150 protein-coding genes, 3 tRNA genes, 2 rRNA genes and 1 other RNA gene (2 of these 156 cut by a window edge) are annotated in these 179860 nt (G+C 58.7%); 57 read left to right on the top strand and 99 right to left on the bottom strand.

Annotated elements, in window-relative coordinates:
- Positions 1–46: the 5' end (the start) of a Nif3-like dinuclear metal center hexameric protein gene (locus tag ABVN21_RS19380; RefSeq protein ID WP_339553336.1), read on the bottom strand. Its footprint begins 713 nt before the window's first position; only the first 46 of its 759 coding nucleotides appear in the window; it begins with the start codon at positions 44–46; its stop codon lies off the left edge, out of view.
- A 102-nt stretch (positions 47–148) separates the two neighbouring features.
- On the opposite strand from ABVN21_RS19380, the gene algW reads away from it, so the two are divergent.
- The 3 genes from algW (at position 149) to ABVN21_RS19395 (ending at position 4234) form a co-directional block, all read left to right on the top strand.
- On the top strand, positions 149–1309 hold the full coding sequence (gene algW, locus ABVN21_RS19385) for a Do family serine endopeptidase AlgW (RefSeq protein WP_339553335.1): 1161 nt from the start codon (positions 149–151) through the stop codon (positions 1307–1309).
- A gap of 87 nt (positions 1310–1396) precedes the next feature.
- Entirely contained in the window at positions 1397–3502 is a 2106-nt protein-coding gene (locus ABVN21_RS19390; protein ID WP_339553334.1) for a TonB-dependent siderophore receptor, read from the top strand.
- Positions 3503–3514: 12 nt separating this feature from the next.
- Entirely contained in the window at positions 3515–4234 is a 720-nt protein-coding gene (locus tag ABVN21_RS19395) for a DUF4198 domain-containing protein (RefSeq protein WP_339553333.1), read from the top strand.
- A 121-nt stretch (positions 4235–4355) separates the two neighbouring features.
- Here ABVN21_RS19395 and hisC read toward each other — a convergent pair whose 3' ends face one another.
- The 10 genes from hisC to ABVN21_RS19445 all read right to left on the bottom strand — a co-directional run bounded on the left by hisC (position 4356) and on the right by ABVN21_RS19445 (position 12307).
- Positions 4356–5408 (bottom strand): histidinol-phosphate transaminase, encoded by a 1053-nt coding sequence (gene hisC, locus ABVN21_RS19400; RefSeq protein ID WP_339553332.1) that lies wholly within the window; start codon positions 5406–5408, stop codon positions 4356–4358.
- 2 nt (positions 5409–5410) lie between these two features.
- A complete protein-coding gene (gene hisD / locus ABVN21_RS19405) occupies positions 5411–6736 on the bottom strand; it encodes a histidinol dehydrogenase (protein ID WP_339553331.1) in 1326 nt (441 codons plus the stop codon).
- A gap of 125 nt (positions 6737–6861) precedes the next feature.
- Entirely contained in the window at positions 6862–7497 is a 636-nt protein-coding gene (hisG, locus tag ABVN21_RS19410) for an ATP phosphoribosyltransferase (protein WP_008018703.1), read from the bottom strand.
- A gap of 127 nt (positions 7498–7624) precedes the next feature.
- Positions 7625–8890 carry a UDP-N-acetylglucosamine 1-carboxyvinyltransferase gene (gene murA, locus ABVN21_RS19415; protein ID WP_034147088.1) on the bottom strand — a complete coding sequence of 422 codons (1266 nt, stop codon included), beginning with the start codon at positions 8888–8890 and terminating at the stop codon, positions 7625–7627.
- 22 nt (positions 8891–8912) lie between these two features.
- The gene (locus ABVN21_RS19420) at positions 8913–9152 is read right to left on the bottom strand and encodes a BolA family protein (protein WP_007901566.1); all 240 of its coding nucleotides are present in this window, start codon (positions 9150–9152) and stop codon (positions 8913–8915) included.
- 114 nt (positions 9153–9266) lie between these two features.
- The gene (locus ABVN21_RS19425; protein WP_339553330.1) at positions 9267–9572 is read right to left on the bottom strand and encodes an STAS domain-containing protein; all 306 of its coding nucleotides are present in this window, start codon (positions 9570–9572) and stop codon (positions 9267–9269) included.
- Positions 9569–10222 (bottom strand): ABC transporter substrate-binding protein, encoded by a 654-nt coding sequence (locus ABVN21_RS19430; protein WP_339553329.1) that lies wholly within the window; start codon positions 10220–10222, stop codon positions 9569–9571. The genes ABVN21_RS19425 and ABVN21_RS19430 overlap by 4 nt, the downstream gene beginning before the upstream one ends.
- Positions 10223–10233: 11 nt before the next feature.
- Entirely contained in the window at positions 10234–10701 is a 468-nt protein-coding gene (mlaD, locus tag ABVN21_RS19435; protein WP_034147091.1) for an outer membrane lipid asymmetry maintenance protein MlaD, read from the bottom strand.
- The gene (gene mlaE, locus ABVN21_RS19440) at positions 10701–11498 is read right to left on the bottom strand and encodes a lipid asymmetry maintenance ABC transporter permease subunit MlaE (RefSeq protein ID WP_034147092.1); all 798 of its coding nucleotides are present in this window, start codon (positions 11496–11498) and stop codon (positions 10701–10703) included. Before mlaE ends, mlaD begins: the two co-directional genes overlap by 1 nt.
- Entirely contained in the window at positions 11498–12307 is an 810-nt protein-coding gene (locus tag ABVN21_RS19445; RefSeq protein ID WP_034147093.1) for an ATP-binding cassette domain-containing protein, read from the bottom strand. Before ABVN21_RS19445 ends, mlaE begins: the two co-directional genes overlap by 1 nt.
- Positions 12308–12579: 272 nt before the next feature.
- Between ABVN21_RS19445 and ABVN21_RS19450 the strand changes: the two genes are divergently transcribed.
- The 10 genes from ABVN21_RS19450 (at position 12580) to ABVN21_RS19495 (ending at position 19608) form a co-directional block, all read left to right on the top strand.
- On the top strand, positions 12580–13554 hold the full coding sequence (locus ABVN21_RS19450) for a KpsF/GutQ family sugar-phosphate isomerase (RefSeq protein ID WP_339553328.1): 975 nt from the start codon (positions 12580–12582) through the stop codon (positions 13552–13554).
- A complete protein-coding gene (locus ABVN21_RS19455) occupies positions 13554–14078 on the top strand; it encodes an HAD family hydrolase (RefSeq protein ID WP_034147095.1) in 525 nt (174 codons plus the stop codon). The genes ABVN21_RS19450 and ABVN21_RS19455 overlap by 1 nt, the downstream gene beginning before the upstream one ends.
- A gap of 8 nt (positions 14079–14086) precedes the next feature.
- Positions 14087–14659 carry an LPS export ABC transporter periplasmic protein LptC gene (gene lptC / locus ABVN21_RS19460; RefSeq protein WP_339553327.1) on the top strand — a complete coding sequence of 191 codons (573 nt, stop codon included), beginning with the start codon at positions 14087–14089 and terminating at the stop codon, positions 14657–14659.
- Entirely contained in the window at positions 14646–15194 is a 549-nt protein-coding gene (gene lptA, locus ABVN21_RS19465; RefSeq protein WP_339553326.1) for a lipopolysaccharide transport periplasmic protein LptA, read from the top strand. The genes lptC and lptA overlap by 14 nt, the downstream gene beginning before the upstream one ends.
- Positions 15194–15919 carry an LPS export ABC transporter ATP-binding protein gene (gene lptB / locus ABVN21_RS19470; protein WP_339553325.1) on the top strand — a complete coding sequence of 242 codons (726 nt, stop codon included), beginning with the start codon at positions 15194–15196 and terminating at the stop codon, positions 15917–15919. Before lptA ends, lptB begins: the two co-directional genes overlap by 1 nt.
- 184 nt (positions 15920–16103) lie before the next feature.
- Positions 16104–17597 carry an RNA polymerase factor sigma-54 gene (locus ABVN21_RS19475; RefSeq protein WP_339553324.1) on the top strand — a complete coding sequence of 498 codons (1494 nt, stop codon included), beginning with the start codon at positions 16104–16106 and terminating at the stop codon, positions 17595–17597.
- A 74-nt stretch (positions 17598–17671) separates the two neighbouring features.
- Entirely contained in the window at positions 17672–17980 is a 309-nt protein-coding gene (raiA, locus tag ABVN21_RS19480; protein WP_007941242.1) for a ribosome-associated translation inhibitor RaiA, read from the top strand.
- Positions 17981–17992: 12 nt separating this feature from the next.
- Complete coding sequence (ptsN, locus tag ABVN21_RS19485) at positions 17993–18457, top strand: PTS IIA-like nitrogen regulatory protein PtsN (protein ID WP_339553323.1); 465 nt, start codon at positions 17993–17995, stop codon at positions 18455–18457.
- Between the two features lie 2 nt (positions 18458–18459).
- On the top strand, positions 18460–19317 hold the full coding sequence (gene rapZ, locus ABVN21_RS19490; protein ID WP_339553322.1) for an RNase adapter RapZ: 858 nt from the start codon (positions 18460–18462) through the stop codon (positions 19315–19317).
- A gap of 15 nt (positions 19318–19332) precedes the next feature.
- Complete coding sequence (locus ABVN21_RS19495) at positions 19333–19608, top strand: HPr family phosphocarrier protein (RefSeq protein ID WP_339553321.1); 276 nt, start codon at positions 19333–19335, stop codon at positions 19606–19608.
- Positions 19609–19677: 69 nt separating this feature from the next.
- Here the strand turns inward: ABVN21_RS19495 and ABVN21_RS19500 are convergent, their stop codons facing one another.
- The 6 genes from ABVN21_RS19500 to pmbA form a co-directional block, all read right to left on the bottom strand.
- Positions 19678–20571 (bottom strand): ZIP family metal transporter, encoded by an 894-nt coding sequence (locus ABVN21_RS19500; protein ID WP_339553320.1) that lies wholly within the window; start codon positions 20569–20571, stop codon positions 19678–19680.
- Positions 20572–20601: 30 nt separating this feature from the next.
- The gene (locus tag ABVN21_RS19505; protein ID WP_339553319.1) at positions 20602–21213 is read right to left on the bottom strand and encodes a superoxide dismutase; all 612 of its coding nucleotides are present in this window, start codon (positions 21211–21213) and stop codon (positions 20602–20604) included.
- Between the two features lies 1 nt (position 21214).
- Entirely contained in the window at positions 21215–21655 is a 441-nt protein-coding gene (locus tag ABVN21_RS19510) for a hypothetical protein (protein WP_339553318.1), read from the bottom strand.
- A 28-nt stretch (positions 21656–21683) separates the two neighbouring features.
- Complete coding sequence (locus ABVN21_RS19515; RefSeq protein ID WP_339553317.1) at positions 21684–23060, bottom strand: class II fumarate hydratase; 1377 nt, start codon at positions 23058–23060, stop codon at positions 21684–21686.
- Positions 23041–23448 (bottom strand): FagA protein, encoded by a 408-nt coding sequence (locus ABVN21_RS19520; protein ID WP_339553316.1) that lies wholly within the window; start codon positions 23446–23448, stop codon positions 23041–23043. Before ABVN21_RS19520 ends, ABVN21_RS19515 begins: the two co-directional genes overlap by 20 nt.
- A 224-nt stretch (positions 23449–23672) precedes the next feature.
- On the bottom strand, positions 23673–25019 hold the full coding sequence (gene pmbA, locus ABVN21_RS19525) for a metalloprotease PmbA (RefSeq protein WP_339555001.1): 1347 nt from the start codon (positions 25017–25019) through the stop codon (positions 23673–23675).
- 108 nt (positions 25020–25127) lie between these two features.
- On the opposite strand from pmbA, the gene yjgA reads away from it, so the two are divergent.
- Complete coding sequence (yjgA, locus tag ABVN21_RS19530) at positions 25128–25652, top strand: ribosome biogenesis factor YjgA (protein WP_339555000.1); 525 nt, start codon at positions 25128–25130, stop codon at positions 25650–25652.
- Positions 25653–25700: 48 nt separating this feature from the next.
- Here the strand turns inward: yjgA and tldD are convergent, their stop codons facing one another.
- The 8 genes from tldD to mreB all read right to left on the bottom strand — a co-directional run bounded on the left by tldD (position 25701) and on the right by mreB (position 36924).
- Positions 25701–27143 carry a metalloprotease TldD gene (tldD, locus tag ABVN21_RS19535; RefSeq protein WP_339554999.1) on the bottom strand — a complete coding sequence of 481 codons (1443 nt, stop codon included), beginning with the start codon at positions 27141–27143 and terminating at the stop codon, positions 25701–25703.
- 18 nt (positions 27144–27161) lie between these two features.
- On the bottom strand, positions 27162–28010 hold the full coding sequence (locus tag ABVN21_RS19540; protein ID WP_339554998.1) for a carbon-nitrogen hydrolase family protein: 849 nt from the start codon (positions 28008–28010) through the stop codon (positions 27162–27164).
- Positions 28011–28075: 65 nt separating this feature from the next.
- Entirely contained in the window at positions 28076–31879 is a 3804-nt protein-coding gene (locus tag ABVN21_RS19545) for a YhdP family protein (protein WP_339554997.1), read from the bottom strand.
- Between the two features lie 75 nt (positions 31880–31954).
- On the bottom strand, positions 31955–33412 hold the full coding sequence (rng, locus tag ABVN21_RS19550; RefSeq protein ID WP_008008603.1) for a ribonuclease G: 1458 nt from the start codon (positions 33410–33412) through the stop codon (positions 31955–31957).
- Between the two features lie 57 nt (positions 33413–33469).
- The gene (locus tag ABVN21_RS19555) at positions 33470–34066 is read right to left on the bottom strand and encodes a nucleoside triphosphate pyrophosphatase (RefSeq protein ID WP_339554996.1); all 597 of its coding nucleotides are present in this window, start codon (positions 34064–34066) and stop codon (positions 33470–33472) included.
- A gap of 44 nt (positions 34067–34110) precedes the next feature.
- Positions 34111–34602, bottom strand: coding sequence for a rod shape-determining protein MreD (gene mreD / locus ABVN21_RS19560; RefSeq protein WP_339554995.1), 492 nt, complete (start codon positions 34600–34602; stop codon positions 34111–34113).
- Positions 34602–35708 carry a rod shape-determining protein MreC gene (mreC, locus tag ABVN21_RS19565; RefSeq protein WP_353637211.1) on the bottom strand — a complete coding sequence of 369 codons (1107 nt, stop codon included), beginning with the start codon at positions 35706–35708 and terminating at the stop codon, positions 34602–34604. Before mreC ends, mreD begins: the two co-directional genes overlap by 1 nt.
- Before the next feature lie 178 nt (positions 35709–35886).
- Positions 35887–36924 (bottom strand): rod shape-determining protein MreB, encoded by a 1038-nt coding sequence (gene mreB / locus ABVN21_RS19570; protein WP_002555108.1) that lies wholly within the window; start codon positions 36922–36924, stop codon positions 35887–35889.
- A 211-nt stretch (positions 36925–37135) separates the two neighbouring features.
- Here mreB and gatC point away from each other — a divergent pair, with 211 nt between their 5' ends.
- The 6 genes from gatC to ABVN21_RS19600 all read left to right on the top strand — a co-directional run bounded on the left by gatC (position 37136) and on the right by ABVN21_RS19600 (position 42355).
- Positions 37136–37423, top strand: coding sequence for an Asp-tRNA(Asn)/Glu-tRNA(Gln) amidotransferase subunit GatC (gene gatC, locus ABVN21_RS19575; RefSeq protein WP_339554994.1), 288 nt, complete (start codon positions 37136–37138; stop codon positions 37421–37423).
- 16 nt (positions 37424–37439) lie between these two features.
- Positions 37440–38891 carry an Asp-tRNA(Asn)/Glu-tRNA(Gln) amidotransferase subunit GatA gene (gene gatA / locus ABVN21_RS19580; protein WP_339554993.1) on the top strand — a complete coding sequence of 484 codons (1452 nt, stop codon included), beginning with the start codon at positions 37440–37442 and terminating at the stop codon, positions 38889–38891.
- Positions 38892–38901: 10 nt separating this feature from the next.
- Positions 38902–40347 carry an Asp-tRNA(Asn)/Glu-tRNA(Gln) amidotransferase subunit GatB gene (gene gatB, locus ABVN21_RS19585; RefSeq protein ID WP_339554992.1) on the top strand — a complete coding sequence of 482 codons (1446 nt, stop codon included), beginning with the start codon at positions 38902–38904 and terminating at the stop codon, positions 40345–40347.
- A 147-nt stretch (positions 40348–40494) separates the two neighbouring features.
- A complete protein-coding gene (locus ABVN21_RS19590; RefSeq protein WP_339554991.1) occupies positions 40495–40866 on the top strand; it encodes a septal ring lytic transglycosylase RlpA family protein in 372 nt (123 codons plus the stop codon).
- A 50-nt stretch (positions 40867–40916) separates the two neighbouring features.
- Complete coding sequence (locus tag ABVN21_RS19595) at positions 40917–41978, top strand: calcium/sodium antiporter (RefSeq protein ID WP_339554990.1); 1062 nt, start codon at positions 40917–40919, stop codon at positions 41976–41978.
- Positions 41975–42355 (top strand): carboxymuconolactone decarboxylase family protein, encoded by a 381-nt coding sequence (locus ABVN21_RS19600; RefSeq protein WP_339554989.1) that lies wholly within the window; start codon positions 41975–41977, stop codon positions 42353–42355. The genes ABVN21_RS19595 and ABVN21_RS19600 overlap by 4 nt, the downstream gene beginning before the upstream one ends.
- A gap of 109 nt (positions 42356–42464) precedes the next feature.
- On the opposite strand, the gene ABVN21_RS19605 is transcribed toward ABVN21_RS19600, so the two are convergent.
- The 9 genes from ABVN21_RS19605 to ABVN21_RS19645 all read right to left on the bottom strand — a co-directional run bounded on the left by ABVN21_RS19605 (position 42465) and on the right by ABVN21_RS19645 (position 54055).
- Positions 42465–43406 (bottom strand): AEC family transporter, encoded by a 942-nt coding sequence (locus tag ABVN21_RS19605; protein ID WP_339554988.1) that lies wholly within the window; start codon positions 43404–43406, stop codon positions 42465–42467.
- Positions 43407–43569: 163 nt separating this feature from the next.
- Positions 43570–45123 carry a galactarate dehydratase gene (gene garD / locus ABVN21_RS19610; RefSeq protein WP_339554987.1) on the bottom strand — a complete coding sequence of 518 codons (1554 nt, stop codon included), beginning with the start codon at positions 45121–45123 and terminating at the stop codon, positions 43570–43572.
- Between the two features lie 11 nt (positions 45124–45134).
- Positions 45135–46502: an MFS transporter gene (locus ABVN21_RS19615; protein ID WP_353637212.1), complete on the bottom strand. Its 1368-nt coding sequence runs from the start codon at positions 46500–46502 to the stop codon at positions 45135–45137.
- 160 nt (positions 46503–46662) lie between these two features.
- Entirely contained in the window at positions 46663–48108 is a 1446-nt protein-coding gene (locus tag ABVN21_RS19620) for an aldehyde dehydrogenase family protein (RefSeq protein ID WP_339554985.1), read from the bottom strand.
- A 61-nt stretch (positions 48109–48169) separates the two neighbouring features.
- Positions 48170–49081 carry a 5-dehydro-4-deoxyglucarate dehydratase gene (kdgD, locus tag ABVN21_RS19625; protein ID WP_020796617.1) on the bottom strand — a complete coding sequence of 304 codons (912 nt, stop codon included), beginning with the start codon at positions 49079–49081 and terminating at the stop codon, positions 48170–48172.
- Positions 49082–49492: 411 nt separating this feature from the next.
- Positions 49493–50242, bottom strand: coding sequence for a FadR/GntR family transcriptional regulator (locus ABVN21_RS19630; RefSeq protein ID WP_339554984.1), 750 nt, complete (start codon positions 50240–50242; stop codon positions 49493–49495).
- A 172-nt stretch (positions 50243–50414) separates the two neighbouring features.
- A complete protein-coding gene (locus ABVN21_RS19635; RefSeq protein ID WP_339554983.1) occupies positions 50415–52142 on the bottom strand; it encodes an ABC transporter ATP-binding protein/permease in 1728 nt (575 codons plus the stop codon).
- 97 nt (positions 52143–52239) lie between these two features.
- Positions 52240–52800 carry a response regulator transcription factor gene (locus ABVN21_RS19640; RefSeq protein ID WP_034148296.1) on the bottom strand — a complete coding sequence of 187 codons (561 nt, stop codon included), beginning with the start codon at positions 52798–52800 and terminating at the stop codon, positions 52240–52242.
- Positions 52793–54055 (bottom strand): ATP-binding protein, encoded by a 1263-nt coding sequence (locus tag ABVN21_RS19645; RefSeq protein ID WP_339554982.1) that lies wholly within the window; start codon positions 54053–54055, stop codon positions 52793–52795. Before ABVN21_RS19645 ends, ABVN21_RS19640 begins: the two co-directional genes overlap by 8 nt.
- 315 nt (positions 54056–54370) lie before the next feature.
- On the opposite strand from ABVN21_RS19645, the gene ABVN21_RS19650 reads away from it, so the two are divergent.
- The 9 genes from ABVN21_RS19650 to ABVN21_RS19690 all read left to right on the top strand — a co-directional run bounded on the left by ABVN21_RS19650 (position 54371) and on the right by ABVN21_RS19690 (position 66359).
- A complete protein-coding gene (locus ABVN21_RS19650; protein ID WP_339554981.1) occupies positions 54371–55087 on the top strand; it encodes an SIMPL domain-containing protein in 717 nt (238 codons plus the stop codon).
- Between the two features lie 518 nt (positions 55088–55605).
- The gene (locus tag ABVN21_RS19655; RefSeq protein WP_339554980.1) at positions 55606–57231 is read left to right on the top strand and encodes an ABC transporter substrate-binding protein; all 1626 of its coding nucleotides are present in this window, start codon (positions 55606–55608) and stop codon (positions 57229–57231) included.
- Positions 57232–57535: 304 nt separating this feature from the next.
- Positions 57536–59137, top strand: coding sequence for an ABC transporter substrate-binding protein (locus ABVN21_RS19660; RefSeq protein ID WP_339554979.1), 1602 nt, complete (start codon positions 57536–57538; stop codon positions 59135–59137).
- Between the two features lie 170 nt (positions 59138–59307).
- The gene (locus ABVN21_RS19665; protein WP_339554978.1) at positions 59308–60705 is read left to right on the top strand and encodes an OprD family porin; all 1398 of its coding nucleotides are present in this window, start codon (positions 59308–59310) and stop codon (positions 60703–60705) included.
- A 77-nt stretch (positions 60706–60782) separates the two neighbouring features.
- The gene (locus ABVN21_RS19670) at positions 60783–62378 is read left to right on the top strand and encodes an ABC transporter substrate-binding protein (protein ID WP_339554977.1); all 1596 of its coding nucleotides are present in this window, start codon (positions 60783–60785) and stop codon (positions 62376–62378) included.
- Positions 62379–62451: 73 nt separating this feature from the next.
- Entirely contained in the window at positions 62452–63462 is a 1011-nt protein-coding gene (locus ABVN21_RS19675) for an ABC transporter permease subunit (RefSeq protein ID WP_339554976.1), read from the top strand.
- An 11-nt stretch (positions 63463–63473) separates the two neighbouring features.
- A complete protein-coding gene (locus ABVN21_RS19680) occupies positions 63474–64400 on the top strand; it encodes an ABC transporter permease subunit (RefSeq protein WP_339554975.1) in 927 nt (308 codons plus the stop codon).
- Positions 64401–64410: 10 nt separating this feature from the next.
- A complete protein-coding gene (locus tag ABVN21_RS19685) occupies positions 64411–65379 on the top strand; it encodes an oligopeptide/dipeptide ABC transporter ATP-binding protein (protein WP_339554974.1) in 969 nt (322 codons plus the stop codon).
- Positions 65379–66359 (top strand): peptide ABC transporter ATP-binding protein, encoded by a 981-nt coding sequence (locus ABVN21_RS19690; protein ID WP_339554973.1) that lies wholly within the window; start codon positions 65379–65381, stop codon positions 66357–66359. Before ABVN21_RS19685 ends, ABVN21_RS19690 begins: the two co-directional genes overlap by 1 nt.
- Before the next feature lie 158 nt (positions 66360–66517).
- Here ABVN21_RS19690 and ABVN21_RS19695 read toward each other — a convergent pair whose 3' ends face one another.
- Together ABVN21_RS19695 and ABVN21_RS19700 are read right to left on the bottom strand one after the other, a co-directional pair.
- Entirely contained in the window at positions 66518–66775 is a 258-nt protein-coding gene (locus ABVN21_RS19695; RefSeq protein ID WP_339554972.1) for a hypothetical protein, read from the bottom strand.
- Positions 66776–66981: 206 nt separating this feature from the next.
- On the bottom strand, positions 66982–68565 hold the full coding sequence (locus ABVN21_RS19700; RefSeq protein WP_034148308.1) for a peptide chain release factor 3: 1584 nt from the start codon (positions 68563–68565) through the stop codon (positions 66982–66984).
- Between the two features lie 331 nt (positions 68566–68896).
- On the opposite strand from ABVN21_RS19700, the gene ABVN21_RS19705 reads away from it, so the two are divergent.
- The 5 genes from ABVN21_RS19705 to ABVN21_RS19725 all read left to right on the top strand — a co-directional run bounded on the left by ABVN21_RS19705 (position 68897) and on the right by ABVN21_RS19725 (position 73905).
- Entirely contained in the window at positions 68897–69613 is a 717-nt protein-coding gene (locus tag ABVN21_RS19705; RefSeq protein ID WP_339554971.1) for an ABC transporter permease, read from the top strand.
- 20 nt (positions 69614–69633) lie between these two features.
- A complete protein-coding gene (locus ABVN21_RS19710; protein ID WP_339554970.1) occupies positions 69634–70527 on the top strand; it encodes a glycine betaine ABC transporter substrate-binding protein in 894 nt (297 codons plus the stop codon).
- A gap of 12 nt (positions 70528–70539) precedes the next feature.
- Positions 70540–71193 carry an ABC transporter permease gene (locus tag ABVN21_RS19715; protein WP_339554969.1) on the top strand — a complete coding sequence of 218 codons (654 nt, stop codon included), beginning with the start codon at positions 70540–70542 and terminating at the stop codon, positions 71191–71193.
- Positions 71190–72347 (top strand): ABC transporter ATP-binding protein, encoded by a 1158-nt coding sequence (locus ABVN21_RS19720; protein WP_339554968.1) that lies wholly within the window; start codon positions 71190–71192, stop codon positions 72345–72347. The genes ABVN21_RS19715 and ABVN21_RS19720 overlap by 4 nt, the downstream gene beginning before the upstream one ends.
- Before the next feature lie 394 nt (positions 72348–72741).
- Positions 72742–73905: a type III PLP-dependent enzyme gene (locus tag ABVN21_RS19725; protein WP_339554967.1), complete on the top strand. Its 1164-nt coding sequence runs from the start codon at positions 72742–72744 to the stop codon at positions 73903–73905.
- Between the two features lie 45 nt (positions 73906–73950).
- On the opposite strand, the gene ABVN21_RS19730 is transcribed toward ABVN21_RS19725, so the two are convergent.
- The 4 genes from ABVN21_RS19730 to ABVN21_RS19745 form a co-directional block, all read right to left on the bottom strand.
- The gene (locus ABVN21_RS19730) at positions 73951–74829 is read right to left on the bottom strand and encodes a hypothetical protein (protein ID WP_339554966.1); all 879 of its coding nucleotides are present in this window, start codon (positions 74827–74829) and stop codon (positions 73951–73953) included.
- Between the two features lie 48 nt (positions 74830–74877).
- On the bottom strand, positions 74878–77094 hold the full coding sequence (locus ABVN21_RS19735) for an alpha-xenorhabdolysin family binary toxin subunit A (protein ID WP_339554965.1): 2217 nt from the start codon (positions 77092–77094) through the stop codon (positions 74878–74880).
- A 277-nt stretch (positions 77095–77371) separates the two neighbouring features.
- Complete coding sequence (locus ABVN21_RS19740) at positions 77372–78127, bottom strand: tetratricopeptide repeat protein (RefSeq protein ID WP_339554964.1); 756 nt, start codon at positions 78125–78127, stop codon at positions 77372–77374.
- The gene (locus ABVN21_RS19745; protein WP_339554963.1) at positions 78124–78804 is read right to left on the bottom strand and encodes a Fe2+-dependent dioxygenase; all 681 of its coding nucleotides are present in this window, start codon (positions 78802–78804) and stop codon (positions 78124–78126) included. Before ABVN21_RS19745 ends, ABVN21_RS19740 begins: the two co-directional genes overlap by 4 nt.
- A gap of 207 nt (positions 78805–79011) precedes the next feature.
- Between ABVN21_RS19745 and ABVN21_RS19750 the strand changes: the two genes are divergently transcribed.
- Together ABVN21_RS19750 and ABVN21_RS19755 are read left to right on the top strand one after the other, a co-directional pair.
- The gene (locus ABVN21_RS19750) at positions 79012–81324 is read left to right on the top strand and encodes a TonB-dependent siderophore receptor (protein WP_339554962.1); all 2313 of its coding nucleotides are present in this window, start codon (positions 79012–79014) and stop codon (positions 81322–81324) included.
- A gap of 130 nt (positions 81325–81454) precedes the next feature.
- On the top strand, positions 81455–83983 hold the full coding sequence (locus tag ABVN21_RS19755; RefSeq protein ID WP_339554961.1) for a sulfite reductase flavoprotein subunit alpha: 2529 nt from the start codon (positions 81455–81457) through the stop codon (positions 83981–83983).
- 113 nt (positions 83984–84096) lie between these two features.
- Here ABVN21_RS19755 and ABVN21_RS19760 read toward each other — a convergent pair whose 3' ends face one another.
- The 4 genes from ABVN21_RS19760 to ptsP all read right to left on the bottom strand — a co-directional run bounded on the left by ABVN21_RS19760 (position 84097) and on the right by ptsP (position 91312).
- Entirely contained in the window at positions 84097–85638 is a 1542-nt protein-coding gene (locus ABVN21_RS19760) for an alkaline phosphatase D family protein (protein WP_339554960.1), read from the bottom strand.
- Between the two features lie 120 nt (positions 85639–85758).
- The gene (locus ABVN21_RS19765; protein WP_339554959.1) at positions 85759–87498 is read right to left on the bottom strand and encodes a PTS fructose-like transporter subunit IIB; all 1740 of its coding nucleotides are present in this window, start codon (positions 87496–87498) and stop codon (positions 85759–85761) included.
- 11 nt (positions 87499–87509) lie between these two features.
- Positions 87510–88451, bottom strand: a complete 942-nt coding sequence (pfkB, locus tag ABVN21_RS19770) for a 1-phosphofructokinase (RefSeq protein WP_339554958.1) — start codon at positions 88449–88451, stop codon at positions 87510–87512.
- Positions 88451–91312, bottom strand: a complete 2862-nt coding sequence (gene ptsP, locus ABVN21_RS19775) for a phosphoenolpyruvate--protein phosphotransferase (protein ID WP_339554957.1) — start codon at positions 91310–91312, stop codon at positions 88451–88453. Before ptsP ends, pfkB begins: the two co-directional genes overlap by 1 nt.
- 293 nt (positions 91313–91605) lie before the next feature.
- On the opposite strand from ptsP, the gene cra reads away from it, so the two are divergent.
- Together cra and ABVN21_RS19785 are read left to right on the top strand one after the other, a co-directional pair.
- Positions 91606–92601, top strand: coding sequence for a catabolite repressor/activator (cra, locus tag ABVN21_RS19780; RefSeq protein WP_339554956.1), 996 nt, complete (start codon positions 91606–91608; stop codon positions 92599–92601).
- 3 nt (positions 92602–92604) lie between these two features.
- Entirely contained in the window at positions 92605–93381 is a 777-nt protein-coding gene (locus ABVN21_RS19785) for a TatD family hydrolase (protein ID WP_339554955.1), read from the top strand.
- Positions 93382–93519: 138 nt separating this feature from the next.
- On the opposite strand, the gene ABVN21_RS19790 is transcribed toward ABVN21_RS19785, so the two are convergent.
- From ABVN21_RS19790 to ABVN21_RS19805, 4 genes are all read right to left on the bottom strand, one after another.
- The gene (locus tag ABVN21_RS19790) at positions 93520–95550 is read right to left on the bottom strand and encodes a methyl-accepting chemotaxis protein (RefSeq protein ID WP_339554954.1); all 2031 of its coding nucleotides are present in this window, start codon (positions 95548–95550) and stop codon (positions 93520–93522) included.
- Positions 95551–95745: 195 nt separating this feature from the next.
- Complete coding sequence (gene ampE, locus ABVN21_RS19795) at positions 95746–96582, bottom strand: regulatory signaling modulator protein AmpE (protein WP_339554953.1); 837 nt, start codon at positions 96580–96582, stop codon at positions 95746–95748.
- Positions 96579–97154 (bottom strand): 1,6-anhydro-N-acetylmuramyl-L-alanine amidase AmpD, encoded by a 576-nt coding sequence (gene ampD / locus ABVN21_RS19800; RefSeq protein WP_339555003.1) that lies wholly within the window; start codon positions 97152–97154, stop codon positions 96579–96581. The genes ampE and ampD overlap by 4 nt, the downstream gene beginning before the upstream one ends.
- A gap of 64 nt (positions 97155–97218) precedes the next feature.
- Entirely contained in the window at positions 97219–99165 is a 1947-nt protein-coding gene (locus ABVN21_RS19805) for a DUF1631 domain-containing protein (RefSeq protein WP_339554952.1), read from the bottom strand.
- A gap of 247 nt (positions 99166–99412) precedes the next feature.
- Here ABVN21_RS19805 and nadC point away from each other — a divergent pair, with 247 nt between their 5' ends.
- Positions 99413–100261 carry a carboxylating nicotinate-nucleotide diphosphorylase gene (gene nadC / locus ABVN21_RS19810; protein WP_339554951.1) on the top strand — a complete coding sequence of 283 codons (849 nt, stop codon included), beginning with the start codon at positions 99413–99415 and terminating at the stop codon, positions 100259–100261.
- A 95-nt stretch (positions 100262–100356) separates the two neighbouring features.
- Here nadC and ABVN21_RS19815 read toward each other — a convergent pair whose 3' ends face one another.
- The 17 genes from ABVN21_RS19815 to rlmE form a co-directional block, all read right to left on the bottom strand.
- The gene (locus tag ABVN21_RS19815) at positions 100357–100662 is read right to left on the bottom strand and encodes a DUF6388 family protein (protein ID WP_339554950.1); all 306 of its coding nucleotides are present in this window, start codon (positions 100660–100662) and stop codon (positions 100357–100359) included.
- Between the two features lie 133 nt (positions 100663–100795).
- Positions 100796–100871, bottom strand: a tRNA-Thr gene (locus tag ABVN21_RS19820).
- Between the two features lie 139 nt (positions 100872–101010).
- Complete coding sequence (gene pnp, locus ABVN21_RS19825; RefSeq protein ID WP_003177877.1) at positions 101011–103116, bottom strand: polyribonucleotide nucleotidyltransferase; 2106 nt, start codon at positions 103114–103116, stop codon at positions 101011–101013.
- A 195-nt stretch (positions 103117–103311) separates the two neighbouring features.
- Positions 103312–103581, bottom strand: coding sequence for a 30S ribosomal protein S15 (gene rpsO / locus ABVN21_RS19830; protein WP_003197723.1), 270 nt, complete (start codon positions 103579–103581; stop codon positions 103312–103314).
- A 117-nt stretch (positions 103582–103698) separates the two neighbouring features.
- Entirely contained in the window at positions 103699–104616 is a 918-nt protein-coding gene (truB, locus tag ABVN21_RS19835) for a tRNA pseudouridine(55) synthase TruB (protein ID WP_339554949.1), read from the bottom strand.
- 3 nt (positions 104617–104619) lie between these two features.
- Entirely contained in the window at positions 104620–105021 is a 402-nt protein-coding gene (rbfA, locus tag ABVN21_RS19840; protein ID WP_034148332.1) for a 30S ribosome-binding factor RbfA, read from the bottom strand.
- Positions 105022–105180: 159 nt separating this feature from the next.
- Positions 105181–107706: a translation initiation factor IF-2 gene (infB, locus tag ABVN21_RS19845; protein ID WP_339554948.1), complete on the bottom strand. Its 2526-nt coding sequence runs from the start codon at positions 107704–107706 to the stop codon at positions 105181–105183.
- A gap of 27 nt (positions 107707–107733) precedes the next feature.
- A complete protein-coding gene (gene nusA / locus ABVN21_RS19850) occupies positions 107734–109215 on the bottom strand; it encodes a transcription termination factor NusA (protein WP_007988680.1) in 1482 nt (493 codons plus the stop codon).
- 47 nt (positions 109216–109262) lie between these two features.
- On the bottom strand, positions 109263–109721 hold the full coding sequence (gene rimP, locus ABVN21_RS19855) for a ribosome maturation factor RimP (RefSeq protein WP_007973115.1): 459 nt from the start codon (positions 109719–109721) through the stop codon (positions 109263–109265).
- Positions 109722–109859: 138 nt separating this feature from the next.
- Positions 109860–109936: transfer RNA gene (locus tag ABVN21_RS19860), tRNA-Met, on the bottom strand.
- 97 nt (positions 109937–110033) lie between these two features.
- A tRNA-Leu gene (locus ABVN21_RS19865) sits at positions 110034–110119 on the bottom strand.
- A gap of 22 nt (positions 110120–110141) precedes the next feature.
- On the bottom strand, positions 110142–110525 hold the full coding sequence (gene secG / locus ABVN21_RS19870; RefSeq protein ID WP_017336473.1) for a preprotein translocase subunit SecG: 384 nt from the start codon (positions 110523–110525) through the stop codon (positions 110142–110144).
- Positions 110526–110529: 4 nt separating this feature from the next.
- Complete coding sequence (gene tpiA, locus ABVN21_RS19875; protein ID WP_339554947.1) at positions 110530–111285, bottom strand: triose-phosphate isomerase; 756 nt, start codon at positions 111283–111285, stop codon at positions 110530–110532.
- A 66-nt stretch (positions 111286–111351) separates the two neighbouring features.
- The gene (gene glmM, locus ABVN21_RS19880; protein ID WP_339554946.1) at positions 111352–112689 is read right to left on the bottom strand and encodes a phosphoglucosamine mutase; all 1338 of its coding nucleotides are present in this window, start codon (positions 112687–112689) and stop codon (positions 111352–111354) included.
- Between the two features lie 16 nt (positions 112690–112705).
- Positions 112706–113557, bottom strand: coding sequence for a dihydropteroate synthase (folP, locus tag ABVN21_RS19885; protein ID WP_339554945.1), 852 nt, complete (start codon positions 113555–113557; stop codon positions 112706–112708).
- Positions 113558–113565: 8 nt separating this feature from the next.
- Entirely contained in the window at positions 113566–115476 is a 1911-nt protein-coding gene (ftsH, locus tag ABVN21_RS19890; RefSeq protein WP_339554944.1) for an ATP-dependent zinc metalloprotease FtsH, read from the bottom strand.
- 202 nt (positions 115477–115678) lie between these two features.
- Positions 115679–116308 carry a 23S rRNA (uridine(2552)-2'-O)-methyltransferase RlmE gene (gene rlmE, locus ABVN21_RS19895; RefSeq protein ID WP_339554943.1) on the bottom strand — a complete coding sequence of 210 codons (630 nt, stop codon included), beginning with the start codon at positions 116306–116308 and terminating at the stop codon, positions 115679–115681.
- Positions 116309–116409: 101 nt separating this feature from the next.
- On the opposite strand from rlmE, the gene ABVN21_RS19900 reads away from it, so the two are divergent.
- Complete coding sequence (locus ABVN21_RS19900) at positions 116410–116718, top strand: YhbY family RNA-binding protein (RefSeq protein WP_007942889.1); 309 nt, start codon at positions 116410–116412, stop codon at positions 116716–116718.
- Between the two features lie 9 nt (positions 116719–116727).
- On the opposite strand, the gene ABVN21_RS19905 is transcribed toward ABVN21_RS19900, so the two are convergent.
- From ABVN21_RS19905 to grpE, 8 genes are all read right to left on the bottom strand, one after another.
- Positions 116728–117132 carry an MFS transporter gene (locus ABVN21_RS19905; RefSeq protein WP_339555002.1) on the bottom strand — a complete coding sequence of 135 codons (405 nt, stop codon included), beginning with the start codon at positions 117130–117132 and terminating at the stop codon, positions 116728–116730.
- A 28-nt stretch (positions 117133–117160) separates the two neighbouring features.
- Positions 117161–117637, bottom strand: a complete 477-nt coding sequence (gene greA, locus ABVN21_RS19910) for a transcription elongation factor GreA (protein ID WP_056728592.1) — start codon at positions 117635–117637, stop codon at positions 117161–117163.
- 2 nt (positions 117638–117639) lie between these two features.
- Entirely contained in the window at positions 117640–120861 is a 3222-nt protein-coding gene (gene carB / locus ABVN21_RS19915) for a carbamoyl-phosphate synthase large subunit (RefSeq protein ID WP_339554942.1), read from the bottom strand.
- A gap of 116 nt (positions 120862–120977) precedes the next feature.
- Complete coding sequence (gene carA, locus ABVN21_RS19920; RefSeq protein ID WP_339554941.1) at positions 120978–122114, bottom strand: glutamine-hydrolyzing carbamoyl-phosphate synthase small subunit; 1137 nt, start codon at positions 122112–122114, stop codon at positions 120978–120980.
- A gap of 259 nt (positions 122115–122373) precedes the next feature.
- Positions 122374–123177 carry a 4-hydroxy-tetrahydrodipicolinate reductase gene (dapB, locus tag ABVN21_RS19925; protein WP_339554940.1) on the bottom strand — a complete coding sequence of 268 codons (804 nt, stop codon included), beginning with the start codon at positions 123175–123177 and terminating at the stop codon, positions 122374–122376.
- A gap of 10 nt (positions 123178–123187) precedes the next feature.
- Positions 123188–124312 carry a molecular chaperone DnaJ gene (gene dnaJ, locus ABVN21_RS19930; protein ID WP_339554939.1) on the bottom strand — a complete coding sequence of 375 codons (1125 nt, stop codon included), beginning with the start codon at positions 124310–124312 and terminating at the stop codon, positions 123188–123190.
- A gap of 297 nt (positions 124313–124609) precedes the next feature.
- On the bottom strand, positions 124610–126526 hold the full coding sequence (gene dnaK / locus ABVN21_RS19935) for a molecular chaperone DnaK (protein WP_339554938.1): 1917 nt from the start codon (positions 126524–126526) through the stop codon (positions 124610–124612).
- 102 nt (positions 126527–126628) lie between these two features.
- Positions 126629–127195, bottom strand: coding sequence for a nucleotide exchange factor GrpE (gene grpE / locus ABVN21_RS19940; protein WP_339554937.1), 567 nt, complete (start codon positions 127193–127195; stop codon positions 126629–126631).
- A gap of 240 nt (positions 127196–127435) precedes the next feature.
- Here grpE and recN point away from each other — a divergent pair, with 240 nt between their 5' ends.
- Complete coding sequence (recN, locus tag ABVN21_RS19945; RefSeq protein WP_339554936.1) at positions 127436–129109, top strand: DNA repair protein RecN; 1674 nt, start codon at positions 127436–127438, stop codon at positions 129107–129109.
- Positions 129110–129184: 75 nt separating this feature from the next.
- Here the strand turns inward: recN and fur are convergent, their stop codons facing one another.
- Positions 129185–129589, bottom strand: a complete 405-nt coding sequence (gene fur / locus ABVN21_RS19950) for a ferric iron uptake transcriptional regulator (protein WP_003197684.1) — start codon at positions 129587–129589, stop codon at positions 129185–129187.
- A 97-nt stretch (positions 129590–129686) separates the two neighbouring features.
- Between fur and ABVN21_RS19955 the strand changes: the two genes are divergently transcribed.
- Positions 129687–130214 carry an outer membrane protein assembly factor BamE gene (locus ABVN21_RS19955; RefSeq protein WP_034148348.1) on the top strand — a complete coding sequence of 176 codons (528 nt, stop codon included), beginning with the start codon at positions 129687–129689 and terminating at the stop codon, positions 130212–130214.
- Between the two features lie 59 nt (positions 130215–130273).
- On the opposite strand, the gene ABVN21_RS19960 is transcribed toward ABVN21_RS19955, so the two are convergent.
- The 3 genes from ABVN21_RS19960 to ABVN21_RS19970 are packed head-to-tail and all read right to left on the bottom strand — an operon-like array spanning position 130274 to position 132426.
- Positions 130274–130588, bottom strand: a complete 315-nt coding sequence (locus ABVN21_RS19960; protein WP_339554935.1) for an RnfH family protein — start codon at positions 130586–130588, stop codon at positions 130274–130276.
- Positions 130581–131015, bottom strand: a complete 435-nt coding sequence (locus ABVN21_RS19965) for a type II toxin-antitoxin system RatA family toxin (protein ID WP_339554934.1) — start codon at positions 131013–131015, stop codon at positions 130581–130583. Before ABVN21_RS19965 ends, ABVN21_RS19960 begins: the two co-directional genes overlap by 8 nt.
- A gap of 7 nt (positions 131016–131022) precedes the next feature.
- Positions 131023–132426 (bottom strand): sodium-dependent transporter, encoded by a 1404-nt coding sequence (locus ABVN21_RS19970; protein ID WP_339554933.1) that lies wholly within the window; start codon positions 132424–132426, stop codon positions 131023–131025.
- A 118-nt stretch (positions 132427–132544) separates the two neighbouring features.
- Here ABVN21_RS19970 and smpB point away from each other — a divergent pair, with 118 nt between their 5' ends.
- Entirely contained in the window at positions 132545–133027 is a 483-nt protein-coding gene (gene smpB / locus ABVN21_RS19975; protein WP_007933497.1) for an SsrA-binding protein SmpB, read from the top strand.
- 156 nt (positions 133028–133183) lie between these two features.
- Here smpB and ABVN21_RS19980 read toward each other — a convergent pair whose 3' ends face one another.
- The gene (locus ABVN21_RS19980; RefSeq protein ID WP_339554932.1) at positions 133184–133951 is read right to left on the bottom strand and encodes an FCD domain-containing protein; all 768 of its coding nucleotides are present in this window, start codon (positions 133949–133951) and stop codon (positions 133184–133186) included.
- A 263-nt stretch (positions 133952–134214) separates the two neighbouring features.
- On the opposite strand from ABVN21_RS19980, the gene ABVN21_RS19985 reads away from it, so the two are divergent.
- From ABVN21_RS19985 to ssrA, 7 genes are all read left to right on the top strand, one after another.
- On the top strand, positions 134215–135909 hold the full coding sequence (locus tag ABVN21_RS19985) for a lactate permease LctP family transporter (protein ID WP_339554931.1): 1695 nt from the start codon (positions 134215–134217) through the stop codon (positions 135907–135909).
- 152 nt (positions 135910–136061) lie between these two features.
- Complete coding sequence (locus tag ABVN21_RS19990; protein ID WP_339554930.1) at positions 136062–136886, top strand: (Fe-S)-binding protein; 825 nt, start codon at positions 136062–136064, stop codon at positions 136884–136886.
- Entirely contained in the window at positions 136883–138337 is a 1455-nt protein-coding gene (locus ABVN21_RS19995) for a LutB/LldF family L-lactate oxidation iron-sulfur protein (protein ID WP_339554929.1), read from the top strand. The genes ABVN21_RS19990 and ABVN21_RS19995 overlap by 4 nt, the downstream gene beginning before the upstream one ends.
- Positions 138337–139008: a lactate utilization protein gene (locus ABVN21_RS20000; RefSeq protein ID WP_339554928.1), complete on the top strand. Its 672-nt coding sequence runs from the start codon at positions 138337–138339 to the stop codon at positions 139006–139008. The genes ABVN21_RS19995 and ABVN21_RS20000 overlap by 1 nt, the downstream gene beginning before the upstream one ends.
- Entirely contained in the window at positions 139005–141815 is a 2811-nt protein-coding gene (locus ABVN21_RS20005) for an FAD-binding and (Fe-S)-binding domain-containing protein (protein ID WP_339554927.1), read from the top strand. The genes ABVN21_RS20000 and ABVN21_RS20005 overlap by 4 nt, the downstream gene beginning before the upstream one ends.
- A gap of 261 nt (positions 141816–142076) precedes the next feature.
- Positions 142077–142352, top strand: a complete 276-nt coding sequence (locus ABVN21_RS20010) for a hypothetical protein (protein ID WP_339554926.1) — start codon at positions 142077–142079, stop codon at positions 142350–142352.
- Positions 142353–142447: 95 nt separating this feature from the next.
- Positions 142448–142841: a transfer-messenger RNA gene (gene ssrA / locus ABVN21_RS20015) on the top strand.
- Positions 142842–143108: 267 nt separating this feature from the next.
- Here the strand turns inward: ssrA and ABVN21_RS20020 are convergent.
- Complete coding sequence (locus ABVN21_RS20020; protein ID WP_339554925.1) at positions 143109–145229, bottom strand: acyltransferase family protein; 2121 nt, start codon at positions 145227–145229, stop codon at positions 143109–143111.
- Positions 145230–145594: 365 nt separating this feature from the next.
- Here ABVN21_RS20020 and ABVN21_RS20025 point away from each other — a divergent pair, with 365 nt between their 5' ends.
- Positions 145595–147001 (top strand): DUF2252 domain-containing protein, encoded by a 1407-nt coding sequence (locus tag ABVN21_RS20025; RefSeq protein ID WP_339554924.1) that lies wholly within the window; start codon positions 145595–145597, stop codon positions 146999–147001.
- 99 nt (positions 147002–147100) lie between these two features.
- On the opposite strand, the gene ABVN21_RS20030 is transcribed toward ABVN21_RS20025, so the two are convergent.
- Positions 147101–147952, bottom strand: a complete 852-nt coding sequence (locus ABVN21_RS20030) for a phosphatase PAP2 family protein (RefSeq protein WP_339554923.1) — start codon at positions 147950–147952, stop codon at positions 147101–147103.
- A gap of 26 nt (positions 147953–147978) precedes the next feature.
- Positions 147979–148650, bottom strand: a complete 672-nt coding sequence (locus ABVN21_RS20035) for a histidine phosphatase family protein (protein ID WP_339554922.1) — start codon at positions 148648–148650, stop codon at positions 147979–147981.
- Positions 148651–148912: 262 nt separating this feature from the next.
- Here ABVN21_RS20035 and ABVN21_RS20040 point away from each other — a divergent pair, with 262 nt between their 5' ends.
- Positions 148913–150832: a methyl-accepting chemotaxis protein gene (locus tag ABVN21_RS20040; RefSeq protein ID WP_339554921.1), complete on the top strand. Its 1920-nt coding sequence runs from the start codon at positions 148913–148915 to the stop codon at positions 150830–150832.
- A gap of 110 nt (positions 150833–150942) precedes the next feature.
- Here ABVN21_RS20040 and ABVN21_RS20045 read toward each other — a convergent pair whose 3' ends face one another.
- From ABVN21_RS20045 to ABVN21_RS20090, 10 genes are all read right to left on the bottom strand, one after another.
- Complete coding sequence (locus tag ABVN21_RS20045; protein ID WP_339554920.1) at positions 150943–151362, bottom strand: type II toxin-antitoxin system VapC family toxin; 420 nt, start codon at positions 151360–151362, stop codon at positions 150943–150945.
- A complete protein-coding gene (locus ABVN21_RS20050) occupies positions 151359–151604 on the bottom strand; it encodes a plasmid stabilization protein (protein ID WP_339554919.1) in 246 nt (81 codons plus the stop codon). Before ABVN21_RS20050 ends, ABVN21_RS20045 begins: the two co-directional genes overlap by 4 nt.
- An 82-nt stretch (positions 151605–151686) precedes the next feature.
- Entirely contained in the window at positions 151687–152055 is a 369-nt protein-coding gene (locus ABVN21_RS20055) for a glyoxalase superfamily protein (protein ID WP_339554918.1), read from the bottom strand.
- A gap of 119 nt (positions 152056–152174) precedes the next feature.
- Positions 152175–153632 carry a D-aminoacylase gene (locus tag ABVN21_RS20060; RefSeq protein ID WP_339554917.1) on the bottom strand — a complete coding sequence of 486 codons (1458 nt, stop codon included), beginning with the start codon at positions 153630–153632 and terminating at the stop codon, positions 152175–152177.
- Between the two features lies 1 nt (position 153633).
- Positions 153634–154494: a MurR/RpiR family transcriptional regulator gene (locus ABVN21_RS20065; RefSeq protein ID WP_339554916.1), complete on the bottom strand. Its 861-nt coding sequence runs from the start codon at positions 154492–154494 to the stop codon at positions 153634–153636.
- 15 nt (positions 154495–154509) lie between these two features.
- Positions 154510–155859 (bottom strand): gluconate:H+ symporter, encoded by a 1350-nt coding sequence (locus tag ABVN21_RS20070; protein WP_339554915.1) that lies wholly within the window; start codon positions 155857–155859, stop codon positions 154510–154512.
- Between the two features lie 186 nt (positions 155860–156045).
- On the bottom strand, positions 156046–157491 hold the full coding sequence (locus ABVN21_RS20075; RefSeq protein WP_339554914.1) for a SulP family inorganic anion transporter: 1446 nt from the start codon (positions 157489–157491) through the stop codon (positions 156046–156048).
- Between the two features lie 208 nt (positions 157492–157699).
- Entirely contained in the window at positions 157700–158593 is an 894-nt protein-coding gene (locus tag ABVN21_RS20080; protein ID WP_339554913.1) for an NAD-dependent epimerase/dehydratase family protein, read from the bottom strand.
- Positions 158594–158696: 103 nt separating this feature from the next.
- Positions 158697–159608 carry a LysR family transcriptional regulator gene (locus ABVN21_RS20085; protein WP_339554912.1) on the bottom strand — a complete coding sequence of 304 codons (912 nt, stop codon included), beginning with the start codon at positions 159606–159608 and terminating at the stop codon, positions 158697–158699.
- A 145-nt stretch (positions 159609–159753) separates the two neighbouring features.
- Entirely contained in the window at positions 159754–160344 is a 591-nt protein-coding gene (locus ABVN21_RS20090) for an NAD(P)H-dependent oxidoreductase (protein ID WP_339554911.1), read from the bottom strand.
- 162 nt (positions 160345–160506) lie between these two features.
- Here ABVN21_RS20090 and ABVN21_RS20095 point away from each other — a divergent pair, with 162 nt between their 5' ends.
- On the top strand, positions 160507–160821 hold the full coding sequence (locus ABVN21_RS20095; RefSeq protein ID WP_339554910.1) for a putative quinol monooxygenase: 315 nt from the start codon (positions 160507–160509) through the stop codon (positions 160819–160821).
- Here ABVN21_RS20095 and ABVN21_RS20100 read toward each other — a convergent pair.
- Positions 160811–161575 carry a sulfite exporter TauE/SafE family protein gene (locus tag ABVN21_RS20100; RefSeq protein ID WP_339554909.1) on the bottom strand — a complete coding sequence of 255 codons (765 nt, stop codon included), beginning with the start codon at positions 161573–161575 and terminating at the stop codon, positions 160811–160813. The two genes, ABVN21_RS20095 and ABVN21_RS20100, sit on opposite strands and share 11 nt — an antisense overlap.
- Before the next feature lie 217 nt (positions 161576–161792).
- On the opposite strand from ABVN21_RS20100, the gene ABVN21_RS20105 reads away from it, so the two are divergent.
- The 3 genes from ABVN21_RS20105 (at position 161793) to ABVN21_RS20115 (ending at position 164719) form a co-directional block, all read left to right on the top strand.
- On the top strand, positions 161793–162695 hold the full coding sequence (locus ABVN21_RS20105; RefSeq protein ID WP_339554908.1) for a LysR substrate-binding domain-containing protein: 903 nt from the start codon (positions 161793–161795) through the stop codon (positions 162693–162695).
- A gap of 105 nt (positions 162696–162800) precedes the next feature.
- Positions 162801–164204: an amino acid permease gene (locus tag ABVN21_RS20110; protein WP_339554907.1), complete on the top strand. Its 1404-nt coding sequence runs from the start codon at positions 162801–162803 to the stop codon at positions 164202–164204.
- Positions 164205–164374: 170 nt separating this feature from the next.
- Positions 164375–164719 (top strand): cupin domain-containing protein, encoded by a 345-nt coding sequence (locus tag ABVN21_RS20115; RefSeq protein ID WP_007946320.1) that lies wholly within the window; start codon positions 164375–164377, stop codon positions 164717–164719.
- Between the two features lie 95 nt (positions 164720–164814).
- On the opposite strand, the gene mmsB is transcribed toward ABVN21_RS20115, so the two are convergent.
- On the bottom strand, positions 164815–165702 hold the full coding sequence (gene mmsB / locus ABVN21_RS20120; RefSeq protein WP_339554906.1) for a 3-hydroxyisobutyrate dehydrogenase: 888 nt from the start codon (positions 165700–165702) through the stop codon (positions 164815–164817).
- A 10-nt stretch (positions 165703–165712) separates the two neighbouring features.
- On the bottom strand, positions 165713–167251 hold the full coding sequence (locus ABVN21_RS20125) for a CoA-acylating methylmalonate-semialdehyde dehydrogenase (RefSeq protein WP_339554905.1): 1539 nt from the start codon (positions 167249–167251) through the stop codon (positions 165713–165715).
- A gap of 149 nt (positions 167252–167400) precedes the next feature.
- Here ABVN21_RS20125 and ABVN21_RS20130 point away from each other — a divergent pair, with 149 nt between their 5' ends.
- Complete coding sequence (locus ABVN21_RS20130; RefSeq protein ID WP_339554904.1) at positions 167401–168348, top strand: LysR family transcriptional regulator; 948 nt, start codon at positions 167401–167403, stop codon at positions 168346–168348.
- Here the strand turns inward: ABVN21_RS20130 and recD are convergent.
- From recD to ABVN21_RS20155, 5 genes are all read right to left on the bottom strand, one after another.
- Positions 168345–170438, bottom strand: coding sequence for an exodeoxyribonuclease V subunit alpha (recD, locus tag ABVN21_RS20135; RefSeq protein ID WP_339554903.1), 2094 nt, complete (start codon positions 170436–170438; stop codon positions 168345–168347). The two genes, ABVN21_RS20130 and recD, sit on opposite strands and share 4 nt — an antisense overlap.
- Positions 170435–174127, bottom strand: coding sequence for an exodeoxyribonuclease V subunit beta (gene recB / locus ABVN21_RS20140; RefSeq protein ID WP_339554902.1), 3693 nt, complete (start codon positions 174125–174127; stop codon positions 170435–170437). The genes recD and recB overlap by 4 nt, the downstream gene beginning before the upstream one ends.
- Positions 174124–177576 carry an exodeoxyribonuclease V subunit gamma gene (gene recC, locus ABVN21_RS20145; protein ID WP_339554901.1) on the bottom strand — a complete coding sequence of 1151 codons (3453 nt, stop codon included), beginning with the start codon at positions 177574–177576 and terminating at the stop codon, positions 174124–174126. The genes recB and recC overlap by 4 nt, the downstream gene beginning before the upstream one ends.
- Before the next feature lie 153 nt (positions 177577–177729).
- Positions 177730–177845, bottom strand: a 5S ribosomal RNA gene (gene rrf / locus ABVN21_RS20150).
- Between the two features lie 169 nt (positions 177846–178014).
- Positions 178015–179860 (bottom strand): 23S ribosomal RNA (locus tag ABVN21_RS20155); it runs 1046 nt beyond the window's last position.

Raw genomic sequence — 179860 nt, forward strand, 5'->3', positions numbered from 1 at the left:
GGTAACGGTCGGCTTCTTCGACGAGTGTGCTCAGGGCGACGGCCATAAAAGACTCCTAAATATCCCGTTCAGAGGCGCGCGCGCCTCGTATAATGCGCGACATTATGGGCGGTCTCATACCGCCTGCAACCCTCTCAGGACGTGCTTAATGCTCAAGGCGCTGCGTTTTTCCGGCTGGCCGCTGTTGGCCGGCGTGCTTGTCGCTCTGTTGATAATCCAGCGTTACCCGCAGTGGGTCGGGCTTCCAAGCCTCGACGTCAATCTGCAGCAAGCCCCGCAAACCACCACCATGCAGCAAGGTCCGGTGTCCTATTCCGACGCAGTGACCACCGCCGCGCCGTCCGTGGTGAACCTGTACACCACCAAAGTCATCAACAAACCGAGCCATCCGCTGTTTGAAGATCCGCAATTTCGGCGTTTCTTCGGCGATAACTCGCCCAAGCAGAAGCGCATGGAATCGAGCCTCGGTTCCGGCGTGATCATGAGCCCGGAAGGCTACATCCTGACCAACAATCACGTAACCAGCGGCGCCGACCAGATTGTCGTCGCGCTCAAGGACGGACGTGAAACCCTGGCCCGGGTCATTGGCAGCGACCCGGAAACCGATCTCGCGGTGCTGAAGATCGATCTGAAAAACCTGCCGTCGATCACTGTCGGCCGTTCCGACAATATCCGCATCGGCGACGTGGCCCTGGCCATCGGCAACCCGTTCGGCGTCGGCCAGACCGTGACCATGGGCATCATCAGCGCCACCGGGCGCAATCAGCTGGGCCTGAACAACTACGAAGACTTCATCCAGACCGACGCCGCGATCAACCCCGGCAACTCCGGCGGTGCGCTGGTGGACGCCAACGGCAACCTGACCGGCATCAACACGGCGATCTTCTCCAAATCCGGCGGCTCCCAAGGCATCGGTTTCGCGATTCCGGTGAAACTGGCGATGGAAGTGATGAAGTCGATCATCGAGCACGGCCAGGTGATTCGTGGCTGGCTCGGCATTGAAGTCCAGCCGTTGACCCAGGAACTGGCGGAATCGTTTGGTCTGTCCGGACGTCCAGGCATCGTCGTCGCGGGGATTTTCCGTGACGGCCCGGCACAGAAGGCTGGTTTGCAGCTGGGCGACGTGATTTTGTCCATCGATGGCGAGCCGGCTGGCGACGGCCGCCGCTCGATGAACCAGGTCGCACGAATCAAGCCGACCGACAAGATCACCATTCAGGTGATGCGCAACGGCAAGGAACTCAAGCTCAGCGCGGAAATCGGTTTGCGTCCGCCGCCGGCGCCGGTGAAGGAAAAAGACGAGAATTAAGACAAACCCGATCATTTCGAGCCAATAGAAGACATTCTCATTAGGCATGTTATATTGTTTCAATTCTAGCAATTGGAACAACATAACATGTCGTCTCGAAAAAAGGTCTTTGTGGCAAGTCTTGCCCTCGGACTGTTGGGCGAATCAGCGCTTGCCGAAGAATCCCAAGCTCTGGAACTGGACGCCATCAGCGTCACATCCGACTATGAATCCCCCATCGGCCCAGTCAACGGCTACCGCGCCACCCGTTCCGCCAGCGCGACCAAGACAGACACCGCCATTCGCGACATCCCGCAATCGATCAGCGTGATTCCCGTCAGCGTGCTCAACGATCTGGGCAGTACCAGCGTCGAGCGCGCACTGGATTTTGCCGGCGGCGTTTCGAAGCAGAACAACTTCGGCGGCCTGACGCTTTACGAATACAGCGTGCGCGGTTTCACCACGTCGGAGTTTTACAAGGACGGCTTCAGCGCCAACCGTGGCTACCCGAGCACGCCGGATGTGGCGAACATCGAGCGAATCGAAGTGCTCAAAGGCCCCGCCGCCAGCCTTTATGGCCGGGGTGATCCTGGTGGCACGGTGAACATCGTCACCAAGAAACCTCAACCTGAAGACTTCGCGACCTTGCAAACCAGCGCGGGCAGCTGGGATCGCTACCGCACCGCACTGGACGTCAACACGCCACTGGATGACCAAGGCAACGTGCTGTCACGGGTCAACCTGGCCGTCGAGGACAATCACAGCTTCCGCGATCATGTCGACAGCCAGCGCGTGTTCGTAGCCCCCTCCTTCAGCTGGCAACTGAACCCTGACACCAACCTTTTAGTGGAGAGCGAGTTCGTTCGCCACAGTTCGACGTTCGACCGCGGCATCGTCGCACCGAACAACACCTGGAGCGGCGTCTCCCGTTCGACCTTCCTCGGCGAACCCAACGACGGCAATATCGACAACCACAACACCCTGCTGCAAGCCGCGCTTGAACATCAGCTCAACGACACCTGGAAACTGCGCCTGGCCAGCCATTACAAGGAAGGCAAACTCTGGGGATTTGCGTCGGAGTCGCGACCACTGAATGCCGATGGTCACACCGTCAACCGCCGTTACCGCGAGCGCGACAATGATTGGCATGACAGCATTACCCAACTCGAACTGCGTGGTTTTTTCGACATTGGCACCTGGCAGCACGAATTGCTGGTCGGCAGCGAATACGAGCATTACCGCAAGAACGAACGGGTCACGACGATTGCCGGCATCCCGTATGCGATCGACATCTATCACCCCGTGTACGGCCAGCCGAAACCCGATGGCGCACGCTCCGGCACGGACTTCTTCGAGCACGTCGATAGTCATGCACTGAACCTGCAGGACCAGATCATCTTCACCGACACACTGCGCGGCATGCTCGGTGCGCGCTTCGAACACTTCGAGCAACGCATCGACGATCACACCCGTGACGCCACCAGTCGCCAGCGCCAAGACGCCCTGACCCAACGGGCCGGCTTGCTTTATCAACTGACGCCCGAAGTCGGTCTGTTCGCCAATGCCTCGACCTCGTTCAAGCCAAACAATGGCTTGGATGCGGCGGGCAAATCCTTCGACCCGGAAGAAGGCGTCGGCTACGAAATCGGGATCAAGAGCAAACTGTTCGACGAACGCTTGAGCAGCACCCTCGCCGCTTTCCATATCGAAAAGGAAAATGTTCTCGCCCTCGACCCGGCTACCGACACCAGCCGCGCCATGGGCAAGGCGCGCAGTCAGGGTTTCGATCTGCAAGTCGCCGGGCAAATTACCGACGCTGTTCGGGTGATCGGCGCCTTCGCCTACATAGACGCTGAAGTCACTCAGGGCGACAAGGTCATTCCCACTGGCAGCCGCATGCTCGGCGTGGCCAAACGCAGTGGCAGCCTGTTGGGTGTTTATGAATTTCAGGACGGCCAACTGCGCGGCTCGGACGTAGGCGCTGCATTCACCTACGTCGGTGATCGCTCGGGTGAAGCCGGAAGCGACTTTGAGTTAGCCGCGTACCACACCGTCGACCTGCTCGCCCATTACAAGGCCAGTGACAACATCACCGTGGGCCTGAACCTGAACAACCTTTTCGACGAGAAATACTTCGAGCGCTCCTACAGCAACTACTGGGTCAACCCCGGCGAGCCGCGCAATTTCACCGTCAGCCTGACACTCACTCTGTAAAAGGACGTCCCCATGCACACTCGAAAACCCCTGGCCCTGCTTGGCTTGCTGTTGGCCACGGAGGTCTCGGCCCATGGCCTGTGGACCGAGCAACGACGCGGCAACATCGAAGTCATTTACGGCCACGGTGCCGAAGACAATGCCTTCAAGGCGCAGAAAATCAGCGGAGCCTGGGCTTATGACGCCAATGGCAAAATGATCCCGGTCACGGTTCAGCGTCTGGCCGATCACGCGCGCCTGCAACCGTTGAAGCCACCGGCGGTGCTCGCGGTAGCCCTGGACAACGGCATGTGGTCGCAGACCTCCGACAAGAAGTGGATCAACGAAGGACGCAGCAAAGTGCCAGGGGCGATCGAGGCGACCCAGACTTTCAAATACAGCCTGGCGATTTATCAGCCGGGCGCGAAGCTGCCCAAGCTTGATCAAATCAAATTGCTGATTCTGCCTGAGGTCGATCCGCTGACCGTAGGGCCGGGCGAATCACTGCCAGTCCAGGTGCTGCTGGATGGAAAACCGGCGGCGGGCGTGAAGTTGGTGGGCGACTATCGGAATGCGCCGAATACCTTGAGCACCGAAACCGATGCCAATGGCCGGGCAAAAGTGCTGGTGCGCAATGAAGGGTTGAATGTGATTTCGGCGCAGGTGGAAGTGCCGGTGAAAGACAACGTTGACGTGAACAGTCGCGGGCTGTTCAGCTCGCTGACGTTCCTGGGCGAACCGCATCACGAGTAAGCCACACCACAAAACACTGTAGGAGCGAGCCTGCTCGCGATGAGGTCATAACATTCAACATTGATGTTGAATGCCAGATCGCCATCGCCAGTAAGCCGGCTCCTACAGGTTCAGTGATGGTTTAGAGATCGCCGAGACCATCAATCAACGCCTGATTCTGCTCTGGCGTGCCGATGGAGATCCGCAGGAATTGGGCGATCCGCTCCTGTTTGAAGTGCCGAACGATCACGCCTTGCTCACGCAACTTCGCGGCGAGCCCGGCCGCATCGTGTTTGGGGTGACGGGCGAAAATGAAGTTCGCCGCCGACGGCAACACTTCAAAACCCTTCTCCTCCAGCTGCGCAACAACCTTCTCGCGACTCTGGATGACCAACCGGCAAGTCTTGTCGAAATACTCGCGATCCTCGAACGCCGCCGCCGCGCCGACATTAGCCATGCGATCCAGCGGATAGGAGTTGAAGCTGTTCTTGATCCGCTCCAGCGCCTCAATCAGGTCCGGATGGCCGACGGCCAGACCAACCCGCAGACCCGCCAATGAACGGGACTTGGACAAGGTCTGGGTCACCAGCAGGTTCGGATAACGGTCGACCAAACTAATCGCCGTTTCACCGCCGAAGTCGATGTAAGCCTCGTCCACCACGACCACTGAATCCGGGCTCGCCTTGAGGATTTGCTCGACAGCTTCAAGCGCCAGCAGGCAACCGGTCGGCGCGTTCGGATTCGGGAAAATGATCCCGCCGTTCGGCTTGGCGTAGTCCGCCGGGTTGATCCGGAACTGTTCGTCCAGCGGCACCGCATCGAACTTGATGCCGTACAGACCGCAGTAAACCGGATAGAAGCTGTAGCTGATATCCGGGAACAGTAGCGGCTGATCGTGCTGCAGCAAACCATGGAAAATGTGCGCCAACACTTCATCGGAACCGTTGCCGAGGAACACCTGATTGGCCTGCACGCCGTAATACTGGGCGACGGCGTTCTTCAGCAGATCGCTGTTCGGGTCCGGGTATAAGCGCAGGTTGTCGTTCAGCTCGGTCTGCATCGCGGCCAAAGCTTTCGGCGATGGACCGTACGGGTTTTCGTTGGTGTTGAGCTTCACCAGTTTTGCCAGTTTCGGCTGCTCGCCCGGCACATACGGCACCAGGTTCTTGACGAACGGGCTCCAGAATTTACTCATGCTCAGTTCCCCTGCTTATCATCAAGAATGCGGTATTCGGCGCTGCGGGCGTGGGCAGTCAGTGACTCGCCGCGGGCCAGCACAGAAGCGGTCTTGCCCAGTTCGGACGCACCCTGCTCGGAGCAGAAAATGATCGACGAGCGTTTCTGGAAGTCGTACACGCCCAGCGGCGAGGAGAACCGCGCGGTGCCGGAGGTTGGCAACACGTGGTTCGGACCTGCGCAATAATCGCCCAGGGCTTCGGAGGTGTGGCGGCCCATGAAGATCGCACCGGCGTGGCGGATCTGCGGCAGCCAGGCTTGCGGATCGGCGACCGACAGCTCCAGGTGCTCCGGCGCAATGCGGTTGGCCACTTCCATGGCTTGCTCCATATCGCGCACCTTGATCAACGCGCCACGGCCATTGATCGACGTTTCGATGATTTCGGCACGCTCCATGGTCGGCATCAGTTTGGCGATACTGGCGGCGACCTGGTCGAGGAATTCGGCATCCGGGCTGACCAGAATCGCTTGGGCGTCTTCGTCGTGCTCGGCCTGGGAGAACAGGTCCATGGCGATCCAGTCCGGATCAGTCTTGCCGTCACACACCACGAGGATCTCGGACGGACCGGCGATCATGTCGATGCCGACCTGGCCAAATACGTGGCGCTTGGCAGTGGCGACATAGATGTTGCCAGGCCCGACCACTTTATCGACTTTCGGCACGCTTTCGGTGCCGTAAGCCAGTGCCGCAACGGCCTGCGCGCCGCCAATGGTGAACACGCGGTCGACGCCGGCGATGCAGGCTGCGGCCAGTACCAGTTCGTTGATTTCACCGCGCGGGGTTGGCACGACCATGACCACTTCAGTCACGCCAGCGACTTTGGCCGGGATCGCATTCATCAACACCGACGACGGATACGATGCCTTGCCGCCCGGTACATACAGCCCGGCGCGGTCCAGCGGCGTGACTTTCTGGCCCAACACGGTGCCGTCGGCCTCGGTGTAGCTCCAGGAGTCCTGCTTCTGTTTTTCGTGGTAGCTGCGCACACGGGTGGCGGCGACTTCCAGCGCTTCGCGCTGGGCCACGGTAATGCGTGTCAGCGCCAGTTCCAGGCGTTCGCGCGGCAGGATCAGGTCGGCCATGGACTTCACGTCCAGGCCATCGAACTGGCGGGTGAAGTCCACCAGCGCCGCGTCGCCACGCTCACGCACAGCCTTGATGATGTCCAGCACGCGCTGATTGACCGAGTCGTCAGAGACACTTTCCCAGCTCAGCAGATGATCCAGATGATGCGCAAAATCCGGGTCAGCAGCGTTGAGTCGGCGAATTGCAGTCGGTGCGGTCATAGCGAGAGCCTCATAGGATTGGCAAAAAACTCAGGCGCCCGAAGCTAACATTCGATCCGCTTGGGCACCTGAGAATTCTGGCTATGAGGCGGATAGACGGCGCGCCTTGCGGTCGCGCAGGTGAATCAGCCGCGGTGTCGAGACTCCACTGCCTTGCGCAGGGTGTCGATCAACGCCTGGATACGGGCGTGCTGCATTTTCATCGAAGCCTTGTTGACGATCAGCCGGGAACTGATGGCCGCAATGAAATCCTGTGGCTCCAGGCCGTTGGCCCGCAGCGTGTTGCCGGTGTCGACCACGTCGATGATCTTGTCGGCCAGGCCGATCAACGGCGCCAGCTCCATCGAGCCGTATAGCTTGATGATGTCGACCTGACGGCCTTGTTCGGCGTAGTAGCGCTTGGCAACGTTGACGAACTTGGTGGCGATGCGCAGGCGGCCCTTGGGCTCGACCGCACCGACCTTGCCGGCAGTCATCAACTTGCACTGGGCAATTTGCAGGTCCAGCGGCTCGTACAAGCCCTGGCCGCCGTATTCCATCAACACGTCTTTACCTGCGACACCAAGGTCGGCGGCACCATGCTCAACGTAAGTCGGCACGTCGGTGGCACGCACGATCAACAGGCGTACATCTTCCTGGGTCGTGGGGATGATCAGCTTGCGGCTCTTGTCCGGATTCTCGGTCGGCACGATGCCCGCTTCAGCCAGAAGCGGCAGGGTGTCGTCAAGGATGCGGCCCTTGGACAGTGCGATGGTCAACATGGGAAACGTCAGTCCTTATCAAGGTACTCATGCCCGGTCGCAAACGGCGCCGGACACACATCGAGCCGGAAACCGGCTCGACTTGAAACGAAATCATCGGGCACGTCCCTGTGCCCATGCAGCAGAACTAGCCCGGAACGCGACGGATCTTGGCGCCCAGCATCTGCAGTTTCTCTTCGATGCACTCGTAACCACGGTCGATGTGGTAGATGCGGTCGATCAGGGTGTCGCCTTCGGCGATCAGCGCCGAGATCACCAGGCTGGCCGAGGCACGCAGGTCGGTGGCCATGACTGGCGCGCCCTTGAGCTTTTCGGTACCGGTAACGATGGCGGTGTTGCCTTCGACCTGGATCTTGGCGCCCATGCGGTGCAGTTCGTACACGTGCATGAAGCGGTTTTCGAAGATCGTCTCGATCACGGCACCAGTGCCTTCGGCAATGGCGTTGAGGGAGATGAACTGCGCTTGCATGTCGGTCGGGAACGCCGGGTAAGGAGCGGTCCGCACGTTGACGGCTTTCGGCCGCTTGCCGTGCATGTTCAGCTCGATCCAGTCGTTGCCGCAGGTGATTTCTGCGCCCGCTTCCCGGAGCTTTTCCAGGACGGCTTCGAGGATGGTCGGATCAGTGTCCTTGACCTTCACGCGACCGCCAGTCACGGCGGCGGCGACCAGGTAGGTACCGGTTTCGATACGGTCAGGCATCACTTTGTAAGTGGTGGTGTGCAGACGCTCGACGCCATCGATGGTGATGGTGTCAGTGCCAGCGCCGGAAACCTTGGCACCCATAGCGTTCAGGAAGTTCGCCAGGTCGACGACTTCAGGCTCGCGTGCGGCGTTAGCCAGTACGCTGCGGCCTTTGGCCAGCGCAGCGGCCATCATGATGTTCTCGGTACCGGTCACGCTGACGGTGTCGAAGAAGAAGTGCGCACCGCGCAGGCCGCCTTCTGGGGCCTTGGCCTTGATGTAGCCGCCTTCGACGTCGATAACCGCGCCCATGGCTTCAAGGCCGCGGATGTGCAGGTCAACCGGACGCGAACCGATGGCACAACCGCCAGGCAGCGCGACTTCGGCTTCACCGAAACGGGCAACCATCGGGCCCAGCACCAGGATCGACGCACGCATGGTTTTAACCAGTTCGTACGGAGCAATCAGGGTCTTGATGGTGCGCGGGTCGATTTCGACAGCCAGTTTCTCGTCGATCACCGGCTCGATGCCCATGCGACCGAACAGCTCGATCATGGTGGTGATGTCGTGCAGGTGCGGCAGGTTGGCCACAGTCACCGGGCCATCGCACAGCAGGGTCGCCGCCAGGATCGGCAGGGCAGAGTTCTTTGCCCCGGAGATGCGGATCTCGCCGTCAAGACGAGCACCGCCAGTAATAATCAATTTATCCATAAGAATCTCGACGCCCTTGGGCTCAGGTGCGCTCGGCCCAGGCCGCGCTGCTGAAAAATTTCATAGTGACCGCATGGATGCTGCCATCGGTGATCCATGGGTTCAAATGGGCATAGACCTGCTGCTGACGCTTCACCGGGCTCAACGCCGCCAGTTCATCGCTAATCACGTTCAGCTGGAAATTGCAGCCTTCGCCTTCAACTTCCACCTTGGTATTAGGCAGCTTTCCTTCAAGGAAGCTTTTAACTTCTACGGCCTGCATGCTCAACCTCAATCGGCGCCCTGTGCGCGCGGGTCGGACATCATACAAAAAAGCCCCGCGCCTGCGAACCCCGCGAAGCAGGACTCTGACGGGGGGCTTCTTTATCGATGTGGATTAGGGATGCGCCAACAGCTCGGTCAACTCACTGACCTGAGCGATTTCACGCATGTCTTCTGGCATAGCACGGATGCTCAGCGCCTTGCCGGCCGCCTGAGCATCACGCATGAAGCACAGCAGCAGGGACAAACCGACGCTGCTGGACTTCGTCACAGCTGCACAATCGACCACTAACGCCGCAGCCTTGCTCGCCTTGATCAAGGCGTGGCCCTGCTCGCGCAATCCAGGGCCGGTGCGGTAATCCAGCACGCCGCTGAGCCGCAGCTCGCCGGCCTCGTCCATCTGGATGGCCGACTCGCTCATTGCGTTGACTTCTGGTCGGCGTTTTCGGTGGAGGCCTTGGCCTTGGCGACTTCCCCGGCCCAACCGTTGATGGTCTTGTCCAGGTCGTTGCCATTGCGCTGCATCGCGTCGGCGAACTGATCACGGAACAGTTTGCCAATGTTGATGCCGTTGATGATCACGTTGCGCAGCTTCCACTCACCGCCGACCTTTTCCAGTGTGTACGACACAGGATAGATCGCACCGTTGCTGCCCTTGACCGTCATGCCGACGCTAGTACGGTCGCCCGACTCGTCCTTGGCAGGATCAACGGTAATGCCCTGGTTGTTGTACTCCAGCAAGGCATTGCCATAGAACTGGAACAGGCCCTTCTTGAAGTTTTCTTCAAAGGTTTTCATTTGCGCAGGGGTGGCTTTGCGCGAGTACTTGACCGTCATGATGCTTTTGGAAATGCCCTCGGCATCCACGACAGGCCCGACAATGCTGTTTAGCGCCGCATAAAAGTCCTGCGGATCCTGCTTGTACTTTTCTTTGTTGGCGGCCAGGTCGGCCAGCAACCGGTTTGTAGTGTCCTGAACCAGTTCGTGCGCGGAAGGCGCCGCCACGGCGTTAGCCACCAACGGCAGGGCCGCGAGCAATACCAACAGGCCACGTCGCAAGGTAGAGATCATTTGGAAACTCCTCATTTGGCGTCTTTGCTAACGGTATTGAGCAGGAATTTACCGATCAGGTCCTCGAGCACCAGCGACGACTGGGTGTCGTGGATGGTCCCGCCATCCTTGAGCAGGGCTTCTTCCCCGCCCACACTGATACCGATGTACTTCTCGCCCAACAGGCCAGCGGTCAGGATAGATGCAGTGGAGTCCGCCGGCAGGTTATCTACACGCTTTTCAAGCTGCATGGTCACGCGACCGGTGAAACTGTCGCGATCCAGATCGATCGCCGTCACCTTGCCGATAGTCACACCGGCCATGGTCACTTTAGCTCTAACCGTCAGGCCGGCGATATTGTCGAAATACGCGTAAAGTTTATAGGTTTCGGTATTCGGGCTCGGGGACAGGCCACTGACCCGCAGCGCCAGCAGCAGCAAAGCCAGGATGCCAGCCAGCAAGAAAAGGCCGACACCGATTTCCAGGGTGCGGTTTTGCATCAGAAATCTCCAAACATCAAGGCGGTCAGAATAAAGTCCAGGCCGAGTACTGCCAAAGAGGCATACACCACGGTCTTGGTAGTGGCACGACTGATCCCCTCGGAAGTGGGCTCGCAGTCATAGCCTTGGAATACGGCAATCCAGGTGACGACAAAGGCGAAAACAATGCTCTTGATGATGCCGTTGAGCACATCGTCGGCGAAGGTCACGCTGTTCTGCATGTTCGACCAGTAGGAACCTTCATACACGCCCAGCCAGTCGACGGCCACCCACGAACCACCCCATATCCCCACGACGCTGAAAATCATCGCCAGCACCGGCAGGGAAATGAAACCGGCCCACAGGCGCGGGGCAATGATGTACTTGAGCGGATCGACCCCGATCATCTCCAGGCTGGACAACTGTTCAGTGGATTTCATGTTGCCTATTTCCGCCGTCAGCGCCGAACCGGCACGTCCGGCGAACAGCAGCGCGGTCACCACCGGTCCCAGCTCGCGCAGCAACGTCAGGGCAACCATCTGCCCGACCGCCTGCTCGGAACCGTAGCTGGACAGGATGTTGAACCCTTGCAACGCCAGCACCATGCCGATGAACACCCCGGAAACCACAATGATCACCAGGGACATCACACCGACGGAATGCAACTGCTTGACCAGCAGGCCAAAACCGCCGCCGATCCCACCGCGCCCCAGCAGCGCATGAAACAGGAACAACGCCGAACGCCCGAACACCGCCAGCACATCGATGCCGGCGTGGCCGAAGCGGCGCACTCTTTCTATTAGTGAAGTCTTGCGCATCAGCGCTTCCCCAGGAGATCTGCGCGGTAATCCGTCGCTGGAAAGTGATAGGCGACCGGACCGTCTGGTTCGCCTGTCATGAATTGCCGGATACGCGGTTCGTCCGAGTTCATCAGTTCTTGCGGCGTGCCCTGCCCCAACACCTGCCCGTCGCCCACCACATAGATGTAATCGGCAATGCTCGCGGTCTCGGCCAGGTCGTGGGAAACCACGATACTGGTGATGCCCAGTGCATCGTTGAGCAGGCGGATCAGGCGCACCAATACGCCCATGGCGATGGGGTCCTGGCCGACAAAGGGCTCGTCATACATGAGAATCTGCGGATCGAGCGCAATCGCCCGCGCCAGCGCGACACGACGCTTCATGCCCCCGGACAGTTCGTCAGGCATCAGGTCAATGGCGCCACGCAACCCCACGGCCTGCAATTTGAGCAGGACGATATCCCGGATCATTTCTTCCGGAAGCTCGGTATGAACGCGCAAAGGAAAGGCGACGTTCTCGAACACATCGAGATCGGTAAACAGTGCGCCACTCTGAAACAGCACGCCCATGTGCTTGCGGGCATCGAACAGATCGCTACGAGACAGCTGCGGCAGATTCTGCCCATTGACCCAGACTTCGCCGCTGGATGGACGCAACTGTGCGCCCATCAACCGCAACAGCGTGGTCTTGCCACACCCGGAAGGCCCCATGATGCCGGTGACCTTGCCACGGGGAATACGGATATCGACGTTATTGAAAATGCTGCGCGCACCGCGCTTGAAGGTCAGTCCCTTCAGCTCGACCGCGTAGGCGTTATCGGCACTCATCTAAACTCCTTGCGATGCAGCCTCTCACTCGGACGCCTGGCTTCCTGACAAAAGCACATCCCCGGGCGGGCCGAACTGGCGGCGAACTATATCACTGCAAACGCCACGCGCCCAAGGCCAATGCCGGTCCATGTTCCGCGAGATGAGTGGCAAAAAGCTTCATTTAGAGGGATTCGGTAACAAGGAATGACAATGCGCGACGAACTTGCGTGAGGGTTTCGATCATAACCGCTATAATCGCCGCCTTTTCATCAGGCTATACGATTTCCGACATGAGCCAATCCAGCGAGCTGATTCAATCCGCACAACGCACCATCCGCCTCGAAATGGAAGCCGTACAAGGCTTGCTACCCCAAATCGATGCAGATTTCGTACGCGCTTGCGAGATGATTCTGGCCAGCAAAGGCCGCGTAGTCGTGGTTGGCATGGGCAAATCAGGGCACATCGGCAACAAGATCGCCGCCACCCTGGCCAGCACCGGCACCACGGCATTTTTTGTGCACCCGGCCGAAGCCAGTCACGGCGACATGGGCATGATCACCCGCGACGACATCATCCTCGCGCTGTCGAACTCCGGCTCGACCAATGAAATCGTCACCCTGCTGCCGCTCATCAAGCGCCTGGGCATTCAGTTGATCAGCATGACCGGCAACCCGAATTCGCCCCTGTCCAAAGCTGCTGAAGTCAATCTGAATGTTCACGTCGAGCACGAAGCCTGCCCACTGAACCTGGCGCCCACCTCTTCGACCACCGCAGCATTGGTCATGGGCGACGCCCTGGCCGTCGCCCTGCTGGAAGCGCGAGGCTTCACCGCCGAAGACTTTGCGTTTTCCCACCCGGGTGGCGCGCTGGGCCGACGCCTGCTGCTGAAAGTGGAAAACGTCATGCACGCCGGGCAAGAACTGCCGCAGGTTCAGCGCGGCACCCTGCTCAAGGACGCGCTGATGGAAATGACCCGCAAGGGCCTGGGAATGACCGTGATCCTTGAAGCCGACGGCAAACTCGCCGGGATCTTCACCGACGGCGATTTGCGCCGCACCCTGGACCGCACCATCGACATCCACAGCGTGACCATCGACCAGGTCATGACTGCCCACGGCAAGACTGCCCGCGCCGAAATGCTCGCCGCCGAGGCCCTGAAAATCATGGAAGATCATAAAATCAACGCGCTCGTCGTGGTCGACAGCGAAGACCGCCCGGTCGGCGCCTTGAACATGCACGACTTGCTGCGTGCGGGAGTAATGTAATGAGCGCAGACCTTCTGCAACGTGGCCAACAGATCAAACTGGCGGTATTCGACGTCGACGGCGTACTGACCGACGGACGCCTGTACTTCCTCGAAGACGGCAGCGAATTCAAGACCTTCAACACCCTCGACGGCCAGGGCATCAAGATGCTGATGGCAGCCGGCGTGCAGACCGCTATTATCAGCGGCCGTAAAACTCCGGTCGTAGAGCGACGAGCGAAGAATCTCGGCATTCCGCACCTTTACCAGGGTCGCGAAGACAAACTTGTGGTACTGGACGAACTTCTGGGCCAACTCAACCTAAGCTATGAACAGGTCGCCTACCTCGGCGACGACTTGCCAGACCTGCCGGTGATTCGCCGCGTAGGCTTGGGCATGGCAGTGGCCAATGCCGCCAGTTTCGTGCGTGAACACGCCCACGGCGTGACCCAGGCCCGCGGTGGCGAGGGTGCCGCGCGAGAATTCTGCGAATTGATCCTGCGCGCCCAGGGCCGCCTTGATGCGGCCAACGCCGCGTACCTGTGAGCCAAGACATGTTGAGCAAAAAGATTCGCAACACTCTGGTGTTCGGCTCCATCGCGGCGATTTTCGCCGCGGTCGGATACTGGAATATCAGCCCGGAACGCTTCCTCGACAAGCCAGTGGTGAAGGCCGACGAAAGCGCGATCGACTATTACGCGATCAACGCCCACAGTGTGCAGTTCCTGCCGGACGGCAAACTGCAATACGAGATGACGTCCGACAAGGTCGAACACCTCAAGGCAACCGAAGTGACGTTGCTGACCAACCCCGACCTGAACATGTTCCGTGGTACCGAGTTCCCATGGCACGTCCAGAGCGAAAAGGGTGAAGTCAATCCGGACGGTACGCAGGTTGAATTGATTGACTCGGTACGCATCACGCGTTTCGACGAAAAAAATCGCAGGACCCTGATCACCACCACTCGCATGACGGTGTTCCCGCAACAGCAATATGCGCAGACCGAGCAACCCGTTAGAATCGACGGCGCTGGCGGCGTATCGACTGGTAACGGAATGAAAGCGTATTTGAAAGAAAGCAGGATACACCTGCTATCGAACGTAAGAGGACAGTATGAGGCTCGTTAAAACCCTCCCTATTTTGCTCAGTCTGGGCGCAGCACTGGGAAGCGTGAGCGCCTGGGCTCTGCCGAACGATCAGCAGCAGCCAATCCGCATTCAGGCCGACGACGCCCAACTGGACGACAAGAACGGTGTTGCCACCTATACCGGCGACGTGATCATCACCCAGGGCTCGATGAAGGTCACCGGCAACAAAGTGACCATGACCCGTGCCGCCGATGGCGACATCGACGTGGTGACCTCGGTGGGCAACCTGGCCTACTTCGAGCAACTGCAAACCGCTGGAGACACCAAGCCCGTGCAGGGCTGGGGTGTGACCATCCAGTATCTCGCCAAGCAAAATCGTGTCGTGCTGATTGACCGCGCCAAGGTCATCGATAAGGACGACAACGTCACCCAAGGCGAGAAAATCGTCTACGACACCGAGAAAAAGCTCGCCAGCGCCGGTCGCGCTACCGGCAGCAAGGTGACCGAGTCGCGTCCGCGCATCGACATGGTGATCCAGCCGAAAAAGAAAACCGACGAGCAAAAGGCCCAGTAATGGCAACTCTGAAAGCTCAGCATCTGGCCAAGAGCTACAAGAGCCGTCAGGTCGTGCGTGACGTCAGCCTGTCCATCGACAGCGGTCAGATCGTCGGCCTGCTTGGTCCCAACGGCGCCGGCAAGACCACTTGTTTCTACATGATCGTGGGCCTGGTACAGGCCGATCAGGGCCGCGTCCTGATCGACGACCTGGATGTCAGCCATCAGCCGATGCATGGCCGTGCAAAGGCCGGCATCGGCTATCTGCCGCAAGAAGCCTCGATCTTCCGCAAACTCTCGGTAGCCGATAACATCATGGCGATCCTCGAGACCCGCAAGGAACTCGACAAGGCCGGTCGTCGCAAAGAACTGGAAAGCCTGTTGCAGGAATTCCACATCAGCCATATCCGCGACAACCTCGGCATGAGCCTGTCCGGTGGCGAACGTCGCCGCGTGGAAATCGCCCGGGCACTGGCCACTAACCCGAAGTTCATCCTGCTCGACGAACCCTTCGCTGGCGTGGACCCGATTTCGGTGGGTGACATCAAACAGATCATCTACCACCTCAAGGCCAAGGGCATTGGCGTGCTGATCACTGACCACAACGTCCGTGAAACCCTGGATATCTGCGAAACCGCCTATATCGTCAACGATGGCCAACTGATCGCCGAAGGCGACTCTGAAACCATCCTGGCCAACGACCTGGTCAAGGAAGTGTACTTGGGCCATGAGTTCCGCCTGTAAGCGCTGAGGTGTCTGGCAGGTCGCCAAAGCGCTTGTCTCGATAAAAAATCAACATTTTTTTATTGTTACAGCGCTCTAGGCAAACGCTGCAGTTTCGGGCATATAATTTGCTTATGTTTGGCGCTCCGGCGCCCTGTAGTGGATGGCGCATGTGCGCCGGCGAATAAGGTGTTAAGCCCCTGCCATGAAACCATCGCTAGTCTTGAGAATGGGCCAGCAGCTGACGATGACACCGCAGCTGCAACAGGCCATCCGCCTGCTCCAATTGTCGACCCTGGATCTGCAACAGGAAATCCAGGAGGCCCTGGAGTCCAATCCGATGCTCGAACGCCAGGAAGAAGGCGACGACTTCGACAACACCGACCCCTTGGCTGACAATGCCGAACTGAAGCCCAACAGCGACATTCAGGAGCCCTCCTACCAGGAAAGCGCCCCGACGGTGGATAACCTCGAGGAAGGCGACTGGAACGAGCGCATCCCCAATGAACTGCCCGTCGATACCGCCTGGGAAGATGTCTACCAGACCAGCGCCAGCAGCCTGCCGAGCAACGATGACGACGAGTGGGATTTCACCACCCGTACTTCCGCCGGTGAAAGCCTGCAAAGCCACCTGCTCTGGCAATTGAACCTGGCGCCGATGTCCGACACCGATCGCCTGATCGCCGTGACCCTGATCGACTGCATCAACAATCAGGGCTACCTTGACGAGACGCTAGAGGAAATCCTCGAAGCGTTCGATCCAGAGCTGGACATCGAACTCGACGAAATCGAAGCCGTTCTGCACCGCATCCAGCAATTCGAACCTGCCGGCATCGGCGCCCGCAACCTGGGCGAATGCCTGCTGCTGCAATTGCGCCAGCTGCCCGCCAAGACCCCTTGGCTTGCTGAAGCAAAGCGTCTGGTCACCGACTACATCGATCTGCTCGGCAGCCGCGACTACAGCCAGCTGATGCGCCGCATGAAGCTCAAGGAAGATGAACTGCGCCAGGTCATCGAACTGGTCCAGAGCCTCAATCCGCGTCCAGGTTCGCAAATCGAGTCCACTGAAGCCGAGTACGTCGTTCCCGACGTCATCGTGCGCAAGGACAACGAACGCTGGCTGGTGGAGCTCAATCAGGAGTCGGTGCCACGCTTGCGGGTCAACGCCCAGTACGCCGGATTCGTCCGCCGCGCCGATACCAGCGCCGACAACACGTTCATGCGCAACCAGCTGCAAGAAGCCCGCTGGTTCATCAAGAGCCTGCAAAGCCGCAACGAAACCCTGATGAAGGTAGCCACCCAGATTGTCGAGCATCAGCGCGGCTTCCTGGAGTACGGCGACGAAGCGATGAAACCGTTGGTCCTGCATGACATCGCCGAGGCGGTGGGCATGCACGAGTCGACGATCTCGCGGGTGACCACGCAGAAGTTCATGCATACCCCGCGGGGCATATATGAGCTGAAATACTTTTTCTCCAGCCACGTCAGCACCTCCGAAGGCGGCGAATGCTCGTCCACGGCGATCCGCGCAATCATCAAAAAACTGGTTGCCGCGGAAAATCAGAAAAAGCCGTTGAGTGACAGCAAGATCGCTGGTTTACTGGAGGCACAAGGCATTCAGGTGGCTCGCCGCACCGTCGCCAAGTACCGCGAATCCCTCGGGATCGCGCCTTCGAGCGAACGCAAGCGGTTGATGTAGAGCCACGCCACAGCGTTCCAGTGGCAGATCATCTGATCTGCCGCTTTATGCACTGGCAACGAAGGAGAAGCTGTATGCAAGTCAACATCAGTGGACACCAACTGGAAGTGACCGAACCTCTTCGCACCTACATCGGCGAAAAACTCGAACGATTGGAGCGACATTTCGACAAGATCACCAACGTGCAGGTCACGATGACGGTCGAAAAGTTGAAGCAGAAAATCGAAGCCACGCTGCATATTCCCGGGAATGAAGTTGTCGCCAACGCGGAACATACCGACATGTATGCGGCGATCGACGCACTCACCGACAAGCTTGATAAACAACTCAAAAAGCATAAGGAAAAGACCCAGAGCCTCCTCCAGGGCGCTACCGGTCGTTAACACTCCCAACCCATGATCCGACTTGAAAGCATCCTGACCCCCGGCCGTTCCCTGGTGAACGTGCCGGGCGGCAGTAAAAAGAAAGCCCTCGAACAAATTGCCAACCTCATCCATCGCGAAGTGCCGGATCTGGAGATGCAAGATGTCTTCGAGGCTTTGATTGCCCGTGAAAAACTCGGATCTACCGGTTTTGGTAACGGCATCGCTATTCCTCACTGCCGCCTGAAGGGCTGCGATTCGCCCATCAGTGCCCTTATGCACCTGGACGCCCCAATCGATTTCGACGCCATCGACGGCGCCCCGGTTGACCTGCTGTTCGTATTGCTGGTCCCCCAGGCCGCTACCGATGCGCACCTGGAGCTTTTGCGCCAGATCGCCAGCATGCTCGACCGCAAGGAAGTGCGCGAAAAACTGCGCAGCGCCCCGAGCAATGAAGCCTTGTATCAGGTTGTCCTGGACGAGCAAAACGGGCCGTAACCATGCGTTTGATCATCGTCAGTGGCCGTTCCGGCTCGGGTAAAAGCACCGCCCTCGATGTTCTCGAGGACAACGGCTACTACTGCATCGACAACCTGCCTGCCGGGTTGCTGCCGGAATTGGCCGAGCGCGCACTGATTCACACTGAGCTGTCCCAGCCGCTGGTTGCCGTGTCCATCGATGCGCGTAACTTGCCGAGCCATCTGACACGCTTTCCCGACCTGCTGGAAGAAGTCCGCAGCCGGCATATCCAGTGCGATGTCCTGTACCTGGATGCCGACGAGGAAACGCTGCTCAAGCGTTTTTCGGAAACCCGTCGTCGTCACCCATTGAGCAACGCCAACCGATCGCTGGCCGAAGCGATCAACGTTGAGAGCACCTTGCTCGGACCGATTGCCGACCTCGCCGATCTCAAGATAAATACCACCAGCCTGAACCTGTATCAGCTGCGCGACACGATCAAGCTGCGATTGTTGAACCAGCCGGAGCCGGGAACCGCGTTCCTGGTGGAGTCGTTCGGATTCAAGCGTGGCATGCCGGTAGACGCTGATCTGGTGTTCGATGTGCGTTGCCTGCCGAACCCTTATTGGAAGCCTGAGCTTCGTGAGCAGTCCGGACTCGATCAACCGGTTGCCGATTACCTGGCGGCACAGCCGGATGTCGAAGAGATGTATCAGGACATATCTACCTATTTGCTCAAATGGTTGCCCCGCTTTGCCGCCAGCAACCGCGCCTACGTCACTATTGCCATTGGCTGCACTGGCGGTCACCACCGCTCCGTCTACCTGACCGAACGTTTGGCCAAGACCCTGCAACAATCCCTGAAGAACGTCCAGGTTCGCCACCGCGACCTCAGCTAAAGGATTCACACCGCGATGCCTGCTCTGGAAATTGAAATCATCAACAAGCTGGGCCTGCACGCTCGCGCTTCTGCAAAATTCGTTGGCGTTGCCGGGCAGTTCAAGGATTGCACGATCAGGGTTGGACGCACGCCAGAGACCGCAGTCGACGGTAAAAGCATCATGGCCATGATGATGCTCGCCGCCGGCAAGGGCACCAAAATCCATTTGAGCACGGAAGGCGAGCAGGCTCAGGAAGCGCTGGATGCGCTGGTGAAGTTGATCAATAACTACTTCGACGAAGGCGAGTAACCCCCGCTTCTGTGGTGAGGGAGCTTGCTCCCTCGCCACAAGATGTTCCTTCAGCTATTAGCGCCCGGTTCAGGCCAACGCCGTATCCATCACCATCATCAAACAAAACCCGATCAACAACCCAAGACTGGCAAGCTTTTCGTGGCCGTGTCGGCGCGACTCGGGAATGACTTCGTGGGTCACCACCAAGAGCATCGCTCCCGCCGCCATTGCCAATCCCAACGGCAACAACAGTTCGGCCAGGCTCACCAGCCAGGCGCACAACAGAGCGAACACGGGCTCGACCAAACCGGAAGCCGCACCGATCAGGAATGCCTTGAAGCGTGACATCCCTGCCCCGGCCAGCACCAACGCAATCACCAGTCCTTCCGGAACATCCTGCAAGGCAATACCCATCGCCAAACTGTCAGCATCAGGCATTCCACCGCCGGCCGATACACCGATCGCCATGCCTTCGGGAATGTTGTGGGCAATGATTGCGAACACGAACAGCCAGATTCGCGGCGCAATCACCGGGTGCTCAGGGGTGCCGACGAGCATTTCCGGTGAAGCCCCCGAGACCTTGAGGTCGACCAGAAACAGACCGAACGCGCCGAGCATGATGCCAAAACAGATCAGGCTGCTGGCTGCCCACGGGGTCATGCCAAGGTTTTCCGCCGCAGCAATGCCCGGCACGATTAGCGAAAACGCGGTCGCCGCCAGCATCACACCCGCACCAAACCCCAGCAGCGTATCGCTGAGTGCCTCGGGCATGCGCCGGACCACCAGCACCGGCACCGCTCCGAGCGCGGTGCCGAGTGCGCAAATCGCACCGCCCTGTAACGCTCGCGACAGCTTCGGTTCGAGATCCAGCCATTCCAGCCCGTGTGCAACCAGCAAGCTCATACCCGCCAGCAGTAACAGCGATCCAAATGCATAACGAAACATTCGTCCACTTCCGATCGCCAGTGTTTCAGTGCCCATAGTCAGCCTTGGATTGTTTTTGTAGAAGACTTAAATCAGCGCAGCCTGATAGCGCGCCGCGACTTCTGGCCAATTGATCACGTTATAAAACGCGCTGATGTATTCCGGGCGACGGTTCTGATACTGAAGGTAGTAGGCGTGTTCCCAGACATCCAGACCGAGGATCGGCGTATTGCCGTTCATCAACGGGCTGTCCTGGTTGCCGCTGCTTTCCACGATTAAGGTCTTTTGCGGCGTGACGCTCAGCCAGGCCCAACCGCTGCCGAAGCGGGTCAGCGCAGCCTTGGTGAACGCTTCTTTGAAGCTGTCCAGACCGCCCAGTTGCTCATTGATGGCCGCAGCCAGTGCGCCTTCCGGTTTACCGCCACCGCCAGGTGTCATGACTTCCCAGAACAACGAATGGTTGGCATGCCCGCCGCCCTGGTTGATCACGGCAGCGCGGAGTTTCTCTGGCAACTGCTGCACGGCAGCTACCAGTTTTTCCACCGGCCATTCAGCAAATTCGGTGCCTTCAACGGCGGCGTTGAGGTTGTTGATGTAGGTCTGATGGTGCTTGGTGTAGTGAATCTCCATGGTCTGGGCATCGATATGCGGTTCCAGGGCGTCGTAGGCGTACGGCAAGGCAGGCAAGGTAAAAGCCATTTCAATGAACTCCATGATGGTGAGGCGCGGCAGGTTGTGACGGCGCGGCGGCATCGACGTGCAGCAAACGATGAGTTCGCGGGTATTCACCGTGTTCGCTGATGAAATTCAGCAGTTCGACATAGGTTTTGCTGCTCTGGCGCATCGCGGCTTCACGCAGGGCCGGTGCCAGTCGCGGATCCTGCATGGTCTGCAACAACCGCTGATGGATAGCGCACAGATACTCGGCGCTCTCCTCCGGCTGGTTCAGACGCAAATGCAAATCCGCCAGGTTATGGTGGGAAATCACGCAGACCGCCACCGCTTCATCGGCATCCGCCCAGCGCTCGAACAACACCTGGGCCAGGGCCAATGCCTGCAAGTAAGCCTCGCGGGCATCGACCAGTTCACCCAGCATGAAAAAGCGGTTGGCTCTTTCGATCGTGCGTTTCCAGTGCTCCATGGTGAGCCTCCAAAGCGGCAGCGGCGTTTTACACGCCGCCTGCGGTGAGTTTTTCCGGGTTGAGCAACTCTTCCAGTTGGCTGCGTGTCAGCTCGGTGTGTTCCAGCGCCACGTCGATCACCGGACGACCTTGTTGATAGGCCTTCTTGGCGATTTCGGCGGCTTTCTGGTAGCCAATGATCGGGTTGAGAGCGGTCACCAGAATCGGGTTGCGTGACAACGCTTCCTTGATGCGGTCTTCGTTGACCTTGAAGCTGGCGATGGCCTTTTCGCCCAATAGGCGGCTGGAATTGGTCAGCAATTCGATGCTACTCAGCAGATTTTGGGCGATGATCGGCAGCATCACGTTCAGTTCGAAATTGCCCGACTGGCCGGCAATGGTGATCACCGTGTCATTGCCGATTACTTGGGCGGCGACCATGGCGGTGGCTTCCGGGATCACCGGATTGACCTTGCCAGGCATGATCGAAGAGCCCGGTTGCAGGGCTTCGAGCTCGATCTCGCCCAGGCCGGCCAAAGGACCGGAGTTCATCCAGCGCAGGTCGTTGGCGATTTTCATCAGCGATACGGCGGTAGCCTTAAGCTGCCCAGACACAGCGACGGCGGTGTCCTGGGAGCCGATCAGCGCAAACAGATCCTTGCCCGGCGTGAACTGCACGTGAGTCAACTTGCTTAGTTGCTGACTGAATCGCGCAGCGAATTCCGGATGCGCATTAACCCCCGTCCCCACCGCCGTGCCGCCCTGCGCCAAGGATTGCAGACTGGGTTGCAGATCCTGCAGATGGCCGATGTTGGCTTTGAGCTGGTGCGCCCAACCATTGAGCACCTGGCTCATGCGCACTGGCATCGCATCCATCAAGTGCGTGCGACCGGTTTTAACGTGGTGATGGACCTGTTCAGCCTTGCGCTCGATCACTTGGACCAACCCTGTCAGGGCCGGTAGCAGCTGCTCGTGCAACGCCAGTGCGGCACTGACGTGGATGGTGGTGGGGATGATGTCGTTGCTGCTTTGACCGCAGTTGACGTGGTCGTTGGGGTTCACCGGCTCACCGAGCAAGCGGCTGGCCAGGGTGGCGATCACTTCATTGGCGTTCATGTTGGAACTGGTGCCCGAGCCGGTCTGGAAGATATCCACCGGGAAGTGCTGCATGAAGTCCCCCTCAAGCAAGCCTAGCGCTGCATCGACGATGGCTTTGCCCTGGGACTCGCTGATCTGGTTGAGGTCGATGTTGGCGCGGGCAGCGGCCGCCTTGGCCAGGATCAACGCGCGGATGAAATGCACCGGCATTGTCTTGCCGCTGATCGGAAAGTTATCCACCGCACGTTGAGTCTGTGCGCCGCAGAGGGCGTCTTCCGGGACGTGAAGCTCGCCCATGCTGTCGCGCTCAATACGTGTCTTGGTCATCTGAAAATCCTTGCACCAGTTCTATGAGAGGAATCGAGGGTTGCAACTCGCAGGTTGCCAATTGCCAGGTGTAGCTCTGCCAGCGCTTGAGGCGGCATTTACACAGAGAGAGGCGTTCCAGTTCGCGCAGTGGGCGCCATGCCTGGTCGAGGCAGTACGTGCGCCAGTGCCAGGGCAGTGCGACATCGGCGGCGGTGTCGAGCAGCAGGCGCAAAGAGGTTTCAGCAATGGTCCAGGGAGAGCTAGCCGTGCAGCAGGCCAGATACCGGCCTTCAGCGAGGTAATGTTCGATCAGGCGCGGCTCGTCGGGATTCATCGCGCAACGGATCTGGCGGCTCATCCAGCGCCAGCTTTCGAGGTAGGGCTGCTCGTGCAAGGCAGAACTCATAATCCGGGGCTCATTCGGTAATGAGATTTATTATTAGATGATAATGAGAACCAAAACAAGAGTACCGAAAAGCTCTGATCCTTCTGTAGGAGCCCGGCTTGCCGGCGATGGCGGCTGTAAAATCGCCATCGCCGGCAAGCCGGGCTCCTACAAAAACTTTGCGACAGACATGAAAAAAGGCGCGTCACCCGATGGGTGGCGCGCCTTTTTGTGCAGCGGAAAGCTTAGCTACCCGCCACCGTCATCCGCTCGATAAGCACCGAACCTGTGCGAATGTTGCTGCGCAATTCCAAATCATTCCCCACGGCAACGATCTGCTTGAACATGTCGCGCATATTGCCCGCGATGGTCACTTCCTGGACCGCGAACTGGATCTCGCCGTTCTCCACCCAGTAACCCGCCGCGCCTCGGGAGTAGTCGCCGGTAACCATATTCAGGCCCTGCCCCATCAATTCGGTTACCAGCAAGCCGCGTCCCATGCGATGCAGCAGGGCAGCCTGGTCTTCGTCACCATGGGTGACGAACAGGTTGTGCACGCCGCCAGCGTTGGCGGTGCTCGGCATGCCGAGTTTGCGACCCGAGTAGGTGCCAAGAATGTAGGACACCAACTCACCTTTTTCGACGAACGGTTTGGCGTAGGTTGCCAGGCCATCGCCATCGAACCCCGCACTACCCATGGCGCGCATCAAGTGCGGACGTTCGTCGATGGTCAGCCATTCCGGAAACAGCTTCTGCCCCAGCGTGCCTTCGAGGAACGACGATTTGCGATAAAGGCTGCCACCGGAAATCGCCGACAGGAAGCTGCCGAACAAACCACCGGCCAGCTCTGCAGAGAACAACACCGGTACTTCACAGGTCGGCACCGGACGCGCGCCCAAACGGCTCGCCGCCCGTTGCGCGGCACGCTGGCCGATGCTCACCGGGTCGGCTAGCAAATTGCCCTGACGATTGACGTCGTACCAGTAATCGCGCTGCATCTGGCCGTCGGCCTCGGCGATCATCACACAGCTCAGGCTGTGTCGAGTCGACGCATAACCGCCGATAAAACCGTGGCTGTTGCCGTAAACACGGCAGCCCTGATGCGTGCTCAGGGTGGTCCCATCGGCGTTTTTGATCCGGCTGTCGGCGGCAAACGCGGCGGCTTCACAGGTCAGCGCCTGCTCAATCGCCTGCTCCGGAGTGATGTCCCATTGATGGAACAGGTCGTAATCCTGCACATCCCTGGCCATCAGCGCGGCATCCGCCAGGCCCGACGCTTCGTCTTCCGAGGTGTGCTTGGCGATGGCCAGGGCCGCCGCGACGGTTTCGCGAATGGCATCCGGACCACTGGCCGAAGTGCTCGCCGAGCCTTTGCGCTGGCCAACATATAAGGTGATGCCAAAGCCCTGGTCGCGGTTGAATTCGACAGTTTCGACTTCGCGCTGGCGAACGGTGGTCGACAGGCCTTGCTCCAGAGATACCGCCACTTCACAGGCACTGGCGCCCTGACGCTTGGCTTCAGCGATGATCTGCTCGACTTGTTCTTGCAGTGCCGGCAACGCTTGTGGGCCGACGCTTTCAACTGCACTCATGCTGTTCTCCACTCAAATTCTGCTTTCGGTATAGGTCATCGAGCGACCGGGCCGGACAAGCGGCCCCCGACTGGTTATCATGGCGGCGTTTCTTTGCGGACGGCCACCATGGTTGATTCTTACGACGACTCCCTCGATACGGGAGAAAAAAGCAAATCCCAGGTTAAACGCGAGCTGCATGCTCTGGTTGACCTCGGCGAGCGCCTTACAACACTCAAGCCGGACTTGCTTGGCAAACTGCCCCTGACCGACGCCTTGCGCCGGGCCCTGGCCGATGCGCCCAAGCACACCGCGAACATTGCGCGTAAACGGCACCTCCAGTTCATCGGCAAACTGATGCGCGATCAGGACACTGACGCCATTCTAGTCTTGCTCGATCAACTCGATGCCTCCACTCGCCAGTACAACGAACGCTTCCATAACCTGGAACGTTGGCGTGATCGCCTGATTGCTGGCGACGATGCGGTCCTGGAGAAGTTCGTCATCGACTACCCGGAGGCTGATCGCCAGCAATTGCGCTCCCTGATCCGTCAGGCCCAGCACGAATTGGCGACCAACAAGCCACCGGCATCGAGCCGTAAAATCTTCAAGTACATCCGTGAGCTGGACGAGACTCAACGCGGTCTGCGCTGAATCTCTGACCGGGGGAGTCGCCAAGCGACTCACCCGGGGCTTCACTTTTTAAGCGCCCGTACCACCTACGGTGATCGCATCAATCTTCAGCGTTGGCTGGCCGACACCCACCGGCACCGACTGCCCATCCTTGCCACACGTCCCCACACCGCTGTCCAGCGCCAGATCGTTACCGACCATCGACACTTTACTCATGGCTTCCGGCCCGTTGCCGATCAGCGTCGCGCCTTTGACTGGCGCGGTGATCTTGCCGTCCTCGATCAGATACGCCTCGCTCGTGGAGAACACGAACTTGCCACTAGTGATGTCCACCTGACCGCCGCCGAGGTTGGCGCAGTAGATGCCGCGTTTTACCGAGGCAATGATTTCCGCCGGATCGCTCTCACCGCCGAGCATGTAAGTGTTGGTCATGCGCGGCATCGGCAGGTGCGCGTAGGATTCGCGTCGGCCGTTACCGGTGCGGGCCACGCCCATCAGGCGGGCGTTGAGTTTGTCCTGCATGTAGCCCTTGAGTACGCCGTTTTCGATCAGCGTGGTGCATTCGGTCGGGGTGCCTTCGTCGTCAACGCTCAACGAACCACGGCGACCGGTCAGAGTGCCGTCATCGACAATAGTGCACAGCTTGGACGCAACCATCTCGCCCATGCGTCCGCTGTAGGCCGAACTGCCCTTGCGGTTGAAGTCGCCTTCCAGACCGTGGCCGACCGCTTCATGCAGCAGCACACCGGACCAGCCGGATCCCAACACCACCGGTAACGTACCGGCCGGCGCCGGAATGGCTTCCAGGTTAACCAGTGCCTGACGCAGCGCCTCACGGGCATAGCTCATGGCACGGTCTTCAGCGAGGAAATAACGGTAATCGGTACGACCGCCACCGCCATGACCACCGCGTTCGCGACGGCCATTCTGCTCGACGATGACGCTGACGTTAAAACGCACCAGCGGTCGCACATCCGCAGCCAGACCGCCATCGGTGGACGCCACCAGAATCCGCTCCCAGACACCGGCCATGCTCACGGTGACTTGCTGGATACGCGGATCAAGGGCACGCGTGGCGGCATCGATACGCTTGAGCAGATCGACTTTCTCGGCGCGGGTCAGCACTTCGAGTGGATTGTCCGGCCCGTACAACTGCGCCACATCTTGAGTGGTGAACGCCTGCACGCTGCCGTTCTGACCGGCACGGGAGATCGAACGGGCAGCACGGGCCGCCGCGCCCAAGGCTTCCAGGGTGATGGCATTGCTGTAGGCAAACCCGGTCTTCTCACCGGATTGCGCGCGCACGCCAACCCCTTGGTCGAGGTTGAAGCTGCCTTCCTTGACGATGCCGTCTTCCAGCGCCCAGGACTCGGAAATCTGTCCCTGAAAATACAGGTCGGCGGCATCGATGCCCGGGCCGGCCAGATCGCCGAGCACACCTTGCAGGCTCTCGATCGTTACGCCGCCAGGCGCCAGGAGGTGTTCACTGACTGAGGACAACAACTCGCTCATATGCTTTACGCCTTAAATTCATCGTTCTGATGCAGGTCGCTGGGCGCCCTGCGAGAAAAAGCGCCGGTGATTGGACACCGGCATCCGCGCCCGGATGGACGCCTGTTCGCTGCTGTCTATCTCGGCCAGCAGCACGGCCTCGCCTTGATCCTGTTGCGCCAGCACCCGGCCCCACGGGTCGATGATTGCCGCATGACCCCAGGTTTCCCGGGGGCCCGGATGCGTCCCGCCTTGAGCGGCCGCGAGCACATAACACTGTGTCTCGATGGCCCGCGCGCGAATCAGCACATCCCAGTGCGCGGCGCCGGTCACCGCGGTAAAGGCCGACGGCGCGGTAATCAGCTCCGCACCGGCAGCACGCAATTCGCTGTAAAGCTCAGGGAAGCGCAGGTCATAACAAACCGTCAGGCCGACCCGGCCAACCGGTGTGTCCGCAACCACGACACCACTGCCATAAGCATAGTCATCGGATTCGCGATAACGACCGCGATTGTCGGCCACGTCCACGTCGAACAGGTGCAGCTTGTCGTATCGCGCCACCGTTTCGCCGCGGTCATCAACCAGCAACGAACAGGCATGCACCTTGGCCGTCGGTTGATCTACCGGCGGCAGCGGCAACGTGCCGGCCACTATCCATAACTTGAGGTCGCGTGCGGTCTGTTTCAACCATGGCAGGATCGGGCCTTCGCCCAAGGCTTCGGCGCGGCCGATGTCGGTGATGTCGCGCCGGCCCATGGCGGCGAAGTTTTCCGGCAGCACGGCAAGTTGCGCACCGCCGGCCGCAGCCTGCTCAAGCAGGCGTCGGGCCTGGGTCAGATTGGCCAGCACATCGCTCTGGCTGACCATTTGAATCACGGCTACAGACATGGCCTTTTCCTGATCGGATCAACGCATAACTACAGGGGGAGTTAGTCATGCTACTCCATGGCTTTTCAAAAAGGTTTGTCGTAAGTGATTTGCGGTTCTTTCCAGGGCCCCTTGACGGTGTACTTCACGCTGGCGAAACGGGACACGCGATCACCAATCAGCTTGTCGATCAGAAACAACGCCCCGCCAACAGCCGGCGCGCCGACGATCAGTGCAGCAATCGGCAGGTTGTTCGTCACCGGCAAGGTCACCAACAATTTCGCGTCGATCTGATCGGCCACCATGTTCAGGGTGCCGTCGAGTTCGATCGTGCTCGACGGGCCGGTCAGGCGGATCGGCTCACGCGTGACATAGACACCGTTGTTGGCCACCAGCAGGCCTTTGACCCGGTCGTAACTCAGGCCTTTGCCGAACAGGTCGGAGAAGTCCAGGCGCAAGCGACGGCCAATGGAGTTGAAGTTGAGCAGGCCGAACACGCGTAACGCCTGGGCACTGCCTTCAACCTCGACAAACTGGCCTTCGTTGAGCGATGCGTCCAGAGTGCCCGAGAAGCGCTTAGTGGCCAGCCATGCCGGCGATCCCGGCCAGCGCCCATCGACATCCATATGGAATTCCCGGCTGGTGACACTCGGCGCAAACCCCCACCCCTTGAGCACATCCGCGAGGTTCTTGCCGCTGACCCGCCCTTTGAAGAAGCTCGTGCTGGAACCGGGTACGCCTTCCCAGCCACCACTGCCCTGCAACAGAATTCCCTTCAGGCCCATGTCCAGCGAATTGAAGGCAATCCCTTTAGCCGTCGGACGAATCTTCAATGACCAGGCACCGACCAGGTCGTTACCCTGGTACAGCTGATTGATGGTGATATCCAATGCAGGAATCTTTTTCGGATCCACCGAGGCCAATGGATCCGGAGAGTTTTCGTCGGCCAGGACTTTGGGGTCTGGTGCCGGCAGACGCACGGTTTGCAGATTGATCACCATCGGCGCGCCTTTCGCATCCGGGATGCTGGCGTTGCCTTTGACCTGCTGGCTGTCAAGTTGCAAGGCCCAGGCGGACGTTTTGCGCGTCAGCTGAACCGATGCCTGATCCAGTGTGGTGCCGAGCGCACTGAGCTTGCCGACCTTGACGTCCACACCACTGAGCAATTGCTTGGCACTGCCACCCGGATCCTGCCCGGCATACTTACTCATCAGATCCTGCCACGGGCCGACATCCAGCTCCGACAGCACACCGCGTACCCGCAAGCCCTTGGCATCCGGCAACGTGGCATCGCCGCTGCCCAGGAACAACTCACCACGACCGTCGGCAATATTGTCCTTTGGCGCGGCAAACGTGAAGTTCGCCAACTCGCCGTAGCTCACCCAGTAGCGCCGTTCCGGCCCCTGCAAGGTCATGCGGAACGTCGTATCACGCCCCTCATCGGCGGTCATCCCGAACGGCGCCGGCAAATCAACTGCAACGCCCCTGAGGTTGGAGTTCACCATCAACTGACTGTTGTCGCCGTCCAGTGTCAGTTGCAGTTGATACGGAATCACGCCACTCACCGGCAATGGCTGGGTCACGCTCAGCCAGTCGGTGAGTTTCTTGACTTCGACCTGCCCGGAAGCGGTGACCCGGGTGTTGAGCTTGCCCTCGCGACCCTCGGCGAAAATCTGCGCCGTCACCGGTTTATCAAAGGCCCGCGCACTGATCTTTTGGCCACTCAGTCCTTTGCTGCTGTCGAAGCGGAAGTCACCTTTGAGTTGCGTCAGCTCAAGGGGAGGCTCGGGCAGTTTCAGACGGGCCTTTGCCGTTTTGAAGTCGACCAGGATCTTCGGCTGCTCGCCTTTGGCCAGTGGAATATCCAGCTTCAGCTTGCCTTGCAGATCACCCTCGCCTTCCCAACCGGCGAACGTCTCGGCAGTGCCGATCGGCGCTTCCTTGAGAATCTTCAGACCATCGCCCAATCCGCCCGCGAACGCGCCATCGAGGAACAGATGAGCATTCTGCCCTTCGGGCACGTGGGGGATATTGACGTAAATGTCGCGGACCTGGGTGTCGAGCAACTGGCCCTGACTCGCCAGAATTCGCACGCCGCTGTCTTCAACGAACACATCTCCCGTGACCTTGCTGACATGTGGCCAGCCAGGCTGAAACGCTAGCTCGGCGTCATGAACCTTGAAAAACAGGCTGATGCTGCGGGCGGTATCGGTCGCGCCGTGGTTCAACGAACCTTGGTACTGGAAGAACCCTTGATCCACCGCACCTTTAAGAATCGCGGTGCGCAGCCAGTCGTCCAGTCCCGGACTGAGGACTGCCGGCAGGTACTTGGCGGTAAAGCGACCGTCGCCGTCCACCAGGCCGACCCGCAGGTCCATGTAGTCTTCCTTGGTCTCATCGAAAAACAGGCGGATCAGGAAATCGCCGGCAATCTTGCCCTCCTCGCCCAACACCTTCAGGTACGGCGCGATCAGGGTGAAAGCTTCTTTATCGAGCTTCCAGGTCAACGTGGCGTTGGCCTGAATGTATTGCCATGGCTTGGCGAAAATCGGGTCCAGGTGCAGCATGAAATCCTTGCTGTCCATGCGCAATTCGCCATGGCCCAGGTCACCGCTGATGCTGCCCGAGACATTCCGCGCCGCCGGGGCGCCGTGATAGGCATCGAAACCGACACGGTCGAGGTTGGCGGCAAAGCTGAACTTGCTGTCATCGGTGGCATTGGGCCGCACGTCGATCAACACGTTACGCAGACCGCCGATCACGTTGAGGCGCTCGACCGTCTTGGCAAGGCCCTCAGGCAATGGCGCCAGGGCATTGAGTACAGGTGTCAGCGGCGTGAGATTGAGGCGGTCGGCTTGCAGATGCCAGAGTTCTTCAGACTTGTCGGAGGCCGCGGTCTGCCTGAGTTGCAGGTGCGATTCCCAGCGTGTTTCGCCAAGGTTCATGGCCAGGGAGTCGACCGTCACCAGCATCCCCTCGGGGCTGCGTTGGAAATAGCCATTGAGCGCCAGATTATTGATCTGGATCGGCTTGCGCTCGGAATAGGCACCCTTGAGTTGCGGCGCATTCAGCCGCACGGCTGCGCTCTGCAAGGCCCCCTTGCCCCACGTTGCCCACAGCTCGCCACCGGCCTTGATCTCGGAGAAATTCCATTGCTGGGTCAAGGTTTCGGGCAGCCATTTCGACCAGTCGCTTTGCGGCAGGCTCACATAAACATCCGCTTCGCCCTGTTTCCATTGGCTGGCGCGAATACGGCTACGCACGCTCACGGCCAATGGCTGACCATCGGGCAGGGTCAAGCGGGCATCGAGGCGCTGACGGGCAGGACCGGTTTTCAGATTCAGACCAACGTACGTCAGGGTCAGCGGCGACTCGCCCCACGGCTGCAACGTGATCTGGCTATCGAGTACCGACAGCTGCTGAACCATTTGCATGCGATTGAACAATTGCTCCGGGTCGAGGGGCTGATCGTCCTTTACCGGCAAGCCTTCCAGCGCCCAATTACCATCATCGCCTTGCTTGAGGCTGATCTTCAGACCATTGAGTTCCAGCCGGGCTATGCGTACTTCGCGCGCCAGCAGGCTGCCCCAAAGGTCTGGCACCGCGCGCACCTTTTCCAGGTGCAGCGCATTGGCACCCTCGCCGACCGTCACGTCGTGCGCCGACAAAATGGGCGCGAAACCACTCCAGTTGCCTTTCAGCTCGCCGATTTGCAGCGGCATGCCCAAGGCGTCGCTGGCCTTGGTTTCGACTTCGGCCCGGTACTCGGCCACCAACGGCGCCAGTTCCCGTCCGAGGCTGACGTACAACGCCATCAACACCAAAACCAACGCGCACAGGCCCAGACCCCAGCGGGTCAGCGCGGCCAAAATGCGTGTCAGACGATCCATGTCAGTTGGCTCCCATGGCAAAAGTGTTGCAAAAAGCTGAGGCCAGCCGTTTAGAAAAAGTTAAAACCCAGCGATTCAGAGCAACACCACGTCGTATTGTTCCTGGGAATACATGGTTTCCACCTGGAACCGAATGGTGCGCCCGATAAATCCTTCAAGTTCGGCGACATTGCCCGACTCTTCATCGAGCAGGCGGTCGACAACTTTCTGGTTCGCCAATACACGATAGCCTTCCGCCTGATAGGCGCGAGCCTCACGGAGGATTTCGCGGAAGATTTCGTAGCAAACAGTTTCGGGGGTCTTCAACTTGCCGCGGCCCTGGCAACTGCTGCACGGTTCGCACAGCACCTGTTCAAGACTTTCGCGGGTGCGCTTGCGGGTCATCTGCACCAGGCCCAGTTCGGTGATGCCGATGATGTTGGTCTTGGCGTGATCGCGCTCCAGCTGCTTCTCAAGCGTTCGCAGCACTTGGCGCTGGTGTTCTTCATCTTCCATGTCGATAAAGTCGATGATGATGATCCCGCCAAGGTTGCGCAGGCGTAGCTGCCGGGCAATCGCAGTTGCGGCTTCGAGGTTGGTCTTGAAGATGGTTTCTTCGAGATTGCGATGCCCGACGAATGCCCCTGTATTGACGTCGATGGTGCTCATGGCTTCCGCCGGATCCACCACCAGGTAGCCGCCGGACTTCAGCGGGACTTTGCGCTCCAGGGCTTTCTGGATTTCGTCCTCGACACCATACAGGTCGAAAATTGGCCGCTCACCCGGATAGTGTTCCAGACGATCGGCGATTTCCGGCATTAACTCGGCGACGAACTGCGTGGTTTTCTGGAAAGTTTCCCGCGAGTCGATGCGAATTTTCTCGATCTTGGGGCTCACCAGATCACGCAAGGTGCGCAACGCCAGGCCGAGGTCTTCGTAAATCACACTGGGCGCGCTGATGGTTTTGATTTGTTCGTTGATCTGATCCCAGAGCCGCCGCAGGTAGCGGATGTCCATGAGGATTTCATCGGCGCCGGCGCCTTCAGCGGCGGTACGCAGGATGAAACCGCCCGCCTCCTTGATGCCTTCTTTGGCCACGCAATCGGTAACCACTTGCTTGAGGCGCTCGCGTTCTGCTTCGTCTTCAATCTTCAGCGAAATGCCCACATGCGCGGTGCGCGGCATGTACACCAGATAGCGCGACGGAATCGACAACTGCGTGGTCAGCCGCGCGCCTTTGGAACCAATCGGGTCCTTGGTGACTTGCACCACCAGGCTCTGGCCTTCGTGCACCAGCGCGCTGATGCTCTCGACCGCCGGCCCTTCGCGCAGGGAAATTTCCGAAGCATGGATGAACGCAGCACGATCCAGGCCGATGTCGACGAAAGCGGCCTGCATGCCGGGCAATACCCGCACGACTTTGCCCTTGTAGATGTTGCCGACGATTCCGCGCTTTTGCGTGCGCTCGACGTGGACCTCTTGCAGGACACCGTTTTCAACCACCGCCACGCGCGATTCCATCGGCGTGATGTTGATCAGGATCTCTTCACTCATGGCAGGGTCTCGTTCAGGCATGTTCACGATAATGGCCGCATCTGGTCAGTACGACGCTTAACGCGCGTTATGGGTTTGCCAACAGGGTATGCCGAAATGGCCGAGCAGTTCTGCGGTTTCGCACAGCGGCAGTCCAACCACCGCCGAGTAACTTCCATTGAGCCCGGCGACAAACACCGCACCCAGTCCTTGAATTCCATAACCACCCGCCTTGTCCCGCGGCTCGCCGCTGGCCCAGTAGGCGGCCGCCTCATCGCGACCGATAGCGCGAAAACGTACCAGGCTGCGCACCACCCGTGACTCGCAGCGCTCGCCGTCAAGCACGGCAATGGCTGTCAGCACTTCATGTTCTTGGCCCGCCAACATCATAAGCATGGCGCAAGCGTCAGCTTCATCAACCGGCTTGCCGAGAATTTTCCCGTTCAGCACCACGGCGGTATCGGCGCCCAGCACGCAAAATTCTGCGTCGGACACGACCGTACCGCGCCCGGCTTCGGCCTTACCACGCGCGAGGCGTTCAACATAGGCCGAGGGGAATTCATGAGGTAAAGAGGTTTCGTCGATGTCCGCACTGACGACGGAGAACGGCACGCCGATCTGCGTGAGCAGTTCACGCCGACGCGGCGAGCCTGAAGCGAGGTAAAGCATTTTCATCAAGACATCTCCCTTGTCGTGGTGTGGGCAAATGCCTGACCGAATCAGTTGATTTTGTAGCGCCGACGCAATCCGCGCAAACCGAAGCTGATCCACGGCCAGAGCAAGGCGCTGACCAGTGCCGGCAATACCAGTGCCAGCGTCGGCTGACGATTGCCGGTCAGGGCGCTGAGCCACAACTGGACTAGCTGCGCGAGACCGAAGATCACCAGGATCACCAGGCTCTGTTGCCACATCGGGAACATCCGCAGGCGCTGTTGCAACGCCAGCACGAGGTAGGTGATCAGCGTCAGGATCAAGGCGTTCTGGCCCAGCAATGTGCCGTAAAGCACATCTTCCGCCAGGCCCAGGCACCACGCGGTGACCATTCCGACTTTCTGTGGCAGGGCTAAGGCCCAGAATGCCAGCAACAAGGCCAACCACAACGGACGCAGGATTTCCATGAATTGCGGCAACGGCGAAACACTGAGCAACAAGCCGACGGCAAATGTCAGCCAGACCATCCAGCCGTTTCGGGAGGCTTTGACACCGACCATTATTCTCGTCCCCCAGTATTAGCCGGTGCGGAGACAGGCGGTTTGGCAGCCGGCTTGACGGCAGCAGGTTGAGCCGCGGGTGGCTTGGCGGCTGCAGGTGCGGACGCTGGCGGCTTGGCGGCGGCGGGATGTGTGGCTGCAGGCTTGGCTGGCGTTGCCGCAGCCGGTGCAGTCGTTGGAGCCACCGGGGTTACCGGGGTTGCTGCGGCCGCCGGGACGATGGCCGGCTTCGGGACGGTCGCCGGGATGATCGGCCCGCCACCCTGCGCGTCCAGGCTTTCCTGAGCCTGGGCGGCGTCGTTGGCGCGCTCTTCCGGGGTCCGGGTGTCGCTGAACACCAGCAGCAGGTAACGGCTGCGATTCAGTGCTGCGGTTGGTACGGCGCGGACAATCGCAAACGGCTGGCCGGAGTCGTGAATCACTTCCTTGACCGTCGCCACTGGGTAACCCGCCGGGAAACGTTGGCCGAGACCGGAGCTGACCAACAGGTCACCTTCCTTGATGTCGGCGGTGTCCGCCACGTGGCGCAATTCCAGGCGTTCCGGGTTGCCGGTGCCGCTGGCAATCGCACGCAGGCCATTGCGATTCACCTGCACGGGAATGCTGTGGGTGGTATCGGTCAGCAGCAGGACGCGGGAGGTATATGGCATCAACTCGACCACCTGGCCCATCAGGCCCCGGGCATCGAGCACCGGCTGACCAAGGACCACACCGTCGCGCTCACCCTTGTTGATGATGATGCGATGGGTGAAGGGGTTGGGGTCCATGCCGATCAACTCGGCCACTTCGACCTTTTCATTGACCAGAGCTGAAGAGTTCAGCAACTCGCGCAGCCGAACGTTCTGCTCAGTCAAGGCGGCAAGCTTTTGCATGCGCCCCTGCAACAGCAGGTTTTCCGTCTTGAGTTTTTCGTTTTCGGCGACGAGTTCGGTCCGGCTGCCAAACTGGCTGGCCACACCTTGCCATAGCCGCTGCGGCAGGTCGGTGATCCAGTAAGACTGCATCAGCACCAGCGACATTTGGCTACGCACTGGCTTGAACAGTGTGAAGCGGGCATCGACCACCATCAGCGCGACCGAAAGCACGACCAGCACCAACAAGCGCACGCCCAGTGAGGGACCCTTGGTGAAAAGCGGTTTAATAAGCCGCTCCTCCCAGGCAAATGTTCTCTTTATTCATACGGCATCAAACCGGCCTGGATGCAGACGACAGAAGATAAACGCGAACAGGCAGCACTGCAAAGTGCCGCCTGCGCGCTCAACAGCATAGAGGCAATCCGGCGACTTATTCGCTGGAAAGCAGGTCCATGGTGTGTTTATCCATCATTTCCAGAGCACGGCCACCGCCGCGAGCAACGCAGGTCAACGGGTCTTCGGCGACGATCACCGGCAGGCCGGTTTCCTGGGCCAGCAACTTGTCGAGGTCACGCAGCAAGGCGCCACCACCGGTCAGCACCAGGCCACGCTCGGCGATATCGGAAGCCAGTTCCGGAGGCGACTGCTCCAGCGCGCTCTTGACGGCCTGAACGATGGTAGCCAGGGACTCTTGCAGAGCTTCCAGCACTTCGTTGGAGTTCAGGGTGAATGCGCGTGGAACGCCTTCGGCCAGATTACGGCCACGAACGTCGACTTCGCGAACTTCGCCGCCCGGGTAGGCTGTACCGATTTCCTGCTTGATGCGCTCTGCGGTGGATTCACCGATCAGGCTGCCGTAGTTGCGACGTACATAAGTGATGATCGCTTCATCGAAGCGGTCGCCGCCAACCCGTACGGATTCGGCGTAAACCACACCGTTCAGGGAAATCAGCGCGATTTCGGTGGTACCACCACCGATATCCACAACCATCGAACCGCGAGCTTCTTCAACCGGCAGGCCGGCACCGATCGCAGCGGCCATCGGCTCTTCGATCAGGAATACTTCACGGGCACCGGCACCGAGGGCCGATTCACGGATGGCACGACGCTCAACCTGGGTGGATTTGCACGGAACGCAGATCAACACGCGAGGGCTTGGCTGCAGGAAGCTGTTTTCGTGAACCTTGTTGATGAAGTACTGCAGCATCTTTTCGCAGACGCTGAAGTCGGCGATCACGCCGTCTTTCATCGGACGAATGGCAGCAATGTTGCCCGGCGTTCGGCCCAACATGCGCTTCGCTTCGGTGCCGACAGCGACGACACTTTTCTGGTTACCGTGTGTCCGAATAGCCACAACGGAGGGCTCATTCAGGACGATACCGCGCTCGCGCACGTAAATAAGGGTGTTGGCAGTGCCCAGGTCAATGGAAAGATCGCTGGAAAACATGCCACGCAGTTTCTTGAACATGGGAAAGGGACCCTAGGCAACGCGTGGGTAAAAAAGTGCGGCAAACTCTAACAACGACAGGGATTTTGGGCAAGGCGCCAATATGTTAAATTGGCCGCTTTTCTGTGCACCAAGCCCCACAATCGCGGCCTTATGACCGTAGAAGTGCGGTAGTGTTCCGACAATCTAACACACGGACGCCGTCCGTTCTGTTTTCCACTGGAGAATCCCAATGGCGCTTGAACGCTCCGACGTGGAAAAAATCGCTCATCTGGCCTGTCTTGGCCTCAATGAAGCCGATCTTCCACAAATCACTTCGGCCCTCAACAGTATTCTCGGGCTGGTCGACGAAATGCAGGCGGTCAATACCGACGGTATCGAGCCGCTCGCCCACCCACTGGAAGCCAGCCAGCGCCTGCGCGCAGATGTCGTGACCGAGACCAATCATCGCGAGGCTTACCAGTCCATCGCACCAGCGGTCGAAAACGGCCTGTACCTGGTTCCGAAAGTCATCGACTAAAGGGAAAGAGCCTGCAATGCATCAATTGACTCTGGCCGAGATCGCCCGCGGACTCGCCGATAAAAAGTTTTCCTCCGAAGAGCTGACCAAAGTCCTGCTGGCGCGCATCGCCCAGCTCGATCCACAGCTCAACAGTTTCATCAGCCTCACCGAAGATCTGGCGCTGTCGCAGGCGAAAGCCGCTGACGCACGCCGGGCCAATGGTGAGAGCGGCGCCCTGCTCGGCGCGCCGATCGCTCACAAAGACCTGTTCTGCACCCAGGGCATCCGCACGAGCTGCGGCTCGAAGATGCTCGACAACTTCAAAGCACCGTACGACGCCACCGTCGTCGCCAAGCTGGCTGCGGCCGGAGCCGTGACCCTGGGCAAGACCAACATGGACGAATTCGCCATGGGTTCGGCCAACGAGTCGAGCTACTACGGCGCGGTGAAAAACCCGTGGAACCTGGAGCACGTTCCAGGCGGCTCGTCCGGTGGCTCGGCCGCCGCCGTGGCCGCTCGGCTGTTGCCTGCCGCTACCGGCACCGACACCGGCGGCTCCATTCGTCAGCCCGCTGCGTTGACTAACCTCACCGGCCTGAAACCGACGTACGGTCGCGTTTCACGTTGGGGCATGATCGCCTACGCCTCCAGCCTCGATCAGGGTGGCCCGTTGGCACGCACCGCCGAAGACTGCGCAATTTTGTTGCAAGGTATGGCCGGCTTCGATGCAAACGACTCCACCAGCATCGATGAACCTGTCCCGGACTACAGCGTCAGCCTCAACGGTTCGCTGCAAGGCCTGCGCATCGGCGTGCCGAAAGAGTACTTCAGTGCCGGACTCGACCCACGCATCGCCGAGCTAATTCACAACAGTGTCAAGGAACTGGAAAAGCTCGGCGCCGTGGTCAAGGAAATCAGCCTGCCGAACATGCAGCACGCGATCCCTGCGTACTACGTGATCGCCCCGGCGGAAGCCTCTTCCAACCTGTCGCGTTTCGACGGTGTGCGTTTCGGCTACCGCTGCGAAAACCCGGTCAACCTGATCGACCTGTACAAACGCTCCCGTGGAGAAGGTTTCGGGCCGGAAGTGCAGCGCCGGATTATGGTCGGTGCCTACGCGCTGTCCGCCGGTTACTACGACGCCTATTACCTGAAGGCGCAGAAGATTCGTCGCTTGATCAAGAACGACTTTATGGCGGCCTTCAATGAGGTCGACATCATCCTCGGCCCAACCACGCCGAACCCGGCCTGGAAGCTCGGCGCCAAGAACAGCGACCCGGTCGCTGCGTACCTGGAAGACGTCTACACCATCACCGCCAACCTCGCTGGCCTGCCGGGCTTATCCATGCCGGCAGGTTTTGTCGATGGTCTGCCGGTCGGCGTGCAACTGCTCGCTCCGTATTTCCAGGAAGGTCGCCTGTTGAACGTTGCCCACCAGTATCAGTTGAACACTGACTGGCACACCCGCACCCCAACCGGCTTCTGAGGAGAAACACATGCAATGGGAAGTCGTGATCGGGCTGGAGATTCACACCCAGCTCACCACCCGGTCGAAAATCTTTTCCGGTAGTTCCACCACCTTCGGTTCCGAGCCGAACACCCAGGCCAGCCTGATCGACCTGGGCATGCCCGGCGTGCTGCCGGTGCTGAACCAGGAAGCGGTGCGCATGGCAGTGATGTTCGGTCTGGCGATTGACGCCGAGATCGGCCAGCACAACGTGTTCGCCCGTAAAAACTACTTCTATCCGGACCTGCCCAAGGGCTACCAGATCAGCCAGATGGAATTGCCGATCGTCGGCAAGGGCCACCTCGACATCGCGCTGGAAGACGGCACGGTCAAACGCGTCGGCATCACTCGCGCGCACCTGGAAGAAGACGCCGGTAAAAGCCTGCACGAAGAATTCAGCGGCGCCAGCGGTATCGACCTGAACCGTGCCGGCACGCCATTGCTGGAGATCGTTTCCGAGCCGGACATGCGCAGCGCCAAGGAAGCCGTGGCTTACGTCAAGGCGATCCACGCGCTGGTGCGTTACTTAGGGATTTGCGACGGCAACATGGCCGAAGGTTCGCTGCGTTGCGACTGCAACGTGTCGATCCGTCCGAAGGGCCAGGTCGAGTTCGGTACGCGCTGCGAGATCAAGAACGTCAACTCGTTCCGATTCATCGAGAAGGCGATTAACAGCGAAATCCAGCGCCAGATCGAACTGATCGAAGACGGCGGCAAAGTGATCCAGCAGACCCGCCTGTACGATCCGAACAAGGACGAAACCCGTCCGATGCGCAGCAAAGAGGAAGCCAACGACTACCGTTACTTCCCTGATCCGGACCTGCTGCCAGTTGTCATCGAAAACTCCTTCCTCGACGACGTGCGCGCCACCCTGCCGGAACTGCCACCGCAGAAACGCGAGCGTTTCCAGGAGCAGTTCGGTCTGTCTGTCTATGACGCCAGCGTCCTGGCCACCAGCCGCGAGCAAGCCGATTACTTCGAGAAAGTCGCGAGCATTGGCGGCGACGCCAAACTGGCGGCCAACTGGGTGATGGTTGAGTTGGGCAGCCTGCTCAACAAGCAAGGCCTGGACATTGAAGAGTCGCCGGTTTCCGCCGAGCAACTGGGCGGCATGCTGCTGCGCATCAAGGACAACACCATCTCCGGCAAGATCGCCAAGGTGGTGTTTGAGGCCATGGCCAATGGCGAAGGCAGCGCGGACGAGATCATCGACAAGCGTGGCCTCAAGCAAGTGACCGACACCGGCGCCATCTCGGCGGTGCTGGACGAAATGCTCGCGGCCAACGCCGAGCAGGTTGAACAATACCGCGCGGCAGACGAAGCCAAGCGCGGCAAGATGTTCGGCTTCTTCGTCGGCCAGGCCATGAAAGCCTCCAAAGGCAAGGCCAACCCGCAACAGGTGAACGAATTGCTGAAAAGCAAACTCGAAGGCTGATGCAATGGAGCCAGCCTTCAAATCTGGCTCCACTCCTTGTGGGAGCCAGCCGGCTGGCGATAGCGGTCTGACATTCAACTTATCCGTGTCTGACACTCCGCAATCGCCAGCAGGCTGGCTCCCACATTTGTTTTCGGGAAACCTTCAATGAAGCGTCTGCTCAGCCTTTGCGCCCTACTCTCATTACTGGCCGGTTGCGCCAGCACCGACACCGTCGATCCGCACGGCTACGACAAGACCGGCATGGCTTCGTATTACGGCGCCAAACACCAAGGTAAACGCACCGCCAGTGGCGAGCGTTTCGACAAGAATTCCATGACCGCCGCCCACCGCCAGCTACCCTTCGGTACACGGGTGAAGGTCACCAATCTGAACAACGACAGATCCTGCGTGGTCCGCATCAACGATCGTGGGCCACACACCCGTGGGCGCCTGATCGACCTGTCCCATGAAGCCGCCGAACGGCTGGGCATGCTCAAGAGCGGCACCGCACGGGTTCGCGTACAAGCCCTCGACTGACAGACGGAGCCCAGACCATTCTCGGACTAGCCGATATTCCCCTGATCAACTTGATCGAATTGATCGCCGGGCTGGTGCTGCTGATTATCGGTGCCGAACTGATGGTTCGCGCCGCCGTACGTCTGGCCGCACGCCTGCATGTTCGACCCTTGATTATCGGCCTGACCATCGTCGCCCTCGGCAGCAGCGCACCGCAGATGGCCGTCAGCCTGCAAGCCACACTGGCGCATAACGCCGACATCGCCGTCGGCAGCGTGATCGGCAGCAGCATTTTCAACATCCTCGTGACCCTCGGGCTATCGGCGCTGATTATCCCTCTGCGGGTGTCACGCAACCTTGTGCGCCTGGACATTCCACTGATGATCGGTGCCAGTCTGCTGGTGTTCGTGCTGGCCTGGAATGAAGAGCTGACTCGCGCCGACGGCATGATTCTGCTGGCGGCATTGCTGCTGTACCTCGGTTTATTGCTGCGCCAGTCGCGGCATTCGGCGCGTCCGCAGTCGAGTCATGAGCATCCTCGGCAAGCGCCATGGCTGAAAAGCCTGCTGATGATCGTCGCCGGCCTGGCGATGCTGGTGTACGCCGGGCACTTGCTGTTGGGCGCGGCGGTGGCGGTCGCTACTGATCTGGGCCTGTCGGAACGGATCATCGGCCTGACCATCGTTGCGGTCAGTACCTCCTTGCCGGAACTCGCCACCTCGCTGATCGCTGCATTGCGCGGTGAACGTGAGATTGCCGTGGGCAACGTGATCGGTAGCAACCTGTTCAACCTTTTGGGGGTGTTGGGCGTTACGGCGCTGGTTGCGCCATCGCCACTGTCGGTTTCGCCCAACGCCCTGGATTTCGACCTGCCGGTGATGCTCGGCGTGGCCGTTCTGTGCCTGCCCATGTTTTATTCCGGCTACCGCGTGACCCGCGTCGAAGGTCTGCTGTTTTTGGGTTTGTACCTGGCTTACGGGCTGCACGTGGTGTCGTTCACTACCGGCATGCCGCTGGCGGGCAAGCTTGAACACCTGATGCTGTTTTTCGTCCTGCCGGCGCTAGTGGCGTTCTTGCTGTTCACGTCGCTGCGCGCCTGGCGTCGCCAACACCACAAGAGGGAATTGCCATGACCGAGAACAAGAAATCCGGCGTTGAAGTACGCCGCCAAGTGATGGGCGACGCCTTCGTCGATCGCGCACTGGGCAACACCACCGAGTTCACCCAGCCGCTGCAGGATTTCGTTAACGATCACGCATGGGGCAGCGTCTGGAGCCGAGACGGCTTGCCGCTGAAAACCCGCAGCCTGATCACGCTGGCCGCGCTGACCGCATTGAAGTGCCCGCAGGAACTGAAAGGTCACGTGCGCGGCGCGCTGAACAATGGTTGCACCGTGGAAGAGATTCGCGAAGCGCTACTGCATTGCGCGGTGTATGCCGGCGTGCCGGCGGCGATCGATGCGTTTCGGGCGGCGCAGGAAGTGATTGATACCTACCAGAAGCCTGAGTGACTGATCTGACGCCATCGCGAGCAGACTCACTCCTACAGAGGGATGCATTTCAACTGTAGGAGCGAGCCTGCTCGCGATGAGGCCTGGAAAAACACTGCAAACCTGCAGGTCAGATCCACCCACCCCACTGCAACAGAAAGATCCCGATGTTGGTGGTCACCGCCGCCATCAACGTGGTGATGACGATGATCGCCGCCGCCAGCTCATGATTGCCATCCGCCGCCCGGGCCATGACGAAACTGGCCGCCGCTGTCGGACTGCCGAAGTACAGAAACAGAATCCCCAACTCCGCACCGCGAAAGCCCCAGAGCCACGCACCGAGTGTCGCCAGAATCGGCAGGCCGAGCATTTTCACCAGGCTTGAACTGAGCGCCATCGAGCCGCTTTTGCGCATCGCGGCCAGCGACAACGTGCCGCCGATGCAGATCAGCGCCAATGGCAACGTGGTTTGCGCCAGGTACTGGCCGGACGTTTCCAGCCATCCCGGCAGGCCAATCTTGAAGTAGGCAAACGGGGCCGCTGCAAACACGCTGATGATCAACGGGTTGATCATCACGCTTTTGCAAATGCTCCACGGATCGGACTTGATCACCGGGCTGTAGACCGCCAGGACGATGGTCGACAGCGTGTTGTAAAACAGGATCACCAGCGCCGCCAGAATTGCCCCGAGGGAAATCCCGTAATCGCCGTACATGCTCGCCGCCAACGCCAGGCCGATGACCCCGTTGTTGCCGCGAAAAGCGCCCTGGGTATAGATCCCGCGATCTTCACGCGGGCATTTGAAAATCGCCCAGCCCCAGGCAATGGCGAAGCACACCAGGGTCGCGAGGGAGAAGTAGATCAGCAGCGCCGGTTGCAGCGCGGCGTGCAAATCCGCATGCAGGATGCCGAGGAACAGCAGCGCCGGCATGGTGACGTTGAACACCAGGGACGACGCGGTGTGGATGAAATTGTCGTTGATCCAGTCGATGCGCTTGAGCAGCACCCCAAGAAACAGCATGGCGAACACCGGGGCGGTGATGTTCAGGGTTTCGAGGAAAATTGCCAGCATGCCGGGAGGACCTTGGGGTGGGCGTCGTTAGGTGGCTAATGATAAGCCACCCTGGACCTTGGCGTCTGGTAGATCGCCATCGCTGGCAAGCCAGCCCCTACAGGTTCGCGTCGGGCGCATATTCTGCAGGAGCTGGCTTGCCAGCGATTCAGGCGCCACTGTCTTAGGTAATCGGCGCCGGGTTGAACAACGTGATGTCGTTATGCAGCTTGTGCTTTTCGGCCCACGTCTGTTTCTTGCCGCTCGCCACGTCCAGGTAGTAGTGGAACAACTCCCAGCCGAGGTCTTCGATGGACGCACGCCCGGTGGCGATGCGCCCGGCGTCGATGTCGATCAGGTCCGGCCAGCGCTGCGCCAGCTCGGTGCGGGTCGACACTTTCACCACGGGCGCCATCGCCAGCCCGTAAGGCGTGCCACGACCGGTGGTGAACACGTGCAGGTTCATCCCCGCCGCCAGTTGCAACGTCCCGCAGACAAAGTCACTGGCCGGGGTCGCGCAAAAGATCAGGCCTTTATCCTTGAACCGCTCGCCTGGGCCGAGCACGCCGGTGATGGCGCTGCTGCCAGACTTGACGATCGAACCCAATGACTTCTCGACAATGTTCGACAACCCGCCCTTCTTGTTGCCCGGCGTGGTGTTGGCGCTGCGATCCGCTTCGCCTTTGGCCAGGTAACGGTCGTACCAGTCCATTTCCCGCACCAGTTCCTGCGCGACTTCCCTAGTCTGCGCGCGGGAGGTCAGCAGGTAGATCGCGTCACGCACTTCGGTGACTTCGGAGAACATCACCGTCGCACCGGCGCGCAGCAGCAAGTCCGAGGCGTAGCCCAGCGCCGGGTTGGCGGTGATCCCGGAAAATGCATCACTGCCGCCGCACTGCATGCCGAGGATCAGCTCGGACGCCGGCACGGTTTCCCGGCGACGCTGATTGAGCTTCTTCAAACGGATTTCCGCCAGCTCCATGATCTGTTCGATCATTTCGGTAAAACCGTGGCTGGAATCCTGCAACCGATACAACCACGGCTCGCTCAAATCCACTGAGCTGTCGTTCTCGTGCATCACCTGCCCGGCCTGCAATTTCTCGCAGCCCAGGCTGATCACCAAGGCTTCGCCACCGAGGTTCGGGTTGCGCGCCAGGTTGCGCACGGTGCGAATCGGGATGTAGGCGTCGGTGGCGGTGATCGCCACGCCACAGCCGTAGCTGTGGGTCAGCGCCACCACGTCATCGACATGCGGGTACTTGGGCAGCAACTCGTCCTTGATGCGCTTGACCGCATGATCCAGCACACCGGTGACGCATTGCACCGTGGTGGTGATGCCGAGAATGTTGCGCGTGCCGACGGTGCCGTCAGCGTTGCGATAGCCCTCGAAAGTAAAGCCTTCCAGCGGTGCTTGCGCGGCCGGCACTTCGGTGGACAGCGGCAGGCTGTCCAGCGGTGGCGCGGTTGGCATGCGCAGTTGATCTTCCTTGACCCAACTGCCGCGTGGGATCGGCTGCAAGGCGTAGCCAATGGTCTGGCCGTAACGAATCACCTGACCACCCTCGGGTATGTCTTCCAGGGTGACCTTGTGGCTCTGTGGCACGAAGTCTACGGTGACCAGGCCGTCCGCAAACGCGGTGCCGGCCGGTACGCCCTGATCGTTGACCACGATCACTACGTTGTCCCGCTCGTGCAGGCGGATGTAACGCGGCGAGTCGGAATGTTCAATCAACTGCATGACGCCGCTCCTCAGGAATGCGCTTGAGACAATTTGTTGTGGATTTCAGGACCGCTGACCGGTGGTTCTTTGAGCACTACGCGTTTGATCGGACCGACGATGACCAGATAGCTGAACACCGCCACCAGCGCGTTGCAACCGACAAACACCAGCGCCCATTTGAACGAACCGGTAGAACTGATGATGTAGCCGATGACGATCGGGGTGGTGATCGAGGCAAGGTTACCGAACATGTTGAACAGGCCACCGCTCAAACCGGCGATCTGCTTCGGCGATGTGTCGGAGACCACGGCCCAGCCCAGCGCGCCCACGCCTTTGCCGAAGAATGCCAGGGCCATGAAACCCACGACCATCCATTCGATGTCGACGTAATTGCAAGCCACGATGCTGCTCGACACCAGTAGGCCGGCGATGATCGGCGCCTTGCGGGCGAAGGTCAGGGAATGGCCTTTACGCAGCAGGTAGTCGGAAATCACGCCGCCGAGCACGCCGCCGATGAAGCCGCAGATCGCCGGCAACGAGGCAATGAAACCGGCCTTGAGAATGGTCATGCCGCGTTCCTGCACCAGGTACACCGGGAACCAGGTCAGGAAGAAGTAAGTGATGCCGTTGATGCAATATTGGCCCAGATACACGCCGAGCATCATGCGGTTGGTCAGCAGTTGGCGAATGTAGTCCCATTTCGGACCGTCGACCTTTTTGCCTTTGCCTTTGTCCTGGTCCATGTCGACCATGCCGCCGTTGTCGGCGATGTGCTTGAACTCGGCGTCGTTGATCATCGGGTGTTGGCGCGGGCTGTGGATAACCTTCAGCCAGATGCCCGAGAAGATGATGCCGATCACACCCATGACGATGAACACGTGCTGCCAGCCGAAGCTGTAGACGATCCAGCCCATCAGCGGGGCAAATAACACGGTGGCAAAGTATTGCGCCGAGTTGAAGATCGCCGAAGCGGTGCCGCGTTCAGCCGTCGGGAACCAGGCCGCGACGATGCGGGCGTTGCCGGGGAAGGACGGCGCTTCGGCCAGGCCAACGAGGAAACGCAGCATGAACAGCGCGACCACCGCCGTGGACATGCCGAACTCGCCGACATAACCCTGCAACACGGTGAACAGCGACCAGGTGAAGATGCTCAGTGCGTAGATTTTTTTCGAGCCGAAACGGTCCAGCAACCAGCCACCGGGAATTTGCCCGGCCACGTAGGCCCAACCGAATGCAGAGAAGATATAGCCGAGGGTGACCGCGTCAATGCCGAGGTCTTTTTGCAGGCTGGAACCGGCAATGGCGATGGTCGCGCGGTCGGCGTAGTTGATCGTGGTCACCAGAAACAGCATGAGCAGGATCAAATAGCGGACGTGAGTCGGCTTGGTCGATTGCATGTAGATGTACTCCCACAAATTATTTTTATGCGCGGGTGAATCTTTTTTGGTCTGTCTGTTGTGGGAGCTGGCTTGCCAGCGATGGCATCACTGCGGTGTTACTGAAAAACCGCGGTGATTGCATCGCCAGCAAGCCGGCTCCTACAGGGTGTTGCGTGGTTCAGGAACCGATGTAGGCAGTTTTCACGACTGTGTAGAACTCTTGCGCATAACGACCTTGCTCACGTGAGCCATAGGATGAACCCTTACGGCCACCGAACGGAACGTGGTAATCGACGCCAGCGGTCGGCAGGTTGACCATCACCATGCCGGCCTGGGAGTGGCGCTTGAAGTGGTTGGCGTACTTCAACGACGTGGTGGCGATACCCGCCGACAGACCGAATTCGGTGTCGTTGGCCATGGCCAGTGCAGCTTCGTAATCAGCGACGCGCACGATGTTGGCCACTGGGCCGAAGATCTCTTCGCGGCTGATGCGCATCGACGCTTCGCTATCGGCAAACAGCGTTGGCGCGAGGAAGTAGCCTTCGGTGTCGCAAGTCACCAAACCACCGCCGCTGACCAGGCGTGCACCTTCGGACTGGCCGATATCGATGTACTTCATGTCCTGTTCAAGCTGCGCCTGGGACACCACTGGACCGATGTCGGTACCAGCCTTCAAGGCGTGGCCGACTTTGATCGACTTCATGCGCTCGGCCATGGCTTCGACGAATTTGTCGTGGATGCCAGCAGTGACGATGAAGCGGCTCGATGCGGTGCAACGCTGGCCGGTGGAGTAGAAGGCGCTCTGTACCGACAGCTCGACCGCTTGCTTGAGGTCGGCGTCGTCGAGAATGATCTGCGGGTTTTTGCCGCCCATTTCCAACTGAACCTTGGCCTGACGCGACACGCAGCTGACGGCGATCTGGCGACCAACACCCACGGAACCGGTGAAGCTGATGCCGTCGACTTTCGGGCTGTGCACCAGCGCATCGCCAACCACACGGCCGCTGCCCATCACCAGGTTGAACACACCGGCCGGGAAACCGGCGCGGGAAATGATTTCAGCCAGCGCCCAGGCGCAGCCCGGAACCAGGTCCGCGGGTTTCAGCACGACGCAGTTGCCGTAGGCCAGGGCCGGGGCGATTTTCCACGACGGGATGGCAATCGGGAAGTTCCACGGTGTGATCAGACCGACCACGCCCAGGGCTTCGCGGGTGACTTCAACGTTGACGCCCGGGCGCACCGACGGCAGGTAGTCGCCGGACAGGCGCAGGCATTCACCGGCGAAGAATTTGAAGATGTTACCGGCGCGGGTCACTTCGCCGATGGCTTCGGGCAGGGTCTTGCCCTCTTCCCGGGCCAGCAAGGTGCCGAGCTCTTCGCGACGGGCGAGAATTTCGGTGCCGACTTTATCCAGGGAATCGTGACGCGCCTGAATGCCGGAAGTGGACCATGCCGGGAACGCGGCACGGGCGGCGTCGATGGCGGCGTTGACCTGGGCCAGATCAGCCTTGGCGTAATCGCCGATGTTATCGGTCAGTTCGGAAGGGTTGATGTTGGCCGAGTAATCGCCACCGGCAACCCATTCGCCATTGATGTAGTTATCGAAACGCTTTGCATCTGCCACTTTAAGATCTCCTCACGCAAAAGGCCGCTGATCGCTCAGCGGCCTTACTTAATCGGATGTGTTACTGCGCACCCTGCTTGTCGATCAGCGCGGCGAGCATTTCGTACTCTTCGCCAGTCAGATCGGTCAGCGGTGCACGCACAGGACCTGCGTCGTAACCGGCAATTTTTGCCCCGGCCTTGACGATGCTCACCGCGTAACCTGCTTTGCGGTTACGGATGTCCAGGTACGGCAGGAAGAAGTCGTCGATGATCTTGCCAACGGTGGCGTGATCTTCACGAGCGATCGCGTGGTAGAAGTCCATCGCGGTTTTCGGGATGAAGTTGAACACCGCCGACGAGTAGACCGGTACGCCCAGCGCCTTGTAGGCAGCGGCGTAGACTTCGGCGGTCGGCAGACCACCCAGGTAGCTGAAGCGATCACCGAGGCGACGACGGATCGACACCATCAACTCGATATCGCCCAGGCCATCCTTGTAGCCGATCAGGTTCGGGCAACGCTCGGCCAGACGCTCCAGCAGCGGCGCGTTCAGGCGGCAGACGTTACGGTTGTAAACCACCACGCCGATGTTGACCGATTTGCACACGGCTTCAACGTGGGCGGCAACGCCGTCCTGGCTGGCTTCGGTCAGGTAGTGCGGCAGCAGCAACAGGCCTTTGGCGCCCAGACGCTCGGCTTCTTGAGCGTACTCAATCGCTTGACGGGTCGAACCGCCCACACCGGCCAGGATTGGTACGCTAGTGGCGCAAGTGTCGACGGCGGTCTTGATGATTTCCGAATATTCGCTGGCCGCCAGAGAGAAGAACTCACCGGTGCCGCCTGCGGCGAACAGAGCCGAGGCGCCGTATGGGGCCAGCCACTCGAGACGCTTGATGTAACCAGCGCGGTTGAAATCGCCCTGGGCATTGAAATCGGTGACCGGGAAAGACAGCAGGCCGGAAGAGAGGATGGACTTCAGTTCTTGTGGATTCATTATTCGAACACCCTGGGTAGCAACGTTTATGTGTGAGAAAACCGTTCAGCCTTCGCCGAAGTTGTAGGTCATCGTACAACTTAAAAAATAACCGTCAACTGCATTTCATCGCTGAGGGTGAAAATTGTTCGACAGGAAGAGTGCCAGCTCAGGTTTCAGGGGCTAATTTCGAAAGAAGATGAGGCGGAAATGTGGCGGCCAAGGTGCTTACTAGAGTTACGTTGTCAGAGGAATGAAAAACGAAGAGTCAGGCTGGAGGATCTGTGAAATGGCTGATGGCCCTTTCGCGAGCAGGCTCGCTCCCACATTGGATCGGCTGTAGACACAAATCTAATGAACAGCCGAATTCAAATGTGGGAGCGAGACTGCTCGCGATAGCGGACTATCAGAAAAAATCGCTCTAAGAAAAAATTACCCCCGCTGCGCTTCAGCCTCTTCATGGGCATGACGCAACCGCTCACGGCTGTTTGTCAGATGCAAGCGCATGGCGGCACGCGCCGCATCGGAGTCCTGGCGGGCAATTGCGTCGAAGATTTCTTCGTGCTCGCGGCTCAGGCGATTCATGTAGTGCTGTTGATCGTCATGGGCCAGTCGCGCGGAATTGAGACGAGTGCGCGGGATAATGCTGGTACCGAGGTGCGTCATGATGTCGGTGAAATAGCGGTTACCGGTCGCCAGGGCAATCTGCAAGTGGAACTGGAAGTCCGAGGCGACGGCATCGCTGGCGTGGGACACACTTTCGTTCAGTGCATCCAGTGCCGCGCGCATCAGCGCCAACTGTTCTGGGCTGCGGCGTTGTGCGGCGAGGCCGGCGGATTCCACTTCGAGGCTGATGCGCAGCTCCAGAATCGCCAACACGTCACGCAGCGTGACCACGGTTGCCGGGTCGATGCGAAAACCGCTCGGGCTCGGCGTATCGAGCACGAAGGTGCCGATGCCGTGGCGGGTTTCCACCTGCCCGGCCGCCTGCAAACGGGAAATCGCCTCGCGCACGACGGTGCGGCTGACGCCATGGGCATCCATGATCGCCGACTCGGTGGGCAATTTGTCGCCACGCTTGAGGTGACCGTCGCGGATCTGCTCGGACAGCACCGTCACCAGTTCCTGCGCGAGACTGCGGCGCTTGCGAGGGAGGCGTGGTACGTCGTTCGGGTTTTCCATGGTGACCATCTGTCTCGAAAAATTCGGCTGAAACCGCATCATAGCTCAACGCGGTTGTACGATCACCCACCCCCGTAGGAGCTGGCTTGCCAGCGATGGCCGTAACGCGGTGCGTCTCTGGAACAGCGTTATCGTTCATCGCTGGCAAGCCAGCTCTACAGGGGGGCGGTGTTTATGCGGTCACTGTTTGATCCACCAGGCGGCCATTCTCGATACGAACATGTCGAGGATGGAACCGCTTGAGACTGCTGCGATGCCCGACGCTGACAATGCTCAACCCCGGCAACTCATCGATCAGCGCCTGATACAGCGACGCTTCATCCTCTTCATCCATCGCCGACGTCGCTTCGTCCATGTACAGCCATTGCGGCGCATAAAGTAGCGCACGGGCGAACGCCAGACGTTGCTGTTCACCCGGCGACAGCATGCGCTGCCAGTGATTGGCTTCATCAAGACGCGCCACCAGGTGCGGCAAACGGCAAGTTTCCAGCACTTGGGCATATCGCTCGGATGGATAGGTTTCGCCAGGCTGTGGATAACTCAGCGCCTCGCGCAACGTTCCGATTGGCAGATACGGTTTCTGCGGCAGGAACAGGTAACGCGCCGCAGGCAGGCGAATACTGCCGTGACCCGCCGGCCACAAATGCCCCATCGCCCGCAGCAGGGTGGATTTGCCGCTGCCGGAGCGGCCGCTGAGCATCACGCGCTCGCCCTCCTCCACGGTCATATCGCCACTGGTCAGCAGGTGACGACCATCAGCCAGATCCAGGCCAAGGTCGTGCACCTTCAACATCGAGCCCGTGTTTTGCACGTCGATGGCGGGCGCGCGTTGTTCGTTGTCAGTCATGGCCTGACGGAAACTGAGCAGACGATCGCAGGTGGCGCGCCATGAGGCGAGGCTCTGGTAAGCAGTGATGAACCAGCTGAAACTGTCCTGGACATTTCCGAACGCCGAGCTGATTTGCATCAGTTCTCCGAGTTCGATCTTGCCAGCAAGGTAACGCGGCGCGGCCACCATGAACGGGAAGATAACGGCGGCTTGTTCATACCCGGAGGTGAAGAAGGTCAGACGCTTGGACACCTTCATGATGTCCCAGAAGTTGTGCCAGACCATGCCGAAGCGGCTGCTCAAACGACGATTTTCGTTTGGCTCGCCGTTGTACAACGCGATGCTTTCGGCATTCTCGCGAACCCGCACCATGGAGAAACGCAGGTCAGCTTCGAAGCGTTGTTGGCGGTTGTTCAGGCCGATCAGGCGGCGACCGATCAAATGCGTCAGCCAACTCCCGACCACCGCATAAACCAGCACACACCAGAACATGTAGCCGGGAACGGTCACACCAAACACTTCGATGCTGCCCGACACCCCCCAAAGAATGATCGAGAACGATACAAGGCTGACGATATTGCGTAGCAGGCCAATGCCCAGGCTCAAGGTGTCGGATGTGAAATTGTTGAGGTCTTCGGAAATCCTCTGGTCGGGGTTATCGGTGTAACCGCCCTGCTCCAGCTGGTAATAATTCTTGTTGCCGAGCCAGCGGGCGAAATGCTTTTCGGTGAGCCAAGCACGCCAGCGAATCGTCAGCATCTGCGTCAGGTAGAGGCGGTACACCGCACCGACAATCGCCACTGCTGCAATCCCGCAGAAATACAGGATCAGCCGCCAGAATGCCTCTTCGTCCTTTTGTTGCAGCGCGTTGTAGAAATCCTTGTACCAGGTGTTAAACCACACCGAGATCCCCACGCTGATCAGCGACAGCGCAATCACGGCGATCAGCAACGTCCAGGCCTTGACCTTCTCTTCACTGCGCCAGTAAGGCGCGATCATCGCCCACACTTTGCTAAAAAACTGCCCGCGCACAGCATCGTTGACCGCGGAATACTCAGCGTTCTGATTCATGGATAAGGCTCGACAAATAAAGAAACATGCACGAACCGATCATAGATGATCGGTTCGGTTTGTCGCGAGGAGCGGCCCGCATTCGTTCAGCGCAGGTTCAGCGACGGACGGGACGTTTCTGCAGTTTGCGCTGCAGCGTGCGGCGGTGCATGCCCAGGGCGCGGGCGGTGGCGGAGATGTTGCCTTCGTGCTCGGTCAACACGCGCTGGATGTGTTCCCACTGCAAGCGGTCCACGGACATCGGGTTTTCCGGCACCAGGCTGTCGAGGTCGGCATGCTCGGAAAGCAATGCGGCCAGCACGTCGTCGGCGTCGGCCGGTTTGCACAGGTAGTTGCAGGCGCCGCGCTTGATCGCTTCGACAGCGGTGGCAATGCTCGAATAACCGGTGAGGATTACTACGCGCATTTCCGGGTCCATTTCCAGCAGCTTCGGCAACAGCACCAGGCCCGAATCGCCGTCCATTTTCAGGTCCAGTGCGGCGTAATCCGGCAGATCGGCCTTGGCCAACTCCAGGCCTTCTTCGGCGGAACCGGCGGTGCTGACGCGAAAACCTCGGCGGGCCATGGCGCGAGCCATGACGCGGGTAAACGTTGCGTCGTCATCGACCAGCAGCAAATGCGGCAGCTCTTCGCCTTCGACTTGGATTTCGTCACTCATGTTGGTCTCCTCGGGCGACACGGGGCAGGCGCAGCTCGGTGAGCGTGCCACCTTCCTCATGACTGTAGAGTTTCACTGAGCCGCCGGCGCGTGTCACGCTGGCCTTGCTCAAAAACAGGCCCAGGCCGAAACCTTTGCCCTTGGTGGTAAAAAATGGCTTGCCGATTTGCTCGGCGATGGCCAGCGGCACGCCGGCGCCGTGGTCGCGAATGCTGATGGTGAGGTTTTCATCATCCCAGTCCAGCGTCACCTGGAGCCCTTCAGGGCAAGCATCCGCCGCGTTGTTGAGCAGATTCAGCAGCGCCTGGGTCAGGTCCGGCGGCGGCGCCATGCGTGGCACGGTGCCTTGGCCGAGACGCTGGAAGCGATAACTGGCTTCCGGGCGCATCAGGTGCCAGCGGTTCAGCGCCTCGTCGAGCCAGTCGGTGACGTCTTGCATTTCCACCGCCAAACGGCGATTGGCCTCGGCGGCGCGCACCAGTTGCTGCAAGGTTTCCTTGCACAGTTTGACTTGATCCTGCAGCACGCTCAGGTCGTCCTGCAACATCGGGTCGTGATGATCCTGGCGCATTTCCTTGAGCAACACGCTCATGGTCGCCAGTGGCGTGCCCAGCTCATGGGCGGCGCCGGCCGCTTGCGTGGCCACCGCCAGCAGTTGCTGATCGCGCAGACCTTCTTCGCGACGGATCGCCCGCAGTTCTTCCTGCCGACGCAACTCTTCGGCCATTCGTGCGGCGAAGAAGGTGATGACCGCCGCCGCAAGGGCGAAGCTCAGCCACATCCCGTACACCTGCAGGTTTTCCCGGGCGATCGGAAAAGTTTGCAGCGGATAGAAGCGCGCCAGCAACAGCGTGTACATCGTCAGCGCGATGCCGGACAGAATCACCGAATAACGCCATGGCAATGTCACGGCGGCGATGGTCAACGGCACCAGGTAATAAGAGACGAACGGGTTGGTCGATCCACCGGAGAAATACAGCAAGGCACTGTGGATAAACAGGTCGCAGGCCAACTGCACGGCGTATTCGAGTTCAGTCACCGGCCACGACGTGCGCAGGCGAATTGCCGTGAACGCACAGAGCAGCATCGAGCAACCGAGGGTCGCGGCCAATTGAAACCAGGGCAGCGGCAGCAACTCGAACCAGTAGGCCAGGCCCACGGAACCGGCCTGGGCAGCCAACACCAACGTGCGGATGAAAGTCAGCCGCCAGAGATTCTGGCGAGTGGCGGAAGTGATTTGAACGGGGGCGAGCATTAGCTCTCCTGATGAGCGCTCCAGGCGGATCGCAGGGAGTATAACCAAGCGCGGGGGTTGGCAGGCGAAAGTGCGGCAAACGGCCACAGCCCTAACAGCCTTTTGTAGGAGCAGGCTTGCCAGCGATGGCCGTGATGCGGTTTGTCTGTCAGCCCTCGTTATCGTTCATCGCTAGCAAGCCAGCTCCTACGGACCGAGTACCTGCAACTCATCTGTATAGAAGTTGTAACTGTGCGAACCGGATCATAGAAGCTAGAGTCTGATGGTTTCACGCAGGCCTGGAACACCCCCCTGCGCACCACCTTAGGAGCTTTCATGCACACATTCCGCCGCAGCGCCGCCCTCCTCGCCCTGAGCATCGGCACCGTCGCCAGCCTCCCGGCCCTGGCTGCCGACGAACTTCATTACAACCAGATTTCCCTGCGCGCCGAAGTCAGTCAGGAAGTGGCCCGCGACCTGATGATCGTGACCCTCTACACCGAAGAACAAAACACCGACCCGGCCAAACTCGCCGCCGACGTCAGCACCACCATGAACAAGGCACTGGCCCAGGCCAAGCAAGTCAAGGACATCACCCTGCGCCAGGGCAGCCGCAACAGCTACCCGATCTACGACACCAAAGGTCAGAAGATCACTGGCTGGCGTGAACGCGCCGAACTGCGCCTCGAAAGTTCGGACTTCGCCGCGCTGTCGAAACTGACCGGTGAACTGCTCACCGACCTGAAGATGGGCGGCATGGACTTCGCCATCGCCACGCCAACCCGCAAGGCCAGCGAAGACGCCCTGCTCAAGGATGCCGTGACCGCCTTCAAGGCCCGCGCGCAACTGGCCACCGACGCACTGGGCGGCAAGAGCTACAAGATCGTCAACCTGAACCTCAACAGCAACGGCTACCCGCAACCTTACATGCGCGGCCCGATGATGATGAAAGCCGCCAGCATGGACGCCGCCCCGGTGACGCCGGAAGTGGAAGCGGGCACCAGCCAGGTCAGCATGACCGCTGACGGTTCGATTGAAGTGCTGATGCCTTGAATCGATAACTTCTGAACAAAAAAACGGCGATCACCCAATGATCGCCGTTTTTTTCATCACCCTGTAGGAGCTGCCGCAAGCTCCGATCTTTTGATCTTGATCTATGCTCTCCAGACCTTCTGGTGGTCACCGAAAATATCGCAGCCTCCGGCAGCTGAAGGTTAAGTTGCACTTGGTACAACTCGACCATTACCAGTGCAACGAGAACCACTCCGATTAACCCTGACCCACCCCATAAGGACGGGGGTATAGATAGGTAACACCTCGCCCCACCCACGGGCAACCCAAGATCTGATCGCACTATAAAAGTGCGCTATTTGCACTGCAAATAAGCCGCGCAAACGGTCAACTGCGTCAAATTTTATACATATGCGACATTAAGGTACGTTCGAGCCACCGTTTAAGGCTTGTAGTCGCTCTGGATCTTGCTTTGGGTATAGCCCCTGCATAAGTATCCGCAGGCACGACTCACGAGGTCGTCCTCAAAATCAAAAAATGACAACAATCATGAGGCCACCATGCTTAAACAAGCGGTCATTCCGTTTTTATTAGGTGCCAGCTTGCTAGCTAGCGCACCGTTCGCCCAAGCTGCGACTAACCTGGTGTTCTGCTCCGAAGGGAGCCCGGCCGGTTTCGATCCAGGTCAATACACCACCGGAACCGACTTCGACGCCTCTGCCGAAACCATGTTCAACCGCCTGACGCAGTTCGAGCGTGGCGGCACCGCCGTTATTCCTGGCCTGGCGACCAGCTGGGACGTCTCCGATGACGGCCTGACTTACACCTTCCACCTGCGTGAAGGCGTCAAGTTCCACACCACCCCGTACTTCAAGCCGACCCGTACCTTCAACGCCGACGACGTGCTGTTCACCTTTAATCGCATGATTAACAAGGATGATCCGTTCCGCAAAGCGTACCCGACCGAATTCCCGTACTTCACCGACATGGGGATGGATACCAACATCACCAAGATCGATAAGGTCGACGACAACACTGTCAAGTTCACCCTCAAAGACGTCGATGCCGCGTTCATCCAGAACATGGCCATGAGCTTCGCCTCGATCCAGTCCGCCGAGTACGCTGCCCAGCTGCTCAAGGAAGGCAAGGCCGCCGACATCAACCAGAAGCCGGTCGGCACTGGTCCGTTCGTGTTCAAGAGCTACCAGAAAGACTCCAACATCCGCTACACCGGGAACAAGGACTACTGGAAGCCTGACGACGTCAAGATCGACAACCTGATCTTCGCCATCACTACCGACCCGTCGGTACGCATCCAGAAGCTGAAGAAGAACGAGTGCCAGGTCACTCTGTTCCCTCGTCCAGCCGACCTGAAGGCGCTGAAAGAAGACAAGGATCTGAAACTGCCTGACCAGGCCGGTTTCAACCTGGGTTACATCGCCTACAACGTGATGGACAAGGTCAAGGGCAGCAACGAGCCAAACCCGCTGGCGCAACTGAAAGTGCGTCAGGCAATGGACATGGCCGTCAACAAGCAGCAGATCATCGACTCCGTGTACCAGGGCGCCGGTCAACTGGCCGTCAACGCCATGCCACCGACCCAATGGTCCTACGACACCACCATCAAGGATGCGCCGTACAACCCTGAGAAAGCCAAGGAGCTGCTCAAGGAAGCCGGCGTGAAGGAAGGCACCGAAATCGTTCTGTGGGCGATGCCGGTACAGCGTCCATACAACCCGAACGCCAAGCTGATGGCAGAAATGCTGCAGTCCGACTGGTCCAAGATCGGCCTCAAGGTCAAGATCCAGAGCTACGAGTGGGGCGAGTACATCAAGCGCTCCAAAGGTGGCGAGAACCAGGCGATGCTGATTGGCTGGAGCGGTGACAATGGTGATCCGGACAACTGGCTGAACGTGCTGTTCGGTTGCGATTCGCTGGAAGGCAACAACTTCTCCAAGTGGTGCGACAAGAAGTTTGACGACATCGTCAAGCAAGCCAAGCGCACCTCGGACCAAGGCAAGCGCACCGAACTGTACAAGCAGGCGCAACACGTCCTCAAAGATGCTGTTCCAATGACACCTATCGCTCACTCGACGGTGTTCCAACCCATGCGCGCCAATGTGCAGGACTTCAAGATCAGCCCGTTTGGCTTGAACTCCTTCTACGGCGTCAGCGTCAGCAAATAAGGTATTGCAACGGCGACGTCTTTGACGTCGCCGTTGCTTTATCTATCGAGAAAGCAGGAATTTACCTACATCCAAACCCGCTGCGTAATACAGCAGAGGCTTAGGACGCGTCGACTTTTCCCACGAGTCTTTCGGACTCTACGCATTTACTGCCGGACTCACGGTTCCATACCGTCGGGATCCGACCAGATCATGCGTGGGTCATCGTTTTTTTGCTGCACGTCATGGCTGGTAACAAGTGAGGCCTCCACGTCCCCGGACGGGTGAGGACTCATGGCCAACACATTGAACAAGAGAGAGCGTCATGCGCCATACCTTGGTTTTATCCGCATTGCTGGGCACAGGCCTGTTGGCTGCCACTTCCATGAGCCAGGCCGCCAACAACAGCCTGGTGTTCTGCTCCGAAGGCAGCCCCGCTGGTTTCGATACCGCGCAGTACACGACCGCGACCGATAACGACGCCGCCGAGCCGCTGTACAACCGCCTGGCGGAGTTTGAAAAAGGCGCGACCAACGTCGTACCGGGCCTGGCCACGAGCTGGGATATTTCCGAGGACGGTCTCAAGTACACCTTCCACCTGCGCCCGGGCGTGAAATTTCACACGACCAAATACTTCACGCCGACGCGCGATTTCAACGCCGATGACGTGCTGTTCACGTTCAACCGCATGCTCGATCCGCAACAACCGTTCCGTAAGGCTTACCCCACCGAATTCCCGTACTTCAACGGGATGAGCCTGAACAAGAACATCGCCAAGGTCGAAAAGACCGGGCCGCTGACCGTGGTCATGACGCTCAACAGCGTCGACGCCGCGTTCATCCAGAACATCGCCATGAGCTTCGCCGCCATTCTCTCCGCCGAGTACGCCGACAAGCTGATGGCTGAAGGCAAGCCGAGCGACATCAACCAGAAGCCGATCGGCACCGGGCCGTTCGTATTCAAGAGTTACCAGAAAGACTCGAACATCCGTTACACCGGCAACAAGCAGTACTGGGCCCCTGAGCGGGTCAAGCTGGACAACCTGATCTTCGCCATCAACACCGACGCATCGGTGCGCGTGCAGAAGCTCAAGGCCAACGAGTGCCAGATCACCCTGCACCCCCGTCCTGCCGACGTCACCGCACTGAAGAATGACCCGGCGCTGAAACTGATCGAGAAGCCTGGCTTCAACCTCGGCTACATCGCCTACAACGTGCGCCACAAACCGTTCGACCAGCTCGAAGTGCGTCAGGCGCTGGACATGGCGGTGAACAAGCAAGGCATTCTCAACGCCGTTTACCAGGGCGCGGGACAATTGGCGGTCAACGCCATGCCACCGACCCAGTGGTCCTACGACGAGAGCATCAAGGATGCCGCCTACAACCCGGAAAAAGCCAAGGAATTGCTCAAGGCTGCCGGCGTAAAGGAAGGCACCGAAATCACCCTGTGGGCCATGCCCGTGCAACGTCCGTACAACCCGAACGCCAAGTTGATGGCCGAGATGCTCCAGGCTGACTGGGCGAAGATCGGGCTCAAGGTCAAGATTGTCAGCTACGAATGGGGCGAGTACATCAAGCGCACCAAGAATGGCGAGCACGACATCAGCCTGATTGGCTGGACCGGCGACAATGGTGATCCGGACAACTGGCTCGGCACCCTGTACAGCTGCGACGCCATTGGCGGCAACAACTATTCCATGTGGTGTGATCCGGCTTACGACAAGCTGATCAAGCAGGCCAAGGTCGTCACCGACCGCGAGCAACGCACCGAGTTGTACAAGCAGGCGCAGCAGTACCTCAAGCAACAGGTACCGATCACGCCAGTCGCCCACTCGACGGTCAACCAGCCGTTGAGCGCCAAAATCGAAGGGTTCAAAGTCAGCCCATTCGGTCGCAACGTGTTCTCGGGCGTCAGCATCGAAAAATAAAACCGTGTAGCTAAACGCTGGGGGCGCATTGCGCCCTCACGCAAGCGTATTGCCGTAATTCGCCCAATCGGCGAAGAGCAAACGTTTGCGATGCGTGCAAGAGTTCCAAACCAATAGCCGGATCACCAAAAAAAGACCGGTATAAAAAAAGAAAGTAAGGAGCTTCACCCATGAAACTGAGCAGCACCGCATTATTGGCCTTGGCCATCAGCAGCGTAACCGCCACGGCTTACGCGCAAACCCAGAGCCAGGCGTTCACCCCGGTTACTGTTAAAGAAAAAAGCGCCCAGAGCGAAGCCACCGGTTTTGTCGAAGGCCAGTCCATCAGCGGCACGACCCGTAACTGGTACGCCAATGAAGACAAACAGCGCGGCGACACCTTCAGTTACGAGCGCCATGGCGAAGAATTGACCGGCACGCGCCGTATCAACTGGGTTCAGGGCACCATCCTGAACTACACCTCGGGCTTCACCCAAGGCGCTGTAGGTTTTAACACTGAAGTCGCCGCGTACAACGCGATTGCCTTGGATCGCAGCCGTGAAGATATCAAGGGTGGCGGCAACCGTACCCTGGCCCACTCCAATGGTGACGCGGTGGATCAGTGGAGCAAACTGGGCGTGGCCAACCTCAAGGCGCGCGTCTCCAACTCCACCCTGACTGCCGGTCGCCAGAGCTACAGCAGCCCGCAAGTCGACACCATCGGCAACCGTGCCCTGCCTTCGAGTTTCCAGGGTGTAAGCCTGAACGTCGCGGAGCTGGAAAACCTGACCTTCGATTTCGCGACTTTTGACCGCGTATCCCCACGTATGGAACAAAGTCAGCAAAAATTCCGCTCCGAATACGGCGATCGTAGCGTCGAGTCCGATCACATTTACACCGGCGGCATCACCTACACGCCGTTCTCCAGTTTGACCACCAGCCTGTGGGCGACCCAGGCTGAAGACTTCTGGAACCAGTACTACTTCGGCGCCTCCCACGTGCTGGGCGACAGCCAGGTACTGAGCCTGACCACCGGCCTGAACTACTACAAAACCCAGGACGAAGGTAAGGCGCTGATGGGCGACATCGACAACGACACCTACTCCTTGTCGTTCGGCCTGACCCACCAGGCTCACAGCCTGACCTTCTCGTATCAGGAAGTGAACGGTAACGAGTACTTCGACTACCTGCACGAAACCAATGGCATCTACCTGGCCAACTCCCTGCTGTCGGACTTCAACGGCCCTAACGAAAAATCGTTCCAGGTTGCCTATGGTCTGAACATGGCCGAATACGGCGTGCCAGGCCTGAAGTTCAACATCTATCAGGCTCGCGGCTGGGACATCGACGGGACTCACTACACCGGCAACAAAGGCGTAGAGGGCAAAGGCTACGACGGCGTCCAGAAACAGGACGGCGAACACCATTACGAATACGGTATCGGTGCCAGTTACGCGGTGCAGAGCGGCCCACTCAAGGCCACCACTGTTCGCGCGACCTACACCACTCACCGCGCCAGCGAATTCCAGTCTGACGGCAGCATCAACGAGTTCCGTCTCGTGACCACCATCCCGTTCAACATTCTGTAAAAACCAGCCGAGCGGCCGATTCAGCGATGAATCGGCCGCTCGGATTTGTCCGACTAACCGATTGCAGAGGGTTCTTGATGAAAATGCTTCCCCTACGTGCGGCCATCGCGGCCGCGTTGCTGAGTGTCGCGGTGGGCGTATCGGCCAAACCGCTGGTGGTCTGCACCGAAGCCAGCCCGGAAGGCTTCGACATGGTCCAGTACACGACGGCGGTCACCGCCGATGCCGTGGCTGAAACCATCTTCAATCGGCTGGCGGACTTCAAGCCTGGTACCACTGATGTGATTCCGGCCCTGGCCGACTCCTGGGACATCAGCGAGGACGGTCTGAGCTACACGTTCCACCTGCGCAAAGGCGTGAAGTTTCACACCACCGAATACTTCAAACCGACGCGCGACATGAATGCCGACGACGTGGTCTGGAGTTTCCAGCGCCAGCTGGACCCGAATCACCCATGGCACAAACTGTCGAGCGTGGGTTTCCCGTACTTTGAAAGCATGGGCTTCAAGGAGCTGCTGAAAAGCGTCGAGAAAGTCGACGACAATACGGTCAAGTTCACCCTGACCCGCCGCGAAGCGCCGTTCCTGGCCGACATCGCCATGGCCTTCTCCTCGATCTACTCCGCCGAGTACGCCGATCAGTTGCTCAAGGCCAACAAGGCTGCCGACCTGAACAACAAGCCGGTCGGCACCGGACCGTTCGTCTTCCACCGCTACAACAAGGACGCCCAGGTTCGCTTCAAGGCCAACCCGGACTACTTCCGTGGCAAGCCACCGGCCGAGGCGCTGATCCTGGCCATCGGCACCGACAACAACGTGCGCCTGCAAAAACTCAAGGCCAACGAGTGCCAGGTCGCGCTCTATCCAAAACCGGATGACATCCCGAGCATCAAGAAAGACCCGAACCTGAAAGTCGATGAACTGAACGCGATGACCGTTTCGTACGTCGCCATGAACACCACGCACAAGTACATGAGTGATGTGCGGGTGCGCAAAGCTATCGACATCGCCTTCGACAAGGAAGCCTACGTCAACGCACTGTTCGGCAAAGGTAATGCGACCGTAGCGGTCAACCCGTATCCGGATACCCTGCTCGGCTATAACCACAGCCTGAAGAACCCGCCTCGCGACCTGGACAAGGCCCGAGCCCTGCTCAAGGAAGCCGGCGTACCGGAAGGCACCACTTTCACCCTGTTCACCCGCAATGGTGGCGGTCCGACCAACCCTAATCCGATGCTCGGCGCGCAGATGATGCAGGCTGACCTGGCCAAGGTCGGGATCAAGATCGACATCCGCGTGATGGAATGGGGTGAAATGCTCAAACGCGCTAAAAACGGCGAGCACGATATGGTTTCCGCTGGATGGGCGGGCGATAACGGCGACCCGGATAACTTCCTGACGCCTATGCTCAGTTGCGAAGCGGCGAAGAACGGCGAAAACTACGCGCGCTGGTGCAATGACAAGTTCCAGACGCTGATCGACCAGGCTCGCGAAAAGACCGATCCGGCCGAACGGGCAGCGCTCTACGAGCAGGCTCAGGTTATTTTTAATCAGGACCAGCCGTGGATCAGCATGGCACACACTAGAATGTTCACAGCAATGCGCAACAACGTAGAGGGCTATCACATTAGCCCCCTCACCACTAATAACTTCGCCACCACCCAGGTGAAGTAATAAGAAAACTCCCGGCATTCCTGAACCCAGGCATGCCGGGCACGCCTAACCGGCTGATGAGGTACAACACACGATGTTTAGTTTTATTGCCCGCCGACTGGGGTTACTGATCCCGACGTTCTTCGGCATCACCTTGCTGACTTTCGCGTTGATTCGCATGATCCCAGGCGACCCCGTGGAAGTCATGATGGGAGAACGCAGGGTTGACCCTGAAATGCACGCTCAGGCAATGGAACGCCTAGGTCTGAACAAACCCCTGTATGCCCAGTACCTGGATTACATCGGCAAACTGGCCCACGGCGATCTCGGGGAATCCCTGCGTACCCGTGAAAGCGTCTGGAGCGAGTTCACTTCCCTCTTCCCCGCGACCCTGGAACTGTCCATGGCCGCGCTGTTGTTCGCCGGCATCCTGGGCCTTCTGGCCGGGGTGATCGCAGCACTCAAGCGAGGATCCCTGTTCGACCATGGGGTAATGGGTGTCTCCCTCGCGGGATACTCGATGCCGATCTTCTGGTGGGGCCTGATCCTGATCATGTTCTTCTCGGTGTCCCTGGGCTGGACCCCGGTATCCGGGCGGATCGACCTGCTCTACGACATCGAGCCGCGCACCGGTTTCATGCTGATCGATACGCTGCTGGCCGATGACGTCGGCGCGTTTGTCGATGCCCTGCATCACTTGATCCTGCCGGCCATTGTGCTCGGTACCATTCCGCTTGCGGTGATCGCGCGGATGACCCGTTCGTCGATGCTTGAGGTGCTGCGTGAGGATTACATCCGTACGGCACGCGCCAAAGGCCTGTCGCCGTCGCGCGTAGTGTTCGTGCACGGTCTGCGTAACGCGCTGATTCCGGTGCTCACCGTTGTGGGTCTGCAAGTCGGCACCCTGCTGGCCGGTGCGGTCCTGACCGAAACCATCTTCTCCTGGCCGGGCATCGGCAAATGGCTGATCGAAGCCATTGGCGCCCGGGACTACCCGGTTGTGCAAAACGGCATCCTGTTAATCGCCTGCCTGGTGATTCTGGTCAACTTCGTAGTGGACATCCTCTACGGCTTTGCCAACCCACGCATCCGTCATCAGCGCTGAGGTCAATACCCATGAGCACTCCAACATCCTCAGTAGCCACCGCCGCGTCCGCCGTGGATCAAAGCCTGCTGTACCCGTCGCCGTACAAGGAATTCTGGCAAGCATTCTCCAAGAACAAGGGCGCCGTCGCCGGCCTGTTGTTCATGCTGCTGGTGATTTTCTGCGCCATTTTCGCCCCGTGGGTCGCACCCCATGACCCGAGCGAGCAATACCGCGACTTCTTGCTGACCCCGCCAGCCTGGCTGGAAGGTGGGCAGATGCAGTTTCTGCTCGGTACCGATGAACTGGGTCGTGACTTGCTGTCGCGCCTGATCCAGGGTTCGCGCCTGTCGTTGCTGATCGGTTTGTCGTCGGTGGTGATGTCGCTGATCCCGGGGATTTTGCTGGGTCTGTTCGCCGGGTTCTTCCCGCGCGTGCTCGGCCCGACCATCATGCGTCTGATGGACATCATGCTGGCCCTGCCGTCCCTGCTGCTGGCCGTGGCGATCGTCGCCATCCTCGGCCCTGGCCTGATCAACACCGTGATCGCCATCGCCGTGGTGTCCCTGCCGTCCTACGTTCGTCTGACCCGCGCCGCGGTGATGGGCGAGCTGAACCGCGACTACGTGACCGCCGCGCGCCTGGCCGGTGCCGGCCTGCCACGCCTGATGTTCGTGACCGTGTTGCCTAACTGCATGGCACCACTGATCGTTCAGGCGACCCTGAGCTTCTCCTCGGCGATTCTCGATGCAGCCGCACTGGGCTTCCTCGGCCTTGGCGTACAACCGCCAACCCCTGAGTGGGGCACCATGCTGGCCTCGGCCCGCGACTATATCGAACGCGCCTGGTGGGTAGTCAGTCTGCCTGGTTTGACCATTTTGCTCAGCGTGCTGGCAATCAACTTGATGGGTGACGGCCTGCGCGACGCGCTGGACCCGAAACTCAAGAACGCCGCCTGAGGAGATTCCAATGTCACTGTTAGAAATCAAGAATCTCAACGTTCGCTTCGGCGACAAGAACGCCACGCCCGTGGTCGACGGCCTCGACCTGAAAGTCGACAAAGGCGAAGTGCTGGCCATCGTTGGCGAGTCGGGTTCGGGTAAATCCGTGACCATGATGGCGCTGATGGGCCTGATCGAGCATCCCGGCATCGTCACCGCCGACGCGCTCAGCTTTGACGGCAAGGACATGCTCAAGCTCAGCAACCGTCAGCGTCGGCAGATCGTCGGCAAAGACCTGTCGATGGTCTTCCAGGACCCGATGACCGCGCTCAACCCGAGCTACACCGTCGGTTTCCAGATCGAAGAAGTGCTGCGCCTGCACCTGAAAATGTCCGGCAAGGCTGCGCGCAAACGCGCCATCGAATTGCTGGAAAAAGTTGAAATCCCGGGCGCGGCCAGCCGCATGGACGCCTACCCGCATCAACTGTCCGGCGGTATGAGCCAGCGTGTCGCGATCGCCATGGCGATTGCCGGCGAGCCGAAACTGCTGATCGCCGACGAACCGACCACGGCCCTCGACGTAACGATCCAGGCGCAGATCATGGACCTGCTGCTGGCATTGCAGAAAGAGCAGAACATGGGCCTGGTGCTGATCACCCACGACCTCGCGGTCGTCGCCGAAACCGCCCAGCGCGTGTGCGTGATGTACGCCGGCCAGGCGGTCGAAGTCGGTCAGGTGCCGCAACTGTTCGACATTCCGGCGCACCCGTACAGCGAAGCGCTGCTCAAGGCGATTCCGGAACACAGCCTGGGCGCCTCGCGCCTGTCGACCCTGCCGGGCATCGTGCCCGGTCGCTACGACCGCCCGCAGGGTTGCCTGCTGTCGCCGCGCTGCCCGTACGTACAGGAAAACTGCCGCACCCAGCGTCCGGCCCTTGACCCGAAAAGCAACAGCCTCGCCCGCTGCTTCTACCCGCTGAACCAGGAGGTGGCGTAATGGCCGTCGTTCTTACCGCCCGCGACCTGACCCGTCACTATGAAGTGTCCCGTGGCATGTTCAAGGGTCACGCCACCGTGCGCGCCCTCAACGGCGTGTCGTTCGAACTGGAAGCCGGCAAGACCCTCGCTGTTGTAGGCGAATCCGGTTGCGGAAAATCCACCCTGGCCCGCGCCCTGACCCTGATCGAAGAACCTTCTTCTGGCTCCTTGAAAATCGCCGGCCAGGAAGTTGCCGGCGCCGACAAGGCCCAGCGCAAGCAACTGCGCAAAGACGTGCAGATGGTGTTCCAGAGCCCGTACGCCTCGCTGAACCCTCGGCAGAAAGTCGGTGATCAGTTGGCCGAGCCGTTGCTGATCAACACCAACCTGTCCGCCTCGGAACGCCGCGAGAAAGTCCAGGCAATGATGAAGCAGGTGGGTTTGCGTCCTGAGCATTACCAGCGCTATCCGCATATGTTCTCCGGCGGTCAGCGCCAGCGGATCGCCCTGGCCCGGGCAATGATGCTGCAACCGAAAGTGCTGGTGGCGGACGAACCGACCTCGGCGCTGGACGTGTCGATCCAGGCGCAGGTGCTGAACCTGTTCATGGACCTTCAGCAAGAGTTCAATACCGCCTACGTGTTCATCTCCCACAACCTGGCGGTAGTGCGCCACGTCGCCGACCACGTGATGGTGATGTACCTCGGACGTCCAGTGGAAATGGGCCCGAAAGAGGACATCTACACCCGTCCTCTGCATCCGTACACTCAGGCGTTGTTGTCGGCGACTCCGACCATCCACCCGGATCCGGACAAGCCGAAAATCAAGATCGTCGGTGAACTACCCAACCCGCTGAACCCGCCGTCCGGCTGCGCATTCCACAAACGCTGCCCGTACGCCACCGAGCGTTGCAGCACCGAAGAGCCGGCCCTGCGCCTGCTCGACAGCCGCCAGGTGGCATGCCACTACGCCGAACAGTTCTTGGATGGCGCGGCGTAAAAAACGGCAGGAGCCAGCCTGCTGGCGATAGCGGTCTGTCATCCAAGATGTGTATGGAATGACAAAAATGCATCGCTAGCAGGCTAGCTGCCACAGGAATTGATTTGACTGAAAACCCCTTCTACATCTAGTAAAAGGGGTTTTCTTTTGTCTGTGATTTACGTCTGGCTATCGCCTTCGTCGGAGTCATCAGAATCAGGGTCATCGGTGGTCGAGTCATCATCACCGGCAATTCCTCCCTGCCCTTTGTCGCCCGGTTCCGACTCGGACCTGGCGATCATCAGATCACCCTGCCCCGCCTGCGCGCTGGAAGCCTGAGTCTCATGTTGCTCACACTCAGCCCAGACCGCCGAGCTGCCGAGCGCCAACATCACCAACACCTTCATCATCAATAAAACGCGGAGCAATCTGTTCATGGCCGAATCCATCCTGTCGAGGAGTGCCTGTCTGGCGCTGAATGAAATCTAGTTCCGATCAGCAGGGTTCTCCAGATAGGACGTTAATGATGGGAGGGAAATGCAATGGATGTAGAGACTGGTTTTGAATAACCGTTATGCCGAAAAGATCAAAAAAAAAGCGAAGCCCAGAAGCTTCGCTTTTTCTTTTACCTGAATGCTAGCGCTTAGTGATGCTCACGCGTCGCACGGAATTTCACGTCCGGCCAGCGCTCTTCCATCAGCGCCAGGTTGACCCGCGTAGGTGCGAGGTAGGTCAGGTGACCGCCGCCGTCCAGTGCCAGGTTTTCCACCGCCTTGTTGGAGAATTCCTCGAGCTTCTTCTTGTCGTCGCATTCGATCCAGCGCGCGGAGTACACGGTGATCGGCTCGTAGGAGCACTCGACCTTGTATTCCTCTTTCAGGCGGCTGGCGACCACATCGAACTGCAGCACACCGACGGCGCCGAGGATGATGTCGTTGCTGCGTTCCGGGAAGAACACCTGGGTCGCGCCTTCTTCGGCCAGTTGTTGCAGACCCTGGCGCAATTGCTTGGATTTCAGCGGATCACGCAGGCGTACGCGACGGAACAGTTCCGGGGCGAAGTGCGGGATACCAGTAAAGCCCAGGACTTCGCCTTCGCTGAAGGTGTCGCCGATCTGGATGGTGCCGTGGTTGTGCAAACCAATGATGTCGCCGGCAAACGCTTCTTCCAGTTGCTCACGCTCAGAGGAGAAGAAGGTCAGCGCGTCGCCGATCCGCACGTCCTTGCCGGTGCGCACGTGGCGCATCTTCATGCCTTTTTCGTACTTGCCGGAGCAGATCCGCATGAAGGCGATGCGGTCGCGGTGTTTCGGGTCCATGTTCGCCTGGATCTTGAAGATGAAGCCCGAGAACTTCTCTTCCACCGGCTCTACGGTACGTTCGTTGGCCACACGTGCCAAAGGGCGCGGTGCCCAATCAACCACGGCGTCGAGTACGTGATCGACACCGAAGTTGCCCAGCGCGGTACCGAAGAACACCGGGGTCAACTGACCGTCGAGGAACTCCTGCTGGTTGAATTCGTGGCAGGCACCCTGCACCAGTTCCAGCTGCTCGATGAAGCGCTCGTACTCGTCACCCAGGTGGGCGCGGGCTTCGTCGGAATCGAGCTTTTCGATGATTTTGGTTTCGGTGCGCTCGTGGCCGTGACCGGCGGTGTACACGATGATGTAGTCGTCGGCGAGGTGATACACGCCTTTGAAATCTCGGTAGCAACCGATCGGCCAGGTGATCGGCGCCGCCTTGATCTTCAGGACCGCTTCGATTTCGTCGAGCAGTTCGATCGGGTCGCGGATGTCACGGTCGAGTTTGTTGATGAAGCTGACGATCGGCGTGTCACGCAGACGGCAGACGTCCATCAGGGCGATAGTCCGTGGTTCAACACCTTTACCGCCGTCGAGAACCATCAAGGCCGAGTCCACCGCCGTCAGGGTGCGGTAGGTATCTTCGGAGAAGTCTTCGTGGCCCGGGGTGTCGAGCAGGTTGATCATGTGCTCGCGATACGGGAACTGCATGACCGACGTGGTAATGGAAATACCACGCTGCTTTTCCATTTCCATCCAGTCGGAGGTGGCATGGCGGTCGGATTTACGAGATTTCACCGTGCCGGCTACCGCAATCGCCTTGCCCATCAGCAAGAGCTTCTCGGTGATGGTGGTCTTACCGGCATCGGGGTGGGAAATAATGGCGAAAGTGCGGCGTTTCGCGACTTCGGCGGCCTGTTTGGTCATGGGAAATCGCCTGGCAGGTGATTCAAAAAAGGGCGCAGATTATAGCCCAAGTTGATTCAATAACCGAACCGTTGAGCACATCAGGGGTGGCCAAATGCTGCTTCAGATGGGAACCTTTTAAAGCACGGAGACGTCCACTCCCCCGTAACGACCACTCGTCGGGGGCCTGAAACACCCGCATTTCAGCCTGACGAGGCTGTGCTCATGGCTCGATTTCATGCCGCTTTGCCGGCATTTGACGAGCTGCTTCTCGCGAACGTTTTTTCCGGCAGCCAGGCATGGCATGCCACACGGGACTGCGTTCGCCGACAAAGAAAAAAGGAGTCCGCCTGTGGCTATTCGCTATGGCAAAGGGCTGATAGGAGGCGCGCTGGTAATCGCCCTCCTGGCCCTGCTGATCCACTGGATCGGCATCAACACGATCGAACACTACCGCGACGATTTGTTGTTTTACCTGCAAGCTCATCTGATTCTCGTCCTCGCTTCCATGCTGGCCGCCCTTGTCGTGGGCATACCCGCCGGCATCTTCCTCAGCCGCCCGGTCCGGGTCGACCGCGCCGAACGCTTCATGCAGATCTTCAACATCGGCAACACCATTCCGCCGCTGGCCGTGCTGGCCATCGCCCTGGGCATCCTCGGCATTGGTAGCGGCCCGGCGATCTTCGCCCTGTTCCTCGCCTCTTTGTTGCCGATTGTGCGCAACACCTATGAGGGCCTGAAAAATGTTCAGGGTTCACTCAAGGAAGCCGCCGTCGGCATCGGTATGACCCCGCGCCAAGTGCTGTGGAAAGTCGAATTGCCCAACGCCGTGCCGATCATCATCGGTGGCGTGCGCGTGGCACTGGCGATCAACGTCGGCACGGCACCACTGGCGTTCCTGATCGGCGCCAATAGCCTCGGCAGCCTGATTTTCCCCGGCATCGCCCTGAACAATCAGCCGCAACTACTGCTCGGCGCGGCCTGCACGGCGCTGCTGGCCTTGTTGCTGGACGGCCTGGTGACACTCGCCAGCCGCCTCTGGCTCGAACGCGGCTTGCGCCCGTCTTAAGCCTCGGCAAAGGAATACTCATGAAGACATCAAGCTTTTTACTGGGCTGCGTCCTGTTATTTGCAGGATTTGCCCAAGCCGCCGAAAAACCGGTGATCCGCATCGGCGCCCGGGTGTTCACCGAACAAACGCTGCTGGCGGAAATCACTTCCCAATATCTGCGCGCCAAGGGCTACGACGCCCAAGTGACCGGCGGCCTCGGCAGCAACCTGGCCCGCAGTGCCCACGAAAGCGGCCAACTGGACATGCTCTGGGAGTACACCGGCGTGTCGCTGGTGGCCTACAACCATGTGACGGAAAAACTCGACAGCGAACAATCCTACGCCCGGGTGAAAGAACTCGACGCGAAAAAAGGCCTGGTCTGGCTCACACCGTCGAAATTCAGCAACACCTACGCCCTCGCCCTGCCGAAAAACGTCGCCGACGAATACCCGCAGATCAACAACATCAGCCAGTTGAACGATGTGCTGCGCAGCGAAGGCGAAACCAATCACCTGGTGGCTTTGGACACTGAGTTCGCCAACCGCTCGGACGGTCTCGATGGCATGGTCAAGCTCTACGACATGAACCTGACTCGCAAAAACATTCGCCAGATGGACGCCGGGCTGGTCTACACCGCGCTGCGCAATGGTCAGGTGTTTGCGGGCCTGGTCTACACCACTGACGGTCGTCTCAATGCCTTCAAGTTGAAGTTGCTGGAAGACGACAAGCACTACTTCCCGGACTACACCGCCGCTCCCGTGGTGCGTCAGGCCTATCTCGATGCGCACCCGCAATTGGCGGAACAGCTCAAGCCACTGGCCGAACTGTTCGACGACGAGACCATGCGCCAGCTCAACGCGCGGGTCGATGTCGACCATGAAAGCCCTTCGTCCGTGGCCGCAGATTTCCTGCGCCAGCATCCAATCAAATAAGGAGGAAAAGCCATGGAATTTCTCAACGCCTTTTCCCACCTCGACTGGCAGCAGGTCATGCACCTGACCTGGCAGCACATCACCCTGGTTGGCATCGCGGTGACGCTGGCGATTGTGGTCGGTGTGCCGCTGGGCATCCTGATGACACGCTTCCCGACCTTCGCTGGCCCCTTGCAGGCCAGCGCCACGGTTCTGCTGACCGTGCCGTCGATTGCGCTGTTCGGTTTGCTGCTGCCGTTCTATTCCAAGTTCGGCCAGGGTCTCGGCCCGATGCCGGCGATTACCGCGGTATTCCTCTACTCGCTACTGCCGATCATGCGTAACACCTACCTCGCCCTGACCGGCGTCGAACCGGGCATTCGCGAAGCCGCGCGCGGGATCGGCATGACCTTCGGCCAGCGCCTGCGCATGGTCGAATTGCCCATCGCCGTGCCGGTGATCCTCGCCGGTGTGCGCACCGCGGTGGTGATGAACATCGGTGTCATGACCATCGCCGCGACCATCGGTGCCGGTGGCCTCGGTGTACTTATCCTCGCTTCCATCAGCCGCAGCGACATGTCGATGCTGATCGTCGGTGCCGTATTGGTCAGCCTGCTGGCCATCTTCGCCGACCTGCTTTTGCAATGGCTGCAACGTTCGCTGACTCCAAAAGGATTACTCAAATGATCGAACTTCAAAACCTCAGCAAGACCTTCCAAAGCAACGGCAAAGACGTCAAAGCCGTGGATTCGGTAAGCCTGACCGTCAATGAAGGCGAAATCTGTGTGTTCCTCGGGCCATCGGGTTGCGGCAAAAGCACCACGTTGAAAATGATCAACCGCCTGATCAAACCCACCTCAGGCAAGATCCTGATCAACGGCGAAGACACCACCGGCCTCGACGAAGTAACGCTGCGCCGCAACATCGGTTATGTGATCCAGCAGATCGGTCTGTTCCCGAACATGACCATCGAAGAAAACATCACCGTGGTTCCGCGCCTGCTGGGTTGGGACAAACAGAAATGCCACGACCGCGCGCGCGAATTGATGAGCATGATCAAGCTCGAACCCAAGCAATATCTGCATCGTTATCCGCGCGAATTGTCCGGAGGCCAGCAGCAGCGGATCGGCGTGATTCGGGCGTTGGCGGCAGATGCGCCATTGCTGTTGATGGATGAACCGTTCGGCGCGGTCGACCCGATCAACCGCGAGATGATTCAGAACGAGTTCTTCGAAATGCAACGGGCGCTGAACAAGACCGTGATCATGGTCAGCCATGACATCGACGAAGCGATCAAGCTCGGCGACAAGATCGCGATTTTCCGTGCCGGCAAACTCTTGCAGATTGATCACCCGGACACCCTGCTCGCCCACCCGGCGGATGAATTTGTCAGCAACTTCGTCGGTCAGGACAGTACCCTCAAGCGTCTGCTGCTGGTGAAAGCCGAAGACGCGGCGGACAACGCGCCGTCCGTCAGTCCGGAAACACCCGTGGCTGATGCGCTGGAGTTGATGGACGAGCATGACCGGCGTTATGTGGTGGTCACCGACGGTGAGAACAAGGCGCAAGGTTATGTGCGACGTCGCGACCTTCATCGTCAGACCGGTACTTGCGGCCAATACCTGCGCGAGTTCAACGCCACCGCGGCATACGACGAGCATTTGCGCATCCTGTTGTCGCGCATGTACGAGTTCAATCGCTCGTGGTTGCCGGTGATGGATGCGGAGCGGGTGTTCTTGGGGGAAGTGACTCAGGAATCGATTGCCGAGTATCTGAGTTCAGGCAAGTCCCGAGGCGGCAAGACCAGTATCGTTTCGCCAGCCGAGACTGCCGTCTCCTGACCTGACCCTGTGGCGAGGGAGCTTGCTCCCTCGCCACAAAGGCAACACAAATCCCTCCAAACATCTCCGTCCGGGGAACATCACACCGTCACACAGGTCGGTTACATCAGTAGCTATTAGGGACCGCACGACGGAAGCGTGCAAAAACGCGACATTTTTTGTTGATCTCAAGCCCCTCACGCCCTAAAGTTCGCGCCGAACGTCCATGCTGGAAACGATCCATCCGGCTCAAGTACTGACGACGAGACAGCAAGGCCAAGGGAACGCAGCGCTTCCCATGGCCTTTTTGCTTTCGGCGACATGCCTTGGGAAGTAGGCGAACCAAAGTGGGGATACGGAGGACGTTCATTTGCACCCATTGATTACTAACGTTTGCCAGTAGGAGCTCCCAGGTATGTCGATCCAGGTCGAAGACTATTTCGCGCGCGAAACCTTTCAGAAAATGAAGGCGTTCGCCGACAAGCAAGAAACCCCGTTCGTGGTGATCGACACTGCGATGATCAGCCAGGCCTATGACGACCTGCGCGCCGGTTTCGAATTCGCCAAGGTCTACTACGCGGTCAAGGCCAACCCGGCCGTGGAAATCATCGACCTGCTCAAAGAGAAAGGTTCGAGCTTCGACATCGCCTCGATCTATGAGCTGGACAAAGTGCTGAGCCGTGGCGTAAGCGCCGACCAGATCAGCTACGGCAACACCATCAAGAAATCCAAGGACATCCGCTACTTCTACGAGAAGGGCGTGCGCCTGTATGCCACCGATTCCGAAGCCGACCTGCGCAACATCGCCAAGGCTGCACCGGGCTCGAAAGTCTACGTGCGCATCCTGACCGAAGGCTCGACCACCGCTGACTGGCCGTTGTCGCGTAAATTCGGCTGCCAGACCGACATGGCCATGGACCTGCTGATCCTCGCTCGCGACCTGGGCCTGGTGCCTTACGGCATCTCGTTCCACGTGGGCTCGCAACAGCGCGACATCAGCGTCTGGGACGCGGCGATCGCCAAAGTCAAAGTGATTTTCGAGCGTCTGAAAGAAGAAGACGGCATCGAGCTGAAACTGATCAACATGGGCGGCGGCTTCCCGGCCAACTACATCACCCGCACCAACAGCCTGGAAACCTACGCCGAGGAAATCATCCGTTTCCTCAAGGAAGACTTCGGCGACGACCTGCCGGAAATCATCCTCGAGCCGGGCCGTTCGTTGATTGCCAACGCCGGCATCCTGGTCAGCGAAGTGGTGCTGGTCGCGCGTAAATCCCGTACCGCCGTTGAGCGCTGGGTATACACGGATGTGGGCAAGTTCTCCGGCCTGATCGAAACCATGGACGAAGCCATCAAGTTCCCGATCTGGACCGAGAAGAAAGGCGAGATGGAAGAAGTTGTCATCGCCGGCCCGACGTGCGATAGCGCCGACATCATGTACGAGAACTACAAGTATGGCCTGCCGCTGAACCTGGCCATTGGTGATCGCCTGTACTGGCTGTCCACCGGTGCGTACACCACCAGCTACAGCGCCGTTGAGTTCAATGGCTTCCCGCCGCTGAAGTCGTTCTACGTGTAACCGACACCGCTCCAAAAAAAAGGCCCATGCGTACATGGGCCTTTTTTATTTGCGCAGCCAAATCTCCAACTCGCTGATCATCGCCAGGCATTCCGTTCCTCCCTCGGTAATGGAGGCCAGCTTGAAATTCAATTCGCCAAGCCTGGAGGCACTCTTTGCCTGCAAGAGTTTGTTGATGACTCCATCAGCACGCTGATAAAGCACTTCAAGGAACAGCCCCATCCGCGAGCTCACAGAGGAAAATGCACTGAACAGGGCTGCTACATCGAACTTGTATTCGGCTGCTCGCAGCGACGCATTCGAACTGGAATAATCGATGTCCCAGACCGGAGCGGTCTCAGGTTGGCGGAACAACTCCTGTACAACAGTGGGCGTTACATGGCACTGGCAGCTGCGATGGTCCATTGCACGTGAAAACACTAATTTGAGTCCAAAGGACTCGTCATACACTTCCACAACCGTGTACTTGAACTGTCGTATCGCAGCTCTCAATCGATAAAATCGAAGCGCCAACTCATGAATCAAGTCCGGGACGTTCGTGGGTGGAAACAATTGCCAGATCGGCGATCTGGAGAGACTGAAGCGCCTGAAATCCACCAGGCCTATGGGTTCATTCCGGGAAGTTTGCCGGGCTATCTCCAATGATTCACGGGTGAATACTGCAAGGTCTTCCACATACCCGCTGCCCAGAAGTCGCACCTCTTCAGCGCCCCCCCAGAGACCCTGCAGATATCGCTCATTGAAGCGAGCATTTTCCAGACGCGAATCCCCGGCCAGCACCGCCAATTGATGGCCGATTTTTCTACGCTGCTCGAATACCACCGGTATATTGCGGAACGTCGGATGCAAGGAACCAAGAAACCGCGCGTATCGATCCAATACTAACCGTTGTCCTACCGTCAATTCGTAGTCGAGTATGTTCATATTATTTAGAGGAAAGTGGGCGTATGGCCCACCCGCCTCGACTCTTTATTATTGATAAATGCGCTTCAAGTACTGGTTGAAACTCAAGATCCCGGAGATCGCCATGTCCGTTCGCTCCTCAACCGGCACCGAGGAATCTTGTTTCATCTGGAGAGAAAACTTCGAAAAATCTTCAATCAGCCTTGAGAATTCAACCAGATACTTCGAACGACCATCATCCAGCTCGTCCAGCGCCTCGAGCAACTCAATCTTCCCATCAAGGCTGGCGATATCCTTGGTGTATTGCTGCACTTGCACCTTCAATTCGCTCACCCTTTCTTTGAGCCGATTGTAAGCAGCCAACATATTGAGAAAAGAAATCGCTTCGCCAATACCGGAGATCAGTTTCTTTAGCGTATCAATCGCCAGCAAAGCGATTTGTACCTGAGGCGGTGCCAGACCTAGAGTTTTGAGACTATCTACGGAAAGTTGAACTTCTTCGCCAATCTTTTCGATCCCTGCTGTTGCAATCAAGTCGATGGCTTCGGAGACACCTTTCATTTCCTCGCCCAGTTCCGCGAGTGCCATATTGGCTTTAGTCTTTTGCTTCTCAGCAAATTCACGATCCTTCGCCAGTATCATCACCAATTCCTGGGAGCCACTGCGATCATAAGAGACACCGAGTCCTTTGTGAGTACCTTTAAAATCTTGAGTTTGCGTAAATAGCTTCCCATAGACATCTTTCAAAACAACTTCCATATCTTCACGAACTTCGTCTGCATCGGCTGGATCACTCAGTTCCTCTTTATAGGATTTTAGTTTTTTCTCGGCACGGTCCAGATAGATATTCACTGACTGAGCCTGGCTGCGCAAATCAACGGTGGACCTGTTAATGGCAGTCGCCAGACCCGTCATGACGCCCACGGTGCCTGGCTGATAATCGAATTGTTCGAAGAGCATCTGTACCGAAGTATTTGTCAGCTGAACCGCGGAATTATGCGCACGCAATACTTCCATGCCGAAAACGGGTTGAACGACTTTGCCGGTTCGTGCATTCATGATTGTCATACTCCGAAAAATCAAATTATTACTTTCATATTCCTTATCTGCTTCTGCAAATACACCCAACAACTGATCGGCACTGATTTTTATCTTTTCCCAAGGTGCAATCACATCGAGAATCTGATTTTTGAATCGTCGCAAGGTTGTCGCCTCGGTCATGTTGTTGACCTCACCGACGGATGCTGCGATGTAATCACTGAGCGCATTCCACACCAGCATGAGGTTTTGAGTTGCCAGCTCGGCTTCGATTGCGACGTAGCTCAGGTTCTGCAGGTCATCACGAACCCTGTTCAAGGAACTCAGCGTCTGGTTTTTACTGGCCATTTTCTGATTTTCTGTCTGTTGCAGTTGCTTCAATCTATTACGTTCTTTACGTATTTGTTCCGCTTTGACGCCCTGATAGATACCAAGGATCAAACCACCAATGTTAAAACTTGAAGCAGCCTCGATCGCCTCTTTAACCAGATGATCGTATTGCTTGTTAAGCTCATCAATTTCCTTGGCACGCTCATCAATTTCGCCTTGTAATGCTTGAATGTCGGCTTGATAAGTATTTTTGGAAACTTGTGCCAGCCGTAACTTTATTTCCGGAAGCACCTTTTCGCGCATATCAGTGCCGAAGCTGTCGAGTTCCTTTCGGACATGCTCTGCCTTCTGATGACACAGTCGGACTTTTGACAACAAGTCATTGAGATAAGCCCTGAGATCCAGTCCGTCATCCGCCGATAACTCCAGATCAGGAAGGCCCGGAATTTGCCTTTTCAGACTCAGGTATTCTTCCGGTGTTTTGATGTTGTACTCTTCAAGATATTTAGATGCTTTCAGGTCTTCATAGACCTCTACAATTCCATTACCTGTCCTGATAATACTGCCCGCGAATATCTTCAAGTCAGTGCCGGTCAGCATTATCTTTTCGCGCAAGGGCGACCAGCGCTTGGCATGGTCATAAGTTATGCTGAATGTGCGCAAGAAGTCCGGCGCAGTCAGACCAGCGCTGCCCTGGTCACCAGCGCCATAATTCAAATAGGCAATGACATCTTGCAGCCGTACAGGAAGCGACAACCCCAAGGATTCATACCTTCTAAGGCTGATGATCTGCTCCTTGGTCAATTGAATACCGGTTTCCCGGTTGTATTCTTCGCCCTGCCCTAACGACGCATTCACAAACACCTGTGGCGCCCTGGTGGCAGCCTCGACTACTTTGTTACTTATACCCGATACCATCAGAGACTCCTTGTCTTCTTTGGATTCTAATAAAAAATTAATTAATCACAATAATGACCGGGCATTCCCAACACCCATCTCAATATTGTTGAAACGACATTAATGCGCACAGACAAAAACCCGCAAGCCTTTAAATATTAAATTTAAAGACAATTAACGACGCTTATAAATTAAAATCAAACCACGCTAAAAACTTTCAACAAGGCAACACAGGCCTTCATACAAAGTTATTCAGAGTGCGTACATGATTAACAGAAAAGAGAAATAACACCCGCCGCTACAGTGCAACCAGCTGCGAAAGTCGTTGTTGATAGGCTTGCGCCATCGCGCAAATGCGTGGGTCATTGGCACTCTGCAGTGACTCGAAGCTCACGCGCAAGAAGCTCACGTTGCCTGCGGCCAGTGCCTTGCGCAACCATTCCAGAGCCTCGTCGATTCGTCCGTCTTCGGCCAGTAAGGCGGCAAAGCTGAACTGACCACGAAAATCCCCACCCTCGGCCGAGCGTCGATACCATTCCCGAGCCGATGGTCGATCCTGCGGGCAGTGCTCCCCCTCTTCCAGATAACGGCCCAGCAGGTTCATGGATTTGGCGTGGCCCAACTCTGCGGCGCGGCGATACAACGCGACGGCTTGTGCCTGGCCAGGCTTGACGCCGCGCCCGGTTGCCAGAAGATTGGCGAGGTTGTACATCGCCCAGTCCAGCCCAGCGTCGGCCGCGACCTGATAATGCCGTGCAGCTATTGAAGCATCGGCCTTACACCCCCACCCATGCTCATGACAACGCCCGAGCATGTTGCGCGCCATCAAGTGCCCGCGACGGGCGGCGATGTCGAACCAGCGCACGGCCAGCGGCTGATCCTGAGCGATGCCCTGCCCGTCCAGAAGGATCTGCCCGAGCAACGCCTGGGCATCGAGCACGTCTTCGCGGGCGGCAATTAAAATGGCCTGGGCAGCACGGGCCGGGCTTTCATCGAGCATAGATTTGAGCGTATCGCCGTCAAGGATTTCTTCGCGACGCAATTGAAAACTCATACCTCGACCCAGCGACGCAACAGGTTGTGATAGGTGCCGGTCAGGCGGATCAGCGAAGGGTGATCCGGCACATCTTGCGTCAGTTGCCGGATCGCGCCGTCCATCTCGAATAACAGGGCGCGCTGACTGTCCTCACGCACCAGGCTTTGGGTCCAGAAAAAAGACGCGTAGCGAGTCCCTCGGGTGACCGCGTTGACCTTGTGCAAACTGGTACCGGGATACAAAACCATATCCCCGGCAGGCAGCTTCACCTGTTGGGTGCCGTAGGTGTCCTGGATTTCCAGTTCACCGCCGTCGTAATCCTGCGGCTCACTGAAAAACAGGGTGGCCGACAGATCGGTGCGCACTCGCTCCATGCTGCCCTTGGGCTGACGGACGGCGTTGTCGATGTGGAAGTCGAAGCTGCCACCGGCCGTGTAACAGTTCAGCAACGGCGGGAAGACTTTGTGGGGCAATGCGGCTGACATGAACTGCGGATTTTTCCACAACCGCTCCAGCATGGCCGCGCCAATCTCCTTGGCCAGCGGATGACCTTCAGGCAATTGCAGATTGTGCTTGGCCTTGGCCGACTGATATCCGGCGGTGATCTTGCCATCGGCCCAATCAGCCTGTTCCAGAGCCTCGCGAATGCGCTGCACTTCTTCTTTATCGAACAAGCCGGGGATGTGCAGCAGCATGGCAGAGACACCTGGGAGCAAAGGGGTGCCAATGGTATTGATTCTTATTGCCCGTGTAAAACCCAGGGGACGAACGAAACGGCAAAAACCGTAAGGTTAAATTGTAAAGAATGTAAATTCAGTGCAAATAGTAATATTTCGCAATTGATACGAATACGTGTTTACCCTATATTCCGCCGCCTCAAATCCTTGGGGAGGGGAATTAAAATGTCACGCCAACAAGCACAATTACCAGTCAGCTCACCGCGTTTGCTCGCTTCTGCAATTGGCGTGGCGATCACTGCCGGCTCCGCGGGCCACATGGTTTTCGCGGCTGAAAAGACCGACGAAAAAGCACCGAGCAACACCATCTCCCTGGGCGCCACTGCCATTACCGGCGAAGCTCAGGACGAGACCTCGTACAACGTCGAAAAAGCCTCCTCTCCCAAGTACACCGCGCCGCTGGTCGACACGCCGCGCTCGGTCACCGTCATCCCGCAGCAAGTGCTCAAAGACACTGGCGCGATGAACATGCAAGACGCGCTGCGCACCGTTCCCGGCATCACCTTTGGTGCCGGTGAAGGCGGTAACCCGCAGGGCGACCGTCCCTTCATTCGCGGCTTCGATGCCCAGGGCGACACTTACCTCGATGGCGTTCGCGATACCGGTTCGCAAAGCCGCGAAATCTTCGCTGTCGAATCGATTGAAGTCAGCAAAGGCCCGAACTCGGCCATCGGCGGCCGTGGCGCTGCTGGCGGCAGCATCAACCTGGTGAGCAAAAAAGCGCACCTGGGCGATTCGTTCGACGGTGGTTTTACCTGGGGCTCCGATCAGACCCAGCGCTACACCCTGGACGGCAACTACCAGTTCACCGACACCGCCGCTGGCCGTCTGAACCTGATGAGCCACGAGAGCAACGTCGCCGGGCGTGACAGCGTCGATTACGATCGCTGGGGCATCGCGCCGTCGCTGGCCTTCGGCCTGGGCACCGATACCCGCGTCAACCTTGACTACTACCATCTGGAAAGTAACGACACGCCGGACTCGGGCATCCCGTATTCGATCCCGACCAATCTTGCAGCGGGTCGCACCAAGTCCAACCCGGACAAACCAGACGACGGCGGCGACAGCAGCAACTTCTACGGTCTCGACGGCCGCGACTTCCGCAAGGGCCGCACCGATACCGCGACCATCGCCATCGAGCACGACCTGAACGACGCGCTGACGGTCAAGAACACCCTGCGCCATGGCAGCAGCATGCAGGACTACATCCTGACTCAGCCGGATGACAGCAAGGGCAACGTCAACAATGGCACTGTCTGGCGTCGCGCTAACACCCGCGTCAGCAATACCGATACGACGACTAACCAAACCGATCTGTTTGGTGATTTCTACGTCGCAGGGTTCAAGAACAGCTTCGCAACCGGTATCGAGTTCACGCGCGAAGAAGGCGAGAAATCCTCGTACGCCGTCAACACTGACACTACACCGCTAACGACAGCGCCTGCTTCCAGCTTCAACTGCAACCCTGCGATTGTCGGCGCAAGCAGCGCTTACAACTGCACCACGCTAGCCAACCCGAACCCGAACGATCCGTGGAACGGTACAATTTCGCGTAACTATGCCGGCACGGACACCGATGCCAACACCCGTGCTTTGTACATGTTCGACACTCTGGAGCTGTCGCAACAATGGCTGGTGAACATGGGCCTGCGTTACGACCATTTCGACACCAAATACAAAACCTTCAACGCAGCCGGTGTGACCACCGCCAAAGACAAAGATACCAGTGAGTTCGTCACGGGACAGTTCGGCGTCGTTTACAAGCCTGCTGAAAACGGCAGCATTTATGCCTCTTATGCGACCTCGGCCACACCACCTGGTAACACCTTGGGCGAAGGTATGGACGGCAACCCTCTGGGCGGCGGTACCACCAACAACGATCTGAAGCCGGAAACAACCAAGAATTACGAAATCGGTACCAAGTGGGATCTGCTCAATGATCGCCTGTCGCTGACTGCCGATATCTTCCGCACCGAGAAAGAAAACGCACGCGTTCAAGTCAACACCAATACCTATGAAAACGCCGGTAAAACCCGCGTTCAAGGTATCGAACTGTCGGCCACTGGCAAGATCACTGAAAAATGGCAAGTCTTCGCCGGTTATGCCTACATGGACAGTGAGCAAATCGACGGTGGCGACCTGCCGGCAAACAGAGCCAACAACGGCAACCAGCTGCCGAACACCCCGAAGAACAGCGCCAGCCTGTGGACGACTTACCAGGTCACGCCGAAGCTGACCATCGGCGGCGGCGCGTTCTATGTCGACGACGTGTTCGGCAGTGTGGCCAACACCACCATGGTTGATTCCTACGTTCGCTACGATGCGATGGCCGCCTACAAGCTGACCAAAAACGTCGACCTGCAACTGAACGTGCAAAACCTGACCGACGAAACCTACTACGACAAGGCCTTCTCGACTCACTTCGCCAACCAGGCGGCGGGCCGTACTGCTTTGCTGAGCACCAACTTCCACTTCTGATGGAAACATGAACACCAAGCCCCGTTCATCCAGGTGAGCGGGGCTTTTGTGTGTAAAAGGAATGTTTCTCGACAACCCACGGCATAATGCGCGCCGTGATGACCATTTTTGAACGAACAAGGCGAGCGACGTGTTGAAGAAAACCCTGTTCCAGTTGCACTGGTTTTTTGGCATCAGCGCCGGACTGGTCCTGGCCCTGATGGGCATCACCGGGGCGACGGTGTCATTTCAGGATGAAATCCTGTACGCCCTGAACCCTTCGGTGTTGCAGGTCGAGAAACAGGTCGCCGGTGTTTTGCCGCCTGCTGAACTGGTAGAGAAGATCGAAGCCGCCACGGGCAATAAAGTGGCGATGCTTTCGGTCGACATCGACAGCGACAGCGCCGCCAAAGTGTTCTTCACCCCGCCACCGGGCGAGCGGCGCGGACAGATGCGTTTCTTCGATCCGTACACCGCCGAACTCATGGGCGACGCCACGGGCCAAGGCTTCTTCGGCTTTATGCTGCAACTGCACCGCTTCCTGGCCATGGGCGATACCGGTCGGCAGATCACCGGTGCGTGCACGTTGATCCTGGTGTTCTTCTGCCTGTCGGGCCTTTACCTGCGTTGGCCGCGCCAGTGGAAAAGCTGGCGCGCCTGGCTGACCCTCGACTGGAAGAAAAAAGGTCGCAGCTTCAACTGGGATTTGCACTCGGTCGCCGGCACCTGGTGTCTGGTGTTCTATCTCCTGGCGGCGCTGACCGGGCTGTCCTGGTCCTACGAGTGGTACAACAAAGGCCTGACCCGGTTGCTCTCCGATTCGCCGCAGAACGAACGCGTTCGCGGCGGCCGGGGCCCTGCTCCGAGTGGTCCGGCACCGACCGTCGATTACTCGGCGATGTGGAGTAGCATCTACAGCGCTGCCGGTCCCGACCTGAGTTTCTACAACACCCGCATGCCGCCGGTAGCCGGGCAACCGGCAACCGTCTACTACCTGCTGAAGAACTCGCCCCACGACCGCGCGCTGAACCAGCTCACCCTCGATCCCGTCACCGGCGCGATCAAACGGCATGACCGCTACAGCGACAAGAGCTTCAAGGCGCAGCTGTTGACCAGCATTTATGCTCTGCACGTCGGCAGCTACTTCGGCATCATCGGGCGGATTATCCTGACCATCAGCGCCCTGACCATGCCGCTGTTTTTCGTCACCGGCTGGCTGCTGTACCTCGATCGACGCCGTAAAAAACGCCAGATCAAAGACGCCCGCCAAGGCCTCGCCCAACCGGACAGCGACGCTCCGGCGTGGCTGATCGGTTTCGCCAGCCAGAGCGGCTTTGCCGAGCAACTGGCCTGGCAAACCGCCGGTCAATTGCAGGCGGCCGGCCTGCCGGTGAAAGTGCAACCGCTGGCAACAGTCAGCGAGCAGGACCTGCGAGATTCGGACAACGCCCTGTTCGTCGTCAGCACCTTCGGCGACGGCGAAGCGCCAGACAGCGCCCGTGGTTTCGAACGCAAGGTACTGGGTCGTGCGTTGAGCCTGGAAAGCCTGAACTACGCCGTACTCGGTCTCGGCGACCGTCAGTATCAACACTTCTGCGGTTTCGCCCGACGCTTGCACAACTGGCTCGGTGAGCACGGTGGCAAGACCTTGTTCGCCCCGGTGGAAGTCGACAGCGGTGACCCTTACGCGCTGCGCCACTGGCAGCAACAACTCGGTCAGTTGACCGGGCAGATGCCGATGGACACCTGGCAAGCACCGAGCTACGACAACTGGACCCTGGCGCATCGAGAGCTACTAAACCCGGACAGCAGTGGTTCGCCGGTGTACTTGCTGGGCCTCAAGGCGCCTTCCACCAGCAGTTGGCTGGCCGGCGACCTGGTCGAAGTATTGCCACGCAATTGCCCGTGGGCCATCGAACATTTCCTCGATGGCCTGGGGATCGATGGCCGGGCCGCGATTGAATTCGATGGCCTCTCCCAGCCACTGGAACAAGCCCTCGCCAGTCGCCAATTGCCGGAAAACCGCGCGCACCTGGTCGGCCTGCATGCCCAGGCACTGGCGGATGCGCTTGTGCCATTGGCCATGCGCGAATACTCGATTGCTTCGATTGCCGCCGACGGCGTCCTGGAACTGATCGTGCGTCAAGAACTGCACCCCGATGGCAGCCTGGGTATCGGTTCCGGCTGGCTGACCGAACACGCCCCGGTGGGCGGCACCATCAGCCTGCGCGTACGACGCAACAGTGGTTTCCATCTGCCGGTCGAGCCAGTGCCGATGATCTTGTTGGGTAACGGTACCGGCCTGGCCGGGCTGCGCAGTTTGCTCAAGGCGCGGATCGCCGACGGGCAACAACGTCACTGGCTGTTGTTTGGCGAGCGCAATCGCGAGCACGACTACCTGTGTCGCGATGAACTGGAAGAATGGTTGATTGCGGGTGATCTGGAGCGTTTGGACCTGGCGTTCTCGCGGGATCAAGCCGAGAAAATCTACGTCCAGGATCGCCTGCGTGAATCGGCTGATGAGCTGAAGAAATGGCTGGCCGACGGTGCGGTGATTTACATCTGCGGCAGCCTTCAGGGAATGGCCTCAGGCGTGGATCAGGTGCTCAACGACGTGCTCGGCGCTGCCGAAGTCGAACGCCTGATCGAGCAGGGTCGCTACCGCCGCGACGTGTACTGACAACACCACCCTCTGTAGGAGCAAGCTTGCTCGCGATAGCGATCTGACAGACAAATCCACGTTGAATGTCAGACCGTCATCGCGAGCAAGCTTGCTCCTACAAAACGGGGGCGTTACACCGGCTGCAATGTCTGCTCAAATACCGCCCCCCCATCCAGATCCCGCAACACCACGCTCAATTCCCCCGTCTGCCCGTCGATATTCACCTCGCCAAAAAACTGAAACCCGGCAAACGGTGACATGTTCTGCACGGGAGGCGCTTTCTCGAACACCACTTCAGGGCCAAAGGTTTTATCCAAGGTGTCCGGACCAAAACTTCCGGCATTCAGCGGCCCCGCGACAAACTCCCAAAACGCTTCGAAGTCCTGAAACGCGGCACGGTCCGGTTGGTAGTGATGCGCCGCGCAATAATGCACATCCGCCGTCAGCCAGAGGAAATTGCGCACCTGCTGCGCCCGCAGAAAACCCAATAACTCGGCAATCTCCAGCTCACGCCCTTGAGCCGGTCCGGGGTCGCCATTGGCCACCGATTCCCAACGCATCACGCCGGGGCGGACCTCGCCATCCGGTGCGCCAAGGCCGATCGGCATGTCCGCGGCGATAACCTTCCATTGGGCATTGGAGGCTTTCAACGCAGCCTTCAACCAGTCCAGTTGTTCGCGTCCCAGGAAGGGTTTGGCGGCGCCAAGGTTGTCGTCATTGGCGCCGCGATAACTGCGCATGTCGAGCACGAACACATCGAGCAATGGCCCATAGCTGAGTTGGCGATAAATGCGCTTGCCCCCTTCGGCGCTTTGCCAGCGCATCGGTGCATATTCAAGCCAGGCCTGGCGTCCACGTCGTTTCAGGCTGTGGATATCTTTATCGGTGTAGCGCGCATCCAGTCGCGTGCCCGGCGACCAGTTATTCACCACTTCGTGGTCATCCCACAGCCAGACCTGCGGCACTTCGGCGTTGAAGCGGCGGATGTTTTCGTCCATCAGGTTGTAGCGGTAATTGCCACGGTATGCATCGAGGGTTTCCGCGGCTTTGCTCTTGGCTTCGCTGGTGATGTTGCGCCACACGTGACCGCTTTCCGTCGTGAGTTGAGCAGGCACCGGTCCGTCGGCATAGATGCTGTCGCCGCAGTGAATAAAGAAATCCGGCAACCGCAGGCGCATGGCTTCGTAGATGCGCATGCCGCCGATGTCCGGATTGATGCCGAAGCCCTGGCCGGCGGTGTCACCGCTCCAGACGAAACGGATGTCGCGCCTCGTCTGCGGCACGCTGCGCAGATGGCCGAACCACGGCTCACTGGTGACGCCGCTTTGGGCATCTTCAAACTGTACGCGATAGAAAATCGCCTGATCGGCGGGCAGTCCGCCGAGCTCGACCCGGGCGGTGAAATCGGTACGGGCATCGACGAGGGCCGAGACGAATCGTCGAGGGTTGGGGAAGAGACTGCGGGTGTCCCACTCCACCACCAGGCGTGCCGGGCGGTCGCTTCGACTCCAGATGATCGCCCGGTCCCCCAGCACGTCGCCGGACTGCACGCCATCGGTGATTTTCGGACGATCCTTGATCGACGCGATCACCACCGGTGCCAGCCCCGGCAACAACAACCCGGCGCCAACCGCTTGCAAGACACGACGGCGACCGAGGTCGAATTCGCTCATGGTGTTCTCCCGGAAATTGGAAAACATGACCTGAATGTGACATCGGTCTTGCAGGAGCCGGCTCGCTGGCGATAGCGGTCATGAAATCGCCATCGCCAGCAAGCCGGCTCCTACAAGGGATTACGCGCTAACAGGTTCTACCGCCAACTCCACCACCTCAGGCCGCTTGACCAGCGCATACACCACCGCCGTCAACAGACTCCCGGCAACAATCGCCATCAAGTAAAGCAGCGCATGGTTGATGGCATTCGGGATCGCCAACACGAACAATCCACCGTGGGGCGCCATCAGCTTGCAGCCGAAATACATCGACAACGCGCCGGTCAACGCACCGCCGGCGATGCTCGCCGGGATCACCCGCAGCGGGTCTTTCGCCGCAAACGGAATCGCCCCCTCGGAGATGAAGCACAAGCCCAACACCAGCGCTGCTTTGCCAGCCTCGCGCTCGGTCTGGGCAAACTTGCGCCGGGCAATGAACGTGGCGATCCCCAAGCCTATCGGCGGCACCATGCCCGCCGCCATGGTCGCGGCCATCGGCGCATAACTCTGCGACGCCAGCAGCCCCACCGAGAACGCATACGCGGCTTTGTTGATCGGCCCACCGAGGTCGACGCACATCATCCCGCCCAACAGCACACCGAGCAGAATCGCGTTGGTGGTGCCCATGCTGTCGAGGAAATGCGTGAGCCCCGCGAGCATTCCCGCCACCGGTTTGCCAACCACGTAGATCATCACCAGGCCGGTGAACAGACTGGCCAGCAACGGAATGATCAGGATCGGTTTCAGCGCTTCCAGGCTCTGCGGCAAACGTGCATAACGATTGATCGCCTGCGCCGCGTAACCGGCAATGAAACCGGCAATGATCCCGCCGATAAACCCGGCGCCCAACGTACTCGCCAACAGACCTCCGATCATCCCCGGCGCGAGCCCCGGACGGTCGGCAATCGAGTAGGCGATGTAGCCCGCCAGCAACGGCACCATCAGTTTGAACGCAGTCTCGCCGCCGATCTGCATCAGCGCCGCCGCCAGTGTCCCCTCTTCCTTGAACGCGGTGATGCCGAACACGAACGACAAGGCGATCATCAGACCGCCAGCCACCACCATCGGCAACATGAACGACACACCGGTCAGCAGGTGTTTGTAGACGCCAGTCTTTTCCTGTTTGGCCGGACCTTTTGCGCCAGTCGCAGCGTTTTCCTGGGAGCCTTCGGCCAGCGCTTTTTTCAGTGTCGCTTCAGCCTGTTTTAGGGCGATGCCGGTGCCGCAGCGGAAAATCTTCTTGCCGGCAAACCGCTCGGTGGCAACTTCGATGTCGCACGCCAGCAGCACCACGTCAGCCTCGGCAATCGCTTGCGCGCTCAATGGGTTGCGCGCGCCCACCGAGCCCTGGGTTTCCACTTGCAAGTCATAGCCCAAGCGTTTGGCTGCTTGCTGCAAGGCTTCGGCGGCCATGAAGGTGTGGGCGACGCCGGTCGGGCAGGCGGTGATTGCGACCAGGCGCGGGGCGTTTTGGGCGACGGCAATCGGTTCGGCAATGGCTGCGGGTGCGACATAAACCTGAGCCTCTTGCGCCCCACGGCGCAGCACCGCTTCGACGTCCTGCAGGGCCTGCGCCGGGGTGCTCTGAAATACGCGTTTGCCGACGAATCGCGACATATCCACCGGTGCGCTGGTGACCAGCAAAACCCACTCCGCCGTTTCGATCGTGGCCGTCGACAATTGCCGCTCGGGATGCGCCGCATCGGTGATTTCGACACCGGTGCTCCAGCCCTGACGCTGGGCCGCTGCATCGAGCAAGCGCGCGCACAGCACACTGGTGACCATGCCGTTCGGGCAGGCAGTAACAATGGCTAACTTCATGACCAACCCTCTTATTGTTCTGTCAGGGGACGCACGCGCACACCCTGTTCGAGCTGCGCCAGGTGCGCCGCATCGCCAATGCCGAAACCGATCTGGGTGACCGCCATCGCGGCAATCGCCGTGGCGGTGCGCAAGGTTTGTTCAGGCGTGTCGGCGCTGAGCAAACCGTGGAGCATGCCCGCCAGTAACGAGTCACCCGCGCCCACCGTACTGGCGACATTGACCCTGGGCGGTGTGGCATGCAGCGCCGAGCCGACGCTGAACCAGTTCACGCCGTCGGCACCGTGGGAAATCACCACGTGCTCAATCCCTTGTGCGCGCAAACGGCTCGCCGCTTCGGCCTGGGCGTTAACGGAAACCACTTCGCAATCGAGCACTTCGGCCAGTTCTTCGGTGTTGGGTTTGATCAACCACGGGCCAGCCTGGAGCGCTGCTCGCAGTGCATCACCGCTGGTGTCCAGGGCCACCTTCAACCCGAGTTTTTTCAGGCGCAGGATCAACGCCTGCAACCACTGAGGACTGACGCCTTGCGGCAGGCTGCCAGCGACGACAACGGCGTCGTGCCCCGGCGCGATTTGATCGAGACGATCAAGCAACGCTTGCTGCGCCGCCGCGCTGACCAGCGGCCCCGGACCGTTGAGATCGGTGATGCGGCCATCGCTTTCAGCGAGCTTGATGTTGCTGCGCGTCTCGCCGGGCACGCGGATAAACGCATCGACAAAGCCACGTTTGGCGAACAGGGTTTCGAACGCTTGCAGGTTGTCTTCGCCGAGGAAACCACTGACGGTCAGTTGATGCCCAAGGTCCGCCAGCACCTGCGCCACGTTCACGCCTTTACCGGCGGCGTGGGTGTGCATCGCGTCACTGCGGTTGACTTGGCCGGGCTCCAGGCGCGGCAACTGCACGGTGAGGTCCAGTGCCGGGTTGAGGGTCAGGGTTAAAATCTTGGCCATTACAGGGCCTCCACTAATGCGCGCACTTCGTTGGCGCTGCCCACGGCGAGTGCCTGCTGGGCAAGGGTTTGAGCCTGAGCCAGGCTGAGCTCGCGAATCCGCGCCTTGACCTCGGCGATGCTGCGCCCACCGACACTCAGCTCATCCACACCCAGCCCGACCAGCACCGGCACTGCCAGCGGATCGGCCGCCAACTCACCGCACACGCCGACCCACTTGCCATGGGCATGGGCTGCGCGCACGGTGATGTCGATCAGTTGCAGCACCGCCGGATGCAATCCGTCGGCCTGGGCCGACAAAGTCGGATGCCCACGGTCGATGGCCAGGGTGTATTGGGTCAGGTCGTTGGTGCCGACGCTGAAGAAGTCGACTTCCTTGGCCAGGACCGGCGCCAGCAAGGCCGCCGACGGCACTTCGATCATGATCCCCAGTTGCAGGTCCGCCACCGGGATTTCCAGACGCAGGCGTTCGGTCATGTCCCGCGCCTGACGCCATTCATCGACGCTGCCGACCATCGGGAACATGATCCGCAGCGGCCGGTTGTCGGCGGCCCGGAGCAAGGCGCGAATCTGCGCTTCCATGATCTGTGGCCGTTGCAGCGTAAGGCGAATGCCGCGCACACCGAGGAACGGGTTTTCTTCCTTGGCAATTGGCCAATACGGCAGCGGTTTGTCGCCGCCGACGTCGAGGGTGCGCACCACCAGCGGCCGCCCGGCGAGGCCATCGAGGACACGGCGGTACTCGACTTCCTGAGTCGCCTCGTCCGGCGCCTGCGGGTGGGCCATGAAAATCAGTTCGGTGCGCAACAGGCCGATGCCTTCGGCGCCCTGCTCCACCGCAGCAGTCACACCGGCGCTTTCACCGATGTTGGCGAACACTTCGACGGCATGACCGTCAGTGGTCAGCGCCGGTTGATGACGTTGTTCTGCGGCCGCCTTCAAACGTTGTTCGCGGGTGTCACGCTCTTGCGCGGCGCGCTGCAAAGTCGCCGCGTCGGCGTCCACGTGCAGACGACCGCGCTGACCATCGATCAACAGCGGCGTACCCGGCGCCAACAGCAACACTGCCGGACCGGCACCGACCAGCGCTGGAATCCCCAACGCCCGCGCAACAATCGCACTGTGCGCGGTAGCGCCGCCACGGGCGGTGAGGATCCCGGCGACACGGGTCGGATCAAGCCGCGCCACGTCGGACGGGCCGACCTCGTCCATCACCAGAATGTACGGCTGCTCAGGCTCACTCGGGGTTTCGACGCCGCTGAGTTGCGCCAGCACCCGACGGCCGATGTCGCGCAAGTCAGCAGCACGCTCGGCGAGTAACGCATCCTGCAAGGATTCCTGTTGCCGGGCCGCGGCTTCGATCACCGACATCCACGCCGCTTCCGCGCTCTCGCCTTGCTTGAGGCGGGTGTCGACTTCATCGGTCAATTCCGGGTCGTCGAGCATTTCCTGGTGAGTGACGAAAATCTCGCGAATCGCCTTGGCTTTGCTGCGTTCGATCAAACCGCCAATGTCGCGCCGCACATCCGCCAGCGCCTGTTTCAGTCGCTCACGCTCGACGGCGGCGGATTCACCGCGCAGCGGGTATTCGATGGTTTGCAGCACTTGAATGTGCGCCGGGCCGATGGCGATCCCCGGTGCAGCGGCAATGGCCTGAACCAGGCTACCTGACGCTGGCGCGAGCAGCACGGCGGCGACCTCGGCAATCTCTTCGCGCTGCTGGCTCACCGCAGGCAACGGCTCGACTTCTTCGCCGAGGCCTTCTTCAATGGCGGCCAATAACGCAGGCAACGCATCGGCGGCAATGCTGGGCTCGGCGATGATTTCCAGCACCTGACCGCGACGGGCGCCGAGGCTGAGCAATTTGCTCAAGCTCTTCACCGACACCGCACTGTCCTGGCCATCAACGATGCGGACGCGAATTTCGCCTTCAAAACTTTTTGCCAATTGCGCGAGGATTTTCGCCGGCCGCGCATGCAAACCGTGGGCGTTGGCCAGGGCAATCCGCGCGCTCGGCCAGTCCGCCGGCAACTCACCGCCGAGCACTTCAAGCACCGCGCGGCAGCTGGTGGCGCGACCCAATTCATGGCCGCGCCCTTCAATCAGCAGCGCACACAGGCGTTCGAGCAATGCTTGATGGGCCTCGCCGAGGCTGGCCAGACAGAACAGGCCGCTCAGCGGCTGACCGAGATAGCGCAGCGGTTTGTCCGGCGTAACGAACGCCAGGCCGGGACGCTTGACGGTTTGTTCGCTGTGCAGCCACCACAGGCCATCGCCCAATGGCAACGCTTCGACTTGCTGCAACACCGCAGAAAAACCGTTGCTGACGCAGTCGGCCTGGCGCAACAGGCGCGCGCCGCGCCAGACCAGTTCTTCGAAATCTTCGGCAGCCACACCCAAGCCAATCATCTGCGCGTCCAGCGCCAGTTCTTGCGGCGCGCCTTGCAGCAGTTTCAGCAAGGCATCGGCGCTACTGGCGCGGCGCAGGGCCTGGCCCAGATCGGTTTCACCGAGGGCACGGGTCAACAGTTGCAGGAGACGCAGGTGTTCATCGGATTTGGCAGCAATGCCGATCGCCAGATAGACGATTTGCCCATCACCCCAATCCACACCATCGGGAAATTGCATCAAACGTACACCGGTGGAAAACACCTGATCGCGGGTTTCCGGTGTACCGTGGGGAATCGCAATACCTTGACCGAGAAAGGTCGAGCCCTGGGCTTCGCGCGCCTGCAACCCGGCGAGGTAACCGTCGGCTACCAGGCCGTCAGTGACCAGATGCCGAGCCAGTAATTGCAACGCTGCGGATTTATCCACAGCCGACTGGCCCATGGATATCTGCTCTATGGTGAGCTCGAGCATGCTTTCTCCTTTTTGGCACCGGTTGGCACCAGGTATTGTTTTGGATGATTCAGCTTAGGCGCTTGTGTTGTCACAGTCTTTGTCGGTTTCGCGGCAGAACCGGCCAAAGGCGCGTTTAACGTAGAAAATACGCTTGCTGAAACGTTTAATCTAGATGGATTGGCACGTTACTCGATAATGTCCCATCCTTGAAGTCCAACTTGTCGGATGCGTTGTGACCATGGTCGACTGCCCGAATCGGGTAGGATTGGCAAAAATGTCGAGGCAAGCTCGAGAAAACAAGGAATTGCGGGTTGAAACTCAGTGATATAGCCCAGTTGGCCGGTGTGTCCGTTACCACCGCCAGCTACGTCATCAATGGCAAGGCCGAACAGCAACGCATCAGCAGCGCCACCGTCGAGCGTGTGCGTGCGGTGGTCGATCTTCATGGCTTTACGCCTAACCCTCAGGCGGCCGGACTGCGCAGTCGGCACACCCGCACGCTGGGGTTCATTCTGCCGGATCTGGAAAACCCCAGTTACGCGCGAATCGCCAAACTGCTGGAACAAGGCGCGCGCGCTCGCGGCTATCAGTTGCTGATCGCCAGCTCCGACGATGCACCGGACAGCGAACGGCAATTGCTGCAACTGTTCCGCGCCCGGCGCTGTGATGCGCTGATTGTCGCCAGTTGCCTTCCGCCCGGCGACGACAGTTATCTCCAATTGCAGGCCAAGGGCATTCCGATCATCGCCATCGACCGGGTCATGGCGCCCGAGCATTTCTGCTCGGTCATCAGCGACGATCGCGAAGCCAGTCTGCAACTGACGCGCAGCCTGCTCGACCCATTGCCCAAGCAGATCGCCCTGATTGGCGCCCGCCCCGAGCTGAGCATCAGCCAGGAACGGGCCGCCGGGTTCAAAGAGGCCCTGGCCGGTTTCAACGGCGAAGTGCTGGTCGAGCACGGTGAGGCGTTCAGCCGCGAGTGCGGCAAGCAGCTGATGGAAGAAATGCTACAGCGCCTGGGGCATTTGCCGGATGCACTGGTGACCACTTCCTACGTGTTGCTACAGGGCGTGTTCGATGCCTTGCACGACTACCCGCTGAAATCCCGACCGCTGCGCCTCGGCACTTTCGGAGACACCCAACTGCTCGACTTCCTGCCACTGCCGGTCAACGCCATGGCTCAACAACACCAGCTGATTGCCGATAAAGCCCTGGCCCTGGCACTGGCTGCCATCGAGCAATCCGATTATCAACCCGGCGTGCAGGCCATCGCCCGTACTTTCAAGCAGCGTATTCGCCAGGACTGAACCGTGGAGTTGATCGACACCCACACTCACCTCGACTTTCCCGACTTTGACGACGATCGTCAGGCACTGATGGCCGAAAGCCGTGCCCTCGGGGTGCGGCGAATGGTGGTGTTGGGGGTTTATCAAGGCAACTGGCAGCGTGTCTGGGACCTGGTGCAAAGCGATCCCGACCTGCATGCAGCCTTCGGTTTGCACCCGGTGTACCTGGACGATCACCGCCCGGAAGATTTAACCGAACTCGCTGATTGGTTGAGCCGCTGGGCCGGTCACCGACAGTTGTGCGCGGTGGGCGAGATTGGTCTGGATTACTTTATCGAAACTCTCGATCGCGACCGCCAACAAGCGTTGTTCGACGCCCAACTGCAACTGGCGGCAAATTTCAACTTACCGGCGTTGATCCATGTACGGCGCAGTCATGCGGCGGTGATTGCCACGCTCAAACGCTTCAAGTTGAAACGTGCCGGCATCATCCACGCGTTCGCTGGCAGCAGGGAAGAAGCCCGCGAGTACATCAAGCTCGGATTCAAACTCGGCCTTGGCGGCGCGGCGACCTGGCCACAAGCGTTGCGCATGCACCGCGTCCTCGCCGAGCTGCCGCTGGAATCGGTAGTGCTGGAAACCGACGCACCGGACATGGCGCCCGCCATGTTCCCCGGCCAACGCAACAGCCCTGCCCACCTGCCGGCAATCTGCGCGGCACTGGCTGAAATCATGGCGATCAGCCCCGAGCAACTGGCCGCCGCCAGCACCGCCAATGCCTGTCAGCTGTTCAACTGGTAACAGACAACCCAAAAAAACTGTAGGAGCGAGCCTGCTCGCGATGATCCAGAGAACGACGCGGGGGGTGTCAGGTTACCCGCGCCATCGCTGACGACCATCGCGAGCAGGCTCGCTCCTACAGGATCACCGCGTGTTTGTTTAAACGCGGAACGCGCTGATCAGCTGTTTGAGTTCCACCACCTGAGCCGACAACGCGCGGCTGGCGTCCTCGGTCTGGTGCGCACCTTCGGCGGTGCGCTCACCCGCGCGGTTGATCTCGACGATGTTCTGATCGATGTCGTGGGCCACGGCGGTTTGCTGCTCCACGGCGGCGGCGATCTGTTGGTTCTGATCGACGATCATGCCCACGGCGCCGAGGATGTTCTCCAACGCCAACTGGACTTTTTCCGACTGCCCAACCGTGCCATTTGCCATTTCATGGCTGACACCCATCGCCTTCACCGCCGCGCCGACACCGCCGTGGAGCTTGGCGATCATCTGCTCGATTTCTTCGGTTGATTGCTGAGTGCGTTTGGCCAGCGTCCGGACCTCGTCCGCCACCACCGCAAAACCACGTCCTTGCTCACCGGCGCGAGCCGCTTCGATCGCGGCGTTGAGTGCCAACAGGTTGGTTTGTTCGGCGATGCTCTTGATCACTTCCAGCACGCGGCTGATGGATTGGCTGTCGCTAGCCAGTTGATTGATGACCAGCACTGATTGATCGATCTCGTTGGCCAGTGCCGCGATGCTGCCCTGCTGGGATTGCACCAGCCCGCGACCGCTGACGGTCTCGTCGTTGACACTGTGGGCGCTGCTGACCGCCGCGGCGGCACTGCGCGCCACTTCCAGGGAGGTGGCCGACATCTGGTTCATCGCCGTGGCGACCTGCTCAATCTGCGTGCGTTGTCCGGCCACTGCCTGGTTGCTTTGCGCAGAAACGTGCTCCACTTGCCCGGCCTGGCGCTCGACCTCGCTGACGGTATGTCCCACGCGCTCGATCAGGTCATGGATTTTCTTCACGGTGCCGTTGAACACTTCGCCCAACTCGCCCAACTCATCGCGGCTGTTAGCACTGAAGGTCACGGTCATGTCGCCGGCCGCCACTTTGTCCATCACACCGCCAAGACGTTTGAGGGTGGTGCGGGTCGAGGCGTAGAAGCCGCCGTAGAGATAAAAGATCAACACAAATACCACCGACAGCGCCACGGCCTGCAAGACCATGTGCGTGCGGTTCTGCTCCAGACGCTGCTGCAACTGAGTGCCGAGAAACTTCAGGGTGGCTTCGTTGAGTTGGTAGGTCTGGTCCATCAGGCCCGTGACCTGATCGTAAAAGCCCTGCCACGGCCTATCGAGGGTATCGGCCATCACTACTTGTTCTTCGAACAGTTCACTGGCCTTCTTCAACGAAGCGCGGCTGCTATCAGCCTTGGCGGCGAGGGTTTCCCGCGCGGCAGAACTGGAGCCCAACGCATCCTGCAGTTTCACCCCGTATTCGCCCTGCAGCTTTTCAATCTGCGCCAACAACTCATCGAAACGCGTGCTCGATGATGAATTGAGAAAGCCCTGCCCCAGCGAAAAAGAACCCATCGCTCGTCCTTCGCCCAGCAACTGAGTGACCGGCGGGGTGACATTGGTGATGAGTTCGCTCAACTGGCGCATGTCGCTTTGGGTATCGCGGCTGAGGCCGGCCTGACTGGCGATGATTTGACTGAACACCTGCGCGCTGCCAAGCAACTTGCCGATCATTCCGCTTTTGCTTTGCAGGGAGCTTTCGGTTTGCTGGGCCTTGAAGGCGGCGATCATTTCATCGCGCTTGGCATCAAAAACCGCGATCTGTTCCGGGTCTGAACTCATCGCCGTCAACCCTTGCATGCGACTGAGCACACTTTGCCCCAAGGTATTGATCTGCGACTCGACATTCCCGGCCTTGCCGGATTGACCGAGGGTGACGTTGATTTGCACGAGGTTGTTCAGGGTTTCCAGGTCGCGTCGTAACGTCAGGCTGCTGCCCAACAGGTCCAGGCTTTGGAGTTCAACCCGGGTGCCCTGGAATTCGCGATAGGAATCACGCACCAGATAGAAGTTGGTCACCAGCATCGGCACCAGGAACAACACGCTGATCAGGCTGAACTTCATGCCGAAGCTCAGGCGATTCATCAGTGCGACGGCGGGATAGAGCAAGCTCTTCACTGGAAGTCTCCCTTGGATTTCTTATTTTTATTGGCAGGCGCAGACCGACAGCAGATAGCCACTATTGGGCGCTGCCCCTGTATAGCTTAAATCGGCAGGATGTTTTGTAACTTAAGGTTAACAAGATGGGCGGCTTCGCCGCCCGACGGGAGCAAGCTCCCTCGCCACAAAGCATTGCACTTCAGACTTTCGTGTTTATGGCATCACGGTCCACAACGCGAAACCCGCATACCAGAGCACTGCCGCCCGCAGCAGCAACTCCCAGATCCGGTCAAGATTGTTGATGCCCTCAGGCCCGACGACCGGGGCCGGAATTTCACCGGCCACCAGTCCGGCCTTCTCGATCAATTGAGCCGCGCTGATGTTCCAGTTCAACAATTCGTGCAACATCACCCGGCTGACCGCGACAAAATTGCCCACCAGAGCAAAACTGGCCGCCAGCAAACGCACCGGTAGCCAATCGAACGCATGCCGTAATTGTCCGGCGCGCTCGACCACAGTCGGGTTTTGCGAGTGTTCTTCGGCCAGGGCCAGCAGTCGATAGGCCAACGCCGCGACCGGTCCCAACAGGAAGTACCAGAAAATCACCGCAAAAAAGCTCTGGTATGCCTCCCATAACAGATGCCCTTCGACCCTTTCCAGCAGTTGCTCGCCACTGTCGGCGCAGATGTCGAGGTCACGTTTGGCGACATGGGCCGCAGCTTGCAGGTCTTCCCGTCGCCAGGCATCGCGAAAAGGCCCGAGACCGCCCAGCAGGTCGCCGCGCCCGAGGCTGTAAATCACCACCAGCAGGTGCACCGGCAACGCCAATAAACCGTAAGCCACCGGCTCCAGGACCACCAACAGCAACCCCAGCAGTGCAACCGGCAACAACACCAGCACGACCAGCACCAGCCACGGACGTTTCGTCAGTCGCGGGCTGGATTCAAGTTTGTGCAACTCACGCACCCAACCGCCATCACGTTGAACCTGGTGGCGCAGGGCCGAGAATTTCTCGATCCACACCGCCAACAGCAACACCAGAAAACTCATTGTTGATCCTCTTTTCCCAAAGCGGCTTGTTCCAGAGCCGCGCGATAGCGTACCCAGTCGAACGCAGGTCCCGGATCCGTCTTGCGCCCGGGCGCGATGTCGCTATGCCCGCAGATGCGTTGCGCGGTGATGGCCGGGAAGGTGTTTTGCAGCTGCCGGGTCAACGCCGTCAATGCGTCATATTGAGCATCGGTGAACGGCAGATCATCCGTGCCTTCCAGCTCGATGCCCACGGAAAAATCGTTACAGGTTTCCCGTCCCTCGAAAATCGAAACGCCGGCGTGCCAGGCACGCTCCAGGCAAGAGACAAACTGGGTGACGGTGCCGTCTCGCTCAATCAGAAAATGCGCGGACACCCGCAGATCGGCAATCCCCTCAAAGTACGGGTGCTCCGTGACATCCAGGCGATTCTGAAAAAACTCCTGCACCTTGCCCGTGGCGAACTGCGCCGGAGGCAGGCTGATGTTGTGGATCACCAGCAGGGAAATTTCGCCCGTGGGGCGCGCATTGAAGTTGGGCGAGGGGCATAAATGCACGTCCTGACACCAACCACTTGCGGGATCCAACTGCATACAATTTCCTTCAACGACGACTGTGTTGGTGCCCAGTATGCCGCGATAGACCCTCGGCACGCGATCACTTGCCAAGATTGAGGCGCTGCAGGTTGCCGGTAGCGAACTCCAGAGCCCGGTCCATCAATAAGCTGCTGTCCAGAACATGTACGGCGTCATGTCTGAACTCGAGGGCCAGATTCGTACCGCTGCGCTCCATCACCTTCATGCCAGTGCGGTTGACGAAAATGTACTGGTCGCAAGCTTCGTTGATCGCCGCCAGTTTGCAGCGCAGAGGTTTTTTCGTGTCTTGCTGGAACTCAACCCAGTGACCAATGCGCAGTTGCTCGACTTGGAGCAAACCCGCGTCGTTCGGCGGTAAACGTGCCGAGATCGCGCCTGCCCGGCCTTCATCGGCGCTCGGCAAAACGAACTCTTCCAGCACTTCGATCATGACCGGCGCTCCCGCAATCGGTGTCGCTGGGTCGCGGTGCTCAAACAGTTGCACGTGCAAGCCTGCCAACTCGCTGAAAAACCCGGCCGTGGCGAACGGGTCGCACGCCGAACCGCTCAATCCCTCGCGCAACGCCTTGAGCAAGCCCGGCAGCAGCGCCAATAGGTGCGGACGTGCTTCGGGTTCGTCATGTCGTTGCACGCTCCAGACCAACTGTTCCATCGTCTGCACAGCGGCATGCCATTGCGTCGACTGGTCACCGTGCTTGAGCCAAACCAGCAGCAACACTTGGCTCCAGGCCTGCTGGACAAACAGCACCACACCCTGCGGCAGGACTTTACCCAGCAGCGCCTGATTCAACGCCTGCTCGACGCGCTGGCGGGCGAGTACAGTTCTGGCACGACCTTCTTCAGCATCGCGGATACGCTGCTCCAGCAATTCGCAGCGACGACGTTCATCACTGGTGAATGCGAGGAAATTGGCCAACGATTCGGAAAATATCGCCGGATCATCAACAAAATCGCTCGAGAGGCGCTGCATCAACTGTTCAACGCACAGGTAAAGACTGTCGCGCTGAGGGTCATCACCCTGACTCCAGCCCAAAGTCGCATTGGCGATCTCATTCAGCAGACGCCGTGCGGGATGGCTGCTGCGACTGAAAAAGCTTTTGTCGAGCATCGCCACTTTCACCAGTGGAATCTGTAGCTGGCCGATCAATGGCTTGAAAGAATCCGGCAAAGTGCGGTCATCGAGAAAGTAGTCGAAAAGCATGGCGATCAGGTTGATCACGTCTTCATCAGCCACGTCGACCGCCGGCACCTGCGCGTGACGTTGCGCTTGCGAAGGCACAACGGCAGCGTCATCCGCGATCTGGCGCATCGGCGCGGACGTGAGACCAGACAGCACTCCGGTGGCGATCAGCAATTGGTTGGCGTCGCTGTAGAGTCGAAAAACATCGCCGAGCACGTAACGCTCGAACAGTTTGAGAATGATCAGCTTGACCTTGATCTCTACTCCCAGCTCGCGCCCGGCCTGCAAGAAAAACGCGCAGAGCAACGTCGGTCCCATGGGGTTGTGCTGCTCCATCAGCGATCGGCCCAGCAGCGTACTGAGGCGTGCGGTGAGTTGATCGAGCGCGAAACCATCACGGCTCAGCACCTTGTTGACCATCGCCTCCACCGCTACGGTGCGCTCCAGCTCATCATCGGGCAGCACTTTGCGGGTGTCGAACGGCAATGGCTGAGGCAGAACCGTGTGAGTGGCGCTGTACTGGGTCAGGCTGACAAACGCTTCAAAGAACTGCTCGAAAAAGACGCGTTCGATACTTTTGCGCTTGAGCCGCAAATCGCGCATGGCTTGAAAGAAAACGTTGTGCTCGACGTCGGTGCCCGCCCGGTCGGCCATTTCGAAGAGGGTGTCATCGGCGTTATCGAACAGTGCCTGCAAACCCTGCCTGAGCTGCTGGGTGGCCTTGTCGCGAACCTGAAGCAGAATCACAGGCAGGCGGGCGGGCGGCGCATAAGTTGCCTGGTCGATAGTTACCTTGCGCAAAGGCACTACATTCCCGTCGTTGTGCATTCTGCCTCCTGAAAAAATCATTCTTGAAACCGTCAAAGCCATGACGTCAATTGCGCGGCGAATTATCTGGTAAAACCTGCCTCTGGTGCCAGAAGACTCTCTGCACCTTCGTTTGACCCATCCTCACCCCGATCAATTGCAAGAATCGACCAAATGCAGACACCAGAGCGATAGGATCACCTCGGACGCCTTGGGTTGCCCCACACCATGGCCCTATAATCGGACCACTTTGTTTGTGGAGTCCGTTATGCCGAATCTACGTCTCGCCGATTTGACCGCCGAAATCGAAGCCAACGTACGCCGTGCGTTGCTCGAAGACATCGGCAGCGGCGACATCACCGCGCAGCTGATCCCGGCCGAACGCCTGGCCAAAGCCACCATCATCACCCGCGACGCGGCCGTCATCTGTGGCTCCGCGTGGGTGGATAATGTGTTTCGGCAACTAGACCCGCGGGTTGCGGTGCATTGGCAAGTGGCTGATGGCGAACGGGTCAAACCCAACCAGGTGTTGTTCCATCTCGAAGGCCCGGCCCGCTCGCTGCTGACAGGCGAACGCAGCGCGCTGAATTTCCTGCAACTGTTGTCTGGCGTGGCCACTCGTGCGCAATATCTGGCGGATTACGTTGCTCAGACTCAAGTGAAGTTGCTCGACACCCGCAAGACCCTGCCGGGGCTGCGTCTGGCGCAGAAATACGCCGTGACCTGCGGCGGTTGCCACAATCACCGCATCGGTCTGTATGACGCTTTCCTGATCAAGGAAAACCACATCGCCGCCAGTGGCGGTATCCCGCAGGCCATCGCTGCCGCGCACAAGATCGCACCGGGCAAACCGGTAGAAATTGAAGTGGAAAGTCTGGACGAGCTGAAAGAAGCCCTGGCGGCCGGTGCCGACATCATCATGCTGGACGAACTGAGCCTGGATGACATGCGCGAAGCCGTACGCCTGAACAACGGCAAGGCCAAGCTGGAGGCCAGCGGCGGCATTAACGAAAGCACGTTGCTGCCGATTGCCGAAACCGGGGTGGATTACATTTCGATTGGTGCGATGACCAAAGATGTGAAGGCTGTGGATCTGTCGATGCGTCTCAGTCTCTGACCCGCGACTCAAACCTGAACGAGCCCGGCTTACAGGCGATGGCGATCTCAACGACGCTATCGCCGGCAAGCCGGGCTCCTACAAGAACTTTACCGTCAGACCACCAGATTATTCATCTCGCAGTACTCTTCCCACTCGACACCCAACACTTCCGCCGCTTCCTTGTGCAGCACCAGGCGCGCAGCCTCGAATTCTTCCGGGGTTGAGGTGTATTTGAGCGTCAGTTCCCAAGGTTGCAAGCCCTGGGCTTCTGCCTCATCTTCGAACGCCCACTGAATCTGATCTTTCTGATCATCGGCCGGCAGGTCCTTGATCTCATCAGCTAGCTGGGGAGAATCCAGCAGATATTTCTTGAGCGCTTCTTCGTGTCTGGCTTCTTGGGACAATTCTTTAACGGTCATGGCGTTCTCTTTGATCTGGGGAATGGAAGATGGATCTGGATCATCAAGGATCTCTCTGACGCAAAAAACCGATTACAGCCCGGTTTGTCTGGCCTTCAGAACCATTCGGGATCATCTGAAAACAACGTATCGCTGGTGCCCGAGACAGGAGTCGAACCTGCGACCTTCGCGTTACGAGTGCGCTGCTCTACCAACTGAGCTACACGGGCGGTGGGCTAAACCTAGCACTGACCATGGAGTCAGGCAACTTCGCAAAACGCTTCGGTTTAATGCAGACAAAAAAATGCCCCACCGTTTTCACGGCAGGGCATTTTTTAAAACGTTGAAGCGGTCAGGCTTGGCGGGTGATTAAACGCCCGAAGCCTTGGCTGCTGCTACGTCTTTGATGGACAGCTTGATACGGCCGCGGTTGTCCACGTCCAGTACCAGCACTTCCACTTCCTGACCTTCTTTCAGGATATCGGTCACTTTCTCAACGCGAGCGTCGCTCAGCATGGAGATGTGAACCAGACCGTCCTTGCCAGGCAGGATGTTGACGAATGCGCCGAAGTCGACGATGCGCTCAACCTTACCGACGTAGATCTTGCCGATCTCGGCTTCAGCGGTGATGCCCAGAACGCGCTGACGTGCTGCTTCAGCCGCTTCCTTGGTTTCGCCGAAGATCTTGATCGAACCGTCGTCTTCGATGTCGATCGAAGCCTTGGTCTCTTCGCAGATCGCACGGATGGTCGCGCCGCCTTTACCGATGACATCACGGATTTTGTCGGTGTCGATTTTCATCGCGATCATGGTCGGAGCGTTTTCCGACAGCTCGGTACGCGACTGGCCAATGATCTGGTTCATCTGGCCGAGGATATTCAGGCGCGCTTCCAGGGCTTGGCCCAGAGCGATTTCCATGATTTCTTCGGTGATGCCCTTGATCTTGATGTCCATCTGCAGCGCGGTCACACCTTTGGCGGTACCGGCTACTTTGAAGTCCATGTCGCCCAGGTGATCTTCGTCACCCAGGATGTCGGTCAGGACGGCGAACTTCTCGCCTTCTTTAACCAGGCCCATGGCGATACCGGCAACCGGTGCCTTCATCGGCACACCGGCGTCCATCAGAGCCAGGGAAGCGCCGCAGACCGAAGCCATGGAGCTCGAACCGTTGGACTCGGTGATTTCCGATACGACACGGATGGTGTACGGGAACACGTCAGCGGCGGGCAGCATGGCCTGTACCGAACGACGGGCCAGACGACCGTGACCGATTTCGCGACGACCGGCACCACCCATGCGACCACACTCGCCTACCGAGAACGGAGGGAAGTTGTAGTGCAGCATGAACGGGTCTTTTTTCTCGCCTTCCAGGGTGTCCAGCAGCTGTGCGTCACGGGCAGTACCCAGAGTCGCGACTACCAGAGCCTGAGTTTCGCCACGGGTGAACAGTGCCGAACCGTGAGTCTTCGGCAGAACGCCGACTTCGATGTTCAGCGGACGTACGGTGCGGGTGTCGCGACCGTCGATACGTGGCTTGCCGTTTACGATGTTTTCGCGAACGGTGCGGTATTCGATTTCGCCGAAAGCAGCTTTGACTTCAGCAGCGGAAGGCTGGCCTTCTTCGCCGGACAGCTTGGCAACGACCTGATCCTTCAACTCACCCAGGCGAGCGTAACGGTCGGCCTTGATGGTGATGGTGTAAGCCTGGGAGATCGCTTCGCCGAACTCGGCGCGGATAGCACCCAACAGAGCGGTGGCTTCTGGCTGTGGAGCCCAGGTCCAGGTTGGCTTGGCAGCTTCGGCGGCCAGTTCCTTGACGGCGTTGATCACCACCTGGAACTCGTCGTGAGCAAACAGTACAGCGCCCAGCATCTGGTCTTCGGTCAGCTCTTTGGCTTCCGATTCAACCATCAGAACGGCTTCTGAAGTACCGGCAACGACCATGTCCAGGCTCGAAGCTTTCAGTTGTTCGTAAGTCGGGTTCAGCAGGTAGCCGGTGCTTTCGTGGAAGGCAACGCGGGCAGCGCCGATCGGGCCATCGAAAGGAATGCCGGAGATCGCCAGGGCAGCCGAGGTACCGATCATCGCAGCGATGTCCGGATCGGTCTTCTTGCTGGTGGAAACGACGGTGCAGACAACCTGCACTTCGTTCATGAAGCCTTCCGGGAACAGCGGACGGATCGGACGGTCGATCAGTCGGGAAGTCAGGGTTTCTTTCTCGGAAGGACGGCCTTCACGCTTGAAAAAACCGCCAGGGATCTTACCGGCAGCGTAAGTCTTTTCCTGGTAGTGAACAGACAGAGGGAAGAAGCCCTTGCCTGGATCGGCTTGTTTGGCACCGACTACGGTCACCAATACGCTGACGTCGTCGTCAACGGTGACCAATACTGCGCCGGAGGCCTGACGGGCGATACGGCCAGTCTCGAGGGTAACGGTCGACTGACCGAACTGGAATTTTTTGATTACCGGGTTCACGGTGTCCTACCTTCTTTTGTGGCTCTTGGGGAAACTGGTTTCTTGCGAAATTCTTGGGCAATGTCGGGAATCGGCCCGGCGCCTGTCCAGGGTAAAGCGTACATCCAGATAAAACTTGAGGCTGGGAGCCTGCCATCCGCCAGCGGAAAATCCACTGACGCACGACAGACAACCAACCTCTAGCGCAATCGCTTATTAGCGACGCAGACCCAGGCGAGCGATCAGAGCGCTGTAACGGCTCACGTCCTTGCCTTTCAGGTAGTCCAGCAGCTTACGACGCTGGTTTACCATGCGGATCAGACCACGACGGGAGTGGTGATCTTTACCGTTGGCCTTGAAGTGACCTTGCAGCTTGTTGATGTTGTGGGTCAGCAGTGCAACTTGCACTTCTGGCGAACCAGTGTCACCAACAGCTTGCTGGTAGTCAGCTACGATTTGAGCTTTTTCTTGAACGTCGAGAGCCATGAGGCAATCCTTTTATCAGGAAACTGTTTCAGAAAAACAGCTTCAACAGGCCAGGGACAAATCCCTGTATCTAAAAATGAGTAGTGACCGTGCCTGTTAACAGCCACCCTCGTCCGGTCATTCTGACCGAATCAGTCGACGTGGCGCGATGCGCCCGTCTTCGCTCACTTCACCGATACCGATGAAGCGACCATTGTGATCCTGTACCCGTACCATGCCAAACTTCGGTGCATCCGGGGCGCGTACCGGCTGGCCGTTGAGCCAGTAGAACGAACTGTGCTCCGAGAACTGCAACAGTGGCCAATCCAACAGGCCGCTGTCCGATGGCATCAGGAAGCGATCAACCGCTTCGTTGCCGCCTTCGGCATGTACCGCTTCCAACTCTTCCAGGGTGACCGTCTGGGCCAACGTGAAAGGCCCGGCCTGGGTACGTCGCAGTTCTGCAACGTAAGCGCCACAACCGAGTTGCTCACCGATATCTTCCACGAGAGTGCGGATATAGGTGCCTTTGCTGCAATCCACTGCAAGCCGCGCAGTATCACCTTCGAAGGCCAGCAATTCCAAGCGCGCAATAGTAACAGAACGCGGTTCGCGCTCCACTACTTCGCCTGCACGGGCCAACTTGTACAGTGGCTGCCCGTCACGCTTGAGTGCTGAGTACATCGGCGGTATCTGACTGATTTGCCCACGAAATTTCGGCAAAACCGCTTCGACATCGACGCGACCAACGGTCACGGGGCGCTCCTGCAAAACTTCACCTTCGGCATCCGCCGTAGTGGTGGTTTTGCCCAGTTGCGCCAGGGTTTCGTAACCCTTGTCGGAATCGAGCAGGTATTGCGAGAACTTGGTGGCCTCACCGAAGCACAACGGCAACACGCCGGTGGCAAGCGGATCGAGACTGCCGGTGTGACCGGCCTTCTCGGCGTTGAGCAACCAGCGAACCTTCTGCAGGGCCGCGTTGGAGGTGAACCCCAGCGGCTTGTCGAGCAGGATGATGCCGCTGACGTTACGACGGATACGTTTGACCTGAGCCACCGATTACTCCTTGGTGTCTTCGGCTTCTGCCGCAACCGGATGCTGATTGTCTTCAGCCACTGCGCGCTCGATCAATGCCGACAGGTGCGCACCACGCACGACGCTTTCGTCGTAGTGGAAGTGCAACTGTGGAACGCTGCGCAGCTTCATCTCGCGGGCCAACTGCATGCGCAGGAAACCGGCGGCGGAGTTGAGCACCTTGATGCTCTGTGCGATGTCTTCAGCGCTGTCCTGCCCCATAACGGTGATGAAAATCTTCGCGTGACCGACGTCACGGCTGACTTCCACAGCGGTAATGGTGACCAGGCCGACGCGCGGGTCTTTGACTTCACGACGGATCAGTTGTGCCAGCTCGCGCTGCATCTGATCGCCGATGCGTTGGGTACGGCTATATTCTTTTGCCATGTCTTGTTACCTGTTACTGCCCCACGGCGAAACCCGTGAGGTCTGAAAGCGGCAAACGCCCGGCCTGACAAAAGCCAGACCGGGCGTTGCGTTTAGAGTCCGACTGATGCGCCGTGCATTTGCATGCGGCTGGCCATCACGGCTCTTGAAGTGCGCGAGTTAGAGGCTGCGAGCAACCTGAACCTTCTCGAAGACTTCGATCTTGTCACCGACTTTGACGTCGTTGTAGCTCTTCACGCCGATACCGCATTCCATGCCGGCACGTACTTCGGAAGCGTCATCCTTGAAGCGGCGCAGGGATTCCAGCTCGCCTTCGAAGATAACGATGTCTTCACGCAGTACACGGATTGGACGGTTACGGTGAACAACACCTTCGATAACCATGCAACCGGCGATCGCGCCAAACTTCGGCGAACGGAACACGTCACGCACTTCGGCGATGCCCAGGATGTTCTCGCGAACGTCGCTGCCGAGCATACCGGTCAGGGCTTTCTTGACGTCTTCGATGATGTCGTAGATCACGTTGTAGTAACGCATATCCAGACCTTCCTGCTCGACGATCTTGCGAGCACCAGCATCGGCACGCACGTTGAAGCCGAACAATACAGCGTTGGAGGCCAGTGCCAGGTTGGCGTCGGATTCGGTGATACCACCGACACCGCCACCGACCACACGCACTTGCACTTCGTCGTTACCCAGGCCGTTCAAGGCGCCGTTCAACGCTTCCAGCGAACCACGGACGTCGGATTTGAGGACGATGTTGAGCGTCTTCTTCTCTTCCTGACCCATGTTTTCGAAGATGTTTTCCAGCTTGCCGGCGTGAGCGCGAGCCAGTTTGACTTCGCGGAACTTGCCTTGACGGAACAGAGCCACTTCACGGGCTTTCTTCTCGTCAGCCACAACGCTCATCTCGTCGCCAGCGTCCGGGGTGCCGTCCAGGCCGAGAATCTCGACAGGGATGGCCGGACCGGCTTCCTTGATTGGCTTGCCGTTCTCGTCGAGCATGGCACGTACACGGCCATAGTTCGAACCGACCAGGACCATGTCGCCTTGGCGCAGGGTACCGTCTTGAACCAGAACGGTAGCCACCGGGCCACGGCCCTTGTCCAGGCGCGATTCAACCACGACACCACGGCCAGGAGCCGACGGAGTTGCAGTCAGTTCCAGAACTTCGGCTTGCAGCAATACGGCTTCGAGCAGCTCGTCGACACCGGTACCCATCTTCGCCGAGACCGGAACGAATGGAGTGTCGCCACCCCACTCTTCCGACGTCACGCCGTGAACCGACAGTTCGCTACGGATGCGATCGAGATCGGCGCCCGGTTTGTCGATCTTGTTCACTGCGACAACCAGTGGAACACCGGCCGCAACTGCGTGCTGGACGGCTTCAATGGTCTGCGGCATTACGCCGTCGTCCGCTGCAACCACCAGGATCACGATGTCAGTCGCCTTGGCACCACGAGCACGCATTGCGGTAAACGCGGCATGACCAGGGGTGTCGAGGAACGTCACCATGCCACGGTCGGTTTCAACGTGGTATGCACCGATGTGCTGGGTAATACCACCGGCTTCGCCAGCAGCAACCTTGGCACGACGGATGTAGTCGAGCAGGGAAGTTTTACCGTGGTCAACGTGGCCCATTACGGTCACGACTGGTGCACGGGAAACAGCCTCACCTTCAAACTTCAGGGACTCGGCCAGGGAATCTTCCAGGGCGGTGTCGCTGACCAGGGTCACTTTGTGGCCTAGCTCTTCAGCTACCAGTTGAGCAGTTTCCTGATCCAATACCTGGTTGATGGTCGCTGGCGTACCCAGTTTGAACATGAACTTGATGATTTCAGCAGCCTTGACCGACATCTGTTGAGCGAGATCGCCCACAGTGATGGTTTCGCCGATCTTCACTTCGCGCACGACAGGGCCGGTTGGGCTCTGGAAACCGTGGGCGTTGCGCTTCTTCAGCTTGGCCTTGCCGCGACCACCACGACGGAAGCCATCGCTTTCTTCGTCGGTAGTACGTGGGGCAACGCGTGGAGCAGGCGCTTTTTCCTTGACCGAAGCACGATGCGGAGCGTTTTTGCGCTCGCCATCGCCACTACCGCGGCGATTGTTATCGTCCGCACGTGGTTTGTCCGGACGGCGCTGTTCGTCACGCTTGCGAGTGTCCGCCGCAGGCGCCGGAGCCGCTGCCACAACCGGTGCGCTTTCACGCACAGGCTCGGCTGCGGCAACAGGCGCTGCCACAGGTTCGGCTGGAGCAGTCGTCGCAGCAGCAGGCTGGCGACGCGCTTCTTCTTCGGCGCGACGCTTGGCTTCTTCTTCAGCCTTCTGACGTGCAGCATTTTCTACTGCGCGACGTTCATCCAGTTCACGCTTGCGCTCGGCTTCGATTTCTTCCGGGCTGCGCTGTACGAAGACTTTCTTCTTGCGTACTTCAACGCTGATGCTTTTGCTGCCAGCAACACGCAGGGTGCTGGTGGTTTTACGCTGCAGCGTAATCTTGCGTGGTTCTTCCACTTTCGCCTTGTGGCTGCTTTTCAAGTGAGTCAGCAACGATTGCTTCTCACTGTCAGTCACACTTTCTTCGGCGGCGGTGTGCGGCAGACCTGCCTCACGCATCTGCTGCAACAGGCGCTCTACCGGTGTTTTGACCTCATCGGCCAGTTGTTTCACCGTGACTTGCGTCATGCACTTCTCTCCTCAGGCCGCGCCTAATTACTCGAACCAGTGGGCTCGGGCGGCCATGATCAACTTGCCGGCACGATCATCGTCAATGCCGTCGATGTCGAGCAGGTCGTCAATAGACTGCTCGGCCAGGTCTTCGCGGGTAATTACGCCGCGCACCGCCAGTTCCATCGCCAAATCCTTGTCCATACCCTCAAGCGAGAGCAGGTCTTCGGCCGGATGGGCGTCTGCCAGCTTTTCCTCAGTAGCGATGGCTTTGGTCAACAAGCGATCCTTGGCACGAGCGCGAAGCTCGTTGACGATTTCCTCGTCAAAGCCGTCGATGTTGAGCATTTCTTCCAACGGTACGTAGGCAATCTCTTCCAGGCTGGTGAAGCCTTCATCGACCAGCACCTGTGCCAGCTCTTCGTCGACTTCCAGCTCGTCGATGAAGTTGCGCAGGATGTCGCCGGTTTCTGCTTGCTGCTTAGCCTGGATGTCCGATTCGGTCATCACGTTCAGGGTCCAGCCAGTCAACTGGCTAGCCAGACGCACGTTCTGACCACCGCGACCGATGGCCTGAGCCAGATTGTCTGCGCCAACGGCGATGTCCATTGCATGGGCATCTTCGTCAACGATAATTGCCGCAACCTCAGCCGGGGACATGGCGTTGATCACGAACTGAGCCGGGTTATCGTCCCACAGGACGATGTCGACACGCTCACCGCCCAACTCGCCCGACACTGCCTGGACGCGCGAACCGCGCATACCGATGCAAGCGCCTTGCGGGTCGATGCGTTTGTCCTTGGAGCGGACGGCGATCTTGGCGCGAGAACCCGGATCACGGGACGCAGCCATTACTTCGATCAGGCCTTCAGCAATTTCCGGCACTTCGATGCGGAACAACTCGATCAGCATTTCCGGCGCGGTACGCGACAGGATCAGCTGCGGGCCGCGGTTCTCTGTGCGGATTTCCTTGAGCAGCGCACGCAGACGCACGCCAACACGGAAGGTTTCGCGAGAAATGATGTCTTCACGGGCCAGCAACGCTTCGGCGTTGTTACCCAGATCGACGATCACGTTGTCGCGGGTCACTTTCTTCACGGTGCCGGAGATTATTTCCCCCAGGCGCTCGCGGTAAGCGTCAACAACCTGTGCGCGCTCGGCTTCGCGAACTTTCTGCACGATGACTTGCTTGGCAGTCTGTGCAGCGATACGGCCGAATTCAATGGACTCGATCTTCTCTTCGACAACGTCGCCAACCTTGGCACCAGGATGCGTTTCGGCAACCTTGCTCGGCCAAGTTTCGATGGCCGGATCGTCCAGGTCTGCTTCTTCGACAACCGTCCAGCGACGGAAGGTCTCGTAAGCACCGGTGTGGCGATTGATTTCCACACGCAGATCAACTTCGTCCTCAAAACGCTTTTTGGTAGCAGTGGCCAGAGCCAGCTCCAGCGCTTCAAAAATCACGTTTGCCGGTACGCCCTTTTCATTGGATACCGACTCAACAACCAGCAGTACTTCTTTGCTCATCGTACGCCTCGCCTTTCGCAAGCCATTGGATCCGCGGGATCCGCGTCTCAGTCAAAACTGGGAATAATGTTGGCCTTGTCGATCATATCGATCGGCAACAGGAACTCATGGTCTTCTACCTGCACCACGACATCCTGTTCTTCTACACCGCGCAGAAGGCCCTGAAAGTTGCGTCGTCCTTCAAAAGGCGAGCGCAGCTTGATCTTCACTTGTTCACCGGCAAATTTTGCAAACTGCTCAAGAGTGAACAGCGGGCGTTCCATGCCAGGCGAGGAAACTTCAAGGGTGTATTCAACGGAGATTGGATCTTCAACATCCAGCACACCGCTGATCTGACGGCTGACAATGGCGCAATCGTCCACCAGCACGCCGCCCTCTTTATCGATATAAACGCGCAACATTGAGTGGCGACCTTGAGCCGAAAACTCAATACCCCAGCATTCATAGCCTAGGGCCACGACTACCGGGGCCAGCAAGGCCTGCAACTCTTCTAGCTTGCTCGACACCTGAACCCCCTCGTGCATGTATGTGCATGCTATGCAAAATAAAAAAATGGGCGAAACGCCCATCCTTGAAACGCCGTCGAACAGCGGCGTTGAAAGTGTCCAGCTAACAAAAAGCCCCTTAAAAGGGGCTCCTTATACTGGTTGCGGGGGCCGGATTTGAACCGACGACCTTCGGGTTATGAGCCCGACGAGCTACCAGACTGCTCCACCCCGCGACAAAGCTGGGGCGGAAGTATACGACCGATCCCCTACAGGGTCAATGTAACCTTCCACCTGCAAGAAAGCCCGCAACAGCGGGCTCTCCTGACTAATTGGTACCGAGAAGGGGACTCGAACCCCTACACCCTATGGGCACAACCACCTCAAGGTTGCGTGTCTACCAATTCCACCACCTCGGCAATACTACGTTTGAAACCCTTCTTACTTCTGCTCTTGAGCTGGAGGCACATCAGTCGCTGGAGTAGCCGACTTTTGCTCTTGAAGCACCGGGACATCATCAGAAGCCGGTTGCTGCTTTGGAACTTCCAACACCGCTGGATTTGGGAGACCTACTTGAGTCAGCTGGTGAGCTTTCTCTTTAGCAAAGTAACCTAACCCTAAGCTGGTTATGAAGAAACCTGCGGCAAGTATAGCAGTAAACTTACTAAGAAAGGTAGAGGAACCTTGGCTTCCGAACACAGTATTTGAAGCACCTGCTCCGAAAGACGCGCCAGCATCCGCACCTTTACCCTGCTGCAGCAATACCAGAGCAACTACGCCCAATGCACCCAGCAGATGAAAAACGACTACGACTGTTTCCAGCATTTTTTCAGTTTCCCGCGGCGCGAATGATCGCACCGAACTCATCTGCATTCAGGGAAGCCCCACCAATGAGCCCCCCATCGATATCCGGCATGCCGAACAGTTCGACCGCATTGGCCGCCTTCACGCTGCCGCCGTATAGAAGCCGCACACCTTGTGCGACCTCAGAATTCTTGTCCGCCAACTGCGCGCGAATGGCTGCATGCACATCCTGCGCTTGTTGCGGCGAAGCAGTCAGCCCGGTGCCAATGGCCCAGACCGGCTCGTAAGCAATTACTGCATTGGCGAATGCATCGACACCCAGCTCTTCCATGATACTGCCCAGCTGACGCGAGACAACCTCAAGAGTCTTACCGGCTTCGCGCTGCTCAAGGGTCTCCCCAATACACAACACCGGAATCAAGCCGCTTGCCTGTGCCGCTGCGAACTTGCGGATCAGCATCTCGTCTTGCTCGCCCATTTTCTGGCGGCGCTCAGAGTGCCCGACAAGCACCAGGGAACAACCTGCATCCACCAACTGACTCGGCGAAACCTCACCGGTCAATGCACCTTGTCCGGACTCCACCGCAGAGTTCTGCGCGCCGACCGAAATCGACTTTCCTTTCAAGCCATCAATCACTTGATTGATATGCAGGCAAGGCGGGAATACCGCGACATCAACACCGCTCGGCAACGCCAAGCGACTAAGGCCGTTGATCAGCTCAGCGACGCTGGCGCGGGTACCGTGCATCTTCCAGTTACCAGCTACCATAGGGCGACGCATGCTGTACCTCGTCGGTCAAAGTGGGCGCAGATGTTACCCAACACAATCATGGCTGGCAAGCCGAATTCAGGCAGAAACTTCAGTAACCAGTTTTGCCAGCTCTTCGGCATAGCCGCGAACCGCTGTTTCGTCCTCGCCTTCAACCATGACGCGCACTAGCGGCTCGGTTCCGGACTTGCGCAAGAGCACTCGCCCACGACCAGCCATAGCCTTGGTGACGCGCTCGCTCGCTTCCTTGACAGACGGGTGTTCAAGCGGGCTTGCACCTCCGCCGAAACGCACATTGATCAACACCTGCGGGCACTTGCGCAATGCCTGACGAGTCTGGGCGAGCCCTTCGGAGCGGTTCTTCAATACCAGCAAAACCTGCAGCGCCGCGATGATCGCGTCTCCGGTAGTGGTGTGCTTGAAACAAACGATATGACCCGAATTCTCACCACCTACCAACCAGTTGCGCTCCAGCAACTCAGCGATCACATAACGATCTCCGACGTTGGCGCGAACAAATGGAATCGCCAGATCCGCCAGCGCCAACTCCAACCCCAGGTTGCTCATCAGCGTGCCGACCACGCCGCCTTGCAACTTGCCTTGCTCGTGCAGATCGCGAGCGATGATGAACAACAACTCGTCACCATCGACAATAGCGCCGGTATGATCAACCATCAAAACCCGGTCGCCATCACCATCGAACGCGATACCCAGATCAGCGTGCTCAGCCAGGACAGCAGCCTGCAACTGACCCATATGGGTCGAACCGCAGTTGTCGTTGATATTCAACCCGTTGGGTTGCGCAGACAGAACAACGACATTGGCACCAAGCTCTCGAAACACGCTGGGCGCCACTTTGTACGTTGCGCCATGAGCGCAGTCGATGACGATTTTCATACCAGAAAAGCTCGTGCCGGTGGGCACACTGCTTTTGCAGAACTCAATATATCGACCTGAGGCGTCGTTGATTCGCGACACCTTGCCAATCTTGCTCGACTCGACGACGGTCATCGGAGTATCGAGCAACTCTTCGATCATGTGCTCGACTTCATCCGGAAGCTTGGTGCCCTTTCCGGAGAAAAATTTGATGCCGTTGTCGTCATGCGGATTGTGCGAGGCACTGATCACGATGCCTGCTTCGGCGTGAAAAGTACGCGTCAGATAGGCAATGGCCGGTGTCGGCATCGGCCCCAGGAGCATTACGTCAGCACCCGCCGATGTCAGCCCAGCCTCAAGTGCCGACTCGAACATATACCCGGAGATTCGGGTGTCTTTGCCCACCAGGACCCTGCATGCGCCCATTTTGCGGAACGCCATGCCTGCAGCCCAACCGAGCTTGAGCATGAAGTCAGGAGTAATCGGGTACTCGCCGACCCGACCACGAATACCATCGGTGCCAAAGTATTTCTTAGTCATAAGTACTCCATCATTCTTATTCGGCCGAATCCACTGCGGCGATCATCCTCACCACATCGACTGTTTCAGCAACATCGTGGACGCGCAATATACGCGCGCCCTTGTGCGAAGCCAGCGCTGCGAGAGCGAGACCGCCATACAAGCGCTCATCCACCGGACGACTCAATGCCTGACCTATCATGCTCTTTCGCGAAACCCCGACCAGTAAGGGCCGCCCAAAGACATGCAAGGCTTCCATATGCTTGAACAAGCTTAGATTGTGCTGCAGTGTTTTAGCGAAGCCAAAACCGGGATCGAGGATGATCCGCTCAGCCGGAATTCCAGCTGAAGCGCACTGAGCCATGCGCTCGGCAAGAAACTCAGCCACCTCCTTCGTAACGTCCTGGTAGTGCGGATTGTCCTGCATGTCGCCCGGCTCACCGAGCATATGCATCAGACAGACTGGCAACCCGGTTGCCGCCGCCGCATCCAGAGCGCCATCGCGACGCAGCGCACGCACATCATTGATCAAGCCGGCGCCCAGCCGCGCGGTTTCGCGCATGACGGCTGGCGTGGAGGTATCAACAGAAATAATCACGTCCAATTCGCGGTTAATCCGCTCGACGATCGGCGCAACGCGCTCAAGCTCCTCAAGCGGCGACACCGCCCTGGCGCCCGGTCGCGTCGACTCACCACCGACATCGATCAGCGTCGCACCAGCCGCGACCATAGCTTCTGCATGACGCATCGCTGCATCGAGTTGGCTGTATTGGCCGCCATCGGAAAAAGAATCGGGAGTGACATTGAGAATGCCCATGACATGCGTCTGGGCCAAATCAAGAACCCGGTTGCCGCAAGGCAACCGGGTTGAGGACTGAACAGAAGTCATTTCAAACCTTAAACGTCAGCAGCGGGACCGCCGATAGGTGTTTCCGGACGCTCATCCTGTACCGCTGGAGGCGTACCGGATGTACCGGTGCCACCAGACCAGTCGCGAGGTTCGCGAGGTGTGCGACCGGCCATGATGTCGTCGATCTGCTCGGCATCAATGGTTTCATACTTCATGAGGGCGTCAGCCATGGCATCGAGCTTGTCACGGTTGTCCGTGAGGATCTGCTTGGCTGTGCCGTAGCACTGATCAATGATGCTGCGCACTTCAGAGTCGATCAGCTTGGCTGTCTCACCGGAGAAGCTTGCATTCTGGCCACCGCCACCACGACCGAGGAATACCTCACCCTCTTCTTCCGCATACATCAGTGGGCCGAGTTTTTCGGAAAGCCCCCACTTGGTCACCATGTTCCGCGCAATCTGGCTAGCACGCATGATGTCGTTGGAAGCACCGGTGGTAACGCCATCGAAGCCGAGGGTCATTTCTTCAGCGATACGGCCACCGTACAACGAGCAGATCTGACTGATCAACGCACGCTTGGAAAGGCTGTAGCGGTCTTCTTCCGGCAGGAACATGGTCACACCCAGCGCACGACCGCGCGGGATGATCGACACCTTGTACACAGGATCATGCTCGGGAACGACGCGACCAACGATAGCGTGGCCTGCTTCGTGATAAGCAGTGTTTTGCTTTTCTTTCTCAGACATGACCATGGACTTACGCTCGGCGCCCATCATGATCTTGTCTTTGGCCAGTTCAAACTCTTTCATCTCAACGATGCGTTTGCCGGCACGCGCAGCGAACAGCGATGCTTCGTTGACAAGGTTGGCCAGGTCAGCACCGGAGAAACCAGGCGTACCACGGGCAATTACCGCTGGAGCGACGTCGTCACCCATTGGAACTTTGCGCATGTGGACTTTGAGGATCTGTTCACGACCGCGGATATCAGGCAGACCGACCACGACCTGACGGTCGAAACGGCCCGGACGCAGCAGTGCCGGGTCGAGTACGTCAGGACGGTTGGTCGCGGCAATCACGATGATGCCATCGTTCATTTCGAAGCCATCCATCTCTACCAGCAACTGGTTGAGAGTCTGCTCGCGCTCATCGTGACCACCGCCCATGCCGGCACCACGGTGGCGACCGACGGCGTCGATTTCATCGATGAAGATGATGCACGGCGCGTGTTTCTTGGCCTGTTCGAACATATCGCGAACACGGCTGGCACCGACACCGACGAACATTTCGACGAAATCGGAACCGGAAATGGTGAAGAAAGGCACTTTTGCTTCGCCGGCGATTGCCTTGGCCAGCAAGGTTTTACCGGTACCCGGAGGGCCGACCATCAGCACACCGCGTGGAATTCGACCACCCAGACGCTGGAACTTGCCCGGATCACGCAAGAACTCGACCAGTTCGCCGACTTCTTCCTTGGCTTCGTCGCAACCGGCAACGTCAGCCAAGGTGGTTTTCACCTGATCTTCGGAGAGCAGGCGCGCCTTGCTCTTGCCAAAGCTCATTGGACCGCCCTTACCACCAGCGCCGCCCTGCATCTGCCGCATAAAGAACATGAACACGGCGATGATCACCAGGATCGGGAAGCTTGCGACCAGGAGTTGAGTCCAGATGCTTTGCTGCTCGGGTTGCTTGCCTTCGACCACGACGTGGTTATCCACCAGGTCACCGATCAGGCCGTTGTCCTGGATTGCCGGACGAATGGTCTTGAAGCTGTCGCCATCGTTGCGTTTACCGGTAATCACGTAGCCGTCAACCGCCACGCGTTCGACCTTGCCATCCTTGACCTGCTGGATGAAGTCGGAATAGTTGAGGGTCTGCGGCTCGTTAGGGCTGGAGAAGTTGTTCATCACCGTCACCAGGACAGCTGCGATGATCAACCACAGGATCAGATTCTTTGCCATATCGTTCAATTAACTACCCTCTGAAGCAAGCTCCGCTAATGGCGCGCGCTTCGCATGATATTCACCGGCCTAACTTACTACATTACTTACAACTCTGGCAGGCGCCGTCTGTAACCCTTTGTGAAACACTTTCTACACAATATTCGCTTATGCACGCGAGGCGAAATACGAAAAACCTATCGCCCCGCCAAAAAACCTCGTTTTATTCACCGCGACCGCGATAGCCCCAAGCCAGCATGTATTGCTCACGGGAGCTACCACGAGAAGAGTCGGGCTTGATCATCTGGATCTTGTCGAATTTCTTACGAGCGTCCTTCAGGTAAACATCGAAACCTTCGCCCTGAAAAATCTTGATTACGAAATTACCACCAGGCTTGAGTATCCGCTCCGCCAAATCAAGTGCCAGCTCGCACAGAAACATGGCTTTCGGCATGTCCACTTCAGGCGTACCACTCATATTGGGGGCCATATCGGAAATCACAAGGTCTACCTGCGAATTACCCACGGCCTCAAGGATCCGAGCGAGCACTTCGTCCTGGGTGAAGTCACCGTGGATGAAAGTTACGTCCGGAATGCTGTCCATTTCCAGGATGTCCGAGGCGATCAGACGCCCCTGACCACCGATCAGACGACTAGTGACCTGTGACCAGCCACCGGGCGCCGCACCCAGGTCGACAACGCTCATGCCCGGACGGATCAGCTTGTACTTCTCCTGGATCTCCAGAAGTTTGTAACTCGCACGCGAGCGGTACCCGTCCTTCTGCGCCTGCTTCACATAGGGATCATTGACATGTCTTTTTAGCCACTCAAGGCTTGTCTTGGAACGCGCCATTGGGCACCTCGATGATTAGGGTCGTGATTAGTTGGGCGGATCCACGAACCCTCGGGTAAAATGGCCGCCATTTTACAGAATCCAGACGAAAGGGTCAGATTATGCCGCTCACTCAAGAGCAGAAGAAACAGTACAAATCCATTGGCCACCATCTGAAACCAGTTTTGATTGTGGCTGACAACGGTCTGACTGAAGGTGTGTTAGCCGAACTGGAACGCGCGCTGGCGGATCACGAGCTGATCAAAATCAAGCTCAACATCCTCGATCGCGAATCGCGCCTGGCGTCCATTGCAGAGCTCTGCAAGGTCGGCAAAGCGGATCTGGTTCAAGTCATCGGCAAGATGGCACTGATTTACCGTAAGAACTTCAGCGTCAACAAGCAGCTGTCGAACGTCCATCGCTTCAAGTGATGGCAAGGGTCAAGGGTGTGCTTCGCGCACCCTGCCACTCCACCCCGGCACCGGCTGCAACACCAGCACCAACCCGGAAAAGCCAAGTACAAGATAGCTGAACGCCTGCCAACGAACTGCTTCCGGCCAGCCGATGCGCACCGCGAAGTACATCGCGCACGCATACAGCGCCATTAACAAAAGTTGCCCGCGAATATCCCGCCATAGGCTGGTAAGGCCCTCGGCCTGAACCAGGACCAAAGCCTGAAATACCACACACGCTGCGGCAAATACCACCATCAGCGCATCCAGCATGCCTGCGATTTCTTCGATCAGCAGCGGCGCCAGGCCAATTCGACCCAGCACCGGCAGCAGACCGATATGCAACAGCCACAGGCCGCCAACCCATAACATCTGGGACAGCTGCCAAAGCATGGCGCCCGCACGAAGCGGGCGCCTGCGTTTAGATGTGGCGAACTTCGACAATCTCGTACTCGATAACGCCACTTGGCGTTTTCACCGCGACCACATCACCCTCTTCCTTGCCGATCAAGGCACGAGCCAAGGGCGAGCCGACCGAGATCTTGCCGAGTTTGAAGTCAGCTTCATCCTCACCCACGATGTGGTAAGTGACGCTTTCATCAGTCTCGACGTTGGCGATTTCGACGGTGGTGCCGAAGATAACCTTGCCCGTGTGAGGAATGGTCGTGACGTCGATGATGACCTGGTTTTGAATCCTGCCTTCGATGTCACGAATCCGCGCCTCGACCATGCCCTGCTGCTCGCGAGCAGCGTGGTATTCGGCGTTTTCCTTCAAGTCACCCAACTCGCGGGCCGTACCGATGTCCTGGCTGAGCTTCGGACGGACGACTTTGGTCAAGTGAGTGTGTTCTTCTTCCAGGGCGCGAGCGCCCTGAACGGTCATTGGGTATTTCGTTATGCTCATGCCTTCAATCCTGCGTGTAGATCCTGCAAGCGGCGTACGGTCTTCTCGGGACCGAACTTCAGCGCTTCACAGATAGCTTCGCCAGCAGCAATGGTGGTGGTGCAGTAGATCTTGTGCTGCAGGGCGTTGCGACGAATGGAGTACGAATCAGCAATAGATTGACGACCTTCGGTGGTGTTGATGATCAAGGTGACTTCGTCATTCTTGATCATGTCGACCACGTGCGGACGACCCTCGGTCACCTTGTTCACGCGGCGCACTTTCAGGCCCGCAGCTTCGATCAGCTTGGCAGTACCGGCAGTGGCAACCACTTCGAAGCCCAAGTTGATCAGATCACGAGCTACGCCTGCAACCAGTGGCTTGTCGTCGTCGCGCACGCTGATGAACGCGGTACCGCCAGTCGGCAGGACTTCGCTCGCGCCCATCTGCGCCTTGGCGAATGCTTCGCCGAAGGTGTCACCCACGCCCATCACTTCACCGGTGGACTTCATCTCTGGGCCGAGGATCGGGTCAACACCTGGGAATTTGGCGAATGGGAACACCGCCTCTTTCACGCTGTAGAAGTTCGGGATGATTTCCTTGGTGAAACCAATTTCTTTCAGGGTTTTACCAGCCATGACGCGAGCCGCGATCATTGCCAGGGAAACGCCGATGCACTTGGAAACGAAAGGCACGGTACGCGAGGCACGCGGGTTGACTTCGATGACATAGATGTCGTCGCCTTGCAGCGCCAACTGAACGTTCATCAGGCCGACCACGCCCAATTCCAGGGCCATCTTCTTGACCTGTTCGCGCATCTCATCCTGGATGTGCGCAGGCAGCGAGTACGGCGGCAGCGAGCACGCGGAGTCACCGGAGTGAACGCCGGCCTGCTCGATGTGCTGCATGATCGCGCCGATGACAACGTCTTTACCGTCACAAACCGCATCCACGTCCATTTCGATGGCGCAGTTGAGGAAGTGATCCAGCAGCACCGGGCTGTCATTGGACACTTGAACCGCTTCACGCAGGTAGCGCTTGAGCTCTTCTTCTTCGTAGACGATTTCCATCGCACGACCGCCCAGAACGTAGGACGGACGCACCACCAGCGGATAACCGATCTTGCTGGCAGCTCGAATAGCTTCGTCTTCGCTGCGCACGGTGGCGTTTGGCGGCTGACGCAAGTTCAGGCGCTGAACCATTTGCTGGAAGCGCTCACGGTCTTCCGCACGGTCGATGGCGTCTGGGCTGGTGCCGATGATCGGCACACCAGCAGCTTCCAGGGCACGAGCCAGTTTCAGCGGGGTCTGGCCGCCGTACTGGACGATCACGCCTTTCGGCTTCTCGACGCGGACGATTTCCAGCACGTCTTCCAGGGTCACTGGCTCGAAGTACAGGCGATCGGAGGTGTCGTAGTCGGTGGAAACGGTTTCCGGGTTGCAGTTGACCATGATGGTCTCGTACCCGTCATCGCGCAGGGCCAGTGCCGCGTGTACACAGCAGTAGTCGAACTCGATGCCTTGGCCGATACGGTTCGGACCGCCGCCCAGGATCATGATCTTGTCGCGACCCGATGGCGCAGCTTCGCACTCTTCTTCGTACGTCGAGTACAGGTAGGCGGTGTCGGTGGCGAACTCGGCGGCGCAGGTATCGACGCGCTTGTAGACCGGGAACACTTCCAGCTTGTGGCGATGAGCACGCAGAGCCTTCTCGGTCACACCCAGCAGCTTGGCCAGGCGCATATCGGAGAAGCCTTTGCGCTTGAGACGGAACATCAGGTCGCGGTCGATGCTGGTCAAACCCAGAGTCTTGACCTTCTCTTCGTCCTTGATCAGGTCTTCCATCTGTACCAGGAACCAAGGATCGATCATGGTCATGCCGAAGATGTCTTCAACACTCATGCCGGCGCGCATCGCGTCCGCCACGTACCAGATACGCTCGGCGCCCGGCACGGTCAGCTCGCGCTTGAGCACGCTCATGCTTTCCGGGTTGGCCAGGTCGACTTTCTCGTCCAGACCGCAAACGCCTACTTCCAGGCCACGCAGGGCTTTCTGCAGGGACTCCTGGAAGGTACGGCCGATGGCCATGACCTCACCGACCGACTTCATCTGAGTGGTCAGGCGCGCGTCAGCCTTGGCGAATTTCTCGAAGGCGAAACGTGGCAGCTTGGTCACGACGTAGTCGATGGACGGTTCGAAGGACGCCGGGGTCTTGCCGCCGGTGATGTCGTTCGACAGCTCGTCCAGGGTATAGCCCACGGCCAGCTTGGCCGCGACCTTAGCGATCGGGAAACCGGTAGCTTTCGAAGCCAGTGCCGAGGAACGCGATACACGCGGGTTCATTTCGATCACGACCATGCGGCCGGTGTTCGGGCAGATACCGAACTGAACGTTGGAACCACCGGTTTCCACGCCGATCTCGCGCAGTACCGCCAGGGAGGCGTTACGCAGGATCTGATATTCCTTGTCGGTCAGGGTTTGCGCCGGAGCCACGGTGATCGAGTCACCGGTGTGCACGCCCATCGGGTCAAAGTTTTCGATAGAGCAAACGATGATGCAGTTGTCCTTCTTATCGCGGACAACCTCCATCTCGTACTCTTTCCAGCCGATCAGGGATTCATCGATCAGCAGCTCTTTGGTCGGCGACAGGTCCAGACCACGGGCGCAGATTTCTTCGAACTCTTCACGGTTGTAAGCGATACCGCCACCGGTGCCACCCATGGTGAAGGAAGGACGGATGATGCACGGGAAGCCGAGTTTCTCGAGGACCGCGTTGGCCTCTTCCATGCTGTGGGCGATGCCGGAACGCGGGCACGCCAGGCCGATGGATTTCATCGCCTTGTCGAAACGCGAACGGTCTTCAGCCTTGTCGATGGTGTCGGCGTTGGCACCGATCATCTCTACGCCGAACTTCTCCAGAACGCCTTCGCGTTCCAGGTCCAGGGCGCAGTTAAGTGCTGTCTGGCCGCCCATGGTTGGCAGCAGCGCGTCAGGACGCTCTTTCTCGATGATCTTGGCAACGGTCTGCCACTTGATCGGCTCGATGTAGGTGGCGTCGGCCATGGCCGGGTCGGTCATGATGGTGGCCGGGTTGGAGTTCACCAGGATGACGCGGTAGCCCTCTTCGCGCAGGGCTTTGCAGGCCTGGGCGCCGGAGTAGTCGAATTCGCAGGCCTGGCCGATAACGATCGGGCCAGCGCCGAGAATCAGGATGCTTTTAATGTCTGTACGTTTTGGCATGGGTTTGTCACTCAAATCCGCAGGTCAGTCGGCAAGCCGTCTTGTTCAATCTGTGAAGACTTGAGGGGGCCACCGATATCGGGACCGCCCTCAAGCTGCTACATCAGGGCAAGCGATCAGCGTCGCTTGGCCATCTCGTTGATGAAGCGATCGAACAATGGCGCTACGTCGTTCGGGCCAGGGCTGGCTTCAGGGTGACCCTGGAAGCTGAAGGCGCTCTTGTCGGTACGCTCGATGCCTTGCAGGGTGCCGTCGAACAGCGATTTGTGAATCGCACGAACGTTGGCTGGCAGGGTCGCTTCGTCTACCGCAAAACCATGGTTCTGGCTGGTGATCATCACAACGCCGGTGTCCAGATCCTGGACCGGGTGGTTGGCACCGTGGTGACCATGACCCATTTTCAGGGTCTTGGCGCCGGAGGCCAGGGCCAGCAACTGGTGACCGAGGCAGATACCGAATACCGGAATCTCGGTCTCCAGCACATCCTTGATCGCCTGGATCGCGTAGTCGCAAGGCTCCGGATCGCCAGGGCCGTTGGATAGGAACACGCCGTCCGGCTTCAGCGCCAACACGTCAGCAGCAGGGGTTTGAGCAGGCACCACGGTAACGCGGCAACCGCGCTCGACCAGCATGCGCAGGATGTTCACCTTGACGCCGTAGTCGTAGGCAACCACGTGGTACGGCAGCTCAGACGCGTCGATGGTCGCGTGGCTGTCGGTTTTCAGATCCCAGACAGTCGAGCGCCACTCGTAGCTTTCCTTGGTGCTGACGACTTTTGCCAGGTCCATGCCCTTGAGGCCAGGGAAGCCCTGGGCGGCGGCGATGGCAGCTTCTTCGGAAATGTTGTCGCCGGCCATGATGCAGCCGTTCTGCGCGCCTTTTTCACGCAGGATGCGCGTCAGGCGGCGGGTGTCGATACCGGCGATGGCCACAACATTGTTGGCCTTCAGGTAATCGGACAGGGACATGGTGTTACGCCAGTTGCTCGCAACCAGTGGCAGGTCACGGATGACCAGGCCAGCAGACCAGACGCGGTTGGACTCGGCGTCTTCCGGCGTGGTGCCGGTGTTGCCGATGTGCGGGTAAGTCAGGGTAACGATCTGTTGGGCGTAGGAAGGATCGGTAAGGATTTCCTGATAGCCGGTCATTGCGGTGTTGAACACCACCTCACCAACGGTTTGACCGTCGGCTCCAATGGCTTCGCCGCGAAAAATGCTGCCATCAGCAAGGGCGAGTATGGCTGGCTTAGTCAAGAAGACCTCCCGTAAATAAAGCCTGAAAGGGCGATCGCAGGTTGTAAAAAAGCGGAGTGACGTATGGACACGTCACCCCGCTTCTTCACTGAATTATTCTGCGCGCTTTTAGTGGACACACTAAAGCTGTAGCTTACAGAAAAAGGCATTTTTGGTCTACCGCCAATGAGCCTTAAAGGCTGGAGAATGCGACAGGACGTCGCTTGGCGGAATAAAACCGGGCTCAAACGCTGTGCGCGAGCCCGGTTGCGGGTGCATCTTAACGCAGGTCGAGCACGTCTTGCATGTCGTAAAGGCCAGGCTCACGCCCGTCCAGCCACAATGCAGCACGTACCGCACCCTTGGCGAAGGTCATGCGACTGGAAGCCTTGTGCGTGATCTCGACACGCTCGCCATCAGCGGCGAACAGCACGGTGTGATCACCGACGATGTCACCGGCACGCACAGTGGCGAAACCGATCGTCTCGCGCTCACGAGCACCGGTCTGACCCTCGCGACCGTAAACCGCGACCTTCTTCAGATCACGACCCAGTGCATCGGCAATCACTTCACCCATGCGCACGGCCGTACCTGACGGCGCATCGACTTTATGCCGATGGTGAGCTTCCATGATCTCGATATCAACGTCGTCACCCAGCACGCGAGCAGCAGTGTCGAGCAGCTTCAGGCACAGGTTTACACCCACGCTGAAGTTGGCCGCGAAGACGATCGGGATATCCTTCCCCGCCTCTGCCAGCAACTGCTTCTCTTCAACGCTGAAGCCAGTCGTGCCGATGATCATCGCCTTGTTGTGCTTGCGGCAGAACGCGAGATTCTTCAGGGTCACGGTCGGGTGCGTGAAGTCGATCAGCACATCGAACTCGTCAACTACGCGACTCAGGTCACCAGACAGCGGCACACCAATACGACCCAGTGCAGCCAGTTCACCGGCATCCGCACCGACCAGCGTACTGTCAGGACGATCAACCGCAGCAGTCAGACCTGCGCCCGGTGCTTGCTGAACGGCTTCGATCAGAGTCTTGCCCATGCGCCCGGCGGCGCCCATCACAGCTATACGTCGCATGCCTGCCTCCTTACAAATCGCCGAAGAAGCGCTTCACGCCTTCGAACCAGCCTGTGGTTTTCGGCGAATGGCTGTTGTCGTCCGCCAGCGAGCTGCGGAATTCTTCAAGCATTTCGCGCTGACGACGGCTCAGGTTAACCGGGGTCTCGACCGCCACACGGCACATCAAGTCACCGGCACCGCCACCACGCACAGGCGCAACGCCTTTACCGCGCACACGGAACTGCTTGCCGGTCTGAGTCCCTTCAGGAATCTTCAGTTTGACCCGACCATCAAGGGTCGGAATCTCCAACTCGCCACCGAGTGCCGCGTCGACGAAGCTGATCGGCACTTCGCAGAACAAATGCTTGCCGTCACGCTGGAAGATTGCGTGTTCACGAACGTTGATCACCACGTACAGGTCGCCGGTCGGACCTCCCTGGGCACCCGCTTCGCCTTCGCCGGACAGGCGAATGCGGTCACCGGTATCGACACCGGCCGGCACTTTCACCGACAGGGTCTTGTACTCTTCGACACGACCTTCGCCGTGGCAGGAATCGCATGGATCGGAAATGATCTTGCCCTGGCCATGGCAACGCGGGCAGGTCTGCTGCACCGAGAAAAAGCCTTGCTGCATGCGCACCTGGCCAATGCCACCACAAGTCGGGCAAGTCACCGGCGAAGAACCTTTCTTCGCGCCCGAGCCGTCGCATGGCTTGCAGTTGACCAGCGTCGGAACGCGGATATTCACGGTCGTGCCGCGCACCGCTTCTTCCAGATTCAATTCCAACGTGTAACGCAGGTCGCTGCCGCGCTGCGCACCTCCACGGGAACCACCGCGACCGCCACCGAAGAAGTCACTGAAGACATCGCCAAAGATGTCGGAGAAGTTCTGACCGCCGAAACCGGCGCCGCCGCCACCCATGCTCGGGTCGACACCGGCATGGCCATACTGGTCGTACGCCGCACGCTTGCTGGAATCGGACAGCACTTCGTAGGCCTCGTTGGCCTCCTTGAACATCTCTTCCGACGCCTTGTCATCGGGATTACGGTCCGGGTGGTGCTTCATCGCCAGGCGACGGTAGGCCTTTTTCAGGTCCGCCTCGCTTGAGCCTCGCTCAACACCCAATACTTCGTAATAGTCACGCTTTGCCATAAGTCTTTTGCACTCTTGAGGACGTTCGACAAACCTCTCCTGAGCCTCGTCAAACTCGTTGAGCCCCAATACAGGCCCGGACCCAACTCACGTCAATTCAACGATCCTGGTCTTTGATTCGATTGGCACTTTCAGCTCGGAAAGCAGGAGCATTCCCGGCCATGCCAGCAGCACGCGAACGTTGTCGCACGCTGTAAAAATTCGCGTATTCCAGACACGCCAACGCGGGAGCAAGCTCCCGCGCGGCGACATCCTACCAGTCACCGCCGCAAGGCAGTCAACCGGCCGACCAACAACTTACTTGTGGTCTTTGACTTCTTCGAACTCGGCATCGACAACGTCGTCAGCCTTTTCAGCTTTTTCGTCGTGCGGTGCCGCACCTTCAGCAGGCTGAGCCTGTTCGGCATACATCTTCTGAGCCACTGGCGCGGAGACCTTGGACAGCTCTTCAACCTTCGCGTCGATAGCAGCCTTGTCGTCGCCTTTGACGGCAGCTTCCAGGGCAACTACAGCAGCTTCGATTGCGGTCTTCTCTTCAGCGCTCACTTTATCGCCGGCATCAGCGACCATTTTGCGAGTCGAGTGAACCAGTGCATCACCCTGGTTACGGGCAGCAGCCAGCTCTTCGAACTTGCGGTCTTCCTCGGCGTTAGCCTCGGCATCACGCACCATGCGCTCGATTTCTTCGTCGGACAGACCGGAGTTGGCCTTGATCACGATCGACTGGGTTTTGCCAGTAGCCTTGTCCTTGGCGCCTACGTGCAGAATGCCGTTGGCGTCGATGTCGAAGGTCACTTCGATTTGTGGCACGCCACGTGGTGCTGGTGGAATCTCGGCCAGGTCGAACTTGCCCAAGGACTTGTTCTGTGCAGCCTGCTTACGCTCACCTTGCAGTACGTGAATGGTCACCGCGCCCTGGTTGTCGTCGGCAGTCGAGAACACTTGCGATTTCTTGGTAGGAATCGTGGTGTTTTTCTCGATCAGCGCAGTCATCACGCCGCCCATGGTTTCGATACCCAGGGTCAGCGGGCTGACGTCGAGCAGCAGAACGTCTTTCACGTCACCGGCCAGTACCGCGCCCTGGATGGCAGCACCCATGGCAACCGCTTCGTCCGGGTTGACGTCTTTACGAGCTTCTTTACCGAAGAACTCGGTCACCAGTTTCTGAACCAGTGGCATACGGGTCTGACCGCCGACCAGGATCACGTCGTTGATGGCGCCAACGTCGATACCGGAGTCTTTCAGAGCGATGCGGCATGGCTCGATGGTGCGTTGAACCAGGTCTTCAACCAGCGCTTCCAGCTTGGCGCGGGAGATTTTCACGTTCAAGTGCTTAGGACCGGTTGCATCTGCAGTGATGTACGGCAGGTTCACGTCGGTCGACTGAGCAGAAGACAGCTCGATCTTGGCTTTTTCAGCGGCTTCTTTCAGGCGCTGCATCGCCAGCGGATCACCTTTGAGGTTCATGCCGCTTTCTTTCTTGAATTCGTCGACGAGGTAGTCGATCAGACGAATGTCGAAGTCTTCACCGCCCAGGAATGTATCGCCGTTGGTGGCCAATACTTCGAACTGGTGCTCGCCATCAACTTCAGCGATTTCGATCACGGAAACGTCGAAAGTACCGCCGCCCAGGTCATAAACGATCACGGTGTGATCGCCTTTGGCCTTATCCATACCGTAAGCCAGAGCAGCCGCGGTTGGTTCGTTAATGATACGTTTTACGTCCAGACCAGCGATGCGGCCGGCGTCCTTGGTAGCTTGACGCTGACTGTCGTTGAAGTAGGCCGGAACGGTGATTACCGCCTCAGTCACTGGCTCGCCGAGGTAGTCTTCGGCAGTCTTCTTCATTTTCTTCAGAATTTCAGCCGAGATTTGTGGCGGAGCCATTTTCTGGCCGTTCACTTCTACCCAGGCGTCGCTGTTGTCAGCCTTGACGATCTTGTAAGGGACCATCTGGATGTCTTTCTGAACCACTTCTTCGTCAAAACGACGACCGATCAGACGCTTCACCGCGTACAGGGTGTTGTGCGGATTGGTTACTGCCTGACGCTTGGCGGATTGACCGACCAGGATTTCGCCATCGTTGGCGTAAGCGATGATCGACGGCGTGGTGCGCGCGCCTTCGGCGTTTTCAATAACTTTGGCTACGCCGTTTTCAAGTACGGAGACGCAGGAGTTGGTAGTCCCCAGGTCGATACCGATAATTTTGCCCATGTTCACTCTCCCGAAACTTTGGATTTGGTTGCCGCAGCAGTGGTGGCTAACTGCGGTAGCACTTAACCGCTTGACTTCTAAATGGGGGCCTTGCGGCTAATTTCAAGCCTGCTCATCAATCGAAGGCGAAACCGGCGCAGGAGCCTTGCTAACCACGACCATCGCAGGGCGCAGCAGGCGACCGTTGAGCTGGTAGCCCTTCTGGAACACCTTGAGCACGCTGTTCGGCTCAAGGTCGGCGCTTTCCTGCATGGCCATTGCCTGATGAAGAACGGCATTGAACGGTTCGCCATGCGGATCGATCGCTTCCAGCTGATAACGCTTCAGGGTGTCCTGGAACATTTTCAGGGTCAGCTCGATACCTTCGCGCATCGGACGGATGCTTTCGTCATCCGGATTCGACAACTCCAGGCCACGCTCCAGGCTGTCGATGATCGGCAGCAAGTCGCCGGCGAATTTTTCCAGCGCGAATTTGTGCGCCTTTTCCACGTCCTGCTCGGCGCGACGGCGGACGTTCTGCAGATCGGCGGCTACACGCAAAGCCTGATCCTGCGCGCCTGCCAGTTGCTCCTCGAGCACTTGTACACGAGCCGCCAGGTCATCACCCGAAGCCTGGGGAGCCTGATCGGCGTCTAGATTTTGCGTATCCACTGTCTGTTCGTCAGCCATAGAATTCTCCTTTCAATATCGTCCGCGAGCTCAACTCGCGCTTCTGCCCAGCTATATGGGGCCGCAAAATCAGGCTTCAAGGGGGCAACCAAACATAACCCTACAAAAACACCTGAATTGTCATTCCAGAGCGCACTATGGATTTCGTCGGATCAAGCAAATCGAGCTAACGAGAGGCATTGTCAGCCAGAAACAAAACACTGTATAAATAACCAGACCTAAAGCCTGGGAGCGGCCTTTATGCTGGTGCACCTGTCCGTACACAACTACGCCATCGTTGAACATCTCGACCTCGAACTCGATCGTGGGATGAGCGTCATCACAGGCGAAACCGGCGCCGGCAAGTCGATCATGCTCGACGCCCTGGGCCTGACCCTGGGCGATCGCGCCGACAGCGGCGTGGTGCGCCCCGGCGCAGACAAGGCCGACATCCTGGCAACCTTCGATCTTGCGGATATTCCCGAGGCCAGTACCTGGCTAGCCGAGCGTGATTTGGAAAACGATGGCCCGTGCATCCTGCGCCGGGTGATCACGGCTGAAGGGCGCTCGCGCGGCTACATCAACGGAACACCCTGCCCGCTCGGCGACCTCAAGGCACTCGGCGAGTTGCTGATCGATATCCACAGTCAGCATGAACACCAATCCCTGCTCAAGACCGACACCCACCGGCGCCTGCTCGACGAGTATGCCGGCGCTACGGACCTCGCCCGCCAGGTGCAACTGGCCGCACAGCGCTGGCGCCAGACGCACCAGGAGCTGGAGCGTCTTTCCAACTCCGGCGATGAACAGCGAGCACGCCATCAGTTGCTCAGTTATCAGCTTGAAGAACTCGAAAACCTTGGCCTCGGCGAGAACGAACTGGAGCAACTGGAACACGAACACAAGAACCTGACCAATGCCGAAACCTTGCTGGGCATTTGCCGGCAAGTGGTCGAACAATGCAGCGAAAGTGATTCCGGCAATGTGCTGAATGCCCTCACCGCCAGTCTCAATCGCCTGTCGAGCGTGAACAACTCGATTGGTGCGCTGGGCGAAGCCAGCAGCTTGCTGACCAGCGCGCAGATCCAGGTTGAAGAAGCCGTGGGCGAGCTGAACCGCTTCCTGGATAACTTCGACGCAGACCCGGCGCGCCTTCAATATCTGGAAGAACGTCTCGACGCGATTTACACCATGGCGCGCAAACACCGTATTCAGCCGACCGAGGTCGCGGAGATGCAACAGCGGCTACTGGATGAAATCGAAACCCTGAACGCCAACGACGAATCCATCGAGCGACTGAGTGATGAGCTGGCGTCTTACGCCCGTCATTATCAGGAGAAGGCTCGAGAACTGAGCGACCTGCGTCATCAAGCCTCCAGTAGCCTGGCCGGCGCGGTGGAGCAAGAGATCCAGCGTCTGGGCATGCCCGGCGGGCGCTTTGCCATTGAACTGCGGCCCAACAGCAGCACCGAACTGTTGCCGAACGGACTGGAACAGGTCGAACTATTGGTCAGCGCCAACCCGGGGCAGCCTTTAAAAGCGCTAGCGAAGGTGGCATCGGGCGGTGAACTATCGCGAATCAGTCTGGCGATCCAGGTCATCACAGCACAAACCTCTCGCGTACCGACCTTGGTGTTCGACGAAGTGGACGTTGGTATCGGCGGTCCTACCGCCGAAATCGTCGGCCAGTTGCTGCGCCGTCTCGGCGAGCGCGGGCAGGTTCTGACGGTGACGCACTTGCCACAGGTGGCGGCGCAGGGCCATCAGCATTTGTTTGTTCACAAAGTGCGCGGCGAGGATGCCACCCGCACGGCCGTATCCAAACTGAGCAAAAACGATCGTGTCGAAGAAGTGGCCAGGATGCTGGGCGGCATCGATCTGACCAAGGAATCCCTGGCTCACGCCAAGAAAATGGTCGTTACCGCGAAAATATAAGATCGACAGAAAGCACGAAGGCGACCCTGGGGTCGCCTTCGTTCGTTTCGCGAACCTTGCGGTCGCGCGACATGCTTACTTTTTCTTGCGTACGTACAACACAAGATTGTGATCAACCATCTCGAAGCCGTACTTGTCGACGATGGCTTTCTGCAGGCGTTCGATTTCTTCGTCGAAGAATTCGATCACTTCGCTGGTCTCGACGTTGACCATATGGTCGTGATGCTTGCCGTCGTCCAGTTCGAAGACCGCATGGCCTCCGTCGAAGTTGTGCCGCACCACAAGGCCAGCTGCCTCGAACTGAGTCAGTACACGGTAAACCGTGGCCAGACCGACGTCCTCGCCAGCCTCCATCAGTGCCTTGTAGACATCCTCGGCACTCATGTGGCGCTGCTCGGCGGAATCGAGCATTTGCAGAATTTTGACCCGTGGCAGGGTCACTTTGAGGCCGGCTTTGCGTAGTTCGCTATTTTCAACCATGGTCAGCTTTCTCGCGATGCTGCTTCGCAGCTTCTCTTAATGCGGGTATGATCGGCGTTTACGTTGTCCCAGCCAAGATAGTGGAAGTCGCCCACCGATGCAAAACACCAAGCTCTTGCTAACCAGTTTCACCTTTGTGGGACTGCTCGCACTCGCCGGTTGTTCATTCCCCGGGGTTTACAAAATCGACATCCAGCAGGGCAATGTCGTCACGCAGGACATGATAGACCAGTTACGCCCGGGAATGACCCGTAAGCAAGTAAGGTTTATCATGGGCAACCCTCTGCTGACTGACACGTTCCATGCCGATCGCTGGGATTATCTGTACAGCCTGCAACCGGGTGGCGGTGAACGCCAACAAGAACGCATTAGCGTTATCTTCAACCCAAATGACCAGCTTGTCAGCCTCTCTGGTGATTTCATGCCAGGCGTGAGCCGCGACGAAGCCATTCTCGGTAAGGACAGTGGTACTACAGTGACCGCCCCCGCTGAAAACGTCGAGAAGCCGAAGCCAGAAAAACCGGTCAAGCCAGGTTCGTTGCTGGATCAGATCCAAAAGGACGTCGACGGTGTAGAAACCGTTCCAGTCCCAACGCCAGAACCGCTGGACACCTCGCCGCAATAATTTGTGACGCAATAAAAAACCCGGAATTTCCGGGTTTTTTATTGCCTGGCGCTGATGAATTATTGATTCCGGGCCTTTGCCTCGGCAGCCTTGGCCGCCCTCAGACGGCGAACCTCTTTCGGATCTGCCAGCAACGGCCGATAAATCTCGATGCGATCCCCCGATTGGACCAAACGACTGTCTGGATCTACGACGACCTTACCGAAGATTCCCAACGGGCACTGAGCCACATCCAACTCAGTAAATCTCTGATCCATACCGGACTTCAACACCGCCGCGCGAACGGTCGTGCCTGCTGGCACTGCCACCGGCAGAAGGACCTGGCGATCAACGGCGGCATAGACCACCTCAATCTCAATCAACACATCAACCATATATTTGCTTGGCGCGCTGGCAGAACGCGTCGACCAGCGTATTGGCCGCTTGATTGAACAATGGCCCCAAGGTCGCGCGAACAATCGGCCCAGCGTAATCGAAAGAAAGGTCCAGGCTGATCTTGCAAGCCTTATCGGTCAACGCTTTGAACACCCAGACGCCATGCAACTGAGTGAATGGTCCCTCTTCGAGATTCATCTCGATGGACTGCCCGGGAACCAGGGCATTGCGCGTCACGAATTTCTGACTGAGCCCACCCTTGGCCACCCCAACGCTGGCGCGCATATGTTCAGGAGAGCTTTCGAGCACTTCGGCCGATGAACACCACGGCAGAAATTCCGGATAGCGGGCCACGTCGTTGACCAGGTCGTACAGCGCTTGTGCCGGATACGGCAGCAGGGCAGAACGTGCAATGTGTGTCGTCATGTAAGCGTCACTTCCACAGCTGGGCGGCAAACACTACAAGAATGCCGATGGGCGCCACATAGCGCATCAAGAACAAGGACAGGGCGAACAACAGGGGATTGCGGATCGACAGTTCGTCGCGCACCGCATCACGGCCCATCACCCAGCCCGCAAACACCACGAAGCACAAACCACCGAGTGGCAACATGATTCGCGAGGTAAAGAAATCGATCACGCCAAAGAAATCCAGGCCGCCGGTTGCGCCCCATTGATAGAGGTGAAACAAACCGCCTTCGTTCACGAAGAACTTCGCCTCCTTCCAGATATTGAAGGAAAACACAGTACCCAAGCCAACAAACCAGCAGATGAAGGCCAGCCAGAGGGTGACCCAGGCCCGGCTGACTTTCGTGCGTTCGACCAGGTACGCCACCATCGGCTCCAGCAGGGAAATCGCCGAACTCCAGGCAGCAATCGCGACCAGTACGAAGAACACTACGCCCATCAACTGACCGAGCGCTACGTTACCAAAGGCAAAGGGCAGGCTCACGAACATCAGGCCAGGGCCTTCGCTCGGGTTCAGGCCGGCGGCGAACACAATCGGAAACAGTGCCAGACCAGCCACCAGGGAAACGAAGGTATCGAGCAGTGCCACGCCGACGATAGTGCCTGAAATTGACGAAGTCTTTGGCATATAAGCGCCATAGATCATGATCGAACCAACGCCGACACTAAGGGAGAAGAACGCGTGCCCCATGGCCGGCAGCAAGCCGTCGAGGACTTTTTCCGGCTGGAAGTCGAACATGAAATGCACGCCCTCCATGAAATGGCCGGTGGTCATGCTGTACCCCAGCAACACCAGCACCATCACGAACAGCAGCGGCATCATGATCCGCAGACTACGCTCCAGCCCGGCAACCACGCCTTTGGCGATCACCACGGCCGACAGCAGCATAAAAATCGTATGCCAAAGTGTCAGGCGCCATGGGTCGGCGATCACATTGCCAAAGTAAGCGCCCACCTGTTCGGGAGTTGCCCCCTGGAAGTCGCCACGCCCCATGTCGATGATGTAGTCCAGCGACCAGCCGCCGACTACGCTATAGAAAGATAGAATCAGCAATGCCGTGATCATCCCGGCAAACGCACCCCAGGACCATTTGCCCGAGTGCCCAGCCTCCAGCGCCAGTACCTTCAGGGCATTGGCCGGACTCTGTCGGGCGCGTCGGCCGATCAAGGTCTCCGCCAGCATGACCGGCATACCGATCATCGCGATGCAGGCCAGGAACATCAGCACGAAGGCGCCGCCGCCGTAGACGCCAACCATGTAGGGGAATTTCCAGATACTACCCAGGCCCACGGCCGAACCGGTCGCGGCGAGTATGAAGACCCAGCGGCTAGCCCAACTGCCGTGGACAGAGACCTTGTCTGTCGACATCGTTATTACGACCAAGCATTCAAAAAAGAGCGCGCATTGTCCGGGATTCAATCAACCTGCTCAAGCACGCAGCAACACCGTAGCCGACTCGCTTGCAACTCCCTATAATGCCGCCCCTATGGCTAAACAGAAGAAACACCCAACAGGGACCATCGCGCAAAATAAAAAGGCGCGACACGATTACTTCATCGAGCATAAGTTCGAGGCTGGTCTGGTCCTGGCCGGCTGGGAAGTAAAAAGTCTGCGGGCAAGCAAGCTACAACTGGTTGACAGTTATGTGCTGCTCAAGGATGGCGAAGCCTGGCTGCTTGGCAGTCACATCACGCCTCTGACGACCGCCAGCACTCACGTCATTGCCGACCCGGTCCGCACGCGGAAGCTGCTGCTCAATCGGCGCGAGCTGGAAAAGCTCGCCGCTGCGGTGCAGCAAAAAGGCTATGCCTGCGTCTGCCTGTCCTGGTACTGGAGCAAGCACATGGTCAAGTGCGAGATCGCTCTGGGCAAGGGCAAGAAGGAATACGACAAGCGTGATACCGAGCGCGAACGCGATGCCGGTCGCGAGTTGCAGCGTGCGGTGCGGAACAAGGGCAAGGAAGACTAATCTTCCGGCCTGATCACTGCTTCGTGGCGAGGGAGCTTGCTCCCGCTCGACTGCGCAGCAGTCGCCGATGTATCGTCATTGCGACACTAAAAACCAGAGCCGCTTAGCACCCCAGCGGGAGCAAGCTCCCTCGCCCATTGAGTTTCGCCACTACAGCTACATCCCCTTGCGCCGCTCCGCCCGGGCCATGCGCTGCACTTCCTGACGCACTTCTTCCAGCACTTCCTGAACATACAGAATGTGTCGACTGGACACTTCCCGCGCCTGTTCCGCCCTGCCCTCGATAATCGCCAGGTACAACTCCCGATGCTGGGTGATCAGCATGTCGCGAGTTTCGGTGCGCTGTTTGTACATGCCGCCAATGTTGGTCACAACGTTACGCTTGAGCAGGTCGAACAACCCGCGAATGGTGTGCAACAACACAGCGTTGTGACTGGCTTCGGCGATTGCCAGATGGAATTTCGCATCCGCCGCGCCCTCCTCCACCCGGCTCACTTCGTCGTAGCGCGAATAGCAGTCCTGCAGTTCGTTGAACGCTGCGGTCAGCCGCTCGCGATCCACGTCCGTGGCCCGCATAGCGGCGTAATAGGCGCAGGACGCTTCCAGCGTATGACGAAATTCCAGCAGGTCTCGCTGCGCCTCGGGATTGCTTTCCAGCAGGTGCAGCAAGGGATCACTGAAGGTCGTGCCCAGGGATTCCACCACGTAATTGCCGCCGCCCTGACGGCTGACCAGTAGACCCTTGGCCGCCAGCTTCTGAATGGCTTCGCGCAACGATGGGCGTGATACGCCGAACTGCTCGGCCAATACGCGCTCCGCCGGCAAGCGCTCACCCGCCTTCAGCGTGCCTTCGAGGATCATGCCCTCAAGCCGCTCGACAATATCGTCAGACAAACGGCGCTGACGAATTTGATCAAACCCCATAACTCGATTTCTCCACGATCCCGGCCGCTCGCCGGGCCTCTATTCTGGCCTATCGACGCTACATAGGCATCTGCCACACAGCATTTATCCAAGCGCGCCAGATGACTTGACGGTTCAGCCATTCGACAAAAGTTTTAGGGCGGCAAATTGACACACCGCCTCCAACGCTTTTACCCTAGCCAACAGCGATTGTAAATTGGTATTACCAATTATCCAAAAACGCTGCTCAGTGCCTGACCAACAACAATTAGGGGCCACCCCATATGCAAACCTGGCAACAGCTCTACAGCCCGCTCGGCAGCCTTGGCCTGTCCGCGCTCGCGGCCGTCATTCCCATCGTGTTTTTCTTCCTGGCCCTGGCCGTATTCCGCCTCAAGGGACATGTCGCCGGTAGCATCACGCTGGCCTTGTCGATTCTGGTGGCGATCCTTGCCTTCCAGATGCCGGTCGACATGGCGTTTGCCGCCGCCGGATATGGTTTCGCCTACGGCCTGTGGCCTATCGCCTGGATCATCGTGGCGGCTGTATTCCTCTACAAACTGACGGTCAAGAGTGGCCAGTTCGAAGTGATCCGCAGCTCGGTACTGTCGATCACCGACGACCAACGCCTGCAAGTGTTGTTGATCGGTTTCTGCTTCGGTGCCTTCCTCGAAGGTGCAGCCGGTTTCGGTGCGCCGGTGGCGATTACCGCCGCCCTGCTGGTGGGACTGGGTTTTAATCCTCTCTATGCCGCAGGCCTGTGCCTGATCGCCAACACCGCCCCCGTCGCGTTCGGCGCCCTCGGCATTCCGATCATTGTCGCCGGACAAGTGACCGGCATCGACGCGTTCAAGATCGGTGCCATGACTGGCCGTCAACTGCCATTGCTGTCGCTGTTTGTGCCGTTCTGGCTGGTATTCATGATGGATGGCCTGCGCGGCGTCCGCGAAACCTGGCCAGCCGCATTGGTCGCCGGTTTGAGCTTTGCCGTGACCCAGTACTTCACCTCGAACTTCATCGGCCCGGAACTGCCGGACATCACCTCGGCGCTGGCCAGCCTGATTTCCCTGACGCTGTTCCTGAAAGTCTGGCAGCCAAAACGCGCGGCCGGGCAACACATCGCCGGTGCCGTCTCGGCTTCCGTGGTCACCGCCAGTGCCGGTGGTTTCGGACAGAAGCGCACCACCGTGGCCTCGCCTTACAGCCTGGGTGAAATTTTCAAAGCCTGGTCGCCGTTCCTGATCCTCACCGTACTCGTGACGATCTGGACCCTGAAACCGTTCAAGGCCATGTTTGCCGCCGGCGGTTCGATGTACAGCTGGGTGTTCAATTTCGCCATCCCGCATCTGGACCAAATGGTGATCAAGGTTGCGCCGATCGTGGCTAACCCGACCGCCATTCCAGCGGTGTTCAAACTTGATCCGATTTCCGCGACCGGTACGGCGATTTTCTTCTCGGCGCTGATCTCGATGCTGATCCTGAAGATCAATATCAAAATTGGTCTGACCACTTTGAAAGAGACCTTCTACGAGCTGCGCTGGCCCATCCTGTCCATCGGCATGGTGCTGGCCTTCGCCTTCGTCACCAACTATTCGGGTATGTCATCGACCATGGCGCTGGTACTGGCCGGCACTGGCGCTGCTTTCCCGTTCTTCTCACCGTTCCTCGGTTGGCTGGGCGTGTTCCTGACTGGCTCCGATACTTCATCCAATGCGCTATTCAGCTCGCTGCAAGCCACTACCGCTCACCAGATCGGCGTCAACGACACCTTGCTGGTGGCGGCGAACACCAGCGGCGGCGTGACCGGCAAGATGATCTCGCCTCAGTCGATCGCTGTAGCTTGCGCGGCGACTGGCCTGGTGGGCAAGGAGTCGGATCTGTTCCGTTTCACCCTCAAGCACAGCCTGTTCTTCGCAACGATCGTCGGCCTGATCACCCTGGCTCAAGCCTATTGGTTCACCGGCATGCTGGTGCACTAAGAGCCACACGCTATATGGAAAAAAACCGACGCCGGACCACGATTCCGGCGTCAGCTATTCACAACCCGGTCTGCAAGGCTGCTGAAAGAATATCTCTCTATATTCAGCGGCCTCAGCGGACGGATAACCGGGCCCACCCGGAGACACGCCTGATGAGCGAGCTTTTTTACAACGCTGTGCCGAATGCGACCCGTGTCGCCCCGCCACTGCCCGAGCCTCGGCAATATCCTAGGGAAAAACCGCAACGGGTCTACCTGTTCGGGACCTGCGTAGTGGATTTGTTCTACCCGGAAGCCGGAATGGACGCGATCCACTTGCTGGAACGTGAAGGCATCCGTGTCGAGTACCCGCAAGGGCAAAGCTGCTGCGGTCAACCGGCCTACACCTCGGGTTACACCGAGCAGGCCCGGACCGTAGCGCGCTCGCAACTGGCGTTGTTCGCCGGGGATTATCCGGTGGTGGTGCCATCGGGCTCGTGCGCGGGCATGTTGCGCGAACACTATGCCGACTTGTTCAAGGACGAGCCGGAAACGCTGAAACAGGTCCAGGCATTGGCGGCCAGAACCTACGAACTCGCCGAGTTCCTGTTGTTTGTCTGCAAAGTGCAGCTCAAGGACGACGGCGAACCGGTTAAAGTGGCGCTACACACATCGTGCTCGGCACGCCGCGAAATGAATACCCACCTGCACGGTCGCGAGTTGTTGGCGCAACTGAGCAACGTGGAGCGCGTAGACCATAGCCATGAAAGCGAATGCTGTGGCTTCGGTGGGACTTTCAGCGTCCGTATGCCGGACATTTCCGGTGCGATGGTGGCTGACAAGACCCGGTCGTTGAAGGAATCTGGCGCGCATAAGGTACTGAGTGCCGACTGCGGTTGCCTGATGAACATCAACGGCTCACTGGAAAAACAGAAGGAAGCGCTGCGCGGCCAACATCTGGCCAGTTTCCTTTGGCAGCGTACCGGAGGTGCCCGATGAGCGCCGCCGAGATTATTCCTACAGTCGCCGTAGAAGAAGATTTCCGCACTCGGGCTCACGAGGCTTTGGGTGACGCGCAATTGCGAGGCAACTTTCGCAAGGCGATGGATTCACTGATGACAAAACGGGCCGCGTCCTTTAACGATGCCCACGAAAGAGAACATTTGCGAGCGCTGGGCAACGCTGTCCGCGCCCGTGCGTTATCGAAGCTGCCCGACCTGCTCGAGCAGCTGGAAAAGAACCTGACCCGCAACGGTGTGACAGTGCACTGGGCGGAAACGGTGGACGAGGCCAATGGCATCGTCCTCTCGATCATCCGCGCTCACGAGGGGCGGCAAGTGATCAAGGGCAAATCGATGGTCAGCGAAGAGATGGAGATGAACCATGTCCTCGCTGAACAGGGCATTGAATGTCTGGAATCGGACATGGGCGAGTACATCGTCCAGCTCGACCACGAGAAGCCTTCACACATAATTATGCCGGCGATCCACAAGAATGCCGGTCAGGTCGCGTCCTTGTTCCACGACAAACTTGGCGTTGAATACACCAAGGACGTTGACCAACTCATTCAAATCGGCCGCCGTGTCTTGCGGCAGAAGTTCTTCGAAGCGGACATCGGCGTCTCCGGCGTCAACTTCGCCGTGGCCGAAACCGGCACCTTGTTGCTGGTGGAAAACGAAGGCAACGGCCGCATGACCACCACTGTCCCGCCGGTACATATTGCCGTCACTGGTATCGAAAAGGTCGTGGAAAACCTGCGCGACGTGGTGCCGCTGCTGTCGCTGCTAACGCGTTCGGCCCTGGGCATCCCGATCACCACCTACGTCAACATGATCTCCGGCCCGCGCAAGGCGCATGAACTCGACGGCCCGCAGGAAGTGCATCTGGTGTTGCTCGACAACGGTCGCAGCCAGGCCTTTGCCGACAGCGAGTTGCGCCAGACCCTGAACTGCATCCGCTGCGGCGCGTGCATGAATCATTGCCCGGTCTACACCCGAATTGGTGGTCATGCCTATGGCGAGGTTTACCCCGGCCCTATCGGAAAAATCATCACCCCGCACATGGTCGGCCTGGCGAAAGTCCCGGACCACCCGAGCGCCTCTTCGTTGTGCGGCGCCTGCGGTGAAGTGTGTCCGGTAAAAATTCCGATCCCTGCGCTGTTGCGTCGCCTGCGGGAAGAGAACGTCAAAGCGCCAGATAGCTCGGATCAAGTGATGCGTGGTCAGGGCAGCAAGTACTCGCGCAAAGAACGCTTCATCTGGAACGCCTGGGCGAAACTCAATAGCTCACCGACGCTGTATCGCCTGTTCGGTTTCTTCGCTACTCGCCTGCGCGCCCTGACGCCAAGCAATGTCGGCCCGTGGACGCAAAACCACAGCGCACCAAAACCCGCCACGCGCTCACTGCACGACATGGCTCGCGCGCATCTGGCCAAACAGGGAGATCGTTGATGAGCGCCAAACAAAACATCATGGCGAAATTGCGGAAAAGTCTGACAGGCACCACGCCGGTGGCTGACAACTTCGACGTCGAACTGGTGACTCAGCCCTACACTTACACCGCCGAACAACGCATCCCGCAGTTGCGCAAATTGATGGAAGCGGTGCATACGGAAATCCATCTGACATCCGGTGAAGGCTGGCCAGAACTGTTGGCGCAATTACTACGGGATCGCCAGATACCGAGCCTGTTGATCGCACCGACTACGCCTCACGGCCAACGCATCACTCAGCACTGGGCGAAAAATCCCGAGCTACCTACTCTCAAATCCTACGTTCGCCCGATTGAGGAATGGAAAGCCGAGTTGTTCAACGACACCCCGGCCAGCCTGACCGGCACCCTCGGCGCAATCGCCGCGACGGGTAGCCTGATTCTCTGGCCGACGCGGGAAGAGCCGCGCATGATGAGCCTGGCGCCACCGGTGCATTTCGCCCTGCTCAAGGCCAGCGAAATCCGCGACAACTTCTATCAGGTGCAGCAAGAATTCGAATGGGCCCAAGGCATGCCGACCAATGCCTTGCTGGTGTCCGGCCCCTCGAAAACCGCCGACATCGAACAGGTGTTGGCCTACGGTGCCCACGGTCCGAAAGACCTGGTGGTGTTGATCCTGGAGGACCAATGAGTCTACCGGCAGCGTTCCTGCGTGATGCGCAAAAACTGATTCCTCAGGAGCGTCGTTTCGACGATCCCTTGTCGACTCTGGCCTTCGGCACAGACGCCAGCTTCTATCGGTTGATTCCGCAACTGGTGGTCCGCGTCGAGTCCGAAGATGAAGTGGTGGCGTTGCTGAAACTGGCGCAGCGCGATCAAGTTCCAGTGACCTTCCGCGCCGCTGGCACCAGCCTTTCCGGCCAGGCTATCAGTGACTCGGTGCTGATCGTGCTTGGGGATAACTGGAACGGCCGCGAGATCCGTGGCCAGGGCACGCAGATTCGCTTGCAACCCGGTGTGATTGGCGCCCAGGCCAACGCCTGGCTGGCACCCTACGGGCGCAAGATCGGTCCGGATCCGGCGTCAATTAACGCCTGCAAGATCGGCGGTATCGTTGCCAACAACGCCAGTGGCATGTGCTGCGGCACGGCGCAAAACACTTACCACACACTGGCCGGCATCCGTCTGGTGCTGGCCGATGGCAGCCGTCTCGATACCGAAGATGCAGGCAGTGTCGCAGCGTTTCGCCAAAGCCACGCGACGCTGCTGGAACGCTTGGCGACCTTGGGCCGCGAGACCCGCGCCAATGCCGAACTTGCTGCAAAGATTCGCCACAAATACCGTCTGAAAAATACCACCGGCCTGTCACTCAATGCCTTGGTGGATTTCGACGAGCCTGTGGATATCTTGAGCCACTTGCTGGTGGGCTCCGAAGGCACCCTAGGCTTCATCAGCGCGGTGACCTATGACACGGTGATCGACCACCCGAACAAGGCCTCGGCGCTGATCGTGTTCCCGGATGTGGAAACCTGCTGCAACGCGGTCACCGTGCTGAAAAGCCAACCCGTTTCGGCCGTGGAGTTGCTGGATCGACGAAGCCTGCGCTCGGTTCAGAAAAAACCAGGCATGCCGGCTTTCGTACAACACCTGTCGAATAATGCCTGTGCGTTGTTGATCGAATCCCGTGCGGCATCGTCCACATTGCTGCAGGAACAACTGGCGCAGATCATGGCGTCACTGGTTGCGTTCCCGGTGGAGAAGCGAATCGACTTCACTGAAGATCCGCTGGAAAACGCCCGTCTCTGGGCGATCCGCAAGGACACCTTCCCCGCCGTCGGCGCGGTGCGCAAAACCGGCACCACGGTGATCATCGAAGACGTGACGTTCCCGGTGGAGCAACTGGCCGTTGGCGTGAACCGCCTGATCGAGTTGTTCGACAAACATCACTACGACGAAGCGATCCTTTTCGGACACGCACTGGAAGGCAATCTGCACTTTGTCTTCACCCAAGGCTTCAACAACCCGGAAGAAGTCGCACGCTACCAGGCGTTCATGGACGACGTTGCGCAACTGGTCGCGGTTGAGTTCGGCGGCTCGCTGAAGGCTGAACACGGCACTGGGCGCAACATGGCGCCTTTCGTCGAGCTGGAATGGGGCAGCGTCGCCTACCAGTTGATGTGGCAACTCAAACGCCTGCTCGACCCCAATGGCATCCTCAACCCGGACGTGGTGCTCAGCGACGATCCGCAGATCCACCTCAAGCATTTGAAACCCTTGCCGGCCGCCGACGAGATTGTGGACAAGTGCATCGAGTGCGGGTTCTGCGAACCGGTCTGCCCGTCGAAAGGACTGACCCTGAGCCCGCGCCAACGTATCGTGATCTGGCGTGACATCCAGGCGAAAAAACGTGCTGGAGTCGATACCCGCGAGCTTGAGGCAGCCTATGAATATCAAGGCATCGATACCTGTGCCGCGACCGGACTTTGCGCCCAACGCTGCCCGGTAGGCATCAATACCGGCGAGCTGGTGAAAAAGCTTCGCGGCCTACACGCCACGCACACGAAAACCGCCAACTGGCTGGAAGGAAATTTCGCCACGGCACTGCAAGGTGCGCGTTTCACCCTGCACGTGGCGAATGGTGCGCGGATGCTGCTGGGCGCGCCGCGACTGGCAAAGCTTTCCGCTACGGTGACGCGACTTTCCAAAGGGCAAATCCCGCAGTGGAGCAATGCCATGCCGCAGCCTGAACGGGCGATCCGCTTCAGTCCGAGTGTGTCGGACGACCGTCCGCGGGTGGTGTATCTGGCTGCGTGCGTCTCTCGCGCCATGGGGCCCGCGGCCGGCGATAAAGAACAAATGTCGCTGTACGACAAAACCCGTGGCTTGCTGGAAAAGGCCGGATACCAGGTGGTGTTCCCGGACAACCTGGACAGCCTCTGCTGCGGCCAGCCGTTCGCTTCCAAAGGTTATGCCGAACAGGCGGAACACAAACGCCAAGAGCTGATCAGCGCCCTCCTTCACGCTAGCCGCGGGGGACTCGATCCGATCTATTGCGACACCAGCCCCTGCACCTTGCGCCTGACCCAGGACCTTGGCGATGTGCGCCTGGACCTGTACGACCCGGTGCGTTTCATTCGTACGCACTTGATGGATCGACTGGATTTCACGCCGCAAGACACACCGATCGCGGTGCATGTCACCTGCAGCACCCAGCATCTGGGCGAAAGCCAGGCGCTGATCGACCTTGCGCGCAAATGCAGCAAAAACGTGGTCATCCCCGAGGGCATTCACTGCTGCGGCTTCGCGGGCGATAAGGGTTTCACCACACCCGAGCTGAACGCACATTCGCTGCGCACCTTGAAAGACGCGGTGCAGTATTGCAGCGAAGGCATTTCAACCAGTCGCACCTGTGAGATCGGCCTGAGCCAGCATGGCGGGATTGATTACCACGGGCTCGTGTATTTGGTGGACCGCGTGACGCAAGCGCGCTCGGCTTGAAACGACCGTCAAAATCGGGAACCCAATACCTGTTGGAGCCGGCTTGCTGGCGATAGGTTTGAGCAGACGACAAAACTCTGGTCTGAAAATCCGCTATCGCCAGCAAGCCGGCTCCAACAGGTTCAGATTTGGTAAAAAAAAACCGAATTCCTAAGCGCGGCTATAGTCATTTAGCTAGGCCCGGTAAACGGGCTTATAACCACCTCGGACAGCCGCCCCATTCACCGGCAGCACCGAGCCCTCATGCGCAAGGAGATACCCATGAAGCACTCTGCAATGGCTGGATTGTTCATTTCTGCTGCACTGTTGGCGTCGCCGGTGTTTGCGGCGGATAAGGATCTGTGTACCGCGAATATTCAACAAATAAGTGATTTCGTGGACAGCGCGCCTTCCCTTCCGGAAGGCACAATGGACACTGTAAAAGCTGCACTGACAAAAGCAAAAGCATCTCAGGCCGCCGGTAACGACAAGGATTGCGTCGAAGTCACCTCCGGCATCATCACCAAAATGCAAATTCGCAACCCTACCCGGAATTGATACCAGATAGGGCCAACCTTCGGGTTGGCCTTCCGTGCCACATTGACGTAGACTACGCAGGCTTGTTGCTCATCAGATTCACGAGCAATGAGTTCGGGGCCGTTTAGGATTCGACGCCGGTTGCGAAACTTTAGGTGCATGCCGAGTTGGTAACAGAACTCGTAAATCCACTGTTGCAACTTCTTATAGTTGCCAATGACGAAACCTACGGGGAATACGCTCTCGCTGCGTAAGCAGCCTTAGCCCTTCCCTTCTGGTACCTTCGGGTCCAGCAATCATCAGGGGATGTCTGTAAACCCAAAGTGATTGTCATATAGAACAGAATCGCCGTGCAGTACGTTGTGGACGAAGCGGCTAAAACTTACACAACTCGCCCAAAGCACCCTGCCCGTCGGGTCGCTGAGGGTTAACTTAATAGACACGGCTACGCATGTAGTACCGACAGCGGAGTACTGGCGGACGGGGGTTCAAATCCCCCCGGCTCCACCAAATGAGACACCAACGAAGCCCGCCCAGTGCGGGCTTCGCTGTGTCTGGGCTTTCATTCGTTGCTGAAGGTTGTTGTGGATTCACTCAGGCCTCGGTGACGTTTCAGCGACATCCTCTCCGGCGTCCTGCCGATCGATCAAAATCCTTCACTGCTTTCGTCGCGGATTGATCGCACACCCCGAATCGTGACACTGGGTTGCTGCATACCTACCTGCCCTAGCTGGAGGCACCTTGGGCTAGTGCAGGAGGCGCAGTATTGCGATAGTGCTATTTGGCTTGGAGCAATGGGTTGCCGTATTTCTGTAGGTATGTCTCGCCAAATTTATACGATGCGTAGTCGGTGATGTGGCCAATATCGCGATACACCGGCACACCCCCGATAGCTGTCATGCAAGTGCTGTCCGTGCACTGTACTTTCTTAGGGTCGATTATGATCAAGTCTGAATACTCTGACTTGAGGTCGGTAAATACCTTGGTCAGCCATGGATCTTCACTCGCTGTCCACGGTGCAGAAGAGCACTGGCTGACTTCTTCATCATTGCCAGTCAAGCCACGCGATTTGACAGTGCGATACAGGCAGTCATTCACACCTGCCGGCATGGCAAACGGTGCTTTCAAGAATACCGGCGTGGCGCCGGACTGCGTAATTGCGTCCAGTGCATCCCTGATTGCTACTTCAAACCGCTGGCGCGACAGCTCGACAGTGCGTGGGTCGTCCAGCTTTGTAACGACGCCATCGCCAACATAACTTTCCCAGATCAATCCGAGCATGACGTACTTGTAATGATTCTTGGCGATCAAGTCGAAATATTGCTTGCTGGTGTCATGACACTCGGTATAGAGCCTGTCCTTGTACTTCCACCAGTTGTACAGATAAATCTTTGGCAGGGTCAGGCATGCAGGGAAGGCTTGTGCAAGCACTGAAATATTCGCGTCTTTTGCCAGGGTATCCACAAAGCCCCACTGCTGATTAGAGAATGAATCACCTATAAGCAGAGCCTGGGGTTTTGCCTGAGGTGCCCCCATTACACAGCGAACGTCAGAGCCATCACTTACTCCGTCGAGGCAATGTTTTCTGTTGGGCGCTTCAGCCGCTTTGAGCTTACTGAGTACAGCCGTGGGGCCTGTCCCGAAACGTTCTGGCCAGCCGTCATGCTTTTTGCTTGCAGAGTAAAGCACCGACATGCAAACAACCGGAACCAGCAGCAGGATCATCAGGGTTTTTACAAGGCCCGCTTTAGACTTGCGGAATCTATTTTCAATCAAAACGTAGGACAAGAAAGCGATTACAAACGTCGCGGCAAAATACGCGACCTTCCATTCTGAAGTAAGGCTGATATCCAAATAGCTGAGTGTCGCCAAAATCGGCCAGTGCCACAGGTAGAGCGAGTAGGAAATGGTTCCGACGAAGACAAGTGGCGGAAAGGACAGCACTTTCAAGGAAAGGCTCTCACCCACGCCGCGATAAAGCAGGGCAGCGGTTGCAAGGCATACCAAAAGGGCGTGGTAATCCGGAAAGCGTTGGAGAATGTCTGAGCGGGTAGCACAGTAAGCAATGACAGCCAGCGACACGATACCCAGGACTGACGAAGCAACCGCATTCAGCCTGAACTTTGTCGAGCCAAGTAACATCGCGCACGAGCCAATCAGCAGTTCAAAGATTCGTGCCGAGAAGTAGTAATAGCTTTTATCTGGAGTTTTATTTGTCAAGTAAAACGCCAGCACCATTGCACCCAGCGTTAGGCACAGCACTACAACCTTAAGCATTGTTGGAGACAAGTACCGATTTAGCAGCCAAAGGCCTATCGGCAGGACCAGATACCATTGCCACTCGATGGCGAGAGACCAGGTATGTAGCAGAAGAAAATTGGCGGCATCCGGGGTGGCGTACCCAGTTGTCTCCTTGGCGAAGAATTGATTGGAGACAAATTGCGCTACGCTTTTATCGCTTTTCAGAAACCTGACAAAGTCGTCAGGCAAATAGAAGATTGCTGCCACAGCCATAGTTGCAACCATCAGGGCAATAACCGCTGGCTGCAGGCGCCATATCCGGCGTGTGTAAAAACCGGAAAATGTGAAAGAGCCTTTGTCCATTGCTCTCAGAATAATTGATGTGGTCAAGAATCCCGAAATCACAAAAAAAATGTCAACGCCGATGAAGCCCGAAGGTAAAAAAGAAAATCCGGCGTGATAGATCAACACCAGCAGAACAGCAATAGCGCGTAGTCCGTCAATGTCTGGACGATACTCGATTGATCTTTCAATCCTGCCTATTAGTTCATGAGTTGATTCACCAGAATGTGCAGACGGTGAATGCAAGCTTTCTCTTAAATGGATGTGGTTGGCGTGCAATGGCACTTCCAAATTGCCTTGGGAATCTTGCGACACAGTGAACAGTCCTTATGAGACGGCATTGAAAAATCAAACAACGACGCGGCATTAGTTTGTCGGCCGCCAAGGCTTGAAAAACGGCGCACATACTACGTGATTAGTGCCCTAAATGGTGGCTATAAAAAAGATTGGCTGTCCGGGGCAATAGCCACACTAAGGCTAATGATCTTGCAAGAAGCTCGGCCAGTTTTCCGCTCGCAAGTAGGCCCGGCGCCGGGTCGGGAAATGGAAGCCTTGGGCCTCAACGTATTCGCTGACGTATTGAGCCGCAGCGAACCCACCGGCCCGCGTCGCCATCGTTTATTTTCAACCTCTTCTACACTCATTCGACACGCCCGACATCACCCTTCGAATGAGCCCAAATGACCACCCTCAAAGATCACTTCAAACAAGGCAAAGACGCTCGCAAGAAGTGTCCACGCAGTGCGCTGGCGGCGATGGGCAAGACCGATCGCGATCCGATCCCGCTGATCAAGGCGTCGAGTGAGGGGCGAGTGAAATCGCTGGTCGAGTTGCGCTACGGGCGCATGCTGGTGTCGCCGTTCACGTTCTATCGCGGCAATGCATTGTTGCAAGCGCATGACCTGGCGGGCACGCCGAACATGGGGTTGGTGTCGCCGATCTGTGGTGACTGTCATCTGATGAATTTTGGTGGGTTCGCCACACCCGAGCGTAACTTGTTGTTCAGCGTCAACGACTTTGACGAAGCTCATCCGGGGCCTTGGGAATGGGACGTGAAACGACTGGTGGCGAGTTTTCTGGTAGCCGCCCGCGACTTGCGCCATGGCGGTTCGGTTGAAGAAACCGTCTGCCATGGGGTGGTGAGTGCCTATCAACAGACCATGCGGGAATGCGCCGAACAAAGCGCGCTGGACACCTGGTACGAATCCATCACCTACGACGATTTGCGCGAGCAAGCGAGCAAAAGCGCCCTCGAACATGTGGAGCGCTCCATCGAAAAAGCCGAACGTCGTACCCATGCCGAATTGCTGCCGAAAATCAGCGAGCGTGACGCCCACAAGCGTCTGATCATTCGCGATGACTTGCCGGAAATTTTCCATCTGCACAAGAACACCACGTTGCTGGATGCCGACGATGACTGGCTGCGTCTGGCGGACTGGCGCCCCCTGTTTGATACCTTCATGCGCGATTACCGAGGCACGTTGCAAGGTGACCGTCGCGAGCTGCTGTCACGCTTTAGCGTGCAGGACCTGGCCTTCAAAGTGATTGGCGTTGGGAGCGTCGGCACCCGTTGCCTGGTGGCCCTGCTGACCGATGAGCAGGAGTTCCCGTTATTCCTGCAATTCAAGGAAGCACGACGCTCGGTGCTCGCCGGTTACGTCAAGACCAGGTCGCACGTACGGCATGAAGGCCAACGCGTCGTCGAAGGGCAACGCCTGATGCAATCGGCCAGCGACCTGTTCCTCGGCTGGACCACTGGTCCCAGTGGTCGTCACTTCTACGTTCGTCAGCTGCGGGATATGAAAGTCTCGGCGGAACTGGAAACGTTCGACGCCGAGTCGTTCGCCGCCTACGGCAGGCTCTGTGGACGCGCCCTGGCCCGTGCCCACGCCAAATCGTCAGGCATGGCCGCGAAAATCTGTGGCTACATTGGCAAGGGCGATGCGCTGGCTGACGCGCTGTTAAAGTATGCCCAAGGCTATACCGAACAGAATGAACGCGATTTCGAACGCTTCCAGCAGGCTTGCCGCAAAGGTCGTTTGCGCGCACGTTCGGAAGCAGACTTTGCCGCAGATCATTTGCCATAGCCTGATTCAACCAGGATCGGGAGCCCCGTACATCGGGGCGCAGATGAACTTTTCTTCACTACACCGTGGTGCAACAAGCTGTACATTTCCCTCGCTCATTCAAGAAACTACGGTTTGCCCGCCCTCCCGCGGGCTTTTTTTTGCCTGTAAGTTTCCCGAAGTTTTTTCATGCCGGCGCAGCACTGGCATCTCCAGCCGCGCCCGTCCGTAAAACGCCAGCGCCGTCAGCAAACAGGCCAGCCAAACGAAGATCCCGGCCCAGAAGGTGTGGGACATGTAGTGCCAGCCTTGTAGGACCCGCGTCGTGCCGTAGACGAAACCAAGCGCCAGCGAGCCGTACATCAGCGCCTTGGAATAACGCCAGCGATACCGTCGCGCGACGAAGTACAACGCGAGCATGGTAAAGCCACCCGAAGCATGCCCACCCGGCCAGCAGCGCCCGTCACCGGCGACCTTCAGCAAATCGAAATTCTGGTACCACTCCTTGTGCTCGATCTTGCCGGCGTACTGGGTCGTTTCGATCGGGCAATACACGCTGGTATGGCCCTTGAGGTAGTGAATGACACCGGTACTGATGGAAAACGCGAACACGACGTAGAGGAAATCCCGACGATGCCTGGTGGCAAATCGCAGCACCGGCGCGATTTTGATTTTTTCCAGAAGCGCGATGATTTTCGAATGTTTTTCCGCCTTCAGCCGGGGCCAGAGAAACGACAACAAGGCACCGATGATCGCTATTTCGCCGGTCCAGTTGGGGATGATCCGCGCCCATTTATGGGTGATCTTTTCGAACAGGTGTACATGGTCCAGCGGGAAGGTTTGTGTCACCGGGTCATAGAAAAGATCATTAAAGGCGATGTCGATTGTCGTCAGGTCGAACATCAGAAACACCACGACCGCGCAGGCCAGTGGAATACCGAAGTTCATCCAGTAAAAACGGTAGCGGGGCATTGTGCGTCCTGATCCTGAGGGTGAATTCATTCGGTAGTCACCGAGCGCCAGTCCGAGGCTTCGATGAAACCGAGCATGCGCGGTGCTTGTAGTGCTTCGGCGGAGATAAACAGCGAGGCGCCGTAGCCGAGGCTGGCGCCTGGCAACTTGAGGTCTTTTTCCAGTTGCGCCATGCACTCGCTGTGGGTCACCAGGATCAGGTTGCGCCCGGCCATTTTGTGCGCCAGCGCGTCGCGCAACATGGTGCCCTTGCAGTTGATCAGCCACTCCTCACCCACGCCGACCTTGTTGAACATGTAGCCCGCGGTCTGTGCGGTTCGGATCAACGGGCTGTTGTAGATATCCACCTTGTCCAGACCCAACTGCTCGAACTGCGCGCCGACACTCACCGCGACACTGCGCGAACGATCGGTAATCCCATCGTTGCCACTCAGGCAAGCGGCACGGGAGTGATCACAACGTTCGACATGGCGCACCAGCACGATCATGTCGCCCTTGGCCCAACCCGCCTGCAACGCCCGCGCACCGGCCACGTTGCCATGGGCCAGATCCGGCACAGCGGCCGGCCGCAGGAGAAACACCGCCAGTGACACCGCCAGCAGCGCCGAGGCCAGAATCACCGCGGCATTGCGCCAGGGGGCAAACCGGCTCAGATCGATCGAGCGCTTTACGCCAAACAGACTCAGTCTCAATTCCACATCAAGCCGCCTCGCCGGCATGCACCACTTCATTTGATGCTGCGAGGGTAGAGAGACGAGCGTCGGCTAGCGGTGAAACCCACGTGAAAAAAAGCTTAAGGCTCGCGCAAAAGTCTTGTTACAGAATCTGTCTGACAAAATCCTTTCAGCTCTCGTAATTGCGGCCGATACACACCTGCTACACAACCTTGCTGGCTCCCAAAAACAACAATCTTCCAGCCAACCGACGACAGAGAAGCACCACGTTCCTGGAGGAATTTTGATGAATAGCTGGTTCGGCAACATCAGCGTGAACCTGAAACTGGGCCTGGGGTTTGGCCTGGTCCTGGCCCTGACCTGCGTACTCGCCCTGACCGGCTGGACCAGCCTGGGTGGCCTGATTGACCGCAGCAACTGGATGAGCGACATCACCCAGCTCAACACCGGCCTGACCAAGCTGCGCGTGGTCCGCCTGCAATACATGCTGACCAGCGGCGACGAAGCCACTGCACAAAACGTGCAGACCACCCTTGAAGCCTTTTCCGCTCAGCAGCAAGCTTTGCTGGTGAAATTCAAGAGCCCGGAAAACCTCAAGCTGCTCAAAGAGCAAGGCACCGTCATCGACGCCTACAAGGCGTCCCTGAGCAAAATGCGCGGCGCCTACCGCGCCGGCAACAACGCGCGTGACGTCATGGGCGCCAACGCTGAATCCGCCAACTCGCTGATCAACGCCATCAACACCCGCGTGCAACAGTTGCCGCCGAGCGATCAGCGTTTCGAACAGTTCCAGGCCATCACCGCCGCCAAGGAAGCATTCTTGCTGGCGCGCTACGAAGTGCGCGGCTACACCGCCACGACCAACGCCGAAACCGAACAAAAAGCCGTCGCCCAACTGGACGCCGCCATTGCCAGCCTGAAATCACTCAACGTGCAATTCGCTGACGTTCAGCCGGACGCCTTGCGTGAGTTGGAAACCGCACTTGGCAACTACCGCAATGCCTTGCAGGCCTACAAAGCCGCGAACAGTGATGTGGTGCAAGCGCGCAAGGAGATGACCGACCAGGGCGCCGCCATCGTCAGCCTGAGCGATGCGTTGTATCAGATCCAGCTCGACCGCCGTGACGCCGAAAGCGCCAGCGCCCGTACTTTGCAACTGGTCAGCACGTTGCTGGCCTTGCTGGTGGGGATCATTGCTGCCGTGATCATTACCCGGCAGATCACCGGCCCGTTGCGCGACACCCTGGCCGTGGTCGATCGCATCGCCAGCGGCGACTTGTCCCAGGACGTCCAGGTGACGCGCCGCGACGAACTCGGCGTGTTGCAGCAGGGCATCGCCCGCATGGGGGTGACCCTGCGCGACTTGATCAGCGGCATCCGCGATGGCGTCACCCAGATCGCCAGCGCCGCCGAAGAATTGTCGGCCGTGACCGAGCAGACCAGCGCCGGGGTCAACAGCCAGAAAGTCGAGACCGATCAGGTCGCCACCGCCATGCACGAGATGACCGCCACCGTGCAGGAAGTCGCGCGCAATGCCGAGCAAGCCTCGCAAGCCGCTGCGGCTGCCGATGATGAAGCCCGTGAAGGTGACAAAGTGGTCGGCGAAGCCATCGCCCAGATCGAGCGCCTGGCCAGCGAAGTGGTGCGTTCCACCGAGGCCATGGGCGTGCTGCAACAGGAAAGTGACAAGATCGGCAGCGTCATGGACGTGATCAAGGCCGTGGCCGAACAGACCAACCTGCTGGCGCTCAACGCGGCGATTGAAGCGGCACGTGCCGGTGAAGCCGGGCGAGGTTTTGCCGTGGTCGCCGACGAAGTCCGTGGCCTGGCCCAGCGCACGCAAAAATCCACCGAGGAAATCGAAGCCCTGGTGGCCGGCCTGCAAAACGGCACCCAGCAAGTGGCGAACGTGATGAACAACAGCCGCGCCCTGACCGACAGCAGCGTGGCCCTGACCCGCCAGGCAGGCGCCTCACTGGAAAACATCACCCGCACGGTGTCCAACATCCAGTCGATGAACCAGCAAATCGCCGCCGCCGCCGAACAACAAAGCGCCGTGGCCGAAGAGATCAGCCGCAGCATCATCAACGTGCGCGACGTGTCGGAACAGACGGCTGCGGCGAGTGACGAAACGGCTGCGTCCAGTGTTGAACTGGCAAGGTTGGGGAATCAGTTGCAGATGATGGTGAGCCACTTCCGCGTCTGATATTCGATCAGAGCTGAATTACAGATCCCAACGCGGGCAAGCCCGCACAGGTTCAGTAAACGTGTGTGCGAGCCTGCTCGCGATGGCGATCTACAAGAAAATGAAGGCACTCAGGCTTCCCACGGATTAATCACCTCTAACCCGGAAAACTCGAAGTCCCGAACATTGCGGGTAGCAATCGGGGCTCCGTGGCTTCGGCAGACAGCGGCAATTTGCGCATCAGCCATCGACGCCGTTCGCCCCTTCGCTTCGCAACTCGCCACCAGCGTTGCGTACTCGACCGCGGCATGTACATCGAAAGGCAATATCCTGTCGGCAAAGTCTTCTTCAAACATTGCCATCGCATGAGACTCAAGCTTTTGCTTGCGTTTGCCGGACGGGAGCCGGGCGATACCGTGAAGGATTTCTGCCACGGTGACAGCGCTGATGGCCAACTCCATCGCAGGTTGTGCATCCACCCAGGCAAGCACTTGAGCGTCAGGCTCGACCCGCATGAACTCTGAAAGAACGTTGGTATCGAGCACGATCATTCAGAGAAATCCACCGCGGTGGCTTTTTCCTGCCGTGCAGGTAACTCAAGTTCAACCCCACCGCATGTACTGAACCTGCTACGGATTCTGCTACCCAGGCCTCCGGCACGGCCGACGGTAGCCAAAGCTCTACCCAGAATCAGGCGAGCTTCCTCTTCCATTGAGTGCCCGTTATGGGCAGCAGCAATGCGTAGCTGCTCTTTGATCTGATCATCGAGGTTTCGAATTGTGATGCTGGCCATGATGCCTCCTGCAATCAATGAAATCATTGATTGCAGGCTAGCACATCACAACTCGCTGAAGCTCATCGCAGGCCGAACGGCCTCAAACACTAATCGCATTGGTAAACACCAACCGATTGCCGAACGGGTCGGCGATCGTCATGTCCTGGCTACCCCACGGCATCGCCTGAATTTGTGGGCGGGCGAACGGGTATTCCTTGGCCAGCAGTTGTTGCTGGAAGGTTTCGAGTTCATCGGTCTGGATGCGCAGGGCCGAGCCTGGTGTCGCGTCGCCGTGGTGTTCGGACAAATGCAGCACGCATTCGCCGCGGGAGACTTGCAGGTACAGCGGGAAATTGGCTTCGAAGCGGTGCTGCCAGTCGATCTTGAATCCAAGGAAGCCAACGTAGAATTCAACGGCCTTGATTTCATCGAAGATGCGCAGGATCGGAGTGGTTTTGCCGAAGCTCATCGAGTTGCTCCCAGACAGAAATTGCCCACAGTGTAGCCGGGCTGTACGTCAGGAATTCGGCCCAGTGACAGCATTCTTTAATCTCAATGTGCCATCACTGTGATACACCCCCCAAATCGTTACTGAAAGCCGTCTCGCAAATCCCCTTCCCGCGCCAAAAACCGCCCTTCCCGCCGGCCGTTCGCCTGACCGTCGCGATAACTCAGCACACCGTTGACCCACACCCCTTCGATGCCCTCGGCAGCCCGTTGCGGATCATTGAAGTCGGCCACGTCGCGGATGGTCGCTGGATCGAACAACACCAGGTCCGCCCAATGACCTTCGCGGATTTCGCCGCGCTCCTTCAGGCCAAATCGCGACGCCGACAGGCCGGTCATTTTGTGCACGGCGGTGTGCAGCGGAAACAGTCCTACGTCACGGCTGAAATGTCCGAGCACCCGCGGGAACGCGCCCCACAAGCGAGGGTGCGGAAACGGGTCTTCCGGTAAGCCGTCGGAGCCGACCATCGACAACGGATGCGCGAGAATTCTGCGGACGTCGGCCTCATCCATTCCGTAATACACCGCGCCGGCCGGTTGCAGTTGGCGGGCTGCGTCGAGCAACGAGACGTTCCACTCGGCGGCGATGTCCATCAGGTCGCGGCCGCCCATTTGCGGGTGCGGCGTCGACCAGGTGATGGTGATGCGATGGGCGTCGGTGACCTGCTTGAGATCAAGCGTCGAAGAACTCGCCGCATAGGGATAACAATCGCAGCCCACCGGATGGGTTTGCGCCGCTCGTTCGAGGGACGCCAGCAGTTGCGGACTACGTCCCCAGTTACCGGCACCGGCACATTTGAGGTGGGAAATGATCACCGGGGATTTCGCATGGCGACCGATCTGGAACGCCTCGTCCATGGCCTCCAGCACCGGTTCGAATTCACTGCGCAAATGGGTGGTGTAGACCGCGCCGAATGCCGTCAACTCTTCGGTCAGTTGCATGACTTCGTCGGTGGATGCCGAGAACGCGCTGGCGTACGCCAGCCCCGTGGACAGTCCCAGCGCACCGGCTTCAAGGCTCTCGCGCAGTTGCTCGCGCATCGCCGCGATTTCATCGGCGCTGGCGGTGCGGAACAGGTCATCGAGGTGATTGCTGCGCAATGCCGTGTGCCCCACCAGCGCGGCGACGTTCAGCGTGGTATTCGCCGCTTCGACAGCCGCTCGGTAGTCGCTGAATGTCGGATACACAAACGCAGCACGGGTGCCCAGCAGGTTCATCGGGTCCGGCGGATCACCGCGCAAACTCACCGGTGAAGCGCTGATACCGCAGTTGCCGACGATCACCGTGGTCACGCCCTGGCTCAGCTTGGGCAACATCTGCGGATGGCGGATCACCACTGTGTCGTCATGGGTGTGCACGTCGATGAAGCCCGGCGCCAACACGTGGCCGCCGGCGTCGATTTCCTCGGTGGCGTGTGCGTCGTGCAAGTCTGCGATACGTTCGATGCGGCCGTTCAAAATCGCCACGTCGGCGCAGTAACCGGGGCTGTTGCTGCCATCGATGATCAGGGCGTTGCGAATCAGCGTGTCGTACATCATGTCAGTCTCCCAGCGGCAAGTGATCGTCGCCGCCGCGGTAATCGTCCAGGGCGAGCTTGATCCGCCGCAGACGTTCTTGATTGTCTTCAGGATTGGCCAGTGCCAGCTCGGTGGCAAGCACGTCGATGGCGAGCAACATGCCGTAGCGCGCCGCTGTCGGTTTGTAGATGAACGAGGTCTCGGCGCTTTGCAGCGGCAACACGATGTCGGCCAGTTGCGCCAGCGCAGAGTCGCCACGGGTGATCGCCAGAATGCGCGCGCCGTAGCTGCGCGCCAGCTCCACCGTCTCCAGCAATTCGGGGGTGATGCCCGTTAGCGAGCAGACAATCACCACGTGTTCGGCGCTGAGACTGGACGCAGTGATACGCATCATCACCGCGTCATGGCACACCGCAATCGGATAGCCGAGCCGCACCAGGCGCACCTGGAGTTCGTCGCTGCACAACGTTGAGCAACCGCCCATGCCGAAGGCGTGAATCATCCGAGCCCTGCCCAGCAGTTTTACCGCATCGGCGAAGCGTGATTCGTCGAAGGCCGACAGATGCTGTCGCAAGGTCGCCTCGATATCGCCGACAATCTGCCCATAAAACGCCGACTGGTCCGGAGTCCCCGCCGGGTCGAGAAAACGGCTGCCGACGCCGCTGGCCTGGGCCAGTTGCAAGCGCAGGTCACGTAAGTCGCGACAGCCCACCGTACGGGCGAAACGCGACAATGTAGCGGTGCTGACTTCCGCCCGCTGCGCCAGCTCATCGAGGCTGGCGGACGCGGCAAATCCTACGTCGTCGAGCATCAGACGAGCGATGCGTCCTTCACCGGCACTGAAGGAATCCTGACGGGCGCGGATCTGGTAGAGGATGTCCATGGCGAGCGGCTCCGGTTAGATCAGGTAAGAAAGGCCCACGGTCAAACCAAAGGCAACGAGCGAGATCAAGGTTTCCAGCACGGTCCAGGTCTTGAACGTCTGGGCCACCGTCATGTTGAAGTATTCCTTGATCAACCAGAAGCCACCGTCGTTGACGTGGGAAAAAATCACCGAGCCCGCGCCTGTCGCCAGCACCAGCAATTCCGGGTGCGGATAGCCCAGGCCGATCGCCACCGGCGCGACCACGCCCGAAGCGGTGGTCATGGCCACGGTGGCCGAGCCGGTTGCAATGCGCATCAGTGCGGCGAACAGCCAGCCCATCAGTAGCGGGGACAGGTGAAATTCGTGGGCCAGGCCGACAATCTGGTCGGTGACGCCGGCGTCCACCAGAATCCGGTTCAAGCCGCCGCCAGCGCCCACCAGCAAGGTGATGCTGGCGGTCGGCGCCAGGCATTCGTTGGTGAATTTGAGGATCGATTCGCGATTGAAGCCCTGGGCCAGGCCGAGGGTCCAGAAGCTCAGCAAGGTCGCCAGCAGCAGCGCGATCACCGAGTTGCCGATGAACAGCAGGAACTGGTTGAAGCCGCTGCCCGGCGTGGAAATCAGGTTGGCCCAGCCACCGATCAGCATCAGCACCACCGGCAACAGGATGGTCGCCATGGTCAGGCCGAAACTCGGCAGGCTGTCGCGCGGTTCGCGTTCGAGGAACTGCTTTTCCAGCGGGTTTTCCGCCGGCAACTGAATGCGCGGGACGATGAACTTGGCGTATAGCGGACCGGCGATGATCGCCGTCGGAATGCCGATCAAAATCGCATAAAGCAGAGTCTGCCCCACCGAAGCCTGATACACCTGCACCGCCAGCATCGCTGCCGGGTGCGGCGGCACCAGCGCATGCACCACCGACAAACCCGCGACCATCGGCAGGCCGACCATCAGGATCGACACGCCAACCCGGCGCGCCACGGTAAACGCAATCGGCACCAGCAACACGAAACCGACTTCGAAGAACAACGGCAGCCCGACCAGGAAGGCGATGCACACCATGGCCCAATGAGCATTTTTCTCGCCGAAGCGGTCGATCAAGGTCCGCGCCACCTGCTCGGCCCCGCCGGACTCGGCCATCATCTTGCCGAGCATCGTGCCCAGCGCCACCACCAGCGCAATGTGCCCCAGGGTCTTGCCGACCCCCGCCTCATAAGCCCCGACCACCCCGGACGGGGGCATTCCCGCCACCAACGCCAAGCCGATGGAAATCAGGGTGATAACAATGAACGGGTTGAGCCGGTAACGCGCGATCAGAACGATCAAAGCAATGATGGCGATGGCGGCGTACACCAGCAGCCAATAGCCGAAGGACAGGGTCATGCGGTACTCCTCGAGAGGGTCACGTCGAAAGTTTTGTGAAACTCTTAAAACATTTCGAGGCGCGATATTCAAACGAGGTGAAAGTAATTTTCGTGCAGAGGTAAGAAGTGTCGCTCACGGATATGTCGTGTCGCGAATAATGAAAATCGGGGCAGCGAATTTTCATCGCCGCCAACCGGTTTGCCGTCAGTCGTGATGCACTCGCGCACGCTTGAGCAGCTTCTTGCAACGTTCGGAAAGGCCCAGCACGCGCAGGTGTTTACCGGCCTTGGAGTAACGCTCGCGCAGCGTATCCAGCGCCGCGATGGCCGAGTAATCGACAAAGCTCAGATGACGACAATCCAGCGTCACGTGCGCCGGGTCGTTAGCCGTATCGAACTGATTCAGAAAAGGCGTGGTCGAGGCAAAAAACAACGTGCCATGCACGCGATAAAGCTTGCTGCCGTCACTCTCCACATAACTGTCGGCGTACAACTGCCGAGCCTGCTGCCAAGCGAAGTTGAGCGCAGCAATGATGATCCCGCAGAGCACCGCGGTCGCCAAGTCGGTGAACACAGTAATCACCGTCACCGCGATGATCACCAGCACATCGTTCAGCGGCACTTTGTTCAGTACCCGAAGCGAAGCCCAGGCAAACGTCTGCTGCGAGACCACGAACATCACCCCGACCAGCGCCGCGAGCGGAATGCGCTCGATCAACGGCGACAGGAACAGGATAAACAGCAGTATCGCCACCCCGGCCACCACGCCGGACAACCGGCCACGACCACCGGAACTGAGGTTGATCACCGTTTGCCCGATCATTGCGCAGCCGCCCATGCCGCCGAACAGCCCGGACACCACGTTGGCTGCACCCAGCGCCACGCACTCACGATCCGGGTAGCCGCGGCTCTCGGTGATTTCGTCGGTGAGGTTCAGGGTCAGCAAGGTTTCCAGCAGGCCGACCATCGCCATCAAAATCGCGTAGGGTGCGATGATGCGCAGGGTTTCCAGATTCCAGGGAATGTCCGGCAAGGCAAAGGTCGGCAAGCCGCCGGCGATGTGTGCCATGTCGCCGAGGGTACGAGTCGGCAGGCCAAGCAGATAAACCGCCAGCCCCACGCCGAGAATCGCCACCAAGGCTGGCGGAATGGCGCGGGTCAGACGGGGCAGCACGTAGACAATTGCCATCGTCACCGCCACCAGTCCGATCATCATGTACAGCGGCTTACCGCTGAGCCACGTCTGACCACTCTTGAAATGCTCCAGTTGCGCCAAGGCAATGATGATCGCCAGGCCGTTAACGAACCCGAGCATGACCGGGTGCGGCACCATGCGCACTAGCTTGCCCAGTCGCAGCAGTCCGAACGCCGACATGATGAATCCGCCCAGCAACACCGTCGCCAGCAAATACTGCACACCGTGCTGCACCACCAGCGCGACAATCACCACGGCCATCGACCCGGCGGCCCCGGACACCATGCCCGGCCGACCACCGAACAGCGCGGTCAGGGTGCAAATGATGAACGCGCCATACAGCCCCATCAGCGGATTGAGATGAGCCACCAGCGCGAAGGCGATGCATTCGGGCAACAGGGCGAAAGACGTCGTGAGGCCAGCGAGGGCATCGGCGCGTAGGTGTTTTGGTTTCATGGGGGACCGCGTGCAGGGAATAGCGAAAAAGAGTTTGCGGATGTTACGGAATCGAGGGCGGTCCGGCCAGTTTATGCGACTTCGGAAATGCCATCGCGGGCAAGCCACGCTCCCACAGGCTCTGCGTCGTTCGCCCATTTAGTGAACGACACAATACCTGTGGGAGCTGGCTTGCCAGCGATGAACGATGACCCGGTCTAAAGCGAACTCACACCATCTCGTGACGAATCCATTCAATCACCGACGTACGCTTCGGCGCCCAACCCAAGACTTCCCGCGCATGCTTGCCGCGAACCCGACTGTTGGAGCCCAAACCATAGTTGGCCATCTCATAACCCCATTCGGCTTCGGCATCCTTCAGCGGCCAGTCTTGTGGCTTGCCCAGGTTCAACGCCTCGGCCATCGCCGTGGTCATGTCGATAAACGACGCTTCGCCGCTTTCGACAAAGTAAAACGTGCCCGGAATGTTTTTGGTCAGCGCCAGCAGGTACAACGCGACCACGTCTTCGATGTGCACGTTGGACCAGATGTTCTGGCCAATACCGACATGGCGGACCACACCACTTTTACGGGCCTGTTTCAGCAGGCGCGGCAACTGCACGCTGTCGCGATTGACGCCCAGGCTGTGGCCGTAGATCAGCGTGTTGCAGATCACGGCCGAATTAACGCCGTCCTTCGCTGCGTCGAGGATCAGGTTGTCGATGGCCACGCGTGCGGCCTTGTCCACGGTGGGTTCCGGCAGGTTGTCTTCGAAATAGATAACGTCGCTGGACTGACCGCCCGAGGCATCGCCGACGATGCTCGAACCGCTGGTGTGCAGGAACACTTTGTTGGACCCGCGCAGAGCATCGAGCAAGGCTTCCACCGCACCGCGATGATCACTGCTGGCGGCGTTGATCACGGCGTCGGCGGCGCGCGCCTGATCGGCCAATAGCGCGCTGTCATCCAGCGTGCCGATCACTGGCGTAATGCCCAGCGCTTTCAGCTCATCCGCTTGTTCGGCGGTGCGCACCAGGCCGGTAACGTTGTGCCCGGCCTTGATCAGGCCCGTGGCGATGGAGCCGCCGATAAAACCGGCAGCGCCGGTAACGAATACGTTCATGGAGAAACTCCCTGCGTTGATAAGTGATGCAACGAGTATCAAGCAGCGATCCCTGGCGAAAAATCCCCGCTGACCCAATTCACTCTTGCGCAGGAATCACGAATCAGCCGCTGAAATCCGTGGAGGCGTAAACCGCCAGCTTGCTCTGGATGAAGTCGAGGAAACACTGGATGCGCAAGGCCAGTTGCGAGTTGCGGTAGTACACCGCGTTGATCGGCTGGCGATAACCGCTGTTGAACTCGCCCAGCAACACCTTCAACCGTCCGGCACGAATGTCCTCGATGGTCATGTAATGCGACAGGCTGGCGATGCCTTGGCCTTCGAGGGCGAGATGACGGATGGTCTCGCCACTGGAGGCACTGAGCGACGCCTGGATCGGCCAGCGATCGCCATGCACGTAGCGCAGCGGCCATTGGTTGAGGCCTTCGTTCTGGGTGAATCCGAGTAGCGTGTGGTCGGACAGATCCGCCACGGCTGTCGGCGTGCCGTGCTTTTCAAGGTATGCCGGGCTGGCGACGATGTGCAGCGGGCTGCAACCCAGGGAGCGGGCGTGCAGGGTCGAGTCGGCGAGTGTGCCGATGCGGATGGCAATGTCGGTGCTTTGCTCGAGCAGGTCGATGATCAGGTCGTTGCTGTTGAGTTCGAGCTGGATGTCGGGATAGAGCTGACGGAACTCATCGATGTACGGCACGATGGCGTGCAGCATGAACGGCGACGCGGCGTTGATGCGCAAGCGTCCGGACGGCGTTTGCTGGCGCGAGGACAAGCGCTCTTCGAGTTCGTCCATCTGATCGAGAATCAGCTTGGCGTGCTCGAAGAAATACTTGCCCTCCTCGGTCAGGTCCATGCGTCGCGTGGTGCGGTTGATCAACGTGGTATCGAGCTTGGCCTCCAGCCGCGACAACGTGCGACTGACCGCCGAAGGCGTCTGCCCGACCTGCTCGGCGGCCGCGGAAATCGACCCGCATTCGATCACGCAGACGAAAATCTGCAACTCATCGGATCTGGCTTTCACGTGCTTCCCTTATCGATATCTCAGCGGCGCGCATCAATCGCTCTTCGTAGGAGCCGGCTTGCTGGCGATAGCGTCATCAAGATCGCCATCGCCAGCAAGCCGGTGCCTACAGGTTCCGGTTCCAGAGACCGATAGTAGCCGAGCCTTACACCTTCAGGCCAAACACCTCTTTCAGATGCTGCTCATATCGCGCCACATCGCCTTCGATGTTCGGGCGTTTCATCACGTCCACGCAGAGGAAGGTCGGCAAACCGGTCATGCCGAGGAATTCGTTGGCCTTGTGAAAAGGGAAATACACCGCATCCACGCCCTTGCCTTCGAAGAAATCAGTTGGGTCGTCAAATGCCTGCTGCGGCGCGTTCCAGGTCAGCGACAGCATGTATTGCTTGCCCTGTACCAGACCGCCACTGCCGTACTTCTGCGAAGCATCGGAACGGGTGCGGCCGTCGCTGGCGTAGAGGCTGCCATGACCTTCGGTGAAGACTTCGTCGATGTACTTCTTGACGGTCCATGGTGCGCCCATCCACCAGCCGGGCATCTGGTAAATGATCACGTCTGCCCAGAGGAATTTGGCGACTTCTTCAGCGACGTCGTAGCCCTCATCGATGAACGTGGCTTTGACATCAATACCGCCGCGATCCAGCACACTCAGCGCGGCTTCATGCAGGGTGGCGTTGTAGCGGCCGTCGGAGTGGGCGAATTTTTTGCCGCCATTGAGCAACAGGACGTTTTTCATCAGGGTTCTCGGGAAGGGTCAGGAATTGGATGGCGGCAGAATAACGATCCGCCTCGCGCGGAGTAAGCGCTCATTTCGCAATATTCATTTGACCCACACGCACGAATCAACCTTCGATTGTTGCCATAAAATGGCATCCATTCTGACTTGAGGAGAGTTTCGATGAGTGAAATGCAAGGCTTCATCCTGCACGCCAAGACCCGCCCGGAAAAATCCGACGCCTTTGAAGCGTTTTTCAGCGCCTATGTAGAAGCCAGTCGCGCTGAACCTGGCTGCATCGAGTACCACATGCTGCGCGACAAGCAGGACCCGACGCTGTTTATCTTTTACGAAATCTGGCAATCCCGGGAACACCTCGACGTGCACTCGAACCTGCCGCACATGAAACAATTCCTCGAACAGCGGGATGAATACCTGGAACGGGATTTCGAAATCCGCGCCATCGAAATGATCAGCCCGTCGTCCGCTAGCCGCTAATCAACAAGTGGGCGCCGAGTATCCCGAGGCCAATGAAGAACACGCGCTTGAACCACACGGCGCTGATTCGTTGCCGCAGCCATTGCCCCAACAGCATGCCCAACACGGCCGGAATCAGCGCCAGCAACGAAGCACTCAACTCACCACCGCCGAGGGCGCCGCGCCATAACAGCCCGCCGGCCAGGGCGAGGGTCGAGACGGTGAACGACAGGCCCAATGCTTGCACCAGTTCATCCTTGCTCAAGCCTAGCGCCTGCATGTACGGCACTGCCGGAATCACGAACACGCCGGTGGCCGACGTGATAATGCCCGTCAGCATCCCGCACAGCGGACCCAGCCAGCGCTGACTGCCTGCGCCCACACGCAAGGTCGGCAGGAACAAGCCACTCAACGCGTAAAGCAGCAACGCCGCCCCCAATCCCCGCACCACCCAGTGCCCATCCGCCATGCCGATCCACAGCGTACCCGCGCCGGTGCCTGTGAAAATGGCCAGCAGCATCGGCCACAGTCGTTTGATCAACCCGCGCAGATGCCCGCCGAAGGCCAGTTGCCAGACATTGGTCAGGGTTGCAGGGATGATCAACAGTGCGGCTGCCTGTGACGGTGCCATAGCCAGACCGAGCAAGCCCATGGCAATGGTTGGCAAGCCGAGGCCAATGACACCTTTGATCATGCCGGCCAGCAAAAAGGTGGCGATCACCAGCAACGAAAGGGTCAAACCAAGATTTTGGTAGAACGAGGCGAATGTATTCATGGGGCTATGGTGAGCCCGGATTGGCCGGTTGAAAATCTGCCATATACTGAGATTGCCTCTTGTTTTGGCAGAGGCTGATATTTTCGCTTCGGCGGATGACGCCATCGCGGGCAAGCCCGCTCCTACATGAGTTTTGTGTCGATCACAGAACCACTGTAGGAGCGGGCTTGCCCGCGATGGCGCCCGTCCAGGCGACACACCTCTCGAGGCTGTACCGATGCACTTCGACCTCACCGACCTGCGCCTCTACCTGAACATCCTCGACACCGGCAATATCACCGCCGGCGCCGCTCGCAGCCACCTGTCGCTGGCAGCGGCGAGCGCACGAGTCCGCACAATGGAATCTTCACTCGGCACGGACTTCCTGGAGCGCGGTCGTCGCGGCGTAACACCGACGCCTGCCGGCAAAGCCCTGGCGCAACACGCCCGCGTCCTACTGCAACAGGCCGAACGCATGCAGCAGGACCTGGCCGAATATGCCAAAGGCGTCAAAGGCCAGGTGCGATTGTTGTGCAATACCACGGCCATCACCGAATACCTGCCAGAGGTGCTCGCCGACTTCCTGCGAGAACACCCCAACCTCGACATCGACTTACAGGAACGGCCCAGCGCGCGCATCACTCATGCCTTGCGCGAGGGTGCCGCCGACCTTGGCATCATCTCCGATGCGGTGGACACCCACTCGCTGGAAACCCTGCCCTTTTGCGACGATCCCCTCGTGCTGATCATGCCGCCCGGGCACCCTTTGGCTGACGGCGAGTCACCGAGCTTCAGCGATACATTGCGTCACGATTACGTAGGGTTGGCTGCCAACAGCGCTCTAGCGGTGTATCTAGAAGAACAGGCGCTGCACGCAGGTATTCGCATGCAAATCCGCATCCGTGCCGAAGGCTTCGACGCGGTGATGCGCATGGTCGCTCACGGCGCCGGGCTGGCGATTGTGCCGTTGGCGGCGATCCAGCGCCGCGCCGAAGATCGATCATTCAAGAGCTTCATGCTGAAGGAGGACTGGGCACAGCGAAAATTGCTGCTGTGCGCCCGCTCATTCGACCAGTTGCCTGGGTATGCCAGGACACTGTTCGAGGCCTTGCGTACCTCAAAGCAGACCGAAAATCCTTGAAAAGCAACAATCCACCCTATGCTCAGCTGTATTGCGAAAGGCTTACCGAGAGTAAAATCGCGCCTTTCAAACCTGGCCTGACCACAACAAGCAGAAGGGAAACAGATGGCGGACGAAATCTTGCAACAGGCAACACTCAAGCGGGGGTTGAAAAATCGACATATTCAACTGATCGCATTGGGTGGAGCCATTGGCACCGGGCTGTTCCTGGGCTCCGCCGGGGTGCTCAAATCCGCCGGGCCTTCGATGATCCTCGGCTATGCGATCGCCGGGTTTATCGCCTTCCTGATCATGCGCCAGTTGGGCGAGATGATTGTCGAGGAACCGGTGGCCGGCTCGTTCAGCCATTTCGCCCACAACTACTGGGGCAGCTTTGCCGGTTTCCTGTCCGGCTGGAACTACTGGGTACTGTATGTGCTGGTGGGCATGGCAGAGCTGACGGCGGTCGGTAAATACATTCAGTTCTGGTGGCCGGAAGTGCCAACCTGGGTCAGCGCGGCGGTGTTCTTTGTGCTGGTCAACCTGATCAACACGCTCAACGTGAAAATCTTCGGCGAGATGGAGTTCTGGTTCGCGATCATCAAGGTCGTGGCCATCGTCGGCATGATCGCGCTGGGCTGCTACATGCTGTTCAGCGGCACCGGCGGCCCGCAAGCGTCGGTGAGCAACCTGTGGGACCACGGCGGTTTCTTCCCCAACGGCTACAGCGGTTTGCTGATGGCGATGGCGTTCATCATGTTCTCTTTCGGTGGCCTGGAACTGGTTGGCATCACCGCGGCTGAAGCCAGCGAGCCGAGAAAAGTCATTCCCAAGGCGATCAACCAAGTTGTTTACCGCGTGTTGATCTTCTACGTTGGCGCACTCACTGTGCTGCTGTCGTTGTATCCGTGGGATCAACTGCTGCAAACGCTCGGCGCATCGGGCGATGCCTACAGCGGCAGCCCGTTTGTGCAGATCTTCGCCCTGATCGGCAGCGACACCGCCGCGCAAATCCTCAACTTCGTGGTGCTCACTGCGGCGCTGTCGGTCTACAACAGCGGCGTCTACTGCAACAGCCGCATGCTCTATGGCCTGGCCGAACAGGGCGATGCGCCAAAGTCGCTGATGAAACTGAACAAGCAGGGCGTTCCGATTCGTGCGCTGGGCGTGTCCGCGCTGATCACCATGCTGGCCGTGCTGGTCAACTATGTGGCGCCCCATGAAGCGCTTGAGCTGCTGTTCGCCCTGGTGGTCGCTTCGTTGATGATCAACTGGGCGCTGATCAGCCTGACGCACCTGAAGTTTCGCAAGGCCATGGCCCAGCGCGGCGTCGTGCCAGGCTTCAAGGCCTTCTGGTCGCCGTACACCAATTACCTGTGCCTGCTGTTCATGGCCGTGATCATCTGCGTCATCTGGATGATTCCGCCGGTACGCGCCTCGGTGTACGCCATGCCGGTATGGGTGTTGTTCATTTACGGTTGCTACCGGTTACGCATGGCCAGGCACCGGAACCTGCCAGTAGCCGAATAACCCCGCAATAAAAAACGCCCCGACATTCGATGAATGCCGGGGCGTTTTTATTGGGCGCGCCAGATGACCGCGCGTTTCTGAGCAGCTCAATGTCGACTACAGACAACTGGACGGTGGATGGGCGCTATAGGGTTCGACTTCAGTTCTTGAACCCACTGCCCGGAGTCATCATGACCGCACCGATCACCGTACTTCGCGACACTCATCCGCTGCCCGTACTCGATGCCTGCAAATGGGAAAAACTCGAAGGCGACCCGCACACCGTCAACCTCAACGCCTACACCAGCGAAGATGGCAGCAAGATCATGGGCACCTGGATCTGCACGCCGGGCAAGTGGTACGTCGAATACGTGAAGTGGGAATACTGCGACTTCCGCGAGGGGTACTGCATCATCACCCCTGAAGGAAAAGAGCCGATCCACCTGCGCGCCGGTGACATTTTCGTCATTGAGCCCGGCATGAAAGGTACGTGGGAAGTGGTGGAAACCGTGCGCAAATATTTCGTGTTTGCCTGATAAAAAAACCGGGAAATCACTCAACGTGGTTTCCCGGTAAATATCCTGACGTACAGGCTTATCCCTGTGGCGAGGGAGTTCGCTCGCTACAAGCCCTATCGGGGTTTGCGATAGCTATTGATGATCGCCGAGAAGTCATTCCCGCCTTCCCCACGCAAACTCATCGCCTGATACAACTGCTGCGCCACCGCGCCGAGCACCACCGGTTGGTGAGCCTGACGCGCCGCTTCCGTCGCCAGCCCCAGATCCTTGAGCATCAATTCAGCCCCAAAACCGCCGGTGTAACCGCGCGACGCAGGCGCCGTTTCGACGATGCCCGGCCACGGGTTGTACATTTCCGAACTCCAGCAACGCCCGGTGGAGCTATTGATGATGCCCGCCAGCACTTTGGTATCGATACCCAGGGCATCGCCCAGGGCCATGGCTTCACTGACGCCCACCATGGAAATCCCCAGCAGCAGGTTGTTGCAGATCTTGGCGATCTGCCCGGTACCGACTTCACCACAATGGACGATGTTACGGCCCATCTGCGCCAGCACCGGTTGCAGGGTGGCGAACAGTTCCGCGGTGGCGCCAACCATGAAGGTCAACGTCCCGGCCGCTGCACCGCCCGTGCCGCCGGAGACCGGCGCATCAGCCATCGCCACACCCTGCTTGGCAGCAGCAGCGGCGACGTCACGCGCGGTCTGCGGATCGATGGTGCTGCAATCCACGGCCGGCACGCCTTTGCCGATGCCGGCGAGCACGCCGTCCTCACCCAGCCAGACGCTGCGCACGTGCACAGCGGCCGGCAGCATGGTGATTACCAACTCGGCCCCGTCAGCCGCCTCACGGGCCGATGCACTGATGCTGCCGCCCAGTTGCTCCAGCTCCGCCAGCACGGTTTTATTCAGGTCAACCAGGCGCAATGTGTGCCCGGCCTTGATCAGGTTGCGCGCCATCGGCGCGCCCATGTTGCCGAGACCGATAAAAGCAATTTTCATGTCCGGCTCCTTAACGCAAGTTGATGGTGGTGTTCACACCGTCATTGACGCTGTCGTCATCGAACCAGCGACTGGTGACAGTCTTGGTCTGAGTGTAGAACTGCACCACTTGCTTGCCATACGGGCCGAGGTCGCCAAGTTTCGAACCACGGGAACCGGTGAAGCTGAAGAACGGCACCGGCACTGGAATCGGGATGTTGATACCCACTTGGCCGACGTCGATTTCGGTCTGGAATTTACGCGCCGCCGCACCGCTCTGGGTGAACAGGCCCGTGCCGTTGCCGAACGGGTTGGCGTTGACCAGCGCTATTGCCTCATCGAGGGTATTGACCTCAAGAACCACTAGCACCGGGCCGAAGATTTCCTGGGTGTAGATCTGCATGTCGGTGGTCACACCGGAGAACAGGGTCGGGCCGACAAAGTTGCCTTGCTCGTAACCCGCAACCGTGATGTCTCGACCGTCCAGCTCCAGTTTGGCGCCTTCCTTGATGCCGCTTTCAATCAGATCGAGAATCCGTGCCTTGGCTTTTTTCGAGATCACCGGCCCTACGTCGGTGCCCGCCTCGCTGCCGGCATTGACCTTGAGTTTCTGCGCCAGCGCCTTGAGGTCCGGCAGCCACTGCTTGGCCGCCCCCACCAGCACCACCACCGAAGTCGCCATGCAACGTTGACCGGCCGCGCCGAAACCGGCACCCACCAGCGCATTCAGCGCTTGCTCACGGTTGGCATCCGGCAGAACCACGGCGTGGTTCTTGGCGCCCATCATCGATTGCACGCGCTTGCCGTGTTTGCCGGCCAGATCGTAAACGTGAGTACCGACCGCCGTAGAACCAACGAACGAAACAGCCTTGATGTCTTTGTGGGTGCAGAGTGCGTCCACCACATCCTTGCCGCCGTGCACGACGTTGAGCACGCCCGCCGGAACCCCGGCCTCGATGGCCAGTTCCACCAGCAACATGGTCGACATCGGGTCTTGTTCGGACGGTTTGAGAACGAAGGTGTTGCCGCAGGCGATGGCCATCGGGAACATCCACAGCGGAATCATCGCCGGGAAGTTGAACGGGGTGATACCGGCGCAAACGCCGATCGGTTGACGCAGCGTGTACGTGTCGACACCACCGGCGACGTTTTCAGCGAACTCGCCCATTTGCAGGCTGCCGATGGAGCAAGCGTGCTCGACCACTTCCAGGCCACGGAAAATATCGCCCTCCGCGTCGGCAATGGTTTTGCCCTGCTCGTTGCTGAGCACGATGGCGATGCGTTTGGAATGTTCGCGAATCAACGCCTGCAACTTGAGCATGATGCGCATCCGCGCGCCGATCGGCGTCAGCTTCCAGGTCTGGAAGGCGCGATGGGCGGCACTGATCGCGGCGTCGACTTCTTCGTGAGTGGCAAATGGCACCTTGGCCAGCACTTGCTGGGTGGCCGGGTTGATGATGTCGTGCCACTCGGTGGACTGGGATTCGACCCACTGACCATCGATCAGCAGCTTGACCTTTTGCGCCTCAATTTCGGTGGGGGTTTCGTTAGGCGTGAGCGAAGCGTTCATGTGGGTCTCCTGGACTTGTTGTTATCTAGAGAGCCAAGGCGAGAAAGTCGCCTTGCGATGAGACGTGTGTCGCGAATTGGTTGTCGGACTGTTTTTGGAGTATAGATGTGCAAACTTCTAATAAGAACGCACATAAAAGCCGGTCCATCATGCAAAAAAACATCACCTCTTTAGGCTCCCTGAACTGGGACGACCTCAAGTTTTTCCTTGAAGTCGCCCGGACCCGCAAGGCCAGCACTGCGGCCAAACGCCTGGCGGTCGACTACACCACCGTGTCGCGGCGCATCAGTTCGCTGGAAGCTTCACTGGGGACTTTGCTGTTCGAAAAATCCCGGACCAGCGGTTTCGTCCTGACCGCCGAGGGCCAGCGATTGTTGGGTTACGCCGAGTCGATCGAAAGCACGCTGCACATGGCCTGCGAGCAGGTTTCCGGTTCCGGAGTGGCCTTGTCCGGCCACGTGCGGATGGGCTGCACCGAGGGTTTCGGCAGCTTCTTCATCACGCCGCAGTTGAGTCACTTCGTCGACGCCTACCCGGCGATCTCGGTGGATATCCTGCCGTTGCCGCACTTCATCAGTCTGTCCAAGCGCGAGGCGGACATCGTCATCGCCCTGGAGCGCCCGGAACACGGGCCCTACGTGTGCTGCAAACTGACGGACTATCGCTTGCAGCTGTATGCGACCCAGGACTACCTCGACAAACACCCGGCCATCCGCCGCCCGGCAGACTTGGGCAAACATTCCTTCATCAGTTATGTGGATGATCTGGCGTTCAGCTCGGAGCTGCTGTACCTGGCGAACGTGCTGCCCGGCGCCAGCGCCAATCTGCGCAGCACCAGCGTGATCGCGCAGTTCGTGGCGGCGCAGCAAGGACGGTCGCTGGCGATCCTGCCATGCTTCCTTGCCGCGCAGGACCCACGCCTGCTGCCGGTGCTGCCGCAAGAGATCAACATCACTCGACAGTTCTGGATGTACTGCCGCGAAGACCTGCGCAAGCTCAAGCGGATCACGTTGTTGTGGGATTACATCCGCGCGGTGACTGAGCAGAATCAGCGCCTGTTAATGGGTGAAAGTCGAGAGATGCTGTTCGCCGATTAATCGGCGCTCAGCTCCAGCATCAGTCCGCTCAAGCGTTTGACCTTGCGCCTGACCGTCTCTTCAAATACGCCTGCACGCGGCTCGATCAAGGTGAACCAGTCCTTGGCCCGGGTTATTCCGGTATAGATCAGCTCCTTGGTGAGCACTGGGTTCAAGGCATCAGGCAGGATCAAAGCTGTGTGGGTGAATTCCGAGCCCTGGGATTTATGCACGGTCATGGCGTACACCGTTTCAACGTCGTTGAGTCGGCTCGGCAGGACGAAACGCACCCCGCCCTGCCCGTCGTTGCGCGGAAACGCCACTCGAAGAACCTGCTTGCCAGCGTCAGGTCCATCCCGTTCCGGAAGTTTCAGCGCAATGCCGATGTCGCCATTCATCAGGCCCAAGCCATAGTCGTTGCGCGTCATCAGCACCGGCCGCCCCTCGTACCATTGCTGGTCGCTATCGATCAGGCGAGCCTTCAGCAACGCGTCGGTCACTCGCTGGTTCAAGCCTTCCACGCCCCACGGCCCTTTGCGCACAGCGCACAGCAACTGAAAAGCGTCGAAGGCTTTGAGTACTTCCCGCGCCCAATCCATCCAACACGTGTTATTGAGCGGACTGTCGAGAGGTGGTCGCTGATTGCGCAGCACACTCAGGTAATGCCGATAACCCTGCGGCCCTTCACCATGGCCTTCTAGTAACAAGCGCTCCAGAGCCCGATCCTGTTCGTTCTTGAGGGATAAGGAAAACACGTCGTCATGGCTTCGAGCCGCCAATAATTTTCGAGCTTCCTCAGGGTGCTGCTGGTTGACCCAGCGCGCCAGTTGACCAATGCCGCTGCCTTCGCCGAATCGTCGCGAGTGGCGCAGCATCACCACCTGCTGAGCCAAGGGATGAGTGCCTTGGGTGTCTTCCTGCAAGCCACTGGCTTCCAGGTTTTCGCCGCTGACCGTTTCCAGCCACTCGCGTGTCTGCGGGTTGTACCATCCGGCCTCGGCGTCGCGACACAGATCACCCAGCACGGCGCCGGCTTCCACCGAGGCCAATTGGTCCTTGTCCCCGAGCAACACAAGACGCGCGTGGACGGGTAGCGCGTCGAGCAGATTGGCCATCATTTCCAGGTCAATCATCGAGGCTTCATCCACCACCAGCACATCCAGCGGCAAACGATTTCCGGCGTGATGCCGGAAATGTCGCGTCCCGGGGCGGCTGCCGAGCAGACGGTGGACAGTAGTGACTTCAGACGGGATTTTGTTGCGTATGGCGTCAGTGACTTTCAGTGTGCGTACTTGCTGACTGATGGACTCCGTCAACCGCGCCGCCGCTTTACCGGTCGGCGCGGCAAGACGAATACGCAGCGGCATGCCGGCTTCGACCGCAGGCGCTTGAAGCAAGGCGAGCAAGCGCACAACTGTCGTGGTCTTGCCGGTGCCCGGGCCGCCAGTGACGATGCTGAAGGCGCTACGTGTGGCGATGGCACAAGCGAGTTTTTGCCAGTCAATCACCTCACTGGATTTGACCGGACCGAACAAACCGGTGAGGCGTTGAGGCAAGTCATCCGGCGTTGCTTCATGCTCCGTCAGACGTTGGCGCAACGAGTTGTCGATCCGCCGCTCGTAAGTCCAGTAGCGACGCAGATAGAGGCGCTTGCCCGACAACACCAATGGCCGCTGCTGCACGCCTTCGCGCCCATCGGCCGCCAATGCGACCAGACGGCTGGAAGCCAGTACCTTGCACCAATGAGCACCGTCCAGCACTTCGAGCAACTGCGACGGCAGCAACATTGCGCCACTTTGCAGATCGCCTTCCGGTGGCAGCGACAGCGCGAAGTCCGGCTCCTTGAGTGTCTCGAACAAATCCAGGCAGACATGCCCATGGCCCAATTGGTGGCTGGTTAATGCAGCCGCCAACAGCACCAAAGGATCATCGTCCGGGGCCAGTTCATGAAGAAAGGCCACGAAGGCTTTGTCCAGTGCTCGCAGCCAGCCACGCTCGACCCAACGCGCAAGCAACAGCAGCAAGTCGTCAGCACGAGTCAAAGGCGCAAGATCCCTCGGGGTATCGGAATCCAATGACGTCGATAGCAATTCGGCGAAGGTGCGTCTCATAGCAATACTCCCTGTTCCCAGGCGGGTTCAGCCTTGGGCTCTGGCTTACCCTGGAACATTCGGTCCAGTCTTTCGATCAGCTCTCGTGGTGGACGGGAGAAATACACGCCCTGACTGGCCGCACGCGTACCGCGCAGGAAGATGTACAACGCGCCCCCGACATGTCGGTCGTAATCGTAATCGGCAAGCCGGACCTTGAGTTGGCGATGCAGAGCCAGGAGGTACAGTACGTATTGCAGGTCATATCGGTTATCGAGGATCGACTGTTCCATGGCCTGCTCGGTGTAAGACGCATCGTCGACGCCGAGCCAGTTGGATTTGTAGTCAGCGACGTAATAGCGGCCGTCGTGCTCGAACGTCAGGTCGATGAAGCCCTTGAACATGCCATTGAGCAACACCGGTTCGGCAGCCACACGGGGCACGCCTTTGTGGGTGAACTGGCACACCAGGGCGTCGAGCTTGAGCACATCGACCTTGTGGCTGGCGAACCAGAATTCCATTTCGACCTGATACTGGGTCAATTGCTCGAAAACCACCGGGGCTTGTCCGACTCCGACCGTCAAAGGACATTTGAGCAAATGTTGTAACCAATCGCTCAGTGTGGTTATCCAGCCTTCCCATCCACGGCGATTGCAGCGACGGGCAATGGCGTCCTCCACGGCTTGCGGCGTGACGTCAAAACCTTCGTCGCCTGCCCACTCGAGCAATCCATGGAGGAAAGTGCCCGGATTTGGACCACGAGGGAATCGATGGATATCGGCACCGCCAGTTAACATTTCTCGGGGAGCCTGCTGATCCAGACGCTCGTCATCGAAGAGTTTTTGCGCCTGCGGGCTCTCCGGTGCCTCATCAGTGCCGATGCTCAGACTGTCGCTGATGCGCAAGGCACTGTAAGAGGCAATCCACCAGTTTTCGCTGACCTTACGTTTCGGAATCAACGGCGCAAGCAGCGCCGCTTCGTTCTGCGGTGGATGGTAGATCTCAGCAGTAGCTTCCGGCAACTCACCGTAACCCAGTGCGGGGCAATCCTGCTGCAGGTCTTCCAGCCATCGCTTCAAACCAGCCGACTCAGCCAAGGACGCGCCGCCGCCCAACAGATAACCCAGTGCCGAAAGGTGCAGCATGGAGCTGTTGTTATTGCCACGCTTGAGGTCCGTTACACCCAGCCAGCAGGCATGTTGCGCGCGTGTCAGAGCAACATAAAGCAAGCGCAGATCTTCGGCCAGACGCTCCTCATCGGCCAGGGCAATCAACTCGGCGGTCGGGTTCAGCGTCACCTGAGCCTTTCCCGTTGCGTCGTGGTAATGCAGCGGCAAACGGCTGCCATCCACCGGCTTCGACGAGCATATGAACGGCAGGAAAACCAAGGGATATTCGAGCCCCTTGGACTTATGGATGGTCACAACCTTGACCAGTTGTTCATCGCTCTCGAGACGCAGGATCTGCTCTTCGCCAGCCTGGCCCGACAACGCCAGATGCTCGGACAAATGCCGGATCAGCGCCTGTTCGCCATCAAGTTCGGCGGCGGCTTGTTGTAACAATTCAGACAAGTGCAACAAGTTGGTCAACACCCGCTCGCCATCGTTTCGCGCAATCAGTGCCTGGGGCAACTGGAAGTCATGCAGCAAGCGCCGCAGCATCGGTAGCACACCCTGCTTGCGCCACAGTTCACGATATCCGCGGAACTGCATGACCCGTGCTTCCCAGGCCAGTTCGTCCTGATTGAGTCGCTCCAGCTCCGGCAATGACAAGTTCAGCGTGATGCAAGCCAGCGCGGCACGCAGTGGTCGCTCGGCGTCCGGTTCGGCACAGGCTTTGAGCCACGTCAGTACGTCGTGAGCTTCCTGAGCGGCGAACACCGAGTCCTTATCCGACAGATAAACACTTCGCACACCACGGACGGAGAGTTCGGCCCGCACCGCCTGAGCTTCCTTGCCATCACGGACCAGGATCGCAATGTCCGCAGGCCGCAGGCCCTTGAGGTCTTTGCCGTCCTGCACGAAACCTGCACGACCCTGTTGTCCGGCATTCAGCAACGCGGTGATTTCACTTGCGCAAGCGGCGGCCAGTTGCTGGCGGTAAGTCGCGCCGGACAAAGGCTGCTCGGTGGACAAATGCCAGATATTCAGCGCGGGTACGACCTGACCATCAATGCGCAGAACTTCTTTGCGCCCCTGCGACTCCACGGCCAGAAATGGTACGGGGTTATCGCCGTTCTGCTCCCGGAACAGGAAGGCCCCGCGCCCGGCCTCGCTCGCCTCGGCACGCTCGAAGACATGGTTCACGGCTTTGACCATGCCATGACTGGAACGGAAGTTGGTACCCAGGGTGTGCAAGCGGCCAGTGGTCGCCTGGCGGGCGCGCAGATAGGTATAAATGTCAGCGCCGCGGAAGGCATAGATCGCCTGTTTCGGATCGCCGATCAGGAACAGGCCACTCTCGGGATTGTTTTCTTCAATGCGGTAGATGCTCTCGAAAATCCGGTATTGCACCGGATCTGTGTCCTGGAATTCGTCGATCAGCGCCACCGGAAACTGCTCGCGGATCAAGGTAGCCAGACGCTCGCCGCCCTCGGATTGCAAAGCTGCATCGAGACGCAGCAACATGTCGTCGAAGCCCATTTCCGCGCGGCGACGTTTTTCTTCTTCAAATCGCGCGCCTACCCAATGGGCGGCGTGTCGCAACACTGCCGCATCGGGACTTGGTAGCTCATCAAGACTGATTTTCAGGCCGGGCATTGCGTCCAGGCCGGGATGAGTCGGCACTTCGCCTTTCTTCCAGGCTTCAGCGAAACCATCGGGCGTCAGGCGCGTGAAGCCGGTACCGATATCCAGTTGCTCGAGGGATTCGTCTTCGGCCCAGGCTTTGATTTTCTCGAACCATGGCTCGAAATAACGCGGCTGCATCTTGCGCCCATCGACGCTCTTGCTGGCGACACCCTCATGACATAGGGCAAGCAGCTCGTCCGCCCACTGGCGCCAAGGCATTTTGAGCTCAAGCAACGCGGCCCGCCGCTCCTGTAAACACTCAGTGATCAACTCAGCAGGCTCTTTACCTTCAACACTGTCACGCTCGCTGGCGAACAACCCTCGAACTCGCGGTAACAATGCTGCCGGCCCGCCCCAATTGCTGCGTACCCAGTTCAATGCGTCGTCTTGCATCGGATAGCAAAACAATCGCCAGTAATCGCGAAGGACTTCACCGAGCAAATCGCTGTGATCTGTTTCGAGGGTTTGGGTAAACAGGCTGCCACTGTCAAATGCGTGTTCGCGCAACATGCGCTGGCACCAGCTGTGGATGGTCGAAACGGCGGCCTCATCCATCCACTGCGCGGCGATGTCCAAGCGGTTTGCGCAACCGGACCACTGCTCAGGCAAATACTGTTCACGCAGTTCGGCAATCAGACCGTCCGGTGCCGGTGTTTCATCGCGGAAAAATCTCGCAGCTTCCGCCAGGCGGGTCCGTATACGCTCGCGCAATTCTTTGGTAGCGGCATCGGTAAACGTCACAACGAGGATTTGCGGTGGAAGCAGCTCACGCCCGAAACCACTGGGCTCCCCACCGTGTCCCAGGACAAGGCGGAGATACAGCGCTGAAATGGTAAACGTCTTGCCGGTCCCGGCGCTGGCTTCAATCAGCTGACTGCCGCGCAGAGGGAATGCCAGCGCCAATGGTGTTTTGCTGGTCATGAGCGCGGCTCCTCGCTGGACATGGAACGCCAAGAGGCCTCAAGCAGTGGTCGATACAGAGCGTCGCACCAATCGGCGAATGTCTCGTCAGCGGTCAGCGCAGCGTAATCGGCAAATTGGCGAGCGAGCGCCACACTTTCGCGACGTTCACCGTCCATGGTGATTCCATCGCCTTCGTAGGCTTTACGGGCAGCCGCTTCGGCTTTAATCGGATCGGTTTGACCTAACCAGGCGAAGGCGGTCTTGACTGCAACCGGCAGCGGTTGGCGCATGCCCGATTGCCAGGCTAAAAGCAGGTCGCCCAGTACCCGCAAGGCTGAATCTTCTTCGATCGGCGCGAGTATCAGGCTGTCGTCACTGGCCACCAACGCCGTGGTCAACGCCATACCGCTGGCGCAAGCAACCAGATGAATTACCCACGGTCGCGTCAATCGATGCCACTTGCGAGCCTTGATTGAACCGATGCTGTTGGGGATTGTTGTGACGGACAGCAAACCACCATCCGCGCGTTGACGCAGACCGCTCAGCCAACCCTCGAGACGCAGGGCATGCAGCTCCAGACTTACCGGCAGGGCACTGGTAAGTAGCGTTGGCCACAGGGCTATTAGCTGTTGATAACGCTGAAGCAAATCCGGTAATGGCTCAATCAACTCGCGCTGAAGACTTTCTCCAAATCCGGCCATGGGTAACAGCCCACTGTTTTGCAAGCGTCTGGCCTGCGCCATTAACGCCTGATCAGTGTCATCCATATCTGCCAGTGCCGCTTCAAGCAAGCTCTGGCTCAGGCTATAGCGTTGCAACGCGTCGAGTACAAACGGCTCTTCATCAGCTAAAGGTACTTCGGCAACCTCAAAGAACACCTTCAACCGCTGACTGAAAAAATGTCGCACCGGGTTGCGCAGGAAATCCTGTAGCTGGCCGAGACTCAATGGTTCTTCCTGAGCGTGGGCATCCAGGATTTTTATGTCAGCGGCGCGCGCGGCGTCTCGATGAAGCGCTTGCCACTCATTGGCGTAACTGAACAGATCATCGCCTTCATGGAAGTAACGAGCGCTGAAAGGTTGCAGAGGATGGTCCTGGGTAATGGCCTCAAGAATGTCCATATCGGGATCGATTAATCGCCAGCCGCTGGCCAGGTGATCACGTAACTGGCCGATAAGAACCGATGCCGGGCGCTCGCTGTTGTCACGAATGCTACGGCCGACCCAGCTGATATACAGCTGATCACGGGCCGACAGCAAAGCCTCCAGCAACAGATATCGATCATCCTCGCGTCGCGAGCGATCACCAGGGCGGTAGTCGCTGCCCATCAGGTCAAAGTCCAGTGGCGGCTGCGCTCGCGGGTAGTCGCCGTCATTCATTCCAAGCAAACAGACCAGTTTGAACGGGATCGCTCGCATCGGCATCAAGGTGCAGAAGTTGACGGCGCCCGCCAGGAAGCGCTGAGACAAGCGGCCCTGATCAAGACCGGCAAGCCAGGCTTCCCGGACTACGGTCAGTGGCAGTTTGTCCTGCAAGCCTACTGACTCACAATTCTCGAGCCAGGACTCACGCAATTCTTCCAGCTGGGTCAGGAGGAGGTCGTCATGTTCGTTACTGGCCTGGAAGAACAGAGACATCAATGTTTGCAGTCGCAAGCTCCATTGCTGGGGCGATGCCGGTTGAGTGAGTTCGTAGTGGGTAACTTCGAGCGCATCCAGCAGTGCTACCAACGGACCGATGAGCGCCGCATCCAGACCACCGATCTCGTCGTAAGGTTCGATGCCTTCACATGCACTGGCGCTGCCAACGGCATAACCGAGCAACATCCGACGCAGACCAAAACGCCAACTGTTTTGCTCCAGTGCCTCAGGCAAGCCGAGGTTCGCTCGCTGCTCGGCATTCATACCCCAACGAATGCCCGCCCCTTCGATCCAGCGGTGGAGAGTCGGACGATCACGCTCCTCCACGCCAAAACGAGCGCGCAGTGCCGGAACGTCCAGCAGATCGAGAATCTCGCTGACAGGAAAACGGCTGTCAGGCAGCTTGAGCAAATGTTCGACAGCGATTAGTAATGGATCACGCCCGCGCTGGCCTTGGTCAGCCAGCGTGAAAGGAATGAATCGCGGATCGTTGCGTTCAAGCTGACCGAACACCGCCCGAATATGCGGTGCGTAGCTATCGATGTCCGGGACCATGACGATCACATCGCGAGGGCGCAACTGCGGATCGGCGCCGAAGCGCGCGAGCAACTGATCGTGAAGAATTTCGACTTCACGCTGGGCGCTATGAGCGACTTGGAAGCGAATCGACATATCCTTTTCCAAATCAACGCCCGGCCAACGCTCCCGAGTCTCGCTCAGGGGACGCAACTCAAGGATGTCATCCTGCAACTGATTGAGCATGTTCAATGGCTGGCTTTCACTGAACAGGTCAATTCGCCCGTCGCGAAAGGCCGAGCGATAACTGTTGGGATCGTCGTAGCTGTCAAGCAGATTGATGTAGTCCCGCCCTTGCTTGCCCCATGCAGCCAGCAGCGGATGCGCATGCTGATGCAGGGTTTGAGGGTCTAGCACGAAAGGCATACCGCTCTTGCGAGCCTGTCGCTTGTATTGATGCCGGAGCAGATCTTTATCGGCGACGATGTCGGCCCAATGGTGGCGACACGGGTTATGCACGCACAGCAGAACCTGACTGAATCGAGCTAAACCGGCCAGCGCTTCCAGCGCTTGGGCAGGCAGAGAGGAAATCCCGAAAACGATCACCCGTGAAGGTAACCCAATCGGGGCAACTTCCAGGCTGTTTATGCGTTCGATAAATCGTTGATGTACGCCGGCGCGGCTTTGCGCCATGCCTGCTTCACCGACATCCAGCAACAGCGCGCGCCACAGTTCCGCCTGCCAACAGTTGGCCGGAGTCAACGGCTTGGCTTCACCTCTGCCATTGCGTAATTGATGCCGACCTTCCGCCCAGTCTTCGAGCCAGTCGGCCCTGTAGACCTGATATTGGTCGAACAGATCCGCCAGTCGTTCAGCCAACTGATAGCGTTTGCGCAAATCGGGATCATTGGTAAGGAAGCGCTGCAGAGGCTCGAAGTAAGGCTGGTTGATCAGTTGCGGGAGCAGACGCATCAGGCGCCAAGTCAGCGGAGCTTTGTCGAGCAAGGACTTGACCGGAATTTCGTCACGTCCCAGCAGCATTCTGTACAGCTGCCACATGAAGCTACCGGGAAGCTGTACGTCGATCGCGGCGGCGATTCCGCAACCGCCCATTTCGTCATCATCAGCATCTTCAGCGAGTGCCAGCTTCAGCCATTGGGCAATACCGTTGCTCTGCACCAGTGCAATTTCATTTTCCAAGGGAGCCAGCGGATAGCGTCGCATCCAACTCACCACCAGGCTACGCAACTCGTCCAGGCGGTTGCCGTGAACCACCATAAAACCAGCAGTAAGGGACATTGCGTCCGGCATAAAGACTTCCTTGGAAAATACAAACGCTAGGTCCGAACCTTAGCATTGTCGGGGGACTGTGACAGCGTGGACCTGTCCGGAATTGCTGTACGAACTTTCCTGCGGACAAAACAAAACCCCAACTGCTTTCGCAATTGGGGTTTCGGAATTTAATCTTGACGATGACCTACTCTCACATGGGGAAACCCCACACTACCATCGGCGATGCATCGTTTCACTGCTGAGTTCGGGATGGGATCAGGTGGTTCCAATGCTCTATGGTCGTCAAGAAATTCGGGTACTGAGTCGTGACCAAATGGCCTCGCTTCAGCAAATTGGGTATGTGACAGCTTTCGGTGTTTTGTAAGCGTCGAACTTTCGGTTCGTTTCGTCTTCACACACCGCAATCTGGTCTCGTTCGTCTTTTCAACGAGGAGGATCAAATTGCTTGGGTGTTATATGGTCAAGCCTCACGGGCAATTAGTATTGGTTAGCTCAACGCCTCACAGCGCTTACACACCCAACCTATCAACGTCGTAGTCTTCGACGGCCCTTCAGGGGACTCAAGGTCCCAGTGAGATCTCATCTTGAGGCTAGTTTCCCGCTTAGATGCTTTCAGCGGTTATCTATTCCGAACATAGCTACCCGGCAATGCCACTGGCGTGACAACCGGAACACCAGAGGTTCGTCCACTCCGGTCCTCTCGTACTAGGAGCAGCCCCTCTCAAATCTCAAACGTCCACGGCAGATAGGGACCGAACTGTCTCACGACGTTCTAAACCCAGCTCGCGTACCACTTTAAATGGCGAACAGCCATACCCTTGGGACCGGCTTCAGCCCCAGGATGTGATGAGCCGACATCGAGGTGCCAAACACCGCCGTCGATATGAACTCTTGGGCGGTATCAGCCTGTTATCCCCGGAGTACCTTTTATCCGTTGAGCGATGGCCCTTCCATACAGAACCACCGGATCACTAAGACCTACTTTCGTACCTGCTCGACGTGTCTGTCTCGCAGTCAAGCGCGCTTTTGCCTTTATACTCTACGACCGATTTCCGACCGGTCTGAGCGCACCTTCGTACTCCTCCGTTACTCTTTAGGAGGAGACCGCCCCAGTCAAACTACCCACCATACACTGTCCTCGATCCGGATAACGGACCTGAGTTAGAACCTCAAAGTTGCCAGGGTGGTATTTCAAGGATGGCTCCACGCGAACTGGCGTCCACGCTTCAAAGCCTCCCACCTATCCTACACAAGCAAATTCAAAGTCCAGTGCAAAGCTATAGTAAAGGTTCACGGGGTCTTTCCGTCTAGCCGCGGATACACTGCATCTTCACAGCGATTTCAATTTCACTGAGTCTCGGGTGGAGACAGCGCCGCCATCGTTACGCCATTCGTGCAGGTCGGAACTTACCCGACAAGGAATTTCGCTACCTTAGGACCGTTATAGTTACGGCCGCCGTTTACCGGGGCTTCGATCAAGAGCTTCGCGTTAGCTAACCCCATCAATTAACCTTCCGGCACCGGGCAGGCGTCACACCCTATACGTCCACTTTCGTGTTTGCAGAGTGCTGTGTTTTTAATAAACAGTCGCAGCGGCCTGGTATCTTCGACCGGCGTGGGCTTACGCAGTAAATGCTTCACCCTCACCGGCGCACCTTCTCCCGAAGTTACGGTGCCATTTTGCCTAGTTCCTTCACCCGAGTTCTCTCAAGCGCCTTGGTATTCTCTACCCAACCACCTGTGTCGGTTTGGGGTACGGTTCCTGGTTACCTGAAGCTTAGAAGCTTTTCTTGGAAGCATGGCATCAACCACTTCGTCACCCAAAGGGTAACTCGTCATCAGCTCTCGGCCTTAGAATCCCGGATTTACCTAAGATTCCAGCCTACCACCTTAAACTTGGACAACCAACGCCAAGCTGGCCTAGCCTTCTCCGTCCCTCCATCGCAATAACCAGAAGTACAGGAATATTAACCTGTTTTCCATCGACTACGCTTTTCAGCCTCGCCTTAGGGACCGACTAACCCTGCGTCGATTAACGTTGCGCAGGAAACCTTGGTCTTTCGGCGTGGGTGTTTTTCACACCCATTGTCGTTACTCATGTCAGCATTCGCACTTCTGATACCTCCAGCAAGCTTCTCAACTCACCTTCACAGGCTTACAGAACGCTCCTCTACCGCATCACCTAAGTGATACCCGTAGCTTCGGTGTATGGTTTGAGCCCCGTTACATCTTCCGCGCAGGCCGACTCGACTAGTGAGCTATTACGCTTTCTTTAAAGGGTGGCTGCTTCTAAGCCAACCTC

Origin of the sequence: Pseudomonas sp. MYb327, assembly GCF_040438925.1 — a bacterium.
Lineage (GTDB): Bacteria > Pseudomonadota > Gammaproteobacteria > Pseudomonadales > Pseudomonadaceae > Aquipseudomonas.

What these genes read in the sequence shown, in the direction of transcription:
- algW (WP_339553335.1), top strand. Translation starts at nt 149, where the DNA reads ATGCTCAAGGCGCTGCGTTTTTCCGGCTGGCCGCTGTTGGCCGGCGTG.
- ABVN21_RS19390 (WP_339553334.1), top strand. Translation starts at nt 1,397, where the DNA reads ATGTCGTCTCGAAAAAAGGTCTTTGTGGCAAGTCTTGCCCTCGGACTG.
- ABVN21_RS19395 (WP_339553333.1), top strand. Translation starts at nt 3,515, where the DNA reads ATGCACACTCGAAAACCCCTGGCCCTGCTTGGCTTGCTGTTGGCCACG.
- hisC (WP_339553332.1), bottom strand. Translation starts at nt 5,408, where the DNA reads ATGAGTAAATTCTGGAGCCCGTTCGTCAAGAACCTGGTGCCGTATGTG.
- hisD (WP_339553331.1), bottom strand. Translation starts at nt 6,736, where the DNA reads ATGACCGCACCGACTGCAATTCGCCGACTCAACGCTGCTGACCCGGAT.
- hisG (WP_008018703.1), bottom strand. Translation starts at nt 7,497, where the DNA reads ATGTTGACCATCGCACTGTCCAAGGGCCGCATCCTTGACGACACCCTG.
- murA (WP_034147088.1), bottom strand. Translation starts at nt 8,890, where the DNA reads ATGGATAAATTGATTATTACTGGCGGTGCTCGTCTTGACGGCGAGATC.
- ABVN21_RS19420 (WP_007901566.1), bottom strand. Translation starts at nt 9,152, where the DNA reads ATGCAGGCCGTAGAAGTTAAAAGCTTCCTTGAAGGAAAGCTGCCTAAT.
- ABVN21_RS19425 (WP_339553330.1), bottom strand. Translation starts at nt 9,572, where the DNA reads ATGAGCGAGTCGGCCATCCAGATGGACGAGGCCGGCGAGCTGCGGCTC.
- ABVN21_RS19430 (WP_339553329.1), bottom strand. Translation starts at nt 10,222, where the DNA reads ATGATCTCTACCTTGCGACGTGGCCTGTTGGTATTGCTCGCGGCCCTG.
- mlaD (WP_034147091.1), bottom strand. Translation starts at nt 10,701, where the DNA reads ATGCAAAACCGCACCCTGGAAATCGGTGTCGGCCTTTTCTTGCTGGCT.
- mlaE (WP_034147092.1), bottom strand. Translation starts at nt 11,498, where the DNA reads ATGCGCAAGACTTCACTAATAGAAAGAGTGCGCCGCTTCGGCCACGCC.
- ABVN21_RS19445 (WP_034147093.1), bottom strand. Translation starts at nt 12,307, where the DNA reads ATGAGTGCCGATAACGCCTACGCGGTCGAGCTGAAGGGACTGACCTTC.
- ABVN21_RS19450 (WP_339553328.1), top strand. Translation starts at nt 12,580, where the DNA reads ATGAGCCAATCCAGCGAGCTGATTCAATCCGCACAACGCACCATCCGC.
- ABVN21_RS19455 (WP_034147095.1), top strand. Translation starts at nt 13,554, where the DNA reads ATGAGCGCAGACCTTCTGCAACGTGGCCAACAGATCAAACTGGCGGTA.
- lptC (WP_339553327.1), top strand. Translation starts at nt 14,087, where the DNA reads ATGTTGAGCAAAAAGATTCGCAACACTCTGGTGTTCGGCTCCATCGCG.
- lptA (WP_339553326.1), top strand. Translation starts at nt 14,646, where the DNA reads ATGAGGCTCGTTAAAACCCTCCCTATTTTGCTCAGTCTGGGCGCAGCA.
- lptB (WP_339553325.1), top strand. Translation starts at nt 15,194, where the DNA reads ATGGCAACTCTGAAAGCTCAGCATCTGGCCAAGAGCTACAAGAGCCGT.
- ABVN21_RS19475 (WP_339553324.1), top strand. Translation starts at nt 16,104, where the DNA reads ATGAAACCATCGCTAGTCTTGAGAATGGGCCAGCAGCTGACGATGACA.
- raiA (WP_007941242.1), top strand. Translation starts at nt 17,672, where the DNA reads ATGCAAGTCAACATCAGTGGACACCAACTGGAAGTGACCGAACCTCTT.
- ptsN (WP_339553323.1), top strand. Translation starts at nt 17,993, where the DNA reads ATGATCCGACTTGAAAGCATCCTGACCCCCGGCCGTTCCCTGGTGAAC.
- rapZ (WP_339553322.1), top strand. Translation starts at nt 18,460, where the DNA reads ATGCGTTTGATCATCGTCAGTGGCCGTTCCGGCTCGGGTAAAAGCACC.
- ABVN21_RS19495 (WP_339553321.1), top strand. Translation starts at nt 19,333, where the DNA reads ATGCCTGCTCTGGAAATTGAAATCATCAACAAGCTGGGCCTGCACGCT.
- ABVN21_RS19500 (WP_339553320.1), bottom strand. Translation starts at nt 20,571, where the DNA reads ATGGGCACTGAAACACTGGCGATCGGAAGTGGACGAATGTTTCGTTAT.
- ABVN21_RS19505 (WP_339553319.1), bottom strand. Translation starts at nt 21,213, where the DNA reads ATGGCTTTTACCTTGCCTGCCTTGCCGTACGCCTACGACGCCCTGGAA.
- ABVN21_RS19510 (WP_339553318.1), bottom strand. Translation starts at nt 21,655, where the DNA reads ATGGAGCACTGGAAACGCACGATCGAAAGAGCCAACCGCTTTTTCATG.
- ABVN21_RS19515 (WP_339553317.1), bottom strand. Translation starts at nt 23,060, where the DNA reads ATGACCAAGACACGTATTGAGCGCGACAGCATGGGCGAGCTTCACGTC.
- ABVN21_RS19520 (WP_339553316.1), bottom strand. Translation starts at nt 23,448, where the DNA reads ATGAGTTCTGCCTTGCACGAGCAGCCCTACCTCGAAAGCTGGCGCTGG.
- pmbA (WP_339555001.1), bottom strand. Translation starts at nt 25,019, where the DNA reads ATGAGTGCAGTTGAAAGCGTCGGCCCACAAGCGTTGCCGGCACTGCAA.
- yjgA (WP_339555000.1), top strand. Translation starts at nt 25,128, where the DNA reads ATGGTTGATTCTTACGACGACTCCCTCGATACGGGAGAAAAAAGCAAA.
- tldD (WP_339554999.1), bottom strand. Translation starts at nt 27,143, where the DNA reads ATGAGCGAGTTGTTGTCCTCAGTCAGTGAACACCTCCTGGCGCCTGGC.
- ABVN21_RS19540 (WP_339554998.1), bottom strand. Translation starts at nt 28,010, where the DNA reads ATGTCTGTAGCCGTGATTCAAATGGTCAGCCAGAGCGATGTGCTGGCC.
- ABVN21_RS19545 (WP_339554997.1), bottom strand. Translation starts at nt 31,879, where the DNA reads ATGGATCGTCTGACACGCATTTTGGCCGCGCTGACCCGCTGGGGTCTG.
- rng (WP_008008603.1), bottom strand. Translation starts at nt 33,412, where the DNA reads ATGAGTGAAGAGATCCTGATCAACATCACGCCGATGGAATCGCGCGTG.
- ABVN21_RS19555 (WP_339554996.1), bottom strand. Translation starts at nt 34,066, where the DNA reads ATGAAAATGCTTTACCTCGCTTCAGGCTCGCCGCGTCGGCGTGAACTG.
- mreD (WP_339554995.1), bottom strand. Translation starts at nt 34,602, where the DNA reads ATGGTCGGTGTCAAAGCCTCCCGAAACGGCTGGATGGTCTGGCTGACA.
- mreB (WP_002555108.1), bottom strand. Translation starts at nt 36,924, where the DNA reads ATGTTCAAGAAACTGCGTGGCATGTTTTCCAGCGATCTTTCCATTGAC.
- gatC (WP_339554994.1), top strand. Translation starts at nt 37,136, where the DNA reads ATGGCGCTTGAACGCTCCGACGTGGAAAAAATCGCTCATCTGGCCTGT.
- gatA (WP_339554993.1), top strand. Translation starts at nt 37,440, where the DNA reads ATGCATCAATTGACTCTGGCCGAGATCGCCCGCGGACTCGCCGATAAA.
- gatB (WP_339554992.1), top strand. Translation starts at nt 38,902, where the DNA reads ATGCAATGGGAAGTCGTGATCGGGCTGGAGATTCACACCCAGCTCACC.
- ABVN21_RS19590 (WP_339554991.1), top strand. Translation starts at nt 40,495, where the DNA reads ATGAAGCGTCTGCTCAGCCTTTGCGCCCTACTCTCATTACTGGCCGGT.
- ABVN21_RS19600 (WP_339554989.1), top strand. Translation starts at nt 41,975, where the DNA reads ATGACCGAGAACAAGAAATCCGGCGTTGAAGTACGCCGCCAAGTGATG.
- ABVN21_RS19605 (WP_339554988.1), bottom strand. Translation starts at nt 43,406, where the DNA reads ATGCTGGCAATTTTCCTCGAAACCCTGAACATCACCGCCCCGGTGTTC.
- garD (WP_339554987.1), bottom strand. Translation starts at nt 45,123, where the DNA reads ATGCAGTTGATTGAACATTCCGACTCGCCGCGTTACATCCGCCTGCAC.
- ABVN21_RS19615 (WP_353637212.1), bottom strand. Translation starts at nt 46,502, where the DNA reads ATGCAATCGACCAAGCCGACTCACGTCCGCTATTTGATCCTGCTCATG.
- kdgD (WP_020796617.1), bottom strand. Translation starts at nt 49,081, where the DNA reads ATGAATCCACAAGAACTGAAGTCCATCCTCTCTTCCGGCCTGCTGTCT.
- ABVN21_RS19630 (WP_339554984.1), bottom strand. Translation starts at nt 50,242, where the DNA reads ATGGAAAACCCGAACGACGTACCACGCCTCCCTCGCAAGCGCCGCAGT.
- ABVN21_RS19635 (WP_339554983.1), bottom strand. Translation starts at nt 52,142, where the DNA reads ATGAATCAGAACGCTGAGTATTCCGCGGTCAACGATGCTGTGCGCGGG.
- ABVN21_RS19640 (WP_034148296.1), bottom strand. Translation starts at nt 52,800, where the DNA reads ATGAGTGACGAAATCCAAGTCGAAGGCGAAGAGCTGCCGCATTTGCTG.
- ABVN21_RS19645 (WP_339554982.1), bottom strand. Translation starts at nt 54,055, where the DNA reads ATGCTCGCCCCCGTTCAAATCACTTCCGCCACTCGCCAGAATCTCTGG.
- ABVN21_RS19650 (WP_339554981.1), top strand. Translation starts at nt 54,371, where the DNA reads ATGCACACATTCCGCCGCAGCGCCGCCCTCCTCGCCCTGAGCATCGGC.
- ABVN21_RS19655 (WP_339554980.1), top strand. Translation starts at nt 55,606, where the DNA reads ATGCTTAAACAAGCGGTCATTCCGTTTTTATTAGGTGCCAGCTTGCTA.
- ABVN21_RS19660 (WP_339554979.1), top strand. Translation starts at nt 57,536, where the DNA reads ATGCGCCATACCTTGGTTTTATCCGCATTGCTGGGCACAGGCCTGTTG.
- ABVN21_RS19665 (WP_339554978.1), top strand. Translation starts at nt 59,308, where the DNA reads ATGAAACTGAGCAGCACCGCATTATTGGCCTTGGCCATCAGCAGCGTA.
- ABVN21_RS19670 (WP_339554977.1), top strand. Translation starts at nt 60,783, where the DNA reads ATGAAAATGCTTCCCCTACGTGCGGCCATCGCGGCCGCGTTGCTGAGT.
- ABVN21_RS19675 (WP_339554976.1), top strand. Translation starts at nt 62,452, where the DNA reads ATGTTTAGTTTTATTGCCCGCCGACTGGGGTTACTGATCCCGACGTTC.
- ABVN21_RS19680 (WP_339554975.1), top strand. Translation starts at nt 63,474, where the DNA reads ATGAGCACTCCAACATCCTCAGTAGCCACCGCCGCGTCCGCCGTGGAT.
- ABVN21_RS19685 (WP_339554974.1), top strand. Translation starts at nt 64,411, where the DNA reads ATGTCACTGTTAGAAATCAAGAATCTCAACGTTCGCTTCGGCGACAAG.
- ABVN21_RS19690 (WP_339554973.1), top strand. Translation starts at nt 65,379, where the DNA reads ATGGCCGTCGTTCTTACCGCCCGCGACCTGACCCGTCACTATGAAGTG.
- ABVN21_RS19695 (WP_339554972.1), bottom strand. Translation starts at nt 66,775, where the DNA reads ATGAACAGATTGCTCCGCGTTTTATTGATGATGAAGGTGTTGGTGATG.
- ABVN21_RS19700 (WP_034148308.1), bottom strand. Translation starts at nt 68,565, where the DNA reads ATGACCAAACAGGCCGCCGAAGTCGCGAAACGCCGCACTTTCGCCATT.
- ABVN21_RS19710 (WP_339554970.1), top strand. Translation starts at nt 69,634, where the DNA reads ATGAAGACATCAAGCTTTTTACTGGGCTGCGTCCTGTTATTTGCAGGA.
- ABVN21_RS19715 (WP_339554969.1), top strand. Translation starts at nt 70,540, where the DNA reads ATGGAATTTCTCAACGCCTTTTCCCACCTCGACTGGCAGCAGGTCATG.
- ABVN21_RS19720 (WP_339554968.1), top strand. Translation starts at nt 71,190, where the DNA reads ATGATCGAACTTCAAAACCTCAGCAAGACCTTCCAAAGCAACGGCAAA.
- ABVN21_RS19725 (WP_339554967.1), top strand. Translation starts at nt 72,742, where the DNA reads ATGTCGATCCAGGTCGAAGACTATTTCGCGCGCGAAACCTTTCAGAAA.
- ABVN21_RS19730 (WP_339554966.1), bottom strand. Translation starts at nt 74,829, where the DNA reads ATGAACATACTCGACTACGAATTGACGGTAGGACAACGGTTAGTATTG.
- ABVN21_RS19735 (WP_339554965.1), bottom strand. Translation starts at nt 77,094, where the DNA reads ATGGTATCGGGTATAAGTAACAAAGTAGTCGAGGCTGCCACCAGGGCG.
- ABVN21_RS19740 (WP_339554964.1), bottom strand. Translation starts at nt 78,127, where the DNA reads ATGAGTTTTCAATTGCGTCGCGAAGAAATCCTTGACGGCGATACGCTC.
- ABVN21_RS19745 (WP_339554963.1), bottom strand. Translation starts at nt 78,804, where the DNA reads ATGCTGCTGCACATCCCCGGCTTGTTCGATAAAGAAGAAGTGCAGCGC.
- ABVN21_RS19750 (WP_339554962.1), top strand. Translation starts at nt 79,012, where the DNA reads ATGTCACGCCAACAAGCACAATTACCAGTCAGCTCACCGCGTTTGCTC.
- ABVN21_RS19760 (WP_339554960.1), bottom strand. Translation starts at nt 85,638, where the DNA reads ATGAGCGAATTCGACCTCGGTCGCCGTCGTGTCTTGCAAGCGGTTGGC.
- ABVN21_RS19765 (WP_339554959.1), bottom strand. Translation starts at nt 87,498, where the DNA reads ATGAAGTTAGCCATTGTTACTGCCTGCCCGAACGGCATGGTCACCAGT.
- pfkB (WP_339554958.1), bottom strand. Translation starts at nt 88,451, where the DNA reads ATGGCCAAGATTTTAACCCTGACCCTCAACCCGGCACTGGACCTCACC.
- ptsP (WP_339554957.1), bottom strand. Translation starts at nt 91,312, where the DNA reads ATGCTCGAGCTCACCATAGAGCAGATATCCATGGGCCAGTCGGCTGTG.
- ampE (WP_339554953.1), bottom strand. Translation starts at nt 96,582, where the DNA reads ATGAGTTTTCTGGTGTTGCTGTTGGCGGTGTGGATCGAGAAATTCTCG.
- ampD (WP_339555003.1), bottom strand. Translation starts at nt 97,154, where the DNA reads ATGCAGTTGGATCCCGCAAGTGGTTGGTGTCAGGACGTGCATTTATGC.
- ABVN21_RS19805 (WP_339554952.1), bottom strand. Translation starts at nt 99,165, where the DNA reads ATGCACAACGACGGGAATGTAGTGCCTTTGCGCAAGGTAACTATCGAC.
- nadC (WP_339554951.1), top strand. Translation starts at nt 99,413, where the DNA reads ATGCCGAATCTACGTCTCGCCGATTTGACCGCCGAAATCGAAGCCAAC.
- ABVN21_RS19815 (WP_339554950.1), bottom strand. Translation starts at nt 100,662, where the DNA reads ATGACCGTTAAAGAATTGTCCCAAGAAGCCAGACACGAAGAAGCGCTC.
- rpsO (WP_003197723.1), bottom strand. Translation starts at nt 103,581, where the DNA reads ATGGCTCTCGACGTTCAAGAAAAAGCTCAAATCGTAGCTGACTACCAG.
- rbfA (WP_034148332.1), bottom strand. Translation starts at nt 105,021, where the DNA reads ATGGCAAAAGAATATAGCCGTACCCAACGCATCGGCGATCAGATGCAG.
- infB (WP_339554948.1), bottom strand. Translation starts at nt 107,706, where the DNA reads ATGACGCAAGTCACGGTGAAACAACTGGCCGATGAGGTCAAAACACCG.
- nusA (WP_007988680.1), bottom strand. Translation starts at nt 109,215, where the DNA reads ATGAGCAAAGAAGTACTGCTGGTTGTTGAGTCGGTATCCAATGAAAAG.
- secG (WP_017336473.1), bottom strand. Translation starts at nt 110,525, where the DNA reads ATGCTGGAAACAGTCGTAGTCGTTTTTCATCTGCTGGGTGCATTGGGC.
- tpiA (WP_339554947.1), bottom strand. Translation starts at nt 111,285, where the DNA reads ATGCGTCGCCCTATGGTAGCTGGTAACTGGAAGATGCACGGTACCCGC.
- glmM (WP_339554946.1), bottom strand. Translation starts at nt 112,689, where the DNA reads ATGACTAAGAAATACTTTGGCACCGATGGTATTCGTGGTCGGGTCGGC.
- folP (WP_339554945.1), bottom strand. Translation starts at nt 113,557, where the DNA reads ATGACTTCTGTTCAGTCCTCAACCCGGTTGCCTTGCGGCAACCGGGTT.
- ftsH (WP_339554944.1), bottom strand. Translation starts at nt 115,476, where the DNA reads ATGGCAAAGAATCTGATCCTGTGGTTGATCATCGCAGCTGTCCTGGTG.
- rlmE (WP_339554943.1), bottom strand. Translation starts at nt 116,308, where the DNA reads ATGGCGCGTTCCAAGACAAGCCTTGAGTGGCTAAAAAGACATGTCAAT.
- ABVN21_RS19900 (WP_007942889.1), top strand. Translation starts at nt 116,410, where the DNA reads ATGCCGCTCACTCAAGAGCAGAAGAAACAGTACAAATCCATTGGCCAC.
- ABVN21_RS19905 (WP_339555002.1), bottom strand. Translation starts at nt 117,132, where the DNA reads ATGCTTTGGCAGCTGTCCCAGATGTTATGGGTTGGCGGCCTGTGGCTG.
- carB (WP_339554942.1), bottom strand. Translation starts at nt 120,861, where the DNA reads ATGCCAAAACGTACAGACATTAAAAGCATCCTGATTCTCGGCGCTGGC.
- dapB (WP_339554940.1), bottom strand. Translation starts at nt 123,177, where the DNA reads ATGCGACGTATAGCTGTGATGGGCGCCGCCGGGCGCATGGGCAAGACT.
- dnaJ (WP_339554939.1), bottom strand. Translation starts at nt 124,312, where the DNA reads ATGGCAAAGCGTGACTATTACGAAGTATTGGGTGTTGAGCGAGGCTCA.
- dnaK (WP_339554938.1), bottom strand. Translation starts at nt 126,526, where the DNA reads ATGGGCAAAATTATCGGTATCGACCTGGGGACTACCAACTCCTGCGTC.
- grpE (WP_339554937.1), bottom strand. Translation starts at nt 127,195, where the DNA reads ATGGCTGACGAACAGACAGTGGATACGCAAAATCTAGACGCCGATCAG.
- recN (WP_339554936.1), top strand. Translation starts at nt 127,436, where the DNA reads ATGCTGGTGCACCTGTCCGTACACAACTACGCCATCGTTGAACATCTC.
- fur (WP_003197684.1), bottom strand. Translation starts at nt 129,589, where the DNA reads ATGGTTGAAAATAGCGAACTACGCAAAGCCGGCCTCAAAGTGACCCTG.
- ABVN21_RS19955 (WP_034148348.1), top strand. Translation starts at nt 129,687, where the DNA reads ATGCAAAACACCAAGCTCTTGCTAACCAGTTTCACCTTTGTGGGACTG.
- ABVN21_RS19960 (WP_339554935.1), bottom strand. Translation starts at nt 130,588, where the DNA reads ATGGTTGATGTGTTGATTGAGATTGAGGTGGTCTATGCCGCCGTTGAT.
- ABVN21_RS19965 (WP_339554934.1), bottom strand. Translation starts at nt 131,015, where the DNA reads ATGACGACACACATTGCACGTTCTGCCCTGCTGCCGTATCCGGCACAA.
- ABVN21_RS19970 (WP_339554933.1), bottom strand. Translation starts at nt 132,426, where the DNA reads ATGTCGACAGACAAGGTCTCTGTCCACGGCAGTTGGGCTAGCCGCTGG.
- smpB (WP_007933497.1), top strand. Translation starts at nt 132,545, where the DNA reads ATGGCTAAACAGAAGAAACACCCAACAGGGACCATCGCGCAAAATAAA.
- ABVN21_RS19980 (WP_339554932.1), bottom strand. Translation starts at nt 133,951, where the DNA reads ATGGGGTTTGATCAAATTCGTCAGCGCCGTTTGTCTGACGATATTGTC.
- ABVN21_RS19985 (WP_339554931.1), top strand. Translation starts at nt 134,215, where the DNA reads ATGCAAACCTGGCAACAGCTCTACAGCCCGCTCGGCAGCCTTGGCCTG.
- ABVN21_RS19990 (WP_339554930.1), top strand. Translation starts at nt 136,062, where the DNA reads ATGAGCGAGCTTTTTTACAACGCTGTGCCGAATGCGACCCGTGTCGCC.
- ABVN21_RS19995 (WP_339554929.1), top strand. Translation starts at nt 136,883, where the DNA reads ATGAGCGCCGCCGAGATTATTCCTACAGTCGCCGTAGAAGAAGATTTC.
- ABVN21_RS20000 (WP_339554928.1), top strand. Translation starts at nt 138,337, where the DNA reads ATGAGCGCCAAACAAAACATCATGGCGAAATTGCGGAAAAGTCTGACA.
- ABVN21_RS20005 (WP_339554927.1), top strand. Translation starts at nt 139,005, where the DNA reads ATGAGTCTACCGGCAGCGTTCCTGCGTGATGCGCAAAAACTGATTCCT.
- ABVN21_RS20010 (WP_339554926.1), top strand. Translation starts at nt 142,077, where the DNA reads ATGAAGCACTCTGCAATGGCTGGATTGTTCATTTCTGCTGCACTGTTG.
- ABVN21_RS20025 (WP_339554924.1), top strand. Translation starts at nt 145,595, where the DNA reads ATGACCACCCTCAAAGATCACTTCAAACAAGGCAAAGACGCTCGCAAG.
- ABVN21_RS20030 (WP_339554923.1), bottom strand. Translation starts at nt 147,952, where the DNA reads ATGCCCCGCTACCGTTTTTACTGGATGAACTTCGGTATTCCACTGGCC.
- ABVN21_RS20040 (WP_339554921.1), top strand. Translation starts at nt 148,913, where the DNA reads ATGAATAGCTGGTTCGGCAACATCAGCGTGAACCTGAAACTGGGCCTG.
- ABVN21_RS20045 (WP_339554920.1), bottom strand. Translation starts at nt 151,362, where the DNA reads ATGATCGTGCTCGATACCAACGTTCTTTCAGAGTTCATGCGGGTCGAG.
- ABVN21_RS20050 (WP_339554919.1), bottom strand. Translation starts at nt 151,604, where the DNA reads ATGGCCAGCATCACAATTCGAAACCTCGATGATCAGATCAAAGAGCAG.
- ABVN21_RS20055 (WP_339554918.1), bottom strand. Translation starts at nt 152,055, where the DNA reads ATGAGCTTCGGCAAAACCACTCCGATCCTGCGCATCTTCGATGAAATC.
- ABVN21_RS20060 (WP_339554917.1), bottom strand. Translation starts at nt 153,632, where the DNA reads ATGATGTACGACACGCTGATTCGCAACGCCCTGATCATCGATGGCAGC.
- ABVN21_RS20065 (WP_339554916.1), bottom strand. Translation starts at nt 154,494, where the DNA reads ATGGACATCCTCTACCAGATCCGCGCCCGTCAGGATTCCTTCAGTGCC.
- ABVN21_RS20070 (WP_339554915.1), bottom strand. Translation starts at nt 155,859, where the DNA reads ATGACCCTGTCCTTCGGCTATTGGCTGCTGGTGTACGCCGCCATCGCC.
- ABVN21_RS20075 (WP_339554914.1), bottom strand. Translation starts at nt 157,491, where the DNA reads ATGAAACCAAAACACCTACGCGCCGATGCCCTCGCTGGCCTCACGACG.
- ABVN21_RS20080 (WP_339554913.1), bottom strand. Translation starts at nt 158,593, where the DNA reads ATGAACGTATTCGTTACCGGCGCTGCCGGTTTTATCGGCGGCTCCATC.
- ABVN21_RS20090 (WP_339554911.1), bottom strand. Translation starts at nt 160,344, where the DNA reads ATGAAAAACGTCCTGTTGCTCAATGGCGGCAAAAAATTCGCCCACTCC.
- ABVN21_RS20095 (WP_339554910.1), top strand. Translation starts at nt 160,507, where the DNA reads ATGAGTGAAATGCAAGGCTTCATCCTGCACGCCAAGACCCGCCCGGAA.
- ABVN21_RS20100 (WP_339554909.1), bottom strand. Translation starts at nt 161,575, where the DNA reads ATGAATACATTCGCCTCGTTCTACCAAAATCTTGGTTTGACCCTTTCG.
- ABVN21_RS20105 (WP_339554908.1), top strand. Translation starts at nt 161,793, where the DNA reads ATGCACTTCGACCTCACCGACCTGCGCCTCTACCTGAACATCCTCGAC.
- ABVN21_RS20110 (WP_339554907.1), top strand. Translation starts at nt 162,801, where the DNA reads ATGGCGGACGAAATCTTGCAACAGGCAACACTCAAGCGGGGGTTGAAA.
- ABVN21_RS20115 (WP_007946320.1), top strand. Translation starts at nt 164,375, where the DNA reads ATGACCGCACCGATCACCGTACTTCGCGACACTCATCCGCTGCCCGTA.
- mmsB (WP_339554906.1), bottom strand. Translation starts at nt 165,702, where the DNA reads ATGAAAATTGCTTTTATCGGTCTCGGCAACATGGGCGCGCCGATGGCG.
- ABVN21_RS20125 (WP_339554905.1), bottom strand. Translation starts at nt 167,251, where the DNA reads ATGAACGCTTCGCTCACGCCTAACGAAACCCCCACCGAAATTGAGGCG.
- ABVN21_RS20130 (WP_339554904.1), top strand. Translation starts at nt 167,401, where the DNA reads ATGCAAAAAAACATCACCTCTTTAGGCTCCCTGAACTGGGACGACCTC.
- recD (WP_339554903.1), bottom strand. Translation starts at nt 170,438, where the DNA reads ATGAGACGCACCTTCGCCGAATTGCTATCGACGTCATTGGATTCCGAT.
- recB (WP_339554902.1), bottom strand. Translation starts at nt 174,127, where the DNA reads ATGACCAGCAAAACACCATTGGCGCTGGCATTCCCTCTGCGCGGCAGT.
- recC (WP_339554901.1), bottom strand. Translation starts at nt 177,576, where the DNA reads ATGCCGGACGCAATGTCCCTTACTGCTGGTTTTATGGTGGTTCACGGC.